This window comes from Azospirillum canadense (genome assembly GCF_025961225.1).
Lineage (GTDB): Bacteria > Pseudomonadota > Alphaproteobacteria > Azospirillales > Azospirillaceae > Azospirillum > Azospirillum canadense.
Map to the genome: position 1 here is coordinate 57,672 of NZ_JAOQNG010000005.1, position 230,686 is coordinate 288,357.

193 protein-coding genes, 25 pseudogenes and 1 riboswitch (1 of these 219 running past the window's edge) are annotated in these 230,686 nt (G+C 65.2%); of the genes and pseudogenes, 121 read left to right on the forward strand and 97 right to left on the reverse strand.

Annotation, left to right across the window (positions count from 1 at the left end; genetic code table 11):
* Together M2351_RS24880 and M2351_RS24885 are read left to right on the forward strand one after the other, a co-directional pair.
* Positions 1-1,381: the 3' portion of a cache domain-containing sensor histidine kinase gene (locus M2351_RS24880; RefSeq protein ID WP_264658758.1), read on the forward strand. 416 nt of this gene lie to the left of the window's left edge; only the last 1,381 of its 1,797 coding nucleotides appear in the window; its start codon lies beyond the left edge, outside the window; its stop codon occupies positions 1,379-1,381.
* A gap of 403 nt (positions 1,382-1,784) precedes the next feature.
* Positions 1,785-1,985 carry a hypothetical protein gene (locus tag M2351_RS24885; RefSeq protein WP_264658759.1) on the forward strand — a complete coding sequence of 67 codons (201 nt, stop codon included), beginning with the start codon at positions 1,785-1,787 and terminating at the stop codon, positions 1,983-1,985.
* Positions 1,986-2,099: 114 nt separating this feature from the next.
* On the opposite strand, the gene M2351_RS24890 is transcribed toward M2351_RS24885, so the two are convergent.
* Positions 2,100-3,008 (reverse strand): LysR family transcriptional regulator, encoded by a 909-nt coding sequence (locus M2351_RS24890; RefSeq protein ID WP_264658760.1) that lies wholly within the window; start codon positions 3,006-3,008, stop codon positions 2,100-2,102.
* Positions 3,009-3,117: 109 nt separating this feature from the next.
* Between M2351_RS24890 and M2351_RS24895 the strand changes: the two genes are divergently transcribed.
* The 3 genes from M2351_RS24895 to M2351_RS24905 are packed head-to-tail and all read left to right on the forward strand — an operon-like array spanning position 3,118 to position 4,503.
* Positions 3,118-3,738 carry a GNAT family N-acetyltransferase gene (locus M2351_RS24895; RefSeq protein ID WP_264658761.1) on the forward strand — a complete coding sequence of 207 codons (621 nt, stop codon included), beginning with the start codon at positions 3,118-3,120 and terminating at the stop codon, positions 3,736-3,738.
* Positions 3,735-4,298 carry a ribbon-helix-helix domain-containing protein gene (locus M2351_RS24900; protein ID WP_264658762.1) on the forward strand — a complete coding sequence of 188 codons (564 nt, stop codon included), beginning with the start codon at positions 3,735-3,737 and terminating at the stop codon, positions 4,296-4,298. The genes M2351_RS24895 and M2351_RS24900 overlap by 4 nt, the downstream gene beginning before the upstream one ends.
* Before the next feature lie 4 nt (positions 4,299-4,302).
* On the forward strand, positions 4,303-4,503 hold the full coding sequence (locus M2351_RS24905; RefSeq protein WP_264658763.1) for a hypothetical protein: 201 nt from the start codon (positions 4,303-4,305) through the stop codon (positions 4,501-4,503).
* A 191-nt stretch (positions 4,504-4,694) separates the two neighbouring features.
* Here the strand turns inward: M2351_RS24905 and M2351_RS24910 are convergent, their stop codons facing one another.
* On the reverse strand, positions 4,695-5,960 hold the full coding sequence (locus tag M2351_RS24910) for a plasmid replication protein (RefSeq protein WP_264658764.1): 1,266 nt from the start codon (positions 5,958-5,960) through the stop codon (positions 4,695-4,697).
* A gap of 838 nt (positions 5,961-6,798) precedes the next feature.
* Here M2351_RS24910 and M2351_RS24915 point away from each other — a divergent pair.
* Together M2351_RS24915 and M2351_RS24920 are read left to right on the forward strand one after the other, a co-directional pair.
* A complete protein-coding gene (locus M2351_RS24915; RefSeq protein ID WP_264658765.1) occupies positions 6,799-7,608 on the forward strand; it encodes a helix-turn-helix domain-containing protein in 810 nt (269 codons plus the stop codon).
* Positions 7,609-7,616: 8 nt separating this feature from the next.
* Complete coding sequence (locus M2351_RS24920) at positions 7,617-8,240, forward strand: hypothetical protein (RefSeq protein ID WP_264658766.1); 624 nt, start codon at positions 7,617-7,619, stop codon at positions 8,238-8,240.
* Between the two features lie 30 nt (positions 8,241-8,270).
* Here M2351_RS24920 and M2351_RS24925 read toward each other — a convergent pair whose 3' ends face one another.
* From M2351_RS24925 to M2351_RS24950, 6 genes are all read right to left on the reverse strand, one after another.
* Complete coding sequence (locus M2351_RS24925) at positions 8,271-8,465, reverse strand: hypothetical protein (RefSeq protein WP_264658767.1); 195 nt, start codon at positions 8,463-8,465, stop codon at positions 8,271-8,273.
* Positions 8,466-8,748: 283 nt separating this feature from the next.
* Positions 8,749-10,485, reverse strand: coding sequence for a UvrD-helicase domain-containing protein (locus tag M2351_RS24930; RefSeq protein ID WP_264658768.1), 1,737 nt, complete (start codon positions 10,483-10,485; stop codon positions 8,749-8,751).
* Positions 10,482-12,530 (reverse strand): ATP-dependent nuclease, encoded by a 2,049-nt coding sequence (locus tag M2351_RS24935; protein ID WP_264658769.1) that lies wholly within the window; start codon positions 12,528-12,530, stop codon positions 10,482-10,484. Before M2351_RS24935 ends, M2351_RS24930 begins: the two co-directional genes overlap by 4 nt.
* Before the next feature lie 322 nt (positions 12,531-12,852).
* The gene (locus tag M2351_RS24940) at positions 12,853-13,467 is read right to left on the reverse strand and encodes a recombinase family protein (protein ID WP_264658770.1); all 615 of its coding nucleotides are present in this window, start codon (positions 13,465-13,467) and stop codon (positions 12,853-12,855) included.
* Positions 13,468-13,557: 90 nt separating this feature from the next.
* Entirely contained in the window at positions 13,558-14,376 is an 819-nt protein-coding gene (locus tag M2351_RS24945; RefSeq protein WP_264657652.1) for an AAA family ATPase, read from the reverse strand.
* The gene (locus M2351_RS24950) at positions 14,373-15,848 is read right to left on the reverse strand and encodes a Mu transposase C-terminal domain-containing protein (RefSeq protein ID WP_264657651.1); all 1,476 of its coding nucleotides are present in this window, start codon (positions 15,846-15,848) and stop codon (positions 14,373-14,375) included. The genes M2351_RS24945 and M2351_RS24950 overlap by 4 nt, the downstream gene beginning before the upstream one ends.
* 163 nt (positions 15,849-16,011) lie before the next feature.
* On the opposite strand from M2351_RS24950, the gene M2351_RS24955 reads away from it, so the two are divergent.
* From M2351_RS24955 to M2351_RS24970, 4 genes are all read left to right on the forward strand, one after another.
* Positions 16,012-16,578 carry a recombinase family protein gene (locus tag M2351_RS24955; protein WP_264657650.1) on the forward strand — a complete coding sequence of 189 codons (567 nt, stop codon included), beginning with the start codon at positions 16,012-16,014 and terminating at the stop codon, positions 16,576-16,578.
* 239 nt (positions 16,579-16,817) lie between these two features.
* Positions 16,818-17,087, forward strand: coding sequence for a BrnT family toxin (locus tag M2351_RS24960; protein WP_264658771.1), 270 nt, complete (start codon positions 16,818-16,820; stop codon positions 17,085-17,087).
* Positions 17,080-17,457, forward strand: a complete 378-nt coding sequence (locus M2351_RS24965; protein WP_264658772.1) for a helix-turn-helix domain-containing protein — start codon at positions 17,080-17,082, stop codon at positions 17,455-17,457. Before M2351_RS24960 ends, M2351_RS24965 begins: the two co-directional genes overlap by 8 nt.
* Complete coding sequence (locus tag M2351_RS24970; RefSeq protein WP_264658773.1) at positions 17,349-18,947, forward strand: acyl-CoA dehydrogenase family protein; 1,599 nt, start codon at positions 17,349-17,351, stop codon at positions 18,945-18,947. Before M2351_RS24965 ends, M2351_RS24970 begins: the two co-directional genes overlap by 109 nt.
* A gap of 247 nt (positions 18,948-19,194) precedes the next feature.
* Here the strand turns inward: M2351_RS24970 and M2351_RS24975 are convergent, their stop codons facing one another.
* Positions 19,195-19,647: an Lrp/AsnC family transcriptional regulator gene (locus M2351_RS24975; RefSeq protein ID WP_264658774.1), complete on the reverse strand. Its 453-nt coding sequence runs from the start codon at positions 19,645-19,647 to the stop codon at positions 19,195-19,197.
* A 128-nt stretch (positions 19,648-19,775) separates the two neighbouring features.
* Here M2351_RS24975 and M2351_RS24980 point away from each other — a divergent pair, with 128 nt between their 5' ends.
* A complete protein-coding gene (locus M2351_RS24980; RefSeq protein WP_264658775.1) occupies positions 19,776-20,378 on the forward strand; it encodes a LysE family translocator in 603 nt (200 codons plus the stop codon).
* Positions 20,379-20,669: 291 nt separating this feature from the next.
* Here M2351_RS24980 and M2351_RS24990 read toward each other — a convergent pair whose 3' ends face one another.
* Together M2351_RS24990 and M2351_RS24995 are read right to left on the reverse strand one after the other, a co-directional pair.
* Positions 20,670-21,203, reverse strand: a complete 534-nt coding sequence (locus tag M2351_RS24990) for an isochorismatase family protein (RefSeq protein WP_264658777.1) — start codon at positions 21,201-21,203, stop codon at positions 20,670-20,672.
* Positions 21,204-21,207: 4 nt separating this feature from the next.
* On the reverse strand, positions 21,208-21,831 hold the full coding sequence (locus M2351_RS24995; RefSeq protein ID WP_264658778.1) for a TetR/AcrR family transcriptional regulator: 624 nt from the start codon (positions 21,829-21,831) through the stop codon (positions 21,208-21,210).
* 89 nt (positions 21,832-21,920) lie between these two features.
* On the opposite strand from M2351_RS24995, the gene M2351_RS25000 reads away from it, so the two are divergent.
* The 4 genes from M2351_RS25000 to M2351_RS25015 all read left to right on the forward strand — a co-directional run bounded on the left by M2351_RS25000 (position 21,921) and on the right by M2351_RS25015 (position 25,761).
* A complete protein-coding gene (locus M2351_RS25000; protein ID WP_264658779.1) occupies positions 21,921-23,474 on the forward strand; it encodes a 4-hydroxyphenylacetate 3-hydroxylase family protein in 1,554 nt (517 codons plus the stop codon).
* 451 nt (positions 23,475-23,925) lie between these two features.
* A complete protein-coding gene (locus M2351_RS25005) occupies positions 23,926-24,186 on the forward strand; it encodes a type II toxin-antitoxin system VapB family antitoxin (RefSeq protein WP_264658780.1) in 261 nt (86 codons plus the stop codon).
* Positions 24,186-24,581 (forward strand): type II toxin-antitoxin system VapC family toxin, encoded by a 396-nt coding sequence (locus tag M2351_RS25010; RefSeq protein ID WP_264658781.1) that lies wholly within the window; start codon positions 24,186-24,188, stop codon positions 24,579-24,581. Before M2351_RS25005 ends, M2351_RS25010 begins: the two co-directional genes overlap by 1 nt.
* Before the next feature lie 28 nt (positions 24,582-24,609).
* Entirely contained in the window at positions 24,610-25,761 is a 1,152-nt protein-coding gene (locus tag M2351_RS25015) for a tyrosine-type recombinase/integrase (RefSeq protein WP_264658782.1), read from the forward strand.
* A 58-nt stretch (positions 25,762-25,819) separates the two neighbouring features.
* Here the strand turns inward: M2351_RS25015 and M2351_RS25020 are convergent.
* Positions 25,820-25,959 (reverse strand): annotated as a pseudogene (locus M2351_RS25020) (IS5/IS1182 family transposase); the annotation flags it as partial.
* 239 nt (positions 25,960-26,198) lie between these two features.
* On the opposite strand from M2351_RS25020, the gene istA (M2351_RS25025) reads away from it, so the two are divergent.
* From istA (M2351_RS25025) to M2351_RS25045, 5 genes and pseudogenes are all read left to right on the forward strand, one after another.
* Positions 26,199-27,716 carry an IS21 family transposase gene (istA, locus tag M2351_RS25025; protein ID WP_264658783.1) on the forward strand — a complete coding sequence of 506 codons (1,518 nt, stop codon included), beginning with the start codon at positions 26,199-26,201 and terminating at the stop codon, positions 27,714-27,716.
* Complete coding sequence (istB, locus tag M2351_RS25030; RefSeq protein WP_264658784.1) at positions 27,713-28,504, forward strand: IS21-like element helper ATPase IstB; 792 nt, start codon at positions 27,713-27,715, stop codon at positions 28,502-28,504. The genes istA (M2351_RS25025) and istB (M2351_RS25030) overlap by 4 nt, the downstream gene beginning before the upstream one ends.
* A 218-nt stretch (positions 28,505-28,722) precedes the next feature.
* Positions 28,723-28,917, forward strand: a pseudogene (locus tag M2351_RS25035) (IS110 family transposase); the annotation flags it as partial.
* Positions 28,918-29,479: 562 nt separating this feature from the next.
* A complete protein-coding gene (locus tag M2351_RS25040) occupies positions 29,480-30,448 on the forward strand; it encodes an IS5 family transposase (RefSeq protein WP_264658785.1) in 969 nt (322 codons plus the stop codon).
* An 87-nt stretch (positions 30,449-30,535) separates the two neighbouring features.
* Positions 30,536-31,042 carry an AAA family ATPase gene (locus tag M2351_RS25045; protein WP_264658786.1) on the forward strand — a complete coding sequence of 169 codons (507 nt, stop codon included), beginning with the start codon at positions 30,536-30,538 and terminating at the stop codon, positions 31,040-31,042.
* 58 nt (positions 31,043-31,100) lie between these two features.
* On the opposite strand, the gene M2351_RS25050 is transcribed toward M2351_RS25045, so the two are convergent.
* Positions 31,101-32,239 (reverse strand): IS3 family transposase gene (locus M2351_RS25050; protein WP_264658787.1). Its coding sequence is split into 2 segments (ribosomal slippage): positions 31,101-31,984 and positions 31,984-32,239, totalling 1,140 coding nucleotides; the frame shifts between segments, so codons are not numbered across the junction.
* Positions 32,240-32,409: 170 nt separating this feature from the next.
* Here M2351_RS25050 and M2351_RS25055 point away from each other — a divergent pair.
* Positions 32,410-33,060, forward strand: coding sequence for an ATP-binding domain-containing protein (locus M2351_RS25055; RefSeq protein WP_264658788.1), 651 nt, complete (start codon positions 32,410-32,412; stop codon positions 33,058-33,060).
* 215 nt (positions 33,061-33,275) lie between these two features.
* Here M2351_RS25055 and M2351_RS25060 read toward each other — a convergent pair whose 3' ends face one another.
* The 5 genes from M2351_RS25060 to M2351_RS25080 are packed head-to-tail and all read right to left on the reverse strand — an operon-like array spanning position 33,276 to position 39,600.
* Entirely contained in the window at positions 33,276-35,345 is a 2,070-nt protein-coding gene (locus tag M2351_RS25060; protein WP_264658789.1) for a GAP1-N1 domain-containing protein, read from the reverse strand.
* The gene (locus M2351_RS25065; RefSeq protein WP_264658790.1) at positions 35,330-36,190 is read right to left on the reverse strand and encodes a TRAFAC clade GTPase domain-containing protein; all 861 of its coding nucleotides are present in this window, start codon (positions 36,188-36,190) and stop codon (positions 35,330-35,332) included. Before M2351_RS25065 ends, M2351_RS25060 begins: the two co-directional genes overlap by 16 nt.
* Entirely contained in the window at positions 36,183-37,208 is a 1,026-nt protein-coding gene (locus tag M2351_RS25070) for a TRAFAC clade GTPase domain-containing protein (RefSeq protein WP_264658791.1), read from the reverse strand. The genes M2351_RS25065 and M2351_RS25070 overlap by 8 nt, the downstream gene beginning before the upstream one ends.
* A 5-nt stretch (positions 37,209-37,213) precedes the next feature.
* Positions 37,214-38,290 carry a GTPase-associated system all-helical protein GASH gene (locus M2351_RS25075; protein ID WP_264658792.1) on the reverse strand — a complete coding sequence of 359 codons (1,077 nt, stop codon included), beginning with the start codon at positions 38,288-38,290 and terminating at the stop codon, positions 37,214-37,216.
* Between the two features lie 20 nt (positions 38,291-38,310).
* Positions 38,311-39,600, reverse strand: a complete 1,290-nt coding sequence (locus M2351_RS25080) for a metallophosphoesterase (protein WP_264658793.1) — start codon at positions 39,598-39,600, stop codon at positions 38,311-38,313.
* A 111-nt stretch (positions 39,601-39,711) separates the two neighbouring features.
* On the opposite strand from M2351_RS25080, the gene M2351_RS25085 reads away from it, so the two are divergent.
* From M2351_RS25085 to M2351_RS25110, 6 genes and pseudogenes are all read left to right on the forward strand, one after another.
* Positions 39,712-40,374, forward strand: coding sequence for a DUF6088 family protein (locus M2351_RS25085; protein ID WP_264658794.1), 663 nt, complete (start codon positions 39,712-39,714; stop codon positions 40,372-40,374).
* 48 nt (positions 40,375-40,422) lie between these two features.
* Positions 40,423-40,779, forward strand: coding sequence for a hypothetical protein (locus tag M2351_RS45245; RefSeq protein ID WP_406567437.1), 357 nt, complete (start codon positions 40,423-40,425; stop codon positions 40,777-40,779).
* Positions 40,780-41,135: 356 nt separating this feature from the next.
* Positions 41,136-41,567 carry a hypothetical protein gene (locus tag M2351_RS25095; RefSeq protein ID WP_264658796.1) on the forward strand — a complete coding sequence of 144 codons (432 nt, stop codon included), beginning with the start codon at positions 41,136-41,138 and terminating at the stop codon, positions 41,565-41,567.
* Between the two features lie 27 nt (positions 41,568-41,594).
* Positions 41,595-42,086, forward strand: a complete 492-nt coding sequence (locus tag M2351_RS25100) for a transposase (protein ID WP_264658797.1) — start codon at positions 41,595-41,597, stop codon at positions 42,084-42,086.
* Positions 42,083-42,538 (forward strand): IS1595 family transposase, encoded by a 456-nt coding sequence (locus M2351_RS25105; RefSeq protein WP_264659102.1) that lies wholly within the window; start codon positions 42,083-42,085, stop codon positions 42,536-42,538. Before M2351_RS25100 ends, M2351_RS25105 begins: the two co-directional genes overlap by 4 nt.
* Positions 42,539-42,611: 73 nt before the next feature.
* Positions 42,612-43,634 (forward strand): annotated as a pseudogene (locus M2351_RS25110) (IS3 family transposase); the annotation flags it as partial.
* 475 nt (positions 43,635-44,109) lie between these two features.
* On the opposite strand, the gene M2351_RS25115 reads toward M2351_RS25110, so the two are convergent.
* Together M2351_RS25115 and M2351_RS25120 are read right to left on the reverse strand one after the other, a co-directional pair.
* A complete protein-coding gene (locus M2351_RS25115) occupies positions 44,110-45,138 on the reverse strand; it encodes an IS110 family RNA-guided transposase (RefSeq protein ID WP_264658798.1) in 1,029 nt (342 codons plus the stop codon).
* Positions 45,139-45,637: 499 nt separating this feature from the next.
* Positions 45,638-45,835, reverse strand: coding sequence for a hypothetical protein (locus tag M2351_RS25120; protein WP_264658799.1), 198 nt, complete (start codon positions 45,833-45,835; stop codon positions 45,638-45,640).
* On the opposite strand from M2351_RS25120, the gene M2351_RS45250 reads away from it, so the two are divergent.
* Entirely contained in the window at positions 45,834-46,526 is a 693-nt protein-coding gene (locus tag M2351_RS45250; RefSeq protein ID WP_406567442.1) for a transposase, read from the forward strand. The genes M2351_RS25120 and M2351_RS45250 overlap by 2 nt on opposite strands.
* Positions 46,527-46,832: 306 nt before the next feature.
* On the opposite strand, the pseudogene M2351_RS45255 reads toward M2351_RS45250, so the two are convergent.
* The 7 genes and pseudogenes from M2351_RS45255 to M2351_RS25150 form a co-directional block, all read right to left on the reverse strand.
* A pseudogene (locus tag M2351_RS45255) lies at positions 46,833-47,945 on the reverse strand (recombinase family protein); the annotation flags it as partial.
* A gap of 511 nt (positions 47,946-48,456) precedes the next feature.
* Positions 48,457-48,614, reverse strand: a pseudogene (locus M2351_RS45260) (IS5/IS1182 family transposase); the annotation flags it as partial.
* A 437-nt stretch (positions 48,615-49,051) separates the two neighbouring features.
* Positions 49,052-49,786, reverse strand: coding sequence for a CbtA family protein (locus tag M2351_RS25130; RefSeq protein WP_264658801.1), 735 nt, complete (start codon positions 49,784-49,786; stop codon positions 49,052-49,054).
* A 12-nt stretch (positions 49,787-49,798) separates the two neighbouring features.
* Complete coding sequence (locus M2351_RS25135; protein ID WP_264658802.1) at positions 49,799-49,996, reverse strand: CbtB domain-containing protein; 198 nt, start codon at positions 49,994-49,996, stop codon at positions 49,799-49,801.
* A 102-nt stretch (positions 49,997-50,098) separates the two neighbouring features.
* A riboswitch (cobalamin riboswitch) is annotated at positions 50,099-50,322 on the reverse strand.
* Positions 50,323-50,440: 118 nt separating this feature from the next.
* The gene (locus M2351_RS25140; RefSeq protein WP_264658803.1) at positions 50,441-50,821 is read right to left on the reverse strand and encodes a DUF1636 domain-containing protein; all 381 of its coding nucleotides are present in this window, start codon (positions 50,819-50,821) and stop codon (positions 50,441-50,443) included.
* Positions 50,811-51,608 carry an ABC transporter ATP-binding protein gene (locus M2351_RS25145; protein WP_264658804.1) on the reverse strand — a complete coding sequence of 266 codons (798 nt, stop codon included), beginning with the start codon at positions 51,606-51,608 and terminating at the stop codon, positions 50,811-50,813. The genes M2351_RS25140 and M2351_RS25145 overlap by 11 nt, the downstream gene beginning before the upstream one ends.
* A 2-nt stretch (positions 51,609-51,610) precedes the next feature.
* The gene (locus M2351_RS25150; protein WP_319801925.1) at positions 51,611-52,123 is read right to left on the reverse strand and encodes a FecCD family ABC transporter permease; all 513 of its coding nucleotides are present in this window, start codon (positions 52,121-52,123) and stop codon (positions 51,611-51,613) included.
* Positions 52,124-52,134: 11 nt separating this feature from the next.
* On the opposite strand from M2351_RS25150, the gene M2351_RS25155 reads away from it, so the two are divergent.
* Positions 52,135-52,746, forward strand: coding sequence for an alpha/beta hydrolase (locus M2351_RS25155; RefSeq protein WP_264658805.1), 612 nt, complete (start codon positions 52,135-52,137; stop codon positions 52,744-52,746).
* Between the two features lie 159 nt (positions 52,747-52,905).
* Here the strand turns inward: M2351_RS25155 and M2351_RS25160 are convergent, their stop codons facing one another.
* Positions 52,906-53,523, reverse strand: a complete 618-nt coding sequence (locus tag M2351_RS25160; RefSeq protein ID WP_264658806.1) for a DUF2934 domain-containing protein — start codon at positions 53,521-53,523, stop codon at positions 52,906-52,908.
* 383 nt (positions 53,524-53,906) lie between these two features.
* Here M2351_RS25160 and M2351_RS25165 point away from each other — a divergent pair, with 383 nt between their 5' ends.
* From M2351_RS25165 to M2351_RS25185, 5 genes are all read left to right on the forward strand, one after another.
* The gene (locus tag M2351_RS25165) at positions 53,907-54,362 is read left to right on the forward strand and encodes a MucR family transcriptional regulator (RefSeq protein WP_319801923.1); all 456 of its coding nucleotides are present in this window, start codon (positions 53,907-53,909) and stop codon (positions 54,360-54,362) included.
* Positions 54,363-54,827: 465 nt separating this feature from the next.
* Positions 54,828-55,223: a hypothetical protein gene (locus tag M2351_RS25170; RefSeq protein WP_264658808.1), complete on the forward strand. Its 396-nt coding sequence runs from the start codon at positions 54,828-54,830 to the stop codon at positions 55,221-55,223.
* Positions 55,224-55,264: 41 nt separating this feature from the next.
* The gene (locus tag M2351_RS25175) at positions 55,265-55,723 is read left to right on the forward strand and encodes a hypothetical protein (protein WP_264658809.1); all 459 of its coding nucleotides are present in this window, start codon (positions 55,265-55,267) and stop codon (positions 55,721-55,723) included.
* A gap of 162 nt (positions 55,724-55,885) precedes the next feature.
* Positions 55,886-56,509, forward strand: coding sequence for a LuxR C-terminal-related transcriptional regulator (locus M2351_RS25180; protein ID WP_264658810.1), 624 nt, complete (start codon positions 55,886-55,888; stop codon positions 56,507-56,509).
* A 339-nt stretch (positions 56,510-56,848) separates the two neighbouring features.
* Positions 56,849-57,256 carry a response regulator gene (locus M2351_RS25185; protein ID WP_264658811.1) on the forward strand — a complete coding sequence of 136 codons (408 nt, stop codon included), beginning with the start codon at positions 56,849-56,851 and terminating at the stop codon, positions 57,254-57,256.
* A gap of 10 nt (positions 57,257-57,266) precedes the next feature.
* Here M2351_RS25185 and M2351_RS25190 read toward each other — a convergent pair.
* The 11 genes and pseudogenes from M2351_RS25190 to panB all read right to left on the reverse strand — a co-directional run.
* A pseudogene (locus M2351_RS25190) lies at positions 57,267-57,581 on the reverse strand (IS5/IS1182 family transposase); the annotation flags it as partial.
* 526 nt (positions 57,582-58,107) lie between these two features.
* Positions 58,108-59,265, reverse strand: coding sequence for an IS110 family RNA-guided transposase (locus M2351_RS25195; RefSeq protein WP_264658812.1), 1,158 nt, complete (start codon positions 59,263-59,265; stop codon positions 58,108-58,110).
* 304 nt (positions 59,266-59,569) lie between these two features.
* Positions 59,570-60,379, reverse strand: a complete 810-nt coding sequence (locus M2351_RS25200; RefSeq protein WP_264658813.1) for an aminotransferase class IV — start codon at positions 60,377-60,379, stop codon at positions 59,570-59,572.
* 18 nt (positions 60,380-60,397) lie between these two features.
* The gene (pabB, locus tag M2351_RS25205) at positions 60,398-61,747 is read right to left on the reverse strand and encodes an aminodeoxychorismate synthase component I (protein WP_264658814.1); all 1,350 of its coding nucleotides are present in this window, start codon (positions 61,745-61,747) and stop codon (positions 60,398-60,400) included.
* A 68-nt stretch (positions 61,748-61,815) separates the two neighbouring features.
* Positions 61,816-63,108 (reverse strand): adenosylmethionine--8-amino-7-oxononanoate transaminase, encoded by a 1,293-nt coding sequence (locus tag M2351_RS25210; protein WP_264658815.1) that lies wholly within the window; start codon positions 63,106-63,108, stop codon positions 61,816-61,818.
* Positions 63,098-64,117 (reverse strand): biotin synthase BioB, encoded by a 1,020-nt coding sequence (gene bioB / locus M2351_RS25215; protein ID WP_264658816.1) that lies wholly within the window; start codon positions 64,115-64,117, stop codon positions 63,098-63,100. Before bioB ends, M2351_RS25210 begins: the two co-directional genes overlap by 11 nt.
* A complete protein-coding gene (gene bioD / locus M2351_RS25220) occupies positions 64,086-65,558 on the reverse strand; it encodes a dethiobiotin synthase (protein ID WP_264658817.1) in 1,473 nt (490 codons plus the stop codon). The genes bioB and bioD overlap by 32 nt, the downstream gene beginning before the upstream one ends.
* On the reverse strand, positions 65,555-66,199 hold the full coding sequence (locus M2351_RS25225) for an alpha/beta fold hydrolase (RefSeq protein ID WP_264658818.1): 645 nt from the start codon (positions 66,197-66,199) through the stop codon (positions 65,555-65,557). Before M2351_RS25225 ends, bioD begins: the two co-directional genes overlap by 4 nt.
* Positions 66,196-67,377, reverse strand: a complete 1,182-nt coding sequence (gene bioF, locus M2351_RS25230) for an 8-amino-7-oxononanoate synthase (RefSeq protein ID WP_264658819.1) — start codon at positions 67,375-67,377, stop codon at positions 66,196-66,198. Before bioF ends, M2351_RS25225 begins: the two co-directional genes overlap by 4 nt.
* A 206-nt stretch (positions 67,378-67,583) precedes the next feature.
* On the reverse strand, positions 67,584-68,015 hold the full coding sequence (panD, locus tag M2351_RS25235; RefSeq protein WP_264658820.1) for an aspartate 1-decarboxylase: 432 nt from the start codon (positions 68,013-68,015) through the stop codon (positions 67,584-67,586).
* The gene (panB, locus tag M2351_RS25240; RefSeq protein WP_264658821.1) at positions 68,012-68,860 is read right to left on the reverse strand and encodes a 3-methyl-2-oxobutanoate hydroxymethyltransferase; all 849 of its coding nucleotides are present in this window, start codon (positions 68,858-68,860) and stop codon (positions 68,012-68,014) included. The genes panD and panB overlap by 4 nt, the downstream gene beginning before the upstream one ends.
* 473 nt (positions 68,861-69,333) lie before the next feature.
* Here panB and M2351_RS25245 point away from each other — a divergent pair, with 473 nt between their 5' ends.
* Positions 69,334-69,555: a hypothetical protein gene (locus M2351_RS25245; protein WP_264658822.1), complete on the forward strand. Its 222-nt coding sequence runs from the start codon at positions 69,334-69,336 to the stop codon at positions 69,553-69,555.
* A gap of 222 nt (positions 69,556-69,777) precedes the next feature.
* On the opposite strand, the pseudogene M2351_RS25250 reads toward M2351_RS25245, so the two are convergent.
* A pseudogene (locus tag M2351_RS25250) lies at positions 69,778-70,008 on the reverse strand (hypothetical protein); the annotation flags it as partial.
* An 837-nt stretch (positions 70,009-70,845) separates the two neighbouring features.
* Between M2351_RS25250 and M2351_RS25255 the strand changes: the two are divergent.
* The 6 genes from M2351_RS25255 (at position 70,846) to M2351_RS25280 (ending at position 76,385) form a co-directional block, all read left to right on the forward strand.
* Positions 70,846-71,031, forward strand: coding sequence for a hypothetical protein (locus M2351_RS25255; RefSeq protein ID WP_264658823.1), 186 nt, complete (start codon positions 70,846-70,848; stop codon positions 71,029-71,031).
* Positions 71,032-71,116: 85 nt separating this feature from the next.
* Positions 71,117-72,787 carry a methyl-accepting chemotaxis protein gene (locus M2351_RS25260; RefSeq protein ID WP_264658824.1) on the forward strand — a complete coding sequence of 557 codons (1,671 nt, stop codon included), beginning with the start codon at positions 71,117-71,119 and terminating at the stop codon, positions 72,785-72,787.
* 193 nt (positions 72,788-72,980) lie between these two features.
* Positions 72,981-73,754 (forward strand): SDR family NAD(P)-dependent oxidoreductase, encoded by a 774-nt coding sequence (locus M2351_RS25265; protein WP_319801926.1) that lies wholly within the window; start codon positions 72,981-72,983, stop codon positions 73,752-73,754.
* 83 nt (positions 73,755-73,837) lie between these two features.
* A complete protein-coding gene (locus M2351_RS25270; protein WP_264658826.1) occupies positions 73,838-75,034 on the forward strand; it encodes an acyl-CoA dehydrogenase family protein in 1,197 nt (398 codons plus the stop codon).
* Positions 75,025-76,047 carry a phosphotransferase family protein gene (locus M2351_RS25275; protein WP_264658827.1) on the forward strand — a complete coding sequence of 341 codons (1,023 nt, stop codon included), beginning with the start codon at positions 75,025-75,027 and terminating at the stop codon, positions 76,045-76,047. The genes M2351_RS25270 and M2351_RS25275 overlap by 10 nt, the downstream gene beginning before the upstream one ends.
* Complete coding sequence (locus M2351_RS25280; RefSeq protein WP_264658828.1) at positions 76,044-76,385, forward strand: DUF6285 domain-containing protein; 342 nt, start codon at positions 76,044-76,046, stop codon at positions 76,383-76,385. Before M2351_RS25275 ends, M2351_RS25280 begins: the two co-directional genes overlap by 4 nt.
* On the opposite strand, the gene M2351_RS25285 is transcribed toward M2351_RS25280, so the two are convergent.
* Together M2351_RS25285 and M2351_RS25290 are read right to left on the reverse strand one after the other, a co-directional pair.
* On the reverse strand, positions 76,382-76,798 hold the full coding sequence (locus M2351_RS25285; RefSeq protein WP_264658829.1) for a CHASE3 domain-containing protein: 417 nt from the start codon (positions 76,796-76,798) through the stop codon (positions 76,382-76,384). The two genes, M2351_RS25280 and M2351_RS25285, sit on opposite strands and share 4 nt — an antisense overlap.
* Positions 76,799-76,830: 32 nt before the next feature.
* Positions 76,831-77,049 (reverse strand): annotated as a pseudogene (locus tag M2351_RS25290) (IS5/IS1182 family transposase); the annotation flags it as partial.
* Between the two features lie 547 nt (positions 77,050-77,596).
* Here M2351_RS25290 and M2351_RS25295 point away from each other — a divergent pair.
* The 4 genes from M2351_RS25295 (at position 77,597) to menD (ending at position 82,651) form a co-directional block, all read left to right on the forward strand.
* Positions 77,597-77,809, forward strand: coding sequence for a hypothetical protein (locus M2351_RS25295; RefSeq protein WP_264658830.1), 213 nt, complete (start codon positions 77,597-77,599; stop codon positions 77,807-77,809).
* A 138-nt stretch (positions 77,810-77,947) separates the two neighbouring features.
* Positions 77,948-80,008, forward strand: coding sequence for a methyl-accepting chemotaxis protein (locus M2351_RS25300; protein ID WP_264658831.1), 2,061 nt, complete (start codon positions 77,948-77,950; stop codon positions 80,006-80,008).
* A 490-nt stretch (positions 80,009-80,498) separates the two neighbouring features.
* Positions 80,499-80,672 (forward strand): hypothetical protein, encoded by a 174-nt coding sequence (locus M2351_RS25305; RefSeq protein WP_264658832.1) that lies wholly within the window; start codon positions 80,499-80,501, stop codon positions 80,670-80,672.
* A gap of 128 nt (positions 80,673-80,800) precedes the next feature.
* Positions 80,801-82,651: a 2-succinyl-5-enolpyruvyl-6-hydroxy-3-cyclohexene-1-carboxylic-acid synthase gene (gene menD, locus M2351_RS25310; RefSeq protein WP_264658833.1), complete on the forward strand. Its 1,851-nt coding sequence runs from the start codon at positions 80,801-80,803 to the stop codon at positions 82,649-82,651.
* A 177-nt stretch (positions 82,652-82,828) separates the two neighbouring features.
* Here menD and M2351_RS25315 read toward each other — a convergent pair whose 3' ends face one another.
* Both M2351_RS25315 and M2351_RS25320 read right to left on the reverse strand, forming a co-directional pair.
* On the reverse strand, positions 82,829-83,158 hold the full coding sequence (locus tag M2351_RS25315; RefSeq protein ID WP_264658834.1) for a hypothetical protein: 330 nt from the start codon (positions 83,156-83,158) through the stop codon (positions 82,829-82,831).
* Between the two features lie 372 nt (positions 83,159-83,530).
* Positions 83,531-84,577, reverse strand: a complete 1,047-nt coding sequence (locus M2351_RS25320; RefSeq protein ID WP_264658835.1) for an EAL domain-containing protein — start codon at positions 84,575-84,577, stop codon at positions 83,531-83,533.
* Positions 84,578-85,442: 865 nt separating this feature from the next.
* On the opposite strand from M2351_RS25320, the gene M2351_RS25325 reads away from it, so the two are divergent.
* On the forward strand, positions 85,443-86,345 hold the full coding sequence (locus M2351_RS25325) for a glutaminase (protein ID WP_264658836.1): 903 nt from the start codon (positions 85,443-85,445) through the stop codon (positions 86,343-86,345).
* 156 nt (positions 86,346-86,501) lie between these two features.
* On the opposite strand, the pseudogene M2351_RS25330 reads toward M2351_RS25325, so the two are convergent.
* From M2351_RS25330 to M2351_RS25340, 3 genes and pseudogenes are all read right to left on the reverse strand, one after another.
* Positions 86,502-86,915 (reverse strand): annotated as a pseudogene (locus M2351_RS25330) (IS110 family transposase); the annotation flags it as partial.
* Between the two features lie 343 nt (positions 86,916-87,258).
* Positions 87,259-88,485, reverse strand: a complete 1,227-nt coding sequence (locus M2351_RS25335; RefSeq protein WP_264658837.1) for a M20 aminoacylase family protein — start codon at positions 88,483-88,485, stop codon at positions 87,259-87,261.
* 35 nt (positions 88,486-88,520) lie between these two features.
* Positions 88,521-89,834, reverse strand: coding sequence for an MFS transporter (locus tag M2351_RS25340; RefSeq protein WP_264658838.1), 1,314 nt, complete (start codon positions 89,832-89,834; stop codon positions 88,521-88,523).
* Between the two features lie 151 nt (positions 89,835-89,985).
* Here M2351_RS25340 and M2351_RS25345 point away from each other — a divergent pair, with 151 nt between their 5' ends.
* Entirely contained in the window at positions 89,986-90,897 is a 912-nt protein-coding gene (locus M2351_RS25345; RefSeq protein WP_264658839.1) for a LysR family transcriptional regulator, read from the forward strand.
* Between the two features lie 34 nt (positions 90,898-90,931).
* Here the strand turns inward: M2351_RS25345 and M2351_RS25350 are convergent, their stop codons facing one another.
* Positions 90,932-91,849, reverse strand: coding sequence for a LysR family transcriptional regulator (locus M2351_RS25350; RefSeq protein ID WP_264658840.1), 918 nt, complete (start codon positions 91,847-91,849; stop codon positions 90,932-90,934).
* Between the two features lie 128 nt (positions 91,850-91,977).
* Between M2351_RS25350 and M2351_RS25355 the strand changes: the two genes are divergently transcribed.
* The 3 genes and pseudogenes from M2351_RS25355 to M2351_RS25365 all read left to right on the forward strand — a co-directional run.
* Positions 91,978-92,817: an MBL fold metallo-hydrolase gene (locus M2351_RS25355; protein ID WP_264658841.1), complete on the forward strand. Its 840-nt coding sequence runs from the start codon at positions 91,978-91,980 to the stop codon at positions 92,815-92,817.
* Positions 92,818-92,835: 18 nt separating this feature from the next.
* Positions 92,836-93,843 (forward strand): alpha/beta hydrolase, encoded by a 1,008-nt coding sequence (locus M2351_RS25360; RefSeq protein WP_264658842.1) that lies wholly within the window; start codon positions 92,836-92,838, stop codon positions 93,841-93,843.
* Positions 93,844-94,051: 208 nt separating this feature from the next.
* Positions 94,052-94,432, forward strand: a pseudogene (locus M2351_RS25365) (IS6 family transposase); the annotation flags it as partial.
* Here the strand turns inward: M2351_RS25365 and M2351_RS25370 are convergent.
* Complete coding sequence (locus M2351_RS25370; RefSeq protein ID WP_264658843.1) at positions 94,412-95,065, reverse strand: TetR/AcrR family transcriptional regulator; 654 nt, start codon at positions 95,063-95,065, stop codon at positions 94,412-94,414. The pseudogene M2351_RS25365 and the gene M2351_RS25370 sit on opposite strands and share 21 nt — an antisense overlap.
* A gap of 101 nt (positions 95,066-95,166) precedes the next feature.
* Between M2351_RS25370 and M2351_RS25375 the strand changes: the two genes are divergently transcribed.
* From M2351_RS25375 to M2351_RS25395, 4 genes are all read left to right on the forward strand, one after another.
* On the forward strand, positions 95,167-96,195 hold the full coding sequence (locus M2351_RS25375) for an SDR family oxidoreductase (RefSeq protein WP_264658844.1): 1,029 nt from the start codon (positions 95,167-95,169) through the stop codon (positions 96,193-96,195).
* A gap of 416 nt (positions 96,196-96,611) precedes the next feature.
* Positions 96,612-97,025 (forward strand): response regulator, encoded by a 414-nt coding sequence (locus M2351_RS25380; protein WP_264658845.1) that lies wholly within the window; start codon positions 96,612-96,614, stop codon positions 97,023-97,025.
* A 232-nt stretch (positions 97,026-97,257) separates the two neighbouring features.
* A complete protein-coding gene (locus tag M2351_RS44995; RefSeq protein ID WP_319801924.1) occupies positions 97,258-98,931 on the forward strand; it encodes a methyl-accepting chemotaxis protein in 1,674 nt (557 codons plus the stop codon).
* A gap of 158 nt (positions 98,932-99,089) precedes the next feature.
* Positions 99,090-99,404: a hypothetical protein gene (locus M2351_RS25395; protein ID WP_264658846.1), complete on the forward strand. Its 315-nt coding sequence runs from the start codon at positions 99,090-99,092 to the stop codon at positions 99,402-99,404.
* 291 nt (positions 99,405-99,695) lie between these two features.
* Here the strand turns inward: M2351_RS25395 and M2351_RS25400 are convergent.
* Positions 99,696-100,831 (reverse strand): annotated as a pseudogene (locus M2351_RS25400) (IS3 family transposase).
* Between the two features lie 611 nt (positions 100,832-101,442).
* On the opposite strand from M2351_RS25400, the gene M2351_RS25405 reads away from it, so the two are divergent.
* Positions 101,443-104,928: an indolepyruvate ferredoxin oxidoreductase family protein gene (locus M2351_RS25405; RefSeq protein ID WP_264658847.1), complete on the forward strand. Its 3,486-nt coding sequence runs from the start codon at positions 101,443-101,445 to the stop codon at positions 104,926-104,928.
* A 42-nt stretch (positions 104,929-104,970) separates the two neighbouring features.
* Entirely contained in the window at positions 104,971-106,542 is a 1,572-nt protein-coding gene (gene ilvA / locus M2351_RS25410) for a threonine ammonia-lyase, biosynthetic (protein WP_264659104.1), read from the forward strand.
* Between the two features lie 289 nt (positions 106,543-106,831).
* Here ilvA and M2351_RS25415 read toward each other — a convergent pair.
* From M2351_RS25415 to leuC, 5 genes and pseudogenes are all read right to left on the reverse strand, one after another.
* Positions 106,832-108,002: pseudogene (locus M2351_RS25415) on the reverse strand (IS3 family transposase).
* Between the two features lie 3 nt (positions 108,003-108,005).
* Positions 108,006-108,464, reverse strand: coding sequence for a transposase (locus M2351_RS25420; protein ID WP_264658848.1), 459 nt, complete (start codon positions 108,462-108,464; stop codon positions 108,006-108,008).
* A 13-nt stretch (positions 108,465-108,477) separates the two neighbouring features.
* Positions 108,478-108,975, reverse strand: coding sequence for a helix-turn-helix domain-containing protein (locus M2351_RS25425; RefSeq protein ID WP_264658849.1), 498 nt, complete (start codon positions 108,973-108,975; stop codon positions 108,478-108,480).
* A gap of 462 nt (positions 108,976-109,437) precedes the next feature.
* Complete coding sequence (gene leuD, locus M2351_RS25430; RefSeq protein WP_264658850.1) at positions 109,438-110,079, reverse strand: 3-isopropylmalate dehydratase small subunit; 642 nt, start codon at positions 110,077-110,079, stop codon at positions 109,438-109,440.
* A 14-nt stretch (positions 110,080-110,093) separates the two neighbouring features.
* Positions 110,094-111,503: a 3-isopropylmalate dehydratase large subunit gene (gene leuC, locus M2351_RS25435; protein ID WP_264658851.1), complete on the reverse strand. Its 1,410-nt coding sequence runs from the start codon at positions 111,501-111,503 to the stop codon at positions 110,094-110,096.
* Positions 111,504-111,819: 316 nt separating this feature from the next.
* Here leuC and M2351_RS25440 point away from each other — a divergent pair, with 316 nt between their 5' ends.
* The 19 genes from M2351_RS25440 (at position 111,820) to M2351_RS25530 (ending at position 133,842) form a co-directional block, all read left to right on the forward strand.
* Entirely contained in the window at positions 111,820-112,593 is a 774-nt protein-coding gene (locus M2351_RS25440) for a GntR family transcriptional regulator (protein WP_264658852.1), read from the forward strand.
* 214 nt (positions 112,594-112,807) lie between these two features.
* Complete coding sequence (locus tag M2351_RS25445) at positions 112,808-113,494, forward strand: GntR family transcriptional regulator (protein ID WP_264658853.1); 687 nt, start codon at positions 112,808-112,810, stop codon at positions 113,492-113,494.
* Positions 113,495-113,663: 169 nt separating this feature from the next.
* A complete protein-coding gene (locus M2351_RS25450; RefSeq protein ID WP_264658854.1) occupies positions 113,664-114,404 on the forward strand; it encodes an SDR family NAD(P)-dependent oxidoreductase in 741 nt (246 codons plus the stop codon).
* A gap of 393 nt (positions 114,405-114,797) precedes the next feature.
* Positions 114,798-115,850, forward strand: a complete 1,053-nt coding sequence (locus M2351_RS25455; protein WP_264658855.1) for an ABC transporter substrate-binding protein — start codon at positions 114,798-114,800, stop codon at positions 115,848-115,850.
* A gap of 3 nt (positions 115,851-115,853) precedes the next feature.
* On the forward strand, positions 115,854-117,539 hold the full coding sequence (locus tag M2351_RS25460) for an ABC transporter permease (RefSeq protein ID WP_264658856.1): 1,686 nt from the start codon (positions 115,854-115,856) through the stop codon (positions 117,537-117,539).
* 2 nt (positions 117,540-117,541) lie between these two features.
* Positions 117,542-118,648: an ABC transporter ATP-binding protein gene (locus tag M2351_RS25465; protein ID WP_264658857.1), complete on the forward strand. Its 1,107-nt coding sequence runs from the start codon at positions 117,542-117,544 to the stop codon at positions 118,646-118,648.
* A gap of 184 nt (positions 118,649-118,832) precedes the next feature.
* The gene (locus M2351_RS25470; RefSeq protein WP_264658858.1) at positions 118,833-119,513 is read left to right on the forward strand and encodes an RraA family protein; all 681 of its coding nucleotides are present in this window, start codon (positions 118,833-118,835) and stop codon (positions 119,511-119,513) included.
* Positions 119,510-120,517, forward strand: coding sequence for an NAD(P)-dependent oxidoreductase (locus M2351_RS25475; RefSeq protein ID WP_264658859.1), 1,008 nt, complete (start codon positions 119,510-119,512; stop codon positions 120,515-120,517). Before M2351_RS25470 ends, M2351_RS25475 begins: the two co-directional genes overlap by 4 nt.
* Positions 120,518-120,568: 51 nt before the next feature.
* Positions 120,569-121,600, forward strand: a complete 1,032-nt coding sequence (locus M2351_RS25480; protein WP_264658860.1) for an isocitrate/isopropylmalate dehydrogenase family protein — start codon at positions 120,569-120,571, stop codon at positions 121,598-121,600.
* A gap of 90 nt (positions 121,601-121,690) precedes the next feature.
* Positions 121,691-122,044 carry a hypothetical protein gene (locus M2351_RS25485; protein ID WP_264658861.1) on the forward strand — a complete coding sequence of 118 codons (354 nt, stop codon included), beginning with the start codon at positions 121,691-121,693 and terminating at the stop codon, positions 122,042-122,044.
* A gap of 517 nt (positions 122,045-122,561) precedes the next feature.
* On the forward strand, positions 122,562-123,455 hold the full coding sequence (locus M2351_RS25490) for a 3-hydroxybutyryl-CoA dehydrogenase (RefSeq protein ID WP_264658862.1): 894 nt from the start codon (positions 122,562-122,564) through the stop codon (positions 123,453-123,455).
* Positions 123,456-123,841: 386 nt separating this feature from the next.
* A complete protein-coding gene (locus M2351_RS25495; protein WP_264658863.1) occupies positions 123,842-124,873 on the forward strand; it encodes an ABC transporter ATP-binding protein in 1,032 nt (343 codons plus the stop codon).
* Complete coding sequence (locus M2351_RS25500) at positions 124,870-125,853, forward strand: ABC transporter ATP-binding protein (protein ID WP_264658864.1); 984 nt, start codon at positions 124,870-124,872, stop codon at positions 125,851-125,853. Before M2351_RS25495 ends, M2351_RS25500 begins: the two co-directional genes overlap by 4 nt.
* Before the next feature lie 89 nt (positions 125,854-125,942).
* Complete coding sequence (locus M2351_RS25505) at positions 125,943-127,454, forward strand: ABC transporter substrate-binding protein (RefSeq protein WP_264658865.1); 1,512 nt, start codon at positions 125,943-125,945, stop codon at positions 127,452-127,454.
* 13 nt (positions 127,455-127,467) lie between these two features.
* Positions 127,468-128,388 carry an ABC transporter permease gene (locus M2351_RS25510; protein ID WP_264658866.1) on the forward strand — a complete coding sequence of 307 codons (921 nt, stop codon included), beginning with the start codon at positions 127,468-127,470 and terminating at the stop codon, positions 128,386-128,388.
* On the forward strand, positions 128,385-129,305 hold the full coding sequence (locus tag M2351_RS25515; protein ID WP_264658867.1) for an ABC transporter permease: 921 nt from the start codon (positions 128,385-128,387) through the stop codon (positions 129,303-129,305). Before M2351_RS25510 ends, M2351_RS25515 begins: the two co-directional genes overlap by 4 nt.
* Positions 129,306-129,350: 45 nt before the next feature.
* Positions 129,351-130,793 (forward strand): amidase, encoded by a 1,443-nt coding sequence (locus tag M2351_RS25520; RefSeq protein WP_264658868.1) that lies wholly within the window; start codon positions 129,351-129,353, stop codon positions 130,791-130,793.
* A 12-nt stretch (positions 130,794-130,805) separates the two neighbouring features.
* Complete coding sequence (locus M2351_RS25525; protein WP_264658869.1) at positions 130,806-132,818, forward strand: CocE/NonD family hydrolase; 2,013 nt, start codon at positions 130,806-130,808, stop codon at positions 132,816-132,818.
* 610 nt (positions 132,819-133,428) lie between these two features.
* A complete protein-coding gene (locus M2351_RS25530) occupies positions 133,429-133,842 on the forward strand; it encodes a response regulator (protein ID WP_264658870.1) in 414 nt (137 codons plus the stop codon).
* A gap of 514 nt (positions 133,843-134,356) precedes the next feature.
* Here the strand turns inward: M2351_RS25530 and M2351_RS25535 are convergent.
* Positions 134,357-134,479 (reverse strand): hypothetical protein, encoded by a 123-nt coding sequence (locus M2351_RS25535; protein WP_264658871.1) that lies wholly within the window; start codon positions 134,477-134,479, stop codon positions 134,357-134,359.
* Between the two features lie 230 nt (positions 134,480-134,709).
* Positions 134,710-135,252: a transposase gene (locus M2351_RS25540; RefSeq protein WP_264658872.1), complete on the reverse strand. Its 543-nt coding sequence runs from the start codon at positions 135,250-135,252 to the stop codon at positions 134,710-134,712.
* A 360-nt stretch (positions 135,253-135,612) separates the two neighbouring features.
* Between M2351_RS25540 and M2351_RS25545 the strand changes: the two genes are divergently transcribed.
* From M2351_RS25545 to M2351_RS25560, 4 genes and pseudogenes are all read left to right on the forward strand, one after another.
* Positions 135,613-136,446 carry a helix-turn-helix transcriptional regulator gene (locus M2351_RS25545; protein ID WP_264658873.1) on the forward strand — a complete coding sequence of 278 codons (834 nt, stop codon included), beginning with the start codon at positions 135,613-135,615 and terminating at the stop codon, positions 136,444-136,446.
* 250 nt (positions 136,447-136,696) lie between these two features.
* Positions 136,697-137,263 (forward strand): YbhB/YbcL family Raf kinase inhibitor-like protein, encoded by a 567-nt coding sequence (locus M2351_RS25550; protein ID WP_264658874.1) that lies wholly within the window; start codon positions 136,697-136,699, stop codon positions 137,261-137,263.
* Positions 137,264-137,451: 188 nt separating this feature from the next.
* A pseudogene (locus M2351_RS25555) lies at positions 137,452-137,694 on the forward strand (transposase); the annotation flags it as partial.
* A gap of 311 nt (positions 137,695-138,005) precedes the next feature.
* A complete protein-coding gene (locus M2351_RS25560) occupies positions 138,006-138,551 on the forward strand; it encodes a recombinase family protein (RefSeq protein WP_264658876.1) in 546 nt (181 codons plus the stop codon).
* Positions 138,552-138,696: 145 nt separating this feature from the next.
* Here M2351_RS25560 and M2351_RS25565 read toward each other — a convergent pair whose 3' ends face one another.
* The 7 genes from M2351_RS25565 to M2351_RS25595 all read right to left on the reverse strand — a co-directional run bounded on the left by M2351_RS25565 (position 138,697) and on the right by M2351_RS25595 (position 146,066).
* The gene (locus M2351_RS25565) at positions 138,697-139,542 is read right to left on the reverse strand and encodes an IS5 family transposase (protein WP_264658877.1); all 846 of its coding nucleotides are present in this window, start codon (positions 139,540-139,542) and stop codon (positions 138,697-138,699) included.
* Positions 139,543-139,664: 122 nt separating this feature from the next.
* Complete coding sequence (locus M2351_RS25570; protein WP_264658878.1) at positions 139,665-139,979, reverse strand: hypothetical protein; 315 nt, start codon at positions 139,977-139,979, stop codon at positions 139,665-139,667.
* 158 nt (positions 139,980-140,137) lie between these two features.
* Positions 140,138-141,811: a methyl-accepting chemotaxis protein gene (locus M2351_RS25575; protein WP_264658879.1), complete on the reverse strand. Its 1,674-nt coding sequence runs from the start codon at positions 141,809-141,811 to the stop codon at positions 140,138-140,140.
* Between the two features lie 232 nt (positions 141,812-142,043).
* Positions 142,044-142,457 (reverse strand): response regulator, encoded by a 414-nt coding sequence (locus tag M2351_RS25580; protein WP_264658880.1) that lies wholly within the window; start codon positions 142,455-142,457, stop codon positions 142,044-142,046.
* Positions 142,458-142,943: 486 nt separating this feature from the next.
* Positions 142,944-143,774 (reverse strand): aldo/keto reductase, encoded by an 831-nt coding sequence (locus M2351_RS25585; RefSeq protein ID WP_264658881.1) that lies wholly within the window; start codon positions 143,772-143,774, stop codon positions 142,944-142,946.
* A 94-nt stretch (positions 143,775-143,868) separates the two neighbouring features.
* Positions 143,869-144,747, reverse strand: coding sequence for an NmrA family NAD(P)-binding protein (locus tag M2351_RS25590; RefSeq protein WP_264658882.1), 879 nt, complete (start codon positions 144,745-144,747; stop codon positions 143,869-143,871).
* A gap of 38 nt (positions 144,748-144,785) precedes the next feature.
* A complete protein-coding gene (locus M2351_RS25595) occupies positions 144,786-146,066 on the reverse strand; it encodes a serine hydrolase domain-containing protein (protein ID WP_264658883.1) in 1,281 nt (426 codons plus the stop codon).
* A gap of 217 nt (positions 146,067-146,283) precedes the next feature.
* Between M2351_RS25595 and M2351_RS25600 the strand changes: the two genes are divergently transcribed.
* Together M2351_RS25600 and M2351_RS25605 are read left to right on the forward strand one after the other, a co-directional pair.
* A complete protein-coding gene (locus M2351_RS25600; protein ID WP_264658884.1) occupies positions 146,284-147,204 on the forward strand; it encodes a LysR family transcriptional regulator in 921 nt (306 codons plus the stop codon).
* Between the two features lie 354 nt (positions 147,205-147,558).
* Complete coding sequence (locus M2351_RS25605) at positions 147,559-147,798, forward strand: transposase (protein WP_264658885.1); 240 nt, start codon at positions 147,559-147,561, stop codon at positions 147,796-147,798.
* A gap of 469 nt (positions 147,799-148,267) precedes the next feature.
* Here M2351_RS25605 and M2351_RS25610 read toward each other — a convergent pair whose 3' ends face one another.
* Entirely contained in the window at positions 148,268-148,810 is a 543-nt protein-coding gene (locus M2351_RS25610) for a GNAT family N-acetyltransferase (RefSeq protein WP_264658886.1), read from the reverse strand.
* A 457-nt stretch (positions 148,811-149,267) separates the two neighbouring features.
* Here M2351_RS25610 and istA (M2351_RS25615) point away from each other — a divergent pair, with 457 nt between their 5' ends.
* The 5 genes and pseudogenes from istA (M2351_RS25615) (at position 149,268) to M2351_RS25635 (ending at position 154,479) form a co-directional block, all read left to right on the forward strand.
* Positions 149,268-150,548 carry an IS21 family transposase gene (gene istA / locus M2351_RS25615; protein WP_264658887.1) on the forward strand — a complete coding sequence of 427 codons (1,281 nt, stop codon included), beginning with the start codon at positions 149,268-149,270 and terminating at the stop codon, positions 150,546-150,548.
* A pseudogene (locus tag M2351_RS25620) lies at positions 150,545-151,141 on the forward strand (ATP-binding protein); the annotation flags it as partial. The gene istA (M2351_RS25615) and the pseudogene M2351_RS25620, both read left to right, overlap by 4 nt.
* Positions 151,142-151,564: 423 nt before the next feature.
* Positions 151,565-153,817, forward strand: coding sequence for a recombinase family protein (locus M2351_RS25625; protein WP_264658888.1), 2,253 nt, complete (start codon positions 151,565-151,567; stop codon positions 153,815-153,817).
* A 12-nt stretch (positions 153,818-153,829) separates the two neighbouring features.
* Positions 153,830-153,985 (forward strand): annotated as a pseudogene (locus tag M2351_RS45495) (ATP-binding protein); the annotation flags it as partial.
* Positions 153,986-154,158: 173 nt separating this feature from the next.
* Entirely contained in the window at positions 154,159-154,479 is a 321-nt protein-coding gene (locus tag M2351_RS25635) for an HD-GYP domain-containing protein (protein WP_406567443.1), read from the forward strand.
* 260 nt (positions 154,480-154,739) lie between these two features.
* Here M2351_RS25635 and M2351_RS25640 read toward each other — a convergent pair whose 3' ends face one another.
* The 3 genes from M2351_RS25640 to M2351_RS25650 all read right to left on the reverse strand — a co-directional run bounded on the left by M2351_RS25640 (position 154,740) and on the right by M2351_RS25650 (position 157,389).
* Positions 154,740-155,234 (reverse strand): hypothetical protein, encoded by a 495-nt coding sequence (locus M2351_RS25640; protein WP_264658889.1) that lies wholly within the window; start codon positions 155,232-155,234, stop codon positions 154,740-154,742.
* Positions 155,235-155,553: 319 nt separating this feature from the next.
* On the reverse strand, positions 155,554-157,095 hold the full coding sequence (locus tag M2351_RS25645) for a S8 family serine peptidase (RefSeq protein ID WP_264658890.1): 1,542 nt from the start codon (positions 157,093-157,095) through the stop codon (positions 155,554-155,556).
* Positions 157,096-157,107: 12 nt separating this feature from the next.
* Positions 157,108-157,389, reverse strand: coding sequence for a hypothetical protein (locus M2351_RS25650; RefSeq protein WP_264658891.1), 282 nt, complete (start codon positions 157,387-157,389; stop codon positions 157,108-157,110).
* Between the two features lie 1,596 nt (positions 157,390-158,985).
* Here M2351_RS25650 and M2351_RS25655 point away from each other — a divergent pair.
* The 13 genes and pseudogenes from M2351_RS25655 to M2351_RS25715 form a co-directional block, all read left to right on the forward strand.
* Entirely contained in the window at positions 158,986-160,041 is a 1,056-nt protein-coding gene (locus M2351_RS25655) for a hypothetical protein (protein ID WP_264658892.1), read from the forward strand.
* A gap of 85 nt (positions 160,042-160,126) precedes the next feature.
* Positions 160,127-161,278: a hypothetical protein gene (locus M2351_RS25660; RefSeq protein ID WP_264658893.1), complete on the forward strand. Its 1,152-nt coding sequence runs from the start codon at positions 160,127-160,129 to the stop codon at positions 161,276-161,278.
* 262 nt (positions 161,279-161,540) lie between these two features.
* Positions 161,541-163,355 (forward strand): patatin-like phospholipase family protein, encoded by a 1,815-nt coding sequence (locus M2351_RS25665; protein ID WP_406567444.1) that lies wholly within the window; start codon positions 161,541-161,543, stop codon positions 163,353-163,355.
* A gap of 49 nt (positions 163,356-163,404) precedes the next feature.
* The gene (locus M2351_RS25670; protein WP_264658895.1) at positions 163,405-165,993 is read left to right on the forward strand and encodes a hypothetical protein; all 2,589 of its coding nucleotides are present in this window, start codon (positions 163,405-163,407) and stop codon (positions 165,991-165,993) included.
* A gap of 464 nt (positions 165,994-166,457) precedes the next feature.
* Complete coding sequence (locus M2351_RS25675; protein WP_264658896.1) at positions 166,458-168,434, forward strand: alpha amylase C-terminal domain-containing protein; 1,977 nt, start codon at positions 166,458-166,460, stop codon at positions 168,432-168,434.
* Between the two features lie 897 nt (positions 168,435-169,331).
* Positions 169,332-169,781: a hypothetical protein gene (locus M2351_RS25680; protein WP_264658897.1), complete on the forward strand. Its 450-nt coding sequence runs from the start codon at positions 169,332-169,334 to the stop codon at positions 169,779-169,781.
* A gap of 5 nt (positions 169,782-169,786) precedes the next feature.
* A complete protein-coding gene (locus M2351_RS25685; RefSeq protein ID WP_264659105.1) occupies positions 169,787-171,172 on the forward strand; it encodes a Dyp-type peroxidase in 1,386 nt (461 codons plus the stop codon).
* Positions 171,169-173,070, forward strand: coding sequence for a di-heme-cytochrome C peroxidase (locus M2351_RS25690; protein ID WP_264658898.1), 1,902 nt, complete (start codon positions 171,169-171,171; stop codon positions 173,068-173,070). Before M2351_RS25685 ends, M2351_RS25690 begins: the two co-directional genes overlap by 4 nt.
* Positions 173,071-173,143: 73 nt before the next feature.
* A complete protein-coding gene (locus M2351_RS25695; protein WP_264658899.1) occupies positions 173,144-174,604 on the forward strand; it encodes a hypothetical protein in 1,461 nt (486 codons plus the stop codon).
* 603 nt (positions 174,605-175,207) lie between these two features.
* Positions 175,208-175,501, forward strand: a complete 294-nt coding sequence (locus M2351_RS25700) for a transposase (RefSeq protein WP_264658900.1) — start codon at positions 175,208-175,210, stop codon at positions 175,499-175,501.
* A gap of 839 nt (positions 175,502-176,340) precedes the next feature.
* Positions 176,341-181,314 (forward strand): caspase family protein, encoded by a 4,974-nt coding sequence (locus M2351_RS25705; protein WP_264658901.1) that lies wholly within the window; start codon positions 176,341-176,343, stop codon positions 181,312-181,314.
* An 11-nt stretch (positions 181,315-181,325) separates the two neighbouring features.
* Positions 181,326-182,801 (forward strand): esterase/lipase family protein, encoded by a 1,476-nt coding sequence (locus M2351_RS25710; protein WP_264658902.1) that lies wholly within the window; start codon positions 181,326-181,328, stop codon positions 182,799-182,801.
* A 223-nt stretch (positions 182,802-183,024) separates the two neighbouring features.
* A pseudogene (locus M2351_RS25715) lies at positions 183,025-183,150 on the forward strand (IS6 family transposase); the annotation flags it as partial.
* A 12-nt stretch (positions 183,151-183,162) separates the two neighbouring features.
* Here the strand turns inward: M2351_RS25715 and M2351_RS25720 are convergent.
* A pseudogene (locus tag M2351_RS25720) lies at positions 183,163-183,387 on the reverse strand (transposase); the annotation flags it as partial.
* A 252-nt stretch (positions 183,388-183,639) separates the two neighbouring features.
* On the opposite strand from M2351_RS25720, the gene M2351_RS25725 reads away from it, so the two are divergent.
* The gene (locus M2351_RS25725) at positions 183,640-184,863 is read left to right on the forward strand and encodes an IS110 family RNA-guided transposase (protein ID WP_264659106.1); all 1,224 of its coding nucleotides are present in this window, start codon (positions 183,640-183,642) and stop codon (positions 184,861-184,863) included.
* Positions 184,864-185,111: 248 nt separating this feature from the next.
* Here the strand turns inward: M2351_RS25725 and M2351_RS25730 are convergent.
* Positions 185,112-185,687 (reverse strand): annotated as a pseudogene (locus M2351_RS25730) (IS256 family transposase); the annotation flags it as partial.
* A gap of 96 nt (positions 185,688-185,783) precedes the next feature.
* On the opposite strand from M2351_RS25730, the gene M2351_RS25735 reads away from it, so the two are divergent.
* Together M2351_RS25735 and M2351_RS25740 are read left to right on the forward strand one after the other, a co-directional pair.
* Positions 185,784-186,341: a helix-turn-helix domain-containing protein gene (locus M2351_RS25735; protein WP_264658903.1), complete on the forward strand. Its 558-nt coding sequence runs from the start codon at positions 185,784-185,786 to the stop codon at positions 186,339-186,341.
* Positions 186,342-186,535: 194 nt separating this feature from the next.
* The gene (locus M2351_RS25740) at positions 186,536-187,129 is read left to right on the forward strand and encodes a transposase (protein WP_406567445.1); all 594 of its coding nucleotides are present in this window, start codon (positions 186,536-186,538) and stop codon (positions 187,127-187,129) included.
* Here the strand turns inward: M2351_RS25740 and M2351_RS25745 are convergent.
* A pseudogene (locus tag M2351_RS25745) lies at positions 187,127-187,597 on the reverse strand (transposase); the annotation flags it as partial. The gene M2351_RS25740 and the pseudogene M2351_RS25745 sit on opposite strands and share 3 nt — an antisense overlap.
* A 59-nt stretch (positions 187,598-187,656) precedes the next feature.
* Between M2351_RS25745 and M2351_RS25750 the strand changes: the two are divergent.
* Positions 187,657-188,262 (forward strand): annotated as a pseudogene (locus M2351_RS25750) (IS6 family transposase); the annotation flags it as partial.
* A gap of 428 nt (positions 188,263-188,690) precedes the next feature.
* Here the strand turns inward: M2351_RS25750 and M2351_RS25755 are convergent.
* The 8 genes and pseudogenes from M2351_RS25755 to M2351_RS25790 form a co-directional block, all read right to left on the reverse strand.
* A pseudogene (locus M2351_RS25755) lies at positions 188,691-188,900 on the reverse strand (transposase); the annotation flags it as partial.
* A 518-nt stretch (positions 188,901-189,418) separates the two neighbouring features.
* Positions 189,419-190,114, reverse strand: coding sequence for an IS6 family transposase (locus M2351_RS25760; RefSeq protein ID WP_264658905.1), 696 nt, complete (start codon positions 190,112-190,114; stop codon positions 189,419-189,421).
* A 250-nt stretch (positions 190,115-190,364) separates the two neighbouring features.
* Positions 190,365-191,336: a TauD/TfdA dioxygenase family protein gene (locus tag M2351_RS25765; protein WP_264658906.1), complete on the reverse strand. Its 972-nt coding sequence runs from the start codon at positions 191,334-191,336 to the stop codon at positions 190,365-190,367.
* Between the two features lie 61 nt (positions 191,337-191,397).
* Positions 191,398-192,501, reverse strand: coding sequence for an ABC transporter substrate-binding protein (locus M2351_RS25770; RefSeq protein WP_264658907.1), 1,104 nt, complete (start codon positions 192,499-192,501; stop codon positions 191,398-191,400).
* Positions 192,502-192,547: 46 nt separating this feature from the next.
* Positions 192,548-193,285: an ABC transporter ATP-binding protein gene (locus tag M2351_RS25775; protein ID WP_264658908.1), complete on the reverse strand. Its 738-nt coding sequence runs from the start codon at positions 193,283-193,285 to the stop codon at positions 192,548-192,550.
* Positions 193,275-194,195 carry an ABC transporter permease gene (locus M2351_RS25780; protein WP_264658909.1) on the reverse strand — a complete coding sequence of 307 codons (921 nt, stop codon included), beginning with the start codon at positions 194,193-194,195 and terminating at the stop codon, positions 193,275-193,277. Before M2351_RS25780 ends, M2351_RS25775 begins: the two co-directional genes overlap by 11 nt.
* 461 nt (positions 194,196-194,656) lie before the next feature.
* Positions 194,657-194,950 carry a hypothetical protein gene (locus M2351_RS25785; RefSeq protein ID WP_264658910.1) on the reverse strand — a complete coding sequence of 98 codons (294 nt, stop codon included), beginning with the start codon at positions 194,948-194,950 and terminating at the stop codon, positions 194,657-194,659.
* Positions 194,951-194,993: 43 nt separating this feature from the next.
* Complete coding sequence (locus M2351_RS25790) at positions 194,994-195,272, reverse strand: hypothetical protein (protein WP_264658911.1); 279 nt, start codon at positions 195,270-195,272, stop codon at positions 194,994-194,996.
* A 62-nt stretch (positions 195,273-195,334) separates the two neighbouring features.
* On the opposite strand from M2351_RS25790, the gene M2351_RS25795 reads away from it, so the two are divergent.
* The 3 genes from M2351_RS25795 to M2351_RS25805 all read left to right on the forward strand — a co-directional run bounded on the left by M2351_RS25795 (position 195,335) and on the right by M2351_RS25805 (position 197,182).
* Positions 195,335-196,333 (forward strand): IS701 family transposase, encoded by a 999-nt coding sequence (locus M2351_RS25795; protein WP_264658912.1) that lies wholly within the window; start codon positions 195,335-195,337, stop codon positions 196,331-196,333.
* A gap of 184 nt (positions 196,334-196,517) precedes the next feature.
* On the forward strand, positions 196,518-196,856 hold the full coding sequence (locus M2351_RS25800; RefSeq protein WP_264658913.1) for a hypothetical protein: 339 nt from the start codon (positions 196,518-196,520) through the stop codon (positions 196,854-196,856).
* A gap of 56 nt (positions 196,857-196,912) precedes the next feature.
* Positions 196,913-197,182, forward strand: a complete 270-nt coding sequence (locus M2351_RS25805) for a hypothetical protein (RefSeq protein ID WP_264658914.1) — start codon at positions 196,913-196,915, stop codon at positions 197,180-197,182.
* Between the two features lie 168 nt (positions 197,183-197,350).
* Here M2351_RS25805 and M2351_RS25810 read toward each other — a convergent pair whose 3' ends face one another.
* The gene (locus tag M2351_RS25810; protein WP_264658915.1) at positions 197,351-198,700 is read right to left on the reverse strand and encodes an IS701 family transposase; all 1,350 of its coding nucleotides are present in this window, start codon (positions 198,698-198,700) and stop codon (positions 197,351-197,353) included.
* 59 nt (positions 198,701-198,759) lie between these two features.
* Here M2351_RS25810 and M2351_RS25815 point away from each other — a divergent pair, with 59 nt between their 5' ends.
* Complete coding sequence (locus M2351_RS25815) at positions 198,760-199,044, forward strand: hypothetical protein (protein WP_264658916.1); 285 nt, start codon at positions 198,760-198,762, stop codon at positions 199,042-199,044.
* Between the two features lie 31 nt (positions 199,045-199,075).
* Here M2351_RS25815 and M2351_RS25820 read toward each other — a convergent pair whose 3' ends face one another.
* The 3 genes from M2351_RS25820 to M2351_RS25830 all read right to left on the reverse strand — a co-directional run bounded on the left by M2351_RS25820 (position 199,076) and on the right by M2351_RS25830 (position 201,711).
* Positions 199,076-200,188 (reverse strand): LacI family DNA-binding transcriptional regulator, encoded by a 1,113-nt coding sequence (locus tag M2351_RS25820; RefSeq protein ID WP_264658917.1) that lies wholly within the window; start codon positions 200,186-200,188, stop codon positions 199,076-199,078.
* Between the two features lie 79 nt (positions 200,189-200,267).
* On the reverse strand, positions 200,268-201,050 hold the full coding sequence (locus M2351_RS25825; protein WP_264658918.1) for a 3-ketoacyl-ACP reductase: 783 nt from the start codon (positions 201,048-201,050) through the stop codon (positions 200,268-200,270).
* Between the two features lie 445 nt (positions 201,051-201,495).
* On the reverse strand, positions 201,496-201,711 hold the full coding sequence (locus tag M2351_RS25830) for a hypothetical protein (RefSeq protein ID WP_264658919.1): 216 nt from the start codon (positions 201,709-201,711) through the stop codon (positions 201,496-201,498).
* Between the two features lie 108 nt (positions 201,712-201,819).
* Between M2351_RS25830 and M2351_RS25835 the strand changes: the two genes are divergently transcribed.
* From M2351_RS25835 to M2351_RS25855, 5 genes are all read left to right on the forward strand, one after another.
* Positions 201,820-203,124 (forward strand): MFS transporter, encoded by a 1,305-nt coding sequence (locus M2351_RS25835; RefSeq protein WP_264658920.1) that lies wholly within the window; start codon positions 201,820-201,822, stop codon positions 203,122-203,124.
* A gap of 338 nt (positions 203,125-203,462) precedes the next feature.
* A complete protein-coding gene (locus M2351_RS25840) occupies positions 203,463-204,245 on the forward strand; it encodes an enoyl-CoA hydratase/isomerase family protein (RefSeq protein ID WP_264658921.1) in 783 nt (260 codons plus the stop codon).
* Positions 204,246-204,278: 33 nt separating this feature from the next.
* The gene (locus M2351_RS25845) at positions 204,279-205,802 is read left to right on the forward strand and encodes an acyl CoA:acetate/3-ketoacid CoA transferase (RefSeq protein ID WP_264658922.1); all 1,524 of its coding nucleotides are present in this window, start codon (positions 204,279-204,281) and stop codon (positions 205,800-205,802) included.
* Between the two features lie 97 nt (positions 205,803-205,899).
* Complete coding sequence (locus M2351_RS25850; RefSeq protein ID WP_264658923.1) at positions 205,900-207,066, forward strand: dihydrodipicolinate synthase family protein; 1,167 nt, start codon at positions 205,900-205,902, stop codon at positions 207,064-207,066.
* Positions 207,066-207,923 carry a sugar phosphate isomerase/epimerase family protein gene (locus M2351_RS25855; RefSeq protein ID WP_264658924.1) on the forward strand — a complete coding sequence of 286 codons (858 nt, stop codon included), beginning with the start codon at positions 207,066-207,068 and terminating at the stop codon, positions 207,921-207,923. Before M2351_RS25850 ends, M2351_RS25855 begins: the two co-directional genes overlap by 1 nt.
* A 96-nt stretch (positions 207,924-208,019) precedes the next feature.
* Here the strand turns inward: M2351_RS25855 and M2351_RS25860 are convergent, their stop codons facing one another.
* The 4 genes from M2351_RS25860 to M2351_RS25875 form a co-directional block, all read right to left on the reverse strand.
* Positions 208,020-209,240 carry a sugar diacid recognition domain-containing protein gene (locus tag M2351_RS25860; RefSeq protein WP_264658925.1) on the reverse strand — a complete coding sequence of 407 codons (1,221 nt, stop codon included), beginning with the start codon at positions 209,238-209,240 and terminating at the stop codon, positions 208,020-208,022.
* Between the two features lie 117 nt (positions 209,241-209,357).
* A complete protein-coding gene (locus M2351_RS25865; RefSeq protein WP_264658926.1) occupies positions 209,358-210,101 on the reverse strand; it encodes a GntR family transcriptional regulator in 744 nt (247 codons plus the stop codon).
* Positions 210,102-210,187: 86 nt separating this feature from the next.
* Positions 210,188-211,348 carry a glycerate kinase gene (locus tag M2351_RS25870; RefSeq protein ID WP_264658927.1) on the reverse strand — a complete coding sequence of 387 codons (1,161 nt, stop codon included), beginning with the start codon at positions 211,346-211,348 and terminating at the stop codon, positions 210,188-210,190.
* A gap of 527 nt (positions 211,349-211,875) precedes the next feature.
* A complete protein-coding gene (locus tag M2351_RS25875; protein ID WP_264658928.1) occupies positions 211,876-212,217 on the reverse strand; it encodes a hypothetical protein in 342 nt (113 codons plus the stop codon).
* Between M2351_RS25875 and M2351_RS25880 the strand changes: the two genes are divergently transcribed.
* Positions 212,216-213,571, forward strand: a complete 1,356-nt coding sequence (locus M2351_RS25880) for an IS701 family transposase (protein ID WP_264658929.1) — start codon at positions 212,216-212,218, stop codon at positions 213,569-213,571. The genes M2351_RS25875 and M2351_RS25880 overlap by 2 nt on opposite strands.
* On the opposite strand, the gene M2351_RS25885 is transcribed toward M2351_RS25880, so the two are convergent.
* The 3 genes and pseudogenes from M2351_RS25885 to M2351_RS25895 all read right to left on the reverse strand — a co-directional run bounded on the left by M2351_RS25885 (position 213,568) and on the right by M2351_RS25895 (position 215,498).
* The gene (locus M2351_RS25885; protein WP_264658930.1) at positions 213,568-213,798 is read right to left on the reverse strand and encodes a type 2 periplasmic-binding domain-containing protein; all 231 of its coding nucleotides are present in this window, start codon (positions 213,796-213,798) and stop codon (positions 213,568-213,570) included. The two genes, M2351_RS25880 and M2351_RS25885, sit on opposite strands and share 4 nt — an antisense overlap.
* Before the next feature lie 4 nt (positions 213,799-213,802).
* A pseudogene (locus tag M2351_RS25890) lies at positions 213,803-214,075 on the reverse strand (integrase core domain-containing protein); the annotation flags it as partial.
* A 4-nt stretch (positions 214,076-214,079) separates the two neighbouring features.
* Positions 214,080-215,498 carry an IS30 family transposase gene (locus M2351_RS25895; RefSeq protein ID WP_264658931.1) on the reverse strand — a complete coding sequence of 473 codons (1,419 nt, stop codon included), beginning with the start codon at positions 215,496-215,498 and terminating at the stop codon, positions 214,080-214,082.
* A gap of 43 nt (positions 215,499-215,541) precedes the next feature.
* Here M2351_RS25895 and M2351_RS25900 point away from each other — a divergent pair.
* Both M2351_RS25900 and M2351_RS25905 read left to right on the forward strand, forming a co-directional pair.
* Positions 215,542-215,844 (forward strand): annotated as a pseudogene (locus M2351_RS25900) (integrase core domain-containing protein); the annotation flags it as partial.
* Between the two features lie 51 nt (positions 215,845-215,895).
* Complete coding sequence (locus tag M2351_RS25905) at positions 215,896-216,855, forward strand: IS110 family RNA-guided transposase (RefSeq protein ID WP_264658932.1); 960 nt, start codon at positions 215,896-215,898, stop codon at positions 216,853-216,855.
* A 278-nt stretch (positions 216,856-217,133) separates the two neighbouring features.
* Here M2351_RS25905 and M2351_RS25910 read toward each other — a convergent pair whose 3' ends face one another.
* Positions 217,134-218,375 (reverse strand): MFS transporter, encoded by a 1,242-nt coding sequence (locus M2351_RS25910; RefSeq protein WP_264658933.1) that lies wholly within the window; start codon positions 218,373-218,375, stop codon positions 217,134-217,136.
* A 69-nt stretch (positions 218,376-218,444) separates the two neighbouring features.
* Here M2351_RS25910 and M2351_RS25915 point away from each other — a divergent pair, with 69 nt between their 5' ends.
* A complete protein-coding gene (locus M2351_RS25915; protein ID WP_264658934.1) occupies positions 218,445-219,020 on the forward strand; it encodes a TetR/AcrR family transcriptional regulator in 576 nt (191 codons plus the stop codon).
* 23 nt (positions 219,021-219,043) lie between these two features.
* Here M2351_RS25915 and M2351_RS25920 read toward each other — a convergent pair whose 3' ends face one another.
* On the reverse strand, positions 219,044-220,042 hold the full coding sequence (locus M2351_RS25920) for an ISAzo13 family transposase (RefSeq protein WP_264658935.1): 999 nt from the start codon (positions 220,040-220,042) through the stop codon (positions 219,044-219,046).
* Here M2351_RS25920 and istA (M2351_RS25925) point away from each other — a divergent pair.
* From istA (M2351_RS25925) to M2351_RS25935, 3 genes are read left to right on the forward strand one after another with little or no spacing between them, the layout of a single operon-like run.
* Positions 219,999-221,525 (forward strand): IS21 family transposase, encoded by a 1,527-nt coding sequence (gene istA / locus M2351_RS25925; RefSeq protein WP_264658936.1) that lies wholly within the window; start codon positions 219,999-220,001, stop codon positions 221,523-221,525. The genes M2351_RS25920 and istA (M2351_RS25925) overlap by 44 nt on opposite strands.
* Complete coding sequence (istB, locus tag M2351_RS25930) at positions 221,522-222,298, forward strand: IS21-like element helper ATPase IstB (protein ID WP_264658937.1); 777 nt, start codon at positions 221,522-221,524, stop codon at positions 222,296-222,298. The genes istA (M2351_RS25925) and istB (M2351_RS25930) overlap by 4 nt, the downstream gene beginning before the upstream one ends.
* Before the next feature lie 56 nt (positions 222,299-222,354).
* A complete protein-coding gene (locus tag M2351_RS25935; RefSeq protein WP_264658938.1) occupies positions 222,355-222,963 on the forward strand; it encodes a plasmid pRiA4b ORF-3 family protein in 609 nt (202 codons plus the stop codon).
* Positions 222,964-223,021: 58 nt separating this feature from the next.
* Here M2351_RS25935 and M2351_RS45500 read toward each other — a convergent pair.
* The 5 genes and pseudogenes from M2351_RS45500 to M2351_RS25955 all read right to left on the reverse strand — a co-directional run.
* Positions 223,022-223,381: pseudogene (locus M2351_RS45500) on the reverse strand (ISAzo13 family transposase); the annotation flags it as partial.
* Between the two features lie 833 nt (positions 223,382-224,214).
* Entirely contained in the window at positions 224,215-225,183 is a 969-nt protein-coding gene (locus M2351_RS25940; protein WP_264658939.1) for an IS5 family transposase, read from the reverse strand.
* Between the two features lie 440 nt (positions 225,184-225,623).
* Positions 225,624-226,382, reverse strand: a pseudogene (locus M2351_RS25945) (IS5 family transposase); the annotation flags it as partial.
* A gap of 100 nt (positions 226,383-226,482) precedes the next feature.
* The gene (locus M2351_RS25950; RefSeq protein ID WP_264658940.1) at positions 226,483-228,183 is read right to left on the reverse strand and encodes an IS1634 family transposase; all 1,701 of its coding nucleotides are present in this window, start codon (positions 228,181-228,183) and stop codon (positions 226,483-226,485) included.
* A 567-nt stretch (positions 228,184-228,750) separates the two neighbouring features.
* Positions 228,751-229,698: an AraC family transcriptional regulator gene (locus M2351_RS25955; RefSeq protein ID WP_264658941.1), complete on the reverse strand. Its 948-nt coding sequence runs from the start codon at positions 229,696-229,698 to the stop codon at positions 228,751-228,753.
* A 65-nt stretch (positions 229,699-229,763) separates the two neighbouring features.
* On the opposite strand from M2351_RS25955, the gene M2351_RS25960 reads away from it, so the two are divergent.
* Positions 229,764-230,651 carry an SDR family oxidoreductase gene (locus tag M2351_RS25960; RefSeq protein ID WP_264658942.1) on the forward strand — a complete coding sequence of 296 codons (888 nt, stop codon included), beginning with the start codon at positions 229,764-229,766 and terminating at the stop codon, positions 230,649-230,651.
* Positions 230,652-230,686 lie beyond the last annotated feature (35 nt).

The window sequence follows — 230,686 nt, forward strand, 5'->3', positions numbered from 1 at the left end:
GAACGCCTCCGACCGTCCCTACTTCGTCGCGCACCGCGACGGTGACGGCGAGGGGCTTTACATCTCCGCGACGTTCAAAAGCCGCCTCACCGGGAGGGTCGTGTTCGGTATGAGCCGCCGGCTGTCCGATGTCGACGGGCGGTTCGCCGGGGTGGCCCTCGCCATCATCGACGCGGACCATTTTCACACCCTCTACACGGGGCTGAACCTCGGCTTCGATGGCACAACCGCGCTGCTGACCACAGCGGGGGACGTGCTGATGCGGCACCCCTTCACCGAGGATCTGGTCGGGCGCAACGCCGGCCAGGCGCCGCTCTTCACCGCGCATCTGCCCAAAGCGCCGGAGGGCTCCTTCCAGGTCACGAGCATCTTCGACGGCACCCGGCGCTTGGCCGCATACAAGCGGCTGGACCGTTTGCCGCTCGTGGTCACCGCGTCCTACACGCTGGATCGCGTGCTCGACGACTGGCGCCGGACCATGCGGCTGGCTGGCCTGCTGGCGCTGTTGCTGGCCAGCGGCTGCGCGCTCGGCGGCATGGCGGTCGCGCGTGAGGTGTCGCGGCGGCGCCACGCCGAGGGCGCGGCGCGCGAGGCCTTAACCACCGTGGAAAAGGCTTTGGAGGAGGCGCACAGCGCGCGCCTTGTGGCTGAAGCCGCCGACCGCAGCAAGTCCAACTTCCTGGCGATGATGAGCCACGAGCTGCGCACCCCGCTCAACGCGATCATCGCGCTGTCCGAGTTGCTCTCGATCGAGAGCCGCCAGCCGTCGCGGGCGGAAGCGGCTGAGTATATCAACGATATTCGGCAGAGCGGGACGCATTTGCTCGCGCTGATCGATGACATCCTCGACCTGTCCAAGGTCGACGCCGGACGGTCCACGCTCGATCTCCAGGCGGTCGATCTTGGAGAGATCGTCGCGGCGGCGGTTCGTGTGGTGAACGGACAGGCCGCCGCGAAAAGGGTTGAGGTGCGCGTGCCGGCGCCCGCGTGGCGAATCGTCCTGTTCGCGGACCCAACGAAGCTTCAGCAGGCCTTCATCAACGTGATTGGGAACGCCGTCAAGTTCACCGATGCGGGCGGCACCGTGACGGTGATGACGAGCGCGAGCGAGGATTGGGCCCGCGTTCTGGTGGTCGACACGGGCATCGGTCTGTCGCCGCAGGACTTGGCGCACGTCTTCAAGCCGTTCTGGCAAAGCGACCGGACGCCATCGCGTCGCCATGGCGGCACCGGCCTGGGCCTGGCGATCACCAAGCGCCTGCTGGACATGCACGGTGGCGACATCCGCCTGGTGAGCGACGTCGGGAGCGGCACGAGCGCGGAAATCCTGATTCCGCGGCACGACGTGACGACGCTCACACTCGCGGAAGGGAGTGCTTGACGGCGCGGCCCCACGCGCGTCGGCCATACCGGAAGAGGTCGGCGTCCCCGCGTCATCTCAGGCGGTCAGGACGGGCCTGCTGGGCGTGCGGCCACCACGTGGGGGAACCTTGACATCAAGGCCTCGGTTAAGCTCACATGCGGCCGGAACGTTTGAGGAACACGCCACGATGGACGAGGACGAGCCGCGGCCGGTGTGGGCCGGGTCCAACACAGACGAGGGCGACTTCAACGGCGCACCAATCATGTATGTGAGCGCCTGGTGCGGGGTGTGCGCTGACACGGTCGACGCACACCTGGGGCTGGACCCTCGGCCGTGCCGGTGCGGGGCATCCCTCGTTGAGATTGTGGGCGGTGGCCAGCGGTGGCGGCGGGGCGGCCCAGCACGCGACCTGGGGGCGATCTTGGGGCGTCGACCGGAGGAGGCGCCGCGCGACGGGGCGCGCGTTGTCGCCTGGATTGCCGGCGTCCGACGCGTGGCCGACAGCCGGTGGGAGGGCGGCGGTTGGCGGATGCGCGGCCCGGATGGTTGGGAGCGGGTGGACGGTGACCTAATCGCCTGGCTGCCACGATCGCTGGAGGCGGACACCGAAGAGGTGTTGTGACCGATTGACCTCGCCCACCCACGCGCGGTGGCACATCAGCTGCGGCGGCGCGATCCTGCAATCGATGAAAGCAAGCCGCCAGTGTCGAGGCGCTCGGCTGAGCACGGTTGGGCATCAACCGGCGTTGAACCAGACCGAACTGTGAAAGCCATGGGACAGCACCTCCCAGGCGCGTTTGGCCGTCGGCAGAGAAAGCGTCTCCGGCAAAGCGACCGCCCAAACCTCAACGCCGAGCGGTTCCCCGACCGGCAAAACGACGACCGAAGGGTCAAGCAACTCCGAGAACGTCGGCAGCAAGGAAATGCCGGCTCCGGTCAGCGTGACACGGTGTAACGCCGAACTGGTCGACACCGTCACCACCGGCCCATTGGCTCCGGTCGCGGCGATGTCCGCCCACCGTGCGAACGACGGGAGAATGGTGTAGGCGCTGTGCTGGAGGATTGGGCGCCGCGCCAAGTCCGCCACGGTTTGTGGAGCGCCGTTTGCCTCCAGGTAACCGCGCGACGCCGCCGGGCGGAACTGCATGAGGCCGAGTTTGCGGGAGACGTAGTCGCTCGTCTTGGGGATCGGCGCGCCAGGCTGGACCAGGATCACTTCGATGTCAGCGGGCGTGCCCAGTGGCAGGAAGCTCACCGGCGGCAAGGCATCGGAGAACCGCACGGGGCACGTCGGCGGCGCGAAGCCGGAGGACAGCGGCGCGAGGATGTAGGAACTGAGGCCTTCCGGAGCGCTGATCGTGACCGGGCGTTGCACGGCACGCCCAACGCCACTCACCGCGTCATCGAACTTGACAACGGCTTCCATGACGCTCTCCGCGGCGGCGACCACTTGCCGCCCGGCCTCGGTCAACTCTGTGCCCGTGGTTCGTTTGAGAAACAGGGGGATGCCGGCCGCTTGCTCCAACTCGCTCATCCGCCGGCTGACGGTGGATTCCTTGATCCCAACGATCGAGGCGGCGCGATTGAAGGATCCGCTGTCGGCAATCGCCATCAACAGCCGGATTGTGGTCAGATCGGTCGCCACCGCCGTACCCTCCCCCATGCACAACCGCACCGCCCCCAGTGGGGGTACGATCGTACTCTACCGCGGCATACCATCGTGTGCACACAGCAATTCGCAGCGAGACGCCGCAATGCCCGACGGTTCTTTCTTCCTCTCAGAGACCCCTGCCACCGCTGTTTCGGCAACGAGCACGTCGCGCCGGTACAATCACATCCGCGTGCAGGTTGCCCGCGGCCATGACGACCTCATGGCCTGCATGGTCATTCGCGCGACGGTTTGGCTGACTATGCCGGGAGCCGTCTATTCTGAGCATTACGACGAGAATGACTTCTCCTGCACGCATTTGATCGTGTTCAGCGGTGACGAGCCGGTGGGAACGCTGCGTCTGCGCTGGTTGCGCGACGAAGCCCGCTTTGAACGCCTCTCCATCCGTGAGGAGCACCGCAGCCTCCCCGTGCTGCGGCGGCTGGTTGAGTTCGCCCTGGACCTTATTGCGGCCAAGGGCTACACCCGCGCTTCGGGCATGACGCGCGAGCGCGGGCTGAAGTTTTGGGACCGGCGTGGTGCCAAGGTTGTCGGCGCGCCGGTGCCGTACCACGGCGAGGCGGTTGTGCCGATACAGATCCATCTGACGGAGACCGCGCATCCTGCTCTGGCCGCCGGCCCGGGACACCCGGCGTATGAGGCGGCGCTGTTGCTGCCGGAATCGCGGCTCATGGAGCGCCGTTCCGTCTCGCGGGTGGCGGCATGACGATCCGCATCGATCTCGAAGAAAGCGCCTTACACAGCCGCCGCCTGCGCGTGCCTGGGCGTGAGACCTCCGTGCGGCTGGAGCAGGGCCTGTGGGACGCTTATGACGCGGTCTGCCGCGCCACCGGGTGCCCCCGCAACGCGCTCGCCAGCCGCATCGAAGCGCGCCGCGACCGGGCGCTTGGCCTGACCAACGCCGTGCGCCTCTTCATCGTCGAATACTGGCGCGCGGCGTGCGATGACCGCGACGCGGAGCCGATGACGGTTCTGGATCGGGCTCTGACGGCGATCAGTCCGAAGGCGACAGGCGCGGTCGAGGCGGCGGTGATGCGGATGCGGGATCGCTTGGCGCCGGAGATGACACCGCGGCGCATCGCTCTGGTCTTGGAGCTGTCGCGCGACCACACCGACGTGGTCACCCTGGCCGCCGCCGCCCGTTCGCAATGGGGCCGCCTGGCGCCGTGGGAACCGCGGTCGGATGTCCTCGCCGGGCAAGCCCTGCGCGACTTGCTCCACATTGTGGTCACACCCGATAGCGCCTTGCAGTGTCGTCCGCATTGACTGTATGACCGATGGTCGGCCGTTCGGCGGGCCATCGCCATACCTTTTCGATACCACGGCACCGGTGTTCGACGCGCCCGCCAACCCGCTGGCCTTGGCCAACGTGAAAGTTATTCATTTCGGCGGTGATAAGTTCAAGGACGACGGCCGCTTAGATTTCGACATCGTTCGGACTGCAGCGGACGGCAACGACCTTGGTCGTTAATGTCGTCCTTCACGACCCTCGGTCCGTCCCGGTTGTTGTTGCGGTTGAGCCCGCGCCAGAGCCATGCCGTCCACCTCGTTCCGATGACAGCACGCCGTTGGCTGCAGTATGCCACCGGAGTCCGGCTAAAACGCTCGTCCGTGATCGCGAGTTTGTGGATTTCGGGCGCGAGGACCTGTGGGCGGTCAGCCTCAGCCCTGCCCGCCGAGGCGCAGGAGCGGAGCATCGTTCTCGTCCGCGCTTAGGCGCTTTACGCGACGCTGGCGCGTCTCCGTCGCCTGCGTGGGGGAGACCGGCACGAAGCCGTCGGGCCGGTTTCCGCTGCCCGCAATCGCCTGCAGGACCGACGCATTGGCCGCCTCCAACTGTTTGGCGCGGCGCAACTGGGCCATGAACTCCTTCGACGGCGTCATGATGTAGGTGATGTCGTCGATCCGCTTGCCCTGCTTGTCAAAGTCCTTTTCGACGCGGTCCAGGATGCCCTCTTCGACCAACGCGTCGACTGCGGCGGTCACAACGCGCAGCGTGTCGCGCCGACGGCTCCACTCGTTCATCCCGCTGTACTTGACGATCTCGTCCGCGGTGAGCGTCACCGGTTGGACGTCGCAGGCGAACAAGGCCCCAATGTCGCTGGCCTCGCCGTACTCGACCGATAGGCGGTTGTAGAGCCAGCGCGAGACCGGGCTCTTCAATTTCATCAGCCACCGGTAAGAAACCGGCTGGAACTCCAGGTTTCGGATCGCCGACGAGACCAGCGGATTGAACTCCAGGAAGGTCTCCTCGGTGGTCTCTTCCTCTTCCGCGGGATCGGAGCGCCCGCGGATCGCCATCACCGGGAACGCCGTCGATTCGAGCAGGTTCGACCCGCGCCCGGGCTTGCGGCCCGCGTCCGGGCCCCTAGAAATGATGATGCGGGCGCGGGCTAAGACGTCCAGCGCCTCGCGGATGTTGGTCAAATCGAGCGTGCGGTTCACGGCCCGGAGTTCCCGCTTAATCTCGTACAGCGAGAACCGCATCTGGACCTTGTCCCGGTTCTCGCCGGCCAGCGACAGGCGCGAGCGGTCCATGGCCAGCCGCCGGATCACCTGTTCTACGATCTGCTCCCGTTCGCCGGGGAAGACCTCCACCTCGACCATCGTCGACGGGTCCTGTGCGGTGGCCGGAACGGCCGCGTCACCATCCTTCTTCGGCGGCGCGCGGTAGATGCGGGCGGGTTGCAGCGTCAGCCGGTACGACCGCCCCTGGAAGACGAAGTCTCGGTGCACCGACTTGACGAAATGGTCCTTGGAGGTCTGCACCTCGCCAGCGGCGACTTCGTCACGACCGCTTGGGCCGCGGGCTGGGAAGACAAAGCGCGGCGCGACATCGTACATCGCAATCAGATGGGACTGGGAGCGGTCCTCGTGCTCGAACAGCACCAACTGCGCCGCTGTGGTCGATGTCTTGCTGTTGCTCATGCGTGCCTCCTGCCCATGACCATACAGACCCGGGCCGACCCCCGGCAAGCACACCCCTCCGCCGGCCGCCTTCGGAGGTGTCGTAAAAACTCGCGGTCCTGTCGTGACAGCCCGCGATCATAGCGTAAAAACTCGCGATTCTCTGGACGGCGTCCTAGCGACCGGACCTGTTGGAAGGCCCGGCGCACGAATCGAGGAACACCAGCCTACCCGTGTTCAGCAAATCGCGAGTTTTCCCGACATGTGCCTGGGGCGCTATTCCTCTCGGTCGGCGGAGATGGCCTCAACAGCGGGTTTTTACGACATCCACGTCATCGGAGGCCGGCGGTTGACCCGCCTTGGGAGGATCGCGAGTTTTTCCGACACGGGCCGATGACGGCACCACCGGCCACCACCATACCGCGGGTTTTTCCGACATGCTGGCCCCGCAGGCCTTGGCGTCGCGGCCAACCGCGGGTTTTTCCGCCATGGCCCCCTTACGAACCGAAGCCCAATCGCGAGTTTTCACGACAGGGGCGCTGTCCACCGCTGTGGCGCCAATCCCGGACCGTCTGGGAGGAATCGCGAGTTTTCACGACATTCCACTGGAGGTCCCGTGGTTCCGCTGGGCACACCCACCGGATGGTCCAGCACCCCATGTTCCGATTCGGGAGGGAACCGCGAGTTTTCGCGACAGGGTCGCGGGTTTTTCCGCTCCATTCGCGAGTTTTTACGATCCATGCGCGGGGGCGAACGACATGTCTGGAAAACCCGCGATTCGCCTCGACGCCGGGACATGAGGAATCCTGCTCCACAAGATCGCCGGCCTGTCCGGCTCCACACCTTGGGGAATTTCTCGATGCCAACCACAAGCGTTGCCGATCTGCCCGATACTGGGCGTTGGGGCCGCATCCCGGCTTGGTGGCTGGAGCACCCGGACCTGGACGCCGACGGCTTCGCCGTCCTGGCCGCCTTGGCCACCTTCGCCGACGAGACCGGCCTGTGCTGGCCATCGCAGTCGACCTTGGCCGCCAAGCTGAAGCGCTCGCGCCCGACGGTCAACCGCATCCTACAAGGGCTCAGGGACATCGGTCTGGTGAGCATCGAGCATCGCCGCGGCCGCGACGGCGCCCGCCTGTCCTGCCTGTACCGCCTGCGGTTCGTCCAGGAAGGGGAGGGGGCTTTGGAGACTGCCGAACGCGCTGTGCGGACCGCCGACAGGGATGACTCAGTCACGAACGCCCCCTGTCCCCCACCGAGTCAGGAACATCTCCATCCTGAACAGATTCCAGACTCGCTCGCTTCGGGCGGGCGCGAGCCGGTCCGCGATGTGCCCGCGGACTGGATGCCAACCGCCGACGACCTGGCCTGGGCGCGGGGCCGCCATGCCGAGGTCGACCTCGGCCGGCACGTCGAGGGCTTCATCCTCCGCTGTCAGGCCCACGGCTACCGCTACCGCGACATCTCCGCCGCCTGGCGCGCCTGGCTGGCCCAGGACGCCGCCGCCGGCAAGGCCCCGGTCCTCCGCAACGCGCCCTTCGCCGGCGTCTTGGCGGTGCCCCCGAGCCGCACAAGGGAAACCGCCGCCGAGCAGCGCTTCAACGCTTGGGCCGCGGCCGCCGCCGAACTGCGCCAGCGCGCCGCGGCAACATCCACGTCCTGGTCGTGAGGTCCGCAATGCCCGCCCCGAACATCACCGCCTTCCCGAGCCCCCGCTCGCCGTTGCCGTTCGACCCGGCCATGCCCGCGGCCGACCGCCACGCCCTCCTGATCGGGGCCTTGCCGCCGCCGCTCCGGAACCTGTTGGCCGACGGCCATGTCGAGCGCCGGCCGCGCTTCTCCGATGACGGTTTCGACGGCATGACCGAGACCTGGTTCCCGCCGGCCGGCGTGACGGGGCAGCTCGCCGCCATGGCGCAGCGTGCCTTGGACGATCTCGTGATGACGGCCCTGGCCCCGGCGCCGACGGACTACGTCCTTGCGCGGGTGTTTGCCCTGCTCAGCCATTTCCCAGCGAAAGGCATGACACCCGACGCCGAGCGGCTGGTGGCGCTGGACTGGGCCGAGGATCTCGGCGAGTACCCGGCCTGGGCCATCGACGCCGCGGCGAGGGCCTGGCGCCGGACCAAGAAGTGGCGGCCATCCATCGCGGAGATGCGGGCCTTGTGCAACGATTTCTGCGCCGGCGAGCGCCGGCTGGCCGAGCGGCTGCAGGCGGTTGTTCAGGCCGGTCGGCAGGATCGGGCGCGAGCCGGAGAGGTGACGGCGCTGTCGGCGGGGGCGATCCGGCGGATGTGGTGAAGGGCAGGGGGTGGTCAGGTACTGCGCCCATCAGGCAAACGCGACTTCCGCCTCCGTCGGTTTCGGCGTCTCGACCTCAATGCCGAACAGTGCGGCCACGCAATTCGGAAGGAGGAACCCCTCGAACGCCACGGAGAAAGGTGTCCGTTTCAGCGGATGACCAGACCGCTGAAATGCCACACCTCCGATTTGCACCAGCTTTCCGGTCCAGTCATTCTTGGACATTTCATTCGTTCTGTGGACCAGCCGGCATTGTGCCGAATATCGCCGGACCAAGCCACAGCATGATGGCCGCTCGGTGTCTATTCAATGACCACCCGCATGGCGAACGCGCCAGCAGTGGTGAGCGGCAAGCCAACCGAGCCGCCACAGCCACGATCGCCCCTTTTCACGACAGGCTGAATGTCAGCTTCTGACCCAAAGAGGACCGTCGTTCAGGCCGGCAAAGCGCCACGAGCAAGACCCAAGAACTAGTAGGCGCCTCTGTGACCGCTCACAAACGCAGGCGTCACGGAACAGGAAGAGCTACAACGTTCTTCGCACCAAAGAGCTGAGCTGTCGCCTCCAACGCATTTTGGTTCAGCGTTTGAGTGGCGAGCACCGCGAGCCGCTTTTTTGGTCGCGAAAGCGCGACATAGAAAAGGTTCCGGGCGCGCAAGAAACCCGCTTGATCTTTGGAGGGGATAACTCTGGCATGGAGGAGGTCTAAAAATTTCGGCCAGTTGTAGTGGTTCCAGCCACCGCTCAAAATAACGAGTACATTCTCGAATTCTGCCCCTTTGACGCTGTGTTGCGTCGCAAACGGAGTGAATCCGTTAATGAATTCAACAAGTACGACAAGTTCTTTGTAGGCGACGTTCCGAAGCTGACGCTGACGCTTCAGCGAATTTGACTCGCCCTCCGTCTCTTCAGGGCCAAGCATGTCAATCTCATTCTCTCGGTCAAACACTCTGCTAGAAAGCCGGGGACGTTTCGTTTCCTTTAGAAGGTTGAGTACTTCGCCGATGGTCCCATTTTCACGTAGTGCGATAAGCTGATCCAGCTGAGTACGCCATTCAACCTTCTCAACCAAATTTTGTATTGTTGGCGCCCCGCCCATGAAGCGGAACATCTCGCCGAAATTCCCGGATAAATAAGCGTTACAAATCGGCTCAACGGTGTCTGCAAGAAATGCGATTGTGGCATCTTCTTTTTTGGAAAACGCTTCTTTATGTTCGAATATATTAGCGAGATTAGGATAGCCACGCTCGGCGGCAATGGCATTGTGCGTCAACATCAAAATCTTGGTCCGAACAGGATCGAAATCCCACCCCCCTTCCTTAAGTGTAATCTTGAGACTGTTGATGAACTGAGCGGACACCTCCTGCGGTAGGTCCTGCTTTCCGTTCCGAGAGTCGATACGTTCCCCGGAGTAAGAGTTGCAGTGGAAGAACCGGGCTTCTCCCTGAGCGGCTTCGTCGTTCACTGCCTGCTTCAGCTCAGGGCGAAGCTGATTGAGGACATTAACAATGACCGGTGCCGAGCGGAAATTCGCGCCCTTATCAATAGTTTTAACATTTGGGAAGTCAGCAAGCTGATAGTCTTTACGGTAGATTGTTTGCCAGTGATCTCCAAAGAGCCCAACAATCGGCCCGTTTTCAGTCGCGAAAAAATTCTCCGACAAAGAATTCATTATCAGCGGGTCCGTATCCTGATACTCGTCGATGAAAAGAATGGGATATATGCTCTTAAATATTTGACGAAATTTTTTATTCAATAGCAGCTCAGCAAGGAACTTTGGCACGTCGTCGTGGTGCAGGCTGATCCGCTTTTCATCAATGCCGAAGAAGCCGAGATTATATTCAACGACCTGATCATGAATACCGCCAGCAGTCTCTATTATCTCGCGCTTTGCCTCCTGTGCAGCGACCATCGTTCGAAGTTGCTTCTGAAAGCGGGAGATAAAGGACCAGCTGAAACCGTGAATGGTGTTCACTAGAATCGCAGGATGTTCTTCGATCTCTTGAGCGATCTCGTTCCGGGCGACCTCAGTATAAGTGATGCAGGCGACCTGCTGGCCTGCGTGCATCAATCCGGGCCCCCGCTCGGCGATCAGCTTCTTAAGCGCTGCTACCAAGGAATAGGTCTTCCCTGCGCCTGCGCCCGCCTCCAGTCGGAAGCTCTTGCCCTCTTCCAGACATTTCTCAAGACGCTGTTGCGCCTGCTGGGCCGCTAGCACGGCTGGCGATGGTGCTGCCGTCGTCATGCTGCAACTACCTCAAGTTCATCTTCCGAAACGATGGGAGGCGGCTCGTCTGGGGGCGGGGGCGGCTCGGACAGCCACATTAACCCTTCTCTTATATACTTCGGTACGCTCCAATTTTCCTCTCTGATTGCGTACTTGATCGCCTCCTCGGACTTTCTAAAATCCTGCGCCATTTCCCACGCTTTTACAGCTGCGGTCGCGTCGTTCGCGATGCCAAAGTCGGTGAGATTGGCTAGGATCAGGGCGTCCTCGTAGCTTCTCGCGCAATGCTCTGAGCCATCCTCAGGCATTTGGTAAGCAATGCGGCAGAACCGCTTAGTTTTGTCTTGGACGGTCTTTGCGATCAGAGCTTCGATAGAGACATCCGAATCGCCAAACCACGCCTTCAGTGCAGCGTTTGACGTGCGTTGTCCCTCGGCGCAAGGGCATTTCTTCCATCGCGATTCAACCAGCTTCACCGCGTCAAGGTCCGTGATGACAAGTGTCTTCAGCTCCAAAAATTCGAGAAGAGGATAGAACACCTGCGCGTGTGCGCCCCCGGCCTCAATCGTCGTGATGTACTGGCGGGCCAGCTTGCTCTCCGGCAGCAGGTCCATATCCACAAGCTTCACGATTCGCGGCATCAAAATCCGCTCAGTTGCGCCTTCAACGATAATGGCTTTGTCGGCAAAGTATAGATCGCACTTCGTGAGCGTCATATACTGCTGGAGGAAGCGGCGATCCTCCGAACTTATCGCTTCGGCGCCTCTTCGGAAATCCTTCACCTTTGTTCGACGAATACCCTCGTGGGCGGTTATTTCATTGAAGAAATACCGAATGGCGTCGAATTGAGCCGCGTTCGCGAGATGCGACGAATGAGTAGAGACGATGAACTGTACCCGCCATACGGGTTCCTGCGGGTACTTCTGCGAAAGCGTTTTGACCGCTTCGTTCAACTGCCCGATGAAGACTTCCTGCATCTGCGGGTGAAGATGAGCCTCTGGTTCCTCAATGAAGACAAGGTGCGTTCCTGGGCGCATCGCGGAGCTACGATATGCTTTATGCAGTGCTTCGAGCTGAAGCAGGATATAGATGAGATTGCGGGTCCCAAGCCCGTTGTATCCCTCGGGCAAGTGAACCCCGTCCACACCTGTATAGAGGATGCGGGTGTTGTCGGTCAGAAGGCTTTCGACGTTAATGGTGGTTTGCGGTCTCAGCTCTGTATCGTTCAGGCTTGGAAAGCCAAACGTGTTCAAAGCCGGCAACAAATCCTTCAAGCGTCCGTCAAATTCCTCCTGCATTACTTTTTCGAGTTCGAAAACTGATGACTTTAGTTCTTCGGCAATCTGCTGATCAGAAGTTGGCGCAGTAAAAGTATTTGCAGTTCTGAATAGTTTATTGAGTAACTTTCCGATCACGTCGGTATCACCACGTTTCCCAATATCAAGCGTCCGCTGCGCTTTGACAAAGCCCGTATGAATGAGGGCCATGAGTTCTGCTGATTTGTCAAAGGCTCGGCGATTATTTTTATCCGTCGGGTCGATCGCGAATGTTTTGATCGAATAAGTCCTTGGAATCGCATCTCGCAGATGATGGAAAAGCGCTTCGGCAAGGTTCTCGCCATCCTGAATCTCGGGGAGATCTAGGAGCGCGGAAAGAGTGTTCAGGGAGGGCGAGTATTCGATACGTGCAATCGCTGTTGAACAGTTGGGATCGAGGTCAATGATAAACGGTGACAAGGGCCCAAGATCCCCAGCGTTTTGATCATAGGAGAAGGTCAAGGTCAGGGCGATGACAGGCAACTCCGCAAGAATGGTGTCGGGAGTGCTTTCTCTTGCGTCGCGGAGTTTCTTGGCAGCAAGGAACTTCGGTCTGACCGTAGCCGCGAAATCCTCCAGTCGAAAGCGACCATTCTGTTCGCCAAGGAAGCGATCGAACACGTCGGTGAGGGAGGTCTTCCCGCTATTGTTCCGACCGACGATCACTGTCGCATTCGGTTCGACGGCGATCTCCACGTTTTCGAGCAGGCGGAAGCCTTCGACACGTACGCATATCAATTTGATCATATTACCCCCCCCTTAATAGGGATACCCTATTGCGAGGAGCATACACTTTCAAGGTCGTTTCCGGAATCTTTTATACAATTCACAAAAGAACCAATGCAGAACTTTCCCGGATATCTGATAAGCGAGAGGTGGTCCGACGCCTTAATGCGCGACAAACTCCCGAGTACGGGCTTTTTGAAGGCCCGCAAATGGCGCTTTGCCGACCTCGAACACAGTCGGCCAGGTTGCCAGCCACTGCGTCGACGAACGGCTATCGACATTGAAAAGCAGATGATGGCGCATTTCTATGATGCGCCTCGTGAAATAGGCCGAGAGCGCCCTTTCACGATTTAGGTTCGCGCCGTCGCCGATACTCGGCAAGCGCCCGATACAAGGTCCCCCGATGCACGCCGAACTGGTCGGCAACCTGCTGGCCAGTCACCGCCGGATCGCCCAACAGCCGTTCGGCCATAACGAGCTGACGGTCGGTCAGCTTGGATGGTCGGCCGCCGCGCCGACCCTTTTCCCGCGCAGCCGCCATACCGGCCTTGGTCCGCTCGCTGATGAGGTTGCGCTCGAACTCGGCCATGGCGCTGATCACCGTGAACACCAAGCGACCGACCGCGCCGCCCGTATCGATGGATTCCGTCAAGCTGCGCAGCACTACGCCGCGCGCCTGGAACTGGTCGGCGATCTTCAGCAGCTCGGCGGTGCTGCGCGCCAGGCGGTCGAGGCGCCACACCACCAGTACGTCACCGCGGCGGCATGCCTTCAGGGCGCCAGCCAAGCCGGGACGGTCGGAGCGCACCCCGCTTGCCTTGTCGCTCCACACATCGGCCTCGGCCACCCCGGCGGCCGCCAGAGCGGCGAGCTGGAGATCGAGCCGCTGATCTTCGGTCGAGACGCGGGCGTAACCGATCAGATGCGGCGCGAGGCTGTTGTGTCGCGTTTGGTCCATGCCCTTTCACGACAGCATAACGCGACAGGTTTTGCAACAGGCGCCACTACAGTGTGACCTTCAGAGATAAGTGGCGGTCTTTCTCCAGCGCTATGTGGCGCCGATGACGAGCGTACTCCGCGCGGCCTCGACCACATCGTCGGTGATCACAGACAGGCCGTTGATTTTCAGGATGCGCCCGATTTGGACGAACAGGCGATGGAGCAGGCGGAAATTGCCGCCCGTGATCCGCGCGATTGACGCCATGGCCTGGGCATCGGTGAAGTCGGCCTCGTCGAGGGCAAGCCCGAGCTGCCGCCAGTGGCGGGTGAGCACGAAGGCGAGTTCGTCGCCCTTCAAAGGGCGGTAGTGATGGGCAAACCCGACGCGGCTGTAGAGCTGCGGGTAGCGCGCCAGGCGCTTCTCGATGCCGGGCATGCCGATGAGGATCACGCCGATGCCGGTTCTGTCGAACACGTCGCGCAGGTGCTCGAGCGCCGGGGTCGAGAGCCGCTCGGCCTCATCGACGATGAGCAACTCGGCGGGATTGGGGGTGAATCCCGTGCGAATGAGGTCCTCGCGGTGCAGGTGCGCGTCGATGCAGACGCCCGCCCGCGTGACCAGCGTGTCGATGCCGTCGCGCAGCTCGCGAAACGGGCAGCAGACCGTGGGCGTGTAGAAGACGGTCCGGGTCCCGGCGACCGCCGCGTACACCTTGGCATCGGACGGCTGGCGTGGCCCCCATTCGACGAGCAGGGGCTCGGCAACATCCCACTTCGCGTAGCGCCGCGCCGACAGGGTCTTGCCGACGCCGGCAGCACCGAAGCAAAGGCCGATATAGCGGTGCTTGCGCACGGCATCGGCGAACTCGGAAAAGCGCCGGTGTTCCTTCGTCGCGATGAACGCACCTGTCCGCTCGCCACCGGTCACGGATCATCCTCCTCGTAGAGACGCAACCGCGGCCGGGCCGGTGAGGCCGCCGGTCGCGGCGGTGGGACCTGCCTCGACGGCTGGTCGTGGTGGGGCAGGAAGTCGGCCACCTTCGCCACGCGCTCGTTGATCGCGGTGCGCAAGGACCGGCGATGAGCACGTCGGGCCGCCTGGATGTCCTTGAGCGTCACCACCTCCCCGGCGTGTTCCTCGCTCACCGCGCGGCAGAGGAAGCCGCCGCGGTGGAAGAGCCGGATCTCGGACAGGTCGCGGGGGTCGTAGCGGACGGTGACCGCCTCGCCGATGAAGCCTGCGAGCGTCGGGGCGACGTAGCGCAGTCCTTGGAAGCGGACGCCGTCACGCCGCACGCGGCGCGGCTCGGCATGCTGGACCAGCAGGAGGTCGAGGTCCTCGAGGCTGTCGGGAAGGCGGGGCAGAAAGCCCTCGCTACGCCACGCGTCGAGCGGTGTCTCACCAATCTCGCCGTGGATGCGGGCGTGGTAGGTGCCGGCGATGAAGGCGCCGACCTCATGGTCGAGCCGCGCCAGCGACAGTGTCGGGGGCGATGCGGGCCTTTCCTTGACAAGATACCCAGGCAGTTCGGGCAACAGCTCGGTGTTGAGCGTGCCGAACAGGCGCTCGACTTTGCCCCGACCCTGTGGGCGGCCGACGGCGGAGTAGACGACCTGGAACCGCAGGTCCGCCGCCACTCGGTCAAGGTGCCGGCTGGTGAAATCGCTGCCGTGGTCGACGTAGAGAACGTCCGGCACGCCGCAGACCGGCCAAGCGGGGTCGGCCTTGCGCCAGATCGCATGGCGAAGCGCAAGGCAGGTGTTGAGCACACAAGGCGCGCCGAGGAACACCAAGTACCCGGCGATCGCGCGGGAGCGATCGTCGATGACGGTGGTGAGCCACGGCCGCGCCGGCTTCCCGCTTTCGTCGAGGATGAGGACGTCGAGTTGCGTGTGGTCGGCTTGCCAGAGCGCGTTGGGCGTCTCGGCGCGGTGCCGATGGATCAGCTCGTAACGGTTGCGGTAGGCGACCGGTCCGTCCAGCGCGAGCGTCACGATCGCCGGGTCCAGGCTCGCGAGGATGGCGTGGACCGTGCCGTAGGACGGCGCACGCCATCCCTGCGCCGCGGCGACGTCACAGACCCGACGGTGGATGGCGGCGGCCGACAGTCGCGGCCGTTTCAACCCCATACCCTCGATCAATGTGACGAGGTCGTCGGGCGAGCGACGCGCACCGGCATCGCTGCGGCTACGACGCGCGAGGCTGGCCAGCCCGTCCCGGCGGTAACAGGCGAGCCAACGCTGCGCTGTTCGCAGTGGCACGCCGGCGTCGGCGGCCGCGCGCGCCAAGGGGACGCCGTCCTCAAGGTGCGGCCGCAAGGCGGCGAAGCGCGCCATCGCCTGCGCTTGGCCCTCCTCGGTCAGGGTCGCGAACGAAGCCGTCGTCCTCTCCCGAGCCATGACCGCCTCCCGAAACCGGCGATCCCCCTTCGTCCGCAAGGGGATCGCTCAACGGACGGTTCGCACCGCGCCGTCCATGCCGTTCGGATCACGGAGCTTTCTATCTCATTGAGATGGTACGATGATCCTTTCATTGAAGGGGCCCCAATCGTACGCTTCGGCCATGTCCGCGATCACCATCGGTTATGCCCGCTGCTCGACCGACAAGCAGGACCTCGCCGCCCAGCGGGCCGCGCTTGAGCGCCTCGGCGTGCCACCCGAGCGCATCTACACCGACCATGGGCTGACCGGCACGAGCCGGGCCCGGCCAGGGCTCGACCAGGCGCTCGCCGCCGTGCGCGCCGGCGACACGCTCGTTGTGCCGAAGCTTGATCGGCTGGCACGCTCGGTCCCCGACGCGCGCGCCATCGCCGATGAGCTGGTCGCCCGTGGCGTCAAGCTTGCGCTCGGCTCGAGCGTCTACGACCCGGCCGACCCGATGGGGAAGATGTTCTTCAACATCCTCGCCACCTTTGCCGAATTCGAGGCCGACCTCATCCGCCTGCGTACGCGCGAGGGCATGGCGATCGCTCGCGCCCGCGGCAAGCTGCGCGGCAAACAGCCCAAGCTCTCCGACAAGCAGCAGCGCGAATTGCGCCGTATGCACGACACCGGTGACTACTCAATCAGCGATTTGGCCGAGCTGTTCTCGGTCTCGCGCCCCACCGTCTACCGCACCCTCGCCCGGTAGCGACATCATGTGCGCCACATAGCGTTGGAAAAAGACCGCCACTTATCTCTGAAGGTCACACCACTACAGCTTCCCGGTTGCGCCGATCCTGTCGCATAACCGCTCGTTTATGCGACTACGGAACGGTTGCGGCACGGCGCCGCAAAGGCGGCTTGACAGGCTCCGGTACACACAGAAAGTACGGGTAGGCCGCACTTTTCCACTCGACGCCGCTACGGCCCAGCCGTATATTCCTTCTCATGATCACGCACCGCTGGAACCCCGCCAAGGCCGCCCTGAACCTCGCCAACCACGGCGTGCCGTTCGAACTGGCGGAGGTCCTCTTCACCGGCCCGGTGCAGGAAGTGACGGACATCCGTCGCGAATATGGCGAAGTCCGCATCCAGGCCTATGGCCGCATCAACGGCCGCCTGTTCCAGTGCGTGTACACGTGGCGGGATGAAGGGCGCACCCGCTGGATCATCTCTTTCCGCAAGGCCAACAAACGCGAGGAACGCCGCTATGGCTGACACGACCAAGCTCTCACCGGCGGCCCAGGCCGCCCTGGCGGCGATGGACTGGAAAGCCATCGACGCCATGACCGACGACGACATTGCACGCCAGATCGCCGCCAACCCCGACGCCGTGGACCTCGGCAACGCGCCTCCGGAAGCGCTGCGCGTGGTGCACCCGTCCGGCGGCGTGGCCGTGCGGGCGATCCGCGGCAAGCTCGATCTAACCCAGGCTGAATTTGCCGCCCGCTTCGGGTTCTCGATCGGCGCGGTGCGCGATTGGGAGCAGGGGCGCAAGCAGCCCGACGCGCAGGCCCGCGTGCTGCTGCTGCTGATCGACCAGGCCCCCGACATGGTGGCCGACGCGGTGCGCGCCGTCGCCGCCTGACCGCCCTTCCCCGTCCTGCTAACCAGGCCGCCTTCGGGCGGCCTTTTCTTTGGCCGCGAAAGGACCCGAGTTGGCACGAGCTGATGTCGCTGGCGTGGAAGCACGAGGTTCCCAATCTGGCCTGGCGCACCAACCAGAAGAACGGTCACTTTGCCCGCGCCGTCCTGTCTTACCTTTGGAACCAGGTAGAACAAGGAACCGCGTGCCCGACGGGCATGGCTTACGCCTCTTATGCAGGCTTCGAGGCCGAACCGGCCCTGGCCATCTGGGCAGAAAAAGCCAAGGGCACCGAGTACGAGTTCAGCCGCAAGGAGGTGGGTGACAAGCCATCCGTCGTGATCGGCTACGCGATGACCGAGAAGCAGGGCGGCTCGGATCTCCGCGAGACACAGACCACGGCCCGCTACTCGCATTCGGCTGACTACCATGGGACGACGGCGCACTGGTACGAGTTGACCGGCCACAAATGGTTCTGTTCGGTGCCGCAGTCCGATGGCTTCTTCACCTTGGCCAAGGTCGACGGCGAGGTGACCTGCTTCTTTCTCCCGCGCACGCTTCCCGATGGGAGCTACAACCGCTTCTTCGTGCAGCGCCTCAAGGACAAGGCCGGCAACAAGTCCAACGCATCGAGCGAAGTGGAATATGCCGGAACCTTGGCCATTCGCGTCGGTGAGGAGGGCCGGGGCATTCGGGAGATCCTGTCTCATGCGCATCTGACCCGGCTGGACTTCGCCATCGGCTCGGCCGGCCTGATGCGCCAGTCGCTGACGCTTGCGCTGAGGCACACCACGACCCGCAACGCCTTCGGCACGACGATCGCTGACCGCCCGATGATGACCAATGTGCTGGCGGACTTGGCCGTGGAGGTCGAAGCGGCGACCCTGATGGCGCTCCGCGTGGCCAAGGCCACGGACCAGCTGGCGAGTGTCGAGCAGGAAAGGCTGCTCGCCCGTGTGGCAACACCCACCGCGAAGTTTTTCAACTGCTCGCGCGCGCCCTCCGTCGCCTACGAGGCGCTGCAATGCCATGGCGGCAATGGCTTCATTGAGGAAAACCCGATGGCGCGTTTGTATCGGGAAGCCCCGCTCAACAGCGTCTGGGAAGGCACCGCCAATATGATGTGCATGGACGTGCGCCGCGCTATGCTGAAGGACCCGCGCACGATCGACGCTCTGTTCGATGAAGTCCGGCCCCTGGCCGGTCAGGACGCACGCTTCGACGCGATGGTCCAGCACGCCGAGCGCTTGGTCCGCGAGGCGGGGGCGGATGAGTTTCTCGCTCGCCCGATGACCGAAGCGGTGGCGCGGGTGCTTCAGGGGGCCGAACTGCTGCGACACAGCACCCAAGAGGTGGCTGATGTTTTCCTCAGCACGCGAAACCCGGGCGTTGCGGGGGCGTGGGGTTGCCATTATGGCACCCTGGCGGTAACCGTCACCCAGCCCGTCGCCAAGACCATCGTGCAACGCGCGATGGTCACCGAGGGATGCTGACGCTGGCGGGATCGTCCCTCTGCGGTGCCGGATGGGTGGCGGCGCTGAGAGACGGGGACGTTGGCACGACATCGCCCTAAAAGCGTGCCCCGCGTCGATGCCTGCGGTCGCTGACCTTGACGTCAGCGACCGCAGGCATCGACCCTACGGACATATGCGCAGGACGAGGGATGTCATGACGTTTGCCCAGCAAACAACGGTGAGGCCGATTGGGCCGAGAACGATGGCCATCCCTGGAACTGGATGATCAAATCGGAAGCGGCCTGTTTTGAAAAATGCTCTTCATCACAAGCGTTGATGTCAAACGCAACACGCTCGGCAGAGCCGACAGCCTCTCGTCGTAGAGGCGCTGGAAACTCGTCAGGTCCTTTGTGACAACATGAACCATATAGTCCGGATCGCCGAACAGGCGTTGCGCATCGGTAATTTCCTGGATGCTCCACAACGCGTTCTCAAATTGCGTCACGCTGTCCTTGTTTGCTTCCCGCAGCGTCACGAACACGATCGCGGAAAACGTAAGACCGACGGAGGCCGGGTCGATGTTCGCCCGGTAGCCGCGGATCACGCCGGCCTGTTCGAGCGCCCGCACGCGGCGATGGCACGGCGAAAGGCTGAGCCCGATACGGTCGCCAAGCTCCGTAACAGAAAGTCGTCCGTCTTTCTGCAGTTCAGCAAGGATTTTCCGGTCCGTGTCATCCATGCGGGAGATTTTGCCTCATTCGCCCGCTCTTGGGCAAGAGTTAGGGAGCACTTCCCTCGACGCTCACGCTATCTTCGCGTTCGTGGCTCGCGTGCCTGGAAAAGGATGGGCGGACAATGGACACAGGGATGCTGGCGGCGTTCTGGGCCGTCTCCTTTGCACTGGTGATGACGCCGGGAGCGGATTGGGCGTACGCGATTTCCGCCGGCTTGCGTGACAGAGCGATCGCCCCTGCCGTGACCGGCATGCTGCTCGGCTATCTGATGATAACGCTCGTGGTGGCGGCAGGGGTCGGTGCTCTGGTCGCGAGCCTGCCCGCCGTCCTCACGGTCCTGACCGTCTTCGGCGCCGGATATTTGCTGTGGCTCGGCTTCGGGGTTCTGATGCATCCGCCGGTGCCGACGGCGGGTACGGACCAGAAAGGCACCCGGCTCGGCTGGATCCTTCGTGGATTCGGCATCAGCGGCATGAATCCGAAGGCGCTGCTGCTGTTCCTGGCGCTTCTTCCTCAGTTCACGAGCCCAACGGCACCGTGGTCCATTGCCGGGCAAATCACGGCCATGGGGTTCGTTCAAATCGTCAACTGCGCTCTGGTTTATTCCCTGGTCGGCGTTGGATCCAAGGTCGTGTTGCGGACCCGTCCGACGGCGGCACGCCTGGTTGGTCAGCTTTCCGGCATGGCCATGATCGGCATCGCCATCCTCATCGTTGCGGAGCGGTTTGCATCATGACGAACGCATCGATTCAGGGAGGGCATCCGCGGTCTTCGTGGGCCGCCTGGGCGACGCTCGCGCTGCCTCCGCTCCTATGGGCCGGCAACTTCGTCGTCGGCCGCGCCGCTAGCCAGGACGTGCCACCAATGATGCTGGCCTGCGCCCGGCAGCTCATCGCCCTGCTTATCCTGCTGCCGTTCGGATGGGCCAACATGCGCCGCGACCAGCCGCGTTACTGGCAACTCTACTGGCAGCTTCTTCCGCCGGCGCAGGCGTGTCCGCGCTCCACCCGGCGTCATCGGCCGGCGGCTACCGGATCAAGGCGATCGCCTCACGGAAACGCGGATGCTCGGCGGTTTGCAGCCACTCGAAGATCACCATCTCGGTCGTGACGATCTCCGCGCCGTGGCGCTGCAGGCGGCGCACCGCGGTTTCTTTGTTCTCCGGATGGCGCGACCCGATGGCGTCGCGCACAACATAGGTCTTCCGGGAGGCAGCGAGCAGGCCGAGCACGGTCTGCTGGACGCAGACGTGTGCCTCGCACCCGACGACGACGATGTGCCCGTCGGCGGGAACCCGGTCGAGAAACCCGCCTTCCCGGCAAGCGTCGAAGAACTGCTTGTGGAACAGGGGCCCCTGCTCGACGGCAAGGTCTGCAACGGTCGATCCGAGCCCCCTGGCATTCTGTTCGGTGAACAGGCACGGGACACCGAACAGCTCCGCCGCCTTGATCAGCCGGCTTGTGTTCCGGATCGCGATCTCGCCGTCATGGATCACCGGCATGAGCCGTGATTGGAAATCGACGACGAGCAGAAGCGATCGCCTAGGGTCGATGGTCAGCATAACGTCACTCCTGAACGAGTTGGGCGATCCGCTCGTCGACGTAGGCCTCCATCAGATCCGGCGCCGAGGCGCCGAACATGCGGATGCGACCGGTATGGAGCAGCAGCAGAAGCCCCGCGGCGTGGGCGAAGCAGTCGACCATCAGCAGGTTGGCCCGCTCCTGCGATGCGCCGAGCGCGACGGCGGCTTCGGCGATGGGGCGGAGGGCGGCTTCGAGCGCGGCGTTCAGTCTCACGTCGCGGTCGTGTCCGAGTCCGGCGGGCTTCATGCCGCCGCGGAACAGATAGAAGCCCAGATCAAGATCGCGCGGGTTCGCTGCATAAAATTGAAAGAACGACATCGCGGCGGCCTTCAGCTTCTGCTGTGGGGTTTTCGTCCGCGAGACCGCCTGATCGACGGCCGAGCCGAGAGACTCAAGGGATGCGTGCAGCACCTCGGCGTACATCGCTTCCTTCGACTCGAAGTGAAAGTAGAGCGCGGCCGGTGTGTACCCGGCTCGCACCGCGATCGCCCTGAGGCTCGCTCCGTCCAGCCCCTCTTCCGCGAAGATCTGCCGCGCGGCATCGAGGATCAGCTCGCGCTTGTGCTCGCTGACGGCCTCACGCCGGCTCTGCCGCTTCCCAACCATCGCGCCCCCCGAAATCGCTCTTGCAAAAATTCTAACACTGTTCGACACTCTAACATCGTTCGAAAAATTGAACGAGACGGAGGATCACCATGTTGATGTCAGCCGCCGAGTACCGGGAATCGTTGCGGGCCTACAAACCGCGTGTCTTCGTGAATGGGCAGACCGTGGAGAGTGTCGCCGATGAGCCGTTGCTCGCGCCCGGCATCGCCGGCGTCGGGGTCACCTATGATTTCGCGCTGCGGAAGGAGCATGCGCCGATCATGACGGCGCGGCAGGGCACGTCGGGCAAGACGGTCAACCGCATGCTGCACATCAACGAGACGTCGCAGGACCTGCTCTACAAGCTCGAGGCCGTGCGCCTGGTGTGCAAGACGTCCGGCTGCGCCCAGCGCTACCTCACGCACGACGCGCTCAACGGCCTCTACCAGTCGACCAAGCTGACGGACGACCGTCACGGCACCGACTACAGCCAACGCTTCCTTGCCTATCTCCACGCCGTCCAGGACCGGGATCTGACGCTCGGGGTCGCCATGACCGACGCCAAGGGTGACCGATCGAAGCGGCCGGGGCAGCAGGTCAATCCGGACACCTACGTTCATATCAAGGAACGGCGCAAGGACGGCCTCGTCATCCGTGGCACCAAAGCCATCGTGACGGGCGCGCCCTACATGCACGAGTTCCTCGTCATGCCATGCCGAACCCATGTTCCGGAAGACCGGGACTGTGCCGTCGCCTGCGCCGTGCCTTGCGACGCGCCCGGCGTTACGATCATCGCACGTCCGGCGGGTCGTCCGGGCGAGGCCTCGGCCAAGTTCTCCGCCAAATACGGCCAGTCGGTCGCCGTGGTGGTGTTCGATGACGTCTTCGTCCCGCATGACCGCGTCTTCCTGGCCGGTGAGACCGAGGAAGGCGGCTTCCTGACGACCTCCTACGCGACACACCACCGGCACTCCTGCATCGGCGCGCGCGCGGGCTTCGGCGATCTGCTGATCGGGGCAGGGGCGTTGATGATCGAGGCCAACGGCCTTGATCCCAACCGCCACGCTCACATCCGTGAGGCGATGGTCGAACTCATCACCATCACCGAGAGCTTTTACGCCTGCGGCGTCGCCTCCTCCGTCTACTGCACGAAGGACCCCGCCGGGTCGGTGATGCCCGATGCGGTGTTCTCCAACATCGGCAAGCTGCTCCTCGCCACCAAGATCTACGACATGCACCGCGTCGCGCACTACGTCTCGGGTGGCCTGATTGTGGCGCTGCCGGGACCGGACGAGGATCACAACCCCGAGACCAAGGCGTCGATCGCCGCGGTGATGGGCGGCCGCCCGGACGTCCCCGCCGAGCAGCGCGCGGAGGTGGCGCGCTTTATCGAGGACCTGACGGTCTCGCATGAGGCGGGCTGGTATTCGGTAATCTCGCTCCATGGCGGCGGCTCGCCGGAAGCGATGAAGCGCGAAATCTGGCGCAACTATCCCGTCATGGAAAAGGTGGAGCTGGTGGAGAGCCTCCTCGACCGCGGCGTCCTGGACGACGGCCGCCGCATCTCGAAACAGCCTGGCCGTTGCTGCGCCACCGGCTGCCAGGTCCCGGAACCCCCGCAGCGTTCCGAGGCTGGGGTTCTCGAAGAAGCGGCCGACGAGTAAGCATCCACCGCCGTCGGCTGCTTTTAAGCGCGCCCAAGCTGCTCCTGGCCCGCGTGGGACAAATCTGACGCCTGTTTCGATGTGTCAACGTCGTCGATTGTGGACCGGCATCCGTCTTGGACGCCGATCCACAGCGGCAGTGCGTCATGAAGGCCCGCTCGGCTTCATTCCCGCATTCGGCCACAGCTGGCGCGCCCGCAGAGCGACTGTGGCGGCAGTCCAGCCAATGATTGCGCAGTCCGGTCGATCCCTGAAAACGACATGACACGCCGCGTCGTGCGCACGGCGAAATGGCGGGAGCGATACCAAACGCCCCGTTCGCTTCCGGGGCCGGCCGGCCTCCCGATCGCGTGTGCCGATAAGCGCCGTTATCGGCGACACCGGCCTTGCCAGCCGCCCGGATTTAGCCTACGTTATGCAGAAACAGCCTTCTCGTTCTGTAGGATTCGCCGTGTCCATCAACATCAAGAACCGCGAGGCGGACGCCCTGTTGGCCGAGTTGAAGGCAGCGACCGGCAAGGGCGCCTCGCAGCTCGTCCTGGAGCTGTTGCGCCGGGAGGCGCAGCGCCTGCGCGCCCGCCGGGTCCGCAGCGCCGACGACGCCGAGGCGCGCATGGCCCAGCTGCACCGCGAACTCGCCGCCCAGCCGGTTCTCGATCCGCGCGCGCCGGACGACATCCTCGGCTACGACGACAGCGGGCTGCCCCACTGATGGTGGTCGATACCTCGGCCATCATGGCCATCCTGCTCGGCGAGCCCGACGCCGCGCGCTATGCCCGCGCCATCGGCGCTGCCGACGTCCGGCTGATCTCGGCCGCTACCGTACTGGAATGCTCCATCGTCGCGATCGCCCGTTTCGGCAATGACGCCACCCTGGCGGCCTGGATGGCCGATCATGCCTTTGAGGTCGTGGCGGTCGACGCCACCCAGGTCGGGCTCGCCCGCGATGCCTTCCTGCGCTTCGGCAAGGGGCGCCACCCAGCCGGCCTGAACTACGGGGACTGCTTCTCTTACGCACTGGCCAAAACCACCAACGAACCGCTGCTGTTCAAAGGCAATGACTTTCCACTGACCGATCTGACGTCCGCTTTGGAGGCGCTGCAATGAGAGCCGCCGGCCATCCCGGGCATGCCCCGTGAGCCACGCCCCCGCCCGCCGTCCGTCCGCCGTCTCCGCCCTCCCGGCCACCCCCGCCGGCCGTGTCCGCGACACCTTGGCCGCCGCCGAGGAAGCCTTCGCTCCCAATACCAAGCGCGCCATCCGCGCCGACACCGACGACTTCATCCGCTGGTGCATCGCCGCCAAGCGGGTCTCCCTCCCGGCCAGCCCGGAGACGGTTATCGCCTACCTCGACGACTTGGCCGCCCGGACCAGCCCGCGCACGGGGCAACGGATCGCCGCATCCACCCTCGCCCGACGCTTGTCCTCGCTTTCCTGGCTCCACCGCGCGCACGATCATCCCGACCCGACGAAGACCGCACCGGTGCAGATGAAGATGAAAGCCTTGTCCCGGCGCAAGGGCACGCGCCAGTCACAGGCCCTGGGGATTGGCCGCGCGCAGCTGGACCTGATCCTGGTGGCGATCGGCGACGCCCCGGGCCTCCTGGAGGACCTCCGCGACGCCGCCCTGTTGGCCGTCGCCTACGACGCGCTCCTGCGCCGCGGCGAACTCGTGACGCTGCGCACCGAAGACATCAAGATCGACGCCGACGGCACCGGCCTCCTGTACCTGGCGCGCTCCAAGACCGACCAGGAAGGGCAGGGGACCTATGGCTGGCTGGCTCCTGACACCGTCCGCCGGGTGAGCGCCTGGCTCGACGCCCGCGCCGACGCCCTGCAAGCCGAGCGGAAAAGCGTCCGCGACGCGCTGCGCACGCTGTCCGCCGCCATGCGCGAGGGCAGGGTGCTCAATGGCGCGCGCCGGCGCAGCGCGCTGGAGCGCACCCTGGCTCGCCTGGACGCCGCCACCGACGCCCTCTGGCTGCAAGTCGGGACCAAGGGAAACGTGCTCGGGCCGCTCGCCGTGCGCGGCCCCGACCCGGGCCGCCGCATCTCGGAGATCTTCAAACGCCGTGCCGAAGCCGCCGGGCTCGACCCAGCGCTCGTTTCGGGGCATTCCCTGCGGGTCGGAGCGGCCCAGGATCTGACCGCCGCCGGTTTCGGCCTGCCGGCCAGCCAGCAGGCGGGCCGCTGGAAAAGTCCCACCATGCCGGCCCGCTACGCCGAAAAGATCGTCCCCAAGCAGGGTGCCATGGCCCAACTCGCCGGCAAGCAGGGAAGGGGATAATACGGGGCTCATGGCGTTGGGCCGGCCATGGGTCCAAACCGCGCACTCGGCTTGCGGCGTCGAACGCTGGCGACATCACCTCCAGCGCTTCTCGTCCACGATGGCCCGGATCGGTCGCAGCGGGTGGTTCGCCGGAACACGCGCCTCACAGCTTACGTAGCGGAACAGACCCTCGCTGCGTTCGTCCGAGCCCTGCATCGTCTCCTCGCCGACCGCATTCTCCACGACCGGAGAGAGTCACGACCGGCCGGCCGTGCACAGCCTTTTTCCGCGTCCTGCTAAAGCTTCTTCAGCGACGAAACGGCGAAGGCCGCCTGCTTGTGACTGTGCTATCGAAATGCGGCCCACCGCGCTGACGAAATCCGGCCCCCGGTTACGATCAAGCACCGTTCCCTCCCAGTGGCAGCTGGAGGGGCGGGATGGACAGGAGACGGAAGGTGGAGCTCTTCGAACAGCCACGGCGTGAATACGAGTTCGGCATCGGCACCGTCAAAGGCGTGGCCGGGAAATTCGGCGTCCACCGGCGCATGGTGAGGCAGGCTCTGGCGAGCGCGATCCCGCCGGAGCGGACCTACAAGGAGCGCGCCAAGCCGATGCTGGGGCCGGTCGCCTCGTTCATCGACAGCATCCTGGAGGCCGATCGCCGCGCCCCACGCAAGCAGCGTCAGACGGCGCGCCGGATCTGGAAGCGGATCCGCCAGGAGATGCCGGAGGCGGCCGTCGCCGAGAGCACAGTGCGCAACTACGTGCACGAGCGCAAACACGCGCTCGGCCTGATCAGCCGGGAGACCTTCGTGCCACAATCCTACGAGTGGGGGCAGGAAGCCCAGGTCGACTGGTACGAGGCCTATGCCGACCTCGACGGCGAGCGCCTTAAGCTGCAGGTCTTCTGCATGCGCGCGATGGCCAGCGGCGGCGCCTTCCACCGCGCCTACCATCACGCCACCCAGCAGGCCTTCCTGGAGGCGCATGAGCATGCCTTCCGCTACTTCGGTGGGGTGTTCCGGGTGCTGCGCTACGACAATCTCGGCAGCGCCGTGCGCAAGGTGCTGCGCGGGCGGTTGCGCGAGGAGACCGAGCGGTTCATTGCCTTCCGCTCGCATTGGCGCTTCGAGGCGCAGTACTGCATGCCGGCAGCCGGGCATGAGAAGGGCGGGGTCGAGGGCGAGAACGGGCAGTTCCGGCGCAACCGCTGGGTTCCGGTGCCGCGGGCCGGCGATCTGGGCGTGCTCAACGAGGTGCTGCTGCTGGGCTGCCGGGAGGATGAGCGGCGCGTGATCGACGGCCGCCAGCAGAGCGTCGGCGAGGCGACCGCCGTCGAACGCGAGCGCTTGATCGGCTTGCCCGAGGACGGCTTCGATCTCGCCGACCTCAGCTTCCCCCGGGTTGACAGCGCCGGCTGTGTGCTGGTCAAGACCAACGCCTACTCGGTCCCTCTGCGCCCCGGCACGCGCGTGCACGCCAAGCTCTCCCCGGCGCATCTGGAAGTCTGGCACGAGGGCCGGATGGTCGCCCGCCATGAGCGCTGCTATGGGCGACGCCAGCAGATCCTCGACCTTGAGCACTACTTGGAGGTCCTGGAGCACAAGCCGGGCGCGTTGGCCGGCTCCAAGCCGTTGGAGCAACGGCGCCGGCAGGGCCGGTGGCCGGCCGCCTATGATGCCTACTGGCAGCGCCTGATCGACCGCCATGGCCGCCAGCACGGCACGCGGGCCATGGTGGCGGTGCTGGGGTTCGGGAAGGTGTTCGGCGACGAGCGCGTGCAGGAGGCGGTGGGCGCGGCTCTGCGGATGGGCTGCTCGGATGCCGAGGCGGTGCGCTATTTGCTGACGGCCGATCGGTTGCAGCGCCCGCCTCTGGACAGCCTGGAGGTCGGGGCGCTCGCCCGGTTCGACCGGCCGGCGCCCTCGCTGCACGGCTATGATCGGCTGCTGAGCCGGGACGCCGCGCCATGAGCCGGAGCAAGGCCGCGATGATAGCGAGCACCCCGTTGATCGAGCAGTCCATTCGCCAGCACTGCCGGCTTCTGAAGACGCCGACGCTGGCGACGCAGTTCGACCGCCTGGCGCAGACCGCGGTGCGCGAGGGGCACAGCCACGTTCAGTACCTGGAGGCGCTGCTGGCGGCGGAGGTTGAGGAGCGCGAGCGCAAGGCGGTGCTGCGCCGCATCCAGGAGGCCCGCCTGCCCCGCGTGAAGACGCTGGAGGAGTTCGAGTTCAGCCAATCGCCGCTGTCGGCGAGCCGCCTGGCGGACCTGGCGGGCGGCGGCTACATCGAGCGCGCCGAGCCGATCGTGCTGATCGGCGAAGCGGGCACCGGCAAGACGCATGTGGCGACCAGCCTGTGCGTGGCCGCGTGCCGGCAGCGCCGCCGCGTGCGCTTCACCACCGCGGCGGCGCTGATCAACGAACTGGTCGAAGCGCGGGCGGAGAACCAGTTGAGCCGGGCCCTGGGCCGCTGGGAGCGGGTGGAGGTGGTGTGCATCGACGAGCTGGGCTATGTGCCGCTGGCCGACATCGGGGCGGAGCTGATGTTCCAGGTCATCGCCGGCCGGGCGGAGAAGGCGGCGCTGATCGTGACGACGAACTTGCCATTTTCCGAGTGGGGCCAAGTGTTTCCGAACCCGCGGCTGTGCAAGGCGGTGCTCGACCGCGTCACCGACCGCGCGCACATCCTCGAGAGCGGCGAGGCTTCCTATCGGTTCCGCCGCACGTTGGCGAAACGCGGGCCGAATCATGAATGAAGCCCCGCGACCGACGCTCGCCCCGGCGGGTCCACAGGCAAGGCGGGGGCCGCCACCCAGCGCAATGGGAACGCGGCGGCGGCCCCCGTCGCCTATGGACTGCCGGGACGAGCTGCTGCGCGCGCCGAGAAACTCGGCTGTCGGCTATTCGGCAGCCAAATCATGGGTGGGCCAGATTTCGTCAGCAAAGTGGGCCATGGTTCGTTGACACAGCCAGCATGCTGGTGCATGGGGCCCGTGCCCTGCTGCGCTGGTGGCGCACCTCCTCGCCCTGGGTGGCCAAGCTGCTGGAGCGCCGACTGGTCAATGTTGCGGTGGTGGCGCTGGCCAACAAGACGGCGCGCATCGCCTGGGCAGTGATGACGCGCGGCGAGACCTACCGGCGTCCCGAGCCGGTGCCCACAGGAGCTTGACGATGGTGACCGGGTTCCCGACCACCACCAGCGTAGCGCCGGGCTCGAGCTTGGCAAGGCCAAGCCGCTGGCGCGGCGGCCCGCGGGGCCAGCCTTGCCAAGCCCTGCGCGCGGCGCTCCTGAGGAGGATAGGCCGGGACGGAGAGGTGGTCCCGGCGACCGAACAAAGAGGTTGTCGGACGAGACGATGATGATGACCACGGCGCGGGTCGCCGGATCGGCGCCCTGAGCGCTCCTCCCAGCTCCCCTTCGGTTGCGAGGGCAATGGACAACGTGATGACAGCATAGGTCGGACCGGGATCGGCCAAACCCGTCTGCAACACCGAGCCGTTCAGCTCGTCGGCTTGATTGGGTGTCGATCCGCGGATTTCATCAAGGCCAGCAGACTTCGGGCTGCACGCGTAGGCCGAATAGATGGCAGCAACCGACCTCTCGAGCCGTCACGTTGAAAATGCTCTTGCAGGGCGGGGGGCGTCCATAGATGTTGCAGGGATGGTCGGAGTTGCCGAACTGGGGCGCATTGGGGTAGGCGGAGCCCCCGCTTCCTGTTTGGTCGTTCCCCATGCCGCACAAGGCCAACGCCGCTCGCCGCCATCACATTCCCCGGCCGAAACGGCGGGTGGCGAACTGGGCGGTGTATGATGCCGCGCTGCGCCAGCGGGGCAGCCTGACCGTCTGGTTCACGGAGGAGGCGATTGCGAGCTGGCGAGCGGCGCCACGGACCACACCGGGCGGGCAGCCCGCCTATTCCGACCTCGCTATCACGACCGCACTCATGCTGCGCGCGGTGTTCCATCAGGCGCTGCGCCAGACCGAAGGACTGATCGCCTCCATCCTGAAGCTGCTCGGGCTCGATCTGCCGGTGCCGGATCATTCCACGATCGGCCGCCGAGCCAGGACGGTGAGACTGCCCAACCCCCCGCGTTCAACCAGCGGGCCACTTCACCTGCTGGTGGACAGCACGGGACTGAAGCTGTGCGGGCCGGGCGAGTGGCTGATCGAGAAGCACGGCACGCGCAAGCGGCGCTCCTGGAAGAAGTTGCACATCGGCATGGACGCGGCCAGTGGCCGGATCGTCGCGGCCACGCTGACCGACCGCGACGAGGACGACGCCGCTCAGATTGGACCATTGCTCGACCAAGTCAGCGACCCGGTAGCTGCGCTGACCGGTGACGGTGCGTATGACCGGATGGGTGTTTACGCCGCCGTGCATGAGCGTCATCCCGAAGCCACAGTTGTAGCGCGGCCGCGCAGCGATGCTGTCCTCAGCGACACCGCCGCGACCGCGCCAACCCAGCGCGACCACCACATTCAAGCGATCGCCGAGAAGGGGCGGATGGCATGGCAACGGGATAGCCGGTACAATTTGCGGGCTCGTGTTGAGGGGCAGATCGGTCGCTTCAAGCTGGTCATCGGCCCGGCGCTGCGCTTTCACACCGATCAGGCGCAGGCGGCCGAAGTCGCCATCGCCGTTGAGGTGCTCAACCGCATGCTCGGCCTGGGCCGCCCGGAATCCGTCAGCATCGCCTAATCAGCGGCCCCGCCGGGGCAACCGCTTGCCTTCATCACCTCTGTGCGACACGCTGACGGAAGCGCCAGGCGTCCGCGTGTTCCAACCATGACCATCCGGGCGTTCCAGGGCGGCGCCGGCTGCGGCAAAACTTATCGTCTGATGCGGACGCTGGCCGAAAGCTTGACGGATTGCCCTCTGGCTTCCGGTCAGCGGGTGCTGGCTCTCACCTTCATGCATGGGTCCCGGCGGCGTCTGGATGACCGGTTGCGGGAGCTGGGACATGCCTATGAATGCGCAACGATCGATAGCTTTGCTTTGCGTGTGGTCACCCGTTGGCGTAGCTTGGCGGATCATCTGGGGCATGCGCTTCCGCTGGAGACGGAGTACGGCACCGTCTGCGCTGTAGCGGCTGCCTTGTTGGAGCAGCCCAGCGTCGTCGGGTGGGTGGCTGCCAGCCATCCGATCGCTCTCCTCGACGAAGCCCAGGATTTGACCGAGGAACGGTTGCGTATCGTCCGGGCGCTGGAGGCTCGGCTCACGCTCCTGGTTGCGGCCGATGAGTTCCAGTGCCTGAACGAGGGCTTGCGCCCCAATCCTTTCTGTTCTTGGTGAGCTGGTCCCCGTTTCCCGGACAGTTTGGCGGCAGGAATAAGCTTGGTTCAGGTTCGTGTCATGCCGCCAATCTGATTCGATCCGGCGTGCCCTGGTAGGCCTCATCCGGGGTTCTGCCGCCGAGCGCCGAGTGCGGCCGGCCGGCGTTGTAGTAATCGATCCAGTGGCCGATCCCGGCCCTGGCCTCGCTGCCCGTTTCGAAGGCGTGGAGGTAGACGCACTCGTATTTCATCGATCGCCACAGCCGCTCAATGAATACGTTGTCCATCCACCGGCCGCGCCCGTCCATGGACACCCGAATACCGGCTGCGGTCAAGAGGCCGGTGAAGCGCGGACTGGTGAACTGGCTGCCCTGATCGGTGTTGAAGATGTCCGGCCGGCCGTAGCGTGCCATAGCCTCCTCCACGGCCTCGATGCAGAACTCGACGTCCATAGTGTTCGACAGCCGCCAACTCAGGACCTTGCGTGTCGCCCAGTCCATCACCGCGACCAAGTACAGAAAGCCGCGGCGCATGGGAATGTACGTGATATCACTGCACCACACCTGGTCGGGGCGGTCGATCGTCAGGTCGCGCAGCAGGTACGGCCAGATCTTGTGCTCCGGATGCGGTACGCTCGTCTTCGGGCGCTGGTAAACCGTCTGCAAGCCCATCCGCGCCATCAAACGCCGAACCCGCTTGCGGTTGACCTCATGGCCGTGCCGGCGCAGATGCCGGGTCATCTGCCGGCTGCCGTACCAGGGCGTTTCCAGGAACTGCCCGTCGATCAGCCGCATCAACTCCAGATTTGCGGCCGGTTCGCCCTTGGCCGCCCCGTAGTAGCTGGACCGGCTGATCGAAACCAACTCGCACTGCCGCATGATCGACAGCCGCGGATGCTCCGGCTCGATCAACTCCCGCCTCCAGCCGACGCTCATCGACCGGAGGCCTTGCGCAAAAAATCGCGTTCCACGACCAGCTGACCAATCATGGCGTGCAGCTTTTCCACCTCGCCCTGATGGCTGACCTCGGCGGCCTCCGCCTTTCCGGAGAACACCCCGGCCATCCCCTCGATGGCCTGCTTCTTCCAGGCGTTAATCAGCGTCTGATGGACACCATGCTTGGCAACCAGCTGCGACACCGTCAGCTCGCCCCGGATCGCCTCCAGTGCCACCTTCGCCTTGAACTCCGCCGAATACCGCTTCCGCTTCCCCGTCATCAGGTCCGTCCTTCATCGTGGCGAACCAAGCTTATCCGACTGTCCGGGAAACGGGGACCAGCTCATGGATCACGGCAGCGACCGTTGTGGAAACCCTGGACAGGCCACACCGTACGAGCGTGGCCGATCTTCTGAACGCCGCCACAGCGCTCCGGCGTGGCGAGACGCCAATGTCCGGCCGACAGTTCGTGATCAAAGCAGCGCCAAGCGTGTCCTTGGCGCGCACCTTCCTTTCCAATCAGATCGGGCGGTGCCGGCGTGGTGGGTCGGTCGCCGTGATCACGCCATCGGTCGGACGGTACGCCACCAATGTTCTTCAATCGGTCGCCGAAACGCCAACCCGACAGGGAAATGGCCCATACCCGATTTCCTGGGAGCGGTCGGAGCAGGAGGTGCTCACGACGCTGCTCGGCCAATTGGACTTGGCAGAGCGTGCGAGCGTGATGGTGGCGGACCAAGCGGTGCAGAGGCTGGAGGTGCCGGCGGTCGTAACGGCGGTGCGCTCTTGGCTGGGGATGCAGCAGCTTGCGCTTGGCCGCACGGAGGTTTTGCGAAAAGACGTCGAGGATCGGATTGGCCGAGCCGTGTCACACGGAAGACGTTTCGTCTTCCGAAGAGATGATGGGCTGTGCGCGTTGACCGTGCATGGCGCCAAGAATCGCGAGTTCGATGGCGTGGTCGTTCTTTGGTCGTATGCCGTTGCTGGCAGTGCCGAACAGAAGCGGCGTTTGCTCTACAACGCTGTCACCCGTGCCAAGCGCTGGTGTCTGGTTTTGGCGGAAGGGGAGCGACTTTTGGAACAAGCTCCTTTTGTCGGATGATCGTCGAGCCGAATTAGGTGTCGACAAAAATTCTTCTGGCTGTCTGGAACATTCAGTCGCGCATTTGTCGTCAAGGGAATGACAGGACCATTGCTATCAGCGCTTTCCCATGCCGATCGGCGTCAGAACCTCACGCCGATTCACAGGCAGGGGGCCAAACTTGCAACAGAACCGACAAGGGAGTGCAACTCGACTTCGACATATGTCGCGACCGGCTACTTGATGAGCTTCTTGATAAAGTAGTGGCGAGCGGAGGATGATTCATCCGTGCTGTACTTCAGCGCCATCCGGACGTCTTTCAGGTAAGCACGCCCTCCGGACGTACGTGCGGCCTGTTCAGCGATGAGACCGAAAAGCCTATCATCTCTCACCAAGTGGCCGAACAGCTCTGGCGCGAGCTGGCGCTCAACGAACAAGTTCACCACGCCTGCCCTAAGACGCTGGCACCTGTCCCACTCAAACCAGAACATTGACCGTGGAAGGCGAGGATCAAGCCACCGCCAGCTCTCGTCGGCGACACGATCGGTCGCCGCGGCGGCATGGGTCACCTCGAAGCCCATCTGCGCTAACTCGGCCTGATTGCGCGAACGCCGACCGAAGCTTCGCGCCAGCAGATACGCCCTTAGATGGACTTCGTCACGATCAGGAACGGAACCGACAGCATGTCGGGCGGCGGTCAACCAGGGATCCTCGCCATAGTCGTTCGGCAGGTCATCCGGCCCGAAAGCGCGCGCTACGAGAAGGAGAAGCTGGCGCGGGAGGCGCTCTTCCTGCGCAAAGAGGTAGGTTACTGCGCCCATCTGCGCGGCCGCTCGGAACCAACGCTCTCCATTCCCTCCCTCAAGTCGTCCTGCTCGCATAGCCGAGACTACGGCTGCCAGAACTTCGCCATCGCCGAAAGTTGCCACGGCCTGTTCAGCGAGGTCAGAGCGTCCCGCCTCGATCATTGCCGCGAGCACCTGCTGTCCCCGCTCGGAACGCCTCAGCACACCGAGCGCTTCGTCAGCAACCCCAAGCCCACTCGCCCAAAATGCAGGCTCTGACGTGATCTCGGGCCGCGACGATAGGATCGGGTTCACCAACTCAGGTGCCGAGCGCAGACCGGTCAAGAGTTCCTCCGAGGAAGCGCGGCCCAAAGCCTGACGTGCGACGTTCGCAACCGCACCATCGCTGCCCAGCATATCGGCAAGGGTGTGAGGCCGACGCAGGAGGAGTGCCCGAGCGAGCGGCCGGGTCGACGTCTGCACGGCTTCAACGTCGAGGCTGACAAGGTTGTCCAAGAGGTAATCCAACGCCGCCTCGCTCAGTCGCTCCGCTTCGGGCAGCGCAGCGACTGTGACCGCGGATCGCGCGGCTCGGGCCTGAGATGCGCCGAGATCGTCCTGCAGGATCGCGATTGCATCTTCGAGCGCCCGCGGTTCGCTCCCAATCCGGTCGATCAAGCCGCTCAGGAGGCACAGGGACGGGAACGCCGCGCGCCCACCCGCGACGTCGCCGCCGATCTGCCGCAGAAATTGTCTCAACCCGTGAGGTCTGGGGTGCAGCAGATCCTCGACGGCGGTGTCCAACCAATCGCCTGAAGCGGACACGCTCTCCGCATCGACCGCCTTGCTGAAGCGAGTGCGTATCGCGTGATTGCCAGGCGGCAGAAGCTGAAGGTCGAACGAGGCTCCCGCCATCGAGCGATCCGAGCCAGCGAAGGTGCAGAAACGGAATGCTCGACGGAGGCGTGGCCATTGCTGCGACCACAGCGCCATGACCAATGCTTCGCTGTCGATCTCCGACGACCGGGTCGCGACGACGCGCGCAGTCGGCTTGCCGTAGAGCGCGCCGACGATCCTGCGCGCCTGACCCTCGTCGCGCTCATCGATGCGCGGCGGCTCCGACCAGGACTCAATCGCGAGTTGGCGATCGTAGCGGCGCTCGGCGTTTGGTTGGGGCCGCTGGAAGGCCGCGAGAAGGTCCCCGAGCGACGGCAGCACGGCCAAGTCGGCAAAATCGATCAGCAGGGTGTGCGTCCAGACGCAGCCCGGCCGACTCATCTCCGGCGCCCCCCAAGTCCGCGCGAACGCATACAGCCCCGCTTCTGCGAGCGGATAACCCGTGAGATATCCGCATTCTTCGATCTTGATGCCCGGACCAGAAATGTCGCTCAACACGAGCAGCATCTTTGCGTCCCTGGATTTTAGGGACACCGAGCCTGCAATCTGGCGATGACCTTCGGCATATCCGTGCAAGACCTGGTGGATTTTTACCCGTGCGGGGCCTGCTACTCCATCAACCATGCGAGCGGCTCGGTGACGTCGTGGGTTTCGGTGGCGCCGGCTATGAGGCGTATGCGTTTCGAGGCTTGGTCGAGGTTTCGCAGCGCTTCAGCCTCTTCACTCGGCGGCGCGCCCTCCTTGGTGCTGTCGTACTCGCCCCCTTGGGCGCTGAGTCCGTAGACGCGCCAATCCCAGCTGTCGGCGGCTCGCTCCAGGTACTGGCCGAGCATGGGCAGTTTGGCCTTCAGATAGGCGTAGGGTTCGAGGCCCTCGTCGGCGACTTTGTCCCAGGCGGATAGCATAATCGCCAAGCGCCTCGGCCCGATGTCCAACGGAGGCTCCCGGAGTAGCTGCAGCAAGCCGATTGCCTGAACCTGGGTCGGGGCGAGCCGAGGGTGCCAGGGTACCTCCTGGCCTTCGGGGACGGGCAGACCAAGCTTCTTGGACAACTCAGTCTCGTCGACCACCCATTGGGGCGGCCGAATGGTGTCGGCGTGGATGAAGAACAGGATGCCGCCGGCCTGCAGGATCTCCGCGACGTCCGGATCACACGCGCGTTCCTCCCACATCCGCCGATACGCCTCGCCCGCCACATCGGGAAAGGTGACGCGCACGGGCGTTTTCGCGGCGTTAAGCAGGTTCATGCTGACGAGCTTGTTGCCTCCGACGGCGGTTCGTTCTTGGATGCGGGCGTCGCGCCACCTGGCCGCAATCGCGTTCAGGTGAGCCACATCGCCCGACCGGAGATTGTGGAACCGAAGGACCGTCTCAATGTCCCGCTCGGTCACCAGATGCCAAAGCGCCCCGAGGAAGGTCGTTTTGCCGGATTCAGGAAGACCGATGATGACGACGGAGCGCTCAGTCATTGTTGCCGCCCTCGTGCTTAATCGTCAGGCGCGCGAACGCCCGCAACGAGGGCGCAACCGCCGGCTGGACGATCGCCGGCATCGCGGCAGGCGATGCCCAGAACGTCAGCATCTCGGCGACGCCCGTGCCGCGCTTCACCGCGGCGGTTTTCGGCGAAGCAGCGATCATGCAAGTCTCGACTTGCCTGAAGCTGCCGCCAAATACGCGCTCGACTTGTGCGGCCAAGCCCATGAAGTTCGTCTCGGCCCGATCACGATGAGGGGACGCTTGGACGACGTCCATCTTGGTAAGCGCAAGCACGAGGCGTTGGCCGCCCCGGAGGGCGCCACCATCGAGCAGCGCCTGCAGGATCATCACGATCTCGCTACGCAGGTTATGTCGCGCGCCGGCGTCCTGAAGACGTTGACCGTCGACGAGAACCGTCACCGTGTCGGCGCGACGAATCTCTGGGAACGGGCTGAGTTCCGCGGCGTCGTCAACGGCTGACCGATACTCTTCGCCGGCGCGATCCCCGAGCAGCAATGTGAGGCCGTCACCCGCGGCCCCACCCGCGAGATCAAGATGGTAGAAGCGTACCTCGCCGTGGCCGGTCCGCTCCATGTCGGGCTCGCCCCGGCGCGATGCGGCGCGGGCGTCATGACAGGCGAGTTCGAAGGCGTGCAGCGTCTCGGACCGGGCGTACTCGGCCCCACCGACGTCGCCCTCCTGGAAGAGATCGTACAGGCTCGCGATCAGGCTCGTCTTCCCTGCCCCCTTTGGCCCGATGATGGCGATCACCCGAGCATCGCTTCGCCGAAGCACCTGCGAGGCCTGCTCCAGCGTAAGCGTATCCGCCCCGGGCAGCGCCAAGCCGGCGCCCGGATCGGATGTCTCGGCTTCCCCGTCCGCGATCTCCTCCACCTCCGGCTCCCGGCCGTAGTGGGGGCAAACCTCAAGCTCCAACCCTTCTACGCATCGGCCAGTTTCGGAGATGCGGCACTCGCGGTTGGCGCAAATGACCTCGCCGTCTTCCGCCATCTCGCTCACTCGAACAGGACCAGGAGGCGCTCGCGGTAGAATTGGACGCCGAGGGCGAGCGCCGACACCTGACGCGCGCCTTCGACACCCACCACCGCCGCCCAGCCCTGCACCCACGCGTCGCCGCCGCCCGCCTCGCTCTGACGCTGGATCGCGAAATGGAGAGGTTGGGTCACGGGCGACGAACTCGCCTCGCCGACGAGATTGTTGAGCCAGCTGGCGGCGGCGGCATTCAGGGCAGTCGCGACCGTCAGCTTCTTGCGCTCCTTCAGCCCGGCGCGGACCAGAAGCGGCTTGATCGAGCGCGGCCCAGGAGGGAACACGGTGCTGTCCGCCAGCTCCTTCGCGAACACGAGCGGCTGGGCTTCAGCGGCTACGGCGTCGAAGGCGCAGTCGAAGTCGAAGCTCCGGCCGCCGGTCAGCCACCACAGCATTTGAAGCTCCTCATCCTGAACCTGGATGAAGTGATCGACCGCGCGGATCGCCTCGGCCTGCCTGGCTGCGAGCGTCCGGAGCGCCGTTTTGATGGTGTTGGATGCGAGGGTGAAGGCTTCGGTCAGAGCCTCTCCCGTCAGCTCGGCCGCCTTCGCGCCCGCCACCGCGAAATCGATCTTGGGCGACGCGTCGCTCACGTGCTTGGTCAAAGACGGCCGGGTTCGGTTTGCGTCGGCCATGCGCTCAAGCGCGGCCTCGGCAAGCAGCGGCAGATCCATGGGCAGGTTCGGCGTGCGCGCGCCCCCGAAGCTCGCACACGCGGTGCTGAGCGCTGCGGCGGCACCGACCTCATCGTCGCGCTCGAAGAGCACGGCGAGACAGGCGCCGGCCAGAACTTGCATTTCACGCGATGCCTGACGCGGATCGAAGGCCTCGTCGGCGAGTGCGTAATCCTTATGGATCCGGGTCAGTTCATGGCTTGACGGGGGCTGACGCGTGGTTCCGAACGCAAGCCGGACGAGCGCTTCGACCGTCGCCCGGTCGGCCCGATCCGCGATCATGCTGAGCCCCTTCCAGCGCGCCGCCTGGCGCGTCGCTTCGTCGCCAATCGCGACGGCCGCGTACCAGCGGGGGAAATCCTTGTGCATCGGGGATGCTCCGCCCTCCATCATGACCTCTCCCGTTGCGCGACCTCGCGCGCGACCTCATCCAGCAGACCTCTTTCTCCGGCCCGCAGAAGCGCCCGCCCGTACCGCTCGGGTTCCGGAAGCTTCAACTCCTCGCGGTCGATCAGACCGAGACCCAGCGCGATATCGCGCCGCTGACTGACCGTGAGTTTCCAGAACCGGAAGACCAGGTTGCGCGTGCTCTCGTCGCTCATCGCAGCCTCCACGTCCGCGTCCGCGTCCGCTGCCGGGGCCGTCACCACAGGCGCGACCGCCGCAATAGCGGGGACACGCATCCGGCCTGGGATAGAGATGCGTTGGCGGAACACCTCTTCGCCTCCCAAGCTCTGCGTGGGCCGGTACTGTTCTGGGTTGTCTTGCCATTGCAGAAGGTGAGCCTCGATCTCAAGCGCGCGGGTCGGCCCCTCTCCGACCACGCGCACGTCGATGAGGTTGTACGCGGGCTGCCAGCCCGCCTCCCCGCGGTCGGGGTTCACCGCCCCCGCGCTGAACCTGACATAATGGTCCGTCTTCGTGATGCGCTGTCGGTGCTTGTGCCCGAACAGGTGGATGGCCGACCTGTTGCAGATCTTTTCGTCCACGTCGTCCTGGTCAGAGAACCAGTCCGGCGGATGATGGCTCATCACAAGGTTCACGACGTCGTCGACCGGGTCGAGACCAGTCTGAAGGGGGCTCAGGTAGAGGCTGTCCCGCGTGTCATCTCGACCGCCCGCACCCGATAGCAGGACGGAGGTCAAGCCGAAGATGCGCAGATGGACGCCGTCCTCGAGCGGCAGGTCCTGCTTCCAGTAGAGGTGGTCTGGCGGATAGATCTGACAGCTGAACAGTTTGGCGAAGTCGTTGTAGGCCTCAAGCGGCTTCAGGAGCGCTCTCCCGGTGTCCGGATCGGTGAACTGGGTCCGAAACTCGCGCTCGCGCCGGTGGCCCGACGCTGCCATGATCGCGGCCTGAGCGTTGCGGACCGCGGCTGAGCGAGTGATGACGCCGCGATCCACGTCGTGGTTGCCGGGGATCACGAACACCCGCTCGAGCGGACATCCGCACGCTTCGGCCAGTTCGCTGATCCAAGCCTTGGCCGCCTCATACTCCTGAGGATGACCCTTGAAGGCGATGTCCCCGCCGATCAGGATCGCGCCGACTGGACCTAGCCGCTCTGCCCGTGCCCGAGCGTCACGGATCATGATCGTGCGATAGGGCCGATCCGGGTCGAGATCCGGGTTGACGCAGTCCGGCTCCCGAAAATGAATGTCGGAGATATGAAGAAGCAGCATGGCCGTATCATAGCAGCGCGTGTCCGAAGAATGTAGCAAGTTTCGGACGGCTGGGACAGTCGTCTGTGCGCCGTCCTTCCCGGTGTCCGAAAATTGCGGCACACTTCGGACATGTCGAACACAGCCGCTCAGACCTCCGACCTGCGCAGCCGCCTGCTCGCTCGAATCGCCGAGCAGGCGAACGAGGTATGGACGCCCAGCGATTTTGCCGATCTCGCCAGCCGCGATGCCGTGGATAAGGCGCTCCAGCGCTTGGCGGCCGCAGGCGAGCTCCGGCGTATCGACCGGGGCCTGTACGACCGGCCCGGGGGCAACAGCTTCACCGGCCTCCCCACTGTCCCGGACTACTGCGCGGTCATTCGCGCCGTGGCCCGGCGCGACAAGGTTCGCTTCGTCGTCGACGGCATGACCGCCGCCAACGACCTCGGCCTCACCACGGCCGTGCCCGCCCGCATCGAAGTTCTCGTCGATGCTCGCCTCAAGCCGATCAAGCTTGGCAAGCAGGAGATCCGCTTCAAGCCCGCTGCAGCGAGCCGGCTCTACTGGGCTGACCGACCCGCCATGAGGGTGGTCCAAGCCCTGCACTGGCTGCAGGACGTGCTGAGCCACGAGGATGAACGGACCCGCGTCGCCGGCGTCCTTCGGCGACTGTTCGCCGATCCGAAGCACGGCGGAGCCATCCGCGACGATCTCCGCGACGGCCTGTCGGCGCTGCCCATATGGATGCAGGAGTTCCTCCGTCCATTGATCGCCGGCGAGGCCTCGCCCGCATGACTTCGCACGCGTACGTAACGGTGATCCGCGCCTCGGCGCGCGACCGCCTTGATCTGTTCCTGGCCACCGCCAACTGGCTCGGCGCACCTGTCGGCAATATCGAGAAGGATTTCTGGGTGGGCGCTCGATGTAAAACAGCACGCGGTCGGGGCCCCAGAGTTTCCTTCGTTACCAACGGGTTCCCATGCCGATCGGTGTCGGAACCTCGCGCCGATTCACAACCCTGAGCGCTACAATGTCAACGGCGGCGCGATCGCGCTCGGCCATCCTTATGGCATGAGCGGGGCACGGCAGGTGGGCCACGCCCTTTTGGAGGGCCGCCGCGGGGGCGAACGGTTCGTCGTGGTCACCATGTGCACCGGTGGTGGCATGGGGGCGGCGGCGTTGTTCGAGGTCAATCGCTGACCACTTGGCGCGGCTTCACACGCCAGGGCAACTCCTGGTCGGTAAGGTTCAGCTGTGGTCGGTGCCGCTCGTCCTTTGCACGGGGTGAACCGTGCCGAGTTTGTCAGAGGCCGGTTCATACCCTTGTGCTTTCAGCGCTTCCAGTTGACGGGTTGCTTCCGCGACCAAGCGGAGCCACGCTTGGCGTCGCTGTCGGATGGTGGACCGTTTGAACCGGGCGCCGGCCAGGGCGTCGTGACGTCACGGGCCGCGAGCCAGGCCGCCTTGGCCCGGATGCCTCCCTCTGTGCCAACGTCAGGTGAGACAGCCGCCTCCTGAAATGATTGGTAGAGGGCGCTGTTGAGGACCCGATGAGCATGAAGCCGCTGTCGCCATCCGCCGCCCCCTTTTCGCCTCCGGACCCGGAGGTCAGCGACCGGCCGCAACGCCGGACGTTCAGCGTCGCCGACAAGCTGCGCATCCTGGAGGAGATCGACCGTGCTCGTCCCGGTGATATCGGGGCCGTCCTGCGCCGCGAAGGACTGTATTCGTCCAACGTCGGGCGGTGGCGCCGGCAGCGCGATGCCGGACAGCTGCACGGCCTCACTCCGGCCAAGCCGGGGCCGAGGAGTGCGCCGGCCAATTCCAACAAGGGCGACCTGGAGCGCCTGCAGCGGGAGAACGCACGCCTGCGTGAGCGCCTCACTCGCGCCCAGGCGGTCATGGAACTCCAAAAAAACTTGGCTCTTGTCGGGAAGCGGGGTGGTGAGTGGCGGCGTGATGACGAGCGGCGGAGGGGGTTGAGGTGAGTATCGTTTTCGGTCCTGGTGCTCGCGATGCCGTCGCCCCTTCTGGTGAACCTGACATCCCTGCTCGATGACGCCAAGTGCTACGCGCTGGTGCGCCAGCATCGCTGGCCCGATGGTGTGCGCTGCCCGCACTGCGCCAGTGCGTCGGTGGCCCGCCACGGCTTCGACGATACCCACCGCGCGCGCCAGCGGTATCGCTGCAAGTCCTGTCAGGCCCGCTTCGACGACCTGACCGGCACGGTGCTGGCCGGCCACCACCAGCCGCTGCGCGTCTGGGTGCTGTGCCTGTATCTGATGGGCCTGAACCTGTCGAACCGGCAGATCGCCCAGGAACTGGACTTGGTGGCGAGCGACGTGCAGGCGATGACCGAGCAGTTGCGCGCCGGCTTGGCCGCCAAGGTGCCGCCCCCGCCGCTGAACGGCACGGTCGAGATCGACGAGGTCTACGTCGTCGCCGGGCATAAGGGCCAGCCGGCCGAAGTCGCCAAAAGGGGCGCTCGGGACGGCGCCGCCGGCTGAAGGCCGAGCGCGGGCGCGGCACGCTGGCAAAGGACAAGCCGCCCATCCTCGGCCTGATCCGACGCGGCGGCGATGTGGTGCTGCACATGCTGTCCAATGTCCAGCAGGCGACCATCCGGCCCATCATTCAGGCGTCCGTCGCCGCCGGCGCCCTGATCCACACCGACGAGTACGACATCTACGCCCGTCTGGAGACCTGGGGCTACGCGCACAAGACCGTCTGCCATGCCCACGGTGAATACGCCCGCGACGAGGATGGCGACGGCTTCGGCGAGGTCCACGTCAACACCATCGAAGGGCTCTGGTCGTTGCTGCGCTCCTGGCTGCGCCCGCATCGCGGCATCTCCCAGGGCAAGTTGCCCCTCTATCTCGCCTTCTTTCAGTTCGTCCACAACGCACGGCGACGGGGAAAGGCCCTACTCGGAACCCTCGTCGGGGCCATCGTCACATGATGCCACCACCCCGCTTCCCGCCAAGAGCCAAAAACTTTCCGACGTGCTGGGTTCCGCTGCCCTCGCCGGACCGCGACGAGAGCCGGTGATGGCCGCCATTGAGCAGGCGGCCCCGGCGGTGGACGTCGCCGCCGCTTGCCGGGCGCTCGGCATGCCGCGCGCCAGCTTCTATCGGCACCGCGCCCGGCAGCGTCGCGTCGGGCCGCCATGTCCACCACCACGGCGCCCCTCACCGCCACGCACGTTGAGCGCGCCGGAACGCCGCCAGGTGCTCGACCTGCTGCATGGCGAGCGCTTCGTCGATGCCGCCCCGGCCCAGGTCTACGCCACGCTGCTCGACGAGGGGCAGTACCTGTGCTCGGTCCGCACTATGTACCGCCTGCTCGCCGCCAACGACGAGGTCCGCGAGCGCCGCCAGCAGCGCCGGCATCCGGCCTATGCCAAGCCCGAGTTGCTGGCCACCGGCCCCAACCAGGTGTGGAGCTGGGACATCACCAAGCTGAAGGGGCCAGTCAAGGGCACCTGGCTGTGCCTGTACGTCATCCTCGACATCTTCAGCCGCGCCGTGGTGGGGTGGACGGTGGCGTATCGGGAGAGCGCGGCTTTGGCCGAACGGCTGATCCGGCAGACCGTGCGCAAGCACGCCATCGCCCGCGACCGGCTGACGCTGCACGCCGACCGCGGCGCGGCGATGAAGGCGAAGGCGGTGGTCGAGCTGCTGGCCGACCTCGGCGTGACGCGCAGCCACAGCCGGCCGCAGCAGTCCAACGACAACCCCTTCTCCGAGGCGCAGTTCAAGACGCTGAAGTACCACCGCGACTTCCCCGAGCGGTTCGGCTCGATCCAGGACGCCCGGGCCTTCTGCCGCGCCTTCTTCGCCTGGTACAACACCAAGCACCGCCACTCCGGGCTGGCGCTGATGACGCCGCACCAGGTCCACTACGGCGACACCGGGGCGATCCGGACCGCTCGCCAGGCGGTGCTCGATGAGGGGCACCGCCGCCATCCTGAGCGCTTCGTGCGCAAGCCGCCCGAAGCGCCCGCGCCGCCCGCCGCCGTGTGGATCAACCCGCCGGCCGCCCGGACGGTGAGCTGATGCCCAGTCCTGCCATCCCGTTGTTCGGCGGAAGACCGGCCATCCCGCCGTTCTCTAATCGCGGCCGATTCTACAAGCCATTTTTCGTGGCTCCGCGTCTTGGAAGGCACCAGCAGCACAGCCCCCTTCCAAGCGATGGTGGAACGAGGGCGGAATTGGCCGACACGGTCAAGCCCACAGCCGCCGAAGGCGGGGGCCCGCAGGGCCAGGCTTGAGGGTGTCGGCCAATTCCGCCAGCATCGTCACCGAGAGGAAGGTGCTGGTACCAGTCTGTGGTCAGATCCTGCTCCGCCGGGTTCATGGTTCTCTCCGCAGTCGGACGACGCCGCCGCAACATGGCATCTGGCGAGGATCGGTGTCCCTATGTCCCGGACGCGGTCATCGTCGGAACGAGCCGGAACGGCAGGAACGGGATCGCCGAGCCCCGTCCCGGCAGGGACAGGTTCCCGCGAGGAACGAGGAGGAGCGCAACCGGTCAGGCCGCCCGCTCCATGGTCCAGCGGAACTCTTGTTCGTCCTTCCACATGCGGTGGAGGACAACCGCCAACTTCCTGGCGACTGCAACCTTGGCTTTGCGCGCGCCGACCCGCTTGCTCAAGGCTTCACCCCAGGTCTTGAGCCAGGAGGGTTTGGTGATCCGGCTCAGCAGGACGTTGGCCGCCTCGAACAGATAACTGCGCAGCAGGCCGTCTCCGCAGCGCGAGATATGCCCGTCGTAATCGACTTCGCCCGACTGATAGCGCCGCGGCGTGAGACCGAGATAGGCGCCGACCGACGTGGATTTGGCGAGCCGCGCCGGGTCGTCGATCACGGCGGTATAAGCCAGCGCGACCACGACGCCGACACCGGGTGCGGTCATCAGGCGGCGGACCCGGGCATCCGCGCGCGCCCGTACCCGAACCTGACGGTCGAGGTCGGCCACCTGCTCGCGCAGCGTCTGCCAAGCGGTCAACAGGGGTTCCATGATGGCGACCAACGCCGGGTGATCGACGATCAGTTCCCGCACCCGGACCGCGAAATGACCGCCTCCGGCTTGGCCGACGAGGAGACCAAAGGTCTTGAGCAAGCCGCGGATCAGGTTGGCGGTGGTCTGGCGCTGCGAAACGAGATGCGCCCGCGCGGCCAGCAACGTGCGGATCGTGTGGCTGTCCATACTCTTGACCGCCACCTCGCGATACCAGCCGGTCCGCACGACCTGCGCGAGCCCCAGCGCATCGTTGTCGTCGGTCTTGTTGATCTGCAGGCTGAGCGCCGCCTTGGCATGTCGGGCGTCCAGGCAGATCACCGGCAACCCGAGCTTGCGCAGTTCATGGACGAGCCAGGTGGACAGCAGTCCGGATTCCAGCCCGATGCGCACGGCGGCCGGCGCATGCTCGTGGACGACGCCGGCGATGGCGTCCGGCGTGGAGGAGCACCGCCCGCGCCATACGACCTTGCCGGAGCCGTCGAGGACGCAGACGGCGGTCATGTCCAACGAGACGTCCAGCCCTACATAGAGTTCCATGATCGCTCTCCCGATCGGTGGTGGCGTGAGGCTGAACGCATCAGACCTCGTTCTGGGCGCCGGGGAGCGGCGCCCTCCCGCGATTACGCCATGTCCCGGCCTGTCATCCCCCACGCCGGCGCGCGAGAGGGCGGGCAAGGCCCTTCCCGAGGGACCCGCCCTCAGGGGCGGGACGGAAGGACCTTGCGCGACCCGAGCCCGCCGGCATCCTGCAAGCAGACCGGCGCGGCGACCTCGGCGCGGGCACCTCTGATCACGGGAGCTTGCCGAGCCTGAACTCCAAACCCGGCTGTCTCATTCGCGTTGACACGTACCGTTCGACGGCGAGCAGTTGGCAACCTGCGTTGCTGTAGAATCTGTTTGTAGCGGGCGTGTCCCAGCCGGTGCTGAGCGGGATGCTACTTTAAGCTGAACAGGGGTGTTGCGGCGGGGGCGCGGTCTGGTAAGTCTGCGGCCTTCGTTCCGACCGCTTGGATCTGCACTCTATGGGCACCGCCGTTCATCCCGCAAGCACCACGGCGGCCTCTTGGGACGCGTTCTCGGATGTCGATGCCTTTGTCGACGAGGTGCTGACTGAGCTGACGGCGATGGCGGCGGACGGCAGTCGCCCGACCCGTTCCGGGCCGAAGCCGGCGCTCACCGGAGCAGCGTTGCGTAAGGCGATCATGGCGATCTGGTGCGTGTGCTTCTGCGGCATGCAATGGCGCGCCATCGGCCGGCTCTCGGGGATCCCGTTTGGCACGCTTTTCGCCCTGTTCGCCCGCTGGACCCGGCTGGGATTATGGCGCCGTTTGCTTGATCGACTGCGCCGGACGTGGCGGCTGGCCTGTGGCGATGCGGCCGAGCCGAGCGCGGTGGTGATCGACAGCCGGACCTGCCCCTCGGCCCCGAGCTGCTTCGCGCGGGGTGTGGATGGCGGCAAGAAGATCCGTGGCATCAAAATCCACCTGGGCGTGGAGAAGTACGGCATCCCGTTGGCCATCGACGCCTCGCCGGCCAACGTGCACGACACCAAAGGCATCGTGCCGGTCCTGCGCCAGCTCGCCGGGCAGGACTTCCAAGGACCAGCCATCGGTGATCTCGGCTATCGCGGCAAGCGCCTGGCCAAAGTCGGGGCGGCGCTCGGGATCACGATCCAGCCAATCGCCCGAGGACGCGACGGCGTGTTCATCCCAACCGAAATTGCTTGGGTCGTGGAAGTAGTCTTTACGCAAATGACAAAATTGGACGTGCTCGCTTTCCACGCTGGTGGGCAGCACATAGCGGATCTCGACATCGGTGTCGGTGACGACGACGCGGTCGATGAGCAGCATGACGAGCTGGCGACGCTGTTCGAAGCTGGCGGTGGCAAGTCCGTGCTGGACACGCGTGCGGAACGCCTCCAGTGACGCCGCAATGCCAGCAAGCTGCTGCTGGCGCGCGGCATCATTGCGCAGCATTTCCTCCTGGCCGGCCAGGGCTTGCATCTGCTGCTCCAGGTCGCGGCGCCGTCGCTCATACTCGTCAAGCGGAATGACCGCCCGTAGATAGGCGTCGGTGAGCCGCTCGAGCTGGTGGCCGAGGTGGGCCTGGGCGCGGCGCAGCGTCTCGCGACGCGCGAGCACCTCCTGCGGCAGCCACGCCCCGCCGTGGGCGCGCGCCACCGCGGCGGCGAGCGGTTCCGGTTTCCTCAGCAAGGCGCAGAGATCGTTCCAGACCACCTCGTCGAGCTGGTCAGCCGGGATAGAGCGAGCGGGGCAGCATGCCGCGCGGGACGCGCTGGTCCTTCGCCCCTTCCCGGTGCACACATAGTAGGAGGTCCGGCCATTGGCCACCCGCGCCGTGCAGGCCATGCCGCAGCACCCGCAGCTCACCAGCACGCGCAAGAGGTACGGGTGGGCGGTGTTGTTCCGCCGCGCGAAGGAGCGGTTGGTGGCCAGCTTCGCCTGGACCTCGTCGAAGTGCGCTTGGCTGACCACGGCGGGGACCGGTCCGACCGGGATCCAGGTGTCGGCGGGTTGCGGCACCGCCGTGTCGTGTGACCGGCCGATGGGGTGCGTAGCCGAGCGCCGGTGCGTGGGTGGGCGGCAGCGCGTGCGTTGCGCATAAACCTGCCCGGTGTAAGTCGGGTTGTACAAAATCCCCCGGATCGTCGGGCAGGACCAGCACGGTTTGCCCGAGGGGGTGGGGACGCCGCGCGCATCGAGATGGCGGGCGAGGTCCATCAGCGAGGTGCCCGGCTCGCGGTATAGGGCAAACAGCTCGGCCACGACGGCGGCCTCGGCCGGCTCGAGGGTAACACCACGCGGGTCGCGCGGCCGGTCCGGGTGCAGGCGATAGCCGTAGGGCGGATACGTCCATGGCAGCAGCAGACCGGCGCGCAGCTTGGCCAGCCGGCCGCGGCGCATGCGTTCGGCAATCAGCGTCCGCTCGTACTCCGCCACCGCCCCGCGGATCTGCAGCAGCAGATGGTCATGAGGGTCATCACTCATGGGACGGTCCAGAAACTCGGCGATGCAGCCAAACCGGGCCCATTCCTCCAGCAGCACCATCTGGTGTACGTAGTTGCGCGCCAGGCGGTCCGGCGCGGTGACGAGCACACGGTCGAGTTCGCGGCTCTTCACGGCGTCGCGCAGGCGGTCGAGCCCCGGGCGCGCCAACGTGGCGCCGCTGTAGCCATCGTCGCGGAAGACATGGCCCGGGTCGAGTATCCAGCCTTCGGCCGTGTGTGCGTGCACATGCGCGGTCAGGCGCTCGAATTGCTGCTCAATGGTCTGGTGGTCGACTTGGTGGCTGGTCGAGACGCGACCGTAGATCGCTACGCGCATGACACACCTCCGGCCGGATCGGGGGCGCCCACGTCGGGGTTGGCGCCGGTGCGGTCATCGCCCACTGCAGAAGGAGTTGATAGGCCCGGTCCCAACGCTGCTGACTGGTTGGCGTCGACACACCGGTGCGCCGAACGCGCCAAGGACACCGCTTTTGCCGCCGCATCCTTCCCTCCTTGGTGAGTGACCTCACCGCAGAGGTAGGACACGACCGCCTCCCACCCGCCGCCCCGCACGTGTGACAAGCTCAGCTGATGATGCCCTGTGCGCGTCAGGCAGAACTTGTCATTTGTGATTAGACCATTGAGCGCTCCTTCAGCTGGATCACGCACTACCGTCGATTGAACACCATCGTCGAGCGGACGAAGGAGCACCTCATCGCTTTCATCGAGATTGCCTTCATCTCGATCCTCTCCAGGCGCTTGAAGCGGCTGATCGCCCAGGCTCCGAGTGCATGACGTCTACAAACATGCTCTCAGGCAACCCACCCAGCCGCCAACTTGACGATGCCTTCCACGATCCTCTGGATGTGCCGGTCACGCTGCGTGGGCGCGCTCTCGGCCGTGTCGCTCGGCACCGCGGTTGCGCGCGGTGGGATGATCACCCCGCCGCTTCGGGGCTATGGGCGGCGACGGAGCGATAAACTGGTTCGCCGTCGTCCGCGCCGTCCGGGCCGCCCTTCTTTTTGCGACACTTTTTGTCGCTCGCCGTGAGCCGCCCGTCCCGCCATCGTTTGAATGTCCATTCCGCCAGGATGACGGCAATATCGATGGACTTCGGCGGCCCGGTGCGGCCGCCGCTTTTCCTCGCCCCCTTGCGGCCACCAGAATCGCACCTCGACGATACCGCGATGCGTCTTTGTGAGGACGTCAGCTGGCATCACCATTGCCGTAACCCGAATTGTGCAGCTGCTCAATCCTGGTTGCGTGTCGCAGGCTACCGGTCAACGTCCAGCCGATCTGATCGCGACGGATCGCTCTGTCTCCCGCAATTCGGTCCGAGCCCGATGATCACCGGTCCGTATCACAGGGATTGCGGGCCGTCACTGGTGCGGCGAGCGGCCCAGCGTGCCGCTCCGACCAAGGTCGGAGCGGCAGCATCGTGGTTCAGGTGTTCTGCACGAACCGGCGGTACAGGTAACCGGTGGAGGCGCCGAGCGAGATCCAGAACAGCAGGCTCACCACCATCGCGGCGACAACAAAGCGATGAGCCAAGGCTTCCGGCGCCGCGCTGCCGGACTCCACGGGCTGTGGGGCTCCAATCACGTGAGGAAGAACGATCATCGCCACGGCGAGGACCGCCCAGATCGCTTCGCGCTTGAACGCCAGCAGGCCGAGGCCTCCGCCGGTCAGCGCGACCGTGGCGATCCACCACACCTGCCGGTCCAGCAGCGGCGCCGCGGCGGTACCGGGGACCTCGGGAGGAAGGCCGAGTGTGGGCGCCAGGGTGAAGGTGGCGAAACCCGCCAGCCCCCAGAACAGCCCGCGTCGCCAGGTCATGGCGTCGCCCTTCACCGCATAGGCCGAAACCAGCAGCAGGGCGAAGCCAATGCCCGTCAGGATGTCGGCAAGGCCGGTGTAGAGCGTGCGCTCAAAGCCGTCCGCCGGTTCCCAGGCTTCAGCCTCAGGATCATGCGCCGCCGCCTTCTCCATGGTGGCGGCGTTGTGGTCGGCGTGCTCGTGGGCAACGCCGGGATGGCCATGCGCTTCGGCCGCCTTCTCGTAGACCTCGGCCTCAAGAATGACTGGGACGGTCCCGAACTGATGGGCGGCGGTGATCACGACGCCAGAAAGAGTGCCCGCGCACAGCGCGGCGATGAACAGTCGGCGGAAGAGTTCCATCGTGGCCCGCCTTCAATGGCACGGGAAGGCGTTGGAATGCCGGGTATCGTGCGCCGCGTTGTGGAACACGTCGATGTGGGAGAAGCCCACGCCCCAGATGAGGAACGCACCCAGGAAAGCCGTGGCCAACGCAGGGATCAGGGCGGCGGCACGGGAGGCCTCGGCCGTGGTGCGGTTCGGATCGGAAGCGGCAATCGTCTGGTCAAGCACTGTTGTCTCCGTCAGGCATTGGACGAAGACGGGGAAGATCGATCGGCGTGCGGACGGGCAACCCGCCGCAAAGTCCGCCTTGAGGACACCCCGTCCTGTCAGTCGGTTCACGTTGCGATGGCAGGTTTCCTGGCTCGCGGGTCATTGCCATCTGACCGATCCCTTCCCAGACGCCAATCGTGCGCCCAGTGGTGTCTCGGTCGGCTCACCGCTCACAGTTGCGGGGGCAGCCACGGGCTTGGTCCTTCCTTCGGTAAACCGCACCGTGTTCCCTATTATCCCGGGCTGGTTTGACCAGGCCGGGCACCATCGCCACACACTCTCGCAGATCCCCTTTGCGGCAACAAGAGGAAGGCGGCAGCAGGTAGCGACGGTACCGATCCGATCGACGGAGGAGCGCGACCCAGGCTTGGCGACGCAGCGACGCGGCCATGCCGATCGCGATCAGCGCAACGGAAGCGGTGGTATGCGCGCAACGAAACGCTCCTTCACTCCGGCGGGCCAGTCACGGTAGGGGATAATCCCATCGGCGGAGCGTCGGTAGGAGGACAGATAGTCGAGCAGGGCCTGCACCGCGGTGGGCTCGGGCGGCAGATCGCCAAGGACATAGCTCATGCGGTCCGGAGAGCGGATGACAACCGCGCATGGGCGGCGGCAACTCATCAGGCAGCGCACGGTGCTGACCGACACATCTTCGGCGTCGCTTGCTGTGGCCAATGCCCCCCGCAGAAGGGCCGCGAACATCGTCCCGGTCCACACGTCGCCGGTGTCCTTGTCCGGTGATGGCGAGCGGCAGGTTTCGCAGACGATGACGTCAACGGGCATGATTGGGCACTCCGGTTTCGGGAATCGGATGCAACGTGGGGATGACCAGCGGCACGCCGGCCGCCTGCGTCACCAGGAAGGGAACGCCGTAAGCCGCGGTCAGCGGGTCCGGCGTCAGCACCGATGGGGTCGGTCCGCTCAGGCAGCGGCCATCGGGCATCACAAGCACCAAATCATCGCAGCAGCGGGCGGCCAACGCCAAATCGTGCAGGACAACGAACACAGCGCGGTTCCGCACGACGGCCTCGTCGCGCAACAGGGCCATCAAACGCAGCTGATGGCCGGGATCCAGGGCCGCCACCGGTTCGTCCGCCAGGAGCAGCGGCGCGTTGGCGGCAAGCACGCGGGCCAGCATCACCCGCGCCCGTTCGCCACCGGACAGACTGGACACCGTCCGTGCCGACAACGCAGCGATGCCCGTCGCCGCCATGACCCGGTCAACCGCGGCAACGTCGTCCGCGCGCAGCCTGCCGAGCGGCCCCAGATGGGGCAGGCGCCCCAGTTCCACGGTGCGGCGCACGGTCAGCGGCCAATGAACCGCATGCCCTTGCGGCAGATAGCCGATCAGGCGAGCGCGCTCGCGGGCGCTCACCGGAAGCCGGCGACCATCGAACGCCAACGCGCCGTCATGGGGCAGCAGGCCGGCGATGGCGCGCAACAGCGTGGTTTTGCCAACGCCGTTCGGCCCGATCAGCCCGGTGACGGTGCCGCGGCGGACGGCGAAGGAGGCCCCGGCCAGGATTGTGCGCCTGTTCTGTCGAACGGTGAGAGCGCGGATCGTCAGCATGGTCACAGGGCCTCCCGTTGCGCGCGCAGGATCAGCATCAGGAAGAAGGGAGTCCCGATCAGCGCCGTGACGACGCCCAGCATCACCTCCTGCGTGGTTGGGACCAGCCGGGTGACCAGATCGGCCGCCGTCACCAGCGCCGCTCCGCCGAGCGCGCTCGGCAGCAGCAACCGGCTCGGCTCATGCCCCACCAGGGGCCGCAGCAGATGCGGGACCACCAACCCGACGAAACCGATGGATCCGGACACCGACGCCGCCGCTCCAACCGCGGCCGCCGTCCCGCCAACCACCAGCATGCGCAAGCGGACCAGATCGACGCCGAGGCTGCGGGCCGCGTCCTCGCCCAGGCTCAAGGCATCCAGACCGTTCCGGGTGGCCAGCAGCAGCCCACAGCCCGTCAGGATGAAGGGCAACGCCACAAGGGCATCGTCCGGCGTGCGATCCTTCAGCGATCCCATCAGCCACAGGAGCATTTCGGTGACTGCGTAGGGGTTGGGGGCCAGGTTCAGCGCCAGGGAGCCCGGTGTTGATCATCGCCCACTCGCTCGGGGGTGCGGTCAGCCTGCTCTACGCCGGCCTGTTTCCCGAGGCGGTGCGTCGGCTGGTGGTCCTCGAAGGCACGTGGCAGCTCGATCCCGCTCTGACCACGCGCTCCCAGCGGCCGGTCGAGCAGCGCGTGACCGGCTGGATCGAGCAGTTGCGCGCGCTGACGGCGCGGACGCCACGCCGGTACGGCACGCTGGAGGAGGCGGTGGCTCGCATGCGTCAGGCAAACCCGCACCTGTCCGCTGATCAAGCCCGGCATCTGACGGTGCATGGGACCCGGCGGAACGAGGACGGCACCCTCAGCTGGAAGTTTGACCCCTACATCCGGGCGCTCGCGCCGAACCGGTTCTCCACGGCGGAGGTGATCGCACTGTGGTCGCGCATCACCGGCCCGGTGCTCCTGCTCCACGGCGCCGCCAGCCCGCCGCATGCCGATCCGCAGACCCCCGGCCTTCTACCGCATTTCCAGAACGCACGGGCGGTGATGATCGCGGACGCGGGACACTGGCTGCACCACGATCGGCTCAAGGAGATGGTGGCGGTCGCCCGCCCCTTTCTGGCCGATGCGGAGACCGGGGTGACGGCGGACTGACGGTGCTGCTGTGCACAACCGCCGAGGTCCATGGGCCGTGAGCACGGCCGATGTGATCAGGCAGCCGTTCGGGCTCGTGTGTCGACCAGACCGATGTTCGGGACTGTCGACCAGAACGCGCGGCCGCTTTGCGCCACCGGGCGTTCTGGTCGGAGTCCGTCAATGCACGCTTGCGGACGAGCGGCGCTTTCCGGTGGTGTGGCGCGCTGTGGCAGCAGGCGTCATCGGCGAGGATGGTCCGGTGTCCTTGGTAGCAACCGCTGCGGCCTTCTTCCGCTTCGAGGCCGGCTCACCCTTGGCCGGAGTGGCCGCCGCCTTCGCGACGTCGGTTGGCGACCACACCGCCTTGCCGCGCTTGGCTGGCGCATCCGTCTTCTGCGCGGCCGCCGTTGTCCGTCGTGTTTTCTTGTTGGGCTGAGTAATCGACACCACGGCTTCCGACACGCTTTCCACGCCGGCGGTGACCGCGTCGCTTACCGTCTCCGCGACCATCCGCCCCATCTGGAGAGCGGCGTCCGTGAGCGTGCTCTCCGAGGTCCTCGCCTTGCGTGAACGCCGCGGCTTGTCGGGCGGAGCGGCGGCCGAGGCCGGCGACGTATTCTTGCGACGGCGTCCCCCTGGCGCGCTTGTTCGCGCCGCATCGGCGGCCTGCTCCTCCGTCTCGATCTCCCGGCACGCTTGGATCCAATGCACCTCCGCCATGCCCTCCGGGCGGCCGTCGCGTTCCCAGATGTTGTGCGCCCGCTCCCGGATGCGCGCGTCGCGGTTTTCTGCCATGTCTGCCTCGGTTCTGTCAGCGTTGTTTGATCGCCTGATATGGGGAACGTGACAGGAAAAGGAGAAGTGCCCTTTGTACTTACCCTGGTGGGGAACGGCCCGGGCCGCGACGGCCGTTCTCTTCACCAACTTTGCTCCTCCCGTCAGGGCCGTTGTTCTGATGTGGCTAAGCGCGCCACGAGGGCTGCGTTTGTCCACTGGGGGCGCGTCATCTCAAGTTCCTAAACCTTTGATGATCCAATGTTGTGCTCACTATGCAAGACCATGCAGCGATGGGGTTGTCCGATTACTCGAAAACCCCTATGAAGAACGGTGCGGTTAACCGGACAAAGCACTGACCCCGCAGCAAAAAGGGTCTGTCACTCAGGATCAGGAGCATGGGTATGGAGCGTGAAAAGCTGGTCGCGCTGACCGCCGAGATCGTCGCGTCCTATGTCAGCACCAACCGGGTTGCTGCCACCGACCTTCCGCTGGTGGTCAGCGCGGTGTTCAACGCCCTGGCCGGCACTGGCCAGCCGAAGGTCGAGGCCGCGAAGCCGGAGCCGGCGGTGCCGGTCAAGAAGTCGGTGACGCCGGACTACATCGTCTGCCTGGAAGACGGCAAGAAGCTGATGATGCTCAAGCGGCACCTGCGCACGGTCTACAACATGTCGCCCGCGGAGTATCGGGCCAAGTGGAACCTGCCGCCCGACTACCCGATGACCGCGCCCAACTACACCGCCAGGCGCAGCGCGTTCGCCAAGCAGTCCGGTCTTGGAACCAAGAGGCGCGGCACGGCCGCAGTTGCGCCGCCGACTGAGCCCGCGCCCGCGAAGGGCCGGCGCAAGAAGGCCGCCTGACGTTCGCTTCCGGCACGGCGGCTGGCTGGAACGGGCGAGCCGCCGTGCATGTGCCGGCAGCGACGCGGCGATGGCTTCTCCCCTCGCACCGCAGGACTCCAGCGGAACGGCGCAACCCAACGCGTGGCCCCGGTCCGCTGTCGCCATGTCACCAAGCGTGCGCTGGATGGCAGGCGGGTGCGGATGGTGGCGACCGTCCACGGTACATCGACAATGGAGAGGGCGCCCCACCGCTCGCCCTGCCGGTCGTTACCGCGGACGACGTGCGCGATCAGCCGCGAAGGACCATGGAGTTGGTCTGCAAGCGCGCAAGAGGCCCTTGCGCTCGGCATGGGCCCGCCGCGCCCCTTGGAACCAAGGGGCACCACTGCATCCGTTTGGAAGGAACGGTCGGGGATTCCCCTGGGACTCGACCTGCGCTAGACTCGGGGCTGGTTTCACCACCATCCACCATATCTGGCCCGCATGGTCCCCAGCCCTCCGCCCCACGCCACGCCGAGCACGCCATCCGACACCCGGGTCTGCGAACACTGCGGGCGTCCGCATGGCCACGCGCTGCGCTGCCTGCCCGACGGCCGCTGGCTCTCGCCCGACGGCCTCTGGGTCGGCCCCGACGGCGCGCCGGCGCCCTGGCCGGACGTGGTGGAGTACGCCCGCGTGAAGACGTCGCGCAGCGTCGTCGGCCTGTATCGGCGCCGCGCCGAGGCGGCGGTGGCGTCGATGACCGCACCGGAACGGCATCGGCTGTGCCGGCGTTGTCATCTGGTCACCGGGCGCGAGGAGCACCGGCGCGTCGCGCGGACACGGGCGCTGATGCGCTTCGCTCTCGGCGATCTGTTCGACGGCACCTACCAGCTCTGAGACACCGCGACCGGCATCCTCCAGAAAGAGTCACCAACCTCATGCAGCATCGACCGGACCGGCGCCGCTGGGACGCCCAGCCGCGCGCGAATAAGGACTCTCGGCCCCGGAACGCACCGGCCACGGACCCGCTGGTCCTGGCCTCGAATCTGCTGAACAGCGCGCGCACGCGGGCGGCCTTGCTCAAGGCCATTGAGGAGCGCGTCAAAGCCGATGCGGAGGAGCGCCGGCGCTTTGCCGCGGCGGCCGGGCGCGTCTACGGGCTGTCCGGCGACCAGGCGTTGGTCCAGGCGGTGCGCAACTATCTCCAGGATCTGGCACGGCCGTCGGAGAGCGAACGCACGGCGACGCGGCTCTGGCTCGCCCAAACAGTGGCGACCATCACCGGCGCTGGGCGGATTGATGGTATGGGCGCCGTCTCCCCAGCGGACCCGCGTGCCGCCGCGGAAGCGCTGTTCCGCCCCCGTCCCCCGCCGGCGGCCCTCGCGCCGGAGGCCTAGGGCCTGGCGCACCGACGTGCGTAGGCGGAACGGCGCGGTGGCGGTGGGCTCGCCGGGTCCGCATATCCGGGGCGCTGCGTCGTCCTCGCCCTTTTGCCGATTGGAACCGGGACCGGGAAGGGTCACTTGCAGGCCGTCACGGACCGGGAAGGGGAGGGCGTTTTGCCCACGGTTACGCTCATCGGAGCCAGCGGGCTCCAGCGCGGGGGGCTGCGCCACCTGCTGGCCGAAGAGGGCTTCACGGTCATCGCCGAGGCCGCCTCCGCGCAAGCGCTCCCCGGCGCCTCGGCCGACGTTATCGTCTTCGACGCCACCGGCGTGCCGCAGGTCGGGGAAGACGTTCGGGCGCTGCGCGCGTTCCACCCCGGCAGCCGCGTGGTGCTGCTGGCCGGCACCATCAGCGCCCCACTGCTGCGCGAAGCTCTGGAGGCCGGCGCGGACGGTTGCCTGACCGCGGACACCTCGAGCCGCGCGTTGGCCGAGTGGCTCCATTTCACGCTGGCCGGCGGCAAGGCCTTCCCGCGCGACCTGGCCGGCATCCTGGCGCAGGGCTTGGCGCCGAGCGACACCAAACCGGTCGCGGGCCGGCCGCTGTCGGCGCGCGAGAGGGACATCCTGCACGGCTTGCTCGGCGGGCACAGCAACAAGCGCATCGCCAACGACCTTGGCATCACCGAGGCGACCGTGAAGGTCCATCTCAAGACCCTGCTGCGCAAGATCAACGTGGCCAACCGCACGCAGGCCGCCATCTGGGCGATGAACAACGGCATCGCGGTGCCCGCATAGATCGCTCCCGCCGTCGGCTGAAAGGGGGCAGCCAGAAGCCTGCGAGTTATGCCGGGAGCGGCGTTCGCGGGAATTACGGACATCCCCTGTTGCTGGGCGTGTCCGTCTCACGGCGCAGCGTGGGATGGTGCGGCTTGGTGATGCCCATTTCACGGTGGTCTCTGCCCCCTCCAACCCGGCTTGCTCGGCGAAGCCATCAGGCGTGTGGGATCGGCTCATTGCGCCGAACCTTTGTCGTGCACGTCGCGAGCAACGGGCAGTCACAGGGCCGCGCGGGATGTTTCTATTTTGTAGCTAAAATCATCTATATTGTGCGTGATTGTCGCTTTATGATCGCTCATGACCCTAAGCAGCACCATGCCCCATGGCGCCGTTGTGGCTTTGCTCGAAGACAACGCGCTGGTGCGGCGAAGCATCGAGCAGTATCTGTCGCTTCGAAACCTAACCGTTTTATCGGGCGAGAATGGGCTCGATCTGCTGAGTGCGGCGAGACGGCGTCGCGTGTTGCCCGATGTCATCGTGTCTGACTATTGGATCGCGCGGGACAGTGCGCTGACGGTCGTGCCCGCCGTATTGACCAACATGGGCGTCGATGTGCCGGTGATCATCATTACGGGCGATGTCTCTCTGACGGTCAGGGCGGCCGTCGTGGCGCGAGGCTGGAGTGTGCTGGTGAAGCCCTTTCACCCAAACGATTTGTTATTGGCGATCACGTTGGCCCTGCAAAACGCGCCGGGACAGCCATAGCGCCCGGAACCTCGATCATCCAGTCGGCATTGCACTGGGAGAAGGTCGTGTGATCGGGGAACGGCAGGTCGAGGCCGAGCAGACGCATGAGCGAGTCCAACAAGGCTTCGGTTTGCGGCCACAGCCGCCCGGACGCCAAGCGCAGCATCGGCCCGGTCTCAATGGCAATCTCCGCGTGGCAGGCGGCGTACACGCCGCGGCCGCCTCGGGTGTTGTCCACACCGCAGGGTGCCCCCTCGGCGCAGCGGCGCATCGTAGGAGCCCAGTTCGCGACACGGCGGCGCGCGTCGGGGATCTTTTGACGATGGGTCTCGTTGGCTTGTATGGGGCTTTTCGTGTCAAGCGTTTCCTTGTTCAAGCCTTCACTGTTCCTATCCCTATGTTCGATCAGCGGAACCATCCCTCCGTCCCGACCATGATCCTGGCCGGACACCGGTGGGGGTGGAGGTCAAGGATGGCCGTCAGGCCACCGCCGCAGGCGGCGCCCCGCGTCCTTGAGGTCCGCCCTCGCCGGTGTCACCCTCCCGGGATTGGGCGGAGGGCCGGAATAGCGGACCGGGTGGTACAGAAGCAGGCCGGCTGTTCCAAGGCGGAGCGCTCGCGTCGGGTGGATCCACGGAGGCCGCGCGATCCGACAAGCTTGTATTCGGTCCGGCGCAGCCGGAGACCATGATGCACCATGCGCATCGGGTGCGAGGCTCCCGGGAGGGGTGGGACCAGTCTTTGTATCGGATTGCAGCCCATGTCAACTGCACGGTACACCACCCACCTCGGCAGGCCGGCCCACCGGGCATGCCGGTCGGCCGTGCTCGGGAATCCCCAGCCGGCGGCTTGGGGACGAAGCGGTCGGATCAGGCGGCCTTGAGCACGACGCCCTCCGGGACCACGCCAGCGGCGGCATAGCTCCACAGCGCGACCAGCAGCTTGCGCGCGAGTGCCACGATCAGGGTCTTCCGGACACTGCCCCTGGCCGCGACGGTCCGTTCGCGATACCAGCGGGCGAGCGCTGAGTCCGGCTGGAACATCAGGAACCGCCACGCTAGTTGGATCATGCCGCAGCGCACCCGCGGGTTGCCGGCCTTGCCGATCCCCTTGTCACGGCGCCTCGAGCCGCTCTCGTCCGGCGTGCCGGTCAGGCCGGCGTAGCGGGCTACCGCGCGCCGGTCGCGCAGGTTGCGCGACAGCACCTCGTGCACCAACATCTGCGCCGTCTCCAGGCCAATGCCCTTGATCTTGGCCAGCAGCAGGACCAGCGCGTTGGGCCCGGTCGGGTCGCGCTCGACCGCCTGCGCGGCATCCCGCTCGATCGCCGCGATCTGCTCGCCGACCAAGCGGCGGCGCTCCAGCAGCCGATGCAGCCGGGCCAGCGTGTTGGGCGGCAGAGGCGCGCCGTCGGCCGTGCGCAGGGCCTCCACGTGGTCCGCCGCCTTTCTCAAGCCCGGCTTGAAGCCCCGGATGCCCCAGAGCGCCAGCTCCGCCTTGATTGTGTTGGTCAGTCGGGTGCGGTCGGTGACCAGGCCGTCGCGCTCGCGGCCCGGCCGGCGGGCGTCCTCCTGGGCGATGGTCGGAATGGCGACCATCCGACAATGCCCCGGCTCGCACCGCAGCCAGCCGAGCAGGGCACGCATCAGCATCTCGGTGTCGAGCCGGTCGGTCTTGGCCCGGCGCTGCTCGCGCGACACCGCCACGCTGCTGGCGTGGATGACATAGGCTTCGATGCCGTGCCCCTGGAGCAGCCGGGTCAGCCAGAACCCGTCGCGTCCGGATTCATACGCCACCACCGTGCGCGTGATTGGCCGCCCAGCCCGCGCCGCTTCCCCGCGCCAGCGCTCGACCTGCTCCAGCAGGCGCGCCGGGTTGACCGGCAGCTTCTGCAACGGGCGCCGATCCACCCCCGGCACCGTCGCCGCCACCAACCAGGAGCTGCCGCTCATCTCGATCACGCAGACCAGGGTGCTCCCATGGTCGAGAGTGAGGCGGGGCTTGGACAGGTCGTCTGGCTTGGCCATCGGGCTTCTCCATCATTGTCAGCGCAACGATGGTGCCGTAGACCTCGTCGCTCGCCCCATAGCTTCTTTGTACGGCACTGAACTCGCGACGGCAGAGGGTCGCCTCTACACCCGCTCGCTCTCCCAACCGCCACCAGCCCTGCCTTTTTGCATCAACCTCTTTCCCGGCGCCTCATTGGACCCGTTCACGTGCCGCCGGTGTAATCGGCGTGGCAGCGCTGGGCATCCCGGCGGCGCTCGACCACCGTTTCGTGCTCGCAACGAGGTGCTGCGGTGCAGGCTGCCGGGGCACTGAGGGCGTGCGTCACGCGCCGGCAGGATCATTCATCAACGCGAGGGTCACGGGGCCGGGCAACCCGCTCCCGATGGGGCGGCCGTCGACGGCCAGAAGCGGGCGAAGGCCAAGACTGTTGGACAGAAAGGCTTCCTTGGCGGCCCAAAGGTCGTCCGGGGTGATGGGGCGCTCCTCCGCCCGGTGACGCTCCAGGATCAGGGCGCGACGGATGCCGGGCAACGCCCCTTCCGACACCGGCGGCGTCAGCAGGCGCCCATCCCGGACGATGAACAGGGTGGCGATGCTGGCTTCGGCCAGCCGCCCGGCGGTGTTGAGCAGAAGCGCCTCCCCGGCACCCCGCCGCGCCGCCTCCCGCCGGGCGAGAATGGCGTCCAGGTAGTTCAGCGTCTTCAGCCGCGACAGCGGCGAGTGCTCGTTGCGCCGGGTGGCTTGGGCGATCACCGCCTCGACCGGTCCGGCCGGCGGCCCGGGCGGCGCCAGTGTGATCAGCACGGTCGGGTGCGGGTCTGCGGGCGGCAGCACGCCGCGCGCCCCGGTGCCCCGCGTCAGGGTCAGGCGGGCGACGCCCTCAGCCACGTCGCGCGCCGCGATCAGCGCCGTCACCGCGCCAGCCAGCGTGTCGTCGGGGTAGGGCACCGGCAGTTCCAGCACCGCGGCGCTCGCCTGCAGGCGGGCGAGGTGCCGGTCCAGATGACGCGCCCGGCCGCCGGTGACGCGGATCGTCTCGAACAGCCCGTCGCCGAGCGTGAAGCCACGGTCGGCGGGATCGATCCGCGCCTCCTCCGCCGGAAGCAAGCGCCCGTTCAGCCACACGGTCATCGCGATCCCTCTCCGCCGTCAAGCCTGGTCGAAGGCGCGCAGCAGTGGCCGCACCTTGACCAGCATCTCCTCATGCTCCGCCGCCGGATCGGAATCCGCAACAATGCCACCGCCGGCTTGGGCCATCACGGCGTCGGGCGTGAGCGACAGGGTGCGGATGACGATGCTGCTGTCCATCGCGCCGTCGAACCCGATCCAGACGACGGACCCGCAGTAGGCACCGCGCCGGGCGAGCTCCAGCTCGTCAATGATCTCCATAGCGCGGATTTTCGGCGCGCCGGTGATCGAGCCACCCGGGCAGGCGGCGCGCAGCAGGTCCACCGGACCGAGGCCGGGTCGCAGTTGCGCGGTGACCACGGAGACGAGGTGGTGGACGCTGGCGAAGCTCTCCAGCCCATAGAGGACGGGCACCCGCACGCTGCCGATCGCCGCGACACGGCCAAGGTCGTTGCGCAGCAGGTCGGTGATCATCAGGTTCTCCGCCCGGTCCTTGACGCTGCCGACCAGCTCCGCGGCCGCCGCCGCGTCCAGCGCCGGGTCGGCGTAACGCGGACGGGTGCCCTTGATCGGGCGCGTCTCGATCGCACCGCTGGCGGAAAGCCGGAGGAACCGCTCCGGCGAGGCGCTGGCGATGCGCAGGCGCGGGCCGCAGTTCAGGAAGGCGCCGAAGGGCGCCGGGCTGAGCACGCGCAACCGCTCGTACAGGGCGTAATCGTCCAGGCCGGCAGGGCGGTCGGCGAGGAAGCGCTGGGTGACGTTGGCCTGATAGATGTCGCCAGCCCGGATGTCGTCCAGCACGCGCCCGACCCGGCCCAGATAGTCCGGGCGGGACAGCTCGGGCCGCCAGGAGGAGCGGACGAGGAGGCCGGGTGGCGGCGGATCCCGTTCCAACCGCTCGGCCAGGGCGTGGGCGCGGCCTTCGGCCTCCGGCCGGGCGGCGATCACCCAGGCGCGCCGCTCCGCGTGGTCGAAGGCGGCCACCACGTCGTAGAAGCCGAAGGCCATCTCCGGCTGTCCACCGGGATTGTCGTGGCGGGAGCGCACACGCTCCAAGCGCAGCCCGGCCTCATACCCGATGAAGCCGACGGCGCCGCCGGTGAAAGGCACCGGCCCCGCCGTGGCCGGTGCCGGATGGCGGGCCAGTTCGGCAGCCAAAACGGCGAAAGCGTCGCCGCCCGCCGGGGCGCCGTCCACGAACACCCGTCCGTCCACGGCCTCCAGCGTGCGGAAGGGCTCCGCGACGATGTAGCTGAAACGGCCGTGCGCCGGGTGCGACGCCGCACTGTCCAACAGCATCGCCCAGGGCTGGCCGGCAAGGCCGCGGAAGGCGGCCACTGGGTCGGAGCCGGACAGGGGAATCGCGCGCATGGGGGTGGTGCTTCCATCTGAACGCCGCCGCCGTCCACCACCAACGCATGCCCGTTGACCGTGGCTCATCACGGCGTCGACCGATGATGCCGCGACCACTCCGCCACCACCGTCCGCACGGCGCCGGTCAGGCGGGCCAGGTCCTCCTCGTCGATGGTGAAGGCCGGCGTCAGATACACGATGTTGCGGAACGGACGGACCCACACCCCGGCGTCGAGGAAGCGACGCTTCAGGGCGTTCAGGTCGTCGATGCGGTCCAGCTCGACGACACCGATGGCCCCCATGACGCGCACGTCGCGCACGCCCGGCAGCGCGCGGCAGGGCTCCAGGCCCTCCGCCAGCCGCTGGGCAATGACCGCGACCTGCTCCAACCGCGGCTCCGTCTCGAACAGGTCGAGCGACGCGTTCGCCGCGGCGCAGGCCAGCGGGTTGGCCATGTAGGTCGGGCCGTGCATCAGCGCGTGCCGCGGGTCGTCCGACCAGAAGGCCTCGAACACCGCAGCGCGGGCGACGGTGGCCGCCAGCGCCATGGTGCCGCCGGTCAACGCCTTGGAGAGCGTGACGATGTCCGGCACCACGCCGGCGGCCTCGCAGGCGAACAGGCGGCCGGTGCGCCCGAACCCGGTGAAGATCTCGTCGACGATCAGCAGCAGCCCATGACGGTCGGCGGCGGCGCGCAGGCGGCGCAGCACAGCGGCGTCGTGCATCCGCATGCCGCCGGCGCCCTGGACCAGCGGCTCCACCAGGATGCCCGCCAGCGCGTGCGCGTGCCGCTCCAGCGCCGCCTCGAAGGCGGCGATGCCGGGCTCATCCACCGGGAGGTCGGTGATGACGTGCTGCGGCAGCAGGCCGGCGAACAGGCTGTGCATGCCTTCTTCCGGGTCGCAGACGGCCATGGTGGCGATGGTGTCGCCGTGGTAGCCGCCCGTGAAGGCCAGCATCCGCGTGCGCCCGCGTTCGCCGCGGTTCAACCAGTACTGGGTGGCCATCTTCATGGCCACCTCGACGGCCACCGACCCGCTGTCGCAGAAGAACACCCGCTCCAGGTCGCCCGGCAGCCGCGCGGCCAAGCGCCGGGCCAGCGTCAGCGCCGGCTCGTTGGCCAGGCCGCCGAACATGACGTGCGGCATCGCCTCCAGTTGTCGCGCGACGGCGGCGCGGATGTGCGGGTGGTTGTAGCCGTGGCAGGCGGTCCACCAGCTGGCGATGCCGTCCACCAGCTCCCGCCCGTCGGCGAGATGGAGGCGGGTTCCCGCGGTCCGCACCACCGGAAGCGGCGGTGGCGTGGTTTTCATCGGGGTGTAGGGCAGCCAGACGTGCGGCAAGCCGGCGCCGAGCCAGCCGGGATGCTCAGCGCTCATCGTCGACCATGCCGGCGTTGCTCGGCGCCATGCGCAGCCGGTTCAACAAGCGCATGTCGCGGTCGAACGCCGGGTTGGGCGTGGTCAGCAGCGTCGGGCCGTAGAAGATCGAGTTGGCGCCGGCGAGGAAGCACAAGGCCTGCAGCTCGTCGGTCATGCCCTCGCGTCCGGCCGAGAGGCGGACCATGGAGGCCGGCATGGTGATGCGCGCCACCGCGATGGTGCGCACGAACTCCAGCGGGTCGAGGGCCGCGGCATCGGCCAGCGGCGTGCCCGGCACCTTGACCAGCAGGTTGATCGGCACGCTCTGCGGGTGGGCGGGCAGGGTGGCCAGCGCGTGGATCAGGCCAACACGGTCGCTCGGGTCCTCGCCCATGCCGACGATGCCGCCGGCGCAGACGTGAATGCCAGCGTCGCGCACGGTGGCCAACGTGTCCAGGCGCTCCTGGTAGGTGCGCGTGCTGATGATGCTGGCGTAGTGCTCGGGCGCGGTGTCGAGGTTGTGGTTGTAGCAGTCGAGCCCGGCGGCCTTCAGGCGCCGGGCCTGCGCCGCGTCCAGCATGCCGAGGGTCACGCAGGTCTCCAGGCCCACCGCCTTCACGCCTTCGATCATCGCGCAGACCGCGTCGAGGTCGCGGTCCTTGGGCGAGCGCCAGGCCGCGCCCATGCAGAAGCGGCTGGCGCCGGCGGCCTTGGCCGCCTTGGCCTCGTCGATGACCGTCTGCACCTCCAGCAGCTTGGAGGCGGTCAGGCCGGTGTCGTGGTGGGCGCTCTGCGGGCAGTAGCCGCAATCTTCCGGACAGCCGCCGGTCTTGATCGACAGCAGGGTGGACACCTGGACCTGCGTTGGATCGAAGCGCCGGCGGTGCACCGACTGGGCCTGGAACAGGAGTTCGGGGAAGGGAAGGGCGAACAGCGCGGCGATCTCCGCGCGCGTCCAGTCCTGCCGCACCACGCCGACGGCGTGCGATGCCGTCTCATCGGGCTCGGTCGTGCTGATCAGGGTCATGGCTCATGGATCCGATGCTGGGGTCTGAGGGGAACAGGGCGTCGAAGGCGGGAAGCCGCGCGGCCGCCGCGGCGATGGCGGCATCGCCGAGGTCGGGCAGGGGCGGCACCTCCGCCAGGACGGTGACCTTGCCGAAGCGCTCGATCAGGGCGCGGTTGCCGGGGTTCGCCGGGCCGTTGAGGATCACGCCGGCGACCGGCAGCCCGCGCGCGCGCAGCGCCTCCAGGCTGAGCAGGGTGTGGTTCAGCGTGCCCAGCGTGCTGCGCGCCACCAGCACCACCGGCAGCCGCAAACGGGCGATCACGTCGATGATCATGGTGCTGCCGGTGACCGGCACCATCAGCCCGCCGGCGCCTTCCACCACCAGAGGACGGCCGGCGTCCGGCGGCAGGACCAGGCGCGCGAGATCGATGTCCACCCCCTCCAGCGCGGCCGCCGCCAGCGGGGCGAGCGGCGCGGACAGGGTGTAGGCCGGCGGATGGGTCCGCTCGGGTGACAGGCCGGCCAGGGCGGCGACCGTCGTGGTGTCGTCCGGTTCGCTGGCGACGCCGGTCTGCAGCGGCTTCCAATAGGCGGCGTCCCAGGCGCGGGCGAGGCAGGCGGAGACCACGGTCTTGCCCACCCCCGTGTCGGTCCCGGTGACGAAGACGCCGCGCGGGGGCGCGCCGTCGCGGCGGTACAGGCCGTAGGCGATGTGATGAGTCACGCGCAAGCCCTCGGGCGGGGCGCACAGGCGCAGCACCTGGCGGAGGGCGCCGGGCGGCAGAGGCCGATGAGTCGCACAGGGCAGGGTGGCGCCGATGCCCTTCAGTTCGGCCAGGAAATCCCGCCCGTCCGGGTGGTGGCGCACGAGCCGCTCCTCGGTGACCACACCGGTGCCGCCGGCGGGCCAGAGCCGCGCCAGCGCCGCGGCGGTGGGGTAGGCCGGCACGCCGGCCGTGTAGCCGAGCCGCGTGTGCGCGGCGCGCCATTCGCGGAAGCTGTCGGCGGCCAGGGTGGCGAAAGCGATGTGCCCGCCGGGGGCCAGCAGGGCGGCCCAGCGCGCGAGCGCCGCGCCCGGGTCCTGGAACCACTGGACGGCCAGGCTGGAGCACACGAGGTCAAACCCGCCCGGCGGGGCCGCACAAGGGGTCTCGCCGTCCATGACAAGAAAGCGGGCGTCGGGATCCTCGCCGAAGGCGGCGCGGGCGCGCGCGACCATGGCGGCCGACAGATCGGTGAAGAGCCAGTCCGCCGGGCCGAGCCGCGCGCGCAGGGCGCGGCTGAGGAAGCCGGTGCCGCAGCCGATCTCCAGCACGCGCGGCCGGCGGGGCAGGGGGAGGGTGGCGATGCGCTCGGCGAGGCGGTCGGCCACCGCCCGCTGCACCGCGGCGTGATCCTCGTAGCGCGCGGCCGCCCGGCCGAAGGCCGACACGATGGCGTCCTGGCGCGTCCCGGTCATCGGGTGGTCTCCAATTCCGCGGCCCAGGCGGCGATGCGTTCGGCGCACCACGCCGACGCCGTCTGCGGCAGCAGGTGTCCACCCTCCGCGTGCCAGTTCAGAGGAAGGCCCGCGAAGGCCCGCTCCGTCATCGCCGGCGGCACGATGGGATCGCCGCGTCCGGCGAGGGCGCGCAGAGGGGCGCGCAGGGCCGGGCGGGCGTCCCAATCGCGCAAGGCTCGCAAGTCCACAGCGAGGCGTTCGGCGTCGCAGGGCGCCGCCGGGGCGCCACAGCCGCAGCGCCGGCGGAACTCATCCAGCACCGCGGTGGGCGCGGCGTCGAAGCGCGCGATCATCCGGTCGAGCACGCGGCGTGGCGTGGCCGGCGCGTATCCCGGGCCTTCCGTGAAGCGCGGGAAGCCATTGATGGCGATCAGGCCGTCCCAGGCGAACGGCGCCTCGTGCAACAGCCAGAGCACGCCAAAGGAATGGCCAACCGCCACCACCGGCCGCCCGGCCGGCAGCGCCGGCACCACGGGAGGCCCGAAGTAGCCGAGGTCCACCGCCGCGCTGTCGCCTCTGGACAGGTGGGCGCGGACGCCGTCCCACAGGTCGGGCCCGAACCCCCAGCCGTGCACGAAAACGAACAGGGGCGCCGTCATGCCACGCTCCAGGCGGCGGTGATCGCGGCGATCAGCGTGTCGATGTCGGCGTCCGTGTGGGCGGCGGACAGGGCGAAGCGGATGCGGCTGGTGCCCGGCGGCACGGTCGGCGGGCGGATGGCGACGCCGAGGACTCCCGCGTCCTCCAGCCGCCGCCCGAGGTCCAGCGCCGCCCGCTCAGCGCCCACGATCGCCGGGACGATCTGCGTGCTCGATGCGCCGGTGTCGAGGCCGAGCCCGCGCAAGGCGGCGCGCAGCTGTTCGGCGTTGGCCTGCAGGCGGTCGCGTTCGGCGTCGAGAGTGGGGAGCAGGTCGAGTGCGGCGTCCATCGCCCCGAGCACGGCCGGCGGCAGAGCGGTGGTGTAGAGGAAGCCGCCGCAGCGGTTGCTCAGCCAGTCGCACAGCGCGCGCGAGCCCGCGACGTAGGCGCCGAACCCCCCGAGCGCCTTGCTGAAGGTGCCCATCACCAGATCGACGCGCCCCGCCGCGAGGCCGGACAGGCCCATGCCGCGGGGGCCGAGCACGCCCGTTGCGTGGGCTTCGTCGAGCATCAGGAAGGCGCCATGGCGGTCGGCGATGTCGGCCAGGGCGGCGACGTCGGCGCGGTCGCCGTCCATGCTGAACACGCTTTCGGTGATGATGAAGCGGCGGCCCGGCTGCCCGGCCCGCTGCGTCAGCAACCGGTCCAGGTGGTCGAGGTCGTTGTGGCGGAAGCGGATCTGAGGCACGCCGGCGGCGGCGCAGCCGTGGTGCAGACTGGCGTGGTTCAGCCGGTCGGTGAAGACCAGCGCCGCGCCGCCGAGCGTGTCGTGGTCGAACAAAGCGGGCAGCAGGGCGGCGTTCGCCTGCCAGCCGGAATTGAACAGCAGCGCCGCCTCGGTCCCCTTCAGCCGGGCGATTTTCGCCTCGACCTCGGCGTGAAGCTCCAGCGTGCCGCAAATCAGCCGCGACGCCCCCGACCCGGCGCCCCAGCGGCGGGCCCAGGCGCAACTCCGCTCGATCAGCAGCGGGTGTCTGCACAGGCCCAGGTAATCGTTGCCGGAAAAGTTGAGCAATATCCGGCCATCCCGGACGATGCGGCCGCGGTCCGTCGGCTGCCCCGGGCGCAGCGCGCGGCGGGCGTGCCGGTGGTCGAGGGTGTCGAGATGCGACTGGAAGAGGTGGTCAAAGCGGGACATCGGAAATGGCACCCACCAATCAGAATCGCGCCGACGGGTCCAGCGACACGCCACGCGGTCGGCGCGGGAGCGCGGCGCGATCAACGCCGGCCGGCCGGCGCGGCGACGGCACAGCGGCTGATTGGGAATGAGGAAGGAGGCCTTATGGACCGCTGACGCGCGAGTCCGCGGCGCCCGTTGGAACGACAGAGAACGTGTCACGGCCGCTATGGTTGGCTGTTGTCTGGCTCACCGACGCGGATGCGGAAGTCGTGGCGGCCGTCGTCGTGGGCGGTCACGTCGTAGGTGAGGCGGTCCGCGATGCGGTTGTCGGGATGAAACGTCACGACACGCGGTTTGAGGGTCGCCAGCTCCGTGGGCTGGCAGTACCAGGACGCCGCGATGATGACATCGTCCCCTGGCTGGCAGGTGCGCGCCGCCGCGCCGTTCAGCACGCAGCACCGGGAGCCGCGTTCGCCGAAAATGACGTAGGTGCTGATACGGGCACCGGAGTTGCGGTTCCAGATCTCCACAAACTCCAGGGGATAGAGGCCAACCGCGTCGCAGTGGTCCGGATCGAGCGTGATGGAGCCGTGGTAGTTCAGGTTGGCGTCGGTGACGTGGATGCCGTGGAGCTTGGCGCGAACCACCTTGATCATGGCGCCGTCTCCGGGACGGGCGCTTTGCTAGGGGCGGCGAACACATGCTCCGGGCCCGGGAAGCGGCGGTGTCGGACGTCCTCCGCGAAGGCCGATGCGGCTTGGCTGACGGTCGGGCCGAGCTCGGCGTAGCGGCGCACGAACTTCGGCGTGAAATCGGTGAAGAGGCCAAGCAGATCGTCGGTCACCAGTACCTGGCCGTCGCAAGCGACGGACGCGCCGATGCCGATGGTCGGGACGGCCACCGCCGCCGTAATGCGGTCGGCCAATGGCTCCATCACGCCCTCGATCACCAGCGCGAAGGCGTCGGCGTCGGCAATGGCCTGGGCGTCGGCCAGAATGCGCTCGCCTTCGTCCACGCTGCGGCCGCGCGCGCGGAAGCCGCCGAGCGTGTTGACCGACTGCGGGGTCAGCCCGATATGACCCATGACCGGCACGCCGCGCGCGGTCAGATAGGCGACCGTCTCGGCCATCTCCACACCGCCCTCCAGCTTCACCGCCGCGCACCCCGTCTCCGCCAGGACGCGGGCGGCGTTGCGGAAGGCCTGCTGCGGCGATTCCTGGTAACTGCCAAACGGCAGATCGACAACCACGCAGGCCTGCGTCGAGCCGCGGACCACGGCCGCGCCGTGCGCGATCATCAGGTCGAGCGTCACCGGCAACGTGCTGTCGAAGCCGTACAGCACCATGCCTAGGCTGTCGCCGACCAGCAGCACGTCGACATGCGGGTCCAGCAGCTTGGCGAGGGATGCCGAATAAGCGGTCAGGCACACGATGGGCTCACCGCCCTTGCGCGCGGCAAGGGTGGTGATGGTGGTGCGCTTGGCCAGCGCCGTTGCACTCATTGTTGCTCCTCAGATGCAAATCGCTCTCGGGATGAACCGTGGGATCAGCGTGGCTGCCAGAACAAAGAACGGGCCGAGTGCGGGGACGACCAACGAAGGCGATGTTCGTCACGGGTCAAGGCGTCATACCTGAGCATGCGCGCGACGGCAATTAAATAATGAACGACGCCGATGAATACTAATATCCAAGAACGACACAGCGCACTCTGTGGAATATTGTTGCTGCGCTTTGGAATCGCGATGCAGACTGCCAGTCTTCTCCGTGTTGAGGGGTGAGCCCGCTATGTGAGAAGAACGGATGTTGGTGGCGTAACTTTTTCAAATGGCTGGTCCGCCGGCGAAGTTCGGCCGGCCGGTGAGGGCGTAAGAAAAGGACTGATGGGTCGAATGGCCGTTGTGGCGGCCCAGAGCGAGCGAAAACCGTTGGTCACCTTGCGGAAGAAGCTGCTGCAGCGCAGAAGCTGCTGCAGCGCGTGCGCCCTTTGTCCCACCCCGTGTACACGCACTGGAACAGGCGGCCGAGATATTTCACCGTCGGCACCGACTGGCTGGCGCTGTCCGACCCCTCGCTCGCTCTCAGCCGCGTGGTCGCGTCGGCCAGGGTTGTGAACGGGAGCACTGTGATCGACCTGCGTCCGGGCGTGAGCGTCACCATCGTCGGCCAGACCGGCGACGTCGCCCGCTGGTTCGGCTGACGTGGAGCGGCCCGTCTGCCGTGATAGGAGGCGCGCTCGCGCAAGGCGATGCTCGGGGGCAAGAGACAGCTTTATCGTCGAGTGGGGTGGACGGATGTGAGCCGTCGCGCCTGGAGGAGCAAACAGTGGCGGGTGCACGCCCCCGCAACCAAATTCACTACCCCCCATCGCCTGCACCCGCTCACCGACACGCCGGGTCGCGATGCCACCGATCCAGGCTTCCTAGATAACCGCGGCCAGAGCGCGCTCGGTGGTCTTGCGCGGCTCCAGGAAGGGCGGGAAGTGCAGCTTCGAACACCGTGCTGGGCCTTGGCGGCACACCGCCTTCTCGCCGGTGCTGCGCGCCCGGCGCACCCACACGATCGCCTTCGCAATGCCAATCTGGTAGCGCGCCACGGCTTGCTGAGTCGAGTGGCCAGCCGCCACCGCCTTCAACACGCGATCCCGCAAACCCTGGCTGTAGGCTCGGGCCCTGCAGTTCCTCCATCCGTCATGGAGGGTGAATCACGCAGCCCAGCCGCCGTAAATTCCTTCCGAAGCAGTAGCCCTCTCCACGGGCTCCAACGCAATCTCTGGTGTACCGTGTGGCGCGAGTGAGGCCAGTACATAGTCCGGCTGATCGCGAGTAGCTTCTCGCTGTCCTCGATCCGCCCCAAAGCTGCACGACCAACGTCAAATCTGGTTTGACTCCTATTAATGTATGCATTACAAGATCAGTAGAAAAATTTAATGGCGATCCGCTGCCTCAACGTCGTTGGGATGGATATCTGCCACTTGGTATCCGTCCGGTCTGCGTACGATAAACGGCTTGCTGAATTTCATGGCTCAATAATAGGCGCTGCACGATAAGCAACCGTGAAATTGTCAATGAGTTTCAACGTGACAGACTGAAGGATCCTGCGAAACGAGTCCCCCTGATCGGGGTGATAAGTTGGTGTCTTTAGTAGACAAACGACGGTATTGACAGGGTTGTCTATACGTGTGGCAAACGTGTAAGGGGGAGTTATGAGCAAGCCGCTTACGTTCATGTCTTGGATAAAGGACACTATGAAGTGGCTCTTCTTAGATTTTCCGAACCAGCTTGACGATGAGGCGCGCGCCCAACAGCAGGTCAACAATGCTCGGTTGAGGAGCTGCAATATATATCCCGAGATGCCATTTATGTAGCTTTGGACTGCCCGCAAGCGTGTCAGTGGGTTGAAGCGCGCATAAATTTGTCGCGTTCATTGGGACGGGGCGCTGAGGCGCTCCGGATAGGTGAGTGACGTGTCCCCATCGCTGGAGAGGCATATGGACTATGATCTCAACTGCTACGTAACCGTTTCGCGTTCCGAGGCAATGCAAGATGATCAACAATTCATAAAATTTGTGCAGGAGCTAGAAGAGTACCTGAAGAAAAACGGGACATCATATGCGGTGGTTTCTCGAAGCGTTAAGAAAGGAGAAGAAATATACCGTAATGTTCATTTGATTTGATGGGGTTTAACTCGCCTCGTCAGAGTAGCGTGTGGGTATGATCGCCCGCTCCAGGTGGCACAATAAATTGATCAAGGAGCGAGGTATGCTCATGAACACGATACGTGGAAAGATGATGGCGACGTTGACCGTCATGCTGGTCATGATCCTCGTTCAAAGCGGCGTTGCTATCATTTCACTGGCTTCTGTGCGGAGAACGGCGACTGAAATTGAGGAAAAGTGGTTGCCGAACACCCAGTCTTTGGCGCTGCTCGACGCCGCACTCAACGAAATCCGCGCACAGGAAGCCATGCATATTATGGAGAGTGGCAGCGACGGGATGGCCGCTCTGGAGGAGCACTTGGGTGAGCGGCTGCTCGAAATTCCCGGTCTCGTCGATCGCTTTAGTTCGGACAGTAACCTGGGGTATCATGCCTCGGCGTTCATTGCAAAGTGGCGTGACTTCCTTCCTGCGCATCAGATGATGCTGCAGTATTCTCGTAAGCTTCAAAAAGAAGAGGCTCTGGTCATATTTGAAGGAAAGGTCAAAAAAGCGTTTCAGGCCGTGTCCGATGTGCTCGATGGGATGCGTATGGCGAACCTCGATGGCGGGATTGAGGCCACACGATTAGCTAACAGAATTTTCGAGAAATCGCGAATCTACATGATGGCAGCGGTGCTTCTCAGCAGTATTTTGGCTCTTGTACTCGTGCTTGTGACTGATCGAGATGTGGCTAATCCTTTGCGGCAAATTGTAAAAACCATGAAATTGCTGACGTCCGGAGAGATGAATGCTGAGCCGTTAAAGACCGGCCAGAAGGGCGAGATTGGTGATCTGGCTGCGGCTGTCATCGCTTTTAGGAAGAGTCTTGTCGAGGCGAGCGGCCTGCGCGCCGCCCAGGAAACCCACGCGCGCCAAATGGCGGTGGAGCGACGGCAGTTGCTTCTCTCAATGGCGGAGCGACTCGAAGAGCAAGTTGAAAGTGTGGTGAAAGAGGTTGCTGCGGCCGCGTCAGAAACGGAGGCGACGGCACGGCGCATGGGGGAAACGGTCAAGCGCACGATTGAGCAAGCGGCTGAGGTGTCGGCGGAGGCGAGGCAGTCTTCATCAAACGTTCAAGCGGTTGCTTTGGCTGCGGAGCAGTTGTCAGCGTCCATTGTCGAGATCGGGGATCATGTGCATCGATCGGCGAAGACAACCGAAGCTATGGTCGCAAAAGGAGAAAATACTAGCCAAATTGTAATCACGCTTGATGGTGCAGCTCAGAGGATTGGGGAAGTCGTCAATCTGATTCAGGGTATCGCCGCTCAAACCAATCTGCTCGCGCTCAATGCTGCTATAGAAGCAGCGCGGGCGGGGGAATCTGGGAAGGGATTTGCGGTGGTCGCCGGCGAGGTGAAGCAACTCGCTATGCAAGCGAGCGCTGCCACTAGTGTGATTGGGGAGCAAATCGACCTTATTCAGGTGATCACAGCAAGCGCGAGTAAGGCTATCCGCGATATCATCCAATCGATCACGGATGTGAACTATAGTGCCAAGGCGATCTCCGCTGCGGTTGAACAACAACGTGCTGCTACGGCCGGTATAGCGCAGAGCGCTGAGATCGTCGCGTTCACCGCTCATGCAGTAGCTACCAATATCAGAGACGTTACTGAATCGGTCACCAATATTGGGTGCGCTTCTGTGGGCTTCGTGGACGATGCTCAGAAACTCACGACTACGGCCGGGTCGCTGAAAGGGTATGTGGATTCTTTCATTGCAACCGTCCGCGCATAAACGTGAACCGTCTGGACAATGAAGCATTCGGTTGTTGTGGAACGAAATATGGAGCGGGACTTGCTCAATAGTATCGTCCCTGTCTTTGCTATGCGCGCGACTATTGGTGATCGTAATTCCACCGACCAGGCATGTTACGGCACGGCGCAGGGCGACATCCTGCTTGCACAGTTTGAATGACGTTACCATGGAGGTGTTCTTGTCTTTCACTATTGATCTGACCGATCGCGCCGCGCTGGTAACCGGAGCGTCGAGCGGCCTGGGGCGGCATTTCGCGCAGGTGCTGGCGCGCGCCGGCGCCAAGGTGGCGCTGGCGGCGCGGCGTGTCGACAGCCTTGAGCTCGTGTGCGAGGACATTGTCCGCGACGGTGGTGAGGCGGTGGCCGTGCCGATGGACGTCACCAACGCCGCTTCGGTGCGGGAGGCTGTGGCCGCCGCCGCCGAGGGCTTGGGCGGGCTGGACATCCTGGTCAACAACGCGGGCACCACGCTGGTCACACCGGTCCTCGACATCGAGGAGGCGGAGTGGGACGGCGTGCTCGACACCAACCTCAAGGGCTGTTTCCTGGTGGCGCAGCAGGCGGCGCGCACCATGCGCGAGCGCGAGCGCGGCGCCAGCATCGTCAACGTCGCCTCGATCCTCGGTTTGCGCGTGGCCGGGCAACTCGCGCCGTACGTCACCTCCAAGGCCGGGCTGATCCAGCTGACCAAGGCGATGGCGCTGGAGCTGGCGCGGCACCGCATCCGCGTCAACGCGCTGTGCCCCGGCTACATCGAGACCGATCTCAACCGCGAGTTCTTCGCCTCGGAGGCGGGGCGGGCGCTGATTAAGCGCGTGCCACAGCGCCGGCTCGGCCAGCTGGAGGAGCTGGACGGGGCGCTGCTGCTGCTGTGCTCCGACGCGTCGTCTTTCATGACCGGCTCGGTGATCGCCGCCGACGGCGGGCATCTGGTCAGTTCGCTGTGATTCTCTTCGTCCGTCCGCCCCGCGAAAGCGGGGCGGACGGACGAAGAGGATTCCGGAGCACCCTATAACAAGGAAAAGCATCCATGGACTTTGCCCTGTCGCCCGAGATCGACGACTACCGCCGGCGCGTGCGCGCCTTCGTGAATGACGAGATCCTCCCGGTCGAGGCGGACCGCACCAACTGGGACGAACACGGGATGATCGCGCTCTCGGCGCTGGAGACGCTGCGCACCAAGGCGAAGGCGGCTGGGCTGTGGGCCTTGCAGATGCCGAAGGCGCGCGGCGGGCAGGGGCTGCCGGTGGTCGGCATGGCGGCCTGCTACGAGGAGATGAACCGCTCGATCTTCGGACCGGTGTGCTTCAACTCCTCGGCGCCGGACGACGGCAACATGATGGTGCTCAACAAGGTCGGCACTGAGGCGCAGAAGGAGCGCTGGCTGCAGCCGATCATCGACGGCAAGGTGCGCTCTGCTTTCGCCATGACCGAGCCGCACCCGGGCGGCGGCTCCGACCCCTCAATGATGCTCACCAAGGCCGAGCGCAAGGGCGACCGATGGGTGGTGCACGGGCGCAAGTGGTTCATCACCGGGGCCGAGGGGGCGCAGCACTTCATCCTGATCGTCCGCACCTCCGACGACAAGCGCAAGGGTCTGACCGCCTTTCTGTTCGACAAGGACCAGCCGGGCTGGGAACTCGTGCGCCGCATCCCGATCATGGGGCCGGAGGAGCATGGTGGACACTGCGAACTGGTGTTCGACGGGCTGGAGATCCCGGACGAGAACGTGCTGATGAACGTCGGCGACGGGCTGAAGGTGACGCAGATCCGCCTGGGGCCGGCGCGACTCACCCACTGCATGCGCTGGACCGGTCTCGCCAAGCGCTGCCTGGAGATCGCCGGGGCGTACGTTAAGGAGCGCCAGAGCTTCGGCATCCCGCTGGCGCAGCGCGAGGGCGTGCAGTGGATGCTCGGCGATGCGGCGATGCAGATCGAGCTGGGCCGGCTCATGATCATGAAGGCGGCCTGGAAGCTGGACCAGGGCGGCTTCGCCAAGAAGGAATTGTCGATGGCCAAGGTGCTGTTGGCCGACACGCTGTTCAAGGCGGCGGACACGGCCATCCAGCTGTGCGGCGCGCGCGGCTATTCCAAGGACACGGTGCTGGAGTGGATCTACCGCTACGCCCGCCAAGCCAAGCTGGTCGACGGCGCGTCCGAGGTGCACAAGATGGTGCTCAGCGACTTCTACCTGAAGGAAGGCGACGGGTTCTGGCAATGGGGCTGATCAACGACGGTAGCCAACCACGCCTTGAGGCGTGGTTGGCGGAGCAACTGGGTGCAAGGCGCGTCAGCGTCGAGGACGTCACCCGGCTGAGCGGCGGCGCCATTTCGGAAAACTTGGCCCTGACGCTGGCTGTACAAGGCGGGCGGCTGGACGGGCGGAACGCGGTGGTGCTGCGCGCGGCGCCGCCCATGGAGGTCTCGGCCAGCCTGAACAAGGCGCAGGAGTTCGCCGTGCTGCGCGCCGCCTTCGCGGCCGGCGTGGCAGCGCCGGAGCCAATTGTGGCGTGCGAGGATACGGGGCTGCTCGGCCGCGCCTTCTACGTCATGCGCCGGGCCGAGGGGGTCGCCGCTGGCTTCCGCGTGGTCAAGACCGACACGCCGCAGCACGGGCTGGCCCGCGAACTCGGGCGGCAACTGGGCAAGCTGCACTGTGTGCGGCCGGGCACGCCGGGGCTGGACTTCCTGCCGCGGCCGGAGCACGGGCCGGCGCGAGACGCCGCGCGGCTGTACCGGGAATGGGCCGGCGCCGCGGCGGAGCGCGACCCGGTGCTTTCCTACGGGCTGCGCTGGCTGGAGGTCAACGCGCCGCCGGCCAGCGAGGTGGTGCTGTGCCACCGCGACTACCGCACCGGCAACTACCTGGTGAAGGGCGGCCAGCTGACGGCGATCCTCGACTGGGAGTTTGCCGGCTGGTCCGACCCGATGGAAGACCTTGGCTGGTTCTGCGCGCGCTCCTGGCGCTTTGGGCGGTTCGACCGCGAGGCGGGGGGCATCGCCGACCGCGCCGACCTCTACGCCGGCTACGAGGAGACTGCGGGGCGCCGGGTTGATCCGGCGCGGGTGGCGTACTGGGAGGCGTCTGCCTACTTGCGCTGGGCCGCCATCGCTATCCAGCAGGGGCGCCGCCACATCTCCGGCACGGAACCGTCGCTGGAATTGGCGCTGACCGGCCGCATGCTCCCGGAGATCGAGCACGACCTGCTTCTGCACCTGGATTCCCTGGAGGAAACATGAGCATCGACCAGCCGGATGCCTGCGGACTTGTGGAGATCGCGCTGAAGACCTTCCGCGAGGTGGTGCTGTCCGCCGCGTCGGCGGAGCAGCGCTTCCCGGCGCTGATGATCGCCAACGCGCTGTCCATCGCAGAGCGCGAGCTGAAGGGCGCCGCCGACCCGGCCGCAGCGCTGAGGCGCCTGCTGGGTGAGGAGGGCGACGCCGATACGCTGTTGCGTCGGCTGTGCGAGGCGATCGCCGAGGGGCGGTTTGACGGACGGACGGACCTGCGCCCGGTGCTGTGGGAGATCACCCGGGCACGCCTCGCCGTGTCCAATCCGAAGTACCTTCAGAATTAGGGCACGGCGGCAGCGGTGGCGGGCATCATCAGGGGCCGGTTTGTACGCCAGTTCGCAAAGCGCCGCCAATTCCGCATCCGCCCACCACGCTGGCGGGCCTGCTGCCCGGGGTTGTCGCCGGTCAGCCGCTTGAGGGTGGCGAAGGCGCTCTCGAACGCGGCGAGACCGCCCATGTAGGGCTCGAGCAAGGCGGCGTCGGCGGTGAGCAGGAGGTCGCGCAGGCCGGTCTGCTGGTCGGCCATGGCGGCCATCTGGTGGCTGGCGTCCTCCAGCACCTCATAGCTGTGCGCGGTCCAGCCGTTGCTGGTCTGGAGGAAGCTCAGCGTGCGGAAACTGATAACGCTGACGCCCGCCGCCATCAGGATGATGGCGGCAAACGCGATTGTCGACTTCTGCGCAATGCGCAGCCTCATGAACCAAGTCATGTCCGGTGGACGAGCGCCCGCAACGTCAGGGCGGTCTCGATCGCCACAGCCGAAGACCGGGGTTGCCCACCGCGTGTGATCCGTGGGGCGGCGCGCCAAGCCTGGATGACGTCCTCGCTGACCCAAATGGTCAAACTGCCACGCTGGCGCAGCCCGGCCTCATCAGCGGTCCAATTGGTCACGCGGCACTTGGCGCGAGGAAACTGGTGGCGATGAGTGGCGTGATGTTTGAACGGCATTGGGCAGCAGCGGTGGCGGGCATCAACAGGGGGCCGGTTTGTACGCCAGTTCGCAAAGCGCCGCCAATTCCGCATCCGCCCACCACGCTAGCGTCTCCTTGAAATTTCCAGTGGCATGACCGTGTAAAGCTCCGCCTCGAAAGATTTAAAATAAATTTTAAATGCGCGTCCTGTTGTCTTGGCGTCGCCATCAGAAGCAAACGAAGAATACTCGGATATGCCGCATCCAAATTAGCTGCTCAACATTTTCGACATATCGGTTTACCATTTGTTTGCAAATGCGAATTAGCGTGCGAGGTGTGCCTACGATGGAAAGCGTGCGGGTAGAGCCGGTTTATGCAGCCCCATTCTACTTCCCGATTTGGTGTGTTTCCGGCATTTCTGGCAGTGGCTCGGACCGGCGTGATGGCGACGCTCACAGATGCCACGTTCGCCGCAACCTTAAGGCGGCCCGATCGGGTGCGCTTCTCCGCCGTGCTGGCCACCGTGCACATGGCGGTCGAGCGTGGCGCCGCGCGCAATGGAAACTTGGTGGAATGGAAACTTGGTGGATGTGTCCGCCGCGTGGACGATCCTATCGTCGCAGCCCCTGGACGCCGCCAAGCGGGTGAGGGTGATTGGCATCGACGGCACCGTACGGCTGTGTCACCGCGTCAAACATTGCCAACTCCGCCGCCGTTTGATCGTCGCCGCCGAGCGAACCGCCACCCGCGCTTTCACCCCCTGGCTCACGGCGACCGGCCTCGCCCGGACCACCTGAACCAGTGAACGAGCACCTTGGTCACGCTTGGTTCGTCAGCCGATCACGGCGTTGACGGCACCCCATTCATAAACGAGTCCTCGTCCGCATTCCGCATGCGTGAACTGGGACAGACGTCCAGAAAGGAACAGAGGCGCCATGTCCATCAGAAATCGCGGGATCGGGGTGATCAGCCTCCTTTCCGGAATGGTCTTCGTGGCCGCCGCGGTAAACCTCGGTGAGCGCTGGCACACCTTCAGCCGGGCCGAGGAAGCGGTCCACCTCGAGCAGCTCGTGCAACGGGAGTTGGAGCTGGCGGGCGCGCTCAGTGTCGAGCGTGGCCCCATCAACCAGGCGCTGCGTGGCTCAACGATCTCTGCGAAGGTCCAGCAGGAGCTGGACGCCGATCTGAAGGCCAGCGAGGACGCCTTCGAGGCCCTGCAGGCGAGCGCCGCCGGCACGCCGGCGGCGACCAAGCTGAGCGATCTGCGCATGAAGCTGGCGACCGCGCGCGCCCAGGCCATGGCCATTTGGTCGCGGCCGAAGGAAGAGCGTTCCGCCGACGCGGCCGCCGACGTGCTAGGGGCCTTCAATGCGGCGATCGAGGCCATCGGTCGGTTCGCGGGCACGGACGTCGCGAAGGCCACCGAGCTGAGCCCTGAGGCGGGTGGCCTGCTGGCCATCGCGCGCAACGGCTGGACCATGCGTCTGGCCGTCGCCGACATCTCGCTGCCACTGTCCAACCTGCTGAGTGCCAACAGGACCGCCACCCCCGCTGAGCGTGACCGCTTCAACGTCACGGCGGGCCGGGTTGAACAGCTGTGGACGGATATTGTCATGCGCGGCGATGCCGAGACTGCCCCGGCTGGGCTGCGCAAAGCCATCCAAGGCGCGCGTGACGACCAATTTGGCGCCGGCAAGGCGGTGCGCGACCGCGTCCTGAAAGCGGCGTTCGGCGAGGGCGCCTACGACATTTCGCTCGACGATTGGCGCACGTCCGCGGTTTCGGCCAACGCCTCAGTCCTGCGTATTCGCGACGCCGCGCTTGACGAGGCCCGCGCGCGTACGGACGCCAACCGCGACGAGGCGTTGGCCGGCATGCGCATTGCGCTGGCCTTGATGATTGGCGCGGCGGCCGTGGCCGGCTGGGTGGTCACCATTTTCGTGCGCACGGTCGTCCGTCCAATCGTTGCCCTGTCCGCAGCCATGGGCACCCTGGCCGAGGGCGGCAAAGCCGACATCCCGTTCCGCGACCGCCGCGACGAGATCGGCCGCATGGCGAAGTCAATCGCCGTATTCGAGAGCGCCATGCGCGACGCCGAAGCGCTGCGCGCCGAGCGCGAGGAGGCCAAGCACCAGGCCGAGGAGCGACGCCGTGCCGACATGCGAGCCCTGGCCAACTCCTTCGAGGACCAGGTCCGCGACGTCGTCCGTCACGTCGCCAGCTCCTCCGCCGGTCTGAACACCACCGCCGGCGCTCTATCCGCGGCGACCGAGCAGGCGACCCGCCAAGCCACCGACGCCGTGGCCGCCGCGGAGCGCGCCTCCGGCAGCGTCGCCACCGTGGCAACGGCCGCGGAGGAACTGTCCGCCTCCATCGGCGAGATCGGCCGCCAGATCGCCCATTCGACCGAGATCACCCGCAACGCCGCGGCGCTCGCCGACCGGACGAACGGCATCATCGGCGGATTGGCCATGGTCGCCGAGCAGATCGGCACCGTCGTCAACCTGATCAGCGACATCGCTGGTCAGACCAACCTGCTGGCGCTCAACGCCACCATTGAGGCGGCGCGCGCCGGTGACGCCGGCAAGGGTTTCGCGGTGGTCGCGGGTGAGGTCAAGGCGCTCGCCAACCAGACGGCCCGTGCCACGGAGGGCATCGCCCAGCAGATCAACCAAGTCCAGGGCTCGACCCGCGAAGCCGTCGACGCGATTCAGGGCATCGTGGAGACGATCGGTGACGTCAGCCGTACCTCCTCGGCGATCTCCGCGGCGGTCGCCCAGCAGCAGCAGGCCACCAACGAAATAGCGCACAACGTCGATCGCGCCGCCGAGAGCACCCGCGCGGTGGCCGGCAACATCGCCGGCCTGCAGCAGGCGGTGATCCACTCCGGCGAGGCCGCCTCGCAGGTGCTGACCGCATCGAATGGCCTTTCTGCGCAGTCCAAGGTGCTCGATGGCGAGGTCGAGGGCTTCGTGGCCCGCATCAAGACGGCATGATGGTGCCGTTCCCGTGCCGGCCTTGCCGCGTTTTGCGTCTCGCGGGACGCGGTGGCGTGCCGCCCAAATCGGCCTCCGCGGTCCCGTGCCTGGCCAACCGGCGGTGCGCGGGCGATCCATCCTTCGCCGCCCGTCCGGCAAAGCGTGACCGATGCCATGCGTCTCCGCCGCTCTCTATCCCGGTGCTCGGAGCAACCATGGAGATGGCCGCCACGTCGTCAGCCGCACACGGGTGCCGGGAGAAGCCTGCGCGACAGGTTCGGTACAACCCGGGGCTGCCACAGTCTGCCGCCGTCGCGCCCGGTCTACGGGCACTCTATCCGGAGGCCGCCCTGGCAAGCGATCCGGGCCTGGAACGTCTGCGGGGATCAAGGCCAAACCGGGAGCTGATGCGCGGCCCCAATGGTGAGCCGGACGCAAGCGAGCGCCGAATGTACGCGTTCCGGATCAGGCGCCCCTTTGGCGTAACCGTTGCTGGTGGATGTCCGACATGGCTGCGTTCAACACCATCAACAATGGCGTCCGCACCATCCGTGGCTTTCACGACGAGGCTGACTCGGTTTCGGTTGCTCATGCGGAGCGTGGTAAAACCTTTCCAGCGCAAAAAGGCTGCATCGCTCTCGTGTTCAGCCATACCCAGAAGAAAATGCTGCCTGCAGCATAAGATGACCGGCCCGCGTGTCAAACAGCGAGCGGATACGGAAGCTTTAGCACAAAGTTCAGAATTCTGTAGCGCGCCGCTCGCGCGGCGTTAAAGCAAAAGAACACTTTGGACTTCATAAGAGCAGAACAATGGAGGGGATTGTGGAGACGGTACGCCAGCGTGCGGAAACTCAGACCTCCGCGCGGCACAGTGTTGAGATCGACAACACGTCTTTCCGGGGCATCGTCCAGGGCGACGCCGACTTGAACTTTCAGTGGGCGGCGGTGCTGATTGACTCACTGGTTGCCTGCGGCGTCACGCACGCGGTGATGTCCCCGGGAGCACAAATGGCTCCCCTGTCGCTTGCCTGTCGGGCCAACCCGGAGATGACGGTGAGCGTTGTGATTGACGAGCGCTCGGCCGCCTTTCTGGCACTGGGGCTGGCGCGCGCAACCCGTCGCCCCACCGTCCTGATCTGCACGTCGGGCTCGGCCACCGGCCAATGGTACCCGGCCGTCATGGAGGCGTCCGCCGGGCAGACACCCCTCATTCTGCTGACCGCGGACCGGGCGCCCGAGAACCAGGACCGCAGTTCGGCCCAGGCCATCGACCAGATCAAACTGTACGGTTCGCACGTCCGGGCCTCCCACCACCTGCCACCGCCCGACGCGAGCATTGCGGCGCTGGTCCCGCTGATGGCGCGGGCCTACGAGCAGAGCCTGTGGCCGGCGCCGGGCCCGGTCCACATCAACGTCCCGTTCCGCGACCCCTTCATCCCGCAGGATCGCAGCAAGCTCTTCACGCCACAGCCGGCCACAGTCTCGCGCCCGCAGGTAAGCTCCCAGCCGACCGAGCTGCGGGAAATCGCGGAGCGCATCGCCGGCCGGCCGGGTGTCATTGTCAGCGGCGCTGGTGAGCTGGACGGCGACGCGGCCGCGGCGATCATCAGCTTGGCCGAAACACTGGCGTGCCCCGTCATTGCCGACCCGCTGAGCAATCTGCGCTTCGATCCGGCCGCCGACGATCATGTCATCGCCGGCGCCGACAGCTTCCTGCGCTCGGCGGCCTTCGCCGGGGCGCACCATCCGGGCTGGGTTCTCAGTGTCGGTGGCCCGCCGACCTCCAAGCCACTTCTGCGGTGGCTGCAGAACGCCCGGGTGGCGGACTACATCGTCGTCGATCCGTCGCCACGATGGCCCGACCCGCTGCTGCGCGCCACACGACTGCTCCGCGCCAGCCCAGCGGCGCTCTGCCGGGACCTGGCTACGGCAGTCGGGGCTGCGCCGGCAGCGCACGGATGGCTCACCGGGTTCGTGGCCGCTGACCGAGCGGTTGAAGCGGGCATCGCCCGGGTGGCGGGTGTGGGATTCTGGGAGGCGCAGATCGTGCGCCGTCTGATTGCCGCCGCGGCGAATGGCAGCGCCCTGTTCTCCGGGAACTCAATGGCCGTGCGCGATTTTGATAGCTTCTCGGGGAAGGCGCCCAGGGGCTTGCGGCTGCTCGCGAACCGCGGCACCAACGGCATTGATGGAAACGTCGGCACCTTCCTTGGTATTGCGGCGGCGCAACGCGGGGTGACGACGCTGGGGCTGATCGGCGACATGGCCTTCGCGCACGACGTCGGAAGCCTGCAAATGGCCGGCGATCTCGACGTCGTTCTCGTCGTCGGCAACAACGGCGGCGGCGCCATCTTCGACTATCTGGCGACCGCCAAGGCGCCGGAGTACGCCGACTTTCTCGCCCCACCGTCCATCGACATCCGGCTTGCCGCGGAGGCCGCAGGCTGGCGGACGTGGCGGGCCGAAGACGCCGAGAGTTTCGATGCGACGTTCGTGGAGGCCATGCGCGCCCGTGGCCCGCGCCTCATCGAAGCGGTGATCGACCGTGCGGAGAGCGTGGCCAGTCACAAGGCCTTCTGGACGGCGATGGAGACGATGCCGGCGCACTGGAATCATGACGTGGCCCGGCGCTGTCAACGTGCCGCCGGAGCGAGCAGGTGAAGGCAGCGTGGTGCCGTGAGGCGAGCAGAAACGGCCTGCGCCCGTGCTCCCCATCGATTCACGCAACGCGGACATAGGGCGGGCGTACCAAGCCGAACATGCGGTTGAGCGGGTTGCCAGCGACCTTGAGCTCGGTGCGGCGGCCCTCATCGCTGTGGGCGCGCAGGCGGTGGCCAATCACCTGCCTGCAGCGCGTGATCGCCGCCTCCACCTGGCCCGCGCGTTATCGCCGGACGCCCGCTGCCAGGCCATGCGCCCCATCTCGGCAATGGCCAGGAGATAGCGGCCGCGCGGGGGTGGCGCGGTGTCGACGGTGGCGCTGAGCACGGCATCGGCGCGTGGCGGGGCGATCACCGCCGCTTCCCGACGGCGGGCTACCTCGGTCGCGTAGACGTCGGTTCGGTCATACCCGCCGTTGCCGCCCAGCCTTTTCAGCGGAGCGGTGACCGGCTCGAGCAAGGGGCCGACTGGCGAGGCGTTGTTGACGTCGGGCGGGGCCAGTTCCACGGCAACGATCAGGCGCGGGGCGGCATCGACACCGACGTGGACGTTGCGCCAGGAGCGCCGCTATTGGGAGCCGGGTTTCGCCGCCAGCCACGCGCCGGGTCCGCTGAGCTTCTGCCCGCGGCTGCCGGCCAACCGGTGCAGCGTGACAGCGGTCTGCGGACGACGTTCCACGGCCGGGTTCGGGTCCGTCGATTCAGCGTGGTGTCTGAACCGCATCGGGCGGCTTTGGCGGCCGGCGCCGGAACGCACGCCTTCTACGCCGAGTCGTCACCCCCCGCCAAACCCGCATCCCTGCACCACGCTGGCCCGACTTGAAACTGCGCAAGGGAGCCAGACAGTCTGGAGGCCGCGTTCTGAGCAACCAACGACTTTTTAGGCGGAAGCCAACGCGAATGCGGTGAAATCCCCGGGTGGCATCGGACGAGCAAAATGAAATCCTTGCTGCCGATGGATGCCAATGCTGTCCAGCCAGGCGGTCGTGTCGGCATCTTCAATGCCTTCGGCCACCACCTCAAGCCCGAGCTCGTTCGCGATACTCATGCTTGCACGGATGATCGACGCCGCGGCGTTGTTCTTGCGGGCGCTCACGACGAAGTCACGATCAATTTTGATTCCGGAAAAGGGGATGCGCTGGAGCACGCTCATGGAGGCGTAGCCGGTCCCAAAGTCGTCGAGGTGGACTCCCGCCCCCCAGGCGCGCAGCCGGGCGACGGCGCTCGCGGTCGTTTCGAAGTTTCGAATCGACTGGGTTTCGGTAAGCTCGATCCGCAGACACGACTCCGGCACGCCCAATTCGACGCACAGGTCATGCAGCCATTGAGGCAACGTCAGATCCTCAAGATCCTCGGCCGACAGGTTGATGGACACCGGCACGTCATACCCCAGACTGTTCCAATACGCTGCAGCGGTGAGTGCTGATCGTGTGACGTGCCGCGTCACCTGTCGGATCAAGCCGGCCCGCTCGGCCAGTGGGATGAACACCGTCGGCGGGACCGATTCGCCGTCGAGCGCCCAGCGGGCGAGCGCCTCAGCCCCGACAATCTTGCGGCTACGCGTGTCGATGATGGGCTGGAAAACCACGGCGATGTCCTGCCGAGCGATCGCCGTCTGAAGGCGACGGAGCATGGCGCGCTCTGCGCGGCTGAACCGGCTGAGCCCAACAGCGTCGGCAAGATGCAAGACGAAACGAGCGACGGCGCCGGCGATAGCGAGGACCAGCAACAGCGACACGACGTCCGCCTCGGCCATGCTGAGGCCCATCCATTGCTCAACAATGGTGCGAATGCCTTCCCATGCCGCCGCCAAGACCAGACTGCCCAGGGACACGCCCAGCAGCATGTCCATAATCTTTTGGACCCCGCTGCGTGGAGTCCAGGGCACGGTCGGAATGGTGGCCTTCGGTATGGCTTCGGCGGTCATCGCGCGCAGTTCCTTTCAGAGATCACGTCAGGGAGTGTTGCCATCGCGCGGTATGGGTGTCGGCGAGGGCGACTGCTCCTGTGCCGGATTGGCATGGCCCAGGGCCCCAATCGCCCCCGGACGTGGGGCCTGCGCATCGCCGGCTGCGGTGGAGTGCGGGAAGGCGTCATCGTCGCCGAATGGGAGAAAGCCGTGCAGGGCCAACACCGGCTCCACAATCGCCGCTTGGGTTCCTGCGTGGCTTCGAGAGCTTTGGGGCTGTGCGGACTGGTGGTGGCTCTGTTGGAGAAAGGTCCCACGGTGATGGACGTTCCCGCCGGTAGCGCCAATGCCCGAGAACAGTACGGCGCATGCTGCGCCGTGCTCGGTTCCAATTTTTAGATCATCGATACGTCGCAATGCCGCTGACCCCGAGGGATGTGTGGCGAGCCGATCAGAGCCGCTGGCCGTTGGTGTGGTCGAGGCTTGGATTGGCACAGCCTCGTCTTGATGCGACGCTTCCGCCATCGTGCGTGCGGTCGGATGGCCTGTGGAATGGTTTAGGAGACCTATACCTTAGTATTGTTCCACGTTGTTTGAGCCAATTCCCCCATCCGTGCGTGCACCCATCCGCTGCCTCCGAGAGCTTGATGCGTCGTCCGTGTCTGGGGCGGACAAAAGGTGCTCTGCCCTATGTTGGTTTTTCATACCTTTATCAATATCGATCATGCCTGACAAATAGCTTTTCCAGACTGTTGTTGGCCCGATCGCGCTATAGTATTAATGGTGAACAGTAAAATCTAAGATCTTGTAGCAATTTTAAATAGGATAGGCAATGCTTCAGAGCGTCGAAACCGGGGGCGTCACCAAGGCTTTCCTGCACAGCGTGCTCCAGGACATCGCGTGCGAGGTCCGTGGGCATTTGGGCAATGGCAAGGTGGCGTCCTATATTCCGGAACTGAAGAAGGTCCCCAAAACCAAATTCGGCATGGCGGTGCATACGGCCGACGGCGTTGAGGTGTCGGTCGGCGATGCCGCCGAACCCTTCTCGATCCAGAGCATCTCCAAGCTGCTGACCTTGATCCTTGCGCTTTGCCGCGGCGGCGACGAGGTCTGGGAGCGGGTGGGTAAGGAGCCGTCGGGAACGCCCTTCAATTTTCTTGCCCAGCTCGAGCTGGAAAAAGGAGTCCCGCGGAATCCCTTCATCAACGCTGGCGCGCTGGTGGTCACGGACTACCTGCGGCAAAAGGTCGGCGCCGTCGCGCCGGTGGTGCGCGATTACGCGCGTGTCCTGACGGGAAGTGACGGCATCGACGTGAACACCCAGGTCGCCATGGCCGAGTTCGCCCACGCCCACAAGAATCTCGCCATCGCGCACCTTTTGCGGACCTACCGGACGATCCACAGCGATCCTTCCACCCTCGTCAGGGAATACTGCAACCAATGCGCCCTGGAGGTGAGCTGCAGCCAGCTGGCCCGCCTGTTCCTTCCCCTTGCGGCCGGCGGGTTCTCCCGCATCCTCGGGGAAACGGTCATGACGGAACGAATCGTTCGGCGGGTAAACGCCCTGTTGATGACCTCCGGCGTCTATGATTCCGTGGGAAGTTTTGCTTACCGCGTCGGCCTACCGGCCAAGAGCGGGGTCGGCGGTGGCATTGTCGCCATCGCGCCTGGGAAATGTTCCATCGCCGTCTGGTCGCCGGGGCTTGATCGTTCCGGCAACTCGCTGGTCGGAACGCTGGCCCTTGAGCTGTTCGCTCAAAGGACCAAGCTGTCCGTCCTCGGATGACCTTGCCGGCGGGAGAGCCGGGGGGCCGTCACGCCACCAACCGTTGGGTCAGGGTTTGCACGGACGGCCTGGCGCGCCCAAGCGAGGTCCGCGTCACGTGAAAAGACCGGGGACACGGGCTCCGTTCGTCACCGCTCTCCTCGATGCACCACGGTGACGCAAGGCATTGATCAGTCGCGTTCTCTGCCGAACCAGTGTCTCGCGCACCCGGTGGATGACCAGCGTGCTCTGCTGCTCTTCCGTCTTGACCGGCACGAAGCGCATGTTGGGCCGCTGGACCGCCTCACAGTTCGCTTCGGCGGCGGCCTGATCGTTCTTGTGGCGCTTGACGTAGGGCTTCACAGACTGCGGCGGCATCAGACGCACCGTGTGGCCGAGCCGGGCGCGGGCCCAGTGATGCGCTGAGGCACACGCCTCCATGCCGACCACGCACGCCGGCACAGTAGCAAAGAAGCTCAGCACGCCATCGCGACGCCGACGCTTGGTAAGCACGACCTTGCCCGGCTCGTCAACAGCGTGGACCTGGAACACCGACTTCGCCAAGTCGAGGCCGATAATCGTGGGCTGCATGGAAAGGATCTCCGTCTCCAGAGGGCCGATCCCCTTCCGGTGGGATCACTCAGAAGCGGGGGCGTCCATTCCATCAGAACCCGTCATCATGCCCCATCCGTACCCCGCCATCAGGGGCCCCGTCAACCAGCCAACCGACAAGTTGACGATGCGACCCCACCTCATACGAGGAGCACTTCGTCACCCGGAAGCGCATTTCGGGATGCGGCGGCGGCGGGCAGCATTGTGCTTGAAGGGCATGGTGGGCGCGGCGATCAGAACGAGGGGTTGACCTTCGACACGGCACGTCAGCCCTCCGTAAATTGGCTCGGCAACGCCTCCATGCACCGACGCCAGACCGACTCTATTCGGTCCGATCCGCCATGCGCGGCGCGACACCTTGCTCCAGGAAGCGTTCGACCAACCGCGTCCAGAAGGCGATACCGACCGGAAGGCATTGGTCGTCGAAATCGTAGCCGGGGTTGTGGACCGCCTTGCTGTCCACACCATTCCCAATCCTTAGGAAACAGCCTGGCCGCTGTTGCAGCATGTAGGCGAAGTCCTCGCTGGTCATCATCGGTGCGGCGTCGGCGTCGACACAATCAGCACCGATCACCTCCCGCGCGACAGACGCCGCGAGGGCGGCGGCGGTGGCGTCGTTGACCAGAACCGGGTAGCCGGGAAGCCAGTCGATCACCGCCTTCGCGCCGTAACTTTCCGCTTGCGCATGAACCATGTCGCGGATGCGGGTGCACAGCCGTTGTCGGGTCGTCTCGCTGAAGGAACGGATGCTCAACTCCAGGCGCGCGGTCCCCGCCACCGCGTTGTAGACTGTGCCCGCCTGCAGCACGCCGACGGTGACCACCGCCGGTTCGATCGGGTTCACATTGCGCGCGACAATGGTCTGCAGCGCCATGCCGATACCGGCCGCCACGACGGCTGCGTCGACGGTTAAGTGCGGCCGGCCGGCATGCCCCCCGACCCCGTCGATGGTGATCACCATCTTGTCCGCGGCGGCCATGAAGGGCCCTGCCTTGGTGAGAAAATGCCCCACCGGAAGGCCCGGGTGGGTGTGCATGCCGAAAACAGCGTCGCAGGGAAAGCGCTCAAACAGGCCTTCCTTGACCATCCGCTCGCCACCGCTGTCATGGCCAATTTCTTCCGCCGGCTGGAAGAAGAGGTGGACGGTCCCCGTGAAGTTGCGGGTCTGCGCAAGATTGCATGCGGCCCCGAGCAGCATTGCGGTATGGCCATCGTGGCCGCATGCGTGCATCACGCCGTCCTTGACACTCGCGTGCGGCAGGCCAGTCTCCTCGGTGATCCGAAGGGCGTCCATGTCGGCCCTCAAGCCGATGCTCGCCCTCCCTGAGCCGATGCGCAACGTGCCCACGACGCCCGTCCCGGCGACGCCTTCCGTGACGTCGTAGCCCCAGTCCTTGAGCCGGCTTGCCACGAGCGCGGACGTTCCGAATTCGGAAAAGGCCGTTTCAGGGTTCTGGTGCAGGTGCCGACGGATGGCGCGCATTTCTTCGGCGATGGTGGCGACATCCATCGCATTGCGGCTGCCGCCCGGTTCGTTGGTTCGCGACATTGAGGTTCTTCCAAGCTTTGACGAGTGGGGGCTGCTCACGAGCGAAGGGTGTCGCCCGGCAGGCGCACCGAGAGACGGACCAGGGCTCCCAAGCCGATGATTGCGGCCATCGCGAACAAGCCGCCCCCGAGTGAGCCGGTGAGATCTTTGACAAAACCAATGACCGTGGGGCTGACGAATCCGCCAAGCGCACCGATGCAGTTGATCAGCGCGATGCCTCCCGCCGCCGCCGTCCCCTTGAAGGCGGAAGTCGGCGCCGCCCAGAACACGCTGTAGGCGGCGTAAGTCGCGATGGTCGCAAGCCCGAGACCGATCATCGCAACCACAAGATTGTGCGGATCGAAGGCGGCCATGGCGAGGCCGGCAGCCCCGGCAAGCGAGGGGACAACGTAATGCAAACGACGTTCACCCTTAAGGTCCGAACTGCGTGCGTTCAGAAGCATCGCCACGACGGCGCCGATGTAAGGAATGGCCGTGATGTAGCCGATGGTTCGGAGATTTGTGACGCCGGCTTCCCGGAGAAGAGTCGGCAGCCAGAAGCTGGCCGTGTAGAGCCCGCAGATGGTTGAAAAATAGACCATGGCGAGCGCGTAGACGCGCGGGTTCCGGAGAGCGGCGAGGAAGCTACCCTGTGCGCCCCTTTCGGTCGCGCTAAGCGCTTGGGCAACCTGCTGGCGCTCCGCATCGGTCAGCCATCGCGCGTCCTTCGGACGGTCATCAAGATAGAAGAACGCGGTAATGCCGACCACAACCGACGGCAATCCCTCGACGATGAACAACCATTTCCAACCGGCCAGTCCCGCAACCCCGTCGAGCATGGATATGGCGAACCCCGAGACCGGACCGCCGATGATGTTGCTCACCGGTCCGGCGAGCAGCACGAAGGCCATGATCCGGGCGCGCTGGGCTGCAGGATACCAAAGGGTCAGGTAAAGCAGCATGCCCGGCGCGAAGCCGGCCTCGAACACGCCGAGCAGGAAACGAAGCGTGTAGAAGCTGTAGGGCCCGCGCACGAAGATCATTGCGACCGAACAGCATCCCCAGAGGACCATGATCCGGCTGATGGTCCGGCGAACGCCGATGCGGGTCTGGAGAAGGTTGCTTGGAACCTCGAACAGAAAATACCCGACGAAGAAAATGCCGGCGCCCAGTCCGTAGACGGCGTCGCCGATGCCGGCTTCGCTCTGCATCGCGAGCTTGGCGAAGCCGATGTTTACCCGGTCCAGATAGGCAAGGACGTAGCACAGCAGCAGAAACGGCAACAGGCGGACATTGATTTTCCGGAATGTCGACGCGCAATTGCCGGGCGGTGCGGCCGGCATCACATCCGTAACGGCATGATCGGTCATGGCGGGAGACCTTGCAGGAGGTGGCGGCGCCGATTGAGTGGCTGCCGAACAGTCGCGACTGTGCGGTGGCCCCACCAACGCGAACCATGACGGATTCGCGCCTATCATGTTGCTTGCAAGGCAACAGCGGCCCGCATAGAGTCGCCCCGCCATGCTGCCGATCAACGAGCGTCATCTCCGGTACTTCATGGAGATCGTTGCCTCCGGATCCGTCCGGGGAGCGGCGGAGCGTCTGAACATCGAACCGTCGGTGGTCAGCCGCCAGCTGCGCCAGTTGGAAGACAACCTCGGCTGCGCGCTGTTCACGCGGTCTGGACGCCGCCTGTCGCCGACGGACGCGGCTTACCTCGTGCTCGACCATTGCCACGAACGCCGCGTCAGCGAGGACGCGCTTCGGGCAAGGCTCGCCGACATTGGAGGAGCTCTTCTCGGCCGCATCCACATCGCCACCGGCGAGGGTTACATCGACGACCTGATGCGCTGGGTGCTGGGTGACTTCCGCGCCCGGCACGTGAAGCTGGAGGTCACGCTGGAGCAGGTCGGGGCGCGCGAAGCGGTTCGGCTCGTTTCGCAGGATCAGGCCCACATCGGCGTGGCCTATTGCGCCACAGTGGATCCAACGATCCGAATCGTCCGGTCCTATCAGCAGCCGGTCTGCCTGATCGCTCCCCCGGACCATCCGCTCGCCACATCCGGCCAGCCGCCGTCGCTTGCGGAGATCGCGGCGTTCCCGATCGCCTTGATGACGTCAGGATTCGGGCTCCGGGAGATCGTCCATCAGGCCGAAATTGCCGCTGGCGTCGTGCTCCGGCCGGCGTTGACGACCAATTCGCTTGCCACGGCGCGCAACTTCGTCACCGCGAGCTTGGGCGTGACCTTCACCTCAGCACGGCTGGTCGCCAGCGACATCGACGCTGGACGGTGCCGTGCGATCCAGACGACAAGTGAGGTGCTCAACAGCGCGGAGGTTCAGCTTCTGGTGCGCACGGGACGGCATCTGCCACGCGCGGTCACCAGCCTGCTTGAGTTCCTCGAATCCCGCGCCACGGCTTGGGGCATGTGATCGGCGGCTCGCCCCGAAGGCCTTACCGCGCGGTCTACCGGTCGGCATCGCACAACGCCGCCAAGCGCTCCCTCAGCCATCGATGGCTCAAGTCCGTGTCGAAGCGGTGATGCCAGCCCATGAAAAGCTGGAAGGGCGGTGGCGAGAGCGGCAGCGGGAAAAAATCAACCGTGTCCTGAAAGCGGCGGAGAAAGATTGTCGGCAGGGTGCAGACGAAATTCGACGCCTCCAAAACCGCGGGAGCAAGGCTGTAATGGTGAACGGAGATCCGGACCTCGCGTGAAAGCCCATGGCGGGCGAGAAGGTCGTCAATGACGCCATGGAATCCGCCGCCGGTCCCAGACACGATCACATGATGAAGAGCGGCATATTCTTCCAGAGACGGCAGGGTGGCTCCGCGTGGATGATTCTTGCGCTGCGCCATGGCGAAGTTGTCGGACACCAGGGCCGTTGTCCGCAGGCCCGACGGAACCGAGGCTCTTGAGGTCACGACGACATCAACCTCGCCGCCGTCCAGTTGCTCGCGGATCGTTTTCGCGTCGATGGTCCGGATCGACACACGCAGACCATTCCACCCATGGTCGCGGACCTGCCTGATGAACGGGAGAACAACGATGGCGGCGGCGTTGTCGTTGCAAGCGATGGAAAAGGTGCGCCGGGAGGTGGCCGGATCGAAGTCCACCAGTATGTTCACCGCGTCCAGTACCGCTTTTAAGGCGTCGCGCAGCGGAGCTTTCATCGCTTGTCCCCGCCGGGTCGCCACCATGCCCTTGCCGGTGCCCGAGGGAACCAGCAAGGGGTCCTGAAACCGGTCGCGAAGCCGCACCAGTTGGGCAGACATCGCGGGCTGGCTGATTCCGATGCGGGTGGCAGCGCGGGTGACGTTCTCCTCCTCCAACAGGGCGTTCAGAGAGACCAGCAGCCCCATGTCCGCCGCTTTGATATCGACCATACTTATGCCTGACGTATGAGCTATCGATTTCAAATATCAGGTCTGCGGCACCACAATCAACAGCGAACCCCGAATCGCTTCCAAGGCCTTGTCCAATGCACACCACTCATCACATCGGGACCGTCTCGGTGACACGGGTGACCGAGCAGTGCGGTCCCGGTTTCGCCCCGGACGTTCTCTTCCCCGACTGGGATCCGGCGATGCTTGCCGCCCACCGCGACCTGATGATTCCGGATTGCTACAATGTCGCCGAAGGCCGCTTCATCGCCAGCATCCACAGTTGGGTCATCCGGACCCGGCATCACACCATTCTGGTCGACAGCTGTGCGGGCAATCACAAGAACCGGCCCGCTCTGCCGCGGTTTCATCAGTTGGATACGCCCTTCCTCGCGCGGTTGGCCGAGGCCGGAGTGCGGCCCGAGGAGGTTGATTTTGTGCTGTGCACGCACCTCCATGTCGACCATGTCGGCTGGAACACCCGGCTTCACGACGGCCGTTGGGTGCCGACCTTTCCCAACGCAACCTACGTCTTCTCGCGGGCGGAGCGCGACCAATGGATGGGACCCGCCGGACGGGACGGATTCAATGCCGGCGTCTTTGCCGACAGCGTGCTTCCCGTCATCGAGGCGGGCCAGACGCGTTTCGTCGAGGATCTCGGATCGATCGGCGATGCCGTCCAATTCCACCCGACGCCGGGCCACAGCGTCGGCCATACCGCCATCGAACTGAACGTCGGTGACGCCGTCGGTCTGTTCAGCGGCGACATTATGCACCAGCCGCTCCAGGTGATGCGGCCGGACTGGAACAGCCGGTTCTGCGAGGATGCGGAGCGGGCTCGCGCGTCCCGCCGCTGGCTGCTGGACAACGCGTCCGAGCGGCGGGCGACCGTCTTCACCAGCCATTTTGCGGCCAGCTCGGCCGGGAAGGTCACGCGCACCGCCGCCGGCTTCCGCTGGACCTTCCTCTAATCGTCAGGGGAACGCAACATGACCAACCACCAATCTTCCGGCCGTGAGGCAGAGCCGCGGATCATCTCGGACGATCTGTTTATTCCCAGCGACACGCCCGAAATCCGGCTGTTCATCCGCAACAAGCGACTATCATCTTTGCAAAAGTTCTCGAGCGCCCGCACGATCCTGTTCGTTCACGGATCGACCTATCCTGCCTCAACCTCCTTCGACCTGCCACTCGGTGGCCGCTCCTGGATGGACCATCTGGCAGGGCAGGGCCACGATGTTTACCTGCTGGACCTGCGCGGCTACGGCCAATCGACCCGGCCGCCCGAAATGGACCTCCCGACTGAACAGGGACCACCGATCGTCCGTACCGAAACTGCGGTGCGCGACGTAGCGAGCGCTGTGCATTTCATTCTCGATCGCCGCGGCATCGACCGGCTGAACCTGATCGGCTGGTCCTGGGGAACCACCCTGATGGCGAGCTTCACCGCAGCGAACAATAGGCTCGTCAACCGGCTGGTGCTGCTGGCACCTCAATGGCTGCGGACGACGCCCAGCCTGTCCGACGTAGGCGGCACGCTCGGCACCCACAGGCTGGTATCCCGCGCGGATGCGAAAGAGCGCTGGCTGCGTGGCGTGCCGGACGAGAAGCGCAGGCAAATCCTGCCCGACGACTGGTTCGAGATGTGGGCCGATGCCACCTTCGCCACCGATCCCTGGGGAATGACGCAGTCCCCGCAAAGGCTGCGCGCACCGAACGGCACCGTGCAGGACAGTCGCGAGTATTGGGCCGCCGGCAAACCGCTGTATGACCCGCGGCAGATCCGCGTTCCCGTCCTGCTCGTGCATGCCGAATGGGACCAGGATTTGCCGCTCGACATGTGCCGAACCTATTTTTCCCTGCTGACCGGCGCGCCGTACCGCCGCTGGGTGGAGATCGGCGAGGGCACGCACTCGCTGCTGATGGAGCGGAACCGCTGGCAGCTCTTCAATGAAGTGGACGGATTCCTGCAACTGGATGGCGACGTCCCATCGTGAGCGGGTGCGGAGGCGCTGTTATGGAATTCCTTGATTCGGGAGAGCTGTGGTTGCGGACACGATCTTTTTTCTACCGCATCGCAGGCAGCGGGCGAGCCGGTTCTGTTGCAAGGTTTGCCGCGGCCGGCGGCTCGGATAGACGTGCCGGATCGGAGTTGGTCGGAGCAGACCGGGGATGGCGAGGTGAGAGCGCCCGTTCAAGGGGCGACAGTTCACGGCGGACGCGATCCAGTGGGCGGTGCACTGGTCCCTGCGGTTCCCGATCTCCTACCGCGACCGCGAGCGGATGTTGGCCGACCGGGGCGAGGCGGTCGAACACACCACGATCTTCCGCTGGATCCAGACCTACGCGGTGGAAGTGGAGAAGCCGCTGCGGCCGCATCTGCGCCCGACCACCGGCTCGTGGCGGGTGGACGAGACGGACCTCAAGGTGACGGACCGCTGGGTTTGCCTGTACCGGGCGGTCGACAGCCGCGGCCAGACCATCGACGTCCTGCTCAGCGCCCGGCGTGATGCCCAGGCCGCCAAGCGGTTCTTCCAAAAGGCGCCCTTTCCGGTTGGGGTGCTTTCAAGACGAGGTTGCGGGTGAAGCGCCCTTCGAAATCGTAGCCTGAACCTCGGCAACCGGTGTCCGCGGTTCGATCAGGCTCGCGATGACGGGCGTCAGCAGCTCGACGAGCAACGCAGGCTCAGCCTTCGCCAGTGGCTCGAGCTCGAGCATCTGGCGCATTATCTGCACGCCCGCGACAACCGCGAGGAACAACGCCGCCCGTTCCGAAGCGTGGTCGCCCGCGATCGCTGCGGTGGCGGTCGCATGATGCACCTGAGCGATGCGCTCTCGGGCGATCCGAGCGGCGGTTGCGCTGGTTGTCGACCGGAACAGGATGAGGAACCCGTCGAGCGGCGTCTGCCCCTGTGTCGTGACGCCGACGAGCGCCTCGGCAAAAGCCCGCGGCAGGTCGGCCCGGCCGAGATTGCCCGCCGACAAAATGATCGGATCTCGCATGGTGTCGGTCACCACTTCGCCGAACAGACCCTCCTTCGACCCGAAATAGCGCCCGACCATCATCGCGGTGACACCGGCCGCTTGGGCGATGCCGCGCAGGCCGGCGCCGTCATAGCCATGCTCGGCAAAGGCCTTGCGGGCCGACGCGAGGATTGCGGCGCGGGTCGCATCGGCTTTCGCAGCACGGCTGCCAGCGGGGGGATCAGATTTCACCATACACCTGTAGACTCATCCATGAAGTTGGTATACGACTGTAGACGCAAACGGCGTCTGAGGCCACTGCCCGCCTGGTTGCTTAACAGGCCATTGGAGAGAATATGAACGACATTGTGCTCGTGACCGGTGGCACCGGCTTCATCGCGCAACATTGCATCCTGGCGCTCTTCGACGCCGGCTATCGCGTCAGGACCACCGTTCGCTCGCTGGCACGCGAGCGGGAAGTGCGTCAGCATTTGAAGGTGGGCGGAGCCGAGCCGGGCGATCGTCTCTCGTTCGTGCGGGCGGACTTGAACGCAGACGCTGGCTGGGCGGAGGCCGTCGCGGGATGCGTCTATGCTATCCATGGTGCCTCGCCGACGCCCTCGGGCAATCAGGTGACCGAGGAGGACTGGATCAGGCCGGCGGTCGACGGCAACCTCCGGGTGCTGCGCGCCGCGCGTGATGCAGGTGTCCGGCGTGTTGTGCTTACCTCCGCTTCCGGCGCCATCGTTGCCGGTCACAAACCGCGGAATCGTCCGTTCGACGAGACCGACTGGAGCGACTTGACGGGCAAGGTCTGGCCCTACCAGAAATCGAAGACCCTGTCCGAACGCGCCGCCTGGGACTTCGTCGGGCGTGACGGCGGAGGTCTCGAGCTTGCCGCGGTGAATCCGACCACCGTCATGGGGCCAGTGCTGGGCGGCGACTATTCGCACTCGATCCGGCTCATCAAGAATCTGCTGGAAGGACAGCCTGCCGTCCCGAAGATCAACTCCGGCTTCGTCGATGTTCGCGACGTGGCGGACCTGCATCTCCGTGCGATGCTCAATCCGGCTGCGCACAACGAGCGTTTCCTGGCGATCGCCGGGGAAAGCATGTGGATGATCGATGTCGCGAGGGTGCTGCGGGAACGGATGGGCGAGGCTGCCGCGCGGGTGACGACGCGCGTCCTGCCAAACTGGCTGGTCAGGCTCGGCGCTCTGCGCGATCCGGTGATGAGGGGGATCGTCCCGTTCCTAGGCGTGAACCTGAATGCGACGAGCGAAAAGGCGGAGCGCCTGCTGGGCTGGAAACCACGCCCGCGCGAAGACGCGATCATCGCGGCCGCCGAGAGCCTGATCCGGCTGGGTCTAGCAGGGCCTCGTTAATGCAGTGTCAACGGCGGAACGCACAATTTGTGCCGGAAGGCGGTGCTGATCGCGGGCTTGGCTTATGCCACAGCACGCGGGGCTTAGAACGGGAGCCCGAAAAGGATTGATGCCGCGCGCTGGTGCAACGGGCGCACCGACCGTCCGGGAGCGGGAGGGCTTGAACGGAGCCAAGCATCGAAGGGCAAGCGGAAGCCGAATTGACGCTAATTGCATCGGGGTTCATCTGTATTGAAAGCGGAAAATTAACGCGAATTCAATGCTTGCCGTGGCTGCTCCATTACTCACCCATCATTCTCGAATCAATTGGCGTCGCGGAGCTGGGTCGGCGCCGAGCTAATGTGGAAGAGCTTGTGACGTGCGTATGTCATCAACAACCTGAGCGCGGGTGGTCACCGATCATCCAGGAGGCAGCAATGATCAGTCTTGCTGGGGCGACCGTGCTGATTGCGGAACCTTACGCGTCGGTCGCGTCTGGCCTTCGCCTTGTCATCGAGCAATGGGGCGCAAGCTGTCGGACGGTCCGCTCGTCAGCCGAGTTGCACGCCGCTCTGCAGAGTGCGGTGCCGGACGTGCTGCTGGTCAACATCGACCTGGTGGGGGGGAGTGAGAGCATCGAAGCGCTGTCGCGGGCCTGTTCCGCTGTGGTCGTTGCTATGGCGGCGCGCTTTCTTCGCGAAGACGAATCGGATGCCGTGACCTGCTTGGAAATGCCCTTCTCCATAGCCGACCTGCAGCTCGCGATCGCGTCGATGTCGACCCGGTTATGGGGACGAGCGGGAAGAACGCTGCGCGGTGTGCCGGACCGCGAGGCGGCTTGGGCGTTATGAGGACTGGCCGTCCTGATCGGTCCAATGCTTGACCGCGTTCCAGACGGAACACCGGGATCGCCGCAATCGCATCGCAAGCGGCGGCGGGTGTCGCCGCGACCCAACCGGCCGTCTTAACCGACAACGGGTCTTCACGCAGCACACCGGCCGCGCATACCCGGCGGAAGCGTTGGATCCATGCTGGCCCAGCTCACGCGACAGATTTTAGGTGTCCAGGGACATGACTTGGTTCATGAGGCTGCGCATTGCGCAGAAGTCGACGATCGCGTTTGCCGCCATCATCCTGGTCGCGGCGGGCGTCAGCGTTATCAGTTTCCGCACCCTGAGCTTCCTCCAGACCAGCAACGGCTGGACCACGCACAGCTATGAGGTGCTGGAGGACGCCAGCCGCCTGATGGCCGCCATGGTCGATCAGGAGACCGGCCTGCGCGGCTTCCTGCTCACCGCCGACGCCGCCTTTCTCGAGCCCTACACGGGCGGTCTCGCCGCGTTCGAGACCGCCTTCGCCACCCTCAAGCGGCTGACCGGCGACAACCCCGGGCAGCAGGCCCGCCTCGACCGGCTCAAGGCCGCCGCCGAGCGCTGGCGCACCGAGATCGCCGAGGCGGAGATCGCCCTGATGCGGCAACCGGGCGGCCGCGAGGCGGTCGCCCGCCTGGTCGCCTCCGGCGTCAGCAAGACGCACATGGACGCCATCCGCAAGCTGGTCGCTGAGATCGACGCCGTGGAGCGCGGGCTGCTCGGCGCGCGCCGCGCCGACGAGGAGGCGGCCTTCAACACCGCCTACTCCACGATCCTCGTCGGCGGCCTGCTGACCCTCGCGGTGGCCGGTCTGATGGGGCTGCTGCTCCGCCGCACGATCAGCGGCGGCATCATCGCGCTGACCGGCTGCATGACCCGGCTGGCCAGCGGCGACAGGACGGGGGCGATCCCCGGCGTCGGCCGCGGCGACGAGATCGGCGCCATGGCCGAGGCGGTCGCGGTCTTCCAGCGCAACGCCCTTGAGGCCGAGCGCCTCGCCGCCGCCCGGCGCGCGGAGGAGGCGGCCAAGGCCCGCCGTGTCGAGCGCCTGGACGAGCTCATGCGCGGCTTCGAGGGCGCGATCACCGGCGTGGTGCAGAGCCTGGCCGGCTCGGCCACCCAGATGCAGCAGGCCGCCGGCACGCTGACCCGGACGGCGGACACCGGCACCCAGCTGAGCGGCACCGTCGCGTACGCCTCCGAGCAGGCGAGCGCCAACGTGCAGACCGTCGCGGCGGCGGCCGACGAGCTCGCCGCCTCGATCGGCGAGATCGGCCGCCAGGTGGCCCAGTCCTCCCAGGTGGCCGAGCGCGCCGTGGCCGGCGCCGGCCGGGCGAGCACCGTGGTGTCCGGCCTGGCCGAGGGCGCGCAGCGCATCGGGCAGGTGGTCGACCTAATCACCACCATCGCCGGCCAGACCAACCTGCTGGCGCTGAACGCCACGATCGAGGCGGCGCGCGCCGGCGCCGCCGGCAAGGGCTTCGCGGTGGTGGCGAGCGAGGTCAAGCACCTGGCCACCCAGACGGCCAAGGCGACGGAGGACATCACCGAGCAGATCGGCGCGATCCAGGGCGCCACGCGCGAGGCGGTGGGGGCGATCGCGGAGATCAGCCGCGTGATCGGCGAGATCAGCCAGATCTCCACGGCCATCGCCACGGCGGTGGAGGAGCAGTTCGCGGCGACGCAGGAGATCAGCCGCAGCGTGCAGGAGGCCGCCCAGGGCACCCAGGCGGTGAGCAGCACCATCGCCGGCGTGACCCGCGCCGCCGGGCAGACCGGTCAGGCGGCGGGCGCGGTGCACGACGTCGCGGCTCACCTGGCCGACCAGTCGGCGCGCCTGCGCGTGGACGTCGAGACCTTCCTTGAGGATGTCAAACGCGCCTGAGAGGCGCCTCCCTTCGTGCCCGGCCAAGGCGGCGTTCCGCCCAACCGGCCAGGGAGGCGTCTTCGGGCGCCGCCTGCCAAGGGCACAACGTGGGACGCGTAAGCGTCAGCGACTGTGCGGGTTGCGTTGCTTGTGCTTGGTCAGGGACAGTGATGGACATGCACCCACGCATCAAGGGGCGTCGCATGGCGGTCGAGGCCGCTCGCCGCGCCGAGTATGCCGCGGCCCAGACGGAGTTTCAGAGAGTGGTCGCCAATGCGATCGCTGACCTGCAGTGTCTCGGCGCCAGGCATGGGCATCCGGACATCCCGAGGCTGATCAGTTTTTGGCAATCGATGGGGCGGATCATGCAATCGCTCGACCCCATGCGCCCGGATTGCGAGGTGGTTCTGACAACTGTGTCTTCGCTATTACAAGCGGCTCATGGTGAAACCATATTGCTGGTGCGTAAGTTGTCGGAACATCCGTCGTGAGCCTTCCCACACGCCAAGTGTCACGGCTATTGATCGGGGGCCGGTGATCCTGATCTGACCGCATATGGACATCCTGACGCCGCGTCCGGCTAGTGGCACGGCACGGTGATTATGAAGGGTTCAGAGAGCTGTGGTCAGTGAGAGGGATGGCTGTGGATAGGCATGCGCCATTTTCTCGCGGGCACGCTCTGCGGTGAACATCCATTGGATGCGCGCGCCCTCCGCGTTGCGCCGTCGCTCCCAAGCCGCGACTGGAGTTGCCCCGGCTCGGTGGACGGGCTGGGGCTTGTTTCACTCCACGGCGCTGGATCTGCTTTCGTAGTCGATCGGTGACCGAGAGCCGAGGGCGGAGTGCCGTCGGCGGGGATTGTACCAGCCTTCGATGAAGGTGCAGACGGCGATGCGAGCCTCGGCATGGGAACGGAACCGCCGCCGGTCGAGCAGTTCGCATTCGAGCGTCGCGAAGACGATCTCGCACATAGCGTTCTCGTAGGCATCCCCGACCGAGCCCATGGACGGGCGAACGCCAACCTCGCGGCAGCGCGCCCCGAAGGCCAGCGAGGTGTATTGGCAGCCCTGGTAGCTGCGCTGGCCCTTCGGGCTCGGAATGGTGAATAACGCCGGTCGGGCGCCGCTGGCCAAGCGCCATGTTCAAAGCGTCGAGCACGAGTTGGCTTTTCAGATTATCAGCCATTGCCCAACCGACAATGCGCCGGCTATGGGCGTCGAGCACTACGGCCAAGTACAGGAATCCGGCCCAAGTGGGCAGGTAGGTAATGTCCACGACCCAGAGCTGATCGGTCTGATCAGCGGTGAAGTTCCGCTCCACCAGATCCGGCGCCGGCCGGGAGTTGGCATCCCGCCGGGTTGTCACCGTGCCCTTGCGGCGGCACACGCCGGCCAAGCCGGCGGCGCGCATCAGCCGAGCCCCTCGCTTGCGGCTGACCGCGATACCCTCGGCCTGCGGTTCGGCCCGGATCCGTGGGGCGCCGTACGTGCCATAGGAGGCGGTGTGCGCCGTGCGGATCTGGCGCAGCAGGTCGGCATCGACCTGAGCGCGCCGGGACGGTTGACGCCGACGCCAAGCGTAGTACCGGCTGGCGCCACCCCGAGTACCCGGGCCATGGTGCGGATCGGACAGGAGGCCTGGTTCGCGCTCATGAACTGGAAGACCCGGACGGGATCGTGCCGGTCTCCCGCGCGAACCAGGCCGCCGCCTTTGCCAGGATGTCGCGCTCCTGGCGCAGTTGCCGGTTCTCGCGGCGCAGGCGAGCCAACTCCTCCTTCTCCGAACGGCTCAGGCCGTCGCTGCGATGACCGTCATCGCGATCGGCTTGAGCCACCCAGTTGCGGATCGCCTGGGCGGATGGCTCGAACTCACGGGCAAGGTCGGCGGGATCGCGTCCAGAACGGACCAACTCGACCATATGCTGCCGGAATTCCGGCGGATAAGGGGGCGGGTTTTCGGCATTGGTCAACACCTCCTGCGCAAGTCAGATGGTGTCCACCGAGCCGCGGCAACTCCACTGCCAACCTGCTCAACCGCATGGACGGCCTGGCACGCCCAAGCGAGGTCCGCGTCACGTGAAACGACCGGGCTCTCCTCGATGCACCACGGTGCCTCGCGCACCAGAAGGGTGGGCGGCTCCGGGCCAATCGCGCACAGGCGGGCCTTCGCCGCTGGCTTGCGGCTGAGCGGCTTCACCGTACCGATGATGCTCAATGGGCGGCAGTGTCACGAGAAATGAGCCGGTGCGCAGAGCTGATCGAGTTCACAGCTGATTCAGCGCGACGGCATTTGGCAGGCCATCGGCCACATCATCGATCTCTACACCCCCAAAGAACGCCGAAACCCGTTCAAAAACGCGGGTTATGCAACTTGAGCGGACAGCGCTCGAACCGACCACCGAGGCGGTTTGTACACCTGAGCTATCGCGCCGTTGCAGCGAAACATGCCACCTGAACAGCATCGGGGAATTGACTGCTGATGCGTTAACGTGTACGTTAAAAAACTCAACAAGCCATACGGAGATGCGGAATGCCTGAAGAAGCCCTAACTCTCGACGACAAGTACGTTGCCGAGAACGGCCGGATCTTCGTCAATGGCACGCAGGCGCTCGTCCGTTTGGCGCTAGAACAGGCCAAGCGCGATCGGGGCGCGGGACTGTGCACGTCCGGGTTCATTACGGGCTACCGCGGCTCGCCCTTGGGCAATCTCGACCTGGAGCTGACCAAACACCGCAGCATGATCGAGGCGCGGAACATCACGTTTCAGCCCGGCGTGAACGAGGACCTGGCGGCGACGGCCCTTTGGGGTACGCAGCAGATTCATCTTTTCGAAAAGCCGCTCGTCGATGGTGTCTTCGGGCTGTGGTACGGCAAGGGGCCGGGCGTTGATCGCACTGGCGACGCGTTCCGGCACGCTAATTTGGCAGGCACCTCACCCACGGGCGGTGTGCTGGTATTGGCGGGCGACGACCACACCTGCAAATCCTCGACGACCTCTCACCAGAGCGAGTACGCGCTGGTCGACGCCATGATTCCGATTCTGGCGCCCTCGACCGTCGACGAACTCATCGAATACGGCTTGCATGGCTGGAAACTGTCGCGCTATTCCGGCTGTTGGGCCGCGATGAAGGTGACGGCCGACCACACGGACCGCACGGTGTCCCTGCAACTGGATTCAGCGCCGCCCCCTATCGTGCTGCCGACTGATCATGAACTCCCCCCTGGTGGACTGGGCATTCGCTGGCCCGACACGCCGCAGGAGCAGGAGGCGCGGCTCCACCTTCACAAGATCCCGGCTGTGCGCGCCTACCTCCGCGCGAACAGGCTGGACCGCACTGTGTTCGCCGCAACGCGAGCCCGCCTGGGTATCGTTACAGTCGGCAAATCCCATCTTGACGTTATGGCAGCGCTGGCGCTGCTCGGCATCGACCGCGAGCGCGCCGCGGTGCTCGGTTTGTCCGTTTACAAGATCGCTTGCCCGTGGCCGCTCGAACCGGAAGGCGTTCGCGCTTTTGCTTCCGGCCTTGAGGAGGTACTGGTTGTCGAAGAGAAGCGCCCGTTGGTCGAAACCCAGTTGAAGGACATCCTCTTCAACCAGCCCGCGGCGATGCGGCCCCGGATCGTCGGAAAGGACGACGAGGACGGCCTTCCTCAACTCAGGTCGCACGACGAACTGTCGGCGGAGGACATCGCCCTCACCATTCTGCGTCGGTTGGAGCGCCTAGGGGAGCCGGTTGATCTGGGCGACGCCCTGCCGTATCTCAGCCGGGCCACCACCGCCAGCTCGCCGAAGTCCGGACCCAAGCGTTCACCGTACTTCTGTTCCGGCTGTCCACACAGCAGTTCGACGAAGGTGCCCGAGGGCTCACGCGCTTTGGCTGGCATCGGCTGCCACTTCATGTCGCAGATGATGGACCGCAATACGGCGACCTACGCCCAGATGGGTGGCGAAGGAGCAAGCTGGATCGGGCAGGCGCGCTATGTGCCCACTAAGCACGTGTTCCAAAACATCGGCGACGGCACTTATTTCCATTCGGGCCTCCTGGCAATCCGGGCGGCCGTGGCGTCGCGCGTCAACATCACGTACAAAATTCTCTTCAACGACGCCGTGGCGATGACGGGTGGCCAACGCCACGACGGAACGCTCAGCCCGCAGACCATTGCTTGGCAAGTACGGGCCGAAGGCGTGAATCGTATCGCCGTGGTGACAGACGAGCCCGAGAAGTATGGACCTTCCCCGGGCTTCCCGCCCTATGTGTCGATCCATCACCGTGACGAGATGGACGCCGTCCAGCGAGAGCTGCGGGACGTCTCCGGTGTCAGCGCCATCGTCTACGACCAGACCTGCGCCGCCGAGAAGCGTCGGCGCCGCAAACGCAAGCTGATGGCGGATCCACCCAAACGGCTGATGATCAACGAGCGTGTGTGCGAGGGGTGTGGCGACTGTTCGATTGCGTCCAACTGCCTCTCCGTGGTTCCAGTCGAGACGGAGTTCGGCACCAAGCGGCAGATCGACCAGTCCTCCTGCAACAAGGACTTCTCCTGCCAGAACGGCTTCTGCCCGAGCTTCGTCACGGTGCAGGACGCGGTTCCCCGCAAGCGCAGGCCGGTGGGTGGGCGCGACGCCATCGACACCGCCGACTTGCCGGTGCCCGAGCGCCCGGCGCTGGAGAGCGCGTACGGGATCCTCGTCACCGGGGTGGGCGGCACTGGCGTTGTCACCATCGGCGCCATCATCGGCATGGCGGCGCACATCGAAGGGCTTGCCTGCTCCGTGCTCGACCAAACCGGCATGGCGCAGAAGGGCGGCGCGGTCACCTCCCACATCCGGCTTGCTCGCGCTGCGGACCAAATTCACGCGCCGCGGCTCGGCGCCGGCGCCGCCGCGCTCCTGCTCGGCTGCGACCTGCTGGTGGCGGCCGGCGACGATTGCCTCGCCCGCATCAGGCCGGAGAAGACCCGCGCGGTTCTCAACACGCACGAGGCCATTACCGGCGATTTCACCCGGGATCCATCGAAGCGTCTCAACTTGCGTCAGCTCGCCGCGCGGGTCGTCGCGGCGTGCGGCGACGCGTCGGCCGTCGAGCAGATCGACGCTACGGCCATTGCCACCGCGCTGCTCGGCGATTCCATCGCCGCCAATCTGTTCCTCCTGGGGTTCGCTTGGCAAAAGGGGCTCATACCCTTGACGGCGGAATCGATCGAGCGGGCCATCGAGCTCAACGGCGCTGCTGTTGCTATGAACCGGGCGGCGTTTGCGTGGGGCCGCCGCGCCGCGGTCGACCGCTGTGGTGTCGAGGCGGCCGCGGCCGGCGGGCCTGTGCCGGTGAACATCCCGGACCACCGCCGGCTCTCGGAAAGCCTCGACGAGCTTATTCGCCGCAGGGGTGCGCAGCTCGCCGCTTATCAGGATGAGGCTTACTCCGCCCGCTATCATGAGACCGTCGAGCGGGTCCGGCAGGCGATGGCGCGCGTGCGCAGCGGTGACCGTTTCACGGAGGCGGTTGCCAAGGGGCTGTACAAGCTTATGGCCTACAAGGACGAGTATGAGGTCGCTCGTCTCTACACCGATGGCGCCTTCTTGGAGCAGCTGCGCGAGCAATTCGAGGACGGCCATCGCATTCGGTTCAATCTGGCGCCGCCGCTCATGGCCAGGAAAGACCCAGTCACCGGCCACTTGATCAAGCGTGAATACGGCCCCTGGGTATTCACCGCGTTCAAGTTGCTCGCCCGCCTCAAGGGCCTGAGGGGTACGGCGCTGGATCCGTTCGGCTGGACGGAGGAGCGGCGCATGGAACGTCGCCTTATCTGCGAGTATGAAACCATGATTGGGGAAATCCTTACCTCGGTTGACGAGGATACGCTCAACCAGGCCGTCGCGCTGGCGAACCTCCCAGAGGGCATCCGCGGCTACGGCCATGTCAAGGAGAAGTCCGTCGCCGAAGCTAAACACCTAGAGAGGAAACTGCGCGAACAATTCCGCGCCGGAGCCAAGGCTGCGTTGCCGGCCGAGTGACCGCCTGGCCCGATAGGGATCGCGGTGGCATGGCACGACGCCGTGCGACAGGAGGATGCGTCCGTGCACGACTATGTCAGAAAGATCCTCGACGCTCGTGTCTACGACGTCGCGGTTGAGAGTCCCCTCGATCTGATGCCGCGCCTGTCGGAAAGGATCGGGTGCAGCGTCCGGCTGAAACGTGAGGATCTTCAGCCCGTGTTCTCGTTCAAGCTCCGCGGCGCTTACAACAAAATCGCCCGCTTGTCTAACGAAGAGGCGGAGCGCGGGGTCATCTGCGCCTCGGCGGGCAACCATGCCCAGGGCGTAGCGCTGGCGGCGTCCCGGATCCGTGCGCCAGCGACCATTGTCATGCCGGTGACCACACCAACCATCAAGATCCAGGCGGTCGAGCGTCTGGGGGGGCGGGTGGTGCTGCACGGCGACGGCTTCGACGATGCGTTTATGCATGCCAAGGCCCTGGAGGCCAGAGAAGGCCTCACCTTCGTCCACCCTTACGACGATCCGGAGGTGATCGCGGGGCAGGGCACCGTGGGCATGGAGATCCTCCGCCAGCATCCCGACCCTATCACGGCGATTTTCGTGCCGGTCGGCGGCGGCGGTTTGGCGGCCGGTGTGGCCGTCTACGTGAAGTTTCTCCGGCCAGACATCAAGGTGATCGGTGTGGAGCCGGACGACGCCGCAAGCATGAAGGCGGCGCTTCAGCACGAAAAGCGCGTGGTGCTTGACCACGTCGGGCTGTTCGCTGATGGGGTGGCGGTGCGGCAGGCCGGAGCCGAAACTTTCCGGCTTTGCCGGGCGCATCTCGACGGCGTCATCTCCGTGGACTCGGATGCTATCTGCGCAGCGATCAAGGACATCTTCGACGACACGCGGTCGGTTCCTGAACCATCCGGTGCCCTGAGCCTCGCAGGGCTGAAGGCCTACGCTGGGCGCGAAGGGCTCCGCCATGCAACGCTGATCGCGATCAACAGCGGTGCCAATCTCAACTTTGACCGGTTACGCCACATCGCCGACCGGGCGGAGGTCGGAGAGCACCGGGAAGCCCTGCTGGCGGTGACAATCCCCGAAGGGCCGGGCAGCGCGTTGCGCTTCGTCCAAATGCTCGGACGGAGGCCGATCACCGAATTCAATTATCGCTTCGCAGACGAGCAAGCGGCCCACATCTTCGTGGGTGTCCACCTGCGCGGCGGCGAGGCCGAGAAGCGCGAGATCATCGCGCACCTGCGCGGCCACGAATACGAAGTGGTCGACATGAGTGAGAACGAAATGGCCAAGCTCCACGTCCGCCACATGGTCGGCGGGCGCGCGCCAGGGATGCCGGACGAACGGATATACCGCTTCCAGTTCCCCGAGCGCCCCTGCGCATTGCTGACGTTCCTCGAGAGCCTCGAACCGGGATGGAATATTTCCCTGTTCCATTACCGCAACCACGGCGCCGATCATGGCCGAGTGCTTGCCGGCATTCAGATCCCGCGGCAGGAACGTCAGCGCTTCGGCAAGCGCCTGCGAACGCTGGATTATCCATTCTGGGACGAAACGGAAAATCCAGCCTACGAGTATTTTCTTGGGCCGCACGGCGGCGTGGAACGCTGCGCGACCGCAAGCGCGTGATCGCGCCTGGGACCAGCTGCGGGCACCTGGCATTGAGTTGTGCATCCGCTAAATGAGTGTAGCGTTTGGCATGGCGGCGATCCCGAAACGGCGGGGCGGGCGGTGTCGGCGCCGGCGTCCCCAGAGGAACGGGTGCTTGTGCTCGTTCCAATAGGCGGTGGCGCGCTTAACGGCGTTCTCGATCTCGACCCAACACTCGAAGCGCCGCCCCTTCAGCGCCAGGGAGCGCAGCACCCTCCACCAGGGTTCGATGAGGTTCTGAGCTTCCCCCGCGAGAATGGACACCGGGTTATGCGGCCCGAAGCTCGGCCTGCTCTGGGGTGATGTAGCCGAGAGCCGAGTGGATCCGCTGGCGATTGTAGTAGCCTTCGATGTAGGCGAACAGGTCCCGTTTAGCGGCTTCGCGTGTTGGGTAGCGTTTCTGGTGGACAAGCTCAGATTTCGCTGTCCCGAAGAAACTCTCCATGGGCGCGTTGTCCCAGCAGTTCCCCTTGCGGCTCATGGACGGCACGATGCCGTGGGCCTTCAAGGCTTTGCGGTACTCCGCCGCGGCAAATTGACTGCCCCGGTCGGAGTGATGCAGGAGGCCGGGCGGGGGGCGCCGGCGCTGGATCGCCATGGTCAGGGCGGCCAGCGGCAGCTCGGTGCGCATGTGGTCGCGCATTGCCCAGCCGACCACTTTGCGGCTGAACAGGTCGAGGATGACGGCCAGGTACAACCAGCCCTCATCCGTGGGCACGTAAGTCAGATCGGTTACCCAGACCTCGTTCGGCCGCGTGGCCGTGAAGTGGCGATCGAGCAAATTGGGCGCGATCGGCAGGGCATGGTTGCTGTCGGTGGTACAGACGCGGAAGGTGCGGGGCCGCTGGGCGCGAATGCCGTGATGATGCATGAGGCGTTCGACCCGCCCACGACTGACCGTCCGGCCCTGGGCCCGCAGAGCGGCATGAATGCGCGGGACCCCGTAGCGCTTACGGTGCTGCTCGTGGAGCTGCCGAATGTCGGCCAGCAGCTGCCGGTTCGCCGCCTGGCGCGGGCTCTCCGGTCGCGAGCGCCAGGCATAGTAACCCGACGGCGAGACATCCAGAGCCGCGCACAGCACGCGAACCGGGTAGTCGGCGCGGCAGTCCTCGATGATCCGGAACCTCATTTCAGTGGCTCCGAGAAGATTGAGACAGTTTTTTTTAATATGTCTCGTTCCATGCGGACGCGTTCCAGTTCGCGCTTCAGGCGGGCAATCTCCGCGGCCTGATCGCCGCTGGCCAGGGGGGCCGCCGCCGGCTGTATGGGGAGCTGCGGCGGCCCCCTGGCCGGGCCACGCGCCGGCGCCAGTTGCGCAGCACCGACGGTTGGATATCCAGCTCCTTGGCGATGTGCTCCAACGGCCGCCCACTGCTTTCCAGCAGCGCGACCGCTTCCTGTTTGAACTCATCCGTGAAGAAGCGCCATCCCTTGGTCATCATTCACCTCTCCGCTCCCAACGGGAGCTTAACAGAGGTGTCCACTGAATCGGGGGAGTGCCAGTTCAGGTAAGCGGCGTAGGTGGGCTGGAAGACAAACTCCCAGCGCGGATGGGCCCGATTGAACAGAAGCACGTCGAGCACTTTGTGGGTGTTGAGGTTGTCCACCACGGCGTAGACGCGCTCGGCGGCCGGCGCGATCCAGCCCTCGACTTGGCTGAGAAAGTCGATCCAGTTCGTCGTGGCCCGGCCCTCATAGGTCGCGGTGAAGGCGTCTCCCGTGGCCGGCTGGAACGCGCCGAAGACGGAGCCGGCGCCATCACGTCGGCCGTAATCGATCTTTTGGGTGGCCCGCTCGGCTTTCGGTCCGGCCGGCTTGCCCAACCGCTGGCCGGGATAGCTTTTGCTCGCCTGCGGGCTCATCTCGTTCAGGCAGAGCACTGCGCTGCCGGCCGGTGGCACCGTGTCGAGGGTCTCAATCGCCCCTTTTTTTGGCGAAATCGGGATCGACGCGTTCGCCGAACCACGTCTCCTCGTGACGCCACTTGAGCGCTACGTCGAGCAGGATCTCGCTGATCCGGCTGCGGCGCATGGCGATCCCCCGCTCGCCCAGATAGACAACCAGCCGGTCCAGCGTCCAGGCCGCGAAGGGCAGACCCAGCTCGGACGGACGAGTCAGGGCGGCGGCGATGACGACGCTGCGTTGCTCGGCCGAATAGGTCGGCGGTCGCCCGGTCCGCACATTCTCCTTCAGCCCGTCCAGGCCACGGGCGTTGAAGCGGTTCAGCCAGGAGCGCACCGTGTTGCCGCACAGATCCATGCGGCTCGCGATCTGCTCCGCCTTCAGACCGCCCATGGAATGCACAATGATCAGGGCGCGCCGGACCAGCCCGGCTCCGAGCGTGTGTGAGCGGGCGATACGCTGCACGTCCGCCCACTCGTCATCGCTCAAGTCCCGCAGGCGAAGCGTCATGGCTCGGCTCCCAAGCCGATGCCAAGAGCGCCTCAACAGTTGCGAAACCCAGTAATCTCAAGCCATTTGCCGGATGCACCACTTAGGCCCGAGGAGGTTGCCCCACGCCTTGCAGGGTTCTGGAAGCCGCGCCGCAGACCCGCAAATTACGAATTCGCCAACGTATTTTTTAATTGACACATTTCGGCGCTCGCGATAACGTTACCTCGTTGCTCGATGCTTTGGGGAGGCCCCTGCCGCCGCCGCCGCCGCCGCCGCCGCCGCTGCCGGACCTGTTGCGCAAAAGCAGTGCGGCCAGCCGCTGTTGGCCACTGGCAGTAGGAAATCCCTTTGCTCGTTCGAGTGCATTTCCTCCCTAACTATGGGGGACCGCAGCAGGCGGTCCCCCTTTCTTTTTTGCAATTACAAAAAACGGCCCAGCCGCCACGTAGCGGCTGGGCATTGGAGAGCGGTGCGGGACGCTTAGCGGAAGGGTGCGGGCTCCCGTCCGGCGGGCCGGCGGTCGAACAGCCATGGAACCTTCTTGCGGTAGGCGCTCTCGTAGGCGTCGATCTTATCGCTTTCCAGCATCGTGAGGGCAATGTCGTCGAAGCCGTTGAGCAGACAGTCCTTGCGAAAGGGGTCCACGTGGAAGGGGAAGGCGGCGCCGTCCTCTAGGCGCACCGTCTGCGACGGCAAATCGACGGTCACCGGTTTGCCGGCCTCCGCATCCTTCATCACGCGCGCGACCTCATCGGGCTTGAGCGCCACGGGCAGGATGCCGTTTTTGAAGCAGTTGTTGTAATGGATGTCGGCGAACGAGATAGCGATGACACTGCGGATTCCGAAGTCGAGCATGGCCCAGGGCGCGTGCTCGCGCGATGACCCGCAGCCCCAGTTCTCCAGCGCGACAACGATCGATGCCCTGCGCCACGGCTCTTTGTTGAGCACGAAGTCGGGGTTCTCGTTGCCCTGGTCGTCGAACCGGTACTCGCAAAACAGACCCCAGCTTAGGCCCTTGCGGGATACTGCCTTCATCACCTGCTTCGGCGTGATCATGTCAGTGTTGATATTATTCATCGGCATCGGAGCGGCGTACCCCGTGATCTGAACGAACTTTTCCATGTGTATACTCCCTCTCACGCCCAGGTGCGGATATCAACGAAATGCCCTGCCACAGCGGCGGCGGCGGCCATTGCGGGGCTGACCAGGTGGGTCCGTCCCTTCGGTCCCTGCCGGCCCTCGAAGTTGCGGTTCGAGGTCGACGCGCATCGCTCACCCGGACGTAGCCGGTCCGGATTCATGCCGATGCACATCGAGCAGCCGGCCTCGCGCCATTCGAAGCCGGCCTGGATCAGGATGTCGGCGATGCCTTCCTGTTCTGCCTGCGCCTTGACGAGCCCGGACCCCGGCACGACCAGCGCCGAGATATGGCTCGCCACCTTCTTGCCCTGCACGACCCTGGCGGCCTCACGCAGATCCTCGATCCGGCTGTTTGTGCAGGAGCCGATGAACACTTTATCCAGCTTTATGTCGGTCACCTTTTGGCCGGGCTTAAGGTCCATGTAAGCCAGCGCCTGGAGCATGGCGTTCCGCTTCGACTCCACGGCGACCTTGTCGGGATCGGGAACCGCGGCGTTGACGGAGATGACGTCCTCCGGACTGGTGCCCCAAGTCACCATGGGCTCGATAGCCGCCGCCGCGAGCGTGACCTCCGATTCGTAGACGGCATCAGGATCGCTCCTGAAGGACTCCCAGTGGTCCACCGCCTTCTGCCACATCGCCGCTGGTGGTGCGTAAGGCCGTCCCTTCAGGTAGGCGTAGGTCTTCTCGTCGGGCGCGAAAAGGCCGGCCCGCGCTCCGGCCTCGATGGCCATGTTCGACACGGTCATACGGCCCTCCATGCTGAGGCCGCGGAACGCCGACCCGGCGAACTCGATGACGTGGCCCGTGGCGCCTGCGGTGCCGACCTTGCCGATCACCGCGAGGACCAAGTCCTTGGCGGTGACGCCAAGCGGCAGTTCACCCTCTACCGATATCCGCATGTTCTTAGACCGCCGCTGGAGCAGCGTCTGAGTAGCCAACACATGTTCGACCTCCGATGTGCAGATGCCGAAGGCCAGCGCGCCAAAGGCGCCGTGCGTCGCCGTGTGGCTGTCACCGCACACGACGGTCATGCCGGGTTGGGTCAGCCCCTGCTCAGGGCCGACGACATGAACGATACCCTGGCGAACGTCTTCGAAACCGAAGTATTCGACGCCGAATTCCCGGGTGTTCTGGCGGATCAGCTGCAGCTGGAGCCGGGCTTCCGGATCGTCGCAGTCGTCCGAGCGACCGCTAGTGGTTGGAACATCGTGATCGGCCACCGCAAGCGTTGCCTCCGCGCGCCTGACCTTGCGGCCGGCCATCCGGAGCCCCTCGAACGCCTGCGGGCTGGTGATCTCGTGGATCAGATGCTGGTCAATGTAGAGCACACAGGTGCCGTCCTCGTATTGATGAACGACGTGGCTGTCCCAGATTTTGTCGTACAGGGTGTTAGGACGCCCCATGACGTGCCTCCTCCGAAATGGTTGGGGTGGGAAGATCGCCCCGAAAGGTGGGGGCGGATGCGGATCGCTGGCCCTACACGGCGCGCCACGCGCGCTGCCAGCTGGGGAACATTAACTGATACGCCAGCGTACTTGTAAATAGATTAGTTGTGTGCTAACGCTTCTACAGACGCACGGCCGGAATCTGCCCGCTGGAAATGCATGGAACGCCGTCGTAGCTTCGCATGCCAGTCATGGGATTGCGCTGCGAGGCGCTGTTCCGATGGCAAGATGCACAGCACCTGCGGGCGGATCGCGGTACAAACTTGGGGGCACGATGAGAGCCAGCAAAACGGTTGCCAAGGCGCCGGACGAGACGACACCCGAATACGGTGAGCAACTCGGGCGCTTCGAACCTGCGGGGCTTGAAGCCGCAATGCCGCGCGGGAAATCCAGCAGGTCGATGGCGCAGAAGGCCTATAACGAGATCAAGGCCCTGATTCTGAGCAATGAGCTTCAGGGCGGCGCGCATATCCTCGAGGAGGAACTGGCGTCCATGCTCGGCATGAGCCGTACCCCGCTTCGCGAAGCTCTGGTCCAGCTCCAAAACGAGGGGCACATCCAAATCGTGCCGAGGCGCGGTATCCGCGTCGTGCCGCTGACGATCAACGATCTCAAAGAAATCTACGACATCCTCCAGGCTCTTGAGGCGCACGCCGCGGAAAGTATCTCCCAGCGGGCTGACCGAAAGGAGATCACCGCTCATCTCTCGGACATTGTGGACGAGATGCGAGCGGCGCTCGCGGCCGACGATCTTGACCGCTGGGCAAAGGCCAACGAGCGGTTCCATCGCGACTTGGTGATGTACGCGGGCAACGGGCGCCTGGAGCAGTTCTGTCGGACACTGCTCGACCAGTCTCACCGCGTTCGGGTCTTCACACTGCGCCTCCGCAAACCGCCGATTCGATCCACAGAAAACCACGCCGAACTGGTCAAGGCCATGCGCGACGGCAACGCCGACCTGGCGCACGCCATTCACGTCGCCCACAAGAACGAGTGGTTGGCCGAAATGCAAGACATCATCGAGCGGCTCAAGATCACCCGGCTGTAGGCGGCGGCGCGCGCCGCGGCTGCTGTGTTGCGATGGAGGGCGGGCACCGACTGGTGCCCGCCCTTTACGTTTGCGCGCCGCTGTAGGAATCATCAAGCGAGGGATGGTGCGATACGACATTATATTACTCATCAACCACCGTGTAAGAAACATGGTGAGCTATCCAGGCGCTCTATGGTATACCATTTCGGTGCACATAAATGGAATACCGAGAATGAATACCGAAATGGGACGCGGTTCCTCCCAAACCGAAGCGGTCTATCAGGCAATCCGCGCGGCGATCCTCGGCGTCGAGATCAGGCCGGGCGATCCGGTCACGGAACGGTGGCTCGAAGGCTTGGTTGCCGCGTCGCGGACGCCGATCCGAACCGCCCTGGCGCGGCTCGAAGCGGAAGGGCTCGTGCAGCGCCGAGGCCGGGGATACATCGCATCGCCAATCGATTTGGCTGAGATGGAGCAGGCCTATGTGTTCCGCGAGACTCTGGAGGTCGCTGCCATCCGCCTCGCCGCCGCCCGCCGCGAGCCTGTTGACTGGGCGGCCGTGGACGCGTTGACGAACCCGGCCGGGGACATGCCCAACGAGGAGTGGTTCGAGGTTGGCATGGCGTTTCACGTCGAGATCGCCCGCCTGTCCGGTAACGAATTCTTTGTGCGTGCGGTGGCTGACGTGATGACTCGCCTGTCGCGGGGACGCTGGCTGGAGATCGGCAGCGCTGGCGGCCGGGACCGAGCTCTGCGCGAGCACGCCAGCGTCGTGGCTCACATTCGCAGTGGCAACGCGGACGCGGCGGCCGACGAACTGCGCGCGCATATCCACCATTCTAGGGACCGCCTGCTAAAGGTCCTGCGCTCGCAACAGAAGGGTCTGGCGGTGCGCGGGTTCCGCGTGGTGAACGCCTGACGCGTTCCGGGGAGGCCGCGGCCGACCTCCGCTCTTCCAGCGGAACGCTCTGGATCGCGATAATGCGCGCACCTCACAATCGCGCGCGCAAAGCTTATTGACATATGATAACGTATGCGTTAAAAAATAAGCATATGCCTCGTGCTGAGGCTCGACCGTGGGGGAGAGCATGCTGAGTTTTGACGGAAAGGTCGTCTTTCTTACGGGTGCGAACGGGGCGATCGGGCGGGCGACCGTCAATCTTCTGGCGGAGCTGGGCGCCACACTTTGGCTCACGGATCTGAGTTCGGCCTCGCTGGGCGGGTTGGTCGAGGACATCCGCGCGCAGGGCGGCCGCGCCGAGGCCGACGGTGTCGACGTCACGCGCTCGGCCAGCGTCGACCGGTCTCTGGCCGCGTGCGCCGAGGCGTTCGGTCGGATTGACGTCCTGATAGCGAACGCCGGGATCTTTCCGCGCGGGGTGCTCTCCGACATTAGCGACGACGAATGGCGGCGGACCTTCGCCATAAATGTGGATGGTGTGTTCCATTGTTGCCGCGGGGTGACGCGCTTCATGCCAGAGGGTGGAAACATCCTGGCCTTGGCTTCGATCGCCGGCCACCGCGGAAGCCGGGATCACGCCCACTACGCGGCGACCAAAGGGGCGGTCCTTAGCCTGATGCGCAGCCTCGCTTGGGAGCTTGCCCCAGGCATTCGCGTGAACTGCGTCTCGCCGGGCCCGGTGGACTCGCCCATGGTCGCGGAGCTCATGCAGCACCGCGGGGAGCAGGTTCTGCGCGGGACCCCGCAGCAGAGGCTCGCGCAGCCGGAGGAGGTGGCGCGGGCGATTGCCTTTATGGCCAGCGATTGGGCGAGCCATATCACTGGCCAGACCTTGCATGTCAATGGAGGGTCCTTCATCGGCGGATGAATGCCCGATCCGAGGGGATCCCAAAGAAAACAAGGGGAGGGGATCGATGACCGGAAGCGCCTTCGTTCCGATTTTCGACGCGCTCAGGATGGCGACCATCGCGGGGGCCGCCCGCCCGCGCCAGGCCCCTACAACGCTGGCAGCGTTGAGGCCGATCCGTCTCCCCGGAGATTCCGTCACGAGTTCCGCCGGTCCAGGACGGACGGGGCGGCCGCAACCGCCCTTCCAGTCCTGCAGCGGCTTCAACGAAAATACGCCATAAAGTAACGGCACCGCCCTCCGCGACGGCAAGGACCGCCGCCTGGTTCCGCTTGCCGCCGAAGGGCAAGGAGGCGTCCGTCGTCGAAAGACATCACCACGCCTGAATCAATAATCGGAATGCGGAGGACTCCCATGAGAGGCTTTATCTCGCGTGTCATCTCCCGCCGCGCGCTCGTCGCCGTGATGGCCGCCGGGTGCACCGCCATCGCCCTCGCGGCAACCGGCGCAAACGCCCAGACCGATCCCCGTGTCGCTGCGGCTAAGACCAAGGGCAAGATCGCCTGGTACACATCCGTCGCCCCCGACGAGCTCCGCAAGGAACTCATCGAAGGTTTCAAGAAGAAGACCGGGCTTGACATCAATCCCTATTACGGCGGCACCGGCCAAGTCTTCAGCCGGCTGAAGACCGAGCGCGAGACTGGGTCGTTCAATGCCGATTTGGTGACGTTGGGCGACGTTGATTTGGTGGAGCAGCTGATCGCCGCGAATGCGCTTCGCCCCTTCCAACCGAAAGGTATGGACTCAATTGGCCAGGAGTACGCCGATCCGAAGGGCTACTGGTACGGCATCACATTTTGGGGGCTGGCGCTGCAGTACAACAACCGCATGCTCCCTAAAGAGGCGATCCCCAAGAGCTTCGCCGAGCTTGCCGAACCGCACTGGAAGTCCCGCGTGGCGATCGCCGATCCGGCACGCAGTGCCGCCGGTTTCCTCTTCCTGAAGGCCATGGTCAGCGAACGCGGCTGGGAATGGGTCGAGCGGATGATGCGCAATGACCCGATGCTCGTCGCCGTCGCTCCCGGCATCGATCAAGCCGTCGCCAAAGGCGAGCGCCTGGTTGCGACCAGCGTCTCGTCCTTCACTTCCGAGATCATGAAGGCTGGCGCTCCGATCGCGCTGGCGTCACCGGACCTCCTCTTCACCTCGCCGCTGACCATCAGCGTTATCAAGGAGGCGCCGAACCCCGAGGGTGCGGAGCTTCTGGCCGAATACCTGCTCACCAAGGAGGCGGGCGATCTCTACGCCAAGCACGGCTGGTACTCGCCCCGGGCCGACGTAAAGCCGCCGTTCGGCTTCCCGCCGGTCGGCCAGCTCAAGATCCGGTACTCGGACGTTCCGCAGAGCATGTCGCGGCAGGAATACCTCGACAAGTTCAACGCCATCGCCCAAGCCGCGAGGAAATAAGCCGTGATCAGCCTCAGCGCGTCCTCGAAACTCCCCGTGTCACAACCGAAGGCCGGGCGCTTCAATGCAGCCCTCATTGTCATCGCGGTGATCGTGTTCGGCTTCGTCGGTTATCCGATCGTCGCCGGGCTGGCGATCTTCGACTTCGGTGCGCTGGGCCGGCTGTTCTCGGCTCAGAACATTGATCCCCTCATCAACTCCATCGTTCTGGCTGCGCTGGCCGTCATCCCCGCGACGGCCATCGGCGTGCCGCTGGCGTGGATGGTGGCGAGAACCGATCTGCCGGGCCGCAACCTCGTCGGTCTGCTGGTCTCGGTCTCGTTCGTCGTGCCGAACCTGCTTACCTCCATTGCCTATATCTTTCTGTTCGGCAAAAACGCGGGCGTCGTCAACGCGTGGCTCTTCCCGATCCTCGGCGGGCCGCTGTATGACATCTACTCGTTCTCCGGCGTGGTATTTCTCTCGGCGGTGCACGCCTATCCGCTGATCTTCTTCACCACGCTGTCTGGCTTGGCGCGGATGAATCCGGAGCTGGAAGAGGCCGGGCGTATCTGCGGCCTCTCGCCGTTGGCGATCTTCTTCCGCATCACGCTGGGGGCAATCCTGCCGTCGGTCATGGCCGGCATTGCCTTCGCCATCGCCGAGACCCTGACGATGCTAGCCGGCCCCCTGCTGCTCGGGCTGCCCGTTGGCATCCGCTTTATGACGACGGAGCTGTACTCGACGATCGTCATGAACCCAAACCTATCCGCCGCGATCTCCCTCAGCCTTCCTTTGGTGACTCTGACGGTCTTCATGCTTTGGGTGCAGGCGCGGATTCTCGGTGGGACCGGCTCGTCGCGCTTCGCGATTCTGGCGGGCAAAGGGGCGCGCAGCGAAACCATTGCGCTCGGGCCGTTGAGGACGCCGGCGTTGGTCCTGGCCTGGATCCCGATCGTCCTCTCGCTTGTGCTGCCTGTGGCGACGCTGCTGCTTGGCGCCCTGATGAAGCAGTGGTGGCGCGGCGTGGAGTGGGACAACATGACCCTGTCCAACTTCGCGTACCTGATCGACGATCCGTCGACCTACGACGCGATCAGGAACAGTCTCATCCTGGCGGTCGGGATCGGTGGGGTGATGGCTCTCCTCGGCGGCGTCCTGGCGATCGTCCTGGCAGGCGAGCAGACATCACTGAAGCACGCAGTACGCCAGTTGACCGAACTGCCGCTCGGCATCCCGCACGTCGTCGCCGGTGTTCTCATCATCCTGGCGTGGTACGGGCACCCCTTCCACCTCGGGGGGTCGCTGCTAATTCTGGCACTAGGCTACGTGCTCGTAACACTTCCCTACGCGCTGAAGACTTGTGAGGCAGCCCGCGGCCAAATCGATTCGGCGCTCGGTGAAGCGGCCCAGATGGTGGGGTGCTCGCCGGTACAGAGCTGGCGCTACGTCGTGCTGCCGCTGATGAAGAACGGGCTGCTGACGACCTTCATCATCGTGTTCCTCTTCGTGATCAAGGAGTTCTCGCTGACTGCGTTGGTGTACAGCAGTGACACCACCACCCTCCCGGTCCGCGTCTTCACCTTCCTGGAGGGCGGAAGCTACGAGAAGACCGCGGCGGCATCGATCGTGCTTCTTGTCCTCACTCTCGGCGGGCTGCTGGTCGCCGGCAAGCTCTTCCGGATCAACGTTGCCAACATCAAGGTGTGAAGATGAGCACCAGCGCACCATTCATCGAACTGGCCGGCGTCCACAAGGAATTCGGCAACTTCACCGCTCTGGCGGATTGCAACCTTTCCATCAGACGGGGTGAGTTCGTCACGCTGCTGGGACCGTCGGGTTGCGGCAAGACGACCACGCTGCGCATGATCGCCGGCTTCGTACGGCCGACTCGGGGCACCATCAGGGTGGGCGGCGAGATCCTGTCTTCCCCGACCGCCCATGTGCCGCCCGAAGGGCGCGGTATGGGAATGGTGTTTCAGAGCTATGCGGTCTGGCCGCACATGACGGTACGCCAGAACGTGGCGCTGCCCCTCAAGCTGAGGAAGATCGCTCGGCCGGATATCGACCGGCGCGTCGACGAGGTCCTGCACTTGTGCCGCCTTGACGGCCTCGGCGACCGTGATCCGCACCAGCTGTCGGGCGGGCAGCTGCAACGCGTGGCGCTGGCCCGGGCTTTGGTCTACCGACCGAGCGTCGTCCTGCTCGACGAGCCCCTGAGCAACCTGGATGTGGCGCTGCGTGAGGAGCTTCGGCACGAACTCGCGAGCCTGCACCGGGCCATCGGCGCGACGTTCATCCTGGTGACGCACGACCAAGTCGAGGCGATGTCGCTGTCCGACCGCGTCGTCGTCATGAAGGAGGGTCGGATCGAGCAGATCGGCCCCCCCGAGGAAATCTACCGCAATCCCAAGACGGATTTCGTTGCCCAGTTCGTCGGCGCCGCCAACCTGGTGAAGGGCAAAGTCTCCTCGGTGCGCCGGGAGCCGGCCGGCAAGTCCTGTGAGGTTCGCGTGGGAGGCGTGGTGTTCCCCGCCGTCCGCGGCTGGGACGGCGCCGCCGAAGGGGACACCGTCACCCTTGCGATGCACCCGGAGTCCATCCGCCTGCAGCCCATCGGACCGGGGGAACCGGGCATGGGGTACCAGGGATTCGTCCGCGGGTCTTATTTCCTCGGTCGCACGCAGGAGATTCTCGTTGAGCTGGATGGCATGGAACTCCGGGTGATGCAGGTTCGCAGCCGGCATTTCGAAATCGGCGAGCGGGTCGGCGTCACAATCGCGAACGAGAACGTCATCCCTCTGGTTCACGGCGCCTGAGGAGCCGGAAGTCCAGCAATCGTAGCGGGCGCAGCCATCAATCCCCGCCGGCGGGGCCCTCAAAAAGCCTTGACGCCGCAAATACCGCTACGTATAAGTTAATGCATCCATAGAGGTGCGCGTGACCGCGAATGAGCGCCGCGCACTGTTTCAAGACACCAACCGACGATAGAGGGAGAACACAATGGACTACGCCCAGGCCTTCCGTGGCATCGCCACTTGCGACCTGTCCGACGCGTGCGATGCACTCGGCATCGAGGCGGTCACCAGCGGCTCCATGAAGGGCGTCTTTCAGGACTGCCCGCCGATCTGCGGACCCGTGGTGACCTACCGCCTGCGTGCGGAAGCCACGGGCTCGACCGTGATCGGTACGCTCGAGGGCATCGTCGAGGCAGCCCCCGGCTCCGTCCTGGTTTTCGACGTCGAGGGCAATATGGAGCTGAACGCGTGGGGCTCCATCGCGGCCAACGTGGCGGTGCAGTCGCGCATGGCCGGCGTCATCATCGACGGCGTTACCCGCGACGTCCAAAACATGCGGGAGCTGAACTTCCCGACCTATGCGAAGGGCACCGTGTGCACGTCGGTGCGCGGCCGCATCGGCTTGGAGTCGATCAACGAGCCTGTCACGATCGAAGGCAAAACGGTGAAGCCCGGCTGGATCGTCGCCGCCGACGAAAACGGCGTGATCTTCTTCCCGTCGGAGCGGGCGCGCGAGATCTTTGCCTACGCTTACCGCGTCGTCCAACTGGAGCAGAAGACCCTGCAGGCTATTCGCCAGGGTGCCGACGCCGTCGAGATCCACAAGGCTTTGAAGTACCACGGCACGTGGACGGAGCAGCTGAACGACAAGGAGCTGGTGGGATGAGCCGGCCCAAAATCGTCCTCTGGCGGCCCATGTACGATCCCCGCGGCCACGCCCTCCTCGAGGAGGGCGGAGCCCGCGTGGTGGTGGTCGATACCTCCTCGGCCGAGGAGCTTAAAAAGGAGCTGGCCGACGCCGACGCGCTCTGGGTACGCACGCCGGAGCGCGTGACGGCCGACATCCTCGCCGCCGGCAAGCGTCTTGTGGTCGTGTCAACCTCCGGTTTTGGCACCGACAACGTCGATCTGAGGACGGCGACCGAACTGGGCATCATGGTCGTGAACTATCCGGGATTCGGCCGCATTCCGGTGGCGGAACATACCATCCTGATGCTGCTCGCCGCCGCCAAGCAGCTTGTCTGGACGGACGCCAAGACCCGCGACGGCAGTGCCTGGGAGAGCCGGACCGGGATGGAGCTTTTCGAGCTTGAGGGCAAGACCGTCGGCATCATTGGGACCGGCTACATCGGGTCCGAGGTCGCGCGCAAGCTTCGCCTGGGCTTCCGCTGCAACGTGCTGGGTTACGACCCCCACGTCGATCCGCGCATTCCGCTGGTCAACGACATCACAATGCAGGGGGACCTTCACGCCATGCTGGCGCAGTGCCAAATGCTCTGCGTCTGTGCCGAGTTGACCGACGAGACCCGGTCCATCATCGGGACGGAGGAACTCGCGGCGCTGCCCAAGGGGGCCATCGTCGTCAACACTGCTCGCGGACAGATCTTGGATCTCGACGCCTTGGCGCAAGCTCTGGACTCCGGGCATCTGCGTTCGGCGGGGCTGGACGTCGTGTACCCGGAGCCGTTGCCGCCCGGCCATCCGCTCCTGTCGAACCCGAAGGTGGTGTTTTCGCCGCACACCGGTGGGCTGTCGGTCGAAACCTCGGCGCGGTTGGCGCGCGCCGCGGCCGAGCAGATGCACACGGTGTTGCGCGGCGGTATGCCGACCTATCCGGTCAATCCCGACGCTTGGACCGCCGCGGCCTCCCGCCGCCCCGTCAGAGCATGACCGTCAGCCGGGCGGCGTGGGCCGGCCTTGGAACCCAATGAGGACTCAGCAATGGTTGCTCAATCGAAGAAGAAAGTACTCGTCCTCCCGGGCGAGGGCATCGGCATCGAGGTCACCGACGCCACGATGCGCGTCGCCAGGGCGGTGGATCTGCCTTGGGACATGGAGATCCACGAGGAGGTCAACTCCAAGGTCTGGATGGAGACGGGCGTCGCCATGCCGGAGAGCCTGGTCGGCGACCTGAAGGCCGGCAGGTACGACGCCATTCTGTTCGGCGCGATCGGCAGCCCGGCGGCGCCGGAAGGCGTGGTCGAGCGCGCAACCCTGCTCCGCTTGCGGTTCGAACTCAAGCTGGCCCTCAATGTGCGCCCGCTCCGTCTCGCCGAGGGTCTTCCTTCGCCGCTTGCCTCCGGTGCGCGCATTGATGCGGTGGTCGTGCGCGAGAACACCGAGGGCGCCTACGTCGGCGCCAGCGGCGTGCTCAACCCGCATGATGACGACGAAGTGGCGGTGACCACGTCGGTATCGACGCGCTCGGGCGTGGAGCGGGCCATCGAGTATGCCTTCGGCCTGGCAATGAAGCGTCGACGCAATCTGTGCCTCGTCCACAAGGCCAATGTGATCCAGCACGAAGGGGCACTCTGGCGTCGCGTCTTCGACACGGTCGCGAAACGTTACCCGGAGGTCAAGGCCTGGTACATGCACGTGGATGCGGCCACTATGCGGTTCGTCACCCGTCCCCAGGACTTCGACGTGGTCGTTACGGAGAACGTCTTCGGCGACATCCTGACGGACCTCGGCGCGGCGCTGGCCGGCGGCATCGGGCTGGCGCCCTCGTCCAACATCAACCCGGTGTCAGGCTTGGGTCTGTTCGAGCCGATCCATGGCACTGCCCCAGACATCGCTGGGCAGGGGAAGGCCAATCCTTTGGCGATGATCCGCAGCCTGAGCATGTGCGCTGCCCATCTCGGCCACGACGACCTCGCACAGGTGATTTACGCAGCCACCGATACGGTGGCGCCGCGCACGGACTTGACAACGACAGAGGCGTGGACCAGCGCCGTCGTCGCCGCGCTCCGATAGCGCGCTCCCGGCCGGCTGGGGGAAGCCTGCGTCGCAGCAGGCTTTCCACTCTCGGTTCGTTCTGACGCTCACGCGATGCGGAAAAGGAAAATGCTCAGCCAACTGGTGCTCGAAAGGCCGCCGTTGGACGCGATCGTCTCCCTGTGGATTTCGGCCCTGCGCCAGGCGGTTCTCGACGCCGTCGGTGCGGAGCGGTCGCCGTTCGTGCGCACCGCGCGGCGATGGCTTCTCAATGGAGGACGCGATCGCATGGACGTCTGCTGCCGTGCCAATCTCGATGCGGGTGCCATCGCCGAACGCGTCCGGGACATTGCCGAAGTCCGGAGTTGGCGCCCGCCCAAGGGCCGTGCCCAGTGGGACCGGGGCGGCGCTCTCACCGTGGGCGATTCCCTCAGCTGGAACGGATGGCCGCTGACAGTGCGGAGGTGTGAGTCGCATGATTGACGTCGTCCAGCGGTCCACACCGTTGCGGCACAACTTCACTGGCTTGGCGGTCTGTTCACGGCTGTCGCCGCGGTGAAGCCTTAAAGCGCATCGGCGCGAGTCATGTGGCGCTGGTCGGGGCCCTCGGCCCGGCGTCGGCGATCATGCTCGGCCACATTGGCTTCAGCGTCGCGTTCACTTGGGTTCAGGTCGGCGCAATACTGCCCATTCTGGCCGGCGTCGTGCTGGTGAACGCAGCTTCCGTGCCGAGACCGGCGCCGGTCGCTTCGCCGGACTGAACCAAAGAGGGCGCATCGCGCAATTCACGCCGCGGCAGAGGCAAGCCGCCGGCGCATGGATGCGCCGGCCTTAAGGGCGACCGGCGCGAAGCACATCACATGCTTTATGCACGGTGCCGAAACAGCCGCGCCCCGGAGGAGCTCACACCGCTTCATTGCCCGGGCAGCACCTTCCGCAGGAATGTGCGAGCGCGTGGCGGCGCCGAAAAATCCAAACCTATCCATTTACGGAGGGGCTAGTGGCCGCGGGTCATTCTCATGAAATCCGGGCGGTGGGCATCATCGGCGCCGGCCAAATGGGCGGCGGCATTGCGCACATCTGCGCGCAGTCCGGTTTCGACGTCATCATCTCTGACATCAGCGAGGAGGTCCTTGCCAAGGCAGTCGCCGGTATCGGCAAGAACATGGACCGTCAGGTCCAGAAGGGGAAGCTGGGCCAGGCCGACAAGGCCGCTGCCCTGGCCCGCATTTCCACCGGCTCCGACCTGTCGGTCTTCGCCGACGCCGACCTCGTCATCGAGGCGGCAACCGAGAACGAGGCGCTGAAGCGCGAGATCTTCAAGAAGCTGGTCCCCAATCTGAAGCCCGAGGCGCTGATCGCGACGAACACCTCGTCGATCTCGATCACCCGCCTCGCGGCCTCGACCGACCGGCCGTCGAAGTTCATGGGCATGCACTTCATGAACCCGGTGCCGGTGATGCAGCTGGTCGAGCTGATCCGCGGCATCGCGACCGAGGAGGCGACCTTTGCGGCGATTGCCGAGTTCACCGCCAAGATCGGCAAGACGGCGGCGGTGGCCGAGGACTTCCCGGCCTTCATCGTCAACCGCATCCTGCTGCCGATGATCAACGAGGCGGTCTACACCCTCTATGAGGGCGTGGGCGGCGTGCACGCCATCGACACCGCGCTGAAGCTGGGCGCCAACCACCCGATGGGCCCGCTGGAGCTGGCCGACTTCATCGGCCTGGACACCTGCCTGGCGGTCATGCAGGTCCTCTACGAGGGCCTGGCCGACAGCAAGTATCGCCCCTGCCCGCTGCTGGTGAAGTACGTCGAGGCCGGCTGGGTCGGCCGCAAGGTCGGCCGCGGCTTCTACGACTACTCCAAGAACCCGCCCGTCCCGACCCGGTGACGCGCATCGTCATCGCGCCCTGTCGATCTTTTCCATGAGCGGAGTAAACCTATGCTGACCTTCGACGACTGTGTGGCCCTCTCGCACGATGTGGGTGATCCGGAGGCGTTTGAAACACTGTGCACAATCGACGCCTTTCGTAAATTGGCCAATGATCCGAACGCCGCCGGACTGGACGGGCGGGCCACGTCCGATCCTCGGTGCGGGAGCCTATCCCCACTTAGCCTACTGCGCGGCGTGGTCTAGCTGCGTTCCTGCCGAACGTGCGGTACAGAACGGCTCCGGCCGACAGATGGCGGCCAACGCTCCCGCGCTTACAAATATCTCTTTGCATACTTCACTGAATACGTTATTGTCTCCACAAGCAACACAAGGGACCTGCCATCATGGCCGTCCACGCCGATCCAAGCGCCAGCGAACTTCCCGTTTCGCCACTTTTGGATGTGTCTCGCCTTGTCGTGGAGATCGATACGCTCCAGGGGCCGGTCCGTCCGGTCGACGGCGTCGACCTGCGCATCGAAGCGGGAGAAATCTTCGGCGTGGTCGGTGAGAGCGGCTGCGGGAAGAGCCTGACCGCGCTTTCGATCCTCGGCCTGTTGCCGCGCCCGCAGGGGCGGATCCGGTCCGGCAGCATCCGTTTCGAGGACCAGGACCTTGCGCGGTTGGACGAACGCGACCTGCGCCGGATCCGTGGGAACCGGATCGCGATGATCTTCCAGGAACCCATGACCTCGCTCAACCCGGTCCTGGGGATCGGTGACCAAGTCGCAGAGGCATTGGTGATCCACCGCGGCCTGTCGCGACGCGACGCCCTGGCGCAGGCAATCCACCTACTCGAACGCGTCGGCATCGCCGACGCGCGGCACCGTGCGCATGATTTTCCGCACCGCCTCTCGGGCGGCATGCGGCAACGCGTCATGATCGCCATGGCTATGGCGTGCCGGCCGAAACTCCTCATCGCCGACGAGCCGACGACCGCGCTCGACGTCACCATCCAGGCGCAGGTGCTCGACTTGATGGACGACCTAAAGGCAGAGGACGGCGTCGCGGTCCTGCTGATCACCCACAACTTCGGCATCGTGGCCGAGCGCGCCGCACGCGTCGCGGTGATGTACGGCGGCGTGGTGGTCGAGGAGGCCTCGACGGAGCAGCTCTTCGAGCAGCCACGTCACCCCTACACCCATGGGCTACTCGCCGCCGTGCCGCAGCTTGGCCGTCGGCGGGACGGCATGCGCCCGCATCCGCTGTCCGAGATACCCGGCATGGTCCCAAACCTCGCCAGACCAGCGCCGGGCTGCGCGTTTGCGGACCGCTGCGCACTGCGCGTCGAAGCTTGCTTGCGCGAGCGTCCTCCGCTTGCCGCCGTCGCCCCCGGGCACCGCGTCCGCTGCCATGTCACCGGAGTTTCCGCGCAATGACCACCGCCCTTCCACTCCCGCTGCTATCGGTGCGTGGCTTGAGCAAAAGCTTCGTGCACCGGAACTGGTGCGGACGCGTCATCCGGCACATCCCGGCCGTCGCCGACGTCGGATTCGATGTGGCGCGCGGGCGGACACTCGGGCTTGTCGGCGAGAGTGGCTGCGGGAAGTCCACAACGGGCCGGCTGGTGCTCCGCCTCATCGAGGCCGATGCAGGCGACGTGCGGTTCGACGGAGTCGACATCAGGGCAGCCGCCCCGGCGAGGATGCGCACGCTGCGCCGGGACATGCAGCTCATTTTCCAAGACCCCTATTCTTCCCTGAACCCGCGGCTGACGATCGGCGGCTTGATCGAGGAGGGGCTAATCGTCCACGGCGTGCGCAACCGTGGAGAACGGGAGGACCGGGTGGCCGCGGTGCTGCGCCGCGTCGGTATCCGCCCGGAGTACATGGGCCGGTACCCCAATGAGTTCTCCGGCGGCCAGCGGCAGCGGATCGGCATCGCGAGGGCGCTGGTCCTGCGCCCGCGGCTGATCGTCGCGGACGAGCCGGTTTCGGCATTGGACGTCTCCGTGCAGGCCCAGGTGCTCAACCTGCTCGCTGAGATTCAAGAGGAGTTCGGCCTTACCGCCGTCTTTATCGCCCACGACATGGCCGTCGTGGAGCACGTCAGCGAGGAGATCGCGGTCATGTACCGGGGTCGCATCGTCGAGCGGGGGCGCACGGAGGAAGTGATCGCCGACCCGCTCCATCCCTATACCCGCGCGCTGCTGGATTCAGTGCCGTCGCTCCGTCCCCGCGCTCCGCGCCGAGCCAGACCCGCGCGTGACGACACTGACGGAGAGCGGGGAGGGGGCGGGTGCCCGTTCCGCGCCCGATGCGACCTGCGCATGCCGATCTGCCGGATGGTGCCGCCGAATACGGAGGTTCGACCGGGCCGCGTCGTCGCCTGCCATCTTCACCAGGGGCAGGCTGGCTGATCTGCGGACCGGAAACCGCAGGAACGTCGAACCGAAACATCTTTCACCGCCACGACCGGGTGGGGGCTAACCCCAGGGAGGAGTTCATAATGCTTGGGACATGCCGCTGCGTCGCCGTTCTCGCTGCGCTGGCGCTGGGAATCACACCGGTTGCCGCCCAGACGCCGAAGGGGACGCTGGTCTTCGCCTCGGGCGGCGACGCCGACACACTCGACCCGCACTTCATCCTCGAGCGTCCGGACGTGCGGGTGTCTATGCACATCCACGAGAACCTGGTCAATTTCGACCAGAACGGCGAGTTGAAACCAGAGCTGGCGGAATCCTGGTCGGTCTCCGATGACCGGCTGACCTGGACGTTTAACCTCCGGAAGGGCGTCACCTTCCACGATGGGACGCCCTTCAATGCGGAGGCGGTCAAGCAGAGTTTCGAGCGCATCCTTGACCCCGCGACGGCCTCACCGCGCCGCTCTATCGCCAGCGTCATCAGCGCCGTTAAGGTGATCGACGAGTACACGGTCGCACTGATCACCGACAAGCCCTTCGCGCCGCTTCCGTCGCAGGTCTCCATGTTCAACCTAGCGATCGTCGGCCCGGCAGCGAAGACGCCTGGCGCGGACTACGCCCGCAAGCCGGTCGGGACTGGCCCCTTCAAATTCGCGGCCTGGCAGGTTGGCGAGAAGATCACGCTCGTCCGAAATGAGGCATACTGGGGGCCCAAGCCGGCCATCGAGCGCATCGAGTTCCGCGTGGTGCCGGAGGACTCCGCCCGCGTGTTGCAACTGATGTCGGGCGAGGCCGACGTGATCGCCAACGTCCCGCCGGCCATGCTGCCCCAGCTCAAATCCTCCAGCGCGGTCAAGGTCATCCAGGAGACCAGCTTTCGCACCGTCCTGCTGGGCGTGAACAACAAAATTAAGCCGTTTGACGACCTCCGCGTGCGCCAGGCGCTGGCACACGCCATCGACACCTCCAGTCTGGTGAAGGGTGTGCTGCGCGGTATTCCCAAGCACGGCGGCGGCATCGAAGCGCCCGATATCCCCGGTGCCCGCAAGGACCTGCCACCCTATGCGCACGACACAGCGAAGGCCCGCAGGCTACTTGCGGAGGCCGGTTATCCAAACGGCTTCAGCACGACGCTTATGACTCCGACCGGCCGCTTCATGAACGACCGCCAACTGGCGGAAGCGATCCAGGCGCAAGCGCGCGAGGTCGGCATTGACATCAAAATCGAAGCGCCGGAGTGGGCAACCTACAACACACTGCTCAACAAGAGGGAGGTTCCCCTCTTCCTGTCGACCAAGGGCAATCCCACTGGTGACCTCGACCTCACAATGCATCTCGTTGCCCATTCCGCGGGCCAGATGAACTTCTATAACTGGAAGAATCCGAAGGCCGACCAGCTGATCGAAACGCAGCGTGGTACCACCGACCGTGAACAGCGCTACGCCCTGCTCTCGGAGATTCAGCAGAGCTTCTACGACGAGGTTCCGGCCATCGTTCTCTTCTACGATGCTCAGCTCTACGCCGCGCGGTCAAACGTCACCGGGGTGCGGGTCCAGCCGAACGAGACGGTCACGTTCACCCACGTGCGGAAGAACTAGGGGGAACGCAGCCATGGGCACCCTTTTGGTGAGGCGCCTTGCCGCGCTCGTTCCCGTGATCCTCGGCGTATCGGTCGCCGTCTTCCTGATGCTGCACGCCGTACCAGGCGACCCGGCGCAGATCATCGCCGGCCAGGAGGCCTCCGTGGAGGATGTGGCGCAGGTCCGCCACTCGTTCGGTCTCGACCAGCCCCTCGCGGTGCAGTACGCGCGGTTCCTGTCGCGGGCAGTCGTGGGTGATTTTGGGACCTCTTTTCGGACCAAGCGCCCGGTGATCGACGAGATCGGCGATCGATACGGGTACACGCTGCTTCTCGGGGCGGCGGCCATCGCGTTCGCGGTTGCTGTCGGCATTCTGGTCGGCGTGGTCGCCGCCGTTTTCAAGCACAGTTGGGTGGACAACGTCTGCCTACTGGTATCGTTGGTGGGTGTCTCTGTGCCCAATTTCTTCCTCGGCCTGCTGCTCATGCTCGGCTTTTCCGTGTGGCTTCAGCTGTTCCCGCTGACTGGGGCCGACACGGCATGGCACGTCGTGCTCCCGGCGGTCACGCTGGGCTTGCCGAGCGCCGCGGTGATCGCCCGCATCATGCGGTCGAGCCTGATCGAGATTCTGGGTAACGACTATATCCGCACCGCTCGCGCCAAGGGCCTTCCGGAATGGCTTGTGGTAGGCCGGCACGCGCTACGCAACGCCCTGATGCCCGTGGTCACTGTCGTCGGCTTGCAGATGGGGTACCTGCTGGGCGGTGCTGTCATTGTCGAGACGGTCTTCGCCTGGCCAGGTCTCGGCCGCCTTACAGTCCAGGCCATCGCGGCTCGGGACTTCCCGGTCGTGCAGGCAGCGGTGCTCGTCCTGGCGGCAACGTTCGTCCTGGTCAACCTGCTGACCGATCTTGTCTACAGCATTCTCGATCCGCGAGTGACGCTGTCATGAACGATATTCCCTCCTTTACGGCCGCGGCTCACGTGGTTGCGGGTGCCAACGCGGCCGAAGGCACTGCGCGCCGCAACGGCTTGGCCATTTTCTGGCGGCAGTTTCGCCGTTCGCAACTGGCGCTTCCAGGCGGGCTGCTCGTGCTCGCCTTTGTGCTGGTCGCCTGCTTCGCGCCGCTCATCGCCACTCACGACCCGCTGAAGAACGACCTCGCGCGGACGCTGATGCCGCCCGGCGCGGAGAACTGGTTCGGCACCGACGAATTGGGGCGGGACGTGTTATCGCGGGTGGTCTACGGTGCGCGGTTGTCCCTCAGCGAGGGGCTAGTGGCCGTGTTGCTGGCGCTGGCGGCCGGGGTGCCGATCGGGGTCGTCGCGGGCTACGTCGGGGGCCGTACCGACATGATCATCATGCGCCTGATTGACGTGCTGATGGCCTTCCCAGGCGTCCTCCTCGCGATCGCCATCATCAGTGTGCTGGGCCCGAGCCTCTTCAATGTGATACTGGCCGTCGCGCTCTACACCATTCCGATTTTCGCGCGGCTGGCGCGCGGGGCGACCCTGTCGGTTAAGGAGGAGCCCTACATCGAGGCCTGCCGCGCGCTCGGCGTACCGCACCTGCGCACGCTGTGGCGGCACGTCCTGCCCAACATAGCGGCGCCGATCCTGGTCATCGCCGCGCTGCGCGTGGCGATCTCCATCCTGACCGCGTCGAGCCTCAGCTTTCTCGGGCTGGGCGCGCAGCCGCCGAGCCCGGAATGGGGCGCCATGCTGGCCAGTGGCCGGAACTACATCCTGATCGCGCCTCATCTGGTCATCTTTCCTGGCCTGGCGATCGTGCTGCTCGTTTTCGGCCTGAACCTGTTCCAGGACGGCCTGCGGATCGCGTTGGACCCCAAAACCACCGACCTCCGGTGAGCGGCGCGCACCGCCGCTGCCCCTTTTCTCGGGAGCCCCCCAACCATGACCGATGCCTGTGAACTGTCCGCCGTGGATGCGCGCCGCCTGATCGGCGAGAAGCGACTGTCTCCAGTGGAACTGCTGGACTCCTGCATCGCCCAGATCGAGCGCGTGAACCCCGCGGTCAATGCGGTGGTGACCACAGCCTTTGATCGTGCCCGGATGGAGGCGCGGGCCGCCGAGGCGGCCGTGATGCGTGGCGACCCGCTGCCGCCGTTGCACGGTCTGCCCGTCGCCATCAAGGACACGCACATCACGGCCGGCGTGCGGACCACCTACGGCTCACCCCACTACAAGGACAACGTGCCGGAGCGCGACGATCATGTGGTGGAGTCGATCCGCGCGGCTGGCGGCATCGTGCATGCGAAGACCAACGTGCCGGAACTGGGCATCGGCGGGAACACGGTCAACCGACTGTTCGGCGCCACGGGCAACCCGTTCGGCCTCGAGCGCACCTGTGGCGGCTCGTCTGGCGGCTCGGCCGCGGCACTGGCTGCGAACATGGCCCCGCTCGCTTCCGGGTCTGACACCGGCGGCAGCCTGCGGCTGCCCGCCTGCTTCTGCGGCGTGGTCGCACACCGCCCGAGCGCTGGGGTCGTCGCGCACGGCGGACGGGCGCTTGCCCAGTCCTATTACAACACGCAGGGCCCCATGGCGCGCACCGCCGGCGACGCGGCGCTGTTGCTGGCGGCGATGGCGCGGCGGTCGCGCCGTGACCCCATGGCGTACCCGCTCGACCCGGACCAGTTCCTCCAGCTGGACGAGATCGATCTAAGCGGCCTGCGGGTGGCCGTCTCACCGGACCTCGGCGGCGTCCCGGTGTCCGACGTGGTCCGGCGCACCTTTGCCGAACGGGTCGAGCGCTTCCAGGGTGCGTTCAAGGTGTGCGAATGGCGCAGCCCCGCGTTCGCCGACGCTATGGACGTGTTTTGGAAGCTGCGCTCCATTGTTTTCATCGCACAGTATTACAGGGAGATCGATGGCTATGACGCCGACTTCAACCCGAACATCCGCAGCAACTACCAATCCGCGCTGAAGATGGACCTGAAGGAGGTGGCGGTGGCGCACCGCCGCCAAATGGAGCTTTACCAGGACCTCCAGAACCTGTTCGAATCCTTCGACGTGCTGCTGTGCCCCGGCGTGTCGATTCCGCCGTTTCCGTGGCGTGACCTGTTTCCCAAAGCAATCGACGGCATGCCATCCAACACTTACGTCGATTGGGTGGGCATGACCTCGGCCCTGACCATCACTGGGCACCCCATCACCGCGTTGCCCTGCGGCCTGGACCCGACGGGCGCGCCATTCGGCATCCAGGTCATCGGCCCCAACTTCGCGGACCGCTTCACCTTGGGCGTTGCCCAGTCCCTTGAGCGTCTCTTCGAGGCGGACGATGCGCTCCGAAGGCCGGTTCCCGGGATCGCGCGCCGGCCGGCCGACTCTCGTTGAGGAGCGTGTCCGATGACCTGCTGTGGGTTTATTGTCGATCGCGGCGTCGCGATGGCCGCCGGTGACGGCACTATCTTGATGATGGACGTGTACCGGCCCGCCGTGGCAGGCGTGCCACTCCCCGGCGCCTTTCCGGTGCTGCTGGAGCGCACCCCCTACGGCCGGGCGTCGCCGCGCGTTGCCGGTTTGGCGGAACGGGCGGCGGAGCGCGGCTACGTCTTCGTCGCCCAGGACGTTCGGGGACGCGGGGAGTCCGGGGGGCACTTCCACATGCTCACCAACACTCCGGACGAGGGCGCGGACGGCGCGGACACCGTGGCGTGGTTGCACCTCCAGCCCTGGTGCGATGGGCGGATCGGCACAGTGGGGGGCTCGTTCAGCGCCGCGAACCAGCAGGCCCTGGCGCTCCACCGCCCGCGCGGCCTGCGCGCGCAGGTGCTGCGCGACGCCGGCACCAACTACTACCGCCGCATGCTACGCACACATGGGGCGTTCAACGTCGGCATGGTTTTGCCCTGGGTGCTGAATCAGGCGCTCGACAGTCCCGAGGCGGCCACCGATCCGCACGTTGCGGCCGCGCTCGCCGAGATGCGCGGCAACCTGAGCGAGTGGATCGGGCGGCTTCCGCTCCGCCGGGGCGAGACGCCGCTGGCGCTCGTGCCCGCCTACGAGGATATCTATTTCACCATGCTGGAGACGTCGGATGACGTACCGTACTGGCATAACCCCACCGCGCGCCTGGAGGGGCGTTGGGACGAGTACCCGACCGACGTCGCCATCCTGCTCATTTCCGGCTGGTTTGCCCACCACGCCGCTGCCAACGTGGACAAGCTGCGCGAACTTGGGCACCGCTTGACGCGGCCCGTGCGCCTTGTCATCGGACCGTGGATCCACGGACCGGACATGATAGAGGCCACCCACGCCGGCGAAGCGGATTTCGGGGTTGCTGCTGCGGATCAGGGACCGCTGCACGATCTGCGCCTCGACTGGTTCGACCGCTTCGTTCTCGACGTACCGGGACCAGCGGTGCCGCCGCTCACCTACTTCGTTATGGGGACCGGTGACGGTCACAAGACGCCCGAGGGCCGCGTATTTCATGGTGGCGAATGGCGCCACGCTGACGCTTGGCCACCAGCCGGTACCACACCCACCCCATTTTATCTTCATGATGGCGGGGTGCTCGCGAGCCATGCGCCAAAGAAGCACGCCGCGCAGGACACCTATGACTTCGATCCGGCCGATCCTTGCCCGGGCATCGGGGCCACTAACCTGCAGTCGACTGAGTTTCCGGAGTTCGTGCTTCCTGGGCCGCGCGACCAACGCTGCCGCTCAGGCTTCGCAGCGTGCCGCGGCAGCGACCGGCCGCTCGCGGAACGCCCGGATGTGCTCGTGTATCAGACGGAGCCGCTGGCGGAGGACACCGAGGTCACCGGTGATCTTGAAGCCCGCCTATGGGTGGCATCGAGCGCACCCGACACGGATTTCATGGTGCGGCTTATCGACGTTTATCCGGATGGCGGAAGCGAGTTGCTGATTGCGGAGGGGGTGGTGCGGATGCGCTATCGCGGCGATCGGCCAACCGGTGCGCTGATTGTTCCCGGCAGGACCTATGCCATTGCCGTCGAACTAGGACCGACTAGCAACGTCTTCAAGCGCGAGCACCGGATCCGCCTGGACATCACCAGCTCTAGCGTGCCGGAATACGACGTTAACCCGAACACGGGTGAGCCGCTGGGCCGACACACCCACATGCGTGTGGCCCGGCAGACCATCTGGCGGGATGCCTATCGCCCCTCACACTTACTAGTTCCCTTGGCTACTAGTTCCCTTGGCGACGCTACGTCGTTGAGCCGTGTTTCAGACGGGAGGCCATCCAGGTCAAACAGGCCCTCAAACTTTGTTCAGGGCGACTATTCCGGGAACGGGTTTGCCGAAACGCATTCAATGGTACGAAAAGCGATTAGAGTTCTACGTCAGCATCTGGAAGAACGTTCCGGGATAGGACGATTTGCTCGCCCGCTATGACAAGGCAGTGATGCAGGCCAGGACAGATGGCACGCTGCTGCGCATTGCCGCCAAGTACATCTGATCGAATGCATCGGAGTTCCGATCCGGTGAACGCGACGGTAAACAGCGGGTGATCGATCCGGGGGACACACGCCGTTTCGGGCGAGATTGTCGCCCCATGCCGCTCGAGCGAACGCACAGTCATCGAGCGAGCGCAGTGTCAACGGTGCAAAGCACAATTTGTGCCGGAAGGCAGTGCTGATCGATGGCGCGCCTTATGCACGCGGGGCTTAGATCAGGAGCCTGAAAATGGATTGATGCCGCGCGCTGGTGCAACGTGCGCAACGATGGCCCGGGATCGGGAGCGGTCGAACGGAGCCATGCATCGAAGGGCAAGCGGAAGCCGAATTGACGTTAATTGCATCGGGGTTCGCCCGTATTGAAAACGTAATACTAACGCAAATTCAATGCTTTCCGGAGCTGCACCAATACGTGTCCATCATTCTCGAATCATATGCCGTCGCAGAACTGGATTGGCGACGAGCTAATTTGAAGGAACTTGTAGCGTGCGTGCGTATGTCATCAACGTCCTGAGCGCGGGTGATCACCAATCACCCAGGAGGCAGCAATGACCAGTCTTGCTGGGTCGACCGTGCTGATTGCGGAACCTTACGCGTCAGTCGCTTCTGGCCTTCGCTTGATCATCGAGCAATGGGGCGGATGCTGCCGGACGGTCCTGTCGGCAGGTGAGCTGCACGTCGCTCTGCAGTGCGCGTTGCCCGACGTGCTGCTGGTCAACATCGACCTGGTGGGGGGAAGCGAGGGCGTCGAAGCGCTGTCGCGCGCCTATTCAACGGCGGTTGTCGTTATGGCGGCACGCTTTCTGGGCAAAGATGAACGTGAGGCGGTGGCGTGCTTGGAAATGCCGTTCACCATTGCTGATCTGCAGCTCGCCATCAGGTCGGCGTCGGCCCGGTTATTGGGAGGAGCGGGAAGGTCGGTGCGCGGCTTGCCGGGCCGCGCGGCGGCTTGGGCCTTATGAGAATCAGCCTTTATCATCGGTCCAGTGTTTGGCTGTCGTCCAAATGCCATATGGGGACGGCCCTCTGCTTGCAAGCTGAAGAGGTTGAAGATCGTGGTCGGATCGCTTGCGCTCATATGTCCGGCCTGTTCGTGCGCCCGCACATGAGCGCTGCACAAGATGGTTTCCGCGACATGGGTCCCAAACACCGATGCGACCACTGGGGGCCACTGGCATCTACGGGTTTGCTCACGTCTCGGATCGATCGATTACGCCATCTCCTCGTCACCCGGCAAGGTCCAACTCCGCCCGGCGTCGTCCACGGCTAAGCCGGGATCGTGTTGGGGGGATCCGATGCGGTCGTGGTCAGCGACACCAAGCCTGGCATCCGATGGTGGAACGAGCCGCCTGAAGACCGGCCCGTGTCAAGTCCGCAGCCGCCGCAGGCGATGGCCCGAGAGGGCCAGGCTTGAGGAGGAGCGGCCGAAGGCGAATCCTCGCTCGCGGATGCCTGATGGGCTGAAGACGGCTCCGTTCAGGCATGTGCATGGTGCGCCTCATAGGTGGTCTGGCGCACCAGCACCGCCCAGGCGATCCGGGCCAGCTTGTTGGCGAGCGCCACGACCACGGTGTTGACTTGGGCGCTGCTCTGGTGCACGGAGGCGGGAGGGCGGAGTGCTGCTCTGTGTGCGTGATCGTCAGGCGATGCGAACGGATTCCGGGCGTCCGAGGTCAAGCATTCGGTTGCGAAGGTTGACGGCAATCTGGGTTTCGATCCGCTGTGTCGGTCGGGTGCGGGAGTTCAAGGTGTCGCCGATGACTCGTTTCTATCCGCTCATCGCCCCCTCGGCCCCGGCCCTCGCGTTATCTCCCGAACTTTTAGCCACCTCATCCGGCCCTGCTCGGCGATAAGCTGGATATGGCGGGCGCGTTGCGTCGGGCGGAGGGGCGGAGTACGGCCGTGGACCGCGGCGGGACGACCACCACGGCTGAGGCATGGCGTTCGGTCACGGTCTCGTCGACGCGGTCCTGGTCGTCGGCACCGTCGGCAATGACCGCAGCGATCGGCTCGTCGACTTGGTCAAGCAAGGAGCCGAGTTCGGCGGCATCGTCACCCTCCTTGGCGCTCAGGGCCGATGCCACGATCGTGTCGGTCTCGGCATCGACGCCCAGGTGCAGCGTCCGCCAAGCCCGACGCCGCTGCGTCCCATGCTTTTCGACCAGCCATTCGCCCGCCCCGCTCAGCTTCACACCGGCGCTGTCGACCAGCAAGCATACCGGGCCGTTCACCGTCCGCGCCGCCGGCGCTTTCACCAGCGTTCCGGCCCGCCGGCTCAGCGTGGAGTGATTCGGCACCGGCAGGTCCCGTTCCCTCAGCCCGCGCAGCGAGCGGACCAGCCCTTCGGTCTGCCGCAGCGGTTGGCGAAACACCGCCCTCAGGATGAGAGCGGCTTGATCGCGAGGTCCGAGGAGCGCGCCTGGCCCCCCGGCGTGGACCGCGGCGGTGCCCGCCACGCCGCAATGGCCTCTTGCGAAAACCGGATGGTCCAGGGGCCGCGCTGACGCAGCCCGGCTTCCTAGGCCGACCAGTTCGTCACCCTGTGGCGGGTTCTCGGAATCCGGTGGCGACGGTCGGCATTGTGCTTGTGCGGCATACTCGGGCGGATCGGTCAGGAAAGGGGGCACGCCTCCTACCCGACCACGTCCATGCTGACAACCACCCCATCCCTGCACCAAAGCAGCGGATTGGCCTAGTCATCTTGGCGCATCGAACGAGGAAAGGGCGAACCGGTGGAGCGTACGATTGTCAATAGGGAAGCGGTCGGCGCTACGGCCCACATCACCCAGCGCCGCAAACTGCTCATGGCCCAGATCCTGATCGAGCATCCGACCCTGATCGTGGTTCGCCAGGGCCGGAAGCTGCTCCGCGGTATCGGCCAGGAATGGCATGTCGAGCCGGGGATGGCGGTGGCCCTGGCCGAGGATCAGAGGTTCGACGTGGTGAACACGCCGGATGCCGAGACCGGCGTCTATGAAGCCGACTGGCTGGCCTGCGCGCCAGAGATCGTCACGCGCTTTGCCACAGGGGGCGTTACCGGCAAGCCCATTTGCGACGTCCATGTTCTGCCCAGCGCGACCAGGGCATTCAGCGATGCCTTTATGCGTGCCCGCCAAGGCATCTTTGACGAGGACGAGGTGCCCAGGGCGGCCGCCATCGCGAGGATCGTGGAGATGCTGGCATGGCTGGACCGGAGCGGCGGGTATTTCCGATGCGAAGGCAATGCATCGGTCTCGCGCCGGGTCCGGCTCACGTTGTCGGAGAATCTTGGCACGAAATGGACGGCGCCCGGCGTTGCGGAACAACTCGGCATCAGTGAAGCCTCCCTTCGCCGGCGCCTTGCCGAGGAAGGAACATCCTTCAGCAGGCTGCTGATCGATACGCGGATGTCGCGTGCGCTGACTCTTCTTCAGGTCACCGACTGGCCGATCATCCAGATCGCCTTCGAAACGGGCTATGAGAGTCCGTCTCGCTTTTCGGTCCGTTTTCGGGAGCGCTTTGGCTACTGCCCCTCGGCGGTTCGGACGCCGGACGGCGTGAATGCGGGATCCGCTGATCTGCTCTGAACCTGAGCGCGATCCACGGTTCAACCGGAAAATCAAAAGCTGAGCATTGCGGATGCCATGGGCCGCTATCGCGGTCGACGGCGATGCCATGGCACCGAAGGGTTTCACACAGGGAAATTCAGCCGAGGCGGCGTGGTGGCGGACCGTGGGCGGTGATCGGATCAGCACATTCATTGAGCGGCCGCGCACAGCAAGAGCTCAACCACAATGTTAGGCTCATATCGGTGATCATCTATGGAGCGTACCGATAATGCTAAACAAAATAGCGTTTACCTCCGCACTGGCTACCGTTGCTGTGATGTCTGGTGCAGCTTCGGCGCAAAACTTCAGTCTTTCCATCCCTGATCTGAAGGCTGGAAAATTCACCAATGAGCAGTTTCTCAGTGAAACTTATGGCTTTGGTTGCTCGGGTGACAATGCATCTCCACGTCTGACCTGGAGCGGTGCTCCCGCAGGAACCCGGAGCTTCGTGCTGACCGTGTATGACAAGGACGCACCGACCGGCTTCGGCTGGGTACACTGGGTCGTGGCGAACATACCGGGCAACGCCATCGAGATCGCCCGCGGGATCACTTCCGACGGTGTCGGACTGCCCGCCGGTTCTCTTCAGACACGCACCGATTTCGGCGTTCCGGGGTATGGCGGACCCTGCCCACCGCAGGGTTCCACTCACAACTACGTTATCACCTTGACGGCCCTGAAGGTCGATAAACTGCCAGACGCCGTGACTCAGAATGCGCCCCCTGCTCTCGTCGGCTTCTTCACCAAGGCCAATTCGCTCGGAGAAGCAACGCTCGTCGTGAACCAAGGGCGCTAAGCCAGCGTGAATGGGATGGACGCTCCCCGTTTCTGGCGTGGTGACGCCATCTGAGGGGGAAGTCCCTCTCATCATGGAGACGGTGCGATGTGTGCGACGGTCACCGACATTGGCGCATAAATCGTCGGAAGCTGGCGGTGTTATGGTTTTGGCGGGTATAGAGGCGTCCCGCTGAAGCCGAGAGCCCGATGCCCGACAAGGCCAACGAGAGCCGCCGCCATAAGATCCCGCGCGCCCGCGACCGGGTCGAGAACTGGTCGGCCTATGATGCGGCGCTGCGTCGGCGTGGCGATCTGACCGTCTGGGTGACGCCGGAAGCGATCGCCGCCTGGACGCCGCCCGCCACGGGACGGCGTGGCCGGCCAGCGCGCTACGCCGACATCGCGATCGAAGCCGGGTTAGCGCTGTGGACAATCTGGCAAAATCCCTTTTTGAGCTATCGGTGAAATTCCAGCGTCACGCGTCGAAACGGATGCGTGATGGATACCGGGGAGCGCCGTTGATGGCGCAGCAGCCAAGCTGCGACGGTGCAAGGGCCGGAGGAGGCGCCAATGGAACGGCGCAACTCGGGTCGTCCGGACAGGGAGGTTCGCGTGAGCTTTGAAACCTCCCGGGTCGGCGAACAATGTTTGAGCGATCGCTACGAGCACCTGCTTCCCTGGCGGTGTCCCTATCCCGAGCGGGCCCAACAGCCGCCAGCCATGCCGGTTGGTCCCGCCTCTGCTCTGCCGGAGAGAGAGCCATGCAGCCTCTTCGTGTTGCCCTCGACGCCCGTGTCTCGTCCGGCCAGCAAGTGACGGATGCCACGATCGCCAGCCAGATCGCGGCCCTTGACGCGCGTCTCGCACAGGATGGTGTTCGCGTCCTATCGGAGCATCGGTTCATTGATGACCGCGACAGTGGCAACACCGTGCTGCGCCCCGCGCTGGAGCGCCTCCGCGATGCGGTGGCCACCGGCTTGGTGGACCGTCTTTATGTTCATTCGCCCGATCGCCTGGCCCGGCGCTATGCCTACCAGGTTGTTCTGATGGATGAAGTTCGGCGGGCTGGAACGGAGGTGGTCTTTCTCAATCGCGCGATCGGCGTGTCGGCGGACGACGATCTGCTGCGGCAGGGTCCGGGCATCGTGGCCGAGTATGAGCGGGCCAAGATCCTGGAGGGCACTGTCAACTTGGCTTCCGTAGCGAGTCATTCGCACAATGCTCATGCGCGAACACGTCCTGTGGGCGCATCAATCACGGCCGTAAGAGACACCACTTCGTCTCATTATTGCGTTGGCAAGCCATAACCGAGACCAAGTTGACAGTGCCTCCGCGGCCGCACCCTGTTCCACTGGTGGCCGGCGTTCGCCTGAAAACTTCGGCAAATCCCATCAGCAGAAGCATTCTCATGCCGTCGGTATGAGAGCCTGTTGAGAAGAAGGCCGAGAAGATTCAGTGCAAATGCGATGGCGACCGCGCGAGTCGCTTCACGAGAATGTGGCTCATCGCCATGTAAATGAATGTTTCTTCCGACTCTGGAAGGCGTTCGTAATCTTTTGACAAGCGGCGATGTCGGCCAAGCCATGCGAATGTCCTTTCCGCGACCCAGCGGCGCGGTAGAACATGAAACCCCTTGGGAATTTCTGGAGGTTCCTGGCCAGGGGCGAGCCAAAAGCCCTGAACACCGGTCCACCAGTGCTTGACGACTTCGATGGTCCAGCCGAGCCGATCTTTGGCCCAGGTCTTCAGCCCTTGATAATGCGTGTCCGCCCAGACGAGCTGGATCGCGGGAAACCACAGGTGCAAGCCTGCCAGCAGGAGCATGCCCCCGGCCTTGTCATGAAGATCGGCCGGATGCACCCGCACCTTCAGGAGATCGCCTTCCGTATCGACTAAGGTCTGCCGCTTTCGCCCGCTCACCTTCTTGCCGCCATCATAGCCGCGCGGCCCACCGGATTCGGTTGTTTTCACCGATTGACTGTCGATCGCCGCGGCGGTTGGTTGAGCTTTGCGGCCACGCCGGGTTCGATACGGCTCGCGCAGCGCCGCATTGACCTGTTCCCACTTCCCGCTTTTGCGCCAACGGCGGAAGTGATCGTACACGTCGGTCCAGGGTGGCAGATCGTGGGGCATCATGCGCCAAGCGATGCCGCCACGCAGGACATACAAGCATCCGTCAAGGATGCGCCTCAGGTCGTGTTTGCGTTGTGCTCCGCGATGCTCACTCTTCGTGAAAAGTTTCGAAATGACCGCCCACTCGTCATCGGTCAAATCGGACGGATACCGGTTCGGGGACATGCGATCACCTCTCAAGGCGACGACATTGCATGCTGAATCAATGGCTCCATTGGGGCGTGCGTTGCAAATCAGCATTGATGCCGTATTTCATCGGTCTTCATCTCAACAGCCTCTGAGAAGGCTCACGACGCATGCCCCAACAGTTTGCGCGCCAGAAGTTTTGTTTCGCTCCGTGCTATTTGTAACAGCGAAGACACAGTTGTCAGAACCACCTCGCAATCCGGGCGCATGGGGTCGAGCGATTGCATGATCCGCCCCATCGATTGCCAAAAACTGATCAGCCTCGGGATGTCCGGATGCGCATGCCTGGCGCCGAGACACTGCAGGTCGGCTATCGCATTGGCGACCACTCTCTGAAACTCCGTCTGGGCTGCGGCATACTCGGCGCGGTGAGCGGCCTCGACCGCCATGCGACGCCCCTTGATGCGTGGGTGCATGTCCATCACTGTCCCTGACCAAACACAAGCAACGCAACCCGCACAGTCGCTGACGCTTGCGCGTCCCACGTTGTGCCCTTGGCAGGCGGCGCGCGAAAACGCCTCCCTGGCCGGTTGGGCGGAACGCCGCCTTGGCCGGGCACGAAGGGAGGCGCCTCTCAGGCGCGTTTGACATCCTCAAGGAAGGTCTCGACGTCCACGCGCAGGCGCGCCGACTGGTCGGCCAGGTGAGCCGCGACGTCGTGCACCGCGCCCGCCGCCTGACCGGTCTGCCCGGCGGCGCGGGTCACGCCGGCGATGGTGCTGCTCACCGCCAGAGTGCCGTGGGCGGCCTCCTGCACGCTGCGGCTGATCTCCTGCGTCGCCGCGAACTGCTCCTCCACCGCCGTGGCGATGGCCGCGGAGATCTGGCTGATCTCGCCGATCACCCGGCTGATCTCCGCGATCGCCCCCACCGCCTCGCGCGTGGCGCCCTGGATCGCGCCGATCTGCTCGGTGATGTCCTCCGTCGCCTTGGCCGTCTGGGTGGCCAGGTGCTTGACCTCGCTCGCCACCACCGCGAAGCCCTTGCCGGCTGCACCGGCGCGCGCCGCCTCGATCGTGGCGTTCAGCGCCAGCAGGTTGGTCTGGCCGGCGATGGTGGTGATCAGGTCGACCACCCGACCGATGCGCTGCGCGCCCTCGGCCAGGCCGGACACCACGGTGCTCGCCCGGCCGGCGCCGGCCACCGCGCGCTCGGCCACCTGGGAGGACTGGGTCACCTGGCGGCCGATCTCGCCGATCGAGGCGGCGAGCTCGTCGGCCGCCGCCGCGACGGTCTGCACGTTGGCGCTCGCCTGCTCGGAGGCATACGCGACGGTGCCGCTCAGCTGGGTGCCGGTGTCCGCCGTCCGGGTCAGCGTGCCGGCGGCCTGCTGCATCTGGGTGGCCGAGCCGGCCAGGCTCTGCACCACGCCGGTGATCGCGCCCTCGAAGCCGCGCATGAGCTCGTCCAGGCGCTCGACACGGCGGGCCTTGGCCGCCTCCTCCGCGCGCCGGGCGGCGGCGAGGCGCTCGGCCTCAAGGGCGTTGCGCTGGAAGACCGCGACCGCCTCGGCCATGGCGCCGATCTCGTCGCCGCGGCCGACGCCGGGGATCGCCCCCGTCCTGTCGCCGCTGGCCAGCCGGGTCATGCAGCCGGTCAGCGCGATGATGCCGCCGCTGATCGTGCGGCGGAGCAGCAGCCCCATCAGACCGGCCACCGCGAGGGTCAGCAGGCCGCCGACGAGGATCGTGGAGTAGGCGGTGTTGAAGGCCGCCTCCTCGTCGGCGCGGCGCGCGCCGAGCAGCCCGCGCTCCACGGCGTCGATCTCAGCGACCAGCTTGCGGATGGCGTCCATGTGCGTCTTGCTGACGCCGGAGGCGACCAGGCGGGCGGCCGCCTCGCGGCCGCCCGGTTGCCGCATCAGGGCGATCTCCGCCTCGGCGATTTCGGTGCGCCAGCGCTCGGCGGCGGCCTTGAGCCGGTCGAGGCGGGCCTGCTGCCCGGGGTTGTCGCCGGTCAGCCGCTTGAGGGTGGCGAAGGCGGTCTCGAACGCGGCGAGACCGCCCGTGTAGGGCTCGAGAAAGGCGGCGTCGGCGGTGAGCAGGAAGCCGCGCAGGCCGGTCTCCTGATCGACCATGGCGGCCATCAGGCGGCTGGCGTCCTCCAGCACCTCATAGCTGTGCGTGGTCCAGCCGTTGCTGGTCTGGAGGAAGCTCAGGGTGCGGAAACTGATAACGCTGACGCCCGCCGCGACCAGGATGATGGCGGCAAACGCGATCGTCGACTTCTGCGCAATGCGCAGCCTCATGAACCAAGTCATGTCCCTGGACACCTAAAATCTGTCGCGTGAGCTGGGCCAGCATGGACCCAACACTTCCGCCGGGTATGCGCGGCCGGTGTGCTGCGTGAAGGCCCGCTGTCGGTTGTAAGGGCCGGTTGGGTCGCGGCGGCACCCGCCCCCGCTTGCGATGCGATTGCGGCGATCCCGGTGTTCCGTCTGGAACGCGGTCAAGCATTGGACCGATCAGGACGGCCAGTCCTCATAACGCCCAAGCCGCCTCGCGGTCCGGCACACCGCGCAGCGATCTTGCCGTCCTTCCCCATAACCGGGCCGACATCGACGCGATCGCGAGCTGCAGGTCCGCTATGGTGAACGGCATTTCCAAGCAGGTTACCGTGTCACATTCGTTCGAGTGCAGAAAACGCGCCGCCATAGCAACGACCACAGCGGAACAGGCCCGCGACAGCGCTTCGATGCCCTCGCGTCCCCCGGCCAGGTCGATGTTGACCAGCAGCACGTCGGGCAACGTGCTCTGCAGAGCCGCGTGCAGCTCGTCGGACGACAGCACTGTCCGGCAGGATCCGCCCCATTGCTCGATGATCATGCGAAGGCCAGAAGCGACTGACGCGTAAGGTTCCGCAATCAGCACGGTCGTCCCAGCAAGATTGGTCATTGCTGCCTCCTGGATGATCGGTGACCACCCGCGCTCAGGATGTTGATGACATACGCACGCACGCCACAAGCTCCTCCAAGTTAGATCGGCACCGATCCAGCTCTGCTGGCGCCAATCGATTGGAGAATGATGTGTGAGCATTGCCGCTGTTTCGACAAGCATCGTATTTGCGCTGGATTTCCGCTTTGAATACAGGTGATCCCAGATGCAATTAACGTCAATTCGGCTTCCGCCTTCCCTTTGATGCTTAGCTCCGTTAATCCCTTTCCGGTCCCGGACGGTCAATGCGCCCGTTGCACCCGCACGCGGAATCAGTCCATTTTCAGGCTCCTGATCTGAGCCCCGCGTGCTGTGGCATAAGCCTCGCCATCGATCAGCGCCGCTTTCCGGCGCCGAATGGACTGTTACCCCGGATTGCGCGTGTCCTGGCCACCACCATTGGCGCTGAACCGACATCGAATCGTCATAGCCCTCGCTTCGCGCACATTACGAATCCGCGGCGTCCCAATCCGGTGCGAATGGCGGTCGAACGAAACGCTGGTTCTTTGGCAAGGCGGCAATCGCGGCGCGATCGTCGTCGCCGAGCCGGACTCCGAGCGCCTCGAGATTAGCCCTCTGGCTTTCACGACGGGCGGCCTTCGGGATCACGATCACATCCGGCTGATTGAGCAGCCAAGCGACAGCTATCTGGGCGGCACTGCAGCCATGCGCACGGCCAAGGGCGGCAAGCGTCGGATCGCTCGCCGCCCGGCCCTGGGCGAGCGGCGCGTAGGCGGTCAGCGGTATCCCCTTGCTACGAAGATAGGCCAGCATCGGCCCCTGCGACAGGAACGGGTGGTATTCGAGCTGGACATTGGCGATCGGCGCGCCGATCGCCTCCACCGCATGGCGGATCATCGGAAGGTTGAAGTTGCAAACCCCAATGGCGCGTGTCAAACCGCAGTCCCGCAACGCCGTCAACGCGTCCAGCGTCGCCCCCATGTCCATTTCCTTCGATGGCCAGTGGATCATGTAGAGATCGACATGGTCGAGCCCCAGCTTGCGCAGGCTGCTGTCGAAGGCACGGCGGAGCGTATCCGGCGCGAGTTGGTCGTGCCAGACCTTGGTGGTGACGAACAGCTCGCTCCGGTCCACCCCGGATGCCGCGATGGCGGCGCCGACTGCGGCTTCGTTCTCATACATCGCCGCGGTGTCGATGTGGCGGTAGCCGAGCGCGAGCGCGCTCTCGACAACCGGCTGGGCGTCGGCGCCCGGCATGCGGAACGTGCCGAAGCCGAGGCGAGGTATTGCGACTCCCTGCGTGGTGATGGTTTCCATGTCGGGTCCTTTCCTTGGTAGGGGTGCCGGCGGGATGCGCGGGAACGCCGTGCCCCCTCCGTCACCGTGACGCCTGCGGCAAGGTTCGATTCCGTCAGGCGGTCTTAGGGGCTCCCGCCCCGACGAGATCGGCGATGACGCTATCGAGCGTAGTCGCGCCTTTCACGACTGACCGGCCCCGGTCGTGGAACTCGATCCAGCCCTCATTGAAGCCGTCGAGCATCCGCATCCGCGGCAAGGGGTTCCGCGAGCCTTGGGCGTGGAAGATCCCTTCCCAACGCTCCCGTGGCACGGTTTCGACACGAACCGTGTGACCAAGCGCCTTGGCGAAGGACCGGGCGAGATCGTTCGGCGAGACGCGCGCCGGGCCTTCCAGCTCGACCACCCGCGTCCCGCTCCAGATCTCGCGCAGGAGCTTGGCGGCGAGGTGTCCGACATCCTTTGTGGCGATCATCGGGAACGGTTTGTCCGCCGGCTGCAGGAAGCTGCGCAGCACGCCCACGTCCCGCGCCGCCGGAACGTCCCAAAGCGCGTTCTCCATGAACCAGCCGGGCCTCAAGAAGGTGACCGGCAAGTCAAGGGTACCGAGCGCCTGCTCCAGCAGCGAGCGCTGGGTCAGCAGGTTCTCGTGCGGCGCATCGGCGCCGATGGTCGACAGGCAGACCACCTTGCCGGGGCGGGCCTCCGCCAAGGCCGATGTGAGGGCCTCGATAACTCGCCGCGCTTCGGGGAAGCCGGGCTCTGGATCGAACTCGGAGGGTGGCAGGATGAAGACGCCCGCCGCACCGCGAAAAGCCGCGGCAAGGGCAGCGGCGTTGTCCATGGTGGCGAAGGCCACATCGCAGCCCTGAACGGTCCACTCCGCCGCCTTGCCCGGATCGCGTAGAACGGCGCGGACGGGCTGCTGGTCGTCGAGCAGGCGGCGGGCGAGCGCACCGCCGACCTTGCCGGTGATTCCAGTGATTGCGTACATGATCGGTCTCCAGAATGTGAAAGGGGCGTGGCGTGGGCTCAGGCGAGGCCGGCGTAGACGCCGCGCTCGAAGTCGCCGTAAAGGCCGACGACCCGGTCGTCGTAAAAGGGCAGGATCTGCGTGAAGAACGCGCCGGTGACCGCCTTCACCGGGTCGAGCCAGAAATAGCAGTTGAGCAGGCCGGCCCAGGAGATGCTGCCGGCGGAGCGCCCGTTCGGCCCCGGCTGCGTGTTGATGTCGAAAGACAGGCCCCACTTGTGCGGCTGGCCGGGGAACTGATCGAAGCTGTGGGAGTAGGGCGGCTGCGCCGACCGCATCTCGTGCACGTTCAACTCGCCGATCTGGTTCCGCATCATCATCGTGACCGTCTCCGGACGCAGGATGCGAACGCCGTGTAGCGCGCCGCCGTTCAGCAGCGCCTGGAGAAACGTCATGTAGTCGCGCGGCGTGCTGAAGGTGCCACCGCCGCCCATGAAGAACTCTGGCCGCTGCGGCATCTCGAAGGGAGTGGGCTCCAGCTCGCCGTCGGCGCGGCGGTTGTGGAAGGTGGCGACCCGCCGCTTCTGCTCAGAGCCGATCAGGAAGCCTGAATCCGTCATGCCGAGCGGCGCGAAAATGTTCTCTCGGAAGTAGACTTCAAGCGACTGGTCGGTCACCGCTTCGATCAGCTTGCCGACCCAATCCATGCTGATGCCGTATTCCCACCGCTCGCCCGGCTCGAATTCGAGCGGGGCCGTGAAGGCGGCGTTTTTGCAAGTTGCAACGTCGGGCATGCCCGTCACCTGTTCGTAGCGGGTCAGCGCCTCGCTCCAGATCGAATAGGTGAAGCCGGAGGTGTGGGTCAGCAGGTGGTGCACCTTGATCGTGCGCTTGGCCGGGCGCAGCCGCGGCGTCCCGTCCGCGGCATAGCCCTCCAGGATCTTTGGTGCGGCGAGCTCCGGCAGGTATTTTGCCGCGTCGTCGTCCAGCCGCAGCCGGCCCTGTTCGACGAGTTGCATGCAGGCTGTCGCGGTGAAGGCCTTGGTCATCGACAGCAGCCAGAACACCGTGTCGGTCGTCATCGGGGTGCCGGTCGCGACGTTGGCCTTGCCGAACGCGCCCTCGTACACAATGCCCGTCGCCTGGGCGGCGAGAGCGACCACGCCGGCCACGTCGTTGTGTGCGACGCCGGCGCGCAGGGCGGAGTCGATTCGCTTGGCGCTGTGCAGCATGGGCGTGGGCGCCGTCCGCGCCAAAGCCGGGCTGACCGTGTCAAGGGCCAGGATGGCCCCCAGCATGCCGCCGCGCTGAAGCATCGTTCGACGGGAGATGTCGTTCATGGCTCGCTCCTTTTCGGATCACAGGACATGCGGGTGGCGGGAAAGCCGGCTCCCTCGGCCGGTCTGGACCGGCGCCGTTTGCGATGACGTCGTTTAAGCCGTATCCCGGCCTGATGGACGCGCAATAAGGTCAGCTTTATAGTGATCAAAAATCACTGTGATTGGCCTCCGGGCGGGTGCGTGGCGCCGTCAGCGTGGTACGAAAAAAGAGGGCGACATGGCATTCGACACGCGGCTTCTGACCGGCGTTGGCGTGCTGGCAGCCGTCACGGAAGCGGGGAATTTCGCCCGTGCGGCCGAGATTCTCGGCTTGACGCCGTCGGGCGTGAGCCGCGCCGTGGCGCGGCTGGAGGCCCGGGTCGGTGTCCGGCTGTTCGATCGCAACCCGCGCGAAGTGAGCCTTACCGAGGAGGGCCGGCGCTTCCACGCGCGAGTGATGCCGCTGCTGGCCAGCCTGGACGAAGCCGCCGCCGAGGCGGCGGGAGCCGCGGCAGTGGTGCGCGGCCGTCTGCGCGTATCGGTGGATCCATGGTTCGCGCGCATGGTGCTTGCGCCCGAATTGCAGCGGTTCCTCACCCGCTACCCGCTGCTATCGGTGGACGTCACCACCAGCAACTACCGCGAGGAGATGATGACCGGCGTGGACGTGGCGGTCCGCTTCGGGCCACCCGACGCCTCGTCCCTCATCACACGCAAGCTGTTGGAAACCCCTGTGCTGACGGTTGCCGCGCCAGCCTACCTCGACCGGCACGGAGAGCCACAGTCACCGCACGACCTTGTTCATCACGAGACGCTTCTCTTTCGGGATCCGCAGACCGGTCTCCCTTTTCCCTGGGAATTCCGCCGGGGTGGGAATGTCATCGAGATTAAGGTCTCAAGCCGACTGGTCTTGGACGACCCTTCCGTCGCGGTTTCCGCCTGTCTGGCCGGCCAGGGCATCTTCCAGAGCGTGGCCATCAGTTTGGCGCCCTTCTTGTCACGGGGCGAACTCGTGCGGGTTCTGCCCGACTGGTCGGAAGAGCTTTATCCACTCTATGCTTATCATCCTTCACGCCACTTTCCGCCCGCGAAAGTCAGGGCGTTCCTGGACTTCATCCAGGAAATAGCGAAGGAAGATTCATCATCGCTCAATTACTGAACCGTAGAGGCCATTGCATCACGCAGAACCGTTAAACCGAAATATTGGGGAAAGGGAACAAAGTTCACGCGCGAACACCGGGTTTCGAAGCGATCTGAAGCTCCCACGTTCAGCAGCGTGGTGCATCGAGGCGAGTGTGGGCGGAATGAGCCCGTGTCCCCAGCGTGGTGCAGGGATGGGGGACTGGCGGCGGCCTACGGATCGGCGTAGAAGCCATGGCCCGTTGATGCTTGCCCCCACCGTCGCCCGATGCCGTTCAAACAACACGCTGCCCACCGCCACCAGTTTCCTCGCGCCAAGTATCATGTGACGAACTGAGGGGCTTATGAGTCCGGTCTCCGGCAGCGCGGCCGTTTGACCGTTTGGTTCAACGAAGAGGCCATTCAGGCCTGGCGCGCCGCCCCGCGCACCACGCGCGGCGGGCAGCCGCGCTACTCCGCTGTGGCGATCGAGACGGCACTGACGCGGCGAGCGCTGGTTCGCCTCGCCTTCCGGCAGACCGAGGGGCTGATCGGCTCGCTGATGCCGCTGCTCCGGCTCGATCTTCCGGTTCCGGAGCCCGCGAGGGCCAGCGCAGCTACCACACGACACTGAGCCGCCAGGCCCAGAGCTTGGCGATCACGCCACGCGCGCTGACCGTCGGCCCGCTGCACCTGCTGGTCGACAGCACTGGCCTCAAGCTCAGTGGGCCGGGAGAATGGGTGGTGGAGAAGCATGGCTCCAAGAAGCGCCGATCCGCCGCGGAATATGATGGCGACAAGCGGCATTGGCCATATGCGGCATCGGGAAACCATCGGAGCCGCGGAACGGCTGCCCTCCCTATCGCTGCAGGCGCCTCGCTGCAACAAGCTGACGGGACCCGTTGGGACGCTCGCCCCCGCAATCCACAGCGCCTCCCCGGCCCCGCCCGCCGCCTGCTTACTTAGAGAGCGCGGCGGGCGGGTCCGGGTCCCCTCCATGGATAGCGGGAACGAGTTGGCGCCATCAGGAACCGAGAAAAAGATGTAGTGGGAGCCTGTTCACGAACGCCTTGACGCAGAGGCCCTCAAGCGATGCCCTCAGTTCATGAAGAGGTGGCCGGAAATTTAATCAGCGATAGAACGTGGATGCCGTCGACCTTGGGCCGGCCAACACCCAATGATAACGGATACTCTCCAATTTCATCGGTCAGTGTATAGCCGCGCCTCTCATAAAACGCCAAAAGCTCTGGCCGCGTTGAGAGCACCGACATCCTGATGACGGACGCACCGAAGCACTCTGTTGCATATTGCTCCGCGTGAAGAAGCATCCTTTTGCCCAAGTCCCGCCCCTGCATCGCAGGAGCAGTCGCCAGCATGCCAATATAGGCGCTCGAGTCGGCGCGTTGGACATGCACGCAGGAAACGATCCTGTCGTCATGGGTCAGTAGCAGTATAACCGATCCATCTCTGAAGAGGGAAAGCACTTTAGCGGCGGATGTTCTTTTCCCATCAATCAAGTCTGCTTCGTGTGTCCATCCTGCCTGTTGCGGCAACGGCCTGTAAGCCCGATTCACGAGGTCCGCTATTTCCACAGCGTCTTCTTCACGGGCGATGCGAAGACTTATTCCCATGTCATCAAACATCATTTCCCTTCCCTGCTTATTTCTTAAGCAAAGCCGTTGCGTATATTACGCTGTTCGTGACGGGCGCCAAGCGGAAGTTAGCGGCCATGTCAGGCGACACCTGGAACTGGCCCATCCGCATTCCCGGTGCATGACGGATGCGGATCGGCGCCGGAATGTGCACATAGAAGGGACGATTTCCCCTTCAGAATCTGTTTGTAGCGGGCGTGTCCCGGCCGGTGCTGAGCGGGATGCTACTTTAAGCTGAACAGGGGTGTTGCGGCGGGGGCGCGGTCTGGTAAGTCTGCGGCCTTCGTTCCGACCGCTTGGATCTGCTGTCAGTGCCGGTTGTATGCTCCCCAGATCGGGCGGGTGAAATTTCCCCAGGCTGATGCCACGGCACGGCGTCGGGGCGTACGCCCCGACGCCGTGCGGCCACCGGTCGTTCATTCTTCCCTCGGTCGTCTGAGGGAGAGCGAGGGTGGTCACACTTGGGGAACTCGTCATGATTCTCGATCTCGCCCGTGAGGGCATGAGCGTGTCGGCGATCGCGCGCCGGACCGGCCTGGACCGCAAAACGATCCGCAAATACATCGCCAGGGGCCTGGAGCCTCCCGCCTACACGCCACGGCCACCTCAGCCGACCCTGGTCGGGCCCTTTGAGCCCTACCTGCGGGAGCGCCTGCAGTCCTTCCCCGAACTCAGCGGGCGACGCTTGCTCCGGGAAATCCGGGAGCTCGGCTACACGGGCGGCTACACCATCCTGAAGGACTTCCTACGCACCGTCCGGCCGAAAGCCGTGGCCCGGTTCGAACGCCGCTTCGAGACCCCGGCCGGCAAACAGGCCCAGGTCGACTTCGCCTTCTTCAAAACCACCTTCACCGACCAGCCGGAGGTCGAGCGGGTGGTCTGGCTGTTCTCCATGGTGCTCGGCCACAGCCGCATGATGTGGGCCCGCTTCGTCGCCCGCCAGGACCTGCAGACCGTCCTGCGCTGCCACATCGCCGCCTTCGAGGCGTTCGGCGGCGTGCCCGAGCAGATTCTGTACGACCGCATGAAGACCGCCATCCTCGGTGAGCTCGAGGACCCGGATCAGCCGGCCAAGGGCATCGCCTATAACGCCAAGCTCCTCGACCTGGCGGCCCACTACCGCTTCCTGCCGAAAGCCTGCCGGCCCTACCGGGCGCAGACCAAGGGCAAGGTGGAGCGGCCGTTCCGCTACGTGCGCGAGGACTTCTTCCTCGCCCGCACCTTCCGCAACCTCGATGACCTGAACGCCCAGTTCACCCAGTGGCTGGACCAGGTCGCCAACGTCCGGCGGCACGCCACCACTCAGCGCGTCGTCATCGAGCATTTCGCCGAGGAGTGTGGCCGTCTCAAGGAGCTGCCGGCCGGCCCGTTCAACACGGTGCTCGGGCTGGAACGGCGCATCACCCGCGATGGCATGGTCTCGGTGGGCGGCAACCTCTACTCCGTGCCGGACAGCACCCGTCGGCGCATCGTGGAGGTGCAGGTCACGGCGGACGCGGTGAACCTCCTGGAGGACGGCGCGCTCATCGCCTCCCACCCGGCGCTGGAGGGGCGCGGGCAGCGCCGCGTTGCCCCGGGCCACCGCACCCAGCCGCCACCGGCCAACAGTCGGACGCCGCGGGAGACGTCCACGCCAGCCCCCCGGCCGTGCGGCGACACGGTCACGCCCCGCTCGCTGGCCATCTACGACACCATCGGCCGCCGCCTCGCCAACCAGGAGAGCGCCCGATGACCGCGTCCTCCCTCGAGACTGGCCCGGCCACCCTGGACCGCATCCGCCACTCTCTGGTCGGCCTGAAGATGCCGCGTGCCTTGGAGGTCCTGGAGCACATCCTGCGCCGGATTGAGCGCGGCGAGATCTCCGCCCTGGAAGCCATCGACAGCCTGCTCGGCGAGGAACTGACGTTGCGCGAGGGACGGCGCGTCAAGTCCGCCCTGAAGATGGGCCGCCTGCTCAATATCAAGACCTTGGCCGGCTTCGACTTCGCCTTCCAGCCCTCGCTCGATCGCGACCGCATCATGGCTCTGGCGCAGCTCGACTTCGTCGACCGCCATGAGGTGGTCCATTTTCTCGGCCAGCCCGGTTGCGGCAAAACGCACTTGGCGCTTGCGCTGGGCGTCGAGGCGGTCAAGGCCGGCCGCTCCGTCTACTTCGCCACCTTGGCCGACATCGTCGGCTCGCTGGCCAAGGCCGAGCGGGAGGGGACGCTGCGCGAACGCCTGCGCTTCCTCTGTCGGCCACAGCTCCTGATCGTCGATGAGATCGGCTATCTGCCCGTCATCCCCGGCGGCGGCAACCTGTTCTTCCAGCTGGTCAAACATCGGCCAACACATTGCGTCGGGCAATTCCGCTCATGTCCAATGGATTCGGGTAACCGCACCGCATCATCCGTGGCTGGGGCGGGTTGTACGGGTCATACGGCGGCTGCGACGCGACGCCGGCACGGATCTGGTCGTTGAAGGAGAGGATGGCCACCGGCAGATGATGCCGCTGGCGTGGACCGAAGCTGCCCGTGTCGAGGAGCCTGTCATGCCGGTCCTGCGCTTCACGCCTGGAAGCCTGCGCGCCCTCATCCGACTGGTCGAAGCCTGCCGCACATTCCCGCGCGCGGAGGCTCGCCATGCCAACCCCGACCCCGATCCTGTGGAGCATTCTGCCGCTCGAGGCCCAGAGGCCGATGGTGGCGCTGTGGAGCGACCTGCTGCGGCGCCGGCTGACGGGCCGGATGGCCCGCAAGGAGACGCTCCATGATCCTCTCGCCCAAGATCGAAGCCCGTCATCAGCAACTGCAGGCGGTCGTCTACATCCGCCAGTCCACGCCCAAGCAGGTGCAGAGCAACCAGGAGAGCACCCGTCGTCAGTACGCCTTGGCCGAGCGCGCCCGCCAGATGGGGTGGCCAACCTCCCAGATCCGGGTCATTGATGAGGATCTCGGCCTCTCTGGCGCGAGCAGCCGGCAACGGACGGGCTTCCAAAAGCTGGTCGCCGCCATCGGTTTGGGCGAGGTCGGCATCATCCTCGTCACCGAAGTGTCGCGCCTGTCCCGGCGCAACAGCGATTGGCACCGCGTCATCGAACTGTGCGGGGTCTTTCGCACCCTCATCGCTGACGAAGATGGCGTCTACGACGCGCGGGACCCTAACGATCTGCTTTTGTTGGGCGTCAAAGGCACGCTGTTCGCCGCCGAGCTGCACATTCTGCGTGGTCGGATGCGCGGCAATCTGCTGAACAAGGCGCGCCGCGGTGAACTCGCTTTGCGCCTGCCGGTCGGGTTCCGGCGCCGCCCCGACGGAGTGGTGGTGCAGGACCCGGATGACGCTGTGCGTCTGGCCATCGCCACGGTATTCGAGCGCTTCGCCGTGTTGCGCAACGCTAGGGCCGTTCAGCGCCACTTTCTGGAAAACCGGCTGGCCTTGCCGCGATGCGCGCAAACCGGGGCTACCGCCGGCACGATCACGTGGGTGCGACCGACCTACCAGATGATCCAGCAGATCCTCACCAACCCCGCTTACGCCGGCGTCTTCGTCTATGGGCGGCGGCGGCGCCAAGCCGTGCCAGGAGACCCGCCAACGGTGATCGACCACCGGATCGGCGTGACGGAGTGGGACATCGTGGTGCCCGATGTCTACCCCGGTTACCTGACCTACGACGCCTACCTGGCCAACCGGCAGGCGCTGCAGGACAACCTCTACAACTTCGCCCGGAAAGGCCGCGGCGCCCCGCGCGAAGGGCTTGCCTTGCTCACCGGGCTGGTCATCTGTGGCCGCTGCGGCCGCCGGATGGCCGTGAACTACGGCTCCGTGTACCACAGCTATCATTGCCGCCGGGCCCAGGTCGATTACGGCGAGCGGCAATGCCAGTCCTGTCCGGTGGGCCTGCTGGACGGCGTTGTCGCTGCCGCTTTCCTTGAGGCGGTGGCCCCGGTTGGCCTCGAGGCCACCCTGGCGGCCCTGGAAACGCTGGAGCGCGAGCGGGAGGTTGTCAACCGGCACTGGCAGCTGCGCTTGGAACGCGCCCGGTACGAGGTGGTCTTGGCCCAACGTCAATACGACGCCGTCGATCCGGACAACCGCTTGGTGGCCCGGGAGCTGGAACGGCGGTGGAACGCAGCGTTGCTCGCGCTGGAGACGTTGGACAGCGAATACGCCTTGATGCAACGAACCGATCTGATGCCGCTGACCGCTGCCGAGCGGGAGGAGGTGCGCCGGATTGCCGGCAATCTCCCCGGCTTGTGGCGGGCGGACACGACGACGGCCGTCGATCGCAAGCGGCTTCTGCGCTTGGCCGTTGCCGCTGTGACCGTGACGGTCGATCGGATCGCACGTCGCGTCGATGTGGTCCTTCTGTGGACGGGTGGCGCCACCTCAACGCACACGGTGCCCCTGCCGCCGATCGGCCTGCACGCCACCACCGACGCCGCGGTGATCGCCCGCATCCGGGACCTGTCCGCCCGGTTGCCCGATCACGTGGTTGCCGGCGCACTCAACGCGTTGGGCCTGCGCACCCGGACTGGAAAGGAGTGGACCTACGAGCGCGTCTTTTCCATGCGCAAGCAACACAACATTCCAACCGGCTGCCCGGTCCGAACCGGGGCACTGCGACCCCGGGGCGATGGGTGCATCTCCGCCAAGGCGGCGGCGAAGCGGTTAGGTGTCACGCCGTCTCTGGTGCAGGTCTGGGTGCAGCACGGTGTCGTCGCGTGCGATCAACGTTGTCGCTGTTCGAAGCAGTGGATCCGGCTGACGGACGCGGACATCGCGCGACTCGACGGATCCGCCGACGTGAGCGGATTGCCAACGCTCACCGCGGTGGTCGAGGAAACGGGACTGGAGCGTGATGCCGTCTGGGCCCGTGTTCGGCAGGGCGACTACATCGCTTTCCGAACCCCGCGCGGGCGAGGCCAGTGGGAGTGGCACCTAAAGGAACGTCCGGCCGCCGCGGAAATCGCTTCGGCCCGAGCCATTCGCGGAGATCACCATGGAACAGAGCAATATGGATAACGGTGTTTCGCCCGCTACGAGCGCGGGGCCATGATCCTGACCTCGAACCGCGGCTTTTCCGAATGGGGCGACGTCTTCGGTGGGACCGTGGTCGCCACGGCCCTGCTGGACCGCCTGCTCCACCACGCCGTCGTCGTTCAGATCGAGGGGGCCAGCTACCGCCTGCGCCGCCACGCCGAGCTGATCCCGGAGAACGCCCGCACCCGGCCGATAGGCCCACTTCCACCCCCACCACGCCGGCGCGGCCGACCACCGAAAGTGAGGCCAACCGAGAGCACCATCACTCCATAGCCACACAAACCATCTGGGGAGTTTTCGTCCGCCCGATCTGAGGAAGCTTCATCCGGCCTTTACATGAGCGATGGGATGGTACCGGTTACCCCAATGGGCTGGCGGGCGAGAGCATTCCTTTGGAAGGGCGCATCGTCGCCGTCGCCGATGTTTGGGATGCACTGACGTCCGACCGGCCGTACAAGAAAGCATGGACCTTTGAGGCGGCGGCCGCCTTTCTCCGCGACCAAGCCGGCCGGCACTTCGACCCAGCCTGCGTGGATGCGTTGTTTGCCGATCCGGCGGCACTGTCGGCAATCCGGCACCAATTCCAAGATGAACCCTCAGCGCCGCTCCCAACACCATTCATGGCGAGCGTCACGCCGCCCTGAGCGCGCAGTCGTCCGGCACGATGCCGTCCATGTCGAGCCGCCACAAGGCGATCAGAAGCTTGCGCGCCAACGCCATGGTGAGCACGCGGCGTAGGCGTTCTTTTGAGGTGCCAGCCGCTCCTGCAGTCAGCGGGTTAAGGCACTTTCGGGCTCCTACATCACGCCTTTGGACGCTGCCGAATGGCTGGCGGGGGAGGGGAATCGCCTGCCATTCAGATCCCAGCTCTCTCCCACCCCGAATCAGCCCGCAGGGGCGCGGCTTATGTCGCCAACCGCCAGCCGATGAAAGCGTCGACGACGATCAGGGCGAGCCAGGCAAGGCCGTAAATTCCGCCGAACCAAGAGGTCTGCGGCTGGAAATAGCTTTCCCAGCCACGCCGGCCGCACGCCATATTCCTTTCCAGCTCCAAGAGGTATACGGCCATTGTACCGATACGGACATACCCGACTGCTGATAAAACGCCGAAGAATACGGAGATAACCGCAGGGAGATACCAGGCCAGCTCGAGACCGCTTTTTTCCGCGGAGTCCTTGTGCGTGATGAGCCAAGTGAAAATCCCCCCGGACATGAGCAAGGCATACTGAACGTTGGCTAACGAGGCTTTTACGAGCTCGCCGATCTCCGTCTTCAACGCTTTGAATTCCTCGATGTGGAAGGTAACTCTTTGTCCCGGAACAAAATCCGCATCGCGGATGGCGACGATAGGCTCGTTCGGCTTCGCCTGGGATGTGACAGTATCGGTGTTCGTTGCCATGGCGGTTCTTCCTCGGCTAACATTCCCTTATCGGCTTGGTCGCATTTTAGCGTCACGACATTGGCGATGGGCGCGGCCGAGCGATCGGCAATATGCGCTGCGCCGGAACCGGCTCTGGCCGGCCGCGGGAAGACGAGCAGACCGCCCTGGCGCGCCTAGAGAAGGGCATCGCCGGCCACTCGGTAATTCATGCCAAGATCAAGCGGAACAGGTACACGGCGCTGAAACAAGGGCCAGCTAACAGTTCCCGGCGTTCTCCGGAAGCTGATGAGCCGGCTCTGTCATGGGTGGACGACGGCTACGGCGCGTCATGATCCAATCAGAGGAGTTGCTTCACCGCGGCGAACGCATCGACCAAGCCGGCGCCGGTTGCCCCATCCTCACCGCCCTCGGCTGCGAGGCCATTCCCCGTCGGATCACTGGCAGGGTTGGCGTGCCCGGTCGTTACGTCTCGTGCGGTGCGGCGTAGGATCGCCTTGACGTCGGCAGGAGAGAGCGACGGGTCAGCCTGGAGCAGCAAAGCGCACAGTCCGGCCAGTTGCGGCGCCGCGGCCGAGGTGCCGCTGAACACGCCCCATCCGTCTGTCGGCTGCGTGCCATCGTAGTTGGCGCAATCGCGGTCGAGTTCGCAATCCGGTGGAACCGGGAGCGCCAAATAGTTGGCGTGTGGCAGCAGGCCGACAAGGCCGCAGACGTCAGGAACACTTCGCCCGGAATAAATCCGACTCATAAAGGCGCTGGCATAATCTGCGGCGCGCATGGCACCGGTCTGGTCGACATAGACGCCGCCTGCCGAGATGACGTCGGGCATCTGTCCCGGAAAGGAATAATGGCCGTTGCCGGCGGAGAAAACGATCACAACACCGCGTTTGACCGCCGCCTGGATTTCGGCCTCGAGCGCGACCAGACTGTTGGGCAGGCGCGCCAACGGCGCGTTGCCCAACCCGCGCAGATCATAACCCAAGCTCACGGAGATCACGTGAGGATCGTGCTTAAGTGCCTCCTGGAGGCCCTCAAGCATTGAGGCACCTAAGCTCGGGTTGGTTTCGTTGTCGAGCTTCACACCAATAAAGGTTGCGGCTGGTGCGATGGCGAAGACGTTGGCCGACTCACCTGTGCCATGGCCGTTGCCGTCGGTGCTCCGGCCACTGGCGCCCGGCGCCAGAACGATTGAGGAGGAATAACCGTGTGCCTTGAAATAGGGATGACTGTGGGCGAAGCCGCTGTCGATCATGGCGACGCGGACACCCTTGCCAGTGAGCCCCTGGAGATGCGCCGGTGCCGCATTGAGATGGCGGGCGATATCAGCGGGCGCGGTGAGATGAAAATAGGGAACCATCGGGGGAGACGCTGAGGGAGGGGCTGCCGCTGGCGGGCCCGACGTGCGCTTTCCTGAGGCTTTGACCGCACTCGCCGCTTTCGCCATATAGATGTGTGGCCATTGGATATAGACATCATCAAGTAAGGATTGTACAGCGGGGTCCGGGCTCCATGAAGCGCCATCGGGCGGGTACAAAACCGCGCCGAACTGGGCCGCCGAACCACCGGGCACGCTCACGAGTTCGAGTTTCGTGTGGAACATCGCCTCAAAGTCGGACCGTGAACAACGCATTGACGCGGTGAGGGCCCCGCGGCCGGTCAGCCGAAAGCCTCGCCGCGCGAGCTCGGCGAGCGCCAGATCAGCTTGGATGGGATCGGGGACGAAGGCGGTGACCGTGTCAGTCGACATCCGCGCGGCGAACTTCGTCGGGCCGGTCTGGTCGCCGGGCCGGTTGAATGTGACAGCGACACGGAGCTGTTGATCCTCTCCGCCGTTTCGGGAATCCCTGACATTGCGGTCGTTTGGCTCGTACGCCTTCATGTCTTCCTCCCCTTACTTGAATGATAGATGCTCCGGGGCCTCGCTGATCGAGGCGATATAGGGTTTAAGTTTTTCCGGAACCGCGAGAGCATTGTCGGTACCGGATGGATTGGGGAAAAGCTTCTTGAACTCGGCATCAGGCATGCGTGCCGACAACGTTGCGTGCCCCTCGCCGGAGAGGTTCATGCCGATGTCCTGCGCCACGCGTTTGACTTCTGCCCGCGCCTCATCGGTGCGGCATGCGTCATGCAGCAGCAGTTGGATCCGTCGGATCGGACGGGTTCTGCCAGTCATAACCGTCACCCGAACTGTTGCAGAGACATTGGTTTGATGAGCTCAATCCCTTGCCACAATCGCACTTCTGCACACACACCGAACTTGTCGAGCTGGTGGTGGTGATGCCAGGAAGTAATCGCGTAGAGCGAGGCTCCTCAAAAAAGCAGTCTGCATGACCTCCGGAAGAATTGCGGTTATCGGCGTAAGCGTTCAAAGAACACAGTCCAGGCAATGCAATGGTACGCAAGCAAGATCGGATCCTCATTCCGCGAACAACACAGCTGTCGGGCGCTTTAGGCCCCATTTTGATTTATTCATCTCATCATTCTTCATTACCGCAGCTGGAATGCAACGTAAAACTTGGCAGGTTGTTGGTAAAATTGACACAAATAAGCGGGACGTTCTCTCCTTAAGCTTTTCCGCGATCTGAAGGCGCCGATCAAACGGGAAGGGTGTTGCGGTTGCAAAGATTCAATGCGCGCGCGGCGGCGACCATGATTTCGGTGTCAACTTCTCTATATTCCATAAACACGTTTCACAAGTCACTGGCCCTGCTGTGTTATTGACTTAGCCCTATTAATGGCTAACATACTATTGTATGTTGATCGCGAAGTTCCATCAAATCTCCGACAACACCGGAACGTGAATAGAGAAGCCCCTTGCCGGTGAGCGTCGTCGATCACGCGACACGTGGCCCAGGCCGGCGACCCTCTGGGCACACATCCTCCGTCGCCAAGTTGCTGAAACGCGCTGTTTGCGCTTCATCTGACAGCGGCCAGGCAAGATGGCCCACGTCCGCTCCTTCGCACTCAACATTCTGCGCGCCGACAGTGTCGAGAACGTTGGCCAAGCCCTTGACGCCAACGGTCGCAACCGGGAACTGGGACTCGCCCTCGGTGCCTCATGAGACCTGCATGGCCCTGCGGGCGCCCCTGCTACAAACATATTCTTGATGGAAATGATCAAGCGCCGCCGGCATCACTCTGTTCTTGCCTTTTGCGGCGCGACGATTGTGGCCGCTTTTCACCTCCTGCATATCCGAGTATGTAGCGGCGGTGAATATAAGAGACTGCCGAAAGCGGGTTTATCCAAATTGCCTATTTACACACACAGAGGACCCAAGTACTTTTTGCAATGGGGAAAGGCAACACCTGCCGTTAGCCCTGGCAATATGCTATTGCGTAAATATGAACGCCGGTGCCAAACGGCACCTTCCAAGATGGTGAGGGATGCAGCCCCGCCGAATTCCTGACGCGAGCGCAACAGTAGCTGCAGGCCGGTCAAATGGGCACTCACATGACGGCATATGGCGATCGTTATTGCCGAGCACTGCCGCTAAGTCTTAGGTGCGGAAACATCGCCGTAATGCCGCGCCTTGGCACGAGTAATTTCAATGTCTGATGCCATGTGTTCATCTAAACCACAATGCGATGAGTCGCTTGTGTCGGGAAATTCTCGCCGGCCGCTTGCGCGGAAACAGATGCATGCATTGATGCCATTTTCCGCATCGAGCGATAGGCAAGAGAATCCTGTGCTAAGCACGCGTTCGCGATCGATGTGGACCAATGACGCCCGGAGGGCATGGACCGACCATCCAACACGGTGGAGAGAAACATGCGGGGAAAAGCAGTTCTGCTTCTGTTTGCCGTCTTGATGTTTGGCGCCTGCCAAACGAGCGATACCTATTCGGAGCTCAGATCCATTGGCGCGACGCAAACGCTTTTGACCACCGCTGATCTTCGCCTGGTGACGGAGCGGATGCGCCCACAAGGTCAAAGAGGAGGCCTCGATTTGCCTCCCCAACACGTCGTGTGTGTGGAGCCGAGCCCCGACGTGGCCAAAGCTTTATCGACAGCCTTTTCCTTGGCCGCCAATGCAAGCGTGACGCCGCCGACCGGCGGCACCGCTCTAAGCGGAAACGTCAACCCCGATTTGGCAACCGCCGAGCAGCTTGCCCAACTCACGGAACGCGTCCCCTCCATCCAAGCGCTCCGCGACGGTCTCTTCCGGGCCTGCGAGGCCTATGCGAACGGGTCCATCGGCGATTCCGCCTATTCTTTGATCCTAAGCCGCTACGGCGATATTCTGGTGACGTTGCTGCTGGGGGAAAGCGCGGCAGGCAGCTACGGTCGCCAGCTCGCCCTGCTGGCCGGGCAATCGCTCCAGACCGACTCGACGAAGAAGAACAATCAGAACAGCCAACCTGAATCGAAGCCGCCCACCAAATCCGCTCCGTCGGCCAGTTTGGCGCCCGTTTTGGCGGCGGCGAGCATCGACGGCACACTGGACGCCAGCCCCACCGGCCATGCGCTGATGGTGCCCGCCCCCCCAGGGACCGGAACCGGCATGGTGGCCTTAGCCGCGACCACCGAGAACACGCCGGGTGGCGCGAGAACAGCCAAGGTCGCGGATGCACCGGACAAAACCATCCCGACCGACGCCATTCTGGCGATGCAGCAGAACTATCTCGTTCACAATCTCACCGGGCCGATGATGGTGCTGTGCGCCAACATCCTCGACCCGACGCGCCCCTTGTACTCGCAATCCCATCCACTGTCCGGGCACTGCAGTGATTACCTGCAAAGGATCTTTGCCCGATCGGTTGCTCTGATCGACGCACCGGCTTTCCAACCAACAGCGGCGACCAAACCGCGGCCGATGCGGCAATGATCGGCGCCGCCGCAGGCCGTTTGTCGGCCACGCGGAGCGGAGCGCGGAAGAACCGGGGAAGGCGTCGAGCGAGGAGAGAAAAACCATGGGACGCAGGCGTTCCGCGGTGACCGGTGTCGCGTCGGGGGTCGGGGCAATCGGCGCCTTGGCGCTTTCGGCGTGCGGGCTTTTGCCGCCGGCGGGTGGTGACATCCGCAACGCGCTGTGGAATTGGCGGTGCGATGCCATCGCGGGCATCCCTGGTCCGGAAGACATCGTGCTCGATAAGGGCGGAATGGCTTACGTCTCGTCCACCGATCGTTGGGCCGTCGAGCACGGTACAAGACCGGCAACCGCCGACGGTCGCCCGGGCCACCTCTTCCGCATCAATCTGACGGTCGAGCCGCCAACGGTCACCGATGTCACGCCGGAAGCCTTCCAGGCGCGGGATTTCCACCCCCTGGGTCTCAGCCTCTTCACCGTGGGCTCGGTGCGTCGCCTCTTCGTCGTGGATCAACATCGCCCCGCGGGCGGCGGCGTGATGCTGTGTGGCGGCACCACGGTGGACATTCTGACGGTCGACGGCGACCGGCTCCAGCCGGAGCGCCCGCCCATCGAGGACGCGCGCCAGCTGCGCAACCCCAATAGCATTGCCGCGGTGGGGCCCAACGCCTTTTACGTCACCAATTCCAACGACACCGGGTCGTGCCTCGGGCAAAAGCTGGGCGACCTCTTCGACGTCACCGGCGGGCATGTCCTCTACTACGACGGCACACGCTTTCACCGGGTCGACGGCGATGTGCCGCTCGCGAACGGGATTATCGCCGACCTCGCGGCCCGGCGGCTTTTTGTTGCCTCAACGTTGCGCGGTGACATTCGGAGCTACTCCTGGGAGGCCGGGCACCCGGCGCGTCCTATGGCGGAGTTGGCGCCGATCCGCACGGGTGTGGGCGTCGACAACCTGCGCCAGCTGCCGGACGGGTCCCTCCTGGCGGCCGCGCACCCAAACCCTCTGCGGTTCGCCCTGTACGCGGCGGGATGGACGGACAGCGCGCCGACCCAAATTCTGCGCGTGGTGCCTGACGGACCAGCGGGACCCGAGGTGATCCGCATCCGGGACGATGACGGCGGTGCGCTGTCGGCGGCCAGCGTTGCGGTGCTCTACGACGATGGACGGGGACGCCGGCGGCTTCTCATCGGAGCGACCTACGCCAATCACGTGCTGCTCTGCCGTCCGGATACCAACGGCGATTCCTGACGCTGACAGGCGCTGCGGTCGCCAGCGGTGCCATGGAGGGAGGCCCATCATGCGGGAACGAGCAATCTTCGGTGGACCGGGTCTTTTCCTGCTCGGCGGCGCGCTCCTTCTCCTGGACGCCTGCGCCGGACCTCAGCGCTATCTCTATCAGAACGAGGCGCAAACGGGGGCCGAGCGGCTGGACGACGGGGCGCGGATCGCGACCTACCGGTCCAACTGGCAGGCGACCCCTGGCTGTCGCGCCGGCGGGCCCGACACCCCGATGGCTGTCACCCTTTGCGGACCGTCGGGCACCCGCTCCGACACCGATCTCGTCGCCTTGGCCCTGTCGGGCGGCGGCCTGAAGGCGACCGCCTTTGCCAGCGAGGTCATGTTTCAGCTCCAGGATCGCGGGGTTTTGCCATCCGTCGATGTGATCTCATCGGTGTCCGGCGGTTCTCTGGCAGCCGCCCTGTACGCCTACAGCGTGGACGGTCCGGACGATGCCCCCTGCGCCCGGGCGGCCCCCGCCAATGGGCCGGTGCCGCTGGTCTGGCGGCGGACGTGCGTGCACGAGCGGATCGCCACCATCACAACGGGGCAGGCGTTGGGCGCCCTGCGTCCGGATCGCCTCGCCGCCTTCCTGACGACCAGCTATGACCGCAGCGACTTCGGTGCCGAACTGCTGGCTCGTGATCTGTTCGGCGCTGCGCCGGACAGGGAGAAGGGTGCGGTGATGGCGGATTTGAACCCGGCGCGGCCCACGCTGATCATCAACGCGACGCAGACCGCGCGCCTGCTTCCATCGAATCGCGCCCTCTGGTGGCCGACCGACGGCGCCAGCCGCATCGCCTGTATGGACATTGATCCGGCGGGGCACGTGCGCCAGTACGGCTTGGAAAACGCGCTCAATTTTGGGTTCACACGCGAGCAGTTCGATTGTCTCGGCTCCGACCTCGGGCGCTATCCGCTGGCCTACGCCGCTATGGCGTCGGCCGCCATCCCCGGCCTGCTCGCCAATGTCACGCTGCGCGATTTCCGGGCGGGCGAGCCGCCGCGGTTTCGGCAGCTCATGGACGGCGGCACCGGCGACAATCTGGGGCTGACGGGCTTGCGCACCGCATTTCATAGCTTGGCCCCTGAGAACGGGCACCCTTTCGTACTGCCGGACCGGATCTTGGTGCTGCAGGTGCACGCCGGAGTGGGCGTCGACGGGTATGAGCCGGAGGACGCCGAAACGCGCCACTTTCTGGATCATATCCTGCTGAACGGCAACGCACTGAAAGCCATCGACACCTTCATGTTCGCCGGCTACGAACCGCGCGAGGAGCAGTTCGACCAGCGGCTCTGCGCGCTGACCACCCAAGCCCGAGCAATGCTCCGTGACCGCATTCAACGCGAGCTTGGCGACCGAAGCCGTGGCGATCCCCGGGGGTACAGAGCGCGGCAGGCGTGGATTGGCACCGTTGCGGCCGGCATTCCGGCCGGCAAGCCCATCGCGCCGGAGCGGCTGATGCGCTTCCTCGCCAAGCTCTCTTTGCATGACGTCCCCTGCACCGACATCACGACGGAGCGCCTGATGGCCGTTGGCGCCTCCTACGCAACGGCGGCGAGAACGCTCTCGTCTGGCCGGCCGGTCAAGGGCGCCTTTGAGCCCGCGGACATCGACGCGGTGCCTTTGCTCGCCCGCCTTGTGCCAGCGCACAAACGGGAGAAAATTGCTTTGGTCAAGGCTCTGGCCTGCGACGAGAGCGACTGGGGGCCGCCCGCCGCCGCAGGCGCGTCGCCGACCACCCTCGACCTGTGCCGGGCCTATTCCGGCAACGGCAAGCTGCTGCCCCGGATCGCCAAGCTCGGCAGTCTGCTCAGCGCGATTCCCGGAGAAAAGGACCTGCAATGTGTCCGTTACGCCGCCAAGCTCGCCACCTTTCTGTCGTTCCGGAAGATGTGCGCCACCGACGAGTTCCGGCTCGCCTTTGGCGACCTCCTGCAGTGTGGGAGCGACCGGGATGCGGCCTTGGCAGATGAACTGGAACGCGATGACTGCCTGAGCGACAACGCCGTCGCCACCGCCCTGGCTCCCGCGATGCGGCCGTGATGCCGCACGGCCGGCGCCTTCCGCCACGCACACACAGGAAAACCGCACCATGGTTCAGACAGTTCCGGGACGCATTCCCCTTTGGCTGCGCAAAGCCGGGCTCATTCTGCGGCGCTGGCTGGAGGAACCTGTAGGCGTCTTTGTCCCACTCTTCGCCGCGCTTCTCATGCTGTTCGCTCCACAGATGCCCGATATGTTCGCCGGGATGGTCGTGGGCACGAGCCGAACGGGGCAGTCGGAAGAGGTTTGGTGGAAGGCGGCTCTGGGGCTTGGCTTAGCCGCTGCCGCTCTCGGAGTGATGGCGTGGTACTGGACCCGAGCGGCGCTGTGGGAGTCCTGCACCTATGCCCACCGGGTGATGTTCTTCGACCGAATTCGGGGTGCTCAATCGGTGCTGCCGTCCGACCGCATGCAGATGGCGCAATGGCTCGACGAGGGGCGTCTCCCACACGCCACGTTGGTCGGATGGTCGCACGACTGGGCTCCGCGCATTGCTATTCTGTTCGCTGCGGCAGTGGCGTTGGCTCCGCTTATTTGGGTGGTGCGGAGTGAGGAGGTGAGTCTGGCCGACGTGCGGTGGGGAACCGTGCTGGCCGGCCCGGCGTTCCTGTTGGCCTTGTTTCCCGCCGCCGTAATGCGCCGCCGTCTGGGATTGACCATGCGGACGCAGGCGCCCCTGTGGATGTGGCGGGCCAGGCCGACGGCGGTGCTCGCCGCCGCCCCGTTTGGTTGGCCCGTCGCTCTGCTCCTGCTGCTGCTCAGTGTGGCGGGTGGCATCGTGACCGGCGTGTTTCCGGAAATCATTGAGGAGCGCTTGTCCACACCAACCGCAGCGCTTCTGGCGTTGGCCCTGCTGATTGGCCCCTTGGTCGTCGCCCTGGCTCTGTTCCGTGACATCGCCACCCTCGTTCTGCTTGGATTGGTCGCCGCGGTAACGGCGCTTCGTGACGCCATCGGTCGCGGCCGGGCAAGCGTCGTCGGCCGCGTTGACCTGGCGGGCCTCAGCCGGGTTCTCGGAACGCTGATGCTGCTCTGCACTGTGTTCTACCGTCCGTTTCTGGGAGAGCCGTCTGGCCATTACGCGGTGCGAACGACCGGCGATCCTCTGAACGAACAGGCCGTGGTGTCTTGTCGGATCGGCCCCGACGGACGCCTGACGAGCGGAACGGCACTTCCCGGCACGCTGCGTCGGCCCACGGTGGCCGAAGCCTTGTGGGAATGGTACGACGCCCGGCTCGCTGCCGGCTATCCAGGCAATCGCCCAATGCCGCTCATCATCGTCACCGCCGAAGGCGGGGCGAGCCGCGCCGCGGTCTGGCTGCTCTCGGCCATGCGAACGCTGGACGCGCGCACTGACGGAGCGTTCGGACGGCAGCTTTTCGCGATCAGCGGCGTGTCGGGGGGAAGCCTCGGGGCCGTGACCTACCTGCAGGCGCTCCGGCTTTACGGCAAAGGAAAGGGCGAGCTGGACTGGGACCGCCCGGAAGTTCAGAACGGCTTGAGGCAGCTGGGCAGCGGTGATTTGCTGGCCGCCACCATCGCGACCTATTTTCTCAACGACTCGCTCGGACGGCTGCTCGGCACCGTGTGGCCGGCGCCGGATCGAGGCGTAGCCTTGGAAAGGGCATTCGAACGGCATTGGTCTGGGCCCGCCGCATTCCACGTACCGGAGGCGCAGGCGCGAATGGGCCTCGTGGCGCTGCGCAATGCTGGCCCGAAGGGCATGCCACACCTTGTGCTCAACGGAACCGACCGGGAAACCGGGCGGCGGCTGATCACCTCCACGTTCCGTTTCAACCCGGAGGATGACGTGTTCGCGGGCAGCGATGATCTCCTGACCATCCTTTGCCGCGACGTGCCCAGTTCCACCGCCGTCACCAACTCCGCGCGTTTTCCCTACGTTTCCCCAGCCGGCCGCTTTGTCGATTGGGAGGAGAAACGTCATCCAGCGTCAAGCGCCAGCACGGCCGTCCACCAGGTCGAGTGGGAGGCGAAAGACCGCCAGGTGCTGGACGGCGGCTATTTCGAGAATTACGGCGCGCGGACCGCCGCCGAACTGGTCCACGCGGTGGAACGCATCGCGCGCAAGCCAGCTTCGGATGGGCGGACGTTGAATGTGGTGCCCGTAGTCGTCGTGGTCAGCAACGACGCGGACGCCGCCCGCAACCCTCGGGAACCCGATGAGTGGGACCTGCCGAGCTTGGGCGAGGTTACCATCGCCTGCCCGATGCCGAGTGAGGTGCTTGCTGCGGCGCCGGGGCTCCGGCCGCTGCCCGTGGAAACGGCAGTCGGACGAATCCGCAAGGACAGCCGGAATACACCGGAGCTCCTCATCCCGATGTTGGGCCTGGCGGCGACGCGCGGAGCCCATGGCCAGGAGGCGCTGTATTCGCTGCGGCGGCAGAATTGCTCGACGGAACCGGGCGCCGATCCGCGGCTCATGCACATCGCCTTGCCCGCGCCACGACGGGGCAAGGAAGCCGCACCAATGAACTGGGTCCTCAATCCAACAGCCGCCAATTTTCTGATCAACATCGCTCCAGAGACAGGATTTAACCTTAAGCAAGCAGGCTTGCTGGAGCAGGCGCTCCGTTCCATGCGCGACAGGCCGCCCATTTCCAACGTCGGAATGCCGTGACCATGACGATGCGCGCAAACCGTAAGGCGTCCCTGAGTTCCTAGCGCTTCGCGGGGCTCTGCGGTTTTGACATGGGCTCAGGTCGGCCAGGTGAGTGCTCGCGCACGACAGGCGAAGGGAAGGGGTGAGAGGATCGGTTGCCGTGTTTGCGCCGTCGCTTGGATCGGGCACAAACGGATGAGGGCTGGATGCGCTTACGACCGCTCGATGTCTGTTCCAAAGCGGTTCTGGAAGCGGCAGCCGACCCACCACTAAGGTAGAACTGAGCACGGTCGGCACCCTTTCACAAATACCATGTCCGTCCATACCTCCACAGCAACATCAGAAACCGGCTGGTTTTGCCAACGAAAAGTGACGGTCTATTGGAACTATAGGCATCTTATGGGATGAGCTCTTCTAGCGCCATCACGACCTTACCAACAGGACTTCAATCTGGACAAGCAGCAACGGAAGGGAGCCTAACCATGCCAGTGCTGAACCAGTTCATCGGACGCGACACACGGATGGGCGCAACGGTGGTCGACGGTGGCGTTGCGTTCCGGACGTGGGCACCGCACGCGCATGACGTGTTTGTTGTCTGTGATCAGGGAGTTCTCTCCAGCCCTTCCGCACATTGGACCCCGGATCCGACGGATCGGCTCATCCCACTGGGCGACGGCACCTGGACGGGTTTCGTCCCGTTTCTTGCCGATGGGGCGCCGTACCTGTTCTGGATTCGCGGCAGAGGAACGTCCGGCTTCAAGCGCGACCCTTACGCCCGAGAACTCGGGACGAACCCGCCTTTTCCAAACTCTCCTTGTGTGGCCCGCAACGCTGCAAATTATCCTTGGCATGACGCCGGCTGGCGCCCGCCGGCCTTTCACGAACTAATAATTTATCAATTGCACGTTGGCGTATTCTGGGCGGTTGATGCTTTCGGCAAAGATCGTCGGAAAAGCTACGGTCGGTTCTTGGATGTGGTTGAGAAGATCCCTTACCTCCAAGACCTCGGCATCAATGCCATCCAGCCCCTCCCCGTGCAGGAATACGATGGCGACGTTGGACTTGGCTACAGTGGCTTAGACTACTTCTCTCCCGAGATGTCTTACGTCGTTGAGGACCCGACGGAATTGGACCGCCATTTGGCAACGGTGAACCGTCTGCTGGCAGTGGCCGGTCAGACCGCGGTATCCGGCAAGGACCTCATGTCGGGCCCAAACCAACTGAAATGCCTCGTTGACCTGTGCCACATCCACGGCATTGCCGTAATTCTTGACGTGGTTTACAACCATGCGGGAGGCGATTTCGGCGATCGAAGCCTCTATTTTTACGATCGGCAGTGGCAGGGGGATGATGAGCGTAGCCTCTACTTTGGCCATCCAGGGTGGGCCGGCGGAAAGGTTTTCGCATACGGGCAAGCTCCGGTCCGGCAATTCCTGATCGACAACGCGACATTTTACCTCGACGAGTTTCATGCAGACGGCTTTCGCTATGACGAGATTAGCGTAGCGAGCAATTTCGGTGGTGACCGGTTCTGCCGCGACTTGGCCGACACAGTACGTTACCACCGTCCAAACGCGGTCCAGATCGCTGAATATTGGAATTGGGACCGTGCCAAGGCCGTGACCCCAACGCCGGATGGGCTCGGCTTCGACGCAGCGCTGGCGGACGGGTTGCGCATTGCGCTTCGCGACGTTCTTCACCAGGCGGCAGGCGGTCAGAGCGCGCACATCAGCCTGAATCGAGTCCGTGACGCGCTCTATTCTCCACCAGCCTTTCCCGCCGCGTGGCGGGCCAATCAATGTCTTGAAAACCACGACATTGTCCGGTGGGACTACGACAATCACGCGCCGCGTGAACCGCGGATCCCGGCCGTGGCGGACCCAACGAATGCTCGATCATGGTATGCGCGGAGCCGCAGTCGGGTTGCGACGACGCTTCTGATGACCGCTCCCGGAATTCCGACACTCTTTATGGGCCAGGAGTTCCTGGAGGATAAGCCATGGCACGACGATGTCCGCTTCTGGTCGCAGTTTCTGATTTGGTGGGACGGCCTTGCGCAGGATCGGGTGATGGCTGATTTTCTGCGCTTCACAAGGGACCTTGTCCATCTCCGCCGCCGCCATCCGGCGCTCCAAGGAGAAGGCGTTCGCATACCGCAGGTCCACGAACAGGATCGCGTTATTGCGATGCATCGTTGGGTCAACGGCGAGGGGAAAGACATCGTCGTTGTTGCCAGCCTGAACGAAAACACGCTCGAAGATTATCGAATCGACCTGCCCTGGCCTGGGCGCTGGCATGAGATCTTCAACAGCGATTTTTATGACGACTTTCCCAACCCGGCCGTCATCGGAAACGCCGGTTCCGTCCAGGCCAACGCTCCCCCGGGGGCTACCTACCCGCACACAGCCCGCGTCCGGATCCCCGCGAACGGAGCGCTCGTCTTTGAGCGGGAGGTTTGAGGGTGCTCCGCCGATGCGGAAGACCAACCTCGCAGAGCAACTCCTGGGAGCGGCATCGGTCACCTCCATGCCCATCGCACGAAATGCCAGCTTGGGACAGCCGTCGCCGCGAAAGCCGCGGGTTCGCCTTGCGACGCCACATACGGCCATGAACATGAGGGAACTGGAACAGGGCTACGAGGAGCGGCGGCGTGTTCGGCCTCAACGCCGCGAGCCTCACCGCCATTGGCCGCGAACTGACCACCTGACACTTTCCGATCCGGGTGCAGGATGGTGGTGCCACGATTCCCGAGGCCATTGTTTGCAACGCGGGGACCACCAGCGACAGCCTCTGCGCCGCACCGAATCCGCTGACGCCGGATCGATACGACCGAGCGAGGTCGGCACAGATTCCGCTCAGGCTGCTGCGCCTGCCCTGAGCACAGCCCCCCGGGCAGCCGCCGTCTCGATGCAACTACGTCGCGGCGTGGCGTTCCGCCGCGAATGGGCGACAGTCCATTATGTAACAATCTCGTTGATGCAAATATCATTGCAGCTGAAACGCAAGCGTTTGAGTAAAAATAGGCTATTCGTGCGCCGACGTGGCGATAAAGCTTTCGTAGTAGCTGGATAACACAGGAGCGCAAGTGACATTATGCATGACTTTGGCTACAATGATGAGGCTGTTTAGCGATATTACGGCCGCTCGATGATGTATTGGCACATTCATCGGGGCTGTAGATTGTGAATGGCAATAAATTTTTCTCATTCGAGATCCCCAAACCTCACTGGAAATCCCAGATAAACATCCTCTACCTCCGCCCCCTCTGAATCCGTCGCCGTTTTGGAACTACATGTCGGCGCCAGTACCCACTGGCGTCTTGTGGAAAAATCCGTCCACGCTCAAGGGAGACAATCATGACAATTAAGACGATTGGGAAGATCAGCGCCCTAACGGCTATTTCGAAGATCAAGGAAGGGCAAGCCCCTCAGCTACGGGCAACTCTAGAAAAGCTAACCAGTGCCCATGGTGGCAAGATATCCGAGCTTGGCACCATTCATATGGTCCGCTGGGTAATTTTTGACAACGATACCCGGCTGCTCTTCGCAACCAATTTCGACGGTGATGTCGAGGACTACATGCGCGACTTCGCTCTCAAGGCGCCGGAAGGAATCGATGCGATCTGGGGCAACTGCGAGGGTTATCCGGGGGCGAAAAATTACGAAAAGTTGAGAGATTACATCCTGGGTTGCGCCATTGACACCACCGGGTATTTCGTCGCTTACCCGGACGCCACCGTTCAGGAAATCCTGAAGGCACTCAACTTGCAAAGGAAATTTGAAGAGTTCGTCAGTGAGGTCAGTTGAACGCCATGACCGGGGCCACGGCCATGGAGCATGCACCGGAGCTCGACGACATCCAGGGCATGGCGTTGCGCGCCTATCGCTTTCCAATGGCGCTCCACCACTTCCTGCGCATCGCCGATCAAGCCTCGGCCCGGGAATGGCTGGGGCAGATCGCCGATCGGGTGACCACCGTGCCGATTGTCGACGGGGCTCCGGATCGTGCCCTTAACGTTTCTTTGTCTTGGCGCGGGCTGAAGGCGCTTGGACTGGCGCCGGACGTCTTGGAGAGCTTCCCCGAGGCCTTCCGGCAGGGAATGGTGGAACGTGCGCGAGCCGGAAAGCTGGGCGATTCCGGCGACAGCTCGCCTGACTGCTGGAACTCGCCGCTGCGGGACGGCGACCTCCATATCTTGGTCACGGTATCTGCCGCGTCCGCGGAAATCCTCGTCGAAGCCGATGATGCCTTCCGCGCGACCCTGGAAGGGACCGCGCGGCCGACCATCGTGCATACGGAGGCGACCTCCCTGTTGCCCGGACCGGACGGGACGCCGGTGCCCGTCGAACATTTCGGTTATCGTGACGGCATCGGCCAACCGGCCATCGAGGGGAGCGGCCTCGCGTCGATCCCCGGGCAGGGCACGGCGGGTGTCGGTGGCGACTGGCGCCCCCTGAAGCTCGGTGAGTTCGTTATGGGCTACCCGGATGAGTTCGGGAATGTCGCGACGTCACCCCAGCCGGAGATCCTGGCCCGGAACGGCACCTATCTCGTGTTTCGCAAGCTGCACCAGCACGTCGCACGGTTCCGAGCCTTCCTGAAGGAAGCCGCAGCCGATGACGGTGGGCGGGAGCGGCTTGCCGCCAAGCTCATGGGGCGCTGGCGCAGCGGCGCGCCACTGGCCCTCGCGCCGGAACGCGACGATTCCGCCCTTGCCGAGGACAGAAACCGGAACAACGACTTCAATTACGACGACGACCTCAAGGGATGGGCATGTCCGGTCGGGGCGCACATCCGTCGCATGAACCCCCGCGCCGGTCTTGCGGGCCCTTCCGCCGACACCATCAACCGGCACCGCGTCCTGCGGCAAGGCCTGCCTTATGGGGCACGCCTTCCGCCGGACGCGGCGGACGACGGCCAAGACCGTGGGGCCATAATCATCCTGATCAACGCCGACATCGCCAACCAGTTCGAATTCGTTCAACGGGTTTGGATGAACGACGGGAACTTCGCGGGGCTGGGATCGGCAAAGGATCCGCTGATCGGAAACAACGACGGCACCGGAACCTTCAAAGTCCCGCGGAAGGGCGGGTTCAGGATCGTGAAGGGCCTGCCGGCCTTCGTGAGCACGCGCGGGGGCGAGTACTTCTTCATGCCCGGAAAACGCGCCCTCGGCTATCTGTCGGAGGCTTTATGATGATGCAACGTCGCGAACGAAGGACCGTGACCGTAAACGATTCCGTCATCGGTGATCCACGCCCGCTCTCCGCACGCGCCGGCCGCGTCGCCGTGGGCCTTGCAGCAGGCGCGCTCCTGGGATGCTCGCAGCCGGTTCCACGTGCCCCGGACCTGCCAACCTATCCGCCGGCAGCCCGAACCGTGTCAATCGATCAGCAATGGACGCCGGACCAGCGGGTCTGGTTCCATCACGTCTCTCAAGGGACCGCGACCTTCGGGATTCCCTACGAATGGTTCCTGGCGGTCGAGCGCCCCGAATTCTCCTTGGCTTCGCCGGGCCTGCTGAGCGACCCCGACTATCTGGCACGTTTCGGCTTTCTCACGAGCCCCCGCGACGCCAGGATGAACCCTGATCGGCTGCCCATCGGCTTCGCCAAAGGTCCCGAGAAGGTCAACCCGGTCAATGGCCAAGCCTGGACGAACCCGGCGACCGGACGGCCGATGCACGACATCGGCCTGACGTGCGCCGCCTGCCATACCGGCCAGATCGACTATCGGGGTACGAGCATCCTGATCGAGGGCGGACCGGCCCTGACCGACTTGGGCAAGTTCCGCGACGCGCTCGGCATCGCGATGGGCTTCACCGAGGCGCTGCCGATCCGCTTCGCTCGCTTCGCCGACCGGGTGCTGGGTCCGGACCACGGCGCCGAGGCCGAGCAGGCGTTGAAGCGGCAACTCAAGGAAATCGTGGAAAGGGGAAAGAAACTCCGCACACTGGAGGATCAGGTTGCGTCGCGTAGCGTGGCCGAGGGCTTCGGCCGGCTCGACGCGCTCAACCGCATCGGGAATGAGGTGTTCGCCCTGCAGTTGGAGGAACTGTCGAACTACGCCCCGAAGAGCGCGCCGGTCGCCTATCCGCATCTGTGGGGCACGCCCTGGTTCGACTGGGTGCAGTACAACGCCTCCATCGAGCAACCGATGGTGCGCAACGCCGGCGAGGCCATGGGCGTGCGGGCGTTGGCGAACTTGACGAACCGGAATAGCCAGCTCTTCGCATCCACGGTGCCCGTGCGCGACCTGCATGCGATCGAGCATCAGATCGGTGGCGAACGGCCGAACAGGAACACCGGATTCCGGGGACTGAAGGCTCCGGCCTGGCCGGCCGACGTGCTGCCGCCCGTCGACGCCAGGATGGCCGAGCAGGGGCGCGGCCTCTATCGCGAACTTTGCGAAGGCTGCCACATGGCGCCGGTGACGAGCGCCGCCTTCTGGAATACGCGCCGCTGGACGCCGCCGAACAAGGCCGGCGAGCGCTACCTGCGCATGCCGGTCATCCCGATCGACGAGATTGGCACCGACCCCGCGCAGGCGGCCGATCTGAGGACGCGAAGGGTCAAAGTCCCCGCTTACCTGGGGCTCACAGACGGGGGCGCCGGTCCCCCGACTGACGGCACCTATTCCTTCGGCCCTGCCCTGGGGCAACTGGTCGAGAAGATCGTCGTCACCGCTTACGCCTCCGCGACTCCGCCCGTACCGACCGAGCTACGGGCGCGGATGAATGGCAACCGACCGAACGGCATCCAGGCACCGCTCGGCTACAAAGCACGGCCGCTCGATGGAATCTGGGCGACGCCGCCCTATCTGCACAATGGCTCCGTACCCACCCTCTACGACATTCTATCGCCGGTGGCGGAACGACCCAAAACCTTCTATCTAGGCAGTCGCGAGTTCGATCCGGTCAACGTCGGCTACACGACGGCCCCCATCGAGGGCGGGTTCGAGGTGATCACCTCAATCCCGGGCAACCTGAACACCGGACATGAGTTCAAGGATGGCCCCAAAGGCAAGGGTGTGATCGGCCGGGGACTGACGCCCGCGGAAAGGCGTGCCCTGATCGAATACCTGAAGACGCTGTGATGCCGAAGGCTTGGCCAGCATGCCTCCAGGCAAGGGGCTTCCCGCGCTTCCACGGACCATCATGGAGGAACGAGTGCCGTTGCTCGCCCGGTCGGCCAACCTGGGGTTGATCCTGCTCGTCATGGGGATGATTGCGGGATGCGCGCCGGACAGAGCCTATCGCAGCGCGGCGCTGGATCCGGCGGTGAACGGGGCTGACTGGCCCACATGCGCGCAATGCCGGGGCGATGCCTCCCTCGAGCACCGGACTTATGTCACCAAGGACCGGGTCAAGGGCGATTACCTGCTTGGCTTCGTCGAGTTCGACGACCAGGGCTGGTACCATGACATCCGGCAAAAGCAGCTGCTTCTTTCCAGGCTGAAGGCTATGGACGCCGATCAAGGGGAAAAGTTCCTCATCATCGTCTATGCCCATGGCTGGAAACATAACGCGCGGGCCGACGACCCCGACGTGAGCGAGTTTCAGAAGCTTCTCGAACGGATCGATGTGATGGAAGGAGCCCGCGCCGCGGCGGGTGCCGGGAGTCCTGAGATCAAACGGCGAAAGATCGTCGGTGTCTATATGGGATGGCGCGGCAACTCCATCTCGCTTCCGCTTCTGCAGGAAGCGACGTTCTGGACGCGCAAGAACGCGGCCGAGAGGGTCGGCAGCGCCGGGGCAAAAGACCTGCTGCCGGAGTTGAAAAATTTTAAGAGAGTTTCGAATAAGGACCGCGGCAATGATGATTTGGGAGGGCCGAATGAAACCCAGTTGATCGTTGTTGGCCACAGCTTCGGCGGCTATCTGGTCTATACGGCGCTTCACTCGCAAATCCTGGAAAGGGCGACGAGGCTGCGGATCGACGGAGAGGAGGCGTACTATGGAATCGCGCAAAGCTTCGGAGACTTCGTTCTTTTGGTCAATCCGGCCTTCGAGGGTTCGATCTACGAACCGATCCACAATTTTGCGGTGAACCGCTGCTATTCGCCCAAGCAGCGCCCGGTGATGATGATCGTGACGTCCGAAGGAGACTGGGCAACGGGCATCGCGTTCCCGATTGGCCGCCTATACACCTTTACCCAATCGGCACCCCAGGACGGCGAGCGGGAAACCGTGCTCAAAGCGGTTGGCCACCTCAACCGTTATCGGACCCACCATCTGCGCATCCAAAGGACCGAGAATGACCAGCCGGTTTCCGAACCGAAAACGGTAATTCCGACCAACGAAAAGCGCGCCGAAGCCATGGCTGACGCAGCGACGGCGGAAATGAACCGCCAAACCGGCGGAGCGATTTCCAAGACATCTGTGTACTACGGCAACGCTTATCTCGAACCAGCACGACCGCTCAGAGCCAACTATCCGTACCTCGTCGCGACCGCTGAAAAAGCGGTGATCCGCGACCACAATGACATCTTCAATGAGAATTTCATCGACTTCATCGTGCGCTTCATGACTGCCGAGGTCGTCAGTCCAAAGAAGAACGAACCGCCGGACGAACCGAGCGACTATCCAGGCTGTGCCCGGTTCCTGAGCAGCGCGCCCCCGGTGAAATGACGTGTGCCGCATCCGCAGTCAGTGTCTGTTCTCTCAACGCGAGCGCCGGCACAGGCCCTTGGAAGCGGTAGTTGGATGCACTTGCCGGTTCCATAGTACTCTCCAGGGTCAGAACGGGCCTGCCTCATGATGGGCACCGTCAGAGCTTGTTCGTGACGGGCCGTCCTGACCGGTACCGGACGGGATGCTACTTGAAGGCGAAGAAGGGCGTTGCGCCGGGGGTGCAGTCTGGTAGGTCTGCGGCCCATCGTCAGGACCACATGAGCCAACATCTATGGGCACCGGTATGGGCACCGGCGGTCGCCCCGCAAGTACCGCTCCGGCCTCTTGGGATGCCTTGGCTGATGTCGATGCCTTCGGGGACGAGGTCCTGACGGAGTTGGCCGCCATGGCGGCGGATGGAACGCGGCCGACGCGCTCCAGGTCAAAGCCGGCGCTGACTGGCGCCCCCTTACGCAAGGCGGTCATGGCGGTGTGGTGTGTCTGCTTTTGCGGCGGGCCATCGGCCAGCTGTCCCGCATGCCCTTTGCATGGTGTGCACGCTGTTCGCCCGCGGGACCCGGCTTGGCGAGTGGCGCATTTGCTCGATCGGCTACGTCGAACATGGCGGCTGGCCTGCGGCGATACGGCCGAACCGAGCACGATGGTGATCGACAGCCGCACCGGTCCCCGACGCCGAGCTGCTTCGCCCGCGGCGTCAATGGCGGCACGAAGATCCGGGGCATCAAAATGCATCTCGGCGTGGAGAAGTCCGGCATTCTCCCGGCGATCGATGCCTCGCCGGCGAACCTGGACGACACCACGGGCGTCGTGCCGGTCCTGCGTGAGCTCGCTGGTCACGACTTCAAGGGGGCAACCATTGGCGACCTCGGCTATCGCGGCGAACGCTTGGCCTAAGCCGGCGAAGAGCCCCGGCATCACCGTCCAGCCCATCGCCCGCGGCCGCGCCAGCGTATTTGTCCTAACCGAAATTGCTTGGGTGGTGGAGCGCTCCTTTGGATGGTTGAGCCGCTGCCGCCAATAGAACACCATCGTTGGACGAACGAAGGCACACCTCGTCGCGTTCGCCTTCGTCTCAATCATCGTGCGGCACTTGAAGCGGCTCCTCGCCCGGCCAGTCCGCGCATGACATCCAAGAACAGCCTCTGACACCAACGGCGCTTGATCACTTCCATTGAGATCGGCGCAACGCCCTGAAACAGTTGGCTTCTTGGCCGCAAGCCGGAACTGTTCAAACGCTGTTGGTATGAGTAGGTTGACGACGATCCGGGTTTCGACCTTCTGCGCCGGCCGAGTGTGGGCGTGGAAGGTGTCGCTGATAATCAGTTTGTACCGGCTCAGCGCTCCCTCCATCCCCGCGCATGGGTACGTCTGAAGACAAAGAGCTGTTGGACTCGAAGCCACGTGTCGGGGCCCGGAATTTGCTGGGCTCTGGCCCACTGGCTTGAGAGATCCCAGCCTGCACAAGGGTCCGAGCCCAGTCCTGGTCTGGCGCCGACTGCCGGTTGCTCAGCGGCGGCGGCTTGCCGTGCTCTCACCGACTGCGCCTCGGGACCAATGGCCCTCGCGACGTAAGCAAATTTGACTATTGGAGCCGCCGCAGCCGTACATCGAAGCACCACATTCGGGCTTATAGCGTATTTATTCCACGCATGTAGAATAATCGTGGCCGAGCCTGATGAATCGGAGATTCATACATACTGTGGTATGCCGAGCCTAACCTCGAAAGATGCGCCATGGCCCGCGTGTTTGAACGGATGACGCTCGACGATTTCGCTGACATGCTGAATCAATTCCGATTCAGGCGAAGGATAAACGCCGTTCACATGCACCACACGTGGCGCCCCAGCCACGCGCAATACCGCGGGCACGAGACCATCGTTGCTATGTGGCGCTATCACACGCAGGAACAGGGGTGGAGCGACATCGCACAGCACCTCACGATCGCTCCCGACGGAACGATTTGGCTAGGCCGCAATTGGAACCTGCCACCGGCCAGTGCAAGCGGGCACAACGGCAATACCGAGGCCGGGCCGTTCATGTTCGAGATGATCGGCGACTTCGATGTCGGCCAGGATCCGTTCGATGACCCGCAACGCAGCGTGGCCTTGGAGGTGATTGCCCGCGTACAGCAGCGCTTCGGTCTGCCGCCGGAAACATTGCGTTTCCACAATCAAATGTCGAGCAAGAGTTGCCCTGGCGGGGCCATCGATTATCAGGAAACCGTGGCGGCCGTGCGCGGCATACACACGCGGCTCAAGAAGGAAGCCACCGACAGCGCACGCAGCGCAGCCCGTGGCGGGCCCTTTGGCCAGGATGCCTCCCGTCTCGTGGAAATCCTCCGGCGCTTCGAGACGGAAGCGCCGGCCTTCCACGACCCGCCCAACGCCGAGCCGCGGGAGGATCAATCGATGGTGCGCGTGTTGGAGACACGCCAGGACCTCGGGGCCCGCGATCTCGCGGCCCTGCGGCCGCATGTCATCAATCTCGTGCAGGGGCGGTTCTCCGACGACGGGCGCTTCACGACAGCGCAGGGCGATGTCGACGCGATCGTCGACCAGCACTTGGTGGCGGCTTTGGTGGCGGCGCGCGCGCGACAGGATAAGCTGCGCATCGTGATCTACGCGCATGGTGGCCTGGTGTCGGAGCGCAACGCGCTGGCCATGGCCCATGCGCAGCTTGGCTGGTGGCGACGCAACCATGTCTACCCCCTGTTCTTCGTGTGGGAAACCGGTCTGTTCGAAAGCATCGGACAGCTGCTCGCGCGCTCGCGTTCCGCCGTGCGGGACCGGGGCGCGCGTGATCTCGCCGATTACACTTCCGACCCGCTCATTGAAGCGGCCGCGCGGGCGCTCGGCGGACCGCTGATCTGGTCCGGCATGAAGCGCAGCGCCGAACGGGCCAGCGATGCGCAAGGCGGCGCAAGCTACGCGGCCGCGAGGCTGGCGGCGTTCTGCCAGGCCAACCCGGAGGATGTCGAACTGCACGCTGTCGGCCATAGCGCCGGCGCGATCTTTCACGCGCATTTTCTGCCCGCCTGCCTGGATCTCGGCACGCCGACGTTCCGGACGGTGTCGTTTCTTGCCCCGGCGTTGCGCATCGATGCCTTCCAGCAACGCCTCGCGCCGCTCGTCGGCGGGGGCATCGAGCACCTCGGCATCTTCACGATGCGCAAGGACCTCGAGCTGGATGACAGCTGCGCGCAGCTCTACCGCAAGTCCCTGCTCTACCTCATCCATTACGCCCTCGAACCGGAGGGGCGGACTCCAATCCTCGGCCTCGAAGCCAGCCTCCGGGCCGACCCCGCGCTCCGTGCGCTGCTCGGCCTGTCCGGCACGGCGGTGTCCGCCGCCGACGTGGTGTGGTCCATCACAGAGGAGACCAGCGGCCCCAACGCTTCGTTGGCGACCACGCACGGCGGGTTCGCCAACGACGCCGCCACGATGAACAGCGTGCTCCGCCGGGTGCTGGACCGGCCGGTCGGCGCAATCGACGAGTTCCCGCCGGAGGCGCAGGAGCGCGGAGCGCCAGACTGGCAAGAACAGGTCGACTGGCCGGAGGAGATGCAGTTTGGCAAAACAGCGGGATGGCCTTCTCCACGCCCGCCCGCCGGCGGTATCATGCCAGCTCCGGGCGCCGCGGCGCCGGTCACATCGCCCTTGGTGGCCGCTGGCCCTGTCGCCGCCGGCGCTCGCCGAGCGCTGTGCGTCGGGATCGATCGCTATTTGACAAGCCCGCTGTACGGCTGTGTCGCCGACGCCAAGCTGTGGGCGCGGACACTGCAAGCACTGGGCTTTGAGGCCACGCTGCTGCTGGACAGCCAAGCCACCCGGCAGGGCATTCTGCGCGCGCTGGGGTGGCTCATCGACACGAGCCGGCCGGGTGATGTGCTGGTTTTCCAGTACTCCGGCCACGGCACACAGCTCCCGGACCTAGATGGCGACGAGGCGGGTGGCGACTCTGCGGCCCAGGACGAGGCGCTGTGCCCGATCGATTACCCGACGGGCGCCTTCGTCATCGATGATGACATCGGGGCGATCTTCGGGCGCATTCCGGCCGGCGTGAACGTCACCAGCTTCATCGATTGCTGCCATTCGGGGACGATCTCGCGCTTCGGCGTCGGGCCGGGCCTGTCCGGACACACGGGGGCCGGCGATAGACCGCGCTTCGTCATCGCCACACCAGAGATGGTCGAGGCTCACCGCCGCTACCGGCAGATCGGGGAACGCCGCTCCACACCGACCGGAGTGCGCGGGCGCGACACCATGCGCGAGGTTCTGTTCGCCGCCTGCTTGTCCACCGAGATGGCGTACGAGAGCGCCGGGCAGGGCGATTTCACTTTGCGGGCCACGCGCCTGCTTGCTGGCGGCGATGCCGGCCTTTCCAACGAGGACTTCCAGCATCGCGTGACTGAGGCGTTCGGCCCGGTCGCCCGCCAGCACCCCGGCCTTTACTGCACCGCTGAGGCGCGTGCCCGACCGCTGTTGGGTGACATCGGCGATGCTGCCGGTGCTAGCGTGCTCGGCAGCCGTTCAAGATGGGGCCTCGGAATTGTACCTGAATTCTATGCTCCCGCCGGCTCCTCAATGGAATTGGGAATGCCCAAAAGCATGTTCGGGTCCCCTTTCGCCGAGAAGCTCCGTGTTGAGCGGGCCGATAATCTAGTGTCGGCGTTCGCAGGCTCTACGCCGCCACAATCATGGTACGAGGACAGCCCGACAACGGAGCCACTGTCAGAGGCACAAGCCGAACGTGAATACCACAGCAGAGCTGGATATGGCGCACCACCTCTTGACCGCGCTGAGGTTACTGTGAGAATCCAAAGGATCGAAGAAGCAATTGGGGACAGCCTAACTGCGCCTCAAGCAGGCGGCGCGGCACCGAAGACCGAACCGGTGCCAGAAGCCGAGAGGCATATTGGCATTTGGCTCAGCGAACGCCCGGAGGGTTTGTCGGAGCCACTACGGGTCAATGAGATCTATACCCTAAACTTCAAGGTGGGGCGTCCGGTCGAGGGCAGTCTCGTCGGCGGTTCCGACACAGAGGTGCCTTTTTCCGATGTGCCGCCTGGCGGCCTCGCCACCGAGTGGGTAATTGCGTCCCAGACCGTTGAATTCATGGCCGGGACGCCCGGCACGTCGGTCACGACCTCCCTACTTGAGCGTGCGACGGCGTGGACGGCGCGCTTCCCTTTGCTGATCCCGGAAAAAGGCGACAGCTTTATTCCCCAGCTCCAGATCAGACCGCGAGCCGCGGAGGCGGCTCGGTTTGACGTGGTCGTCTACGCACATAGAGAGATCTATCGCCAGTTTACCGTCCGGCTGGCCATTGCCGACAGTGCAGTGGCCCCGAATACTGTCGCAGTCAGTGTCCAGGATGATTTGCTATATTCGCCGATAGCGCACCTCAATTTAGGAAAGCCCCACGAATGGACAACTCCGCCGGGCGAGCTCGTCGTCACGGTAATCGGGTCGATGGCCTCCGTCCGGGGCGATGTCGGTTCGCAATTTGTTGATGATGTAACGTTCTGGTCCGGTGTTCAGGCGAAAGTTGCGGGGAACATACAAAACGTGCGCGCCGCCGCCGAGCGCTTCCGCGCTCGATGGGAAGCCGACCTGAATGATATCGACCCCGACGACCTTGCGAATCGGCTACGTAACTGGACGCCCGAGTATAACTGGGCAATGCTTCGGGACCATGCCGACGACGACCATCGACGGCGTTGGGACGATACGCTGCGGGTTAGCCAAGAACTCCGTGATCTGGCCTTCGATGGGCATCGCCTTTACGAGGCGTTCTTTCCTGCAGGTTCCAATCTACGCTCATGGATCGATGCACTCTCGCCAGGACACCGGCTTGACATCTCGTGGAAGCCCCAGGAGGGATGGATCCCTCACGTGCCGTGGGGCTTGATGTACCTCCCAGATGTTCCCGCGCCGGGGCAGTCCATAGACCCTATGGGATTTCTGGCGTTGCGTTTTCGCCTCGGATACACGGCCCATGCCGTGCAGGCTGGCTCCAAGGCACTGGGCGGCCTACAAGACACTCACCGCGCCCATTTTCTCTATTGGGGCGACGACCCAAAGGACGCCACCGGGCAGGAGTCACGTTGGCAGCAGCAGCAATGGGCAGCCTGGAGCAACCAGGTGTTCGTCCCCACCACGCCACGAGGACTCGACCCTAAGGCCGAACTTGTGCAGCTACTGAATGAGCCCAAGCCGACACCAGTATCGGTTCTGTACCTGTTCTGCCAATGCAACGTCGGGGACGGGAACGACCCAATCCTGCGCTTCGGCGGCACCGCGCAATTGACGGACATGGTGCGGCGGACCGAGCTTGGGACGAAGCTCCTGGCGGACCGCCCATTGGTGTTCGCCAACGCGTGTACGACCGCAGCTTCCGACCCCTACATTGCCAACTTGCTTGAGGAGGCTTTTTTCGCCCGTGGCTGCCGGGCGTATCTCGGCACAGAGACAAAGGTCCCAATCCAGTTCGCGAGCCGTTTTGCGTCTATTTTTTTCCATTTCTTCTACCGGATTGCAGATCCCGAAAAAGCGCCCCTGGCGGCTGGGGAAGCTGTCGCGCAGACGCGGCTGTTCCTCTGGACTCACTATCGCAACTTTGGAGGTCTCTTCTATACCTATGTCAATCAATACGAGCTTTTCATGGCACGGGATGCGGAGGTACTCGCCCTCCGCGCGCCAAGATAGGAGAAAGCGGCATGCAAGACTTTACAATTGAAGACTTCCTGGGGGCTGCAACGCCGGAGCGGTTGAAGCTTTCCTGCGATGATCGTTATGCCGCAATATTGCGGAACTATCTCGGTGACGCCGCGTACGGTGAGTACCGTAGGCTCGCCGAGGAGAAATTCGACACCGCACATCTGGCGTTCGGCGCCCCCAAGAACCTGATCTTTGTCCCTGGTGTTATGGGCAGCCTGCTGCAGAGCAGAACCCGCGGTGGCATCTGGTGGATTGATGTGCGCACTCGCAAGCGCATCGACCAGCTCGGCCTGTCCCCCGATGGCACACAAGATGCCGACCTCGCCATTGACATCGTACCGACCACAACGGATCCGTCCTATGATCCCTTTTTGGCCGCCGTTCTGGAGCAGCCCGACTTCGCGCACGAGTTGTTCGCCTACGACTGGCGCAAGCCGCTGAAGCTTAGCACGGCGGCACTACGGGACCTCGTTTTCAAGCTCTATACTGAAAACGGCGGATCGCCGGTCCATCTCGTGGCGCACAGCATGGGAGGCTTAATGGTGCGGGCGGCGCTGATGGATTACGGACCGGAGCTGTGGCCCAAGCTCGGACGGGTCATCTTCATCGGAACTCCCCACTACGGTTCACCGGCGATCGCAGGGTACCTGAAGAACCACCTCTGGGGCTTCGATCTGATGGTGCTGCTGGGCCAGTATCTTAGCCGACAGACGCTTCGCTCGCTATGGGGTGTGCTTGGGATGCTGCCGGCGCCGAGGGGCATCTATCCGGGGACTCGGCCGGGCGATCCCACACCGTGGCAACAAGACAGGGGTGCAGAAGTCTACGCCCATCCTTGTGCAAACTTCGACATGTACCGGGTCGAGGACTGGAAACTTGAACTCACACCTGAGCAATCCACGCAGCTGCAAAAGGTGCTCGACGGCGCCGCTGATTTCCACCGTCGTATGCACGAGGCCCACCAAATGTTGGACCAGAACTTCCGGGATCGCATGATGGTAATCGCCGGAGTCGGCTATAAAACCCTATTCCGGTTGGAATACGAACGAAGATTTTTCGGAGTGTGGGAGCATGCGGCCAAGGTGACCGAGCGGGTCGAGAACGACATGCACCGCGAAGGTGACGGGCGGGTACCACTGGCCTCAACAATGCTCGATAACGTTCCTGTCCGGTACGTCAGGGGAGCTCATGGCGGTTTACCCAATATTCCTGCGGTATACTACGATGTTTTTCGGTGCCTTAGAGAGGAGGCGATGCGCCTTCCGGATAACGTACATGAAGCGTTGAGCGCCCATTTGTCCGCGGAGGCGGGAAGCGAAGCGCCTCACTTGGATGGCACAGCGATGGCGAACCCTTTCACGGACGACCTGGGGCAGTGGGAGCCCAGTCCGCCTTCGCCGGAGCGGCTCGGCGTTTTGACAGCGCAGCTTGAGGATGAGCGGCTTCCGGAATTTACGAGAGTCCGCCTCCTTTGATGAAGCGGTTCAGGAGTGAAACAGCGTGCTGCATCGAGGCGAGCGAGGCAAGAGACCGCCCCCCTGCAGTTGATCAGGCGATACGGACGGAATCCGGGCGTCCGAGGTCGAGCATGCGGTGATTTGTTGCACGGAGGTCGGCGGAAGCTTAGGCCAAGCCCGCCAGCCGGCACCGTCAAGTTCGGGCTGGCTGGCGGGCTGGGGGTGACGGTATAGGGCTGGGATGACGACGCGCCCCGATCCGATGTACGCCGGCTACCGCTTCCCTGCTGAGGTGATTAGCTATGCCGTGTACCTGTACTTCCGCTTTCCTTTGAGGGACTATCAGGAATTTCGTGCTCGGCGGGGGCGGGTTTCACTTTCAGGCGCTCATCGCCTTAGAGAATCGCTCGCCGAAGATGACGGCCATCTGTGCCTTGGCGGCCGTCCATTCCCGCGGCGGCATTTTCCAGTCTTTCTCGGCGCGGTTCAAGACGAGAAACAGGAGTTTCAGCGCGGCCTCGTCGTTGGGGAAATGCCCCCTCGCCCGCACCGCCCGGCGCAGCTTGGAGTTCAAGGCCTCGATCGCATTGGTAACTGGTATGATGATGCCCGATGCCGCCCTCGTCCGGTTGGGGCCTCTTGGGCTCTGATGTATGGTGCGACCATCCGGGACAAGGGGCATCGGGAGCGCGTAAGGTGGGCAGGCCGATGTATACGATGAGCTGCGAGCTCGTGTTAGTAGCTGGCCGCCCCTGCGACCCACCCGGTTGCGCTGCGAGCGCGGATCCGTAGTTGTCGTGTTGCCCGCCGCTCCCGCCGTTCATGAGGGAGAGCCATCATGCGACGCATCGTCGGAATGGACATCCATCGCACCTTTGCCGAGGTCGTGTTCTGGGAGGACGGCCGGCTGCGACCGGCCGGCCGGGTCGACATGACCCGCTCGGGCCTGGAAGGCTTCGGCCGCCTGCTGACCACGGAGGACGAGGTCGTCGTCGAGGCGACCGGCAACAGCATGGCCGTCGTCCGCGTTCTCTCGCCCTTCGTGGCGCGCGTGATCATTGCCAACCCGCTGGAGGTCAAGGCGATCGCCCACGCCCACGTCAAGACCGACAAAATCGACGCCGGCGTGCTGGCGTCTTTGCGGGCGGCCGATTTCCTGCCCGAGGTCTGGCTGCCGGACGCCGAAACCGAACGGCGCCGCCGTCTGGTGACGCGGCGCAACCAAGTGGTCCGGCACCGCACCCGGATCAAGAACGAGGTCCACGCGATCCTGCACGCCCATCTGATCCCGCCATGCCCGCACGCTGATCTGTTCGGCCACCGGGGGCGGGCCTGGCTGGCGCGTCAACCACTTCCCGATGACGAACGGGCGGCCATTGAGCGCCACCTGCGCGAACTTGATCGCTTGGGCGAGGACTTGCAGGGGCTCGACCGTGAGATTGCCCAATCCGTCTGTGATGATCCTGCGGTCAGACGGCTTCTGACGATCTCCGGCGTCAACCTCACCGTCGCCGCCGGGCTGGTTGCCGCGATTGGTGATATCCATCGCTTCGACAGCCCGCAGAAGCTGGTGAGCTACGTCGGGCTCAATCCTCGGGTTCACCAGTCCGGGCTTGGGCTCGCCCAATATGGCCGCATCAGCAAGCGGGGACGCTCCCACGCCCGCGCCCTGCTGGTCGAGGCGGCCTGGGCGGCGTCCAAGGCGCCGGGACCGCTGCGGGCGTTCTTCCTGCGCATTCGCGCCCGCCGTGGCCACCAAGTCGCCGCCGTCGCCGTGGCTCGCAAGCTGGCGGTGCTCTGCTGGCATCTCTTGTCCAAGGGCACGGATTACCAGTGGGCACGGCCGGCTCTGGTCGCCCACAAGACCCGCGCGATGGAATTGCAGGCGGGAGCGCCGCTGAAGAAAGGCAATCGGCCTGGTGCGGCCCACGCCTACAACATCAAGGTCCTGCGCGATCATGAGATCGTCATGGCGCAACAGGCCCAGCAGGCTTACGAGGCGTTCGTCAGCCACTGGCAGCCACGCCGCCCTAAAGCGGCGTCGGCGCCAACGCAAGCCGCACCCGCGGGAGAGCCGTGACGGCGGACCGCCACCGATGCCACCGGCGAACTGAGTGCAAGATCAGCCCGCCTTCGGGACGAAGAAAGGGTCGCGCGGCACGGCTTGCCGTCAAGCCCTGCGCCGAAGGCGCACCGCTGCGCGGCTGCGGGGCTTGACCGCGGCACCGCGCCGCGCAGAGGGGCATTCATGTCCCGAATGCCGGGGAGCGAGCCGATGCTTGCGAGGGCCTGTACCACGGTCACGGGTGAAAAACGCTGTCGGCAGATCAAGTCACATCGGAACTTGTCAATCTCATCCGTCGTGTATAGAATACGCCGAACCTCGCGCGGGAAGGCGAAGAAGGGAATGACCTCCTGCCAGGCCCGGCGCCACGCCTTGCCGATGGCTGCGTATTTTTCACCCCAGGGTCCGTCCTCGAAAGCGGTCAGGGCGGCCTCGGCGGCTTTGTCGTCGACAGCGTCGTAGACCGTCTTTAAGGCGGCTGCGATGGCCCTGCGGTCCTTCCAAGACGCAAATTCCATGCTGTGGCGCAATAGATGAACGATGCAGGTTTGTACGATCGTCTCGGGATAGGCCGCCGCGATCGCCTCGGGAAACCCCTTCAGGCCGTCGACCACGGCCAGCAGGATGTCCTCCACGCCGCGGTTCTTCAGCTCGTTCAGGACGCGCAGCCAGAACTTGGCGCCTTCGTTCTGCTCGATCCACAGGCCCAGCACCTCCTTGGCGCCGTCGGCCCGTACGCCGATGGCCACATGGATGGCCTTGTTGCGGACCAGGCCTTCGTCCCGGATCTTGACCCGGATGGCATCCAGGAACACCAGCGGGTAGATTGCTTCTAGTGGGTCATTTGCCGCGGGCATAGCCATTCCTGGCGGCCGCTGCCCCGTCACATGCTGGATCGCGGGCTGTTGATCATGAAGTCGTGTTGGGAGGCTCTCATGTCCCGCCGTCAGATTGATCCGCTGCGTCCGCTCACGGCCGAAGAGCAGCATTGGCTGACGCGGATCAGCCGGTCCCATTCCGAGCCCGCGGCCCATGTCGCCCGGGCCAAGGCGGTGCTCGCCGTCGCCGCCGGCCAGTCGTACACCGCGGCGGCGCGCGGAGCCGGGCGCTGCTCCGGTGATGCCGTGGCCCACCTGGTCAGCCGCTTCAATCGCGAGGGGCTGGCGGCCGTGGAGCCGCGGCACGCGGGCGGGCCCCCTCCCGTCTACACCCGGCCCGAGCAGGCGCGCATCCTGAGCGAAGCCAAGCGGCCACCCAATCGGGTGCTGGACGGTACGGCCACGTGGTCGCTCACCACGTTGCAGCGGGCGCTGCGGCGCGCCCCGGACGGCTTGCCGCACGTGAGCACCTTCACGATCTGGCGGGTGCTGCACGATGCGGGGCTGAGCTGGCAACGCGACCGCAGCTGGTGCGCCACCGGCCGGGTCCTGCGCAAACGCAAGGCCGGCACGGTCGAGGTGACCGACCCCGACGCGGAACCCAAAAAAAGCTGATCGAGACCGCCTACACTCAGGGCGAGCGGCTCGGTCTGGCGGTGTGGGGCGAGGACGAAGCCGGCCCCTTCCAGACGATCCCCCATCCCGGGCAGCACTGGGGCCCGGCCGGGCACCCGGCGCGCTACCCGCACGAGCACGTGCGCAATGGCACGGCCAAGCTGCTGACGCTGTTCCATCCGGCCAGCGGAGCGGTGCGTGTTCAGGGCGTCACCTCCTGCCGCAATCCGGTCCTGCACGGATGGCTGAAAGCGGAATTGTGCGCCATCCTGGCGGCACGGCCCGCCCCACCGGAGCCGGTCAGCGTTGCGGCAAACCGGGCCTGCTGGGAGCGGTGGCAAGAGGGGCTGTCGCAGCCCATCACCCTGAGTGCCGCGTTGCCGCCCCTGCGCCTGCTCCTGGTCATGGACAATCTGACCGGCCACAAGACGCCAAGCTTCGTGTGCTGGCTGTTCGATCACGGCATCATGCCGCTGTACACGCCGCTGGGTGGTTCCTGGCTGAACATGACCGAGAGCGTGCAGCGCATTCTCAAGCGACGGGGGCTGGCCGGGCAACACCCGACGACACCGGACGCGATCATCGCCGCGCTCGAAGCCGCCGCGCAGGGCTGGAACGCAGCACCGACGCCCTTCGTTTGGGGCGGGCGACGGTCCGATCGCCGCCACCGTCGTCGCCAACGCCAGCATGCTCTGGGCGGTTCCGGCGCTTGCACCCGCCGGCCATTGCCCCGGCCGCGCCCGACCGTCCTCCAGCAATGGCGATCAGCAGGTCAAGTGACCCACTAGGGGCCGGTTCTGCCAGGTCGTCACCTCTTCGATCACCGCGTCCGTCACCGTGGAGATCAGGTCGGCCGAGACCTCGATGCCATAGAGCTCCCGCAGGTGCCCGGTGATCTCCCGCGTCGACATGCCCCGCGCGTACATCGAGATGATCTTCTCGTCGAAGCCGGGGAAACGCCGCTGGTACTTGCCGATCAGCGCTGGATCGAACGTCCCTGTCCGGTCGCGGGGAATGGCCAGATCAAGCTTTCCCCCATCGGTCAGCACCGTCTTGCGGCCATAGCCATTGCGGCGGTTGTCGCTCTCATCGCTGGCCAGATGATGATCCAGCTCCGCCTTCAGCGCCCGCTCCGTCAGTGCTTTCTTCAGCTGATCGAGCAAGCCGTTCTGCTCAAACGCCGTCTTGGCATCAGCTCCCGCCAGCAGCTGGTCAAGGATCGCGTCAGGGATAACAGGGTCTTTGCGTCGTGCCATAAGGGGGCTCCTTCCGTCTCACTATACCCCCGCCGAGCACGAAATTCCGGATAGTCCCTCCTTTGAGCCTACGCATGGTCGAGGAGATGCTGGCGCTGCGCGGCATCACAGTGAGCCATGAAACCGTGCGCCAGTGGGGTCTGAAGTTCGGACGCGCAATCGCCACCCGGATCCGACAACGACGTCTTGCCCGCGGCGACAAGTGGCACTTGGATGAAGTCGTCCTCAGCATCGCGGGCAAGAAGCATTATCTCTGGCGCGCGGTTGATCAGGACGGCTTCGTTCTCGACGTGCTCGTGCAAAGCCGGCGCGACAAGCGGGCGGCCAAGCGCTTGCTGCGCAAGCTGCTCAAGAAGCAGGGCCGGGCACCGCGGGTGCTGATCACGGACAAGCTGAAATCTTATGCCGCGGCCAAGAAGGACCTGAAGCTGCGCTGCGAGCACCGCCAGCACAAAGGCCTCAACAACCGCGCTGAGAACTCACACCAACCCACGCGACGGCGGGAGCGGCAAATGAAACGCTTCAAATCACCGCGCCAGGTCCAACGCTTCTTGTCGATTCACGATCCCATCAACAACCTCCTCCACCTCCACCGCGATCACCTTACAGCCTCCGAATACCGAGCCGCCCGGGTCCAAGCCTTTCAGGACTGGGCGGACGTTGCCGGCGCCCGCTTGGCCGCGTGATCGGGCAGCACCTCGGCGTCTGCACCATCACTCCGCTCCCGCTTGACAAACCACCATCAAGTTGACGGTGCCCCTCGGCGTCCTGCTTCAGCAAAGTCTCCAGCCGGTCCTTGTGGCTCTCCAACTGCGGCATCGGCTGGTGCTTGCGTGGGGTGTACCGGAACTCGGTGGCCCCACTGCGGATGATCTTGCGGATCGTGTTGCGGGACAGTTTCCGGTCGCGGGCGATCTCCTTGATGGCCTTCTTTTTGACGAAGTAGTCCGTGCGGACTTTTCCGATGGTTTCCACGACGAGCATCCTCGATCCGGCCCCGCAATCTGTTCGCTGCGGGCGCCATGCCAGACGGAGGGGGCGGGGTCAAAGTTCGAAGCTGCCTACCCCCGGAGAGGGGTCAATCTTGCTCGCTGAAACACAGCGCCGCCATCCACCACGGCCCCAAGTCGGGCGGAATGGCGCGCCACTTCGCTCCGTTCGTATGCCGCCAGAGGATCGCCATAACCGTGCGACGTAGATGCTGGGGAGGTGTCTTGCCGCGCGGGCGGCATACTTCGATCAGGGGATGCAGAACCTCCCAGTCCGCGTCCTTCAGAACCTCGTGTCCGTACTCAACTGCCATCCCGAAAAGATGGGCACAGACATCAAGCGCTAACAGGCCCTAAACAGAAGGGGGCCGGCTGGTCCGGAAACTCCTCCCGCGATCAGCCCTCCGGACGCCTTGGTTATTCCTGCGCGTGTCCTTTGGCTCGGCGGTCTCGGTCCCGAATTCCGGCGGCGCCGGCTTTGCGGATCAGGACTCTTCGCTTGACCGTGCTTGGCGTTGGAACGTTGCGGGGCCGTGTTCTGCGTTCGTGTCCGACGCGCGATGAGGTGGGTAAGCGGGCAGATCGCGCGCCGTCGGCCGCGTTCCCTGGTGCTCGTCGTACCGCGCCGCCTGGGGGGTCAAGGTGCCGCTGGCCGGGCTGTTGGGCAGCAAGGCGACAAAGGCGCGGCGCGCGGCCGACGGTTCATCACCATGCGCACCACGACATACAGCGCCAGTCCCGCAGACGCCGCGCCGCAGAATACGAACAAGCCGCGCGGGCATTGTCACACGAACTGAACTGACGCGCAGATCGCCCGAAGTCCCCGGCTGGCTCACGCCGTGGCGGTGGCGGCGTGCCACTCGGCCATCGCCTGCGCCCGGAAGGTGCGCAGGGTGCGACGAGAGATCAGATGGCGCTGAAGGTTGAAAGTGTTGTAGGTGGCGGAATGCAGGGAGACGAAGCGCTGGGCGGAGCCAGGTGATTTGAAGCGCTGCATCTTCCTTTCGCGTCGCCGGATCGGCTGGTGCGAGACCTCGGCCCGGTTGTTCTGCCGCCGGCCTTGCTCATGGCGGTCCGTCAAACCGATCTCCCGGAAGGCGGCCCCATAGGACCGAAGCTTATCGGTGGTGACCTGGGTGGGCGCGAAGCCGTGCTTCTTGAGCAGCTTGCGCATCAGCTTGAGGGCCGCAGCTTTGCCCCGTCGGCGCTGGACAAGCACCTCCAACACCTCCCCCTCATCATCGACCGCCCGCCACAGGGACATCAGCCGGCCGCCGATTTTTACGACCATCTCGTCCAGATGCCAGCGCGGGCTGGGCCTCGGCCGCTGGCGCCGCAGATTACCGGCGATCGCCGGCCCGAACTTCACGACCCAGCGGCGGACGGTCTCGTAGGACACGTTAACGCCGCGTTCGGCCAGCAGCTCCTCGACATCCCGGTAACTCAGCGTGAACCGCAGATACAGCCAGATCGCGTGCTGGATGACGGTGGGCGGAAACTGGTGGCGGGCATACGAGAGCGGCGACATTCAAGGACAATACCGTCATGACCGGTGGACCGCTACCCTTCCTGTGACAATGCCATCCCGGTTGCTCGCTCGTTGCCCCCACCGGCGCCGACGGTGGGTTGCCGCGCTGGTCGACAAGCCCTGCAATGTGGTCGAGCAACCGCGAACTGCCTCGGCCCGGTGGGCGCGCGGCACTCATGCGGTGACATCGGGAGTGGGAGTGTTGGTGGGTCGGGCGTGCCGGCGGATCAGGCACGCCCGAAATGACACCTTATGGGGGAGCATACGCGTCGATGGGGGCGCCCGTGATGGCGGTGGAAGGGCGGCCATCGACGCCCACCGGAACATCGCCGCGCAGGGTAATGCGGTAGAGTTGCCGGTCAAAATCCAGGCTGAAGATGTCACGCGGCGCCAGGTGAGCCGTCGTGCGGTTGTCCCAGAAGGCGATGCTGCCCGGCTGCCAGCGGAAGCGCACCGTGTATTCCGGCCGGGTCACATGCTCGAACAGCAGTTCCAGGAGCTGCTGGCTCTCACGCGGCTTCAGGCCGGTGATCCGCTTCAGGAAGGACGGGCTGACGAACAGCGCCCGCTCACCGTTTTCCGGAATGACGCGCACCAGCGGGTGCTCGCTGACCAGCGGCCGGTCGGCGTTCCGCTTGACGAAATTCTCGGTCGCGTCCTGGCCCTCCGGCGGCGTGAAGTAATGAACGCCGCGCAGGGTGTCGACGAAGCCGCGCAAGGTGTCCGACAGGCCATTGTAGGCCTCGACCAGATTGGTCCACTGCGTGTCGCCGCCGTAGGGAGGAATGTCGACGCCGCGCAGGATCGAGGCCGCCGGCGGGTTCACCGCCGCCGTTACGTCCGAGTGCCAACCGGTCCATGGACGGATCAGCAGCTCTCCTTTGTGCCGGTCGTCGAAGCGGTCGCGGGCCACCGAATAGACCTGCGGGTGCCCGTCGACGAAGCCGTAGACGGCGTGGCCTATGGTCGGCGCGCCGAAGGCGCTAGCGAACGCCACGTGCTGCTCATGGCTCAGCGGCTGGTCGCGGAAGAAGACGACCTTCCACGTCAGCAGCGCCGCCTTAATCTCGGCAACCACGGCGGGTTGGAGCGGCTGGCGCAGATCGACCCCGTCGATCTCGGCGCCGATGTGGCCGGTCAGCGGATGCACGCCGATGTGCTGCGGATGGGTGTCGGTGGACGCACGATGCCGGGACGCGGCGGTCACAATGGTAGCGGTCATGTCATTCCTCGTTTGCCGGGCACGGGCTGTGCCGGAGTTGGACGGGCGGGGTGGGGGCCGGTCACTGGGACGCGGGGGCGGGGGTCGGCTGGACCAGGGGACGCGGCGTCACGCCGTCGGCCTTGTTCTGCGCGATGACGACCTCGTTGAAGCGGTCGGTCAGGTAGGGCGCGACGGCGACGTCACGCTTGAGGGCACCGGTCACGCGCAGCCCGTCGGCGATCTCCTGGAAGACCGCGACCGCCCGCTGGTCGATCGGGTAGAAGGCGCCCTGGCCTTCCGACTCGTACAGGAACTTGCCCTGCTCGACGCTCAGACCCTGCTTCTCGACGTAGCTTGCCTTGATCCAGTCGTCCGGCTTGGCGCCCTGCCAGTTGTAGAGGGCGACCGCCCGGCGCAGGTAGTCGGCCACGGCGGCGGACTTGCCCGGATCGTCCAGCAGGCTCTTGCGGACCACCAGGGCGTTCAGGCCCCAGTTGTGGCCGCGCCCGTCGGCCAACACCGGCGGCTTGCCCAGTCGAAAGAGCTGCTGGCCCAGCACGATGGCCGCGTCGACCCCGCGGGAGGAAAAGGTCGGCGCGACCTCGGTGCCGGCCAGCTGCACCCCCTTCACCGACGTGCCGAGGTCGAGGCCGTGCTGGTGCAGAATGCCGGACAGGGCCATGTGGCGCCCGGTTCCCGGCGGATAGGCCACGGTCCGCCCGCGCAGGTCTTCGACTTTCGTGATCCCGCTGTTGGGCTGCGCGACCAGGAAGTAGTTGCCGGGGCTACCCGGGTTGGCGAAGAGCGCGACAGCGACGACGCTGTCGACACCGGAGCCCAGGGCAATGGGCAAGGGCGCCTCGCCGACATAGCCGATGTCGGCGCCCCCGGCGATCACGGCTTCCAGAACCGCCGGACCGCCGTTGAAGTTGGCGAAGGTGATGCGGTAGGGGGCCCCCTCCGAGGCGCCGGACCGCTTCCAGGCGATGGAGGCCTGGTCGTTCTGTTCGGCGACGACGAGGCTCGTGCCGGCGGGAACGGCGGCGGCGAGGCGGCTTGCGGCGTCGCCCGATTGGGCGAGCGCCGGCATGGCGGAGCCGCACAACGTCAGCAAGGCCGCACCGGCAAGGCCGGCCAGGGCACGCCGGGGCAGGGGGAGAGCAGGCGAGGAACGCTTGATCACGGCAATGTCCTTGATTGGGATGATCCGGCAAACCGCGGAATTCCGGTCAGGCCGCGTCGACGCCCAGTTCCGTCAGCAGGCGGCGGCGCAGGGCGCCGAACCGGGGATCGGAGAGGCCGCGCGGCGCGGCGAGATCGACGGGCGCGTTCAGCGAGATCCGTCCGTCGGTCAGGACGAGGATGCGGTCGGCCAGCAGGATGGCCTCGTCCACGTCATGGGTGACGAGCAGCACCGCCGGCCGATGCCGCTGATAAAGCGCCCGTAACAGCCCATGCATGCGGATGCGGGTCAGCGCGTCCAGCGCGCCGAACGGCTCGTCGAGCAGCAGCAGATGCGGATCGCGCACCATGGCGCGGGCGAGCGCGACCCGCTGGGCCTCGCCCCCGGACAGGGTCCGCGGCCATGCGTCGGCGCGGCTCTCCAGCCCGACTTCCGCCAGGGTGGTGAGGCCATGATCCTTGACCGCGCGAGTTTGCGGCAAGCCGAGGGTGACGTTGCGCAGCACCGACAACCACGGCATCAGGCGCGGTTCCTGGAAGACGATGGCGCGCCGGCGCGGCACCCAGACACGGCCCTCCACGTCGCCGTCCAGCGCCCCGAGCACCCGCAGGAAGGTGCTTTTCCCCGACCCGCTGCGCCCAAGCAGGGCGACGAACTCGCTGGGCCGCATGTCGAGGGAGAAGTCGTTGAGGACGACGCGATCGCCGTAGGCTTTGGTGACGTTTCGCGCCTCCACGGCAAGGCCGCGCAACACATGGGGTGACTGTGCCGGCTCATGCCGCATCGAACGCCCTCCGCCAGCCGAGGAGCCGGGCTTCCAGGAAGCGCACCAGGGCCAGCGACAGAAGCCCAAGCCCGGCATAGACGCCCAGAAGAACGAAGATGACGTCGATGCGGAAATACTCCCGGGCATCGCTCATCATCCGGCCCAATCCCGCCGGCGCGTTGACGGTTTCCGCGAAGATCAGGGCGAGCCACGCCGAGGTCAGCGCCAGGCGCAGCCCCACCAGAAAGCCCGGCAACGCCCCAGGAAGGATGATCGAGGTGATCAGCTCGCGCCGTCCCACGCCGAAGGTCCGGGCGGCCTCGACCAGCGACGCATCGACGTTCCGGATGGCGCTGTAGGTGTTGATGTAGATGGAGATCCAGACGGCGAGCGCGATCAGCGCCACCTTGGGCTCCTCGCCGATTCCGAACCAGGCGATGAGCACGGGCAGGAACGCGAACTTCGGCACCGCGTGCAGCACCTCCATGTTGGCGTCGATCAGGTTCTCGCCCCAGCGTGAGAGGCCGGCGGCCAGGGCGCAGACGGTCCCCAGCGCGGTGCCGATCGCCAGTCCTAGCAGGACCCGTGCCAGCGACGCTTGCAGATGCGCCTGCAACTCGCCTGACCCGAGAACACCGGCGGCTGTGTTCAGCACGGTCACGGGAGCCGGTGTGGTGCGCGGATCGAAAAGGCCTGTTATCGATAAGACCTGCCACAGCAGGACCAGGAGAACGGGGCCGGCAAGCCGTTGCAGCCAACGTGGCACTGCGGGGCGTTGCGCAGGAACGGCGCCGGTGGTCGTCGGGTCGACCAAGTCGAGGTCGACCACCCTGGTCGACGCCAGGACGGGTGCGATTGCCGTCCCGTCCGAAGCGGGCTGGGCCTGAACGGGCGTCGTACGGAGCCGGGAGGTGGACAAGGGTGTCATGTCGCCATCCCTTCAGCAATCACCCGACCGGCGCTGGTCGATGGGCTGAGCATCGTCAGGACCTCCCGTTATTAACAGAACAAAAACGCTCTTTCGGCTGCGTTCAGTCAGCTTTGGACGGAAAGCTACGGTGCTTTCACCTTATTGTCTATATGTATGGTGGGTAAAAAGCGGATGCGAGGTTAAACCGATCATAATAACATAGCTTTAGCGTTGTTCTTAACCGCAATGCGGCCGTTCGCGATCTCACCGCGACTGCGAGCGCTAGCCGACGGGCGATTCCGTGGGGAACCGTCAAGTTTGGGCTGGCCGGAGCGCCAGGGTGACGTTATAGGGCGGGCATGACGACGCATCCCGATCCGATGTATGCCGGCTTTCGGTTCCCTGCAGAGGTGATCAGCTATGCCGACGTGTTGCAGGGAGGCGAGACGGGCAGGAGGTCGCAGCATTGCCGTTGCTGATCAGGCGACGCGGACGGCGTTCGGGCGTCCCAGGTCGAGCATGCGGTTCAGAACCTCGACGGCGATGGCAACCTCGGTAGCCTGCGCCACATCGGTGTGGGCGCCCAGCGCCTGACCGATGAGGCCTTTCCAGCGCGCCCTTTGGCTCTCCACGGCGGCCCTTTTGTTGTACCCGCTGCTCCGCGGCCAGGCTAACCGGCCCTTCTCGACGATGGTCTGGATGTGGCGGTCACGTTGCGTGGGCGCGGTTTCGGCGGTGTCGCTGAGCACGGAATCCAGAGGGCATCGCGACATTTGTTCGCTCGGCTTTGCGCGATCTGGGACGGCATTCCTTCCCTCATGCCCGGATCCAGAAGGCCGGTTCATCGGCGATGAAGGCGAGAGCGTCCTCAAGGTCGAACACCGCCCCGAAGGGTCCAGCCGGTCCCCAGGCCTCGCGCCGCCACCACAGAACTTCGACGCGGTTGGTCTCGCCCAGTGGCCGCAAGCGGGCAACTGGCGCGCCGGTGCGGGCGCTGAACAGTGAGTAGCCGCGGTTGATCCGGCGGACGGTGAGACCGCCGCGCGGCCAGGGATAGGCGGCAATCCGCTCCAGGACGGGGTCGGTCGTGGGCATCGCGATCACGCGTGCGCAAGTCTGTTGGGTGGTCAAACATCCGGCGCCGCCAGAGGTGTACCATGGTACGCCCCATTGTCCTCCCCAAAAGCTTCGTCGCGTGGCTCTGGCCGTACCTGGAGGCCTTCTCCGGACGCACCCGCGCCACGGTGGCGGCACTCGCCGTCGGCGCCGTGCTGGCGGTCGGCCCGCGCACGGTCGCCAATGCGCTGCGCGCCCTCGGTCTGGCCGATGAGCCGGGGTTCGCGACGTTTCACCGCGTGCTCAACCGCAACGCCTGGTCGGGGTTGGTGCTGGCCCGCACGCTGCTGCACGCCCTGGTCGGCGCCTTCGTTCCGGACGGACCGGTCGTCATCGGCGTCGATCACACTCTGGAGCGCCGGCGCGGCCCGTGCATCCGCCCGGCCAGCCAGTATTACGACGCGGTGCGGTCGTCCAAGAAGAGACGGGTCACCAGCCACGGCCTGCGCTGGCTGACCGCCATGCTGCTGGTCGAGGTGCCGTTCGCCGGCCGCATCTGGGGCCTGCCGGTGCTCACCGCGCTGACCCCCAGCCGCTCCTGGTGCCAGGAGCACGGACGACATTACCGGTCGGTCAACGACTGGGCACGCGCCGTCCTGCGGCGCCTGCACCGCTGGCTGCCGGAGCGGCTGGTGGTCGCCGTTATGGACGGCGGGTTCGCCGCTCTGGATTTGCTCGACGCGCTGAGCCCATCCATCATTGTCGTCACGCGCTTGCGCTTGGATGCCGCCCTGTTCGATCCCCCGCCGGCCGAGCAACACTATGGCCGCCCGGCGGTCAAGGGAGCCCGGCAGCCGAGCCTGCGCGCTCGGCTGAGCGACCCGGAGACGGTCTGGCGGCGCGCCGTCCAGGCCAGCCGCACCCAGTGGCGCACCGGTGGCTGGATCGAGTACGCCAGCGGCACGGCGCTGTGGTATCATGCGGGTAAGCCGGTCGTGCCGATCCTGTGGGTGCTGGTCCGCTATCCCGACGGCCGGCGCGAGCCGGAGGCCTTCCTGTGCACCGACCCAACGGTGCCCCCGCGCACGGTGCTGGAGTGACGACTCCGCTTCCTGGAGGGAGCGGCTTCTCGGGCAAGCCTTGCGCCACCGCGCGTGCTTTGCGCCCGAAGGCTCCGTCCGAGCCCCAGTGCACTCTGCGCTCCGGTGGCTCGTCCCTCAACGCCGATAAGGAGGCAGCGCGTCTCCGGTCGGCGCAAGCCGGCCATTCCTGCACTGAAGGCTGTTGGAAACCACTTACGAAGAAAGTCGCGCCCACATCGGGATCGCGACGCAGCGCCAGTGGACCGATCCGGCGATTTTCCGCACGACGCCGCTGCTGTTCGGGCTGTATTCGCTGATCACGTTGTACGTGCACCAACATGCCGACCGGCTGGCGCTGTCGCCGCGGCGCGCCCTGTGGTACCCCAAGCCGGCGCCGACCTTCGCCGATGCGTTGGCCCGCCTGCGCCGGCACCTGTGGTTCGAACAGGTTTTCGCCATCTCGTCCGAAACCACCGAGATGACGAAAACCGCCCCTCCGCTCCTGCGCCGCCTCATCGAATCCGTCTGCTACGCTCCATGAGCCACGTCAATCCCGCACTCCGCTTGGCCTGATGACCACCGTCCCAGAACGGACGGATGTCCCACGATGCGCAAAGCCGAGCGAACAAATGTCGCGATGTCCTCATCCAGATGATCGCCGAGACCGGACGGATGGCTTGGCAACGGGCCAGCGGCTACAACAAGAGGGCTGGCGTGGAGAGCCAAGTGGCGCGCTGGAAGGGCGTCCTCGGCGAGGCGCTGCGCTTCCATTCCGATCAAGCGCAGGCCACCGAAGTCGCCATTGGCGTCATGGTCCTCAACCGCATGCTCGATCTCGGACGCCCGAACTCCGTCCGCGTCGCTTGATCACCAACGGAGCTGGGGCGTCTCTTGCACGGCTCGCCTCGCTGCAACACGCCGCCCGCCGATCAAACCGGCGCGGTTCACCTTCCTCCCCCAGGGGCGCGACGGTTTCGCCTCACAAGGCTCGCGAAATACACTTTCAAAGTGCCTTCTCAGCTGGTCTTTGCACGTTTAGGGCGGTCGGCAGGCGACGAGGATGAGGCGGTCCAGAAGCTTGGCCTGGATTTCGGCGTTGTCGGGGTTCTGCCGTGACGTTGCGAAAGTCGGCGCCGTCCACATCTCGCGGCGAACCAGGGCGAGCGCATCACGGACGGTGGGCTCGGCCTTGCGATACCAGCGGACGCTATCCGGCCGGAGCCCGCGGTCGGCGGCGAGGCGGTCCGCCCACAGCGTGACGAGCGAGAACAGGCCGAGCAGCACCGGCGTGGTGCGCAGGATCGCCCGGTCGGACCATTGCCGCTGCGTCTCGACGCCGAGGTGGCGGCGGACTTCGGACAGCGTCACCTCGACGCGCCACCTTTGGACGAACCAGCCGAGGATCGCCACCGGGTCGGCGGCGGGATCGGTGCTGAGAAACGCCTGCGGCGGTTTCTCGCCTCCGCCGTCACGCACCAGCACCCAGCGGATCGCCACCGGACGGCCGGGGTGGTGCCAGAGCGCCGTGCCCGAGGCGAGGTCCAGTCGCCGCTCGCTCTGGCCGTACCAGCCGCGCAGCGTCACCCGCTGCCACGCGGTCGCCGGATCGGCCAGCCGCTCGTTCAGCGTGGGCAGCCGCGCTCCCTTCACCCGCGGTCGCCCCATGGTCCGCGCGGTGCGCGCCGGGGCCGGCTCGTACAGCCCGGCATCCAGGCGCAAGCGGGTGATCACGGTGAGGTGTGCGGCGACGGCGCGCAACAGCTCAATGGCCGAAAAGCGGCGGTCGGCCACCGCGATTACGGTCCGGTCGGGCAGCCAGCGCGCGGTCTGCAACAACGCCTGCCGCGCCTGGTCGGTCAGCGGCTTGTGCCGCCGGCCCTGGCTCTGCGCGGCGCGTTCGGAGGGCGCCAGCACGCTGAGGAAGGGCAGAGCCCAGACAGCGCCGGCCCAGGGCACGGGGGCGAGCCGCATGACGCACAGCCAGCGCAGGCCGCTGACCGTGACGAACTGGCCGTGGCTGGAACGCACCGGGTCGCGATCGATGCCCCGCATCGCGATCCGTTTGCCCCAGCGGCGCTCGATGGTGTCGTCGAGGGCGATGACCACCGGCCCGTGCGGGACGAAGGCGTTGACGAGAAGGTGCCGCAGCACGCGCGCGACGAGCCGAGCCGACCAGCGGGCGGTGCTCAGCACGCGGTGATCGACGGCGAAGCCGCTGGCCTGCTCCAGGCCCATGACGCGCAGCGCACCCGTGACGGTGCGCCGGCCGGGACACAGCACGGCCCCGGCGACCAGCACCTGGACGTGTTGCCAGTTCGCGGCGGAAAAGCCGCCGATGAAGGGCCAAAGCCACTGGACCAAAGGGCGCGGCACCGTGCTGACCATGGGGGCGTTCCGGCCTGTTGAGGGCACGAGGGCAACCCGGGCCGGTGGAGGAGATCACGATGGCGGGCAAACCCGACGCGCTGCGCGAGCGCATCGCGGCCTTCGCCTTTCCGCGTGGCGGGGTCGAGGTGGTGCGCGCCAACCGTGGCTCTACGCTCGACAGCCACCGCACCGGCGAGCCGGTCGCTCGGCTGCGCCCGACCGGACGCGACGACACGGTTCAGGTGCTCTGGTGGCGCAGCGATGCCTGGGCTACTCCCGGCGACTTCGGGCGGGTCATCATGCCGCTCGACGAGGCGCTCGACTTCATCGCCACCGAGGGCTTCTTCTGGATCAACGCCTGACCTTAAACGCTCAAAACGTGCAAAGACCAGCTCAGGTTCGCTTCCTTTTCGGGGGGGCCGGTGGTGGAGCGGTGCTGGCGCGTATGACGAGACCGGTATCCAGAATGATTCGTTCCGCCGGACGATCGGGGTCAGCGATACGCCTCATCAATTGGTTCGTGGCCGTGGTGCCGATGTCGAGATAAGGGATGGCGATCGTGGTCAGCGCAGGACGCCAAAGCGCCGTCTCCGCGATGTTGTCGCATCCGATCACGCTGAAGTCGCGTCCGGGCTCCCGGTCGATGTAGCGAAGGCCGAGCATAACGCCGATCGCCAGAACGTCGTTGAAGCACATGGCCGCGGTCGGCGGGTTCGGACGGCCGAGCAGGCGCAGGACGGTGTTCATTCCGTCGTCGCGCGTGGCCGGGCAAGCGATCACCAAGTCCGGGTCGGGCGTGAGCCCGGCCGCGTTCAGCGCGGCGCGCCAGCCGGCCTCGCGCTCGCGGCCGGTCGACGTGTCGGGATTGGCCCCTATGAAGGCGATGCGCCGGTGACCGAGCCCGATCAGATGTTCAACGGCATGGCGCACGCCGCGATCGTTGTCGGCGCCGACGTAGTCGGCTTCGACGCCTGGGACATAGCGCGAAAACTGGATCAGCGGCAGGCGCCATTTGAGCACGCGCTGCAGGGAATCGGCCGTGCTATCGCGGCTGGGGCAGAGGAGTATGCCTTCGACATTGTGTTCGCGCAGCGTGTCGAGAAAGCGATCCTGCAGCGCTGCGTCTTCGCGGGAGTTGTTGAGAAAAGGAATACGGTCGAGCGGGCGCAACGCCGTTTCGATGGCGGCGACTTTCTCGGCAAAGTAGGGGTTGGTGATGTCGGGCACCACGATCCCGACGGTGTGTGACAGTTCGGTGCGCAGGCTGGCCGCGCCGCGGTTGTAAACGTACCCGAGCCGCGCCATTGAGGCACGCACACGTTCGCTGGTGGCCTCGGGTATCTGCGTGCTGTTGCGCAGCACCAGCGAGACGGTGGCGCGTGACACCTTGGCGTCCTGAGCAATATCGACCAGCGTTACACGGCGCCCGGAGGGCGCGCGGTGGGCCACGGTGTCCGGCATCTCCTCGTTCTCCGGAATGTTGTCACGGCGGTGCTGGTCGTTCATTGGGGCGTCGTTCCTCGGTATCCGGCCATGGTCCTGAGCATTCGACAGGATGCCATGGCCGAACCCGTGGCGGCCACGATCAAAGTTTCGGAATGTGCAGCCCGCCGTCGACATGGAAGGCATCGCCGGTCGAGAACGGCAAAGCGCCGCTGGCCAGGGTGGCCACGGTCCGTCCGACGTCCTCCGGCTCGCCCCAGCGAGCGATCGGGGTCAGGCCGTCGCCAATCAAGCGGTCGTAGCGTTCCTGTGCAACGGCTGTCATCGCGGTGCGGATGACGCCCGGGCGAACCTCGTGCACGGCGATTCCATGGCCCGCGAGGCGCAGGGCATAGAGCTTGGTCATCATCGACAGGCTGATTTTGGAAACGCAGTACTCCCCGCGATCGGGCGAGGCTGCGAAGGCGTTGGCCGAGGTGACGTTGACAATGGAACGAGGACTACGTCCACCTTCGGCGTCCAGCATGCGTCGTGCCACCGCCTGGGTCAGAAAGTACGGGCCACGCAGATTGATCCGGATCAGCCGATCAAAGCTTTCGGGGGTCGCATCCAGCAGGTCACCGCGTTGGGCGACCGAAACACCGGCGTTGTTGACCAAGCATTCCAGGCCGTCAAAGGCAGACCATGCCTTCTCGACCAGGGCGGTATGACCACTCAGGTCGGAGATATCGCCAGCAACAAAGGTGCTGCGTGCGCCGGCGGCTTCCAATTGCGCCAGCGTGGCATCGACATCAGAGTCGTGTTCGAGGTCGTTCAGCACCACGTCAAAGCCATGCCCGGCGAGCGCCACGGCAATGGCGCGGCCGATGCCACGGCGTCCGCCGGTCACCAGCGCGGCGGGGCGGGAGCAAAGGGGAGAAGTCATTGTACGCCTCCTTGTGTGGTCAGCGGGCGCCAGACCATGATCATGCGTCGAATTTGGTGGAAGGCCGTGGTTCTGTCTGGGACGGCTGTGGCGGTGCGCTCCACCGCCGCGTCACCTGAGAAGCGCTTGGCGACGGAACGGTGCTCGGGAGGGCGCGCACCGGCGTCCAGGCGGTGCCGTGAACGTTGATAATGGCTCGGCGATGTTGATCAAAGGCGGCTCCTTCAAAGGAATTCGTTGACCGGGTCCGCAATCGCCGTTGACACCGGTTTGTGGGGCTGATAAGACCCTACCCGCACCGCCCTTTCTGATCAAGCGTTTTCTAGATCGATCTAGTAAAGTCGCGAGAGACGTGAGACGAGGCCAGCAGTACAGCTTTCTAGATCGTTATAGCGATCAGTGGCCAAATCCCCGCTGCGCAGGCAGGAGGACACCGAATTGAGCATCACGAAACACGCTGGCGGAGCCGGAAGGCCGGTGCGCGCAGGCCAAGCAATTGCTTGGCTCGCAACGCGGCGGGTGCCTGGCTGTGGAGTCCGTCAACGCTGACCTCGAGGCGCGTCGTGAGCGCGCCACGGCGTTCATCCCACCCAAACATGGGGAACTGCAGCAACCGCACCGCTGAGCGGAGCGTCCCGCGATCGGTGTCGTCGATCATCATTCCAGTCTGCACTCACCTCCACCATCAAAGGCATAGCTGACCACCTCCTCAACTGGCAGGGCGTCCTTACGCATGCCTTGTGCAGCGCTTACACTCTAGGGGGAAACCATGAAGCGCAAAATCGGTACACGATGGATGATCCTGGCATTCATCGTATTGGGAACGGTCATCAACTATATTGACCGCAATGCGTTGGGCGTGTTGGCGCCTCAGCTCAAGACCGAATTGAACTTCACCACTGAGCAATATTCCTATGTGGTTGGGGCATTTCAATTCTGCTATGCCCTGATGCAGCCACTCGCCGGCTATGTGACGGACCTGATCGGCCTTAAAGCCGGATACGCTTTCTTCGCATTGGTGTGGGGCATTGCGGCTGCCCTGCACGGGTTTGCCGGTAATTGGCAAGCGATGGCGTTTTTTCGCGGCCTTTTGGGGATCAGTGAAGCGGCGGCCCTGCCGTCCGGGGTCAAAACGGCGTCCCTTTGGTTTCCGTCCCACGAGCGAGCGATCGCCACCGGTTGGGTCACCACCGGCACATCCATCGGAGCGATGATCGCTCCTCCCTTGGTCATTTGGCTGTCTTTGACCTGGGGTTGGAAAGCCGCTTTCGTCGTGACGGGCTTGTTGGGCGTCATCCTCTCCTTCATTTGGCTGCGATGGTACAACAATCCGGAACACCATCCCCGTCTGGGCGCTGAGGAGCGGGCTTATATTCTGGATGGTCAAGCGCCTGAGCAAAAACGCGAGAAGCCGTCGGTGAAGCGGGTGATCGCTAAGCGCAAATTTTGGGGAATTGCGGCGGCTCGCTTCCTCACGGAGCCGGCGTGGCAAACCTTCAGCTTCTGGATCCCCTTGTACATGATCAATTCAAAGGGAATGGACATCAAGCAATTTGCATTGTTTGCTTGGCTTCCGTTTCTTCTCGCTGATGTTGGGTCGATCCTAAGCGGCTACATGGCGGCCTTCTTCAATGGCAAGTTCAAAATGACGCGCGTGAATTCACGAATCGCGGGTGTCGGTGTCGGTGCGATATGCATGATCGGACCAGGGCTGATCGGGCTGTTCTCCAGCCCCATCATGGCTATCATCCTCTTCTCGATCGGTGGATTTGCCCATCAGATGATCTCCAGCCTTCTGTACGCCCTCACGACGGACACGTTCGAGAAGCGCGATGTTGCGACCGCAACTGGTTCCGCGGGGATGGTCGGATGGCTGGGCGGGATGTGTTTCTCGCTGGTCATTGGTCAATTGGCCAGTGTGATCGGTTACGAGCCGCTGTTTGTGTGCTTGTCGCTCTTCGACATGACCGCTTTCATTGTGATCCTCGTCGTCCTGGGGGAGCGAAAGCAGAGCCGGACCGTTAGATTGCATACGGCAACTGGGGCCGTTGAAGAGAGTTTCGATCGGCCTTGACCGCCGTTTGCCACGCTGATAGCGTCTTCCTCCGATGTGCTTTTGTTGACCGCGATACTAGATCGATCAACTATACGAGCAGAGGCAGTACGCCACCTTAGGCGCACGCCTTCTCTAGATCGATCTAGCAAGGTCCCCAAGGGTGCCGCCTGCGGAGGGGGACGCTTTATGAAAATTCGCCGTATCGCCCACACGCAGCTTGCCAGGCATGGTGCGCGCACCGGGACTGTCGAAGTCGACACGCTCCATGCCCACAAGCTGTGACTGCATCCCGAAGAAGAGCCTTCTGACGTCTGCGTTCGGTCAAATAAGACCGCTTGTTAAGGAATACTGAGACGATGGACGAACATGTGCTGTTCGAACGGCTTCCAAGAAATGAGGTTGAGTGGGCGCTGATCACCCTCAATCGGCCTGACAAAGGCAATGCTCTGACGATGCCAATGTTGGAGCGGATCGACGAAATCCTCCGCCACGTGGCAGCCGATAGAAACATTCGCGCCGTCGTGCTCCGTGCCAAAGGCCGCTTCTTCTGCACCGGCGGCGATATTGAGGCCTGGGGGCGCCTAAACCCTCATGATATGGGGCGTGACTGGATCCTGCGTGGAATCGACGTTTTTGAGCGCCTGGCGGCAATGCCGCAGCCAGTGATCGCTGGGCTGTCGGGGCACACACTTGGAGGGGGGCTGGAGCTGGCGATGGCGGCCGACCTGCGCGTGGCCGTGAAGAACGCCAAACTCGGTTCCCCGGAAGTAACGCTTGGCATGATCCCCGGATGGCAGGGAACCAGCAAGTTGGCCGAACTCATAGGTCCCTCCAGAGCGCGGCACATGCTGCTGCTCGGGTCACCCATCACCGCGGACGTGGCATACGAGTGGGGCCTGGTGACGGCGGTCGTCGAGAATGAGGAAAGCCTGGACCAGCAGGTCACGGACTGGATCGACCGGTTGACCTCCAACGGACCTTCCGCCCTGGCGCTCGTCAAAGGCCTGCTCGGAACGATGCACCAGGACCTCCGGCACCATCATGCGAGCGCTGTCGCGCAGGCGGCCGGCACCGATGATTGCAAGGAAGGCGTGAACGCTTTCATCGAAAAGCGAAAGCCGGTTTTTCGCAATCGCTGATACGCCGCTTCTCGACATCAAAGGACCCTAACCATGAGCAAGTTTGTCAGCGCTGCGGAAGCGGCGATGCTGGTCAAGGATGGCGACACTGTGGCCATCTCGGGGAACGGCGCCGGTATGGTTTCCGGCGAAGCGATCTTTGCGGCCATCGAAGAGCGCTTCCTGACCACGGGGCACCCGCGGGATTTGACCCTCGTTCATTCCCTGGGCATTGGCGACCGCGGCGAACTTGGCACAAACCGCTTCGCCCATGAGGGAATGATCCGCAGGGTGATCGCAGCGCACTTCACCTGGTCTCGGCGGATGCAGGAGTTGATCCGAGAGGAGAAGGTCGAGGCCTACTGCTTTCCCGGTGGTGTGATCCAACATCTTCTCCGCGAGATCGGAGCCGGGCGCCCCGGCCTGTTTACCCACTCAGGCTTGAACACCTTCGTCGATCCCCGGCAGGACGGCGGGCGATGCAACTCCCGCAGCAAAGACGAGCTGGTCAATTTGTTGATCGTCGATGGTAAGGAAGTCTTGCACTACAGGCCTTTCAAAGTCGACGTTGCGATCGTTCGCGGCACATATGCCGACGCGCGTGGCAACATCAGTCCTGAGGAAGAGGCCGTTGACCTGGATATTCACACCGTGGCGCTGGCGGCCCATAACAGCGGCGGTGTTGTCCTGGCCCAGGTCCGCCAGTTGGTTGAAGCTGGAGGATTGCATCCGCGGAGCGTCCGAATACCCGGGATCATGGTGGATGCCATTGTCCAGGATCCCGATCAAACTCTCTTTTACGGTCGTGGGTACGACACGACCGTCAGCGGCGCACGACGCGCGCTTCTCGTCAACGATCGGCCTGAAATCCCGGAGAAGCTGGAAAGGCGGATCATCGCGCGCCGCGCCGCACTCGAACTCAAGGCCGGAGCGTCTCTCAATTTCGGCTTTGGCATGCCCGGCGGCATCTTCGGGGTCATCGCCGAGGAAGGCTCCCGCGACCGCTTGTGGATGAGCGTCGAACAGGGCGTGCACAACGGCTCCATGCTCGATGATGCGTTGTTCGGGGCGGCACGCAACATGGACGCCATTCTGCCGTCGATCGAGCAGTTCGACTATTACAGCGGCGGAGGGATCGACATCGCGTTCTTGGGAATGGGCGAGATCGATGCCGAAGGCAATGTCAACGTGTCCCATCTCGGCGGCAACCTGATCGGGCCAGGCGGGTTCATCGAGATCGCGCAGAACGCCAAAAAGGTCGTCTTCTGCGGTGCATTTGATGCCCAGGGAAGTCGGCTCGACTTCACGGATGGAACGTTGCGGGTCCTCCAGCCCGGGCGCGTTCGAAAATTCGTCGAACGCGTTGAGCGGGTCACCTTCAGCGCGGAGTTCGCACGCCAGCACGGGCAGGAGGTCCTCTACATCACCGAGCGCGCGGTGTTCAAGCTGACGACCCGTGGGTTGCAGCTTATGGAGGTTGCCCCCGGCATTGACGTGGAGCGGGACGTCCTGGCCGGCATGCCGTTCCGTCCAATTGTGGAAAACGTCGCAACAATGCCCATGCAGTCGTTCAAGTGATGGCAGCAGAGGCATCACTGCAGGGACCGGATCGTCCCATCGAGTATGACGGCAGCATCGAAGAATGCGAGCGCATGCCAACTGAAGGATCTGTGCAATGAACATTTCCATTCGCCTGCCGAATTCTGATCGTTCTATTGAGACCTACACCGTACAACAGTCGGATGGATTCCCGCAGCGGGCGCACGCTCCGTTCAATCGTGTGGCTTTTGCCGCCGCTCACATGGTGGTCGACCCATTGGCGGACAGCGATCCGTGGCTGGCTCCGGCCATCGACTGGGATCGGACCATGGCCTTCCGTGAGCACCTTTGGGATCTCGGCTTCGGCGTTGCGGAAGCGATGGACACCGCGCAGCGCGGCATGGGCATGAGCTGGCCGGACTCGTTGGACCTGATCCGTCGCACGGTGGCCGCCGCCAAAGCGCGTGGCGGCGCGCTGGTGTTCAGCGGCGCTGGCACCGATCACCTCGCGCCCGAAGAGGCCCGCAGCGTCGACGACGTCATCCGCGCCTATGAAGAACAGGTCGGCGCGGTCGAGGCGTTGGGCGGGCGGATCATCCTGATGGCGTCCCGAGCGCTCGCTCGCGTGGCCCGTTCCCCGGAGGACTACATCCGCGTCTACAGCCACATCCTGGCGCAGGTTCATCAGCCGGTGATTCTGCATTGGCTCGGCGATATGTTTGATCCGGCGCTCGTCGGGTATTGGGGCAGCGCCAACACGGATGAGGCCATGAATGTGGTGGTTGGCCTCATCAACGATTGCGCGGCCAAAATCGACGGCATCAAGATCTCGCTGCTCGACAAGAACAAGGAAATTGCGCTGCGCAGCCGTCTGCCGGTGGGCGTGCGCATGTATACGGGCGATGACTTCAACTACGCGGAGATGATTGCCGGTGACGCACAGGGCTATTCCCATGCGCTTCTCGGCATCTTCGACGCCATCGCTCCGGCCGCCTCGGCGGCGTTGAGCGCGCTTGCGGACGGCAACGAGGCCCGGTTCCACGCCATTCTGGAGCCAACCGTTCCGCTGTCGCGCCACATCTTCAAGGCGCCGACCCGCTTCTACAAAACGGGTGTTGTCTTCATGGCCTACCTGAACGGTCATCAGGATCACTTCACCATGGTTGCCGGGCAAGAGAGCGCCCGGTCGACCCTGCATCTAGCCGACCTCTTCCGGCTTGCGGATCGGGCAGGCCTGCTCGCGGACCCCGCGCGCGCTGTCAAACGCATGCAGGCCGTGCTCGCGGTGCGGGGGATCGACTGATGCACCAGAACATTGAGACCCGACTGTCGATCAACACCGCGACGGTGCGCAAACAGGGTGACCTTGTCCAGATCATGGAGGCTTGTGCCCGACACGGCATCCGCGCGGTCGCTCCGTGGCGCGATCAAGTCGCCGCGGTGGGGTTGGAGCGGGCGGTACGGGCGGTGCGGGAGAACGACCTCGCCCTGTCCGGCTACTGCCGCGGCGGCATGTTCCCTGCCAACCCCGACCGCCGTGCGGAGGTGCGCGACGACAACCGTCGTGCGGTGGACGAGGCGGCGGCGCTGGGCGCGCCCTGCCTCGTGCTGGTGGTCGGCGGGCTGCCGCAATTTTCCCGGCCCGGTTCTGCACCGACGAAGAACCTGATGCAGGCGCAGACGCAAGTGGAGGATGGACTATCCGAGCTGCTGGAGTATGCCCGTGATGCCAATCTGCCGCTGGCTATCGAGCCGCTCCACCCGATGTATGCGGCTGACCGTTCTTGCGTGAATACGATGCGTCACGCGCTTGATCTCTGTGACCGCCTGGATTCCGGGCGCACGGGGCTGCTTGGGGTGGCGGTGGATGTCTACCACGTGTGGTGGGACCCGGAGTTGGAGACGCAGATCCAACGCGCGGGCAAGAAGCGGCTGCTGGCCTTTCATGTGTGCGATTGGCTGGTGCCAACCATCGACCTGTTGCAGGACCGCGGCATGATGGGTGACGGCGTCATCGACATCCCCAAGATCCGGGGCTGGGTTGAAGCCGAAGCCGGCATCGGTCACATCGAAGTCGAAATCTTTTCCGAGCACTGGTGGGCCCGGCCCATGGACGAGGTGCTCGATACGTGCCTCTCGCGTTGCCGCTCCGCCGTCTGACATTAGGCTGTCTGACGATACGCCGGCACCGTCCAGTGTGGCGAACCACACCGCGGTGGTGCCGGTATAGGTGGCGGCCCGGCCCAACATCATCCGTCATGTCCGGGCCGCGTTCCGGTTCCCCTGCGCCGCGATTGCGATTCCGCCGCCCTGCGTCGGCTTGCCCTTTCCCGCCGGGATCATCTGCAGACCGAGGTACAGGCGCACGCAATCCTCGGTGTTGGCAAGGTCGAGGCCGCTGATCTCCTGGATGCGCTGCATGCGGTAGTCGAGCGTGTTGCGATGGATGTTCAGCGCCTTCGCTGTAGCCGTCATCTGCATGCCGCTGTCGAACCAGGTGAACAGGGTGCGGACCAGCTGGCCATGGCGGTCGTGCCGCATCACGGGGGTAAGCGGCGCCATCAGTTCCTCCGCCTGCCAGCCCTGGCGCAGGCCGTCCAGAAGGACGGGCAGCACCATGTCCGCGTAGACGTGGGCGCGGGCGTCCGGGTGGAGCGTCTTGCCGATGGCCAGGGTCGCGCGGGCGACCTGATAGGAGCGCGCCAGCCCACCCCCGTTCGGAAAATACTGGCCGAGCGCCAAGCGGACGTCGAGCGCGCTGCCTTCGCGCATGCGCGCCAGCAGGCTTTCCGCCCGTTGCCGCTGTGCGGAGAGGTCCCATTGCCCCTTGCCGTTCAGCGCCGGTTTCAGGACCACCAACTCGTTGAGCGACACCGTCGCGATCAGGTTCTCCCGCGCCGTCGTGCTGAGCAGATGATGCAGACGCTGCAACTCGACCAGCACCTCATCGACGTCCATCGTCCCGCTATCGACCTCGACGACCGCGGCGACGCGCGGCAGTGTGATGTCGATGCCGAGCCGCTTCGCCCAGTCGGCAAGGGCCGGAGGCGGTACCGTGTCGCGGATCAGGCTGAGCACCAGCTCTTCGCGCAGGCGGGCGTCGTGGGCGAGCAGACTGAGCAGGTGCGCCTGCTCCAGCATCGTCTCTGCCGCCATCCGCACCAGCTCGGCGTGCTGGCGGATCTCGTCCGGGTTGCCGGTCAGGCCGACGCAACCGACGATCCGGCCCTCCGACCGCAGCGGCAGGTTCATCCCGGTTCGCGCCCCGTCGAGCTTGCCCGCCAAGCCGGCGTCGATTTCCACCGAGCCCTGCTTCGACAGGACCAGCAACGCCCCCTGGTGGATCTGGCCGACGCGCGACCGGTCACCGCTCGCGACGATCACGCCGTTGCTGTCCATCACGTTGACGTTGCAGTCGATGATATCCATCGTCCGGTCGACGATGGCCTGTGCCAGCGAGCGTTCGATCTGAAGCATCCGTGACTTTCCTGTCCTCAGGCGAACGAAGAACAACTCGGCCGTCGAATGGTAATCCACGGGCGGGGTGGGCGGTAGCGCCCTTGCGGGATGGAAGGATGGCGCCGCGCTCCCGCATCACGGCCAGCCACACCGCAGGGCCAAGTGGTTGTCCTCCCCGTCGAAACAGTCCGGGTTGCGGCTGATGGCTTCCTGCACGCCGGACTTGATGCCGCCGAAATGCCCGGCCAGGGCTCGCACCGCCTTGTCCGGGTCGCATGCGGCGATGGCCCCGACGATGGCCTCGTGGCCGGCCAGGAATGTCTTGGTCTTCTTGTGCTCCGACCTGGCCAGACGAAGGCAGCGGTCGATCTGCATCCTGGTTTTCTGCACCACCGGCCAGAAGGCGGGATAGCCGGAGACCTGGGTGATCAGGGCATGGAAGTCCTCGTCGGCCCGGAAGAAGGCGTCATCGTCGCCGTCCTGGATCGCTTCGCGCTGGAGTTCAAGGCTGAGGCGCAACCGGGCGATGTCCGCGGATGTGGCGCGCTCGGCCGCGGTGCGTACGGCCTTCTGCTCCAGCACCTTGCGCGCCTCGAAGGCGGTCGGCAGCGTGTTCAGTGGGATGCGGGCGACGACGGTGCCGCGCGCAACCACCGATGTGATCAGCCCATCGGTTTCCAGCTTCCACATCGCCTCGCGGACCGGCATAAGGCTGACACCGTAGGCTTTGGCGATCCGCTTCGGCGTCAGGGTGTCGCCGGGCCGGCGCTTCAGAGAGATGATTTCGCCGCGCAGCTCGCTGTAGATCGCCGCGGCTTTGGTGCGGCAGTACCCCTCGAACATGGCTCCCGGTGACGGCATGGGCGGCAGCGTGGGCATGGGTCACCTCCTGTGATTGATCGTTCCGGCTGTCGACGGATCACGCGGTGCGGCCGCAACGATGCCCGGCCGCCTCGGCAAGGCGTTTACCTGACGGACAAGCGGGTGGAGAGGATCATGCCGAGTTGCAGCGCCGCCGCCACGTTCCGCGCGGCCTGCCGCAGGTTTTCCTCCCCACCGCCCAACGCCTGCTCGATCGTGCAGACGCGGTTGAGGACGCTGAAGACCGCGTCGATCCCATGGTCATGGACGGCATCGGCATCGGGGCCGAGGCTGCCGGCGATGCCGATCACCGGCTTGCCGTGACGCCTAGCCACCCGCGCAACGCCGATCGGCGTCTTTCCGTGGACGGTCTGGCTGTCGATGCGGCCCTCGCCGGTGATCACCAGGTCGGCGCCGGCCACGATGGCGTCCAGCCCGACGGCGTTGGTGACGATCTCCACGCCGGGACACAAGTCGGCGCCGAGGAAAGCGAACATCGAGGCGCCCAGACCGCCGGCCGCGCCGCCGCCCGGCCGTTGCGCCATGTCGATGCCCAACTGCTCGCGGGTGATTGCTGCGTAATGGGCGAGGTTCGCGTCGAGCTGCGCCACCATCGCCGGCGTAGCGCCCTTTTGCGGGCCGAACACGGCAGAGGCGCCATTCGGTCCGATCAGCGGGTTGTCGACGTCGCAGGCAACGTCGATCCGGACCTCACTGATTCGCGGATCCAGGCCGCTGACGTCGATGCGGGCGAGGTCCGACAGCGCGCCGCCACCGCGCCCCAGCTCGCGTCCGGTGGCGTCGATCAGCCGCCCTCCGAGCGCCTGGACCATGCCGGCGCCGCCGTCGTTGGTCGCGCTGCCGCCGATCCCGAGGATGAAGCGCCGCGCTCCCTGATCCAACGCCGCGAGAATCAGTTCACCCATGCCGTAGGTCGTGGTGACGAGCGGATTGCGCCGAGCCGGTTCGACGAGCATCAGGCCGCTTGCCGCCGCCATTTCGATGACCGCCGTCTTGCCGTCGCCAGTCATGCCGTAGAAGGCTTCCACCGGCTCGCCGAGCGGTCCCGTCACCGTCTTGCGGATGAGCGTGCCGCCGGTTGCCGCCACCATGGCCTCGACTGTTCCCTCCCCGCCATCGGCGACCGGAACCTTGAGGTAGGTTGCGTCCGGAAAGACCTCCCGGAAGCCCGCTTCGATGTGGGTGGCAACGTCGAGCGCCGACAGGCTTTCCTTATAGGAGTCGGGGGCAATCACGACTTTCATGGCATTCTCTCCAAGGCGGGCAGCACCGCCGGACGCAAAGAACCATACACGTGGCCGTGCCGGCGATCTTCGTACCGAACCGGCAAAAGCGCGGCGCTGCCTGCGGCTTTTTTTATGCAAATGCCCAAACACAGGCCCCCGACCCGACCAGCAGCGAGCCCCCGAAGCCATTCAGCCGATGCAACTTACGCTCGGCGATGTCGCGCAAACAGTCGTTACCGGGGTGTTGTCAGCAGCCCACGATCATCGGCCTTGATCCGGTCAAGTCGGTTTTCCAGGTTCACAAAGTCGATGAACGGCACCGTTGCCTTCGACCATACGGGCATCGACCTTTCCGTCGGGCGAAGCAAGCTTATCGGACTTTCCGGAAAACGGGGACCGCCTCAGTCAGTGTTTCGGACACGAACTCGATAAAGGCGCGGACCTTGGGAGGAAGTTGTTTGGTGGACGGAAACAGGACGGAAATGGGAGGCCCATCGACCGCATAGGCACTGAGCTCGACTTTGGCCATTTGGGGTGGTGGAGCGTCAGGCGTGGATCCAGAAATTCGGTTCATTGGCGACGTAATCGAGGGCACGGTCGAGTGGCATTGCCATGATGCCGAAGGGGCCTGAAGGGCCCCAGCGTTCGCCGTTCCACCAGAGCACCTGGACCTTATCGGTGTCGCCGGTTGGGCGGAAGCGTGCCACCGGCGCGCCAGTGCGCTCGCTGAGCAGCGTGTAGCCGCGCGTCATCTTGCGCACGACCACGCCACCACCGCGCGTTCGGTTGAACGCCTCGATGCGCTCGAGCAGGGCATCGCCGCTCATCGTGATCCTCTCGCCGGAGCCGGGTTGCCCGAGGGTGTCCTCCGCGCGAGCCGCCCGCATGTCCACCCCTCCCGTTCCCAACAGCCTGGCCCACTGGATGGCCGCGTTCGCTATCCACTTCACCCGACCGACCTGGCCGCATGTGCTGGTCCTGATCAGCGGCGCCATCCTCACCCCGGGGCGGCGCACCGTTACCGCCGCCTTGAGCATCATGGGGCGACGGGACGCCCCGAACTTCAGCACCTTCCATCGCGTGCTCAACCGGAACCGCTGGTCAAGCCGGGCGCTGGCCCGCCAGCTGTTCGCGCTTCTGCTCGCCCGCTTCGTGCCGCAGGGGCCGGTGGTGATCGGCATCGACGAGACGATCGAGCGCCGCTGGGGAACAAAGATCAAGGCGCGCGGCATTTACCGGGACCCGGTGCGCTCCAGCCATGGGCACTTCGTCAAAGCCAGCGGGTTGCGCTGGGTGGTGGTCATGCTGCTCACCCCCATTCCCTGGGCGGGGCGCGTCTGGGCTCTGCCGTTCTTGAGCGCTCTGGCGCCCTCGGAGCGCTTTGCCAAGGACACCGGACGGCGTCACAAGACGCTCACCAACTGGGCGCGTCAGCTCTTGCGCCAAGTCGCCCGCTGGACGCCCGAGCGGCAGCTCATCGCGGTGGCGGACAGCAGCGACGCGGTCATCGAGTTGCTCGCCGAGCTGCGCGCGCACCTCACCGTGATCACCCGCTTGCGCTTGGACGCCCGCCTGTTCGAGCCCGCCTCGGCGCGCCCGCCGGGGCGGCGTGGGCGTGCACCACTCACCGGGCCCCGGCTGCCCACGCTGGAGCAGCGCGTCGGCGATGCCAAGACCGCCTGGCAGCGCGTGCAGGTCAGCTGCTGGTATGGCGGTGACGAGCGCCAGCTGGACATCACGTCCGGCACCGCGGTGTGGTATCACCCCGGCAAGCCGCCACTGCCGATCCGGTGGGTGTTGGTGCGCGATGTCCAAGGCGCGTTCGACCCGCAGGGCTTTGTGTGCACCGATCAGCAGGCCGATCCGCTGGACGTGCTGCGCTGGTTTGTGCGGCGTTGGGCGGTGGAGGTGACCTTCTCCGAGGTGCGCCGCCACCTCGGCGTCGAGACGCAGCGGCAATGGTCGGATCCGGCCATCGCCCGCACCACTCCGGCACTTCTCGGCCTGTTCTCGCTCGTGACGCTGTGGGCCGACGCGATCCGGAGCGACACGGCCATCGTGCCGCGCGGCGCGTCATGGTACTCGAAGGCCGAACCAACCTTCAGTGATGCGCTGGCCGAAGTCCGATTCCGGCTCTGGAGCGATATGATTTTCCCGCCCTCACCGCCGATCCCAGAGAGCGGGAAATTCCCCGCCGACGTCCTCAACCGCCTCATCCAGGCCGTCTGCTTCCCTGCCTAAATGGCCAAAGTCGAGCTGAGCACCTGTGTAAGCGCACCTGATTTCAGATGCGGTTCGGCCATGTAGGTGTGGAGTTGCTCCAGTCCTGCCCCCGCCAGTCCGGCCTCGATCACCGCGTCGTTGTTGTTGAAGGTCATCGTGCCGGTTACGGGCCGCTGGAAGGCCTCGCCGGTATCGGCGTGGCGGCGTGTTGCAGCGTGGTGAGCTTCCCCCGGGAGAATGGACACCGGGTTATGCGGCCCGAAGCTCGGCCTGCTCTGGGGTGATGTAGCCGAGAGCCGAGTGGATCCACTGGCGGTTGTAGTAGCCTTCCATGTAGGCGAACAGGTCCCGTTTGGCGGCCTCGCGTGTTGGGTAGCGCCGCTGGTGGACAAGCTCCGCCTTGGCCGTTCCGAAAAAGCTTTCCATGGGCGCGTTGTCCCAACAGTTTCCCTTACGGCTCATCGACGGCACGATGCCGTGGGCCTTCAAGGCTTTGCGGTACTCCGCCGCGGCATATTGGGCGGATTCAAGCGGTCGTCGCAACAGCCTCTTCCCGTCCTCCCTTATCGATGGATTGGAGCAGTTCGTCCAGCGCCTCGGCTGGAGTTTTCCAGCCAAGGGCTTTGCGGGGTCTGGTGTTCAGGGCAAGTGCGATGGCCGCCAGGGTGTCGGCGTCATGCACGGCGAGGTCGGTGCCCTTGGGGAAGTACTGACGCAGCAGCCCATTGGTGTTCTCGTTCGTGCCGCGCTGCCACGGACTGCGCGGATCGCAGAAGTAGACGCAAAGCCCGGTGTCGATCCGGATATGGGCGTGTTGGGCCATCTCCGCCCCCTGATCCCAAGTCAGCGACCGGCGGAGCTGTGCGGGCAAGGTTGCGATCGTGCGCGCGATGGCGTCGCGGACGGCCTCGGCACCATGGCCGGCAAGCGCCGGCCCATTCTTGACCCGTGGTCCACTGGCGTGCCCCGGCATCGGGGGCAGATGCAGCAGCATCGTGAACCGTGTCGTCCGTTCCACCAAGGTGCCGATCGCCGAGCCGCCCAGGCCGATGATGAGATCGCCCTCCCAGTGTCCCGGCACCGCCCGATCCGCCACCTCCGTCGGGCGTTGGCTGATCATGATCTCCGGCGTGATGAAGGATTTGCCCCGTTTGCGGGTCCGCGCCATCGGAACGCGCAGGGTCCGTCCGGTCCGCAGGCAGGCGGTAAGCTCGCGACGCAATGCTCCTCGGCCTTGAATGAACAGCGCCTGATAAATGGCCTCATGGCTGATGCGCATCGTCGGGTCCTCCGGAAAATCGAGCCGCAGGCGTCGGGCGATCTGTTCGGGGCTCCACGCCTTGGCCCACCGCCGGTCCTGCCGACGCCCATGGCGGCGAGCTTTCCAGGTCACGGCCGGCCCAGGGATCGCCACGCCGTCCGGGGCAACCACCGCGCCGGCCAGACGCTCTTGCACGTAGTCGCGCAGGACTGGATTGACTACGAGCTTGGCCGGTTTGGGCCGGCGCGCCGAACGGTCGGCGTGCCACTGCGCGGTCGTCGCCCGATACTCCAACCCGCCCGAGCGGGTGGCGGCATTGCGCCGCAGTTCCCGGGAAATGGTCGAGGCCGCTCGCCCCAGCTGGCGAGCGATCTCCCGCACGCCGAGCCCCTGGGCACGCCGCAACGCGATCTCCTCCCGCTCCGCAAACTGCAAGTACCGTCCCGACGGCGGCTTCGCCGATGACGCAAACTTCGCTGGTGGCATACCCCCGGCCTCTCGGAACCACCGTGTTCCCACCACGGGCGACACGCTTGCCAGAGATGCCGCATCCTCGCTCGCTTGTCCCGTCGCGATCGCCGCCCAGAACCGCCGACAATCCTCCCGCCGTGCCGAAGGGGGCCGGCCGGGTGACCGCTGAGGAGCCCGCCCAGATCGATCCGATCGCCGCTTCCGTGTCTTCATCGCAACCTCCTGCATCAGGCTGTTGCGACGACCGCTTGAATCCGCCCAATACGTTGCCATCAAGTACACCGAACGTCTCACCGAGGCGGGCGTCGAACCCTCCGTGGGCAGCGTCGGCGATTCGTACGACAACGCCTTGGCCGAGACGATCAACGGTCTCTACAAGACCGAGGTGATCCGCCGCCGCGGACCATGGCGCACCCCGGAAGCCGTCGAGTTCGCCACTCTGGAATGGGTGGACTGGTTCAATCACCGACGCCTGCTCGAACCCATCGGCAATATACCTCCCGCCGAGGCCGAAGCGCGCTACTATGCCCAAGCTGAGGACATCGCAATGGCGGCGTGACTCAACCAAATCGGCCTCCGGGAAACCCGGCGCGGTTCAGAAGCCGGCAAAGTGCTCTGGCAGGGCAAGTGCCCCACCGCACCGGAGACGATCGCCGCGACACTGCGCACCAAGGCGCCGCACGCGGCGCGCATCGGCTTGGAAACGGGGCCGCTGACGCCCTGGCTCTGGCACGGACTGCACGAGCGCGGCCTGCCGGTGCTCTGCCTGGACGCCCGCCATGCCAAGGCGGCGCTTTCCATGCAGCTCAACAAGACCGACCGCAACGATGCTTTCGGGCTGGCCCAGGTGGTGCGCACCGGCTGGTACAAGCAGGTTGACGTCAAAAGCCTGCCCAGCCACGAAACCCGCGCCTTGGTCGGAGCCCGAGCGCAGCTGGTCGGCATGCGCACCGAAACCAGCAACCTGATCCGCGGCACGCTCAAGACCTTCGGTCTGGTCCTCGACAAAGGCCGCGGCAGCGTGTTCGAGGCAAACGTGCGCGCGTTGGCTGGCGACCAGCCCACCCTCTGGCCGTTGGTCGAGGCGCTGCTGACCGTCTGGAAAACGCTCGGTGAACAGATCAGCGTGATCGAGCGGTGCCTGATTGACCAGGCTCGCCGCAGCGAGGTGTGCCGGCGGCTGATGACCATTCCAGGGGTGGGCGCGTTGACGGCGGTGACCTTCACCACGGCCATCGACACGCCCAACCGGTTTGCCAAGTCCCGCAGCGTCGGTGCCTACCTGGGCCTGACACCAAGGCGCTACCAGTCCGGTGAGATGGACAGCCCAGGACGCATTTCCAAATGCGGCGACCGGCTGCTGCGGACCTACCTGTTCGAAGCGGCCAATGCGCTGCTGATGCGCTGTACACGGTGGTGCGCGCTGCGCGCCTGGGGCCTGCGGCTGGCCAAGCGCGTGGGCCTCAAAAAGGCGAAGGTCGCGCTGGCCAGGACGTTGGCGGTGCTGATGCATCGGCTCTGGGTGAACGGCGGCGAGTTCCGCTGGTCGGACAAGGAGGCCGTCGCATGAGCACCTGATCGTTCCTCGGGATCCGCCCCAGCGGCGGAGAGGTGTCCCTGCCGGGACGAAGCCCTGGTCATTTCGCGACGTTGCTTGACGCCGCCCTTCGGGTGAGCTCGCTTTGCACCTTGGAGTACCAGAGCTTTCAGACACCATGATGAGGCGGGCCCGTCCCGACCTCGGAAAGAACCACAGAGCCGGCAGAGAACCTCATCAACGCCGTTGCCGATGATCCCTCTTTTGAGGGCTTGCCTCCCGTGCCCGCAATCAAAGAACCAACGTCGTTATCAGCCCTTGCTGCTGCGCTTGGGCGATGTGGGCACAGCCAACAAGGCTGCAAGAGCGATGGCGCCCCACGTGATCGGCCATGAGCTTGCAGACAGCAGGAACGGGATCAAAACCGGAGTGATGAACGCTGAGGCGAAGATGGTCATGCCGATGACGCCCAATGCCGTCCCCGCACGCGCCGCACCGGCCATAGTCGCAATCTCCGTGTAGGCCACACCGTGCCAGGCGCTGGCCGTCAACCCGCTGAGGCACACCAGCAATGCAACCCAATAAGTGCCTGCATCCGCGAAAATTGCCAGGGTTGCTGTAGACGCGGCAGCGAGCAAGCCAATACCTCGCACCAGGGTTCGGCGATTAGCCCCACGGTCGGAGTAGTGGCCGATCACGATACGGGCGATTGACCCCGTGACTTGGACGACAACGATCACACCTGCAATCAAGGTCAATCCGGCCGCCTTATGGTCATGCAGGAAAACTCCGCCAAAGGTGAGAACCGCGATCTGCGGTGCCGTCAGCAGACCGCTGGCAATGGCCAGACGCCAGACATCGAAGCGGTACAGCGGCGAAGGGTCATTCGCAACCGATGTCGATCCGGGTACGTTGGGCAATGGTTGCTCGTGTAGCCAGAACCATGTTGCCAGCGCACTCAGGACACAGAACACGGCCAATGTGCCGAATACCGCTTGAAAACCAAAATGCTGAGCGAGCCAAGGCAATAGAGCTGCGCCAATAGCACCGCCGGCAGGAATCGCTGTCTGGCGAATGCTCATCGCCAATCCACGTTTGCCGTCGGTGAACCACCCCATGATGGCTCTTCCCGAGGACGAATTGACGCTGCCGCCCAGTACGCCCACCAGCACCAGGCCCGCCCCCAGCAGAAGATAGCTTGGCACCTTCGATTCAGTGGGCACCACCAGCGTTGCCAGAGATAGCAAGGCGATTCCAGTCGAAAGTAACCCCGTCAATAGGACTTTACGGTCTCCAAACCGATCGGTCAGCAGCCCCCAGATCACCTCCGAGAACGTCACGCCCAAGGCCATGCATCCGAGTACAAGGCCGAGTTGCTCGGTCGTCATCTGATAAGCACTACGCATCAGTACGCCGGTGACGGGTAGGCCAGAGAACGCCGCCGCGAAACTCGCCTGTGCTGCAACGCCGATGGACAGGATTACCCATCGGTAGCGCGAGCTATGACGGCTGGCCAGGGGAACGGTGGGGGCCGGCAATTTTTGGGAAGTCATGAGTGGTCCTGTACCTACTAGTATGTTTTTGATGTAGCACATAAACGTACTAGTAGGTACAATGATTTTATGAGCACATCCATCGACAAGCTGATTGAGACGACCCAAGCCCTGCTCTGGGAGCGGGGCTACGTTGGCACGAGCCCGCGTGCGATTCAGGATCGCGCAGGGATCGGTCAAGGCAGCATGTATCACCATTTCCGCAGCAAGGCCGCACTTGCCCAGGCCGCTGAAGAGCGATCAGCCGCTGAATTGATCGAGGAGGTCAGGCAACTCCTCGATGGCCCAGGCAGCCCGCTTGATCGAGTGCTGGCCTATCTTCGACGCGAGCGCGATATCCTCAAGGGCTGCCGCATTGGCCGTCTGGCCGCAGACCCAGAAGTGGTGGCCGATGATGCGTTGCGCAAACCGCTTGAGGACACATTTGCTTGGGTCACCGAGCGTTTGGCGGCGCTGCTGCGTGATGCCCAGACCGATAGCCGGTTGCCAGTAGGATGCGATCCACAGGATCTTGCCGCTACCGTGCTCGCTGTGCGTCAGGGCGGATATGTCTTGGCTCGTGCGGCCAACTCGACGACCCCATACGAACGAGCCGTCGAAGGACTGATTGTTCTGCTAACGAACAATGTAGCTGCCAACCGCTAAGGACACGCGCAGGAATAACCGGATCAGGTCGATGGCCGCGGTTTGATGGTGTAGTTCCACTCCGGGTGGAAGGGATCGCGGTGTAGGTTGAGAGCGGCCATGTCGGCCTGCGTCACCTTGATCCCTTTCTCGTAGGTGTTGGTGTCCAGCTCGCAGGCCACGGTAAGCCCGGTTGTTGTGGTCGTCGCGGCGATCAGTTCAACGACGGCGAGGCGGCTGGTCAGCGGGGTGGCCCGCCAGGTCTGGGTGATGTGACAGAAGAGCCGGTGCTCGATCTTGTTCCACTTCGAGGTGCCCGGCGGGTAATGGCACACGGTCAGGCTCAGCCCGGTCTCGTCGGCCAAGGCTTGCAATTCCCGCTTCCACAGCCGCACGCGGGCCCCGTTGGAGCCACCGCAGTCGGCGGTGATCAGCACCCGCTGAGCGGCGGGATAGCGCTCCCGGCCCATCTTGGCGTACCAGCACCGGATCGCGTTCACGGCGAACTGCGCGGTGTCGCTGGTGATACCGACACTCACCCAGCCGCTGTTGTCGGCCACGTCGTAGACGCCGTAAGGCACCACCTTGCCGAGCTGCGGCTTTTCGAAGTCGTGCACCTCGGTGCGCCGGGGCCGCCTTTCCGGACGGTAGTCCGTGCCTTTGTTGGCAAAGTTGCCAACCAGCTCCTTCTTCTTGGTGTCCACCGAGAGCACCGGCTGACCCTCGGCTTGGAAGGCACGGACCTGGGCGTTGATGTGCTCGAACTGGGCATCGCGATCGGCGTGCTGGCGACCGTCGTTGGCCTTGCGGTTGGCTTGGCGGCTGTAGCCGAGTTCTGGCAACAGCTTGCGCACCGTGTTCGGGCTGACCGCGTGGCCGTGCGCCTGCAAGGCGGCGGCGAGTGCACAGCGCCAATTACACTGACCGCCTAACGACGATTGGAATGGCCGGTTGACGGTTGCGTCATCAGCCTGTCCCCGCAATTGCGGGGACAGGCTGATGACGGGAGCACGGATCACCGACCGGCAGGTCAGGCGGTACATGGACGAGCGCAGGCGAGGACAGACCCAAGTCGGGGCCGCAGCAAAGGCCGGGTTCAGCGAACGAACGGCGCGGCGGATCGACACTGACCCGGTTCTGCCCAGCCAACGGTCGTGTGAACGAACCTGGCGCACGCGGGATGACCCCTTCACTGGCGTCTGGGAGGAAGAGCTGGTCCCCGTTTTGCGATCCGTGCCGCACATCCGGGCGACGACGCTGCTGGAGGAACTCCAGCGGCGCCATCCCAGCGCCTACCCGGACCGCCTGCTGCGGTCCCTGCAGCGACGGGTCGCTCGGTGGCGGGCGACGGAAGGCCCGGAGCGGGAATTGATTTTCCGCCAGGAGCACCCGCCTGGGCATCAGGCCCTCTCCGATTTCACCGAGGCCGCCAGCCTCGGCGTCACCATCGACGGCGCTCCTTTCGATCACCTCCTCTATCATTTCTGGCTGGCCTACAGCGGCTGGGAGTTCGTCAAGGTCGTCCAGGGTGGCGAGAGCTTCACGGCGCTCACCGAGGGGCTCCAGGAGGCGCTTTGGCAGCTCGGTGGCGTGCCCCACACCCACCGCACCGACCGGCTGTCCGCCGCCTACCGCAATCTCGCCAGCGAAGACGATGAGGCTGCCGATTACGCAGCCTTCTGCCGCCATTACGCCATGGCCCCGACCCGCAACAACTGCGGCGTCGCCCACGAGAACGGCAGTGTCGAAGCGGCGCATGGCCATCTCAAAACGGCACTGCGCGAGGCTCTCGACCTGCGCGGCTCGCGCGATTTCTCCGATCTGGCCGCCTACCAGGCTTTTCTGCAGGACACCGTCGCCCGCAAGAATGCCCGCCGGCGCAAGGCCCTGGAGGTCGAGCTGCCGGAGCTGAAGCCGCTGCCCCGACACCGCACCACCGATTTCTCCACCACCACCGTCACCGTGGTCCGGACCGGCTCCATTTCCGTGCGCAAGGTGCTCTACACCGTGCCATCCCGGCTCGTGGGATGCCGGCTCAAGGTGCATATCTACGATGATCGGCTCGTCTGCTGGCTGGGCACCACCCAGGTGCTGACGCTCCCCCGCAAGCATCCCAAAGGCAAGCGGCGCGATCGCGTCGTCGATTACCGCCACTTGGCCGCTTCACTGGTGCGCAAGCCGCAGGCGTTCCGCCGTTCGGTGTTCCGCGAGGAGCTCTTCCCACGCCCCGCCTTTCGCCGCGCCTGGGAGGTCCTCGACGACGGCCTCGACGATCGCAAGGCCTGTCGCGTCTATGTCGGCCTGCTGCACCTGGCCGCCACCGGCGCTTGTGAGGCCGCTCTGGCCGACCATCTCGATGCCGTGCTCGACCGCGGCGAATTGCCCGACCTTGAAACCGCCCGGGCCGCCGTAGCCCCACCCCAGCCGGCGGCGATCCCGCTGATCGCCGTGCCGCTGCCCGACTTGGCGGGATACGACCGTCTCCTGCGGCCGGCGCCTCCCACCCCCGATCCGGAGCCGACATGACCGACATCGACGCCACCAAGCTGCCGGTGATGCTCTCGTCTCTGCGCCTGCCGACGATCAGCCGCTTATGGCCGGGCTTCGCCGAGCGGGCGGATCGGGAAGGCTGGGGCGCCGCCCGTTTTCTGGCCGTTCTGTGCGAGCACGAATTGGCTGAGCGCACCGAGCGGCGCATCGCCCGCCACATGGCCGAGTCGGACCTGCCGGAGGGCAAGACGCTGGCCACCTTCGACTTCGCCGCCGTGCCGACCCTCCGCAAACCGCATGTCGAGGCGTTGGGGCATGGCGACGGCTGGATCGAGCGTGGCGCCAATGTGCTGATCTTCGGCCCCAGCGGCGTCGGCAAGACGCATATCGCGTCCGCCATTGGCACGGCGCTCATCGAAGGCGGACGGCGCGTCCTGTTCACCCGCACCACCGACCTTGTGCAAAAGCTCCAGGCCGCGCGGCGTGATCTGGCCTTGCCCGGCCTGCTCAGCCGGCTCGACCGCTTCGACGGCCTGATCCTCGATGACCTCGGCTACGTCCGTAAGGACCAAGCGGAAACGGCGGTGCTGTTTGAATTGATTGCCGAACGCTACGAGCGGCGCAGCTTGATCTTGACCTGTAACCAGCCCTTCAGCGCCTGGAACGCGATCTTTCCCGATCCCGCGATGACCGTAGCCGCGATTGACCGGCTGGTGCACCACGCCATCATCCTGGAGCTGAACACGGAAAGTTATCGCCGGCGCTCCGCTATGGCCGCGGCCCAGAGCGCGATGAGTCCCGAGGGGTAATTGACGCCGCAACGGCGTAATTGTCGCCGGGCGCGCATGCCGGCATGATGGCGGGCATGTTCGAGCCCCCGACCATCGCCCAGCTGAAGATCACGATCCTGGACATCGAGCCGCCGGTCTGGCGGCGGCTGCTGGTGCCGCGGCGGACCACGCTGGGCGAGTTGCACCACATCATCCAAGCCGCGTTCGGGTGGCTGGACTACCACCTGCATCAGTTCGAGATCGGCGGCCTGCGCTTTGGCGCTCCCGACATGCTCAACGCGGATGCCTTCGATGACGACGCACAGGCTCTGCCGGAGGACGATGTGCGCCTGTTCGACTTCCTGCCCAATCCGCCGCCGTTCATCTACCTCTATGACTTCGGCGACGATTGGCATCACCGCATCGAGGCCGAAACGTTGCGGCTGCCCGAGACCGATCGCAAATACCCCGCCTGCATTGATGGTGCGCGCTCACGGCCACCGGAAGATGTCGGGGGTGTCTACGGCTACGCCGATTTCCTGGAAGCTTTTCACGACCCGAGCCACCCCGAACATGCCGATATGAGACGCTGGGCCGGACGTGCGTTCCATCCCGAAAAATTTGACCTCGCGAAAACCGATCGTGCTGTCCGCTCCGCTGTGCGTGCCGCGAAACGACGCGCTGCACTGATGCGCTACGAGTGATCAGCCCCGACCGGACAGGCCATCGTAGTTGACGCCTGCCGGACGTCGAAATTGTCGTTGCACAGGCGAGCTTCTGATGGCTCTTGGACACCCACTGCAGCGGCCGCACGGGGTCGCCCAGCGTGACCGGCTCGACGATCTGCCGCAGGTCCTCCAGCAGCGTGGGATCGCTGGCGCTCAGCGCGCGCCGCCCACCGCCGGCGCGCCGCACCCGGCCCTTGGGCAGCGGGGCTCGGTCGAGGTCCTTCAGGCCGCGGCCGATGGCTCCACGCGACAGGCCGGTTGCCCGGGCCACTGCGGCCAGACCACCGTAGCCGATGGCCCGCACCTCGGCCGCCGCAAAGAGACGTCGCCCCCGCTCATCCAGCTGGTCGCGCAACGCCGCGTATCGCGTCTCGATGGCTCGTTCGTCGATCATCCAGCCAAACATATTGGCTGCCACCGAGCCGGAAATCCCTCAGTCGATCAGCTCCATAGCCGGGCCGGTTATTCCTGCGCCTGTCCTAAAGCGCCATGCGCCCCGCGGCCTTGTTGCAGCGAGGTGAATTCAGCCGCAGGAACCCTTTTCCCGGCCTTCCGGTTACGCGACGCGGACGGAATCCGGGCGTCCGAGGTCGAGCATGTGGTTCAGAACGCGGACCGCGATGGCGATTCCGCACCGAGGATCGGCGGAACGCCGAAATCGCTATCGCGGTTCGGGTCCTCAACCACATGCTCAACTTCGGACGCCCGGACTCCGTCCGCGTCGCGTAATCAGAAGGCCGGGAAAGGAGTTCCTGCGGCCGAATTCACCTCGCTGCAACAAGGCCGTGTGTCGAGGCCGGAGTCGCCGCCGGGCGGTGCGCGCCGTTGTCAGGGACGGGCTGGCAACCGAGGGGCTCCGGCTGACGTGGGTCTGGTGGACCCGCGCCCACGGTTGGGCGCCGGCCTGACCTGCGCCGCGGACGACGACCCGCTGCATCAGGTCAACATCCCCTCCGCCCGCCGGGTCGCCGGCGCGGCCGGTCTACGGGCGCGGTCTCAACGAACAACGGCGGGCTCTCCGTGGGGCGCTGGCGCCCGGTTCCCCACCTGTACGTCGACGCGCCGTCGATCCGCGACAGCCCGAGTGAGATGGACGGCGCGTCGGAGATCGTGCGCCCGTGCTAGCGGTCGTCGAGGCGCCCGACGCCCTCGGCGACGGAGCGCCTTCGCGGGGTGTTGGTGCAGCGAGGTCCGCACAGACGCAGTTAAGCCTGACACGACCTTTGATCAGGCGATGCGGACGGAGTTCGGGCGTGCTTGATCGATCATCCGGTTCAGGATGATGACGCCGGTGGCGGCTTCAGTTCGTTGGCCGGGCAACGTGCGTGCACGCAGCTGGTCGCCGAGGATGCGCTTGAAACGCGCCATCGCGGTTTCCGCCTTCGCCCGCTCGCCATAGTCGGTCTGCTTTTGCCAGCCTGAGCGCCCGTGCTCGGCCAGGCTCTGGATGTGGCGGTCCCGCTGGGTCGGGGCGGTTGTGGCGGCCTCGCTCACGACCGCCGTGGCGCGCGGTGGGATGATCACCCGAGCCCCGGCATCCCGGACGGCGATGGTCTGGTACATCGGTTCGCCGTCGTACGCGCCGTCAGCCATGACGGTGTCGATGGGGCCGCTGGTCTGGTCGAGCAGCGGTCCGACCTGGGAGGCGTCCCCGTCGCTGGTGATGGTCAGCGTGGCCGCGACGATGGCGTTGCTGGCGGCATCCACCGCGAGATGGAGTTTGCGCCAGGTCCGCGGCCCGCGCACGCCATGCTTGTCGCGGTGCCACTCGCCGGCCCCGTAGACCTTCAAGCCGGTGCTGTCGATCACCAGCGTGACCGGGCCCGCCGGCAGGGCCGTGGCCAACACTGGCGTCAAGCGCGCCGCCCGGCGACTGATCGTGGTGTGGTCGGGAAGCGGCAGGTCCACGCCCAGGAGGTCCAGCAACGAGCCGAGCAGCCCCTCGGTCTGGCGCAGCGGCTGATGAAACACCAAGCGGACCATGAGGGCTGTTTCGATAGCCGTCTGCGAGTAGCGCGCTTGCCCACCGGGCGTCGTCCGCGGCGCCGCTCGCCAGGCGGCGATCGCCGCGTCGCTGACCCACAGCGTCAGACTGCCGCGCCGGCGCAGTCCGGCTTCGTACGACGCCCAATTCGTTACTTTGAACCGCATCTTCGGGATGTGATGGCGCCGCGCGTCGTTGTGTTTGTTCGGCATGCCGAGGCTGACCAATCCGGGAATCAAGAGACGCGCCCTTCTACACGATGACCCAGGACCGGCAATCCCGAACCTCGCTGCACCAACGCCGGCTTGCCATGTTTGGACCCGTCCCCGAGATCGAGCCGGCGGCAATGGCCGGCACTCTCGCTCTGTCTCGGCTCGCCAATCTGCTGGGGGAAAACGTCCTCAGCCATGCCGTGGAGCACTCCTCGGTCGGCATCGCCGTCGTGGAGGGGCCTGAACACCGGTTTGTCTACGCCAACCGTGCCTACCAAGCGGTGGCTGCCCGCCACTCAGAAGGGTTCTGTCAGGTCTCGTGTCAAGGTAAGCGAGTGTGCGTACAAAGACCGTTCATCGGTTCCGTGTTGGTTAGGGGACGCGAGGACGTTGGTGCAAAACTCGGTGCGTTGACGGACTCCGCCCGAGAAAGTTGGCGTTCAGGCGACCTTGCGGGAGACCGGCATCCCGAGACTTCCCATGATGTTGAGGACCGCGCAGCCAGCAGCGGCCTCGGCCTTCTGCGTCGGCAGAGTCCGAGCGCGCAGGCTTCGCCCGATCAGGGTCTTGTACCGCAATATCGCCACCTCTCCCAGGGACCGGCGTCCGTAGCCGACCGCCCGCTGCCAGCCGAGCCGCCCGCGTTCCACGATCATTTGGATGTGCCGGTCGCGCTGCGTGGGCGCGCTCTCGGCCGTGTCGCTCGGCACCGCGGTTGCGCGCGGTGGGATGATCACCGCCGCTTCGGGGCTGTGGGCGGCGACGGAGCGATAGACCGGTTCACCGTCGTAGGCGCCGTCCGCCAGCACCGTGCCGAGCGGGCGGGCGATCTGGTCGAGCAATGGGGCAACCAGGGAGGCATCGCCCTCCTCCGTGGTCGTCAGGTCCGAGGCGAGGATCTCGCCGGTACTGGGATCAACCGCCAGGTGGAGTTTTCGCCAACTCCGGCGCGCTTGGCCGCCATGCTTTTCCAGGTGCCACTCGCCTTTGCCAAACATCTTCAGCCCGGTGGAGTCGATCACCAGGGTGAGCGGCCCATCCGCCTTCCGCAACGCCGTTGCCACCTCCAGGTCGGTGCTGCGCCAAGAGAAGGTCGTGTGGTCCGGGACCGGCAGCGTCAGGCCAAGCAGGCGCATGAGCGAGCCCAGCAGACCCTCCGTCTGACGCCACGGCCGACCAAAGGCCAGGCGCAGCATCATTGTCCTGCATCGCATGTCCCCTGTTCGCGGTCGATGGACAGACGCGCCGAGTTCCTTCGGTTTTTCAGGGGCTTGCGCCGGGCGGATTCCGGGCGTGTGTCTAGGAGTTCTCCGAGGTTGGAGTGGCCTCGGCAACGCTCAGAACGAGCTTCGGCGTTGAAACGCCGAGCTTTTTCAGCAGCTCGGCGAGCTCGGAGGCGATCCGGGTGCGCTGAACAATAGTCCGACTTTCCGTCCGGTAGCGCACCGCCTTCAGCGCGGCGAGTGCATGGGCGATACGCGCCCACGGCAGCGCGCAGCGGATCTCGGCGGCCCGCTGCATCTGCAAGGCCAGCACGCACAGCTTGACGTGTGCCTCGATGCGCCGCGCTGTCCAGTGAAACATTGGCCGCACTTCCAGCCCGCTTTGCTTCATGCGGCGGAAACAGGCCTCAATGATCCAGGCGCCTTTGTAGCCCAAGGCGACATCCTCGGCTGACAGCGTGTCGTCGTTGGTGATCACCACGAACTTGCCGTCGAACTTCTCCGCCGCCTTCACCTTCGCCGTGTCCAGCTTCGGGCGACCGCGCCAGTCGGCGCTGAGGTAGCGGCCATACCGGCGCGAGGCCATCAGCTGGCAAGCCGCCTTGGGGTGATCGACGTCCCGCTCGTTGAGCCGCGTGATCTCCGCCTCGAGCTCGGCCAGGATCTGCTCGCGGTGCTGGCGCTGCCGCTCGGCCTCTTGCGGGTTCACGCACAGCACGTAGCGCCGCCGCCGCTCGCCGTCACCGACCCAAACCTCCTTCACCTGCAGGTTCGCCGCCACCGTCTTGTAACGCCCTGGCCGGGTCAGCACCTCGGTCTCGATGTCGCGAACCTTGCGCATCGGCACCGCCAGGATGTAGCGCCCCAGCCCACGGCTAAGCGTCGCCAGGTTTTCGGCCGAGTACATTCCGGCATCGCCGACGAACACGCAGCGCCCAAGCCGCCAAGCCCGCAGGTCGTCCTTGATGCGCGCGACCGTCGTCACGTCGGCGGTGTCGCCCGGCAGCACCCAGGAGCGCACCGGCATGCCGTCGCGCGTCACCGCCATGGCAATGATCACCTGCGGGTGGGTATCACGACCCTCTTTGGAGTGGCCGCGGCGGCGCAGCGGCGCGAACAGCCGTCCGGCCCACTCCTGCTCGTCCTCGTCCGCCTCGGCGATCTCGAAATAGGCGGTGGTGGTGTCGTAGAAGATCAGGTCGACATCGAGGCGGAACAGGTCGGCAGCCTTGAGGAAGACGTCGCGCTCGATCTCGTCGGCCCAGACAGCCAAAAAGTCGAGAGCGCGATAAAGCTGATCGACCTTGAGCCCGCGGGCCTCCGGCATCCAGGCGACGTTTGGCAGCCAACGTTCGGCGCAGGCCAGTTTGGAACCAGGGTCCTCCAGCCGGTTGGCGGCCATGGCGAACAGCGCGATCTCGTGCGGGGCGCTCAGCCCGACCTTGGCGGCGCGCTGCCGGATCGCCTCGCCTATGCCGAGCTCCTCCCACAGCGTGCGCGCGGCGAGCACCACACCGAGATCGAAAACGGCGTCGATCGCGATGTCCGGAACCGCGGTCGCCCCGGTGACCACGGCCTCGCCTTCGTCGAGGACGCGGTTGATGCTCTTCACCAGCCGCTTCAGCGCCTCGCAGTCGACTTGGTCGGCGCGGCCGAAGTTGTGGACAACGCGCGCCTCGGCTCGCCGGGCCTGGGCGTTCCAGGTATTCTCCGCGAGTGCGTAGTAGGTGACGGTCGAGCCGTCCTTGTTCCGGCGTTCGGTGATCCGCAGGTACATGCCCAGAGGATAAGCCGTTGCGCCGTGTTGCCCAACGCCTCTTCTGGCTAGTCGTGTGTCTAGGCATTGCGCGCCGATGCCGCCGCGCGCCGACTCAGCTTCACGTCAAATCAAGCACTTGAGCGCTGCAGGGCCGCTCACGTGTGCCCAGTGACCGCGAACTCGGGCATGTGGGTGGACGGCACCGAGTTCCGATTCGGCAAGGAGGCCGCCGCCGCATAACAACCAAACCGTCTTCCGGCCGGGCCGATCACCGACCCAGCCGCCTGAGGTCCCGTCGCCGGGACGCGGGATCCGATGAAGCCGGGTATCTGCTGGTGAACGCGCCCTTTGGGGCAAGGATCACGCTCTGTGAGATCGGCTCTCGGGTTCCTTTCTGATCGCATGGTGTGGCGGCCGAGTGCCGACCACGGACGGAAGCATGAAACCGGCGACGTGATCCATCCGGGGGCTTGACGCCCAATGGCCCATTACGGAAGCAGATACGTTTTCGGTCAACCAGGCTTTAAATCCAAAAAGCCTTCTCTCGGACAGTCTCTGAGAGATCATCTATCCGTAAGCCATCGGCTACCGTGATTGCGGGACAGTGCTGTTGTCTTGAGCAAAACGTAATGCATATTGGCTCGGTGAACATCCAACCTTTTGCCTGAAAGCGGTGCTGAATGCACTTGCTGATTGATAGCCCACGGAGGCCGCGATTTGCTCCAGCGTCCCAGCGTTGCGAAGGAGTGAGTCCTTTGCTAGTGCCATTCGCCAGCGTAGGAGGTATTCAATCGGCGCCATCCCAAGTACTTGCGAAAATTTGCGTGCAAAGACGGAACGTGACATGCCAGCGTGTCGAGCCAATATGGCGATCGTCCAATCGCGGCTAACATTGGCGTGGATGTAGGAGAGGGCGCGATTCAGCCTTTCATCTGATAGCGCTCTGAGCGTGCCATGGTCCATAGCGAATGTTGACATATCGTTTCGCAATGTTTTGATGAGCATCACTTCAAGAAGGCGGGACAAAACCGCGTCATGACCGGGACGAGAAGCGCTTGCTTCATCGCGGATCATGGTGATCAAGGCCTCGATCATCGCGCTGCGATTACGTGACGCGCAGACATGGATGTAGCGAGGCAGCAATTCAATGAGCATGTCGGCATTGGCACGGTCGCAAAGAATCAGCCCGCCTAAGACTTTTGTCTTTGGAACCTGGTTCGCATCGCCGATCCTGAGTTCACCTTCGATCGTGTGGCACGCCTTGAAGGCTGCATCTGCAACGACGGCATTGACTTCCGGACTGCTAAGGAATGCGTCTGAAAGAGGCTTGGCGGATAAGATGTAGTCACCGCATTTGAGTTCGAGGGGCTCGCCGCCATCGGCCTTGAACCAGCAGCGCCCCTCCGTGACCAGATAAAACGTCGGGCCGGGCTGGGGCGGCATGCGAATTCCCCAGCGCCCAGACGCCGACATCGCACCGAGAAGCGCGCTCTTGGGCCGGAGCAGCCGGATGATGTCTGTAAGCGGATCCATAATAGGACGATCGATAATGACACAGGGACGAATCATTATAGATCACTTCGATACGGCTTCATAGTATGTTTCGTCACAAAAGGTGCTCGTTATCTCTAAAGGAGATCCGTGTGGTTGGGACCGCTCTGATAACTGGCTGCTCTTCAGGTCTCGGAAGATCGACCGCCCTTCGCTTCGCGAGTGAGGGTTGGAATGTCATTGCCACCATGCGAAAGCCGGATCCAAGGCTGGCGGAACTGTATCCCGACCGCGTGCTTGTCCAGGCGCTCGACGTTACAGACCAAACTAGCGTCGACCGATCCGTTGAGGCTGGCGTCGAGCATTTCGGCGGGCTGGATGTCGTCGTGAACAACGCGGCGGTCAGTGTTGTCTCAGTCTTCGAGGCAACACCACATGACGTTGTCCGGACTGTATTCGAAACCAACCTGTTTGGCGTGATGAACGTCCTGAGATCGGCTCTGCCGCATCTGCGGGCGGGCGGTGGAGGAACGATCGTCAACATCAGTTCGGGCGTGGGTCTGGTAGCGGTGCCGCTGCTTGCGCTCTATGTTGCCTCGAAGCATGCGATCGAAGGGCTCTCCGAAGCCTTGGCATATGAGCTTGAGTCACAGGGCATCAATGTCAAATTGATCGAGCCGGGCGCGATCCGGACGACCAACTTTGCGGCCAACACCATGTCGACCTCTGAGAGCGTCTCCGTTCCGGAGAGTTATCGCGCCTATTTCGACAACGCGATCCAGGCGATGGTGAACTATCCATTCCCGGCAACGGAGGAAGAGCTTGTTGTAGAGACAATCCTCCGAGCGGCAACCGACTGCTCCTCGCAGCTTCGCTACCCGATCGGCCCCGATACTGAAGAATATACCAGGCTCCGTTGGTCAACTTCAGAAGACTGCTATCGTGCGGAGATGAGCCGCCTCGTGGGGCATGCCAGCTGGCGCGAGCGGACCTAGCGGCGCGAGTCTGACACCCGTTCCGCTTTATTGAC

Bases quoted from the DNA above. Each gene is read 5' to 3' on its own strand.
- M2351_RS24895 (WP_264658761.1), top strand. From the start codon at position 3,118: ATGCCCGACGGTTCTTTCTTCCTCTCAGAGACCCCTGCCACCGCTGTT.
- M2351_RS24900 (WP_264658762.1), top strand. From the start codon at position 3,735: ATGACGATCCGCATCGATCTCGAAGAAAGCGCCTTACACAGCCGCCGC.
- M2351_RS24905 (WP_264658763.1), top strand. From the start codon at position 4,303: ATGACCGATGGTCGGCCGTTCGGCGGGCCATCGCCATACCTTTTCGAT.
- M2351_RS24910 (WP_264658764.1), bottom strand. From the start codon at position 5,960: ATGAGCAACAGCAAGACATCGACCACAGCGGCGCAGTTGGTGCTGTTC.
- M2351_RS24915 (WP_264658765.1), top strand. From the start codon at position 6,799: ATGCCAACCACAAGCGTTGCCGATCTGCCCGATACTGGGCGTTGGGGC.
- M2351_RS24920 (WP_264658766.1), top strand. From the start codon at position 7,617: ATGCCCGCCCCGAACATCACCGCCTTCCCGAGCCCCCGCTCGCCGTTG.
- M2351_RS24925 (WP_264658767.1), bottom strand. From the start codon at position 8,465: ATGTCCAAGAATGACTGGACCGGAAAGCTGGTGCAAATCGGAGGTGTG.
- M2351_RS24930 (WP_264658768.1), bottom strand. From the start codon at position 10,485: ATGACGACGGCAGCACCATCGCCAGCCGTGCTAGCGGCCCAGCAGGCG.
- M2351_RS24935 (WP_264658769.1), bottom strand. From the start codon at position 12,530: ATGATCAAATTGATATGCGTACGTGTCGAAGGCTTCCGCCTGCTCGAA.
- M2351_RS24940 (WP_264658770.1), bottom strand. From the start codon at position 13,467: ATGGACCAAACGCGACACAACAGCCTCGCGCCGCATCTGATCGGTTAC.
- M2351_RS24950 (WP_264657651.1), bottom strand. From the start codon at position 15,848: ATGGCTCGGGAGAGGACGACGGCTTCGTTCGCGACCCTGACCGAGGAG.
- M2351_RS24955 (WP_264657650.1), top strand. From the start codon at position 16,012: ATGTCCGCGATCACCATCGGTTATGCCCGCTGCTCGACCGACAAGCAG.
- M2351_RS24960 (WP_264658771.1), top strand. From the start codon at position 16,818: ATGATCACGCACCGCTGGAACCCCGCCAAGGCCGCCCTGAACCTCGCC.
- M2351_RS24965 (WP_264658772.1), top strand. From the start codon at position 17,080: ATGGCTGACACGACCAAGCTCTCACCGGCGGCCCAGGCCGCCCTGGCG.
- M2351_RS24975 (WP_264658774.1), bottom strand. From the start codon at position 19,647: ATGGATGACACGGACCGGAAAATCCTTGCTGAACTGCAGAAAGACGGA.
- M2351_RS24980 (WP_264658775.1), top strand. From the start codon at position 19,776: ATGCTGGCGGCGTTCTGGGCCGTCTCCTTTGCACTGGTGATGACGCCG.
- M2351_RS24990 (WP_264658777.1), bottom strand. From the start codon at position 21,203: ATGCTGACCATCGACCCTAGGCGATCGCTTCTGCTCGTCGTCGATTTC.
- M2351_RS24995 (WP_264658778.1), bottom strand. From the start codon at position 21,831: ATGGTTGGGAAGCGGCAGAGCCGGCGTGAGGCCGTCAGCGAGCACAAG.
- M2351_RS25000 (WP_264658779.1), top strand. From the start codon at position 21,921: ATGTTGATGTCAGCCGCCGAGTACCGGGAATCGTTGCGGGCCTACAAA.
- M2351_RS25010 (WP_264658781.1), top strand. From the start codon at position 24,186: ATGGTGGTCGATACCTCGGCCATCATGGCCATCCTGCTCGGCGAGCCC.
- istB (WP_264658784.1), top strand. From the start codon at position 27,713: ATGAGCCGGAGCAAGGCCGCGATGATAGCGAGCACCCCGTTGATCGAG.
- M2351_RS25040 (WP_264658785.1), top strand. From the start codon at position 29,480: ATGCCGCACAAGGCCAACGCCGCTCGCCGCCATCACATTCCCCGGCCG.
- M2351_RS25045 (WP_264658786.1), top strand. From the start codon at position 30,536: ATGACCATCCGGGCGTTCCAGGGCGGCGCCGGCTGCGGCAAAACTTAT.
- M2351_RS25055 (WP_264658788.1), top strand. From the start codon at position 32,410: ATGTCCGGCCGACAGTTCGTGATCAAAGCAGCGCCAAGCGTGTCCTTG.
- M2351_RS25060 (WP_264658789.1), bottom strand. From the start codon at position 35,345: ATGGTTGATGGAGTAGCAGGCCCCGCACGGGTAAAAATCCACCAGGTC.
- M2351_RS25065 (WP_264658790.1), bottom strand. From the start codon at position 36,190: ATGACTGAGCGCTCCGTCGTCATCATCGGTCTTCCTGAATCCGGCAAA.
- M2351_RS25070 (WP_264658791.1), bottom strand. From the start codon at position 37,208: ATGGCGGAAGACGGCGAGGTCATTTGCGCCAACCGCGAGTGCCGCATC.
- M2351_RS25075 (WP_264658792.1), bottom strand. From the start codon at position 38,290: ATGCACAAGGATTTCCCCCGCTGGTACGCGGCCGTCGCGATTGGCGAC.
- M2351_RS25080 (WP_264658793.1), bottom strand. From the start codon at position 39,600: ATGCTGCTTCTTCATATCTCCGACATTCATTTTCGGGAGCCGGACTGC.
- M2351_RS25085 (WP_264658794.1), top strand. From the start codon at position 39,712: ATGTCGAACACAGCCGCTCAGACCTCCGACCTGCGCAGCCGCCTGCTC.
- M2351_RS25095 (WP_264658796.1), top strand. From the start codon at position 41,136: ATGAAGCCGCTGTCGCCATCCGCCGCCCCCTTTTCGCCTCCGGACCCG.
- M2351_RS25100 (WP_264658797.1), top strand. From the start codon at position 41,595: ATGCCGTCGCCCCTTCTGGTGAACCTGACATCCCTGCTCGATGACGCC.
- M2351_RS25115 (WP_264658798.1), bottom strand. From the start codon at position 45,138: ATGGAACTCTATGTAGGGCTGGACGTCTCGTTGGACATGACCGCCGTC.
- M2351_RS45250 (WP_406567442.1), top strand. From the start codon at position 45,834: ATGCAATGGCGCGCCATCGGCCGGCTCTCGGGGATCCCGTTTGGCACG.
- M2351_RS25120 (WP_264658799.1), bottom strand. From the start codon at position 45,835: ATGCCGCAGAAGCACACGCACCAGATCGCCATGATCGCCTTACGCAAC.
- M2351_RS25130 (WP_264658801.1), bottom strand. From the start codon at position 49,786: ATGGAACTCTTCCGCCGACTGTTCATCGCCGCGCTGTGCGCGGGCACT.
- M2351_RS25140 (WP_264658803.1), bottom strand. From the start codon at position 50,821: ATGCCCGTTGACGTCATCGTCTGCGAAACCTGCCGCTCGCCATCACCG.
- M2351_RS25145 (WP_264658804.1), bottom strand. From the start codon at position 51,608: ATGCTGACGATCCGCGCTCTCACCGTTCGACAGAACAGGCGCACAATC.
- M2351_RS25160 (WP_264658806.1), bottom strand. From the start codon at position 53,523: ATGGCAGAAAACCGCGACGCGCGCATCCGGGAGCGGGCGCACAACATC.
- M2351_RS25165 (WP_319801923.1), top strand. From the start codon at position 53,907: ATGGAGCGTGAAAAGCTGGTCGCGCTGACCGCCGAGATCGTCGCGTCC.
- M2351_RS25170 (WP_264658808.1), top strand. From the start codon at position 54,828: ATGGTCCCCAGCCCTCCGCCCCACGCCACGCCGAGCACGCCATCCGAC.
- M2351_RS25175 (WP_264658809.1), top strand. From the start codon at position 55,265: ATGCAGCATCGACCGGACCGGCGCCGCTGGGACGCCCAGCCGCGCGCG.
- M2351_RS25185 (WP_264658811.1), top strand. From the start codon at position 56,849: ATGACCCTAAGCAGCACCATGCCCCATGGCGCCGTTGTGGCTTTGCTC.
- M2351_RS25195 (WP_264658812.1), bottom strand. From the start codon at position 59,265: ATGGCCAAGCCAGACGACCTGTCCAAGCCCCGCCTCACTCTCGACCAT.
- M2351_RS25200 (WP_264658813.1), bottom strand. From the start codon at position 60,379: ATGACCGTGTGGCTGAACGGGCGCTTGCTTCCGGCGGAGGAGGCGCGG.
- pabB (WP_264658814.1), bottom strand. From the start codon at position 61,747: ATGCGCGCGATTCCCCTGTCCGGCTCCGACCCAGTGGCCGCCTTCCGC.
- M2351_RS25210 (WP_264658815.1), bottom strand. From the start codon at position 63,108: ATGAGCGCTGAGCATCCCGGCTGGCTCGGCGCCGGCTTGCCGCACGTC.
- bioB (WP_264658816.1), bottom strand. From the start codon at position 64,117: ATGACCCTGATCAGCACGACCGAGCCCGATGAGACGGCATCGCACGCC.
- bioD (WP_264658817.1), bottom strand. From the start codon at position 65,558: ATGACCGGGACGCGCCAGGACGCCATCGTGTCGGCCTTCGGCCGGGCG.
- M2351_RS25225 (WP_264658818.1), bottom strand. From the start codon at position 66,199: ATGACGGCGCCCCTGTTCGTTTTCGTGCACGGCTGGGGGTTCGGGCCC.
- bioF (WP_264658819.1), bottom strand. From the start codon at position 67,377: ATGTCCCGCTTTGACCACCTCTTCCAGTCGCATCTCGACACCCTCGAC.
- panD (WP_264658820.1), bottom strand. From the start codon at position 68,015: ATGATCAAGGTGGTTCGCGCCAAGCTCCACGGCATCCACGTCACCGAC.
- panB (WP_264658821.1), bottom strand. From the start codon at position 68,860: ATGAGTGCAACGGCGCTGGCCAAGCGCACCACCATCACCACCCTTGCC.
- M2351_RS25255 (WP_264658823.1), top strand. From the start codon at position 70,846: ATGGACTATGATCTCAACTGCTACGTAACCGTTTCGCGTTCCGAGGCA.
- M2351_RS25260 (WP_264658824.1), top strand. From the start codon at position 71,117: ATGCTCATGAACACGATACGTGGAAAGATGATGGCGACGTTGACCGTC.
- M2351_RS25270 (WP_264658826.1), top strand. From the start codon at position 73,838: ATGGACTTTGCCCTGTCGCCCGAGATCGACGACTACCGCCGGCGCGTG.
- M2351_RS25275 (WP_264658827.1), top strand. From the start codon at position 75,025: ATGGGGCTGATCAACGACGGTAGCCAACCACGCCTTGAGGCGTGGTTG.
- M2351_RS25280 (WP_264658828.1), top strand. From the start codon at position 76,044: ATGAGCATCGACCAGCCGGATGCCTGCGGACTTGTGGAGATCGCGCTG.
- M2351_RS25285 (WP_264658829.1), bottom strand. From the start codon at position 76,798: ATGAGGCTGCGCATTGCGCAGAAGTCGACAATCGCGTTTGCCGCCATC.
- M2351_RS25300 (WP_264658831.1), top strand. From the start codon at position 77,948: ATGTCCATCAGAAATCGCGGGATCGGGGTGATCAGCCTCCTTTCCGGA.
- M2351_RS25305 (WP_264658832.1), top strand. From the start codon at position 80,499: ATGGCTGCGTTCAACACCATCAACAATGGCGTCCGCACCATCCGTGGC.
- menD (WP_264658833.1), top strand. From the start codon at position 80,801: ATGGAGGGGATTGTGGAGACGGTACGCCAGCGTGCGGAAACTCAGACC.
- M2351_RS25320 (WP_264658835.1), bottom strand. From the start codon at position 84,577: ATGACCGCCGAAGCCATACCGAAGGCCACCATTCCGACCGTGCCCTGG.
- M2351_RS25335 (WP_264658837.1), bottom strand. From the start codon at position 88,485: ATGTCGCGAACCAACGAACCGGGCGGCAGCCGCAATGCGATGGATGTC.
- M2351_RS25340 (WP_264658838.1), bottom strand. From the start codon at position 89,834: ATGACCGATCATGCCGTTACGGATGTGATGCCGGCCGCACCGCCCGGC.
- M2351_RS25345 (WP_264658839.1), top strand. From the start codon at position 89,986: ATGCTGCCGATCAACGAGCGTCATCTCCGGTACTTCATGGAGATCGTT.
- M2351_RS25350 (WP_264658840.1), bottom strand. From the start codon at position 91,849: ATGGTCGATATCAAAGCGGCGGACATGGGGCTGCTGGTCTCTCTGAAC.
- M2351_RS25360 (WP_264658842.1), top strand. From the start codon at position 92,836: ATGACCAACCACCAATCTTCCGGCCGTGAGGCAGAGCCGCGGATCATC.
- M2351_RS25370 (WP_264658843.1), bottom strand. From the start codon at position 95,065: ATGGTGAAATCTGATCCCCCCGCTGGCAGCCGTGCTGCGAAAGCCGAT.
- M2351_RS25375 (WP_264658844.1), top strand. From the start codon at position 95,167: ATGAACGACATTGTGCTCGTGACCGGTGGCACCGGCTTCATCGCGCAA.
- M2351_RS25380 (WP_264658845.1), top strand. From the start codon at position 96,612: ATGATCAGTCTTGCTGGGGCGACCGTGCTGATTGCGGAACCTTACGCG.
- M2351_RS44995 (WP_319801924.1), top strand. From the start codon at position 97,258: ATGAGGCTGCGCATTGCGCAGAAGTCGACGATCGCGTTTGCCGCCATC.
- M2351_RS25395 (WP_264658846.1), top strand. From the start codon at position 99,090: ATGCACCCACGCATCAAGGGGCGTCGCATGGCGGTCGAGGCCGCTCGC.
- M2351_RS25405 (WP_264658847.1), top strand. From the start codon at position 101,443: ATGCCTGAAGAAGCCCTAACTCTCGACGACAAGTACGTTGCCGAGAAC.
- M2351_RS25425 (WP_264658849.1), bottom strand. From the start codon at position 108,975: ATGACGCTTCGCCTGCGGGACTTGAGCGATGACGAGTGGGCGGACGTG.
- leuD (WP_264658850.1), bottom strand. From the start codon at position 110,079: ATGGAAAAGTTCGTTCAGATCACGGGGTACGCCGCTCCGATGCCGATG.
- leuC (WP_264658851.1), bottom strand. From the start codon at position 111,503: ATGGGGCGTCCTAACACCCTGTACGACAAAATCTGGGACAGCCACGTC.
- M2351_RS25440 (WP_264658852.1), top strand. From the start codon at position 111,820: ATGAGAGCCAGCAAAACGGTTGCCAAGGCGCCGGACGAGACGACACCC.
- M2351_RS25445 (WP_264658853.1), top strand. From the start codon at position 112,808: ATGAATACCGAAATGGGACGCGGTTCCTCCCAAACCGAAGCGGTCTAT.
- M2351_RS25450 (WP_264658854.1), top strand. From the start codon at position 113,664: ATGCTGAGTTTTGACGGAAAGGTCGTCTTTCTTACGGGTGCGAACGGG.
- M2351_RS25455 (WP_264658855.1), top strand. From the start codon at position 114,798: ATGAGAGGCTTTATCTCGCGTGTCATCTCCCGCCGCGCGCTCGTCGCC.
- M2351_RS25465 (WP_264658857.1), top strand. From the start codon at position 117,542: ATGAGCACCAGCGCACCATTCATCGAACTGGCCGGCGTCCACAAGGAA.
- M2351_RS25470 (WP_264658858.1), top strand. From the start codon at position 118,833: ATGGACTACGCCCAGGCCTTCCGTGGCATCGCCACTTGCGACCTGTCC.
- M2351_RS25475 (WP_264658859.1), top strand. From the start codon at position 119,510: ATGAGCCGGCCCAAAATCGTCCTCTGGCGGCCCATGTACGATCCCCGC.
- M2351_RS25480 (WP_264658860.1), top strand. From the start codon at position 120,569: ATGGTTGCTCAATCGAAGAAGAAAGTACTCGTCCTCCCGGGCGAGGGC.
- M2351_RS25485 (WP_264658861.1), top strand. From the start codon at position 121,691: ATGCTCAGCCAACTGGTGCTCGAAAGGCCGCCGTTGGACGCGATCGTC.
- M2351_RS25495 (WP_264658863.1), top strand. From the start codon at position 123,842: ATGGCCGTCCACGCCGATCCAAGCGCCAGCGAACTTCCCGTTTCGCCA.
- M2351_RS25500 (WP_264658864.1), top strand. From the start codon at position 124,870: ATGACCACCGCCCTTCCACTCCCGCTGCTATCGGTGCGTGGCTTGAGC.
- M2351_RS25505 (WP_264658865.1), top strand. From the start codon at position 125,943: ATGCTTGGGACATGCCGCTGCGTCGCCGTTCTCGCTGCGCTGGCGCTG.
- M2351_RS25510 (WP_264658866.1), top strand. From the start codon at position 127,468: ATGGGCACCCTTTTGGTGAGGCGCCTTGCCGCGCTCGTTCCCGTGATC.
- M2351_RS25515 (WP_264658867.1), top strand. From the start codon at position 128,385: ATGAACGATATTCCCTCCTTTACGGCCGCGGCTCACGTGGTTGCGGGT.
- M2351_RS25520 (WP_264658868.1), top strand. From the start codon at position 129,351: ATGACCGATGCCTGTGAACTGTCCGCCGTGGATGCGCGCCGCCTGATC.
- M2351_RS25525 (WP_264658869.1), top strand. From the start codon at position 130,806: ATGACCTGCTGTGGGTTTATTGTCGATCGCGGCGTCGCGATGGCCGCC.
- M2351_RS25530 (WP_264658870.1), top strand. From the start codon at position 133,429: ATGACCAGTCTTGCTGGGTCGACCGTGCTGATTGCGGAACCTTACGCG.
- M2351_RS25550 (WP_264658874.1), top strand. From the start codon at position 136,697: ATGCTAAACAAAATAGCGTTTACCTCCGCACTGGCTACCGTTGCTGTG.
- M2351_RS25560 (WP_264658876.1), top strand. From the start codon at position 138,006: ATGCAGCCTCTTCGTGTTGCCCTCGACGCCCGTGTCTCGTCCGGCCAG.
- M2351_RS25565 (WP_264658877.1), bottom strand. From the start codon at position 139,542: ATGTCCCCGAACCGGTATCCGTCCGATTTGACCGATGACGAGTGGGCG.
- M2351_RS25570 (WP_264658878.1), bottom strand. From the start codon at position 139,979: ATGCACCCACGCATCAAGGGGCGTCGCATGGCGGTCGAGGCCGCTCAC.
- M2351_RS25575 (WP_264658879.1), bottom strand. From the start codon at position 141,811: ATGAGGCTGCGCATTGCGCAGAAGTCGACGATCGCGTTTGCCGCCATC.
- M2351_RS25580 (WP_264658880.1), bottom strand. From the start codon at position 142,457: ATGACCAATCTTGCTGGGACGACCGTGCTGATTGCGGAACCTTACGCG.
- M2351_RS25585 (WP_264658881.1), bottom strand. From the start codon at position 143,774: ATGGAAACCATCACCACGCAGGGAGTCGCAATACCTCGCCTCGGCTTC.
- M2351_RS25590 (WP_264658882.1), bottom strand. From the start codon at position 144,747: ATGTACGCAATCACTGGAATCACCGGCAAGGTCGGCGGTGCGCTCGCC.
- M2351_RS25595 (WP_264658883.1), bottom strand. From the start codon at position 146,066: ATGAACGACATCTCCCGTCGAACGATGCTTCAGCGCGGCGGCATGCTG.
- M2351_RS25600 (WP_264658884.1), top strand. From the start codon at position 146,284: ATGGCATTCGACACGCGGCTTCTGACCGGCGTTGGCGTGCTGGCAGCC.
- M2351_RS25610 (WP_264658886.1), bottom strand. From the start codon at position 148,810: ATGATGTTTGATGACATGGGAATAAGTCTTCGCATCGCCCGTGAAGAA.
- M2351_RS25625 (WP_264658888.1), top strand. From the start codon at position 151,565: ATGATCCTCTCGCCCAAGATCGAAGCCCGTCATCAGCAACTGCAGGCG.
- M2351_RS25640 (WP_264658889.1), bottom strand. From the start codon at position 155,234: ATGGCAACGAACACCGATACTGTCACATCCCAGGCGAAGCCGAACGAG.
- M2351_RS25645 (WP_264658890.1), bottom strand. From the start codon at position 157,095: ATGAAGGCGTACGAGCCAAACGACCGCAATGTCAGGGATTCCCGAAAC.
- M2351_RS25650 (WP_264658891.1), bottom strand. From the start codon at position 157,389: ATGACTGGCAGAACCCGTCCGATCCGACGGATCCAACTGCTGCTGCAT.
- M2351_RS25655 (WP_264658892.1), top strand. From the start codon at position 158,986: ATGCGGGGAAAAGCAGTTCTGCTTCTGTTTGCCGTCTTGATGTTTGGC.
- M2351_RS25660 (WP_264658893.1), top strand. From the start codon at position 160,127: ATGGGACGCAGGCGTTCCGCGGTGACCGGTGTCGCGTCGGGGGTCGGG.
- M2351_RS25665 (WP_406567444.1), top strand. From the start codon at position 161,541: ATGGCTGTCACCCTTTGCGGACCGTCGGGCACCCGCTCCGACACCGAT.
- M2351_RS25670 (WP_264658895.1), top strand. From the start codon at position 163,405: ATGGTTCAGACAGTTCCGGGACGCATTCCCCTTTGGCTGCGCAAAGCC.
- M2351_RS25675 (WP_264658896.1), top strand. From the start codon at position 166,458: ATGCCAGTGCTGAACCAGTTCATCGGACGCGACACACGGATGGGCGCA.
- M2351_RS25680 (WP_264658897.1), top strand. From the start codon at position 169,332: ATGACAATTAAGACGATTGGGAAGATCAGCGCCCTAACGGCTATTTCG.
- M2351_RS25685 (WP_264659105.1), top strand. From the start codon at position 169,787: ATGACCGGGGCCACGGCCATGGAGCATGCACCGGAGCTCGACGACATC.
- M2351_RS25690 (WP_264658898.1), top strand. From the start codon at position 171,169: ATGATGATGCAACGTCGCGAACGAAGGACCGTGACCGTAAACGATTCC.
- M2351_RS25700 (WP_264658900.1), top strand. From the start codon at position 175,208: ATGGCGGCTGGCCTGCGGCGATACGGCCGAACCGAGCACGATGGTGAT.
- M2351_RS25705 (WP_264658901.1), top strand. From the start codon at position 176,341: ATGGCCCGCGTGTTTGAACGGATGACGCTCGACGATTTCGCTGACATG.
- M2351_RS25710 (WP_264658902.1), top strand. From the start codon at position 181,326: ATGCAAGACTTTACAATTGAAGACTTCCTGGGGGCTGCAACGCCGGAG.
- M2351_RS25725 (WP_264659106.1), top strand. From the start codon at position 183,640: ATGGACATCCATCGCACCTTTGCCGAGGTCGTGTTCTGGGAGGACGGC.
- M2351_RS25735 (WP_264658903.1), top strand. From the start codon at position 185,784: ATGTCCCGCCGTCAGATTGATCCGCTGCGTCCGCTCACGGCCGAAGAG.
- M2351_RS25760 (WP_264658905.1), bottom strand. From the start codon at position 190,114: ATGTCGCCGCTCTCGTATGCCCGCCACCAGTTTCCGCCCACCGTCATC.
- M2351_RS25765 (WP_264658906.1), bottom strand. From the start codon at position 191,336: ATGACCGCTACCATTGTGACCGCCGCGTCCCGGCATCGTGCGTCCACC.
- M2351_RS25775 (WP_264658908.1), bottom strand. From the start codon at position 193,285: ATGCGGCATGAGCCGGCACAGTCACCCCATGTGTTGCGCGGCCTTGCC.
- M2351_RS25780 (WP_264658909.1), bottom strand. From the start codon at position 194,195: ATGACACCCTTGTCCACCTCCCGGCTCCGTACGACGCCCGTTCAGGCC.
- M2351_RS25785 (WP_264658910.1), bottom strand. From the start codon at position 194,950: ATGTCGCGATGCCCTCTGGATTCCGTGCTCAGCGACACCGCCGAAACC.
- M2351_RS25790 (WP_264658911.1), bottom strand. From the start codon at position 195,272: ATGCCCACGACCGACCCCGTCCTGGAGCGGATTGCCGCCTATCCCTGG.
- M2351_RS25795 (WP_264658912.1), top strand. From the start codon at position 195,335: ATGGTACGCCCCATTGTCCTCCCCAAAAGCTTCGTCGCGTGGCTCTGG.
- M2351_RS25805 (WP_264658914.1), top strand. From the start codon at position 196,913: ATGTCCCACGATGCGCAAAGCCGAGCGAACAAATGTCGCGATGTCCTC.
- M2351_RS25810 (WP_264658915.1), bottom strand. From the start codon at position 198,700: ATGGTCAGCACGGTGCCGCGCCCTTTGGTCCAGTGGCTTTGGCCCTTC.
- M2351_RS25815 (WP_264658916.1), top strand. From the start codon at position 198,760: ATGGCGGGCAAACCCGACGCGCTGCGCGAGCGCATCGCGGCCTTCGCC.
- M2351_RS25820 (WP_264658917.1), bottom strand. From the start codon at position 200,188: ATGAACGACCAGCACCGCCGTGACAACATTCCGGAGAACGAGGAGATG.
- M2351_RS25825 (WP_264658918.1), bottom strand. From the start codon at position 201,050: ATGACTTCTCCCCTTTGCTCCCGCCCCGCCGCGCTGGTGACCGGCGGA.
- M2351_RS25830 (WP_264658919.1), bottom strand. From the start codon at position 201,711: ATGATGATCGACGACACCGATCGCGGGACGCTCCGCTCAGCGGTGCGG.
- M2351_RS25835 (WP_264658920.1), top strand. From the start codon at position 201,820: ATGAAGCGCAAAATCGGTACACGATGGATGATCCTGGCATTCATCGTA.
- M2351_RS25840 (WP_264658921.1), top strand. From the start codon at position 203,463: ATGGACGAACATGTGCTGTTCGAACGGCTTCCAAGAAATGAGGTTGAG.
- M2351_RS25845 (WP_264658922.1), top strand. From the start codon at position 204,279: ATGAGCAAGTTTGTCAGCGCTGCGGAAGCGGCGATGCTGGTCAAGGAT.
- M2351_RS25850 (WP_264658923.1), top strand. From the start codon at position 205,900: ATGAACATTTCCATTCGCCTGCCGAATTCTGATCGTTCTATTGAGACC.
- M2351_RS25855 (WP_264658924.1), top strand. From the start codon at position 207,066: ATGCACCAGAACATTGAGACCCGACTGTCGATCAACACCGCGACGGTG.
- M2351_RS25860 (WP_264658925.1), bottom strand. From the start codon at position 209,240: ATGCTTCAGATCGAACGCTCGCTGGCACAGGCCATCGTCGACCGGACG.
- M2351_RS25865 (WP_264658926.1), bottom strand. From the start codon at position 210,101: ATGCCCACGCTGCCGCCCATGCCGTCACCGGGAGCCATGTTCGAGGGG.
- M2351_RS25870 (WP_264658927.1), bottom strand. From the start codon at position 211,348: ATGAAAGTCGTGATTGCCCCCGACTCCTATAAGGAAAGCCTGTCGGCG.
- M2351_RS25880 (WP_264658929.1), top strand. From the start codon at position 212,216: ATGTCCACCCCTCCCGTTCCCAACAGCCTGGCCCACTGGATGGCCGCG.
- M2351_RS25875 (WP_264658928.1), bottom strand. From the start codon at position 212,217: ATGCGGGCGGCTCGCGCGGAGGACACCCTCGGGCAACCCGGCTCCGGC.
- M2351_RS25895 (WP_264658931.1), bottom strand. From the start codon at position 215,498: ATGAAGACACGGAAGCGGCGATCGGATCGATCTGGGCGGGCTCCTCAG.
- M2351_RS25910 (WP_264658933.1), bottom strand. From the start codon at position 218,375: ATGACTTCCCAAAAATTGCCGGCCCCCACCGTTCCCCTGGCCAGCCGT.
- M2351_RS25915 (WP_264658934.1), top strand. From the start codon at position 218,445: ATGAGCACATCCATCGACAAGCTGATTGAGACGACCCAAGCCCTGCTC.
- istA (WP_264658936.1), top strand. From the start codon at position 219,999: ATGACGGGAGCACGGATCACCGACCGGCAGGTCAGGCGGTACATGGAC.
- M2351_RS25920 (WP_264658935.1), bottom strand. From the start codon at position 220,042: ATGTACCGCCTGACCTGCCGGTCGGTGATCCGTGCTCCCGTCATCAGC.
- istB (WP_264658937.1), top strand. From the start codon at position 221,522: ATGACCGACATCGACGCCACCAAGCTGCCGGTGATGCTCTCGTCTCTG.
- M2351_RS25935 (WP_264658938.1), top strand. From the start codon at position 222,355: ATGTTCGAGCCCCCGACCATCGCCCAGCTGAAGATCACGATCCTGGAC.
- M2351_RS25940 (WP_264658939.1), bottom strand. From the start codon at position 225,183: ATGCCGAACAAACACAACGACGCGCGGCGCCATCACATCCCGAAGATG.
- M2351_RS25950 (WP_264658940.1), bottom strand. From the start codon at position 228,183: ATGTACCTGCGGATCACCGAACGCCGGAACAAGGACGGCTCGACCGTC.
- M2351_RS25955 (WP_264658941.1), bottom strand. From the start codon at position 229,698: ATGGATCCGCTTACAGACATCATCCGGCTGCTCCGGCCCAAGAGCGCG.
- M2351_RS25960 (WP_264658942.1), top strand. From the start codon at position 229,764: ATGTTTCGTCACAAAAGGTGCTCGTTATCTCTAAAGGAGATCCGTGTG.